Raw genomic sequence first — 230,686 nt, forward strand, 5'->3', positions numbered from 1 at the left:
AGGGTCATGATCTTCAGTATCAGCTGCAATTAGCTCTGAGCCTTCATCGAAGTCGTCTTCATCTTCATTTCTACGTCGTCGCGCTACCAGCCCAACAATTAGTAATAACAGGATACCACCAGCTGCTCCCCAGTAGAGAGGGTTGGAAGTAAACTCATCGACAAAGGAATCGTCACTCTCTACCACACGTGTAGATAATACGTGCTCTGTAGGCTTTTCAACGACATCTGGTTTAGCAGTTGACTCTGCTACCACCGCCACTTCTGATGATGGCCCTTCACCTGATGCAGGCAACGCATCAAGGGCTGCCTCATTAATTTGATTTTCTTGATCAGACTCCGCTGCGCCAGACTCAATATCTACAGCGTTATTAGCCTGGTCGACCTCAACGCCAGGGCCCTCTAAGACCTCAGGATCGCTCTCTACACTTTCAGCGGTCGCCTCATTAGCCTTAGCGGCTTGCGCTTGTAGCCGCTCTAAACGGCTATTTTGAAGCTCGATGATTTTCTGTAAATCATCGATTTGACCATCCATATCTTGCAAGCGAGACTTCAGCTCACCGTTCTCACGCTCAAGCTTGGATAAATTTTCTTGGGCAGCCAATACTGCCGCCCCGGCATCAGAGTCGCCCTCGGCTAACACACCATCACCGCCGGCTGATGGTGTCGTTAGCCTTAATTGTGCCGTCTCTTTCTGCCTTGCGACGTGATCTAGCTCGGAGTCAACGTTAGCGGCCTCGATGACACGATCATTCACCGAAGTTTCACGCTGATTATTTTGCGCCTCAACCTCTCTGACTGCCTGCTCTCTTGAGCGGCGCTTAATATCAGCTATCGAAGGTATTTTTAGCACCTGACCGGTCTTAAGGCGATTGATATTGCCGTTGAGAAACGCATCTGGGTTTGCTTGCTGAATCGCCAGCATGGTTTGCTGAATAGTGACATCACTACTCGGTCTCGCTCGTTGTGCGATGGCCCAGAGGGTGTCGTGCTCCACTGTCGGTCCAAAATCACCTTGAACGGCAGCCACTGCTTGCGTAACAGCGACAGGTGTCGGCTTGCTTGATAAGTCACTTGGGGTCGATTTAGCGAGCTTCACTTGTGATTGAGCACGCTGAATAACCGTTTCACTCGATTGCGTTGCAGTCTTGCTTAGCGCTTGCTCAGCAGGCTTAATTTGAGTGACTGATTGCGTATCACTATATACTGGCAAATCAATGAGAACAGTATACTCACGAAGCAACCGCCCCGTGGGCCAGCGCGTTTCGATCAAAAAATTAACAAAAGGCTCTCGAACCAACTTATGGCTGGATATAAATAAGGTACCACCACCACGCCCATCTACTTCGACCCTGAAGCGAAGGTCAGTCAGGAAGAAGACACGCTCGACACCTGCACGATTGAAATCATTCTCATTGGCTAAATTAATATGAATCTGGCTGGAGTCTAACTCCCCCACATTAAGCAATTGAATTTGCGCTTCAAGCGGCTGATTTAACGACGAGTTAAGCTGTAACTCCCCTAAACCCAGCGAATACGCGACTTTTGCATCTAACACACTAAGAGTTAATAACGCGCCTGCTAACTTGCGAACCATAGCCCCAACCATCCTTCATCATAATCGACCCTATTACTTGCGGCCTTTTTACCAACTTTAATACAAAGCAGCGTCCAGTTATGCACTGGGTATCACCTCATAGCTTTAGAATTACTACCGCCTAACTTTTGTTAGTATTCATTATCTTATGTGTTTTAGCAATATATGCCGCCCAGTTAACACTTTCTCGTGGAACTTTAACTCATATTTCAGAGCGAATTCACAAACATCAAGCCAATGACTTAATCGTCGAGAAATAGAACACTTGACTCGCCACATCACATCACAACCAGTTGGAGACGGCAAGGCTAGCAACAAAAAAGGCGTCTCAGCACGCTGGACGCCTTTGCAATACTATTGATTCTGCATCAATATCCTAAGCATTCGACGTAACGGCTCAGCAGCCCCCCAGAGCAATTGATCACCGACTGTAAACGCCGACAGATACTCCCCGCCCATCTTCATCTTGCGCAAGCGGCCAACCGGTATCGTTAGGTTACCAGTAACAGCTGTAGGTGTCAGGTCAAGAAGCGTTTCTTCGCGTAGATTGGGCACAACTTTAACCCAGTCATTCGCCGACGCAATAATGGATTCAATCTCTTCGAGGGGGATATCCTTCTTGAGTTTAATCGTCAATGCTTGACTATGGCAACGCATCGCACCAATGCGAACGCAGTTTCCATCGATTGCAATAGGCGAGTCGCTAAGTCCCAAGATTTTGTTGGTCTCGACCTGTCCTTTCCACTCTTCTTTACTCTGACCGTCATCAACCGCCACATCAATCCATGGCAATAAAGAGCCGGCCAGTGGATGAGCAAAATTATCGGTAGGGAAGCCTTCCGCTCGCATAGTTTCAGCAACTTTAGCATCAATATCGAGTATGGCTGAACGACTATCAGCTAACGGCTCAGCCACGGCATCACGAATACAACCCATTTGAGTTATCAGCTCGCGCATATTCTGAGCGCCAGCGCCCGATGCCGCCTGATAAGTTTGCGCGCTCACCCATTCGACGAGACCTTCTCTAAGCAAGCCGCCTATCGCCATCAACATCAAGCTAACAGTGCAATTGCCGCCGATAAAGTTCTTTACGCCGTCTTTTAAGCCCTCGCGAATAACATCATCATTGACAGGATCGAGGACGATAATGGCGGACTCATCCATGCGCAAAGAAGAAGCTGCATCAACCCAATAGCCATCCCACCCCATTGAACGCAATGGCGCAAAGACTTGCTTGGTATAATCGCCTCCTTGGCAAGAGACGATGACATCCATGCGATATAACTCATCGATATCAGTCGCGTCCTTTAGCTCTGGTGCGGCCTTACCTACATCAGGCCCCTGGCCACCTACATTACTGGTCGTGAAGAAGACAGGCTCAATATCTGAGAAGTCACCCTCCTCAAGCATACGCCCCATCAAAACAGAGCCCACCATGCCACGCCAACCGACAAAACCTACTTTCTTCATACATCCTCCATCTCCCCGTTACGGGGAGCCGCCATCCTCGATCGCGGCCTTTTATTTTATACGGACACTTATTATTGTGCAGTTAACGCTGCCAGAACGGCATCACCCATCTCAGAAGTTGATACAAGCTTGCAGCCCTCGGAGAAAATATCACCGGTACGATAACCCTTGTCCAGTACCTTCTCGACGGCCCTTTCAATAAAGTCAGCTGCTTCTATCTGTGCCAACGAGTAACGCAACATCATCGCAACTGACAAGATGGTAGCCAACGGATTGGCCTTACCTTGGCCGGCAATATCAGGCGCGCTGCCGTGACAAGGCTCATACATTCCTCGACCATTAATGTCTAAAGAGGCGGAAGGCAACATCCCTATCGAGCCCGTCAGCATCGCGGCCGCATCAGAAAGAATATCGCCAAACATATTACCGGTGACAATGACATCAAACTGCTTCGGCGCTCGAACCAACTGCATTGCCGCGTTATCAACATACATATGGCTAAGTTCGACATCCGGATAGTCCTTAGAAAGCTCCTCCATCACCTCACGCCACAACATCGTCACTTCAAGTACATTCGCCTTATCGACGCTACACAGACGACCGCCACGCTTGCGCGCGGCCTCAAAAGCCTGACGACCGATCCGCACAATCTCTGACTCACTATAAACATAAGTGTTGAAGCCCTCACGCTCACCGGAATCCAGCGTACGAATACCTCGAGGCCCACCGAAATAAATACCCCCCGTGAGCTCTCGAACGATCAGAATATCGAGACCCGAAACGACTTCTGGCTTCAAGCTTGAAGCATCAGCAAGCTGAGGATAAAGAATAGCTGGGCGAAGATTACCAAACAGATCTAACTCTGCGCGAATTTTCAGCAAACCGCCTTTTTCTGGTCGTTCAGCTGGCGGAAGGTTATCCCACTTTGGGCCGCCGACAGCACCAAGCAAAATAGCATCAGCTGCTTTCGCGAGCTCGAAAGTACGCTCTGGCAAGGCAGAACCTTCAGCATCGATAGCCGCCCCGCCCACCAGCGCTTCATCAACATGAAGGTCTAACCCAAACTTATTATCAACAAAGCTCAGCACCTTAGTTGCCTCGGCCATGATCTCTGGGCCAATGCCATCACCCGCCAACACTAGAATTTTAGAAGACATATATCACTCACTATTGATTAGATGGTCAGCACACCATGCGCGCCGACTAATTACTGTACATTCTGCTTAACGGAACAACCAAGGTGATTGCTGCTGCGACTTTGACTCAAAGTCTTTGATTAGATCGCTATCTTGAAGCGTCAAACCTATGTCATCGAGCCCATTAAGTAAGCAATGGCGACGAAAGTCATCGACCTCAAAGGCTATCTCTTCGCCATTATCCAGTGCGACGATTTTTCGCTCTAGATCGATCGCCAGCTGCGCCCCCTCGCTCGCCTCGACATAGAGGAACAAGCGATCAACAACAGCAGCATCTAGAATGATTGGTAATATACCGTTTTTAAAGCAGTTGTTGAAAAATATATCAGCAAAACTTGGGGCTATAACCGCACGAAACCCGTAGTCACCAAGCGCCCATGGAGCGTGCTCACGACTAGATCCACATCCAAAGTTTGCTCGTGCTAAAAGTATCTGGGCACCTTGATAACGAGGCTGATTCAAAACGAACTCCGTATTCAAAGGCCGCCCCTCACAACTTTGATCAGGCTGCCCCTCATCAAGATAACGCAGCTCATCAAAAAGGTTCTTACCAAAACCACTACGCTTAATCGACTTAAGGAACTGCTTAGGGATAATCATATCCGTATCAATATTGGCGCGATCCATTGGCGCCACGATACCTTTCTCTACTGTAAATGCTTGCATGATAGATTCCTTAATTACGCCATTAACTCACGAACGTCGACAAAATGCCCGGTGACCGCAGCTGCTGCGGCCATTTGCGGGCTTACTAAGTGGGTTCGCCCGCCAAAGCCTTGACGCCCCTCGAAATTACGGTTTGAGGTCGATGCACAGTGTTCACCCTGCCCTAGCTTATCGGCATTCATCGCCAAGCACATAGAGCAGCCGGGCTCACGCCACTTTAGGCCTGCTGCTATGAAAATCTTATCCAACCCTTCTTCTTCTGCCTGTGCCTTCACTAAACCAGAGCCCGGCACTACCAGTGCTTCGATGATGTTGCCTGCAACCTTGCGCCCCTCAACCACCTCTGCCGCCGCACGAAGATCTTCTATTCTCGAGTTAGTACACGAACCGATAAAGACCCTATCCAACTGAATATCTGTAATAGACTGTCCTTCGGTCAAGCCCATATACTCGAGGGCGCGTGTGATCGCAGATCTTTCACTATCATCTTTACCGTCTGCAATAGCAGGCACCTTGCCGTCAACAGGCAAAACCATCTCAGGCGAGGTCCCCCAGGTCACCTGAGGCTGAATCTTCGCGCCATCAAGTACGACAAGTTCATCAAAGACTGCACCAGTGTCACTGACAAGATCTGACCAGGCTTCGCACGCCCTCTGCCATAACTCACCTTTTGGCGCAAAGGGGCGGCCTTTAACATAATCAATCGTAGTCTGATCGACAGCGACCATTCCAACCCTCGCGCCCGCCTCAATGGCCATGTTGCAAACTGTCATTCGCCCTTCCATGCTCATATCTTTGAAGACCTGGCCACCGAACTCAATGGCACAGCCATTCCCGCCTGCAGTACCAATCTTGCCAATAACGGCTAATACGACATCCTTCGGGGTCACACCAGAACCTAGCTGGCCGTCGACACGCACAAGCATGTTTTTCATTTTTTTCTGAATTAAACAACCTGTTGCGAGCACGTGCTCGACCTCAGAGGTGCCAATACCGTGGGCAAGAGCTCCCAAAGCACCATGAGTAGCTGTATGGGAGTCACCACACACAATGGTCATACCAGGAAGCGTTGCTCCTTGCTCAGGACCTACTACGTGCACGATCCCTTGGCGTACATCGGTCATGCCAAACTGCTCAATACCGAAATCACGGCAGTTATCATCGAGGGTCTTTACTTGTATCTGGGAGACTGGGTCCGTTATACCCTCTAAACCCTTTTTACGCTCAACGAGAGTCGTCGGCACGTTGTGATCAGGTGTTGCCAGACTCGCCGCTAAACGCCACGGTTTGCGCCCCGCAAGCCTTAGCCCTTCAAAAGCCTGCGGCGAAGTCACCTCGTGTAATAGCTGACGATCAATATAAATGAGAGCTGTACCGTCATCACGCTCCTTAACGATATGCGAATCCCATAACTTGTCATAAAGGGTTTTACCGGCCATCACTCTCTCTCCACACAAATTCATCACTGCTTACATCATCAACAATAACGCTAAGCAGCATAAGGCAGCTACTCACTTAGTCATTTTTACTGTTGTGAATATTATCTGCTCAGTTAAAATAAAACAAATTCATAATTTTCATATTTAGCATAACTTTTCTTCATGAACGCCGAGAATCAATCATGGATAGCTTCGCACTCAAAACCTTTGCAGAGATTGCTAAAACCGGGTCGTTCTCTGAAACAGCAGAGCAGCTGCACTTAACTCAGCCGGCAATAAGCAAACGCATCTCTGCGCTGGAGGCTCAACTAGAGTGCAAACTGTTCGACCGTGTCGGTCGGCGCGTACAATTAACTGAGGCTGGCCGAGTATTATTGCCACATGCCAATAAGATACTTGACCAGCTGGAACGAGCAGGTCAAGAAATCCAAGACCTTTCCGGCGAGGTTGGTGGACTACTACATATTGCCACTAGCCATCACATAGGACTGCATAGAATGCCAACCTTGCTGCAATCTTATGCAGATCGATATCGGGAGGTTGTATTAGATATAGACTTCATCGACTCCGAAAAAGCCTACGAGAAAGTGCTGCACGCAGAAGCAGAACTTGCCATCATCACCCTCTCACCAAAACCACAGCCCCCCATCGTACAACACAAGCTATGGACCGACCGACTTGTCTTTGTCGCCAACCAGCAACACCCGCTGTTTAATGAGGAAGAGATAACGCTTGAACAACTTAGTCAGCACAGAGGGATCCTCCCCGGTCTAAACACCTACACCGGACAAATTGTTAGCAGCCTCTTCGCCGAGCGTCAGCTCAAACTTAACTCAAGCATGGCGACCAACTACCTAGAAACAATAAAAATGATGGTATCTATAGGGCTAGGATGGAGCGTGGTACCAGCATCCATGCTCGACGAAGAGATCAAGCCATTACCGCTAGCAGACATCAATATTAGTCGTGACCTCGGTTACATCTATCATCAAGAGCGTAGCCTATCGAATGCTGCAAAGGCCTTTATCGAATTGCTCAGCCGACAACATAACGCTTCATAAGAACATCCCACTGCTCCCTGGTATCAATATCGAACAACACGCCCGCATCGTCCATATCAATTAACGACAGCTGATCAGCATTGCTATCGAGGATCGCCTTAGCCCCCACATCGCCAGACAGCTGCGAAAAACCTGGCAGTAAATCAGCAGGAAAGAACACCGGATGACCCGGGCGCCCCTTAAAGCTCGCGCGTGACAAACCTTTCTGACGAATCATTTCTTGGTAAGTGTCCGAGCCTATAAACGGCATATCAGCAAGACACAACAGCATACCAACCCAGCGCTGTTCGATTGCATAATTAGCTGCAGCCCGCGCCGAGACACTCATATCACGCTTCTCAGTCTCACCTATAGATTCAATAAAAATAGTTTCAACCTGTAACTGCTGACAGAGATCAATAAGCTCTAAATTAGCTCTAGCAACTACTACAGCAACAACGGTGTCCAACCTCAACAGATGTCCGACAACAACCTCAAGCATTGTTCGCCCATCTTCCATCCGCAGCAGCAGCTTATTCCCTTCAAAACGACGAGAGTGGCCTGCTGCCAACACCACCGCGCCGATCTTAACTTTATCTGCCGACAAACAATTCTCACTCACTAATAAATACCGAAAGCCATACCAACCGCCATTGTTTGTCCTAGCTCTTTACAAGCCTCTAACCCTGCATCATCTGGCAGCCCACGAACAATCACCGGCTCAGCAACCTTCTTAAGAGGGTAGCCTTGGGCAATCCGCTCAACTTCTCGCACTGCCCCCGTACCATCATTCCCCGCACTAACGGCGAGCGCATACGGTATGTTGAGCTGCTGTTCGAGAAGCACATAGTAGGTTCTAACAAAGTAGTCTTTAAGCCCGCCCGACATGCCACCAAAGTTTTCCGGCGTAACAAAGAGCACGCCATCACTCGAGCTCAACTGCACGCTGTCTGCCTCCATCGCACGTATCAATACAACTTCAACCGAATCCTCTTGCTTCGCCCCAAGATAGGCAGCCTTCGCTAGCGACTCCGCCGCACCGCTTTGACTGTGATAAATGATACTCAATCGCTTCACAATTTAGCCGCCTTTAACAATGCACATTGTAGCAACACCGGAATACCTACACAGATAGCCCAACCTCCTGCAAGAGTCACTTATAGAATTATATACGTACAAAAAAAAGGCTCAACACAAATGTGTCGAGCCTTTTTTACGTTACGCAGTAGCGTTATGGCCGTTAACTTTCATCCCAGACAGAAACGTCTGCATTATCATCTTCACCACCCTCACGGCCATCCGCGCCAAGCGAATATAAGTCATAAGGACCGTCGACACCTGGCGACAGATACTGATACTCAAGCCCCCAAGGGTCTTTGGGTACATTCTTTCCCTGAATATAGCCACCTTTACGCCAATTTTTTGCTGATGGGCTGCCATCAGGCTGGGTGATCAACGCTTGCAGGCCTTGATCACTACTGGGGTAATGAAAATTATCCAGTTTATAGGCATCTAGAGACTGAGCAATACTCTTTAAATCAACTTTGGCTGCCGTCACCCGCGCTTCAGCTGCTTTGCCAATGATATTTGGTGCAATCAAACCCGCTAGAACACTTATGATGACTACGACAACCATGATCTCAATGAGAGAGAAACCAGATTGCTTGCGTACACTAATTCTATTCATACTGACTCACTGACTGTTATTCCTATTTTTATTAAACAGGTGTTTTATGAAGATTATAAGGTATAGGCCACTCTAACGCATAAAGCGGCTATTAATCCACTGTGTCGCCACTTTCTCAACAGCACCAACGACCCCGAGTTGAACCCCAACGCCTAATTTCTCGACCAAGGTCTTTCTTTCGACAAGGCCGACCTTAAAGACGTCAGCCGTCTTACGGATATTCATTAGAAACTCATCGCTAGTCATCAGCTCGTCAACCAAATGGCGCTCTAATGCTCGTAGACCGAACCAGGCCTCACCTGTAGCTACTTTATCCATGTCAACAATAGGTCGATTCTGTGCCACAAACTCTTTAAACAGCACATGAGTGTCTTCTAACTCTTCTGTGAACTTGCTTTTACCCTGCTCAGTATTCTCTCCGAACATTGTTACAGTTCGCTTAAACTCACCAGCGGTAAAAGTCTCGTAATCAACGTCATTTTTCTTCAATAAACGGTGGAAGTTAGGAAGCTGCGCAACCACACCGATAGAGCCGAGAACCGCAAAAGGTGCAGCCAAAATTCGATCGGCGATACAAGCCATCATATAACCACCGCTCGCCGCTACCATGTCAACGCAGACAGTCAGCTTCAAGCCCGCACTTTTTATCCTTGCTAGCTGCGAGGCCGCCAACCCATAAGCATGAACCATTCCGCCGCCGCTCTCCAATCGAACGACAACCTCATCACTTTCCTTTGCAACAAGCAGGACAGCGCTAATCTCCTCACGCAACGTATCAACAGCAGAGGCTTTTATATCACCATCGAAGTCCAAAACAAACACTCGCGGCTTATCATCATCCTCGTTGCTTTTCCGCGCTTTTTTCTCTTCTTTCGCCTTCTTTTTCAGCTCTTTAGCCTGCTGTTTCAGTTCGTCATCACTAAGCAGTACTAGATCCAAGTCTTCTTTTAGTCCTTCGTACTTCTCGTTGAGGGACTTTATTTCTATCTGGCCATCCTCACCCTTGGGCGTTCGACTTGAGGCGGCGACCACCCCTGCAACCGTCAAAACAATTGCAACAACAATGGTGATTGCCTGCAATAGGAAAAGGCCATATTCTAAGAAAAAATCTATCACTTTTACTCCATACTCACTTGCTAAAAGTTATTGCCAATTGCCTACAGCCTGCTTCGCAGACTCATTGATAGCGCGGGTAATAAGCCCCGTAGAGCCCATATAAACCTCAAAAAGAGCGCCATCAACGCTTGGCATATACGTGGCGCTGCCATATGTGGCGTCCAAATAAGGGAAGCTTGACGAGTAATGCTGAATTAGCCTCCCCACATCAACGCCATAGTTATCATCGGCAAGAGCATATACTGATTTAGGCGCTTTTACCTCCTGCTCGATAGAAAAGTATCTGCCACTTAACCTTTCTAGCCTAAACATTGGTGCTAACGGGATATTATTACTCCATTTGACAACCCTCGCATCGAGCTGCCATTGGTCACCCCAAAGTAGGTATGACCTAGAGTCTCCTTGTGCATCTGTTAGATCAAGATTGTAACTTCCATTAAGGTTTTTATTAAAACTTAAGGTGGCGACTAGCTGTTCACCTGCTAAATGCTTATACGTTAAGAGGTCTTTAGCCGTTAGTAGCAGGCCTCCAACGACAAACAATAATGCGACACCAAACATGCCCCGCATCATGCCGATAAACCAAGACTTCAACCACAGCATCCGAAGTGCATAGACTAAGGCTACCAATGCGAAAATAAGCAGCAAAACTGGTATCAAGTATTGCTGTATTGTCAAACTCATTATGCTTCAACCTCGAATAATTCAGCGACACCCTGCTCAGCAATCACTAGCAAATCTTGATTGGGTGCCCCACCTGCAGCCAACTCTGCAATATAGTACTCCACACCAATCATCGCATCAGCCAAGATCTCGATCTGCACTTTTCTTTCGTCACAATCATTACCTGAATGCTCGAGACTTAGTACAAAACGATTACACTGACCCAGCACGCTCGCTGCTGCATCATACTCCAACATATTAAGAAAACCAGCAACCGCGCTCAGTGTTTTGCTCAAGTTAGCTACATGACTATAATCAAAATCTGACTCGACGTAGCTCGCTATTGCACGCTTGGCCAGTGTCATCGAAGAGATGCCCTCTTTCACTACAATCTCAGTAGCCTCCTGTAGCAATACATTTGCAATGACATCATTTTGCCCTTCCTGGCTAACGGTTTTAGCCTCTTCAGCCTCACTGGGTAACGACTTCAAAACTGAAACTGCACTTTCAATATAAAGTAGGGTACTCGCAGCCTCTAACAAGGAATCACTATCGCCCCCTCCCCCTTCACCACAAGCCGTTAAATCATTAACCAGCCGACGAAGAGTCTTGGCCATATCTTTTAAACCAAGGAAAGAAAGAATAGATTCTGTCTTGGTGATAATTTGCAAGAGTCTCGGCCATTCATCCATCACCCCTGTTTGACTAACTAACTCCAGAATGTCGCGCGCCTGCAGCAGTTCCTCTCTTAAAGAAACAGACAAAACGGCAATTGTCTCTCTGCCAGGACCAACAATGTTGTGGAAGTGCTCAACATAATCACTATCAGCCCAACCCAACCTAACAGTGCCACACTGACGCAACATTTCAGTTATAACAGTCGACTTCGAGCCCACAACGCTAAGCAGATAAACTAACTCATTGGCATGTTCTTGGCTGACTTCGATAGCCTTACCTTTCGATAATTGACGTAAATATCCGTCGAGGGCCATAAACAAACGTAGCCGAGTGTAATTGAGTTTCAGCTTCCCACTCGAAACAGCCGTCAAAACAAGCTCAGAAAGCCGCCAGGGAGCAGCCTTCATAGAGTCAATAGCCTGCACTCGCTGACACACATGAGCCATTAAACGCCCGTACTGCTGCTGGTTTTTCTCTTTATATAGCCCAAGCAAGCCAACCTGATACATATGATGTAATCGTTGTAGTTTTTTCTGCTCAGCGGTATCGAGCGCCGTCTCATCGCAACTTATACTTAACAGGTTAAGGTTAAGGCTTTGGTACTCCCAGCGAATTGGCTGCTTAGCCGATATAGCAAGTTGGTTGATATATGCATTGAGCACTACCGGATAACAATGCTCCTGGCTAATACAATAATCAACATACTTAGGCAAAACGAAGATAGCATGACCAATCGAAGCTAACACAGACTCAGTAAGCTTGACTTGCCCCTTAACAAGAAGGCCAATCACGTCCTTTAGCAGTGCCGCCAGCTCTGTTGCACCGTGGAACTGCAATATCATAAAGGTCCCACTCAGTTGATCCAGCCCTGAGTGCAGCTCAGTTATAAGCTCAGCTTGACTGCGATCCTGTAAATAAGATTCGAGTATAGACAGTGTACTCACAAGCCTACTTTGGGTCTCTTCATGAACCAGCGCAACAGAACTCATATTTAACGGCATAGCAAATGACACGGTCTTTTTCATCCTCAAATAGTTCTTTATTTTAATGTTTAAGCTCAATAAAACAGTCTTTCTTACCTTTCGGAGTTTCTTTCGCCCAGATAACTCATGGCATAATCACTCAGTTTCTTGATAATCGCAACAACTGTAGTACTAAACGGTGATTCAATGAGCAGTGATGCACCTCCCAAATAGCCCCCATAATGCGCGGTGATGTACCTCCCATATAGCGTCCATATAGCCTATTATACTTCCAAAGCCTACTAACGAAACGAGCTCACAGTCTAAGGACAAGTCATGTCTTACACATTAACCCAAGCTTTTACCCGAAATTTCTTGGGGCAAGCACCACAGTGGTACAAACTCAGCATGGTTACCATGTTGATTATTAACCCAATCCTCTTAATGACCGCCGGCCCCTTTGTCACTGGCTGGGTGTTAATAGGAGAGTTTATATTCACCTTAGCAATGGCGCTAAAGTGCTACCCTCTTCAACCAGGCGGGTTACTAGCGATAGAAGCTATAGTACTTGGCATGGCTTCACCAGAGGCTGTTTACCATGAGGCTTTAGGTAACTTTGAAGTCATCATGTTATTAATGTTTATGGTGGCAGGCATCTACTTTATGCAAAGCCTGCTTCTCTTCGTATTTACCAAGATTATCCTCGGTGTCAGATCAAAAATAGCAATATCATTATTATTCTGCCTACTCTCAGCCTTCCTCTCTGCTTTCCTTGATGCGCTCACAGTCATTGCCGTTCTTATTACCGTTGCTTTTGGCTTCTACAATGTCTATCACAAGGTGGCCTCATCGGGCGGGGCCAAACCCAATGACGACTCAGAGGTCACAGACCTTTACCGCCAAGACCTCGAGCAGTTCCGCAGTTTCCTACGCAGCTTACTTATGCACGGCGCAGTTGGTACCGCACTTGGAGGTGTTTGTACTCTTGTCGGCGAACCACAAAACCTATTAATAGCTGAAAAAGCCTCATGGAATTTCATCGAGTTCTTTCTCGTCATGGCCCCCGTCACCATCCCAGTATTCATCTCTGGGATAGTCACGGTTATAGCGCTTGAAGCTACTAAGTCATTTGGTTACGGTCAAAAGCTGCCCGAATCTGTACGAAACATTCTAGTAGAGAGAGAGCAAGTAAGGGCCAAAGAAAGAACACTTCGTGATAAGTCTGCGCTTTTCGTTCAGGCAATCGTTGCCGTCTATCTTGTTATCGCCTTGGCAACACATATGGCACCGGTTGGACTCGTTGGTCTCAGCGTCATTGTATTACTAACGGCTTTCAACGGCATCATAGAAGAACACCAAATTGGTAGCGCCTTTGAAGAGGCCCTACCGTTTACCGCACTTTTGATTGTTTTCTTTGCTATTGTTGCCGTCATTCATGAACAACACCTATTCCAGCCCATTATTCATTATGTGCTTTCGCTAGATCCCTCGATTCAACCGATTATGTTCTTCACAGCCAACGGCCTCCTTTCAGCTATTAGTGATAACGTATTTGTAGCAACGGTTTATATCAACGAGGTAAAAGCAGCGCTTGATAGTGGCGCCATTACCCGAGAGCACTTTGATGCGCTTGCCGTAGCGGTTAACACTGGCACCAACATCCCAAGTGTCGCCACACCGAACGGGCAAGCCGCCTTCCTCTTTTTGTTAACCTCTGCGATCGCGCCTCTTCTTAGGTTATCGTATGGACGCATGGTGATAATGGCCCTGCCCTACACCATCGTAATGAGTACTGTTGCCGCATTATCGGTACTCTATTTACTATAGAGGCTTGGTAGACAAAGAAAAAAGCCCCTGGAACTAAGTTTCAGGGGCTTTTTTTATTCTTGTAAGTTAATTCTGAAACCAGACACACTTACCGCCACTCTTCTTATCTAATTTTCGTAAATACGCTTCATGCGACTCAATCTCTTCACTAGTAGGCATCAAAACAGGTAAATCATCAGCGGTCGTTAATCGGCTGATTCCTGTCACCTGCCCTGAAGCAGTACCATCTGACGAAAGGCCGAGTTTTACTTGCCCACCTGTAATCGCTAGATAGACGTAAGCTAGCATCTCGGTATCGAGCAACGCACCGTGGTTATCAGGGGAACGTACAGTTGCTAACTCTGACAGCGTTAGTGGCTTACCCCTACCGTTAGCACCCGGGTTGGCGTGTAATGACTTATAGTCGAAAGGGAACTCTGCGTAACGCTTAACCAGTCGATCTAACGTTGTATTTGTCTTCATCCCAGTGACCATATCTTCCATGGCATAGGTGTTAGTTACCTTCCAACTATCATCGATAGGTTTATGGCGGTAGCCATTAAGCTTCAATTCATGATTGATAAACTTCATATCAAATGGGGAGTTATGCGCAAGTAGTTCAGCCTTGTCATCACCATTCGGGCCTGCCAAAAAAGCCATAAAGTCATCTACTATGTCTTCAAAGAAAGGCTTATCGAGAAGAAACTCATCACTAATGCCGTGGACTTGTGCCGCACCCTCGTCAACTTTACGACGAGGATTGATGTAGACGTGAAATTCTCGCCCTGTAAACCGACGATCGATCATTTCAATACAACCAATTTCAATAATACGGTGGCCAAGTTCAGGCTCCAACCCTGTTGTTTCTGTATCTAAAAACACCTGCCGCATATTTTACTGCCCTATTTTATCAATGCCGAGATTTGCTAGCCGGTCGGCTAGTTCGTTGTCAGGGTGACCACTATGGCCTTTCACCCAGCGCCATTCTACACGATGACGCTGTACCTGCTCATCAAGCCGCTGCCAAAGATCAGCATTTTTAACCGGCTGCTTAGCTGCTGTCTTCCAGCCATTACGCTTCCAGTTTTTTACCCACTCGGTAATCCCCTTGCGTACGTACTGAGAGTCTGTCGTTAAAGTAACGACACAGGCTTCATTCAGCACAGTCAGGCCTTCAATCGCCGCCATCAGCTCCATACGATTATTTGTAGAACTCGCTTCGCCGCCACAGATTTCAAGTTGATGACTTTTATAGCGAAGCATCGCCCCCCACCCCCCTGGCCCCGGATTACCCTTACAGGCACCATCAGTAAATATCACAATATCTTTCAAAAACTACCCCACAAAAATATCAACAACTTTTATTCGTTCGACGGCTACTTTGTTTCGCTGCTTTTGAGGTCGCGACCCCTCCCATTACAGGAATATCAAAGCCTCGCTGAAAACGTCGCCAAGAAGGCTTAATAGGCGTCATTCGCTGCACCTCTTTGACTGCCTCCACTATATAGACCCCTCCTCCAGGAAGCTGAAATCTTGCCGCTAGCTGCCCAAGAAAAACAAAGCTATTAAGCAGTCGCTTAAAGTTGGTAGGGGCCTCATAACAATCGTAACGTAACTTGGGTGCACCAAAACCTAACAGGTGCAACCAATCATCTAATCGTGACACCGAAATAGGACCAGCCTTTGCCTTTACTGATTGGCCTATACCTAAAAGCCGGCTTTCCAGACCCAACATACTGAGCGGGTTGATTCCTACAACAATGATACGGCCATGGGGCAGCAAAATACGTTGTGCCTCTCGAAGAATTTGATGCGGGTGCATAGAAAACTCTAAAGCATGATGCAGGACAACAACGTCCATTGACTCTGTCGCTATTGGCAATGACTCAAACTCACTGATAGCCATATGCCCCTCATGACTCCCCTCACGAAAACAGCTGAGCGAATAATTAGCCGACACACGACTTTCGCTGTAAAGCTCAGCCTTACCGTATGTGCTTAACTGTAACAACATGTTGCCGTAGCTCTGCCGCAGCAAGTCCCCGACTAGCGCCTGCTCCTGACAGAGTATGTGCTGGCCATAGACACTCTCATACCAGGCCTGTAATGCTGGCTGGGCTTGTTCTAATGATGGCCTAGGGGCTCTAAACCGATATCCGCTCACAATACCTCCTTAAACTTGGCCAGAAGTTGCTATAATGGCAAGATTATTGAGTGGGATCCACCAATCTATGCCTAAGCATAATATATAACATTAATGTGTAGACCATGATTCCATCGATCCTTCTAAACGACAGCCTCTGCCATCCCGAAAGAGCAAGTAATTATGTTAAATATCAGCGCAATAAAGGCCTACAGCGATAATTACATCTGGCTACTCGACGACACCAACAGCGCCGTCATCGTCGACCCAGGTGATGCAGAGCCAGTGATAGAGCATTTAGAGATGCATCAGTTACAGCTGAAGATGATTATAGTCACACACCACCACTTTGATCATGTGGGGGGGATTGCAGCACTCTGCGAAAAATACGGTGCTATCGATATCATCTACCCAGCCAACAGCCCTTACCAAGAGGGGAACCGGGCTGTCAGTAGCGGCGACTCAATCAATATTCTCAGCCATACATTTGATGTTATCACTGTACCGGGGCATACCCTCGATCATGTCTGCTACTACAGCCGCCACCTTAAAGCTCTCTTCTCCGGTGATACCCTGTTTGCCGGAGGCTGCGGGCGGGTGTTCGAAGGCACCAGTGAGCAGATGTACCACTCATTGCAGAAGCTCGCAGACTTACCTAGTGATACCCGCGTCTATTGTGCTCACGAGTACACTTTAAGCAACCTACGCTTTGCACTAACGTTAGAACCTAATAATGACATTCTAAAGCAACGCTTAACCGAAACTGAGGAGTTGCGCAGGCAAGAGCTATCAACGCTTCCGAGCACGATTGGCGAAGAACTTGCCAGCAACCCATTCCTTCGCTGTCATATCAGAGAAATTACTAAGGCGGCAAATCTGCCAAATGATGCTAAAATAGCCGACAGCGTGGCAACTTTTGCCGCCATACGAGAACTTAAGAATCACTTTTAGCCTTAAGAAAATCCTGATTTTCAATGGGATAAATAATAAAAGCTTCATCATTGCAGCTTTGGGAGTTATAGACATTGCCTAACATTAGCCGCCCCTTTATTCGGCTACTTACTTGCTCGAGCATTACTATTCTCATTGCCTGTAGTCCAATCAAACAAAATAGCGATCTGACAACAGTTAAAGACGAAAAGTTTAAACTCGATGAGCAACAGAGTCGTTACACCGTTAAGTCGAAGAATAATTGCCGCCCCAGTGAGCAACAACAGGGAGACGATTATCAAGCAGTTTACTACGATGATGTGTGGCAGCGCCTTCGTGACAATTTTAAGTTAGATCGAGAGCTCAACCGCCCAGAAGTACAAGCTCAGATTGCGGCCTTCAAGCATAAACCGCACAGCCTCCAACGTATCAGCAAGAAAGCGTCACCCTATCTGTTTCATATCGCCAATCGAATTGAAGAGAAGGGCCTGCCAATGGAGCTCGCTCTTTTACCGGTCATCGAAAGCGCATACAACCCATTTGCCCACTCCTACGCTAGGGCTTCTGGTATGTGGCAGTTCATGCCTAACACAGGCCGTATATTTGGCTTAAAACAAGATTGGTGGTACGACGGTCGCCGAGATATTATCTCATCGACAGATGCCGCACTCAGTTACTTCGAAGAGCTCACAAAACGCTACGATGGTGACTGGCCGCTAGCATTAGCCGCGTATAATTCAGGCATGGGAACCGTTGACCGTGCTATAAAGCGAAATCGTGCTGCCGGCAAGCCTACGGATTACTGGTCACTTTCTCTACCAAGGGAAACTAAGCGCTATGTACCTAAATTGCTTGCACTTGCGGAGATATTTAGCCACCCGCAACGCTACAACATTACTTTAGCCCCAGTTGATAACACCCCTTTCTTTGTCGCCGTTGATGTCGGCTCCCAGATCGATATTTCCCAGGCCGCCAAAATGGCAGGGCTTCCTAACAAGCAATTGCGCCAATTAAACCCCGCCTTCAACCGCTGGGCCACCGATCCTCACGGCCGTCATGAGCTACTGATACCGATTGACAACGTCGACAACTTTCAACGTGAGCTGGCAAAGCTTGACCCTAGCAAGCGAGTAAGCTGGGATCACTACAAGGTACGAAGTGGCGACAGCTTAGGCCTGATTGCACAAAGGCACCAAACAACCGTACAGACACTACAAACCGTCAATAAAATCAATGGCAACCTAATACGTGTCGGCCAATTGTTAATGATTCCACTAAACAATGATGGCACTTCATTAGGCGCTAACAGTGACTACGCCAGCAAGAGCAAAACTGCGACGACTAAGCGATATCATACTGTACGCTCAGGCGAGTCGTTGTGGACCATCGCCAAGCGCAATGGCGTCAACATCAGGCAGCTTGCCAGCTGGAATAACATGGGGACAAGGGACACACTCAGCGTCGGTAAAAAGCTTGTGTTGCTATCACCCTCAGCGGACTCAACTCAGAAACTTGGCTACAAGGTTAAGCGAGGGGACTCCTTAGCTCGAATTGCCGGCAACTTCAACGTTAAAGTGAATGATATAGTCCGCTGGAACACGCTCAGCAAGGAAGCTTACATCCAGCCCGGTCAGCATCTCACACTATACGTACAAGCCTCAAACTAGAGTTAATGCCGCTGTTTTTTACTCAGCAGCGCCAATGCAATATTGGCCTGTTGAGCAAAATGAGTGAAACGCTCGACCTGCACCGCATCAACCTCCACGCCAAGGTCTCCTCGGTCAGCATAAAACACCCCGACATTTCGCTCACCAACGAAGAGTGGCGCTAACACGCAGCCGCCACATCCCTTTACTTTGATAAAGCGTTTTGAAGCCAAGTAATTCCAACGCGGCCCAATCACAGATTTCATATGCATCACTTCGCGCTGTACCAGGCAGTGAGCGAGTGGGTTTTGTGCCTCAGCATCAGCAGCAAAGATCAGTGATTTACGCCAACTTGGTGTCACGTTACCCAGCACAAATTTTGCGTATAACACGGCCTGTTTGCTTTTATGGCTCAACATGCAAACCGCTACCCGCTCGAGACCTACGCCCCGATGCATACCCTCCAACACCATCTGTAGTATGGTGTTTATATCAGTGTTACCACCAATCACCGTTCCTAGCTCACGAAGAATATCTAGCTGTAAATTACTATCCGGCTTCAGCCGATGCTGAGGCGACTCACTCAACACATTGACCGAAGAAGGAATCAAATGGCAAATTTTATTGGCACCAAAAGTCAGCGCCACAGAGGCAGCCTCATCGGCAGCTAATAGTAGGTGCTGGCGCATCTCTTTTATTTTCACACCACAATACAAGCTTGCCTTCTCGCTTAACTGCGCCACCGCTTTTGTTTGCCAGCCTTGCTCTACTGCGTGACTAATACGGTCGCCTAATAACACGGCAGTAACCATTGGGCTAGAACGCTCCAAAGGCGCCATACTCTGAGCAACGACCTCGCTCAACGACCAGTGTTCACACATGTTGCGACTGAGCTCGACAAAACTTGTGCCTATCGCCAGCTCTATCAACGCCCCTGAATCACTACCGGGGATGTCTAGCTGCTTATCGAGCATATCGGCCTGATTACCACCAAAGGTCCAAAACCCAATCTCCCCAATATGTAACAACAAAGCAGCGATAAAGACCTCCTCGTTACTGCCGCCAGTACGCAGTGCGTACAAGCGACGTGCTTGTACCGCTGCATGAAAAGCACGCGCTAAACAGGTCAACGTCCTTTGTCTAGGCTGCCCTTTGAGCAGGCTATCAATCATCATCAGTGAGATACAGACAGCCTTAATACCACTTGTACCTAACGTGACAACGGCGCGGCTGATCGTATTAATACGGTTGTTCGGCGAGGGGTTATAGTGGCTACTATTAGCAACCCTCAACACTTGCTGAGTAAGGGCCGCATCTTTAAGAATAACCTCGGCCAACTGACTGGCGTCACAATCGACGCCTGTTGCCAACTCATGGATATCACCGATGACAGCCCCTAACACCGGTAGTTCGTGCTCTGTCAGGCGCTTTGTCCAAGCGCTTACACCTCTAGTCATGCTAAACCTTCACCCTTTTACAGCTAGGCCCATTACTCTAAACTACTGTGCCCAGTGTCAATTATAGGCTAAGCAACACTTGTGTGGCATAAACAGCAAAAGATAAGCATTCGTCACTTGCTCAACGACAGGCATACGAATACAGTGTTTAGCCAATAAACCTCTTCAATCGCGGTGGTAACATCTTTAAATGACTAGCTATTTTATTCGGCGATTACTCTTGATCGTGCCGACCTTCATCGGTATTACACTACTGATATTTACCATCACCCGTGCAGTCCCCGGGGGCCCAATTGAGCGTATGATTCAACAACAGGCCATGGCCAGTAGTGAAAGTGCTAGTAGCAGCTCCGACACGACAAGTGGTAGCAGCCTGTCTGAAGATCAACTCAACGAACTAAAAGCTTATTATGGTTTCGACAAACCTATTCTAGTAAGTTACGCCGAATGGCTCGGCAATATAGTTCGCTTCGATCTCGGCGTTTCTACGCGCTACCATGAATCCGTCTGGCATCTGATTCGAGACCGGTTACCTGTCTCATTATTTTATGCCTTCGCCACACTCATCATCACCTACGGCATCTGCATCCCTTTTGGTATTGTTAAGGCGATCAAACACCGTAGCGTCATGGACAACGTCTCATCTATTATCGTCTTTATCGGCTACGCCATCCCCGGCTATGTCGTTGGCATCACTTTAATCACGCTACTGGCCTCACACTGGGATATCTTCCCTCTTGGTGGGTTTACCAGTGACAACTTTGACCAACTAAGTTGGTTCGGTCAGCTAAAAGACATCCTGTTTCATGCGACGTTGCCGTTGATCGCCTATGTCGCCGGTAGCTTTGCTCAGCTTACCTTAATCGTCAAAAACACCTTAATGGATAACCTCGCTGCGGACTATGTGCGCACAGCCGTCGCCAAAGGGGTCTCGCATCGCCAGGCTATCCTCAGTCATGCTTTGCGTAACAGCCTCATCCCGCTGGCCACCGGCTTTGGCAGCAATCTCACTGCGGTGCTTGGAGGCTCCTTCTTAATTGAAGCCATTTTTAATATCGACGGTATGGGGTTGCTCGGTTACGAATCCGTACTTGAGCGTGACTACCCCGTCGTGATGGGCATCCTTGCAATCTCAGCACTGCTATTTCTTCTTGGCAATATACTTTCTGACTTTTTCGTTGCACTTGTCGATCCAAGGGTGAGATTCGAATGAAACTATTAACACTGTCTCCCCAATCACGCCGTCAATGGCTGCGCTTTAAGGCAATTAAGCGTGGTTACTATGCTGCGATCCTGTTGACCCTACTACTAATAGCGAGTTGCTTTGCCGAGTTATTAATTAGCAACCGAGCTATCGTCGTCAGTTACCAAGGAAGCCTGCACTTCCCCAGTTACGGGGGGATCATTGCAGGCAAGGAGTTCGGCCAGGATCAAGCCTTTGAAACCGATTATCGCGCCTTAAAAAATCAGCTGGCAGAGTCTGGCGAAGGCTGGGTACTATTACCTCCTGTACCTTTCTCGGCCACAGAATCAGATCTTAATTTTGATAATTTCCCACCTTACCCCCCTTCTAGCCGACACTGGTTAGGCACTGACACCAGTGGGCGCGACGTTCTCGCACGATTAGTCTATGGTTTTCGAACCGCCATGGCGTTTAGTCTTATTCTGCTGTTTTTCAACTACTTAATAGGTGTTACCGTTGGCTGTATGATGGGCTTCTTCGGTGGCAAGTTCGATCTCTTCGGTCAGCGACTCATCGAGATTTGGTCCAACGTCCCCTTCCTCTATATCATCATGATCATCGCCTCAATCGTTGTCCCAAGCTTCTGGACGCTGATTGTCATTATGGTGCTATTCGGCTGGATGGGCATCACCTGGTACATGCGCACGATTACCTACCGCGAAGCCAGTCGCGAATACGTCCAGGCCGCTCGTGCCATCGGCGCCAGTAACGGTCGCATTTTGTTTCGTCATATCCTGCCCAATACCATCTCGCTGCTGGTGACGTTTATTCCTTTCTCAATCGCCTCCGGCATTGGTTCACTGACCGCTTTAGACTACCTCGGCTTTGGCCTGCCAAAGACCACCCCCAGCTGGGGCGAGCTGTTGGCACAAGGTACTAGCAACCTACAGTACGAGTGGATTGTGCTCTCTGTCATTATTGCAATGACGCTCGTTCTAACCATGGTTACCTTCATCGGTGAAGCTATCCGCGAAGCCTTCGACCCTAAACAGTTTAGCTACTACCAATAACTTATGATGACCATGATGATTAAACGAATTAGCCTTGCTCTCTGCTTGGTCATACTCACCGCCTGTAGCAATTCTAGCGATGACCGTAGCGCATGGCGGCCACCGGTTGACGTGAAGCCAATTCATTATTCAAACTCAGAGTTAAACGAACAGTTACGCTGGATTACTAACAATCAGGACCCTGTGGTCGCCTCAACTAACGCTAAGCGCGGTGGCATGATGCGCAGCTATATCGGCGCATTTCCCATGACGTTTCGCGTCATTGGTCCCGACTCAAATGGAGGGTTTGCCGGTTATATGCGCGCACTCAACCTATCCCTTGTCGATGTCCACCCCAACACCGGTAATGCCATTCCTAGCCTCGCCACCCACTGGGCCTTTGGTGCTGATGGTAAAACCGTCTATTTCAAACTAGACCCTGATGCAAAGTGGTCTGATGGCACTCCCGTTACCGCTGACGATTACCTCTACAACCTTGACTTCATGCGCTCTAAAAAAATCGTCGCGCCCTTCTATAACAACTACTATACCAAGCAAATTACCGACATTCGCAAGTACGACGACCACACTATCAGCATCACAAGCGGTACAGCCAAACCGCAAGATGAGCTATTATTTTCCACCGCATTATCGCCACTCCCGCGTCAATTTACTGCTTTGACTGACAACTGGGTTCGAGACTATAACTGGAAGATTCCACCCGTCACTGGCGCCTATAACATCAGTAAATTTTCCAAAGGCAAATTTATTCAGTTCGATCGACAAGACAATTGGTGGGCGAATAATAAGCGTTATTATCGACATCGCTTTAATCCGGATAGCATCCGTGTCAAGGTCATTCGCAACGATGATGTTGCCTTCCGCTATTTTCTCAAGGGTGAACTCGATACCTTCAACCTTGTGCGACCCAACCTATGGTATGGCAAGGCACGCGGGAAAGTCTTTGATGAGGGGTATATTTTAAAGGCCAAATTTTATAACGATATACCGCAATCTCCTTCTGGTCTGTGGCTGAATACACAAGACCCTATCCTAGCCGACCGACAAGTTCGCTTAGCCCTAGCTCACGCGCTTGATTTTGATAAGGTTATCAAAACGGTATTACGCAACGACTATGAGAGGCTAAACAGACAATATCAGGGGTATGCTGAATACGATAACGAGACAATCCATCCACGCGAATTTGACCTAGCTAGAGCGAATCAAATACTCGATGCGGATGGCTGGCAACAACGCGGCAAGGACGGCATTCGCCGTAAAGATGGCAAGCGCCTGAGTTTGCGCATTACCTATATGAACAATGATCACACACCACGTCTGGTCATCCTACGTGAAAGTGCTGCCAGAGCAGGTATAGACCTTAAGCTGCAATTCCTCGACAGCAGCACCGGCTTTAAACAAATCTTAGAGAAGAAACACCAAATAGCATGGATGGGCTGGTCAGCTGGCGGTATCGCCCCACGCTTTTGGAGCTACTATCACTCTGATCATGCAAATAGGCCGCAGACAAACAACATTACAGCACTCAGCGACCCAGCCTTGGACAAGAAGATCATGCGCTACCGTCAATCAATTAACCGCGATGAGCGTATCGCACTCGCCAAAGAGTTGGCAAAGATAGTCGATCACCATGCCGTATTTATTCCCAGCTTTTCTGTACCCTATACACGCGCCGGCTTCTGGCATTGGATGAAGTTACCGAGCGACCTTGGTAACCGCACAACTGATAGCTTATTCTCCTTCGCCGACGGTTATTACTGGATCGACGAGCAAGATAAACAACAGGTGCTTGCCGACAAACATGACGGTATCCCCTACGCACCAAAGACAATTGTTAACGAACGTTACAAGGTAAGCCAATGAGTCTTCTCACTGTCGATCAACTCAGTGTCGAGTTTACACTCGATCACGGTGTTGCTAGCGTTATCGACCAAGTCTCCTTTGAGCTCAACAAGGGAGAAATCCTTGGGATCGTCGGCGAGTCTGGATGCGGCAAGAGCGTGACCGCCATGTCGTTACTGCGCCTCTTGCCAGAGCCAAGTGCCCACTATAGCCACGGCCGCGTACTATTCGAAGGGAGTGATTTACTCACTCTGCCCTTAGAACAGCTAAGGCAGATACGAGGTAAGCGTGTCGCCGTTATTTTTCAAGAGCCGATGACGGCGCTCAACCCTGTACATACAATCGGCCGTCAACTTGCAGAGATCTATCGGCTGCACTTCAGCGAGTTAAAAGACCATGAAGTTATCGCTCGCAGTGTCGATATCCTCAGTCGCGTTGGTATCTCCGATGCTGAACAAAAGCTCAGCGAATTTCCCCACCAGCTCTCCGGCGGCCAGCGCCAACGTGTCATGATCGCCATGGCTCTCGCCTGTGAACCCGATATTCTCATCGCCGACGAACCCACAACGGCGCTAGACGTCACTATTCAAGCACAAATCCTTGCGCTAATTGTAGAGTTACAACGAGAGCGCGAGCTCGCTGTAATCTTCATTACCCATGATCTTGGGGTTATAGCGCAACTCTGTGATCGTGTGATGGTTATGTACGCAGGCCGTGTTGTCGAAACGGCCGATGTCTACACGCTCTTTGATCATCCTGCTCACCCCTATACCCTCGGCCTATTAAACGCATTGCCACGTCTCACCGACACACCGAAGACCCTGCTTAACACCATTGACGGTATGGTCCCTGCGCTTAGTGAGTTGAATGAGGGCTGCCGCTTTCGCAATCGTTGCGATCACGCCAGCACTATCTGCGACGATAAGCCCCGCACAGATACACTAAGCCAGCAGCATTCTGTTGCTTGCTGGCACCCACGCTCTGCTAACACAGCCACAAGCCATACACAGAGCGAGGATGCATCATGATTGAGTCCAAGAGCACACCGCTGCTAATCGTCGACAAGCTGGTCAAACACTACCCAGTCAAAGCCGGTGTATTTAAACGCACTGTTGCCCACGTTAAAGCTGTTGATGACGTCTCTTTTAAGGTGTTGCCCGGTGAGACTCTTGGTCTTGTAGGGGAATCAGGCTGCGGCAAAAGCAGTTTAGGGAAAACCATTTTGCAGCTGCAGGAGGCCACCTCAGGCTCGATTGAATTTGATGGCCAACGCATTGATCAACTCAACCACAAGCAGCTAAAACACATACGAGCCGACCTACAGGTCATCTTTCAAGATCCATATGAATCACTGAATAGCCGCCACAGTGTCGGCCAAATTATTGAAGAGCCACTCATCGTGCACGGTGTTGGCAATGCTGAGAGCCGTAAGCAACGCGTGCTAGAGTTGCTCGCCCGAGTCGGCTTACCGGATAGTGCCGTCAATCGCTATCCTCATGAGTTTTCCGGGGGCCAGCGTCAGCGTATCGGTATCGCACGCGCCATCGCACTTAACCCTAAGTTGATCATCTGCGACGAGCCTGTCTCCGCTTTGGATGTCTCCATCCAATCGCAAATCATTAACTTATTGCTAGAGCTGCAACGAGAGTTGGGGCTAGCCTTGGTATTTATCGCCCATGACCTATCCGTCGTTAAGCATATCTCTGACCGCGTCGCCGTGATGTATCTTGGCAAGATTGTCGAGGTCGCCGATGCCTATGATATCTATGCAAAGCCCAAGCACCCTTATACCCAAGCACTGATTGCCGCGATTCCAAAACCTGACCCACGACAGCGTAGGCAACACCGACTTTTAGAAGGCGATGTCCCCTCTCCCGTCAATCCGCCCTCCGGGTGCAGCTTTCACACTCGCTGCCCTCACCAAACAGCGCAGTGCAAAGAGCAGCAACCGTTACTCACGGAGGGCGAAAACCTACATCAAGTGGCTTGCCATCACTGGCAGGATATACAAGAAGGGATTATTGCCAGTCAACGCTGATTGAGCTGCATTATCAAAATAACAAAATGATTTACCTTCTCAACAATGCAAAAAAGGAATAGATGCTATGTTGTTAAAATTAATGCCCTTCTGCCTAGGTTCAATCATGTTTGCCATGGGACTTGGGCTACAACGCAATGACTTCACACGACTTATCCGTCAGCCCCGTGTTGTCAGTGGCTTATTAGCTGGACAGATACTCGGCCTGCCATTGCTCGCCATCGCCATCATCCTGATACTAAAGCTACCTGCCATGTTGGCACTCGGCTTACTGCTGATCGCACTGTGCCCGGGAGGAGTGACTTCAAATCTATTCTGCCAACTCAGCCGCGGAGATACTGCTCTTTCTGTCAGCTTAACAGCCCTAAGCAGCCTAATCGGAGTCTTCAGCCTGCCCATACTACTGCAGTTCGGTTTTTCTGCTTTCAGTATGGGAGACACTAAATTTGAGTTATCGCTGTGGCTGACTATTAAACAGCTGATCACGATCACTCTCTTGCCGATGATCATCGGTATGACACTGTCTACCTACCATCCTTGGTTCCACCAACAGGGGCAAATACTCGCCAGTCGATGCTCTAGCTTATTCTTTGCGATCATCGTGCTGCTACTCTGGCATCAGCAGTGGCCAAGCATTCAAACGGGCGCACTCTCAATAGGTAGCGCCGTTATCATGCTCAACATCGGCGCCATTGGCTTGGCACTACTATTGAATAAGGCCATTAATCTCAAGGGCAGACAGGCAATCACTAGTTACTATGAAATTGGCTTGCAGAACGCTGCACTTGCCTTCTTTGTCGCCTTTAATATTCTTCATGAACCCCAGCTTGCCACAGCCACAACAGTCTACAGTGTCGTGATGACAATCTCGGCGGCAATATTATTAACGCTGTTACGACTCTCTAACAAGAAGGCACCAACAGATGGCGAGACATCAACCCAAGCAGTGAAATAGCCACTGCTTGTCAAATCGAGCTCGGCGCTAGTTAGACTTTTATGAGCAATTGTTACTCGCGTCGTGCTGTCAGCTTGTTTCCTTTATTGTTGAACTGATTGCCCCTATAATTCGCCCTTATTCTATCCAGCAATAGTTAGGCAATATGAAGCAACTGACCACACCCTACGGCGAACTTACACTCGACCGCTACCCAAGAACGACCGACAAAAACCTCCAGGCGTGGGATGCTGCAGATAGCTATTTGCTCAACAACTTACATGAGCGCGGTGAACTAGGACGTGTACTAGTCATTAACGATACCTTTGGCACGATCACGACAGCGATTCATGACAGCGATGTTACCTTGTGGTCTGACTCCAAGCTGGCTGAAATAGCTGTCGAAGTTAACTACGGTCACAACCTATTCCCACTGCACTATACCTTTGTCCCATCGACCGAGCTTCCGCATGGGCGTTTCGATACCATTGTCATCAAAATCCCACAGACTAACGCCTATTTCGACGATATTCTCTCGCAATTACCGTTATTGATGCATGAAAAAACACAGCTGGTTTGCGGTGGCATGGTGAAATTTTGGACCAATAGCTGGCCGCAGGCTGTCGCTGACCGAATCGGCCACAGTGATTGCTCTTTGACCTGGAAAAAAGCCCGATTGATCTTCTCTGACGGTTCACAGCTTCCCGCTAAACAGAAGCCTATTGAGCAGGCCAGTTACGACGTTGAACCGTTAGATATGACCATCCGTAAACTCAGCAATGTTTATGGCCAAGGCTATCTGGATATTGGTGCCCGCATACTGATGCAAGAACTCGTGCCATTTGATGATGTCGAGCATATTGCTGACTTAGGTTGCGGCAGCGGTGAGCTAGGGCTTATGGCCTTAAAGATGAATCCAAAGGCCAACGTCGAATTTATCGATGAGTCCTACCAAGCCGTTTTATCAGCCCAGGAAAACGTCGCAGCTAATTTACCTGACTGCCTAGATCGCTGCCGCTTTACTTGTAACGACGGCATGATCAACAAGCCACGCAGTCTCTATGGCGCCATCCTCTGCAACCCACCGTTTCATCAACAGCAAACGATTGGCGATCACATCGCCTGGGGCATGATGCAGCAGGCTCGTCGCGCCTTGTCTAATCACGGCGAACTCTGGCTAGTGGGCAACCGACACTTGAACTATCACGTGAAAATGATGCGCCTGTTCGGCAACTGCGAACAGGTCGGTGGCAACAAAAAGTTTGTCGTCCTCAAGTCGATTAAACAACCACAGACAAAAGACTCATCACCCGTTCGCCCTTCTGAGAGCACCAACGGCGCCTCACAACAGTCGCCCTATGGCGCGGCTCGACGAAACAGCAAGAAATAATCTGCGTATAAGGCCGCGATTCATTCGCGGCCTGCCTCTGACAATATAAAGTCACCACAGAGCTCTCAACCACCCAGATTGATGAGAGCTTCACGCCTATCCTCTTTTATACTTTCACCCTATAGTCACTTCCGAGCATATACCGGACATATAAAAACAATAATAATGAGCACATAAAATGAGCGATATCGATAAGACAGCGATTCAAGCAGATGATAGCAAGCCACCGCTTATTGGAGTGATGTTTGTCTGCTTTGGCAATATCTGCCGTTCACCTAGCGCCGAAGGCATCTTTAGAAGTCTCGTCATCGAGGCGGGCTTAGAGCAGTACATTTTTATCGACTCGACGGGAACAGCTGCCATTAATATCGGTAAGTCCCCAGACCCACGTGCTATCGTTGCCTGCGATAGTGTCGGCATTGATATTAGGGGACTTGTCGCTCGACAGATTGATGACGATGACTATCGGCGCTGCCAGTATATCGTCGCCATGGACCGCCAGAACCTCCTCAATGTGACTGCCTGGCAAACTAAGGACTATGCAGGGGATATTAGCCTACTCATGCAGCACCACCCCCACAACGGCGGTAACCATCAATTGCCAGACCCTTACAACTCAGGTCAGGAGACGTTTTACCGCGTCGTTGAAAGCATCACAATCGCCTGCCAATCCTTACTCAAAAAAATTAGGTCAGACCACAACCTGTAATTGAGCTAAATAAGGTCACGCCATAGAGCGAAAATACGTGATGACACGCGAACAGCGTCATCACAAACTTCCCCTCTCCGCTTATTTATCCTTCTCATACATACTCTTGTCATAAACAACTGCGATGCTAGCTTTCGTGCTACATCGTTTCTTTCTATGTGTTCAAAAATAGAGAAGGATAAAGAACGATAGTTGCGCACTCCATACAAGCATTTCGTTTAAAGGATTAAAACGATGACATTAACACTCAAGTGGACCTCTGTCGTAAGCTTGCTAGTAGCAACATCACTGCCTATTAGCTCAAATGCTATCCCGCGATGCAGTGATGACGAGCCGTTATCGACAAATTGCCAAAATGATAGCACTGCCTTCCTTTATTCAACAGCCGATAACAACCACTATTTCGGCTCATACCTGAATGCTTTTAATGCCTTTCAGGCAGCGGGCGAATTACACCTATCTCTTAGCTCTGTTAGAGGACGAGAACAAGTTGTCGCCAACCTTAACCAGTTAGCACCTTCAAGTGCACTATGGCTACTTGGCGTCTCACTACTCGCACTAGTCACCATAATAAGGCGTAATTAAAGTTCAGACTCGGTTTATAAAAAGGAGAGTCGTTGCAATAAACCATTGCGCCCAATTTATTAATACTCTTGAATTTTTGACGTGCATAATAGTCTGAGTAACTGTGGACTGCTATCTTGCCCTGCTCGTTGCACTCAGTACCCACATTAACTCATCAGTCGCCTCTACAGACACGTATTCCTTCACTGCGTCAAAGCGCTATGCTTGCCCGATGAGACACACATATCGCGGCATCAAAATAATGACAGGTAGACCCCTATGCAATCTCTGAACGTCATGCTCTTCAATTTTATCAACCAGTATGCTGGCGAGAGCTCGTTCTTAGATCAGCTGGCTATCGGGTTGGCGGAGTGCCTTCCTTACGTCAGCATAACCGCGCTGCTCTACCTGTGGTTTAAAGGTACGGCCCAGCAGCGACTTTTTTCCCTCTATGCTGCCATTGCCTCAGCAACAGGCCTTGTGATTAGCTTCATCATCTCGTTGTTTTATTTTCACCCTAGACCCTTTATGCAAGATCTCGGTCGTACTCTTGTTGAGCACGCTCCAGACTCGTCTTTTCCCTCTGACCATACAACGATGATGTTCTCAATCGCCATCACCCTACTTTTTGAACGCACTACGCGTAAGCTCGCTTATGTTCTCTGCCTGCTTGCGATGGCCTGTGGTCTATCACGAATATATTGTGGCGTTCACTTCCCCTTCGATATTGCAGCGGGCCTTATCACCGCGATTATTGCCAGCGCTATTGTACTGCGCTGCCGAAAAATCATCAGCGCCAGCTATCTATACTCAATCAATTACTTACAAAGATAATTAGCGCCGTATTATAGGTATGTGCAGTCACGATGCTGAACAACGGATACGGCGTTAAATCTATACATCAACGCCGCTAGCGAGTATATTCGCCCCTTTTATTGCAAAGCCTTTACTATGACCGACCTCAGCAGCCAACAACTTGTCACACTCATCAACCAAGCCAGCGACCAAGACAGCCTTTGGTTCGTCGATGAGGCGACTGATATTGCCTGCCTTGCCAGCGTACTTCCACGTGAAAATCTGACGCTGATTAGCAATCGCTTCGAACTGCATCAACAAGCTATTATGCTCGGGCTAAACTCTAGCTTCTCAGATTTTGATGTTGCAATAGAACAGCAGTTTCAACAGTTATTCCTGCGCATCGCTAAAGAAAAGCCTATCGTTCACTTCATCATCAACCGCAGCGCGGAGCTATTAGTACGCGAAGGCGTTTTAACGTTAATCGGTGAAAAAAGCGACGGCACTAAGACCTATATTGACAAGGCCAAGAAATTTCTCGGTTCTAGTGCCACTGCCAAAAAGAACAATATTATTTATACCGGACAGATACGCCGCTATAGCCCTGGTACACCGCTTCCCGACAAAGGTTACGATAAGCTGCAGCCTATTGAGGGAGACTTTTTCAGTAAGCCCGGGGTCTTTGGCTGGAACAAAGTCGATCAAGGTAGTGCCTATCTCATCGAACAACTCGAAGAGTTACTGAAGCAGTACAAGGTCAAGACTGGCGCCACCTTATTGGACCTGGGCTGTGGCTATGGCTACCTATCTGTTTTAGCGAATAAAATCAGTAATTTTAAGATAACGGCCACGGACAACAATGCCGTTGCTTTGTGCTGCTGCGAACACAACTTCGAGCAACAACAAATCAACGGCCGCGTCCTCGCCAGCCACGTTGGCAACACTATCGACGAGAGATTCGACCTGATCTTATGCAACCCACCCTTTCACACTGGCTTTGATACCGATGTTGACCTCACACCGCTATTCTTGCAGCAGGCCAAGGATCATCTTAAAAGTGACGGCTTAGCTGTCTTTGTCGTCAACAGCTTCATCCCCCTCGAAACCAAGGCTGAGGGAGTTTTTGGTAAGATTGATATTGTTGCTCGCAACAAGCAATTCAAGGTTGTGGCTCTCAGCAGATAAGCCTGCTGAGGAGCATAAAGCTGTGACTAGGCTTCTTTTCTGACGAACAGAGCCATCGCTTCGCTATGGCTAGTATGAGGGAACATATCCATACAGCCATAGCTCGCTAGACGATAGCCCTGCTGTTTTATAGCCTCACCATCACGCGCCAGCGTTGCCGGATTACACGAAACATAAACAACACGCTCAGGTTGAAAACGGTCGAGTCGCTCAGCAATCTCAAGAGCGCCCTCGCGACTTGGGTCTAGCAGCATCTTGTTGTAAGGAACACGTCGCGTCCAGTCTAACGCGCTCCCCCCCTCAACCGCTAAGTCACTACAGGCAAAGAAAGCATTGTTAATACCGTTTTCGCTGGCATTATGGGCCGCCTTTTCGACCATTGACTGAACCCCTTCAACACCCGTTACACTCGCCACTTTTCGGCTGGCATTGAGGCTAAAGTTACCGACCCCACAGAACAGATCCAGTAGGTGATCGTTTTCATTGAGGTCTAACAAGTTCAATGCCTGGCGCACCATTTTAGCATTAACAAACTGATTTACTTGAGTAAAGTCGCCCACACCGAAATACAGTTTTAGCTGATCTACACTGTAACAAAAACTGGCCTCTGCGCCCTCAGGCCATAGGCAAGTCGACACGGTCTGCTCGCCCCCCTCAACAACAACTAACTTGCAATCGTGTTGCTTGGCAAAGCTCATTAACCGTTTCTTATCAGCATTCACTAACTGGCGAGTCACCCTAACCGCTATGCCAGCTTGACCATCATTGTCGATCAACTCAATATGACCCAGCTGCTTTACTGCCTTTAAACGCGGCAACATCTCAGCCAAAGGCTCAAGCAAGGCATCAAGGTGTGGTAACAATACCATGCACTGGCGAATGCTAATGATCCGCTTGCTACCTTGTTCGCGAAAACCCAGTTGCATTACTTGCTTATCTTTATCCCAGAAGATCGCTAACCGTGCACGACTGCGATAACCAAAGCTAGGAGAGGCCAACGGCGCTAGATGCTCTGTTTGCTCATCAATTAATTGACGCAACTGCTGACTAAGCAGCTGATCCTTATAGTTTATTTGTGTTTCTGAGTCTGCGTGTTGTAGGCTACAGCCACCACAACGATCAATATACTGACATGGAGGTGCCACTCGACCTGATGCCGGCTTTATCACCTCTTGTACGACACCTTCATCAAACCTTCCGCCATGACGCAACCAGCGCGCTTTGACGGTTTCGCCCGGTAAACTTCCTGCGACAAAACACACCTTGCCATCAACGCGACCGACGCCACGACCATCAATACCCAAACTCTCAATATTGACCAAACTAGCTTTGCTGACAGCTTTTTTTTGTGGCTTAAAAAAACGCGGATTGTTGGAGAAACTACGAGCCATGGGAATACCTGTTAATGAACGCGGCGAGATTATACCCGAAGGCAACGACAAGAGATAATGCTCGCTACCAAAGAACCGCCAGCCCTACTCGCTCATGCCACCTATCACCCATTCCTATATCTATACAAAAGTGTTAAGCCACTGTTTTTATTGTGTTGATACTGTTATCTTAGCTAAAAATATAATATCCAGCAGAATACAGCACTATTCTCGCTACCTTTACGGACAACTTCATGAGATCGAAACTAATCATCCTTGCCCTTTGCATACTGAGCCAGCCGACACTCGCTTACTACAAGTGCACTAATAGCAACAACAAGGTGACCTACCAAAAATACCCCTGTAGCGAAGAGAGTAAAGAAACAGCGGTGCGTGTCGATGGTGATGAGGCTGTGCACAAAGAATATAACGATATTTATTCCCTGCCTAATGCCGACCGCAACCCGAGAACCGTACGTAAGCTAAAGCCATACGTTTATGACGACAACATAGAACTGCCTGATGACAATGAAAAAGTAGAGAAAACCGAACCGGATAACGAAGGCACATCATACCAACGAGCACTCGTACTACGCAGCAAAATTTACAGCGCAAGGGCGAGCCTACAACCCATCATGATGGCGTCTGCAATGTATTACGTGACAGAAGGAGAATGGCCGAGATCATTATCCGATATAGGCATGGATGAATCCTCCATGCATAGCCGAGATATCGATAGTGTTGAGCTTGCTGAGCAGCAGATCATCGCCAAGCTCAATGCCAGTTATGGTATCAATAAGAAAATAATTGTCACCCCTCACTGGGTCATGAGTGGCACCAATATTGAGTGGCATTGTCACGCCAACTTCAGTAGCAAGGTACTTCCAGAAAGTAGCATCGGCAGTGGCTGCCAATCAAAGGCTTTTGATTAACTGGCCGCCTCAATAGCACGCTTCACTCACACCGTATTCGATGCTCGTGAAGCAAGCACAATGCTACAGCGTTACTTCAGCCATAAAGCGAACAACATCTAAACTTTCTTCTGCCGTCTCTTTACGCCCAACAATCAACGACGTTACTGGTGACTTTTTCCAGTCTTGAATACGCTCTTTGATACGGTCTTTAGGCCCTGACAATGAAATCTCATCAGCCAGCGCATCAGGAACGGCATTGACCGCCTTCTCAACATCACCGCCCATATACAAATCCTGCACCTCTTGTGCTGCATCAGCAAAACCCATTCGCCCCATCAGGTTTTTGTGAAAGTTATCGTTCTTTGCCCCCATACCACCAAGATAGAGCGCCAGCATCCATTTCGTCGGTAGCAACGCGGCGTCAAGATCGTCGTTCACGTGAACGTTCATGGTCACAGGAATCTCAAAGTCGTCGGGCTTGTTCTTTAACGATTCGTTATAGATATCCATTCGATAGGGCGACACAAACATTGGCAGCCAGCCATCAAACTGATCCGCAGCAAGCTGAACATTCTTCGGGCCTTCCGCGCCGAGAAATACTGGGATATGACTGCGTAAGGGATGAGTAATACTTTTCAATGGTTTACCTAGGTTCATCCCACCTTTAAGAGGTAGCTGATACTGCTTCCCCTCCAAGGTCACAGGCCCTTCTCGTGCAATCACTTGTCGGAAGATATCGATCCACTCACGCGTACGCTCAAGTGGGCGATTAAACGGTTGACCGTACCAGCCTTCGACAACTTGTGGACCTGAAACACCAATACCAAGTGTGAGTCGACCACCCGACATATGATCGAGGGTTAGTGCCGACATGGCTGCACACACCGGCGTTCTTGCAGAGATCTGCATGACACTGGTGCCCAAACGAATCTTTGAGGTATGAGCACCTATCCAGGTCAGCGGTGTTAACGCATCAGAACCGTAGGCCTCACCGGTAAAAACCGAATCATAGCCCAAATTCTCAGCTTCCTGCGCTAGACCGACCATGTTCGGAATAGGACCCTTTTGCCAGTAACCCATTTGTAGTCCGAGCTTCATCTTTCACTCCTCGTTGAAGTTTATTCGTATTCTTGTCATCAACAGAACTGCCGCTAACCGATACCTGTACAAACATTTGTTTGTGTTCAAGAGGTCATAATAGGCAAGGGAATAATTCGTCAAAAGAGCCAATATGCGCTAACTGATCAGTCGTAATCCCTTGGGGTGACGGCTAACAGGCCGGACTTACTACCCGGAAGCATCTCACCCCAAAAGGTATCAGTAGATCTTAACCAGTGAGCTTTACCAGTCGATCAATACTGGGGAAATACAACGCACAAACTGTTGGCAAATTCTCCATGTGCTTATAACAGTTGCGATATGTCGCCAATTGCTGACGATATGCTTCACTCTCCTGCTGAATAAATAGTTCGATCTCTTCACCAGCGCTTGGAGAGGCCGTTTTGTAATCAACAATCCAACGTCGGCCCTGTTCGTCGATAAAACTTCTATCGACGATTAAACGCTGCTGGCTGCCCTGTTTGAGTGTCACTAATTCCGCCTCACACTGGCTGTCGCGATGGCTGCTACTCAGCAACCACCGGCCGGTCTCTGATGCTAGGGTTTTATTAAGCAGGAGGCATGCCCATTGCTCTGCCTTCAACAACTCAACCGCAGCCACACCGAGCTCTTTTAGACGTAAACGAATAGCGGTGCGCCGCTGATCAATAATTTTCTCGCACCAGAGCGAAACACCCTGCTCACAGATGGCTTGAAGGTATTCATGTACAACAGTACCGACATGCCTTGCCACAACGTACTCATCAAAGCTTGGAATGTTTTGCTGCTTGCCTCGCATCGGGTCTCGTCGATAGCGCTCCAGTAATGACGGTGCTACTACCACCTCTGGCTGCCAATCGTTCGGGAGGCGCACAATCCCAGCATAACCTTCCTGCTCATTAACAGAACGACTCAACGGTAGCTCAACGGTCTCGACCTCATCAACGACGGCATCCCATACTGACGACAATAAACTGCTTGAAGCCGGGCGTTTATAACCACCGTTTTTCTCATCTGATTTAAGATTGGCGACAAGGTAAAGTTGCTTTACTGCCCTTGTTGCCGCCACGTATAACAGTCTAGTCTTCTCCAGTAGCAACTTCTGCTTGGACTCCTGCTGCAACAGGTTAAAGATGCTGTCCTCTGCCGCTCCCTCCGCCGCCAGAGGGGCCACTAAAATCCCCTGCTCACCACTATTGAGTGTCCACTGTTGCCAATTAAACAAGGGCTTATCGTCTGCCCTCGGCTGTCTATCCAGGCCCGGTAGAATCACCGTATCGAACTCTAGCCCCTTAGACTTATGAATCGTCATCATCTGTACTGCAGCACTATCCGCTAACGGTTCCGCATAAAGCTTATCAACGTGTTGCTGCAACCGCTCGGTATCGAGTCCGACTTCATTCGACGCCAGCTGCTCAAGCAGGTCAAAGTAACGCAGCACTTGACCGTACTGTTCACTATCAGCCATTGTCTCGGCACCGCCCAAGGCAATCCAAAGTGCCTGCAACCAGATCCGCAACGGCTTACGTAACCTATTATCCCACGCGGTCACAAGCTGCTCAGCCGTGTCTCGAATGCGTACATCAATATGCTCGTCAGCATATTGCCGATACGCTGACAAAACGCTACAGCCCGTGTTTAAGTATATGGCTGAGAGCTGCTCGAACTGATTGAGACTAAGCCCTACCAAAGGAGAGCGCAACAAGGCGAGCCACGATATCCGATCAGATAAATCGTACATTGCCAGTGTCAGCGTCATCACATCTTGCACCACCATCTGTGTCGCTAAGCCATGGATATCAGTCGCCTGCCAAGGGATGCCAGCTTCTTGTAGTGCCGGGATAATCTGCTTCAAATGGCTGCGATTACGCACCAGGATAGCGACACTATGAAGAGAGCCCGCTGTTGATTTAGCACGGGCTTCGGCACACAGATGCACCACCTGCTGCGCTTCTAGAAGTCGATCCTCTTGGTCAACACAGCCAAGAAGACGCCCAGCACTATCTGAATCTGTTTGATCAAAAGCCTCCGCCAGCGAATAACACACCGCCCCTCGACCACGATCGCTACTAGGCGGAAATGAGCGGGCAAAAACACGATTATTCCACTCTACAACACCTGCTTTTGAACGGAAATTAACCGACAAATCGAGCGGCTTCAGCGCTATTTGGCCAACCCCCTGCTCTCTCGCCTGTAGAAACAACCCGACATTGGCTTCACGGAATGCGTAGATCGACTGCATACCATCGCCGACCAGGAACAAAGTCTTTGGCCTTGCCGGGTTATTTTCATTATCCTCGTACCAGCCGTTAATCAGCTTAACCAATAGGGCATATTGAGCATTGGCAGTATCTTGAAACTCATCGACCAAGATGTGACGAGTGGTGTAATCCCACAACAGGGCAAGCTCTGTAGGCTCCTCCTCAGTCCCCATGGCCTCGAGCGCGGCCATTGAAATCGCTGTATAATCAACTTCCCCTTGCTCCGAAAAGACAATTTGTAAGTGGGCATTGAGCTGCCAAAGAATCACACTGATCGCCTGTAGCACGTGCCACTGCTGTTGGTTGTAGCTGCTCGTCGGCAAATAGGAGACTGCCGCCAACGCGCTACGAATGTCATCGCGCTCACGAAGCGACTCAAGAAGCGCTAGCATGGCCGCCTTCGTTTCTACACGACGTAAATTAGTGACCTCATCAAGCGTTTTATCTTTCGCCGGGAATCCCTGCTTTTTCGTCATTGACTTACGCCATTTCCCGGACGTTAACAGCAGCTCCGCCACTGCCTGCCAGCACTCAACCGCTGCAATATCCTGCCCTGGAAGCGCCGCCATACCCTGTAGAAGCGTCAACCGTGACGTCGTGTTCTGCTCAATAAGTTGAGAGGCAGCATAATCGCCAAAACGTGCGATATCAGAACCATAAGGGGCCAATAACTGCAAGGCACCCTCTAACTGCTCGGCCACCCAAGCTTCAAGAAAGTCGTTGAGTGAAGCGACGTCAATGCCACCGCTTAATTTAGCACCGACTAACCCCAACCATTGATCTCGTTTGGCGAGTAAGCCTGTTAGCAACAAGAAAAACTTATCGAGCTTGTTATCAAGGTGCCAAAGCAGCGTCTCAATCGCTTCACCAACCTCCCCACTCTCATCTCCCTGACTGCTTAATAGCCTGTGTATCGCTCGCTCGTACAGGGGCTGGTGATCATCGGTTATCTTAGGGCTCGTGCCAAACTGCGTCATCACGGGTAATTGCCGAGCTAGAGCGCCACACAAGCCATCTATTGTTTGTATTCTCAGCCGCGCAGGGTTGTGCAATAGTTGCCACTGTAGATTGGCATCACGCTCCAGTACCTTTAGGGCTAATTCACGTGTCTGTAGCTGATGCCCTGCAACCTCACCTTCATTCCGCCACGCCTCCTCTAACGCCTTCACAATACGTGAGCGCATCTCACTGGCCGCTTTACGCGTAAAGGTTATCGCCAACACCTCTTCTGGTTTTTCACAGTCAGCTAATAACCTCAATATCCGCTGAGTCAGCAGCTCAGTCTTACCTGACCCAGCGGGTGCAGAGACGCAAAAACTTTGGCGAATATCTAACGCCTCAGCGCGTTGTTGGTAATCTACCGGCAAACTACTCATAAACTCTTCACCTCGGCAATACGGCAAAGCCTGCCTAAATCACAATATGTGCAAGTGTCAGCTTGTTTCGGGTCTACTGTCGCCACACCATGCAGAAAATCATTCGCTAACGCACTCAAGTTTTGCTTCCAGCTTGCCACTAGGGAGGGCCAATCATCACCCTGCTCCACGACAGCCTTATTGCCGTTATCAAGACTCACGCCCGCCATAGCCTCGTGCTCACTCACTCCGCGGTACTCACAGGCAGCAAGCTTTACCTGGCCAAATAACACACTACTGACACGTGGTACCTGCCCTTCGAGGGCACAGACATATAGTGGTAACTGTGGTTCCTTTAACCGATGGTCTAGCCAGTCTCGGACTGCAACACGGCCCGATTTATAATCAATAATGGCAACCTCACCTTCATTGAGGCGATCTACCCTATCCATTCGCAGAGTAAGAGGTAAGCCTGCGAACTCAACTTGCTGCTCATGCTCTAGTGCTTCGATGGTAAAATGACTGCGTTGCTTCTCCAGTGCCATCCACTGCCCGAGTACACGCTCGAGGCGACGCTGTTCCAAGGCCGTAATACGAGCAATCGGGCGCTGCTTCTTTGCCATCAGTCTTCGCTCAACAGCTACACCTGCAGCGTGTGAAATCATCTCTCCTAACGATTCTACGCTTTGCTCCTGCAGTTGCTCCAACCCCTGTAGCTTTGACCAGATCAACTCAAGCGCATCATGCAAGCCATTACCACGCTCCAGAGGGCTGAAGCCGTCCTCTTCATGCTCGATTGATCGCGCCTTTAATCGATGCTGAGCGTAGGCTCTAAATGGGCACGCCGCTTGATCTTTAAAAATTGCACTACCGCCGCCAACGCTGCTGGCATCAGTAATTGCGGATGCGACGTCATCAAGACGCGTCATCGCTTGATCACTCGCTATACGTTCATGCAACCACACCAAGCTCTGAGTTACCCCTGACCACTGCTCCATGGGTATGACAGGTACTGTCAGCGCCTGCTCAAATAACATCGACAGACGAGATTCATCCTCACCACAACCAAAGCTACAAATAACCTCCTCACTCGCAGAGAAGTAACTCTCTGTAAGATTTCGGCTCACCTCATACTCTCTAGAAGCATTGGCATGAGGCATTGCCAATGACGTCTGCATACCAATAGGTAAGTAGGGATTGGGTCGCGCGGCGGCAGGCCATTGCGTATCATCCATTCCGCTGACCCAAAGCTCGTCAAAACACAAGCCAGCTCCTTCTAGGGCGCCCAGTATGTGAATAGGGCCATCATAGGTCTGCTGCTGAAAGACGTCGAGGCGTAGCTGTGCTTCTAGAAGCTCTAACGCACGATCAAAGCCAACTTCTCCACTAACATCATCTAATCGGTGAAACGATTGCAGGCAGAGATGAAACGCCTCTAACTGCTGGAATTCAACACTATCGATAGGGCGCGGCCCTGGCCAGCAGGCATCCGTTAACAGCGTCTGGAACAGCGACAGCCACTTTGACGGTTTTCTCATTCGTCCCTTATCACGCCACTCCTCGGCGCGTAATAACATCCATGATAGTTGCTTAGCTGGCTCAAAATCGCCGATCAACTGAAGTTGTTGCAGCAATTCGCTTGCCCCTATTTCACCACGACTGCCTGCGACGAGCTTCCTAAGCAACCGATGTACGCCTGCACTATTTATTGCTGACTGCCAGAAAGGAGACTGCAACAGCCGCTTCAAGGCTGACACCTCTATAACTTCCCTTCCTAGCTTGATGATATCGATAGCGGTATTAACCACCGGCAAAGCACGAAGGTTATCACCGGCAGTAATATTAAAGGGCAACGTAGAGCGAGGGTGCTGGTTATTGAGATGCTGAGGCTCGAACACTTCCATGAAACAGCGCTCAACTCTCTCTTTTTGCTGGTTGAGCTCCGGCACAATTAACCCGAGGCGGAGCTCTGTGTTTTCTTCTAAGCGACGCTTGAAATGCTCAGCACAAAGCAGCCACTGCTGCTCTTCACGATCACAGCTAACAGCTCTTAGACTACGCATTTTGCGTGGCGCTACATGCTGCTCAACCCGCTCGAACAATAACTCTACAAGCTGTTGATATTGAGGGACCAAAACATCAAAACCCACAAGAACAACATCAGCTTGACGCTCTACTGCAATCTTATCTTGAGCCTGGTGAAAGCTGATTAAAGCGTTGCTAAGCATCGCCGGGGTGAACGCAGTCAGACGCTGGCAACGGTTCAAAAAGTCTTTTTGCCAAGCTAGGAAAGCACGGCAATCGACATCATCATTGAACTCTTGCTCGTAGTCACTGACATCAACCTGCCAGCGCTGAATATTATTAAATGCATCCGCAGCGATCTTCGCCGTGGCCGCAGGTCTTGAAACATAGAACTCATCGCAAGCCTTAATTGCTTGCTCCCAAAGGATAAGCGTTTGATGTGGCGACAACAGCCAATGGGGCTCGACTTCACCCCGCAAATTATGACGCTGCCAGCATTGCAGCGCATAGTCATCGATACTATAGACCCTTGGGCAGGCCCAAGCTTTGCTGTCTTGCTGCTGGCCAAACGCCTCGATTATTTTCGCGGTTAATCGACGGTTGGGCGTTAATATCGTCGTACCGCTGATAAGTTTCTTGTGCAACGATAAAATATCGAACAACGGCTTAAGCATGTTTAGGATCCATTATTGCGCGAAACATCGCAGTAGCGTTGACTTTCCGCCGTCAGCGACGCAGTATTTGCAGGGAGTTTAAGTGATTGGCATCGTTTTTACCTTAATTTAAGTAGCTTACATGTGAATTTGTGCCCTATTAAATAGCTATAATCAGCAACCAGGTAAGACGTTTGCGTCCAACAAGATAGCGTGGCAACCCGCCCCTGTTTTTAAATGCATCCAACCTTAACAACACAACCTCTCAATGACTGAGATTGACAGAGACATATTGAAGTAGCGCATCGAATGCGCCAGGGTAAAGGTAAGATGTCCAATAGCAAAATTGACAACATTAACGTTGAATCGGTAGAAGTTCTCATTACCCCTGAGCAACTCAAAATCGAACAACCGATGAGCGAAACATCGCTTGCTACCGTTCGCGAAAGCCGAGAAGTTATTCGTAATATATTAGACGGCAAAGACTCACGAGTCTTTGTTATCGTTGGTCCCTGCTCCATTCATGACACCGAAGCTGCGATCGACTATGCAAAACGCTTAAAAAGCTTAGCTGATGAGCTAAAAGATACTCTGTATTTGGTAATGCGTGTCTACTTCGAGAAGCCTCGTACTACCGTCGGCTGGAAAGGTCTTATCAACGATCCTTATTTAAACGATACCTTTAAAATCTACGACGGCCTCCACATCGGTCGTAAGCTACTGTTAGAAATCACCGAAATGGGCTTGCCAACCTCGACAGAAGCGCTTGACCCCATTTCACCACAGTACCTACAAGACCTCATCAGCTGGTCTGCGATTGGTGCCCGCACCACAGAGTCACAGACTCATCGCGAGATGTCCTCAGGGCTTTCCTGTGCTGTCGGCTTTAAAAACGGCACCGACGGTGGCCTGTCTGTCGCCACTAACGCGCTCAAATCTGCTTCTCAACCACACCGTTTCTTAGGCATTAACACCTCAGGACAGGTGTCCGTCGTTCGCACCAAGGGAAACAACCACTCGCATATTGTCTTGCGTGGTGGCAGTAAAGGCCCCAACTATGACTCTGTTAACGTAAAGGTTTGCGAAGAAGCTCTCGCTAAGAATGGCTTAAAACCCAATATCATGATCGATTGTAGTCACGCCAACTCTAACAAAGACCACAATTTACAGCCATTGGTCATGCAGGATGTGGCTAGTCAGATTACAGACGGCAATGCGTCGATTGTTGGCCTCATGATAGAAAGTAATATCGCAGCGGGCAATCAGTCTCTCAGTGGCGAGTTAGAATACGGCGTGTCAGTTACCGACGCCTGTATCGATTGGCAAACCACTGAAAATGCACTGCGTGAGATGGCCGAAAAAATCAAACCGCACCTAGCAACACGTCGAAAATAGGTCACTATCTTAAGCAAAAAAAAGCACCGTAAAACGGTGCTTTTTTTTTGCTTATTTATTCATCAACCGTGCTGAATTATAAACAACTAAAGGCAAAGGAAACTGTACGCTCGAGAGAAGCTTTATCTTTGTGCACCTTTCCACGCATTTCCAGTCCGGTATAGAGCGTCATGAAATACTCTGTTACTTCGTCTACGTCACCTGACAATTGCCCACTTTTCTTAGCCTCGGCTAAACGGAGACGTAACGCCCCTTCTATTAGTTTACTCTTTTTACGGGCGGCCAAATTAGCCAGCTTCTTATTAACGTTAGAAAGCTCGCTAATGGTGTTAACCAACATACAACCATTGGCTAGTTTCTTTTTGCTAGCCGCACTGTATTTAACAGTCAAAAACTGTTGTATCGCTTCCATTGGGTTTTCAACAGCCACCAACGTTTTTTCGATATGCTCGGTCAGCATTGCCTCATAATTATCTAAGGACTGACGGAACAGCGTTTCTTTATCGCCAAATGAAGAATATAGGCTACCGCGATTGATACCCATTGCGTCTAGCAGCTTCTGTACAGAACTGGCTTCAAAACCATCCGCCCAAAATTGCTTCGTTGCAGCATTAAGTGCGGTTATCTTATCAAACTCTAATGGCCTCGCCATAACTACCTCTCACAGAAAAGATCGCGCCTGTCCAAACTCGGTCAGACTATTATATTTATATTAGTGAGATAACTACGGCGCCGTTCCTTGACGCGAGGTTACCGCAGTAGGTCTGAGCTACTTCCAAATGTTGATCATATGACCTATCTTTAACGGCTACAATATACAGAATCGAGCGCGCGGTATATAGCGCACGCTAGTTCTTAAGATTACATTTAAGTTAGATTGAGCGAGGAGCGAACAACACAGTAAAACAATAACCTACAAGACTGCCTCCCTGAAAGCCTTGCTAACCTTTGAAATAGGCGCCAGAACTATCGCTGTGATCTGTGACATCACGTACAGCTGTCAACTCAGGTATTTTCTCCATCAAATTACGCTCAACACCATGTTTCAGCGTCTCATCAACCATGGAGCAACCTTGGCAACCGCCACCAAAGCGCAAGATTGCAACACTCTCTTCGGTGATTTCAACTAAGCTAACTTCTCCTCCGTGTGACGCAAGAGATGGGTTCACTTCATTATAAAGTACGTAATTGACGCGATCCTCTAATGGACTATCATCGTTAACATTCGGCATCTTGGAGTTTGGTGCCTTAATAGTTAACTGGCCACCAAATTTATCTGCATTATAATCAACGAAAGCATCTTCTAAGAACACTACGCTACGTGCCTCGAAAAACGTCTTAAATCCTTCAAACTCACGAACGACATCATCATCTTTCATATCGTCCGGGCGGCAATATGCGATACAGGTCTCAGCCTTGGGTGTGCCTGGGCTACTGACAAACATCCGTATACCTAATACCTCACCCTCTTGCTTGGCAAGTAGCTCTGCTAGGTAGACTTGGGCTGACTCTGTAATTGTTAACTTTAACATGGACGGCTTTCCTTTCTCATGACGGCTCTATTTTACGCGTAGAAAGCAGTAACTGACTACACTATTGTAACTTTATAAGTAATATTCTGCTAAAATCGCCATCTTTATTTCAAGCTGTACCGATAGGAATGATGATGAGCCGCCTTCAGAGCCGTACTACACAACTAAAACAGGCCTTAAAACAGAAGATTCTTGTTATTGATGGTGCCATGGGGACCATGATACAGGACTACAAACTGACCGAGCAGGACTATCGAGGTGATCGTTTCGCCGACTACCCCTCTGACCTTAAAGGCAACAATGACCTGCTTTCGCTAACGCGGCCAGACGTTATCAAGGCGATTCATCTTGAGTACTTAGAGGCTGGCGCTGATATTATTGAAACAAACACCTTCAATAGTACTGCTATCGCCCAAGATGATTACGACCTTGGCGAGCTCGCAGAGGAGCTTAACCTTATCGGTGCTCAGCTTGCTCGAGAAGCCGCTGACAAAATGACGGCAAAAACACCTGAAAAAACCCGCTACGTTGCCGGCGTTATCGGGCCAACACCCCGTACAGCATCAATATCACCTGACGTTAACGACCCGGCCAAGCGAAATGTCACGTTCGACCAACTGGAACTTGATTACTACGCTGCTACCCGAGGGCTAATCAACGGTGGTGCAGATATACTGCTCATCGAGACTATCTTTGACACGCTTAATGCTAAAGCTGCCATTTTCGCCGTAAAGCGTTACTTCAATGAGCACCAGGTTGAGCTTCCTATAATGATATCGGTAACATTCCCCGATATCAGTGGTCGTGTCTTGTCTGGACAGAGCGCTGAAGGCTTCTGGAACTCTGTTGCCCATGCTAAGCCACTTATTATCGGTACCAATTGTGGCCGCCGAATCGCTGAGATCCGCCCTTTCGTCGAAGAGCTGGCTAATGTTTCTGACTGCTATTTCAGTGGCCATTTCAACGCAGGCCTACCTAACGAGTTTGGGGAGTATGACGAAAGCCCGGAAGATATGCACCAGCAACTCAGAGAACTCGCTAAACGGGGTTTTCTCAACCTTGTAGGCGGTTGTTGCGGTACTACTCCAGCTCACATATCAGCCATAGCCGATGCTGTGATTGACGTCCCCCCTCGCACACCACATAGGCCCAAACCCGCTTGTCGCTTAAGTGGTCTAGAACCTTTCAATATTGGCGAAGACTCCCTCTTCATTAACGTCGGCGAACGCTGTAACGTCACTGGCTCAGCACGTTTTAAGCGTTTAATTCTTGAAGAGGAATACGACACAGCCCTCGAAGTAGCAAGGCAGCAGGTCGAAAGTGGCGCCCCCGTCATCGACATTAACATGGACGAGGGAATGCTCGATGCCGTAGAGGCAATAACAACATTCTTAAACCTGATCGCAGGTGAGCCAGAAATTTCGAAAGTACCAATCATGGTCGACTCTTCGAAATGGCACGTTATAGAAGCTGGCCTAAAATGTATTCAAGGCAAATCCATCGTCAATTCGATCAGCCTCAAAGAGGGTGAGCAGGAATTCATCGACAAAGCTAACCTCTGCATGCTCTACGGCGCAGCCATAGTTGTCATGGCCTTTGATGAAACAGGCCAGGCCGACACTTATCAGCGCAAGATCGAGATATGCCAGCGCTCCTATGACATATTAGTCGGCATAGGCTTCAACACTAACGATATCATTTTCGATCCGAACATCTTCGCCGTTGCTACAGGTATCGACGAGCACAATAACTACGCCGTCGATTTCATCGAAGCAACACGCTACATCAAACAAAACATGCCCGGTGCTAAGGTCTCAGGCGGGGTATCAAACGTTTCCTTCTCATTCCGGGGTAACAACCCCGTACGCGAAGCTATCCACTCTGTATTCCTCTATCACGCCATTCAAGCGGGCATGGATATGGGCATCGTCAATGCAAGCCAGCTAGCGGTATATGACGACCTCCCTACAGAACTGCGTGACCACGTTGAAGACGTCATCCTTAATCGCCGCGATGACAGCACCGACCGCCTTCTCGATATTGCCGAGCGCTACCGAGCAGCCGGTAGCAACGCACAGGTTCAAGAAGAGGACCTTAGCTGGCGAGAGCAGGATGTCAATAAACGTATTGCCCACGCTCTCGTCAAAGGAATCACCACCTATATTGAAGCTGATGCGGAAGAAGCACGCTTAGCTGTTAGCAGACCAATAGAAGTCATTGAAGGCGCTCTAATGAGCGGCATGAATATTGTTGGCGATCTCTTTGGCTCTGGCAAAATGTTCTTGCCTCAGGTTGTCAAAAGCGCGCGAGTCATGAAACAAGCCGTTGCCTACTTACAGCCATTCATTGAAGCCGAGAAAAACGAAGGCCAGCAGTCAAACGGCAAAATTTTAATGGCTACCGTCAAAGGTGATGTCCATGATATTGGCAAAAACATCGTTGGCGTCGTTCTGCAGTGCAACAACTTCGAGGTTATCGACTTAGGCGTCATGGTTAGTTGCGACGAGATTATTAAGCAGGCGCAAGCTGAGCAGGTTGACATCATCGGCCTCAGCGGCCTCATCACCCCGTCGCTCGACGAAATGGTTCATGTTGCCAGGGAGATGGAGCGACTCGGTTGCAATATACCCTTGATGATTGGCGGCGCCACCACTTCTCGGGCTCATACGGCAGTAAAAATTGACCCAGGGTTCAACCTAAATCAGGTGGTCTACGTCACCGACGCCTCCCGAGCTGTCTCCGTGGCGACGGCGCTGTTGAATGAGGGAGCTAACCAATATAAAGCTGAGCGACAAGCGGAGTATCAAGCTGTTCGTGACCGCATTGCCAGCCGTAAAAACAAAGCGCCCCTATTAAAGCTCAACGAAGCGCGCAAGCGCGCGCCACAAATAGAGTGGCAAGGCTACACTCCTCCGAAGCCTAGCTTCACCGGTGTCAAAGTATACGAGAATTTTCCGCTAGAACAGCTAGTTGACTGCATTGACTGGACCCCCTTCTTCTTGACTTGGGAGCTGAGCGGCAAGTACCCCGCTATTCTCACCGACGAAGTCGTCGGGGAAGCTGCTACTAATTTGTTTGCCGACGCCAAATCAATGCTAGATGATATCGTGAAGAATCAGCGTTTCACGGCAAGTGCTGTCGTCGGTTTCTGGCCTGCAGCCAGCAATGGTGACGACATCATTTTGTATACCGATGAGTCTCGCAGTGAGGCATTAACTACTCTGCACCACTTGCGCCAACAAACCGACAAGCCGTCTAACAAGCCAAATTTCTGCCTCAGTGACTTTGTTGCCCCTGCCAGCACTGGAATTAAAGATTACATCGGTGGCTTTATCGTCACTAGCGGTGACGGCGCTGACATTATGGCCGCTGAATTCGACAGCCAGCAGGATGACTACAACAAGATCATGGTTAAAGCCATTGCTGACCGTCTTGCAGAAGCCTTTGCAGAACACATGCATCGCATTGTTCGTAAAGAGATTTGGCATTACGCAGAAGATGAATTACTCAGTAACGAGGAACTAATCAAGGAGAAATATCAAGGCATTCGCCCTGCCCCTGGCTATCCAGCTTGCCCCGACCATACTGAAAAAACAACGCTGTTCAGCCTGTTAAATGCCAAAGAGAATAGTTGCGTCAGCCTAACTGAACACTTTGCAATGATGCCCGCCTCCTCTGTCTCTGGGTGGTACTTCTCTCACCCGGAAAGTCAATACTTCGCCGTCGCTAAACTCAGCCGCGAACAAGTCGACGACATAGCCCAACGCAAAGGTGTTGCCACCGTCGAAATGGAACGATGGCTCAGCAGCAATCTCGATTACGAACCTCGCTAAATACCTTTGTTAACATCAGCAGCACTGCCTGCTGGTGTTAATAGCGTCCACCGATTTATAGAGGTTGTATTGCAACTATCACAACTACGCCAACTACTTATACTTGGCCTACCTATTTCAGCCGGCATGCTGTCACAGAGTCTATTAAGCCTCGTCGATATCAGCATGGTGGCACGTCTCGACGATCCCGACGCCCTTGCCGCCGTCGGAATCGGCAGTTATGCGAGCTTTCTCGCCGTCGCCCTGATAATCGGCCTCTCCGTTGGGGTTCAAACTCTTGTCGCACGCCGCTGGGGCGAGGGTAAAATAGAGCACTGCGGGAGACTCCTCGGCGATGGCTTATTACTCGCATTGCTAGGCGGGTGTTTGCTCACCACAGTATTCTGGTTTTCCTCCGACCTTATCATAGGAACGCTTAGCAACCACCCCGACGTTAACGCCATCGCCAACCCCTATTACGATTACCGCATCTTAAGTATCGTCGCCGTTGGCCTCAATTTCGCTTTCCGTGGTTATTGGAACGGTATCAAGCAGCCTCTAACCTACCTGAAGATCTTGCTAGTCGTTCACCTCTGTAATTTTAGCATCAGCTATTGCCTTATTTTCGGTCACTTAGGCTTTCCAAAGCTAGGCGCACCAGGCTCAGGGCTTGGCACTACAATCTCACTATACATAGGCGTGTTTCTCTACATCCTAACAACTTGGTATCACCAAGAAAAACCCTCCTTTACGATCAGCAAACAAAGCCTGCATAATCAACTCGCCATTCTTAAGCTAGCCACCCCTACCTCGCTACAGCAAATGATGGTTGCCCTTGGCGTTTCAACGCTGTACTGGATTATCGGTCAGCTCGGTGTTGCCGAACTCGCCGTCACACACGCCATTATTAATATCACCCTCTTTATCATTCTACCTGGCACAGGCATGGGCATTGCCGCAACGACGCTAGTCAGCAGCGAACTTGGCAAAGGCTTAAGCCATAACGCTTACCAGTGGGGGTGGGATACCGTTAAAGTGACTGCCCCTCTTTTAGCACTTCTCGGGCTGCCTCTCGTACTGTTCCCGCATTTCATACTAAAGATTTTTCTACCAAGCGACCCTAGCCTGATTGAACTTGGAACTGTGCCACTGCAAATTACTGGCGCCTTTGCCTTCCTGCAAGCCTTTACCCTAACAATCCCCCAATCACTCAATGGTGCTGGCGATAACAGGCGCGTCATGGTCTACAGTATTTTTCTACAGTGGGGCATCGGCTTACCGCTAGCACTGCTTGCCGCTTTTGTTTTTAAATTTGGCCTCATTGGCATCTGGTCAATGCAAATTATCGAGCGAATCATCGCCAGCATCACCTATGCAAGGCGCTGGCGCAACAAGAAGTGGCTCGAGCACAAACTGTAGCAATTAACACAAAGATTAAGCTTATGGCTATGTATAACGAGCATTTAACACCTTGCAAGCTAAAGCCATATCGCGGCTCTGATATACAAAACACAATATAGTAGCAGCCCACAAAACAAACCACTGAAAAAAAGAGTGTTATTGTGCTTTTATCTGCCCTCATAGCACGTAGTTTGACAGCATTTAAATAGTTACAATAAAACACTTTGACTGTTTGCTGCAGCTGTAAAATGACAGGTTACAGCAGACGATCATAAGTAAGAACCCCTACTAACACTCGCGTTATATACAGCTTTTTGCTATCCTGCGAGTTTTGGACAGTACTCAATTAGAGTCTTGGATAGCCACAGGTAATAATAGCAACATGTATGTTTATGATGACTACGATCGTCAGATACTCACCGATCGTGTAAAACAGTACCGAGGTCAAACTGACCGCTACCTCAAAGGTGAACTCTCTGAGAACGAGTTCCTGCCTTTACGCCTACAAAATGGCCTCTACATACAACGCCTTGCGCCCATGCTGCGCGTCTGCGTACCTTACGGCATGCTGAACACTAAACAAATTCGTAAGCTGGCCGAACTCTCACGCAAGTATGACAAAGGCTATGTCCATTTCTCGACTCGTCAAAACGTACAATTCAACTGGCCTGCGCTCGAGCACGTTCCCGAGATGCTCAAAGAGCTTGCTGAAGTTGAAATGCACGCCATCCAAACAAGCGGTAACTGTATTCGCAACACGACTACAGACCAGTTTGCCGGTGTTAGCCCTGATGAGCATGAAGATCCACGCGCCTACTGTGAAATTATCCGTCAGTGGTCGACGTTTCACCCCGAGTTTGCCTTCCTGCCCCGCAAGTTCAAGATGGCCGTCTGTGGCTCTACCGATGATAGGGCTGCGATCAGAGTTCACGATATCGCCATAGAAATAGTTAAAGACGCCAACGGCGAGGTCGGCTTCCGCATGCTTGTAGGAGGCGGTCTCGGACGGACCCCTGTTGTGGCTCCAGTTATCAAGGACTTCCTCCCTAAGCAGCACCTATTGAGCTATTTAGAGGCGGTGCTTCGCGTCTACAACCAGATGGGGCGCAGAGATAACAAATACAAAGCTCGAATTAAGATACTTGTTCGCGCGATGGGCGTGGAAGCTTTCAGCGAAGCTGTCGAAGCAGAGTGGGCACACCTTAAAGACGGGCCAGCGACCCTTCACGAAGAAGAGTTTCAGCGTATGAAGAGCTTTTTCACCGCCCCGCAATATAAACAGCTTGATAATGAAGAAAGCCTCTCTGCTGTTCAAGCTCAACGCGCCGAAGACATTGCTTTCGACAAATGGGTCTCACGTAGTGTTCGTACGCATAAGGTTGCTGGATACTCTTCTGTCACCCTTTCGACAAAGCCCACAGGTGTCGCACCTGGCGACGTAACTGATAAGCAGCTTGAGCAACTCGCAGATCTTGCCGATGAGTTCTCATTCTCTGAAATGAGAACAACACATAGTCAAAACTGCGTCTTGGCAGATGTCGAGACTACAGAGCTTTATGCTTTGTGGAAGAAGGCTAAAGCTATTGGGCTCGCTACGCCAAATGTTGGCTTCCTTACCGACATGATTTGCTGCCCTGGTGGCGACTATTGCGCCCTCGCCAACGCCAAGTCGATCCCTGTTGCAGAGGCAATCCAACGTCGCTTCGATAATATCGACTACCTGCACGATCTCGGTCCTATCGACCTCAATATTTCAGGCTGCATGAACGCCTGCGGACACCATCATGTTGGCCATATCGGCATACTTGGCGTCGACAAGAAAGGTGAAGAATTCTATCAAGTCATGCTCGGCGGCAATTCCGGCCTTAACACCAGTCTCGCTAAGGTCTTGGGTCCTTCTTTTAAAGCCGAAGAGGTGAGTGATGTGATTGCCAAGATATTAACCACTTTCACCCAGCTACGTAATGACGAAGAACTCTTTATTGATACCTACCGTCGCGTTGGCATCAAGCCTTTTAAGGAGAGTGTCTATGCTTAACATCATTAAGAACGGTGTCGTTATAAACAACGACTCTTGGACGCTTATTGAGAAAGATGTCGAACTTATCGACATTGAATCACTGAACTATATCGTAGTACCTCTCAAGCTCTGGCAGCAGCACAAAGAACAGCTAGCACCACTGGAAAACATTGGCGTCTGGCTGGATAGCGACGAACCTGCGTATCACCTTGCGCAAGACATCGAACAGCTCCCTCTCGTTGCAATCAACTTCCCTGTCTTTTCTGACGGACGCGGCTACTCTTATGCGGAAACTATAAGGCGCGACGGCTTTAAAGGAGAGCTTAGAGCCATCGGCGATATACTCAAGGACCAACTCTACTTCTATAAACGTGTAGGATTCAATAGCTTCGCACTACGAGCAGACATCAACGCAGAGGAAGCTCTAACTCATCTCACCGACTTTGCCGAGACCTATCAAGTCTCGCATAGCCACCCTACCCCACTATTTAAGAGACGCTAGAAGCGTTAGCGGCTGATGAATAATCACTCAGCCGCTACACTTACCCCTACCCTCAATCGTTTACTCACTTAAGAGAAGGTATGGAAGACTCCTCAGCACTATTCACTCATACATTCTTTCTCATCTTCACCGGTGCAGCGCTTCTCGCCTCACTTGCTCTCTACACCCGCCAACCGATTCTTCTCGCCTACATAGCAATCGGCGCCATACTTGGTCCCTACGGCAGCGGGCTAATTAGCCAAATAGCAATAATAAGCGACATATCAAAAGTAGGGATCTTTTTTCTACTCTTCCTTTTAGGTCTCGACATGCAGCCGCAACGCCTACTAAAAATGATGAAGCTAGGCACGGTTATCGCCATCGTAAGCTCCATTATCTTTACTTCTGTCGGCTACGGTATTGCCTATGTTTTCGGTTTCACACATGGAGAAGCACTCATCATTGGCCTCGCCTGTATGTTTTCTAGCACCATTATCGGCATCAAACTCCTCCCGACAACCGTATTACACCATCGGCGCACCGGCGAGCTGATGGTCGGCATGTTGCTACTTCAAGATATTATCGCTGTGTTGATTCTAATGGCCATCATGACGACAAATGAAGGTCATTATGAGCTCCTACCTTTACTCAAAGCGTTATTCGCACTACCCATCCTAGTCGGCGTGATCTACCTATGTGTACGCTTAATCATATTACCCTTGGTCGTTAAATTTGACCGGTTTCACGAGTATATATTTCTGCTTGCGATCGGCTGGTGTATGGGCTGCACCGAGCTTGCTCACTTGGTTGGTCTCTCTGCGGAAATTGGTGCTTTTGTCGGCGGAATCACCTTAGCAACCTCACCAATAGCCCAATTCATAGCAACAAATCTTCGCCCTTTACGCGACTTCTTCCTCGTCCTGTTCTTCTTTTCCCTTGGCGCTGGGTTTGACTTCTCATTATTAGATCAGATTATTTGGGCCGTACTAGCACTCTCTGCAAGCATGCTCATTCTAAAGCCAATTGTCTTTAAAAGCCTTCTTACTCGCCACTCTGATAACGACAACTTGGCTTGGGATGTCGGCTTTAGGCTTGGACAAATCAGTGAGTTCTCACTGTTAATTGCCTTTCTGGCTCTTGAGCGTGGGCTTATAGGCTCTAATGCCTCCCTACTGATTCAGGCGACCGCAATTGTCACCTTTATCATTTCGAGCTATATCGTCATCCTTAACTACCCCAGCCCAATCGCTGTCAGCGACCGACTAAGGCGTGATTAATTTGCTACGAACAACACATCGAAGCTCACTGGAACGGCCAAATCTATACTCGACAAGCGCGCTAAGCTTTTTAACACATCAACACCACCCAGCAAACCAAAGTCCTCTACACTCAACCAGATTGGTCGTTTTGTCAGCGCTCTGAAAGCACCGTTTTGCTGTTTAAATAAAACCACCTCAATTGGAACTTGAACTTTAAAACCATGCAAGTCGAGCGTAGAAATGACGGACAAATCAATATCCTCACCTTTTTTCAACAACAAAGCTTCTTGAGGGAGCTGCGCCTGCAAAGTCGCCTTTTTAAACCGATCAGTTTCAAACAGATATTTTCGCACCCTCTCGTCACGTATAACAATGCCCGTATCAACACTATTTAAATCAATCTCTATAACTAGGCGCCCGACACTATCAATGCTACCTGAGACCCCTTTAAAAAGATGCTGTTCCGCTATCGCGGCTTTCTTAACACTAGAAAAACCAAGCAACGAACCACCAGGCTCAAGTTCGTAGCTAGCCAATGCATAAGAGCTCCCAAGCAAAAATGTTAGCAAAGCTAATACTTTCATAATTTCAATCCTTTGGTTTGTTAAAAACAACTCACTCACGCATAAAAAAACCCGACAAAAGCCGGGTTTTTATTAAATCATACTGCAGCCTATTATAGCGCAGCAGATAACTCAGGCAAGGCATCGAATAAGTCTGCAACCAGACCATAATCTGCTACCTGGAATATTGGCGCGTCTTCATCCTTGTTGATAGCAACAATGACTTTAGAGTCTTTCATACCCGCCAAATGCTGGATCGCGCCGGAGATACCTACGGCTACATATAGGTCAGGAGCTACAATCTTACCTGTTTGACCTACCTGCATGTCGTTAGGAACGAAGCCTGCATCAACCGCGGCACGGGAAGCACCAACTGCTGCGCCCAGCTTATCCGCAACGGTATAAAGCAGCTCAAAGTTCTCACCATTCTGCATTCCACGACCACCGGAGATAACAATACCAGCAGAGGTAAGCTCTGGACGATCAGACTTAGCAAGCTCTTCAGAAACGAATTTGGACGTCCCTGCATCAGTAGCGTTAGCCACTGTTTCAACTGTAGCCGAACCGCCTTCAGCAGCAGCTGGATCAAAGGCTGTACCACGCACAGTGATAACCTTAATCGCGTCGGTAGACTGTACCGTCGCAACAACGTTGCCAGCATAGATAGGACGCTTAAAAGTATCTGCACTCTCAACTGTGATGATGTCAGAAATCTGAGCAACATCAAGCAGCGCTGCCGCACGCGGCAGTGCGTTCTTACCGTTAGACGTTGAAGGAGCAAGGATGTGGGTGTAATCCTTTCCAAGCTCAGCTACCAAAACACTGACGTTCTCAGCAAGCTGATTGGCGTATACAGCGTTATCGGCAACGACAACCTTATTGACACCAACAACTTGTGATGCCTGCTCAGCAGCAGCGCCACAATCGGCACCAGCAACGAGAACTGTAACATCACCGCCGATCTGCTGGGCAGCAGCAACGACGTTCAGAGTGGCAGATTTAAGGCTACTATTATCATGCTCTGCAATGACTAGGATGCTCATGTTAGATCACCTTCGCTTCAGTTTTTAGTTTTTCGACAAGCTCAGCAACGCTCGCGACCTTAACACCGGCCTGGCGCTCTGCTGGAGGCTCAACACTCAAGGTTTTTACTGAAGCAACAACTTCAACACCGAGATCTGCGGGAGAGACAACTTCAAGCGGCTTTCTCTTTGCTTTCATAATATTAGGCAAAGAAGCATAACGAGGCTCATTTAGACGAAGGTCTGTTGTCACAACTGCTGGCAACGAAAGCTCAACAGACTGCAAACCGCCATCAATTTCGCGTGAAACGACAGCCTTTCCGTCAGTAATGGTCACTTCATTTGCGAAGGTACCTTGCGGCATACCAGTTAATGCGGCAACCATTTGACCGGTTTGGTTGTTATCTCCATCGATGCTTTGCTTGCCTAGTATTAGCAGCTCAGGCTGCTCCTTATCGACAACTGCCTTAAGAAGCTTAGCAATGGAGAGAGGCTGAAGCTCGTCAGCAGTCTCAACCAGAATGCCACGATCCGCGCCCAGAGCAAGAGCGGTACGTATCTGCTCTTGACAGGACTTCTCACCCATTGAAACAACAATGACTTCAGAGGCAACCCCCTTCTCTTTTAAACGAACCGCCTCTTCGACCGCGATTTCACAAAAAGGGTTAATCGCCATTTTGACGTTAGCCAAATCAACGCCAGAACCATCTGACTTAGGGCGTACTTTAACGTTGTAATCTACAACTCTTTTGACAGCAACAATAACTTTCATGCATATACCGTTATATATTTCGAGTTTGTGAGTCACTGAAAGTAAATCCCGGAAGATCCTTTGCGTACTTTCAACCCAAACTGTTGTTCATAATAATGCGGTGCCATTATTGCCCTCCTCTATTAATAACGTCAATAGGCTTTGGACAAATGCATAGTTAAATATACCTATTCCGACGTAATGAGGTGAAATCAACATCCTTTAGTCACTATAACTCACAGTGATACCCCAAATATCCCCATGAAGCAGCATTAACCCTATAACCTGAGTGGCATAGTGAATCGCTTAGCGATATAATCTGCGCGTTTACAGCGGCAAATCAGAACCATTTATTATAGAGGTCGTCACCATTAGTACCGCCGCTTGCTCGTCATATTACCGGTAGACAGACCCAAAGAATATATAGTTAGAGACTAGAGGGAGAAGACCGTGGAACGTGAATCAATGGAGTTCGACATTGTTATCGTCGGAGCCGGACCAGCAGGCCTTGCTGCCGCATGTCGCATCAGACAGCTTAGTGAAGAGACAGGCAAAGACGTAAGCGTCTGCGTCGTTGAAAAAGGCTCAGAAGTAGGTGCCCACATCCTATCTGGCGCTGTTTTAGAACCTACCGCACTTAACGAACTATTCCCTGACTGGAAAGAAAAAGGCGCGCCACTCAATACGCCCGTTACTGAAGACAAAATATTCTTGATGACCAGCGCTGAAAAGGCCATCAAAGTACCTAACCCTCTCGCACCAAAAACATTCAACAACCATGGTAACTATATCGTTAGCCTTGGTAATGTTTGCCGCTGGCTTGCCGAGCAGGCTGAAGGGCTTGGCGCCGAAATTTACCCCATGTTCGCTGCTGCAGAAATCCTCTACAACGAAGACGGTTCAGTCAGAGGTGTTGCTACAGGAGATATGGGCGTTGCCGAGGATGGCAGCCATAAGGACGGCTACATGCCCGGCATGGAACTCCACGCTAAGTACACCTTCTTTGCTGAAGGCTGCCGTGGCCATCTTGGCAAACAGCTTATCGAGAAGTTTCAACTCAATGCAGGTAAAGATCCGCAGCACTATGGCATTGGTATCAAAGAGCTCTGGAAAATTGACCCTAGCAAGCACCAAGAGGGCCTCGTAGTCCACTCTACTGGCTGGCCGCTTAGCGAGACAGGGTCCGCAGGCGGATCATTCCTTTATCACATTGAAGACAACCAAGTTGCTCTTGGCTTGATCACTGACCTAGGCTACGAGAACCCGCACCTTAGCCCTTTCGAGGAGTTTCAACGCTATAAAACTCACCCTCAGGTTAAACAGTATCTTGAGGGGGGGGAACGCATTAGCTATGGAGCCCGCGCTATCGCTAAAGGTGGCATTCAATCTCTACCCAAAATGTCCTTCCCTGGCGGCCTATTAATCGGCTGTGACGCAGGCACCCTTAATTTTGCCAAAATTAAAGGCAGCCACACCGCGATGAAGTCGGGCATGATCGCCGCCGAAACTGCTTTCAACGCAGTCACAGCAGAGCGTAAAGCTGACGAACTTACCGAGTTCACAACAGCATTTGAAGCTAGCTGGGCCTATAAAGAGCTGCACGTTCAACGAAACTTTGGGCCAGCACAGCACAAGTGGGGTAACCTAATTGGTTCGGCATACGTCTTTGTCGATCTAAATATATTCAACGGTGCGCTGCCATGGACGCTTAACGACCCCAAACCAGATCATTCAACACTGAAGCTCGCCTCTGAATGTAAAAAGATTGACTACCCAAAGCCAGATGGCAAAATCACCTTTGATCGCCTAACTTCTGTCTCCTACTCATTCACTAACCACGAAGAGAATCAGGTCGTCCACCTACAGCTTAAGGATAGCAGCCTGCCACTTGGCGAAAACTTAAGCAAATGGAACGAGCCTGCACAAAGATATTGTCCAGCTGGCGTCTACGAGATAATAGCTGAAGACGATGGGCAGCAAAGATTCCAAATAAACAGTCAGAATTGCGTTCACTGTAAGACGTGCGACATCAAAGACCCGCTACAAAACATCACCTGGGTAACACCTGAAGGCGGTGGCGGACCAAACTACCCGAACATGTAATTTCGTGACGAATAAAAAAGCCGAGCAAATGCTCGGCTTTTTTAAAATATATACTTGCACCCCGCTGAAACAAAAGAAAAAACATCATCTGACTCTTCTGCAATATCCGCCAAATGGTAATAACAGGCTCTATTTAATTTAACATCAATACCGTCACGCAGCTTTACTACAGGGATTTTCTCAGAGCCAACCACCCGCATAGAAAAGGGGTGATCACCATCGATTTTAAATACTTCGTTAACATTAGTTCGCACCCAAACCACCTGAGAAGGGCTTTTTTCAACCTCTATATCAATTGCGATAAAAGGGCACTGCTCAACCACTATTTTCCACTTCTCAACCGGTGTAACTAAGACAAAACCGTTTTCCTCCTCATAACGCAGTATCGAAGCGAAAAGGCGAACCAACCCTTCCCTCTTAATCTCTTCGCCCTCATGAAACCAACGACCCAAGCTGTCGATCCTCATATCCATTTCACCCGACAACTCAGGATGCCATTTATCAAGAGGCGGAAGCGACTGCACACTGCCGTCAATCTGTTGAACTATTTTCTCAAACCCCTTAGACAACATCGTTACTAGTACCCCTGATAACCACTAAATAGAACTTTAGTGCCTGCTATAGCAAGCGAACATTTATTACGCCCTCAATTGCAGATAAGCTAGCCAACACCTCTGCCGATGGGCGCTCCGTCACATCAATAATATTGTACGCTATCTCCCCTCGGCTTTTATTTAATAAATCAATAACGTTAATATTAGCATCAGCGAGAATTGTGGTGATATTACCAAGAATTTTCGGCACATTATCATTCGTCAGCGTTAACCTAAAGCCACCGTCTCGAAACATCTTCAAAGAGGGAAAATTCACCGCATTGGTGATATTGCCATTTTCCAAGAAATCCCTAAGCTGCTCAGCAACCATAACCGCACAGTTATCTTCAGCCTCATCGGTGCTAGCACCTATGTGCGGCATCAAGATACAATCCTTTCTCCCCATTAACTTGCTTGATGGAAAATCACTAATATACTTTCCTAAATTACCACTCTCTAAACTCTCAACAATCGCGCTCGTATCAACAATCTGCTCTCTAGAAAAGTTAAGCAAAACAGTCGATGCATTACAGGACGCCAATATATCACTATTTATAATATTGATCGTGCTTTCTAAAACCGGAAGGTGCAAGGTAATAAAATCAGCGTGAGACATCACCGCGGCCATTGAGTCCATTCGCTCAACACTGCTCGGTAGGCGCCATGCTGCCTCAACAGACAATGCGGGGTCGTAACCTAAAACCTTCATCCCTAATGATAGCGCCATGTCGGCTATTCTTGAGCCTATCGCCCCAAGACCAACTACACCTAAGGTCCGCCCTGCCAACTCCCCCCCCTTAAACCGCTTCTTCTCCGCCTCCAATAAGGTACTTAACTCAGCATCGCTATATTGGCCTTGCAAGCTATTCACGTAATCAATACCCGATAAAATCCCCCTAGACGACAACAACATGCCCGCCAAGACAAGCTCTTTTACTGCATTCGCATTTGCGCCTGGCGCATTAAACACAGGTATTCCCTTCGTCGTACACACATCAAGAGGTATGTTATTAACACCCGCTCCAGCTCGAGCAATTGCCCTAACCGTTGGAGAGATATCCTTTTCCTGCATTTTATAAGATCGCAACAGAATGGCATCTGCTTGGTCGCAATCATCTTGCAGCGAATAGCTATCAACGGGTAAACGCTCTAAACCTTTCTTAGAGATTTGATTGTATGTACGAACCTTAAACATGTATCACCTTATCATCCTGACAATATTAGCTTGTCGTTATTATTAGTCCCGCACTAGATTACATCCATAGACGGTAATTTTTAAGCAAAAAAAACCGCTCTAGGAGCGGTTTAATTAATACATAACCTTAAAGCGTCTCTATATCAGCCTCACGTTTTAGGGCCGCCCGAATATTGACTAAACTTTGACTACCATTGCTACGTGCAACATAGTTAGAGAAGTATTCTCTTTCCTTTGCTGATACAGCAGATATCTCCCCATCTTCGACCGTTGCTAACGATACGATTGCTATATCACCGGAGGCCAAGCGAACCTTCTCAAATGAACTTAACTTAACACGTGGCATAGTAAATAATGTTTTGGCTATTTCAGGAGGCAAACTCCCTGCAGCCTCCCTAGTCACAGAAGCAATTGTTTTCACCTCAAGCTCATACTGCTTCGCAACAGCGGCTAATGATTCAGCACTACTGTCGACAACCTTATCGGCCATCTCATCAAGCGCCAAGCTTAGCTTCTGCTGCTTAAGCTGTGCTCTGATCTCACTAGAAACTGAAGCTAGTGGCATTAGCTCAGCCTCAACATGCTTCTCGAGATGCATTACAACAGCATGTGTATCCGATATTTCAACAACCTCTGAATTATTGCCATCATTCAAAACATCAGCAGAAAAAGCTGCCTTAACAACCTCTGGGTTAGCGAAAATAGAAGCTCCGCCTTTACGCTCAAACAGCTTACTTGTTGAGACCTTTAGCCCAAGCTCTTCAGCAGGCCCCTTCAAATCACTCGCATTGAACGTATAATCTTTGAGCTCTTCAAGTAATTGAACATAGGCAACAGAGGCCTGATCCCGCTGAAGTGTTCGCTCAATTTCGTCACGTCGCTCTGCAAATGAAGCGGGTGTTGACTTATCGACACTAATCACCTTAATCAAGTGGACACCATCATCAGTCACTACCGGCTCAGACAACGCTCCTGCATCTAAGCTAGCAATTGCTGTTTCGAAAGCTGGCGGAAAGGTGTCGCCAGTGGTAACACCTAGGTCACCGCCCAGAGCAGCGGAACCAACATCTTCAGAAGCCTCTTCTGCAACGCTAGCAAAATCCTCTCCTGCATCAAGCCTGGCTTTAATTGCTACTATTTTCTCTTTTGCTGCAGCTAGATCGGTATCATCATCTAAAGCGATCATGATATGCGCGACATGACGCTCCGTCACTGCCTTTTCTTGCGCCAACTGCTGCTTATACTGCTCTTTTAAAACATCTTCAGCAATGGGTTTGAAAAGGTCAGTAATATTAAGCTCTATATAGCTAACAGCGACCTTCTCTTCCGTCATAAATGACGACTTATTGTCAGCATAATAACTTGCCACTTCGCCGTCAGATACTTCGACCTGATCACGAACCATCGCCTCAGGTACAACAACATACCCCCCAGATCTTTTCTGTTTCAGTAACTTAGAGGCAGCATCAAGCTCAGCCGCGGTCGCAAAATCAGAACCTGCAATACCATTGCTATATTGGTTCATCAATAGCTGGCTGCTTAGAAACGCCTTATACGTCGTAGGAGTAAAGCCCGCTGACCTCAGGATGGCGACAAATCTATCAGTGGAGAACTTTCCATCTTCCTGAAAAGCAGGGTCGGCAACGATCATCTTATCAAGCTGACCATCAGCAATCATAAGATCCTCAGTACGCGCTTGCTGCAATAGAATCCTGTCATCAATTAACTGATTCAGCGCTGGCGTGCGCAATATTTTGGCATCAAATTGACTCGCATCAAAGCCTTCGCCAAACTGACTCTGCAGTCTTTGCAACTGCTGGTTCATCTCTCTATTAACATCAGTCTCTGTTATTGCCTCACCATTAACCTTGGCGACCTCCCCACCTTCCGGTGCACTACTGAATAAAGAATCTATACCAAATAAAGCAAAGGGAACGATCATAATGCCGATTATTATTTTCGCCATCGTTCCTTGAGAATTATCTCGAATATTTTGAAGCATTACCCACCCTCAACAAGCTATAAGCTGTATAACCAAACTACAGATAAAAAAAAAGCGTATCGTATGATACGCTTTTTATAACACTGAAGACAGCAATTAGCTGTTAACAGCGTCCTTCAATGCCTTACCAGGCTTGAAGCTTGGGATAGTTGCAGCTGCAATTTGAATTGGCTCACCAGTGCGAGGGTTGCGGCCAGTACGCGCAGCACGCTCTTTAACGCCAAAAGTACCAAAACCAACAAGCACAACTTGCTCGCCTTTCTTCAATTCCTCTGCAACGCTATCGATCATCGCATCTAGTGCACGACCGGCAGCGGCTTTAGGCAAGTCAGCTTGAGCAGCAATGGCTTCAATCAGCTCGGATTTATTCACAGTATTCCCCTTCTAAAATTACTTACGTCACGTCTTTAAAAACATTAAAATTAGCTCTCGCTAAAACTAAAGCGACGAGTGTTGAGTGAACTTATTCACCACTCTTTATACCAAGCGCTAGAATGGCGGTCAAGCTACTCACACGCCTCAATGTGTACTAATTATGCCGTCTGCAGGTGAATTTGATTTACCTCCAACAGGACGGTCCCAACCAGCCATATATTCCTCATCAGTTATTGACTCTGGCATTTTTTCAAGGGCCAATTCCAGCACTTCATCAATCCATTGCACAGGGTGAATGTCTAAAGCACTCTTGATATTCTCAGGAATCTCTTTGAGATCTCGCTTATTGTCGAAAGGTATGATCACTCGCTTGATGCCCCCTCGGTGCGCAGCCAACAGCTTCTCTTTCAACCCTCCAATAGGCAGAACCTCACCTCGTAAAGTTATCTCCCCCGTCATTGCCACATCCGCCCTAACAGGAATGTTAGTCAAAACCGAGGTCAAAGCCGTACACATACCGATACCGGCGCTTGGCCCATCTTTCGGTGTCGCCCCTTCAGGTACATGGATGTGAATATCATACTTTTCATGGAAATTTGCAGGAATGCCTAGCGCTTGAGAACGCCCGCGTACGACGGTGGTAGCCGCCTGTATAGACTCCTGCATCACATCGCCTAATTTACCTGTCTTTACTTGTCGACCTCGACCAACTATTGCTGCAGCCTCAATAGTCAGCAACTCACCGCCGACAGATGTCCAAGCAAGACCAACAACCTGACCTACCTGGTTTTTTTCTTCTGCCTTACCATAATTAAACTTCTGAACACCTAAGTAGTCTTCAAGGTTCTCTGAAGCAACAGAAACCTGGTCTTGCCCGCCATCAAGTAAGAAAGATTTAACAACTTTGCGACAAACTTTCGCAACTTCACGCTCTAGGCCTCGTACGCCAGCCTCACGCGTATAATGACGAATGACCTCTCGTATCGCGCTCTCACCTAAGTCGAGCTCCGCATCAGCTAAGCCATTCTTTTTTAGCTGCTTTGGTACGAGATAGCGCTCTGCTATATTTACTTTTTCATCTTCGGTATAGCCTGGGATACGAATGACTTCCATGCGATCCAGAAGCGGACCAGGAATATTCATCGAATTTGACGTACAGACAAACATAACCTCAGAAAGATCATAATCAACCTCTAGATAATGATCATTGAAGCTATTATTTTGCTCAGGATCGAGAACTTCTAACAAAGCAGAGGCTGGATCACCACGATTATCCATACCCATCTTGTCTATTTCATCTAAAAGAAACAGCGGATTACGCACCCCCACCTTAGACATTTTCTGAACAATCTTGCCTGGCATAGAGCCTATATACGTTCTTCTATGACCACGAATCTCCGACTCATCACGCACACCACCCAGGGCCATCCGCACAAACTTTCGGTTTGTCGCCCTAGCGATAGACTCCCCCAAGGATGTTTTACCAACCCCCGGCGGACCCACAAGACAAAGTACCGGACCATTAAGCTTTTTCACCCTCTGCTGAACGGCCAAATACTCTAAAATACGATCCTTAACCTCTTCCAGGCCATAATGATCACTATTCAAAACCTTATCGGCTTTAGCTAAATCATGACGTACCTTGGAGCGTTTCTTCCAAGGGACCCCTACCATCCAATCAATATAGCCTCGAACAACTGACGCTTCTGCTGACATCGGCGACATCATTTTAAGCTTATTAAGTTCAGCCAGCGCCTTCTCTTTCGCTTCCTTAGGCATACCTGCAGCTTCAATTTTTGCTGCCAACTCCTCGGCTTCATTGGGGACTTCATCCAGATCTCCCAACTCCTTCTGGATAGCCTTCATTTGCTCATTGAGATAGTACTCTCGCTGACTCTTCTCCATCTGTTTTTTAACTCGCCCGCGAATACGCTTTTCAACGTTAAACAGATCTATTTCTGAATTCATCAAGCCCATTAAAAACTCAATACGCTCCTGCGTCTTAACTACCTCGAGAATCTCTTGCTTCTGACCAACATCCAGAGAAAGATGTGCCGCAATCGTGTCCGCCAAACGGCCTGGCTCATCGATACCGTTTAATGATGTCATCACCTCAGAGGGGACTTTTTTACTCATGCTGACATATTGATCAAACTGAGCCAGCAAAGTTTTAACGAGAAGCTCTGATTCCCGGGCTGACAACTCCTCTGCCTCTAATGCAGTAACATCAGCCTTAAAAAAACCATCGGACTCAACAACAGAGCCTACTTCAGCGCGACGCCCCCCCTCAACAAGCACCTTAACAGTACCATCGGGCAGTTTTAACAACTGTAGAACAGTGGAAACAGTTCCAATCGAATAAATATCGTCAGCGCTTGGGTCATCTTCTGATGCGTTTTTTTGCGCAACCAAAAGAACCTGCTTATCCCCTTCCATCGCATGCTCTAGAGCTGCAATAGATTTCTCGCGACCAACAAAAAGAGGGATAACCATCTGTGGATAGACCACCACATCACGTAGCGGCAACAGGGGGATATTATGAATAAGATTTGATTCAGACATTGGCACTACCTCAGCTCTAACATGAACTTGGTCGACAATAAAACAACATTATGATTACAGCAGTAAAAAAACTTTATCTCTGCCCTGAAAAGGCAGAGAACAATACGCCCCACAGAGCAGGGCGCTACAATAGTTATTCTTTAGGTAAAGCTTTAGCGGGCTGCTCAACTGCTTCGTAAACAATCAAGGGCTCAGACTCCCCTTTGATTACAGCACCGTCAATTACCACTTTACTAACCCCCTCTTGAGAAGGGACATCAAACATCACGTCAAGCAACACGGCCTCCAAAATAGAGCGTAAACCACGAGCCCCTGTCTTGCGCTCCATAGCTCGCAACGCTACTTCGCTCAACGCATCCTCTCGAAAGTCGATCTCAACATTTTCCATCTCAAACAACTTACCATATTGCTTGATAAGTGAGTTTTTCGGCTCTGTAAGAATTTTTATCAATGCTGCTTCGTCAAGCTCCTCTAACGTTGCAACCATTGGCAAACGACCAACAAATTCAGGAATCAAACCGTAACGAATTAAATCCTCTGGTTCTAAGTCCTTAAGCAACTGACCAACATTGCTCTTTTCATCCTTACTCTTAACCTCAGCCCCAAAACCGATCCCGCCTTTTTCAGAGCGATCTCGAATAACTTTGTCTAGGCCAGCAAAAGCACCCCCACAAATAAACAATATATTTGAGGTATCTACCTGCAAAAACTCTTGCTGAGGGTGTTTACGACCACCTTGCGGGGGGACCGACGCCACAGTACCTTCGATAAGCTTGAGTAATGCCTGCTGCACACCCTCACCAGAAACATCACGTGTAATGCTCGGGTTGTCGGACTTTCGAGAGATTTTATCGATCTCATCGATGTAAACAATACCCTTCTCAGCACGCTCCACATCATAATCACACTTTTGTAGAAGCTTCTGGATAATGTTTTCAACGTCCTCACCTACATAACCCGCTTCAGTAAGCGTTGTTGCATCGGCAATTGTAAAAGGAACATTGAGCAACCTAGCTAGAGTTTCAGCCAATAGCGTCTTACCACTACCAGTAGGACCGACAAGCAAAATATTGCTTTTACCTAGCTCAACCCCGTCTTTCTTGAGGTTGCCACTGTATTTAAGCCTTTTGTAGTGATTATAAACAGCGACGGCCAATACTTTCTTAGCTCTTGGCTGACCAATAACGTAATCATCCAATGTACGGCTGATTTCTAGAGGAGACGGCAAACCCTCTTGGTCGTCTTCGCTGGTACTCTCCTGTACTTCTTCGCGAATGATGTCGTTACATAGATCGACACACTCATCACAAATAAAGACTGACGGTCCGGCGATTAGCTTTCTCACCTCATGCTGACTTTTTCCACAAAAGGAGCAATACAGCAGTTTTCCGCCGTCCTCACCCTTGCCATTAGTCTCGTCTGTCATCTAATACCTCATCATCTATATACTTTACGCATCTATGTCTTAAGAGATAAGGACTCTCAAGACATATTACAAGTGTCGACACAATATTATTGTGCCTCACCACGCTGACCCACTACCTCATCGATCAAGCCATACTCTTTTGAGGCCTCAGCACTCATAAAGTTATCTCTCTCAGTATCACGCTCAATCGTCTCAATGTCCTGGCCAGTATGCTGAGCCATTAATGCATTAAGCTTTTCACGGATGATAAGTATCTCCTGAGCCTGAATATTAATATCTGTCGCCTGCCCCTGGGCTCCACCACTAGGCTGATGAATCATCACTCTAGAGTTTGGTAGTGCAGAACGTTTACCTTTTGCACCACCAGCCAAAAGAAACGCCCCCATGCTGCAAGCTTGACCCAAGCACATTGTCGTCACATCAGGCTTAATAAACTGCATCGTATCGTAAATAGAAAGACCTGCAGTCACTGATCCGCCTGGTGAGTTAATATACAAATGAATGTCTTTGTCAGGGTTTTCAGACTCTAGAAAAAGCAACTGAGCAACAATCAGGTTGGCCATGTAATCATCGACAGGGCCTACACAGAAGATGACGCGCTCTTTAAGTAGACGCGAGTAGATATCATACGAGCGCTCTCCTCGGGCAGATTGCTCGACTACCATAGGGACCAGCCCTACATTATTTACAGTGTAATCGACATTAGCGTCGGCTTTATAATTAGACATGGCTGTTCGTTATTCCTATCAACACAAGAAGTTATAGATAAAGTATTCTACACCCACAAAAAAAGCAAGCGACTACCCCATGCAGTGTAGCCGCTTGCTTTATTTATGCAGAAGATTTGAAGATTTATTAAGCCGCAGGCTGCTCTTGCGCAATAACGTCTTCGTAGCTCTGAGCTTCTTCTGTAACAGTAGCCGCTGCAAGGATGGTTTCAACAACCTGATCTTCTAGCACTGCAGACTCAACAGCCTGCAGTTGCTCTTGGTTGCCATAGTAGTGTTCAACAACCTGCTCTGGCTCCTGGTATGTAGAAGCAATTTCCTCGACCTTAGCACGAACCTTGTCAGCATCAGGACTAATCTTCTCAGACTTAATAACCTCACCCAGCAACAATCCTAAGCGCACACGACGCTCAGCCTGCTCAGTGAACATGTCGTCCGGCAGGATCGACTTATCAAGACCTTGTGCACCCGCACCAAACTGCTGGAACATTTGATTACGCAGAGTTTCAATTTCACCAGCGACTAACGCCTTAGGAACATCAACCTCATTTGCCGCCAAGACAGCATCCATAACCTGAGTTTTGACCTTGTTGTTCGCTGCGTTTGCTAGCTCACGCGTCATGTTGGCCTTCACCTCAGCTCGAAAACCTTCTTCACCAGCGTCCGCAACACCATATTTAGCAAAGAACTCTTCGTTTAGCTCTGCCTCAACACGCTCACTAACAGTGTTCACAGTAACCTTAAACTCAACAGCAGCACCCTTGAGCTCTTCGTTATGATAATCTTCTGGGAAGCTCAGCTCGAGAGTCTTTGTGTCACCAGCAGACAGACCTTCGATGCCAGCTTCAAAGCCTGGAATCATGCGGTTAGAGCCAAGCTCTAGATCACTTGCCTCAGCGCTACCGCCGGCGAACTCTTCTCCGCCTTTAGTGCCGACATAGTCGATGTTAACTTGATCGCCTTCAGCAGCTGCACGCTCAACAACATTCCACGTACCTTGCTGTTTGCGGAAGATCTCGATCATCTTCGCAACATCAGCATCATTCACCTCTGCAACAGGCTTAGTGATTTCAATAGATGAGAAGTCAGCAAGCTCAACGCTCGGGTAAACTTCAAATACGGCAACATATTCGAGGTCTTTACCCGCTTCTATTTGCTTAGGCTCAATAGCAGGCTGACCAGCAGGCTGCACCTTCTCTTGTGTAACGGCTTCGTAGAAAGATTGGCTCATGATTTCGCCAACAACTTCCTGACGAACGCCAGCACCGAAACGTTGCTTTACTACCTTTGCAGGTACCTTTCCTGGGCGAAAGCCATCCAACTTCACTTGCTTGCCAGCTTTCTTAAGGCGGGTATCTACTTCAGCATCAATACGCTCAGCAGGAACACTAATAGTCATACGGCGTTCAAGCCCTGAAGTAGTCTCTATAGAAACTTGCATTGAAAATCCTCACGTGCCGGCAACTACGCATGGTTGCTCGGCCGAATATCTATATGTATTAATACGCCCAGTCAAACATAGTCGGCGCAATAAAGAATTAATGGCCTTACTTATCGCTGGATTTATAAGAAATAACGCCACAGGCTAGAAATAACAGCCAACAGTCTTATTAAAGCGGTCGGCATAGTGCCATAACACGCACCAGTGTTCAAGCCTCCAGCCCTCTACTTATGCGGTTTAGGCAAACATATCAACGCACTGACACTTCCCTTCAATGACTTGATAACCGTTGAGCTTGTCGTTGCAACACTTAATGCCGCCTCTTCGTGCTTTAACAACAAATTACCGAGCATTAAGTCACCCGCCACCGCCATAACAATGACGTAACGCCTGTCATTCTCTAGCACCACCGATTCATTAGCCTCAAACTTGACCCTTACTACAAAAAAGTCATCAAAATCTACAATAACCTCACCTTTCGGGCCTTTCGAGAAGCAATACTCCGAGAAGTCGTGCGAATCATCCGCCTGCAACCTCATCAACTCTATAGCGCGCTTAGAATCCCACTGCTCTTGTGTCAGCACTTTCTGTGCGAACGAGACGATCAGGCGCTCATAAACTGGCGTCTGAAACTCTACTGTACGAACACCATGCTGCAGCGCATGAGGAACCAAGCAAGGGATTTTAACGACATCGCCTAAGCTCAAGGGCTTAACCGCGATGCACTCGTTCATCTTACGCCTAGCCTCAGCCTCCTCACAAACCAACTCACGTGGCAACAACGACAACCATCGCCTCAACGTCTTAGCGCCTACAGGGGCATTAAGATCAACCCCCTCTTCACGCCTCATCCCATCTACCAAAACGTCAATCGACCGCCTTACCGCTCTATAGTCTCGGACGACAGCAGCAAAGAAGTCTTTGAAAGATTGCTCATTATCATGCTTAGCCAGCACTGACTCTGAAAAACCTAGATTAATACCTCCGACGCCGTCAGGCCATGCTGCTCCATCCACATGAGTCACGACATAAACTTCCTGCTTCTTTTCATGAAGCTCAAAGTAAAGATCGCCAAAAACAGGGGTTGGCAGCGGGTCTAATATCTTCAGCAAAACCAATTGTGATTGACAGCTGAATTTAGCCGGAAAGAGTGATAACAACCAAGGTATGGGCAGTTCCCCACCCTTTTGAACGAAACCACAGACCCCACGCCTTTCGACGCCTGTGTACCAAATCTCCTGCCCCCATGGTTTTGCTATATATCTAGGAGATAACTTTAGCGGCTCCGAAAAGTCAACCTCAACGCCACCTAGCTCGTGAAGCGCCTCCTCGAAGCCCGACTCAGCACTTATCTTCACCGCATTATATTCAGCCAAGCCAATACGACACGACCCGACCTCAAATGAAACAACGGCAACAACAGGTGCACAGAACCCTATCGCCTCACAATCAAGATCCTGCTTCAGTAAGAATACTCCACCAGCCTGTTGGTTATGCAAGATGAATTGCTCAACGCAAGTAACAAGACGGTATGGCAGCGAATTTGGCATTTATCAACCCAGAAACTAGAAAAACTTCGCCATGATAACAAAATCATGCCAAATAATAACCATGAGAACAGTCGCCACACTAGAGACAAAAAAGGCGGCCATATAGGCCGCCTTTTTAAACACAAAAAGCTTACTTACTTAAGTCGCTCAATGATTGTACTAATACCTTGACCTAGGCCGATACACATTGTCGATAGGCCGTATTGGCCATCACCCTGCTCCATAACATTAAGCAGTGACGTCGTAATACGAGCACCAGAACAGCCAAAGGGGTGCCCCAAGGCAATAGCGCCACCATTAAGGTTAACCTTTTGATCCACATGATCTAAAAGTTCAAGGTCTTTTAATACCGGAATTGCTTGAGCAGCAAACGCTTCATTTAGCTCAACAAAATCAATATCAGACATGGCAAGGCCCGCACGAGCAAGCGCTTTATGAGTCGCTGGAACAGGACCATAACCCATAATTGACGGATCAACACCTGCAACAGCCATACCCTTAATGCGAGCACGAGGCTTCAAACCTAAATCCTTGCAACGCTTACCAGACATAACCAGCATCGCACTAGCACCATCAGCAATCTGCGAAGACGTACCAGCCGTCACCGTGCCATTACGCGGATCAAAAACTGGACGCAGCTGCGACAAGCTCTCTACTGTTGTTTCAGGTCGAATAGTTGTATCAACCTTAATCAACTTACGCACACCATTGTCGTCATGCCCCTCAATAGGCACCACTTCATTGGCAAACCGCCCCTGCAGGGTCGCTTCATGCGCCAACCGATGAGAGCGAGCACCCAACTCATCTTGCTGCTGGCGACTAATACCATGCAACATTGCCAGTGCTTCGGCAGTCAAACCCATCATGCCCGCAGCCTTCGCTACGTGCTTACTTGCCTGAGGATTTGGGTTCAAACCTTTGTTCATTGGCAGGTGACCCATATGCTCCACACCACCGATAACAAACACATCACCATAGCCTGATGCGATAGACTGCGCAGCAATGTGCAACGCAGACATTGATGAGCCACATAGACGACTGACGGTCTGCGCCGCAGAAGTATGAGGAATCACCGTCATCAACGAGATCATTCGGGCGATGTTCCAACCCTGCTCTTCCGTCTGATTAACGCAACCCCAAATTACATCTTCAACCAACGCCGGATCAACGTCAGGGTTTCTTGCCATCAACGCATTGATGAGATCTGCAGACATATTTTCGGCACGAACGTTACGGAAAACACCGTTCTTTGAACGTCCCATCGGGGTCCGCACACCGTCTACAATGACGACATCATTATCTAAAATTGTCATTTCATACTCTCCGATTAATTACTCGCCCGCACCGTAAAAAGATTGACCTGAAGCCGCCATTTGACGCAGCGAATCAGTCGGTGTGTATAGCGCACCCAGGTGAGCAAAGCGATCGGCCATTTCACAGAATGCCTTTGCACCGATACTATCAACATATTTCAAAGCACCACCACGGAACATTGGGAAGCCAATACCCATAATAAGCGCCATATCAGCCTCTGCAGCAGTGGCGACAATTCCCTCGTCCATACAACGCATCACTTCATTGACCATCGGCACCATGACACGTGCGATAACCTCATCCGCCTCGAATTCCTTAGTGAAACCACCAACAGACTTAACAAGCTCAATGGCGTCAACACACTCGACTTTCTTAGACTTGCCACGACGATCAAGCTCATACTTGTAGAAGCCCTTGTCGTTCTTCTGACCAAATCGACCCGCCTTAAACATCACATCGACAGCGCTTTGCTTGTCAGACTCAAACTGCAGGCGATCAGGGAAGGCATTAGCCATAACACTACCTGCGTGATCAGCCGTATCAATACCGACAACATCGAGCAGATACGCTGGCCCCATTGGCCAACCAAACTTTTCCATAACCTTATCAACCTGACGATAATCAGCACCCTCAGCAACCATCAAGTTGAATCCGGCGAAATAAGGGAAGAGCACACGGTTAACAAAGAAACCAGGACAGTCATTAACTACTACCGGCGTCTTACCCATCTTCACGGCATAAGCTACAGTACGAGCAATTGTTTCTTCAGAACTTTTCTCACCACGAATGACCTCAACCAGAGGCATCGCATGAACAGGGTTGAAGAAATGCATACCACAGAAGTTTTCTGGGCGCTCAAGGGCTTCAGCCAAACGAGTAATCGATATCGTAGAGGTGTTCGAGGCCAAGACTGCGTCTTTATTGATATGCTGCTCGCATTCAGCAAGTACAGCCTTCTTAACATTCTCGTTTTCTACAACCGCTTCTACAACGATATCAATCTCTTCGAAATTGCCGTAGTTGAGCGTAGGGTGAATGTTGTTAAGAACATCGCCCATCTTATCCGCGCTCATGCGTCCACGATTAACACGCTTGGCAAGCAAGTTCTTTGCTTCGTCAAGCCCGAGCTGGATACCCGCATCATTAATATCTTTCATCACGACAGGCGTGCCTTTAACGGCAGACTGATAGGCAATACCACCACCCATAATGCCTGCACCCAAGACTGCTGCCTTAGCGACAGGGGCCGATGAGGACTTGTAGCTCTTAGCGATCTTCTCAACTGACTGACTGTTAAGAAACAGCTGTACTAGTGCGCTTGAAATTTCGGTCTTCGCAAGATCTACAAAGAAACTTGCCTCAACCTCAATAGCTGCTTCGCGATCAAGATTCGCACTCTTTTCCATAGACTTAAGAGCAGCCTTCGGCGCAGGGAAAGGCCCCGCCTGAGGGATAACAACCCCTTTAGCCGAAGTAAACACCATCATTCGCTCAATATCATTAAGCTTAAGAGGTGAACGCTTTTCTTCTTGACGGGCAACGTAATCAAAATCACCTGCGATGGCATCGTTTAACATCGCAAGAGCCGCATCTCGAACAAGCTCAGGCGCTACAACAGCATCCACAACACCGTAGGCAAGCGCTTTGTCTGCGCGGTATTCATTACCGGTACACACCATCTCTATCGCGTTATCTGCACCTATGACTCGAGGAAGTCGTACGGTACCGCCAAAGCCCGGATTAATACCCAGCTTGACTTCAGGCAATCCTACCTTCGCGGTAGCCGCCATTACGCGGAACTCACAGGCAAGCGCCATTTCCAGGCCGCCACCTAGGGCAACACCGTTAATTGCACACACTTTGGGGAAGGCTAGGTCTTCGAAATCATTGAAAACTTGATTCATTTGAAGGTTGCCGGTCTTAAGGTCCTCTTCTGACCCCGCGAACAGGACGGCAAACTCGGTGATATCAGCACCGGCAATAAAGAGCTCCTTACCACTAGTAACGATAAGCCCTTTTACACCCTGCTTTGATTTGAGCAGCCCAACCACTTCCGCAAACTCGGTCAGAGTGAGCGAGTTGAACTTGTTGACGCTCTCTCCCTGAAGGTCGAACTTTAACTCATAGATGTCGTTCTCTAAAGACGACAAACTGATGGCTTTACCCTGAAAACTCATAAAACACCTCTCATACAAGGGCGCTGTTTATTATTCACTGCTTAAGTAAGGCTATAATGCTCACCTAAGATAAGCAGCACCACAAACTCAAAATCTATTTCAATGCTCTAATCTTAAAAGCTGGCTAGGATGTTAACAGTGATAACTCATTTTACAAGTGTTTATTCAGTTAAACACGCCGGATCGAACACATATTGACCGTTTAACCACTCTTTGACCTCTTCCACCCCGGGTTCATCAAGCGCCATCATGGTCTTTAATAGTAGCTGCTTATTTCGTTTATCTAACGAGCTCAGGCCTTCAACTTGAAACACCTTGATGTTATCCATAAGAAACTTTTGCAAAGCCAGTGAGGGCTGCCAAGACTCTGCAGTATGAACTTTGCCCGCACCAAAAAGCTGTTTAGCGAGACCGGACAACGGTAGCGCCGAAAGAGCGGCTTGATTCATCGGATTCGCCAACAAGCCGGCCGTATACTCCAAGCAGTCTCTATTTTCTGGGGAATCTATATGTAGGAAGTTACTCGTGATTCGACCGTCATTAACGGGATAGTTATCCCATATCAGCGGCTTACGCCCCAGGCGCCGTTCGACATCAAGCAGGTGTTGAGAACTATATTCTTCGGAGCAAACCCTCTCACCTGTCCAAAAAACCTCAATCGAACGGTCCAACCCCACAGCAAAGTCTTCGAGATAATTAGCAGGCATCGCGCCAAAAACCTTCTCTAAAACAACATCATCAGAATAGTACGTCGGGCATACAATCAGCTTTGACGCAGTAGTGCGCCCGGCAATGTACTCTATAATTTCGCGCTGCCTGGCTGCCAGACCCGGCACATCTCCACGCATATCATCAAACAGAATACAAAAAACATCGGGACTTAACTGGTCAATTTGCCGCAGCTTATCATCCAGCAAATCCTTGCTTGGTTGATCAAACCGGCAATACAGCTCAAATGGAGAAAAGCCAAGACCAAAGCGTACACCTTGCTTACGATAGGCTTGCCGTAAACTCTTAAGCGCTGTGAGCTGTGAGTTTGGCCACGGCTCACGCCAGAGCTTGCGCAACCAAGGGTCGGACTTCGGTGCATATATATAGGTATTAAAGCCCTGATGAGCCAAAAAACGCGCATAGCGCTGGCGATACTGCCAAGACCAAGGCCGACCGTAGAACCCCTCGATAACACCTGTAATCTTGTCGTTAAAAGCCATTGCAGAAAACTCCACGCCATGCTGATTTTCTAACTAACCACGATAGTAACGCTGTGGTACAAACGGCATTTTACTAACAGTAACGGGTACCTTTTTACCCCGCAGCAATGCAAACACCTCTGTCTCCAATGCAGCATGAGCAATATCAACATAGCCCATCGCCACCGCCTTGCCAAAAGTACCGCCAAACCCTCCCGATGTAACAACGCCAATTTTCTTATCTTCAGCACTGTATAGCTCTACACCTTCCCGGATTGGGGCCCGCCCTTGGGGTAATAAACCAACACGTTTTTTACTAACGCCATCAGCAATCTGCTTAAAAATAACATCTGCACCGGGAAAGCCACCTTCTCGCTCACCACCAGGGCGGCGATTCTTGGAAATCCCCCACAGTAAGGAGCCCTCAACGGGTGTCGTTTCTGTCGTCAAATCATGCCCATACAAGCAAAGGCCTGCCTCCAAACGCAACGAGTCCCTCGCACCTAAGCCAATTAACTCAACCTCCTCATGCGCCAACAACGTCTTGGCAAGAGTGTCTGCATGGGCACTGGAAACAGAGATCTCATAGCCATCTTCGCCGCTATAACCCGACCTCGTCACGAAACAGCTTTCACCCAACAAATCGAGATAACGCCCCTGCATAAAGACCATATCAGCAGCATCAGCACACAGCGCTGACAAAACCTTTGCCGCAGACGGCCCCTGAAGCGCAAGCAACGCTCTATCCAAAACTTCTACTTCGACTGACTCAGGCATCGCCCCTTTAATCAGCGCTATATCCTGCTGCTTACAAGCAGCATTAACGACAACTAACAGACCACCCTCAATAGCACAGACCATTAAATCATCAAGAATGCCACCCTTTTCATTAGTGAAAAAAGCATAGCGTTGTTGGCCGGGCTTTAAGCCGATAATGTCGACTGGAACAAGTTTCTCGAGCGCTGCTGCAGCGGCTTCACCGGTTAACTTAACCTGCCCCATATGCGAAACATCAAAAAGACCTGCTTTTTCACGCGTCTGTAAATGCTCTTTCAAAACACCTAATGGGTATTGTACAGGCATGCTATAACCCGCAAACGGCACCATCTTTGCCCCCTGCTCTACATGCAAATCAAACAAGGCCGTTTTATTCAGTGTATTAGTCATAAATTCTATCTCGTATGCAGACGCGTAAAAACCTGCCGTTTTATAGCAGTTTTACCTCAGCCTAGGCAAGCCAAGATACAGCCGAAAAGATTAATTATCTTTTGCTTTTAACTCGCGTCGTTGGCTCTGCCTGCAGAGGGTTCTCAGGCCAATAGTGCTTGGGGTAGCGCCCTCTCATCTCCTTGCGCACATCGGCATAGCTTCCTTGCCAGAAACCCGCCAAATCTCCTGTCAGCTGTAAGGAACGCATGGCCGGCGACAACAGATCAAAAGCCACGGTTAAGCGCCCATCAAAAACCTTCGGAGTATCCGCAACACCAAACACATACTGCATCCTTACCCTAACAACCGGCCCAGCCTCTCCCGTGTAATCAATTTCACTACTTGTCCCCACCGGCCAGCTAAGCCTACGCGGCAGAAGACGCTCGAGAGATGATTGTAACGACCAATCTAAAAGTGTCATCAACGCCGCCCCCCAATTACACGCTTGCAGCCTTTTTAAGTTAAGGCAGGAACCAACATAAGGCCTAAACCACAGGTCAAGCTGCTGCATCAACCATCGCTCATCAAATGGCGGGCAACTCTCAGGCGAGTACTGATGATAGATCTTTAGCCGAGCAAGTAACTGGGAAACCTCTTTAGACTCGTAAAGACCTGTGATGACAAGTCCTTTCGTCAGCACATAGTCACACCAATATTGAGCAACTACCTCTTCATCAAGTCTTCCTAATGAGCTTTCTTTAACGACGATTTCACCAAGCTTTACAACTCTTTTACCTCGAAGTGCGCCTGTCGCCTCATCAATACTCGTACTGTCATTACTTGTCATTTTTATATGGCGCTGCTGCAGAACAAACTTATGATCAAGCGACCAATACAAGCCAATGCTATTTCGACCATTAATCGATAACAGCTGCGGTACGACAATCCACTCGCAAGCTACCCCTCCTCGACGCAATTCGGCCCCCTTCCCTGTCGCCAAGTGATAACGTCCTCGCTGATCACGACATCGAGCAACTCTATCTGGCCATGCCTTAAGCAACAGGTCTGATATACAACCTGTATCAACACCATCTTCTCGCCACCGACAACCAAGGCGCACTGATAAACGCTTAATTACCTGCCTCACTCTATGTAGTCGCCCTCGGTGCGCAACCTCGCCAGATCCCTTAACGATATCAACTCGCCTCATAAGGTCTGTATCAACGACACCATCTCTAGGCAGAACAAGATCAGCTTCAGAAAGAATGGCCGCTAATGCTATCGCTGTCGTTAGCGCATTATCATCAGCCTTATCTTTTGCATAAACCAACATTGCAGAAATTCTAGGCTCAAAACCTAAACCAACCATCTCCTCACCAAGCGACGTGACAGAAAGCTTATTGAGAGCACCAATAACGTTCAATGCCTCTTCTGCGGCTAACAAGTGCTGCGCGGGGGGCGTGTCCAACCAGGAATATGCAGAAGTACATGCGTCGCCCCACACTGACAGTTCTAATAAGAATGGCGACAAGTCACTTCGAAGAATCTCTGGTACCTCTGACGATCGCATCACCTTATCTTTCGACCAGCAGCGATAACTTATTCCCGCCATCGTCCGTCCCGCTCTTCCAGAACGCTGATCTGCCGAAGCCTTTGATATCACCTGCGTCGCAAGCGTTGTGATACCACTCGACTGATCATAATCTGACTGCCGTTGCAGACCACTATCAACCACAGCTGTCACACCATCAATAGTCACCCCGGTTTCAGCAATGTTTGTTGACAATATAACTCGTTGCTCTGCTGTCTTTTCAATAGCCTTCGCTTGTTCATTGGCCGCAAGGTTGCCATGCAGCGGCAATACATCAACAGAAATATCCGCCAGCAGTGCCTGCAACTTATTAATCTCAAATAAACCTGGAAGAAAGACAAGGACATTACCCTTAGTCGACTTTAAGGCGAGACGAATAACAGACCCAATATGTTCCAATAAATTCTGCTGCTGCATCCCAGATCTCACAGGATGGTATTCAATCTCTACCGGGTAGTTACGCCCCTCCGACTTAATCATGGGGCACCCACCAAGCAAGTCAGACACAACCTCTGCCTTCATCGTTGCTGACATCACTATTAGCCTAGGCCCGTCACCCTCCTCGTGAAACAACGCCAAGCTATCAAGGGTTAAAGCGAGCGCAAGATCAGCAATCAAATTCCGCTCATGAAACTCATCAAATAAAACCGCAACCCAGCCATCCATAGAAGGGTCTGCCTGCAACATCCTTAAGTAAACACCCTCTGTCACAACAACTATTGTTGAGTCATCATGACAGCATGTTGACAACCCCGTCCTATAGCCCACTGTTCGGCCAACACCCTCGCCGAGTAGATCAGCCATCCTAATCGCCGCCGACTGCGCCGAAAGCCGCCTCGGCTGAATCACCAAGATTTTCCCTTGTGCGCACCAAGGCGCCTTTAGTAGCTCAAGAGGGAGAATGGTGGTCTTGCCCGCCCCTGGGTCTGCTACAAGCACCAGGCGGCTTTCTCGGTCAAGAGACTCAAGAATTTCCGGAATGACCGCCGAAATAGGAAGAGACATAAAATCTACCGCTATAGAAAAAGAACGAACTACACTCAATTTATCACCCATCAACTTGGGGCAACGCGTATTTTACTGTAAAGTAGATAAATAAGTATAAAATCATGGAAAGATTTGAATCATGCATAACATCGACCGTACACATACAGCCATCAATGGTCGCACTGATATTGGCCTAGTACGCAGCGAAAACGAAGACAGTATTAGCTGGTATAGCGATCCTAACCGCCCTTTCTCTTTTATAGTAATAGCCGACGGCATGGGCGGCTACCACGGCGGAGCAACTGCCAGCGCCATAGCTACCAGTACAATCGATGAAGAACTAAAAACACTCGTCAACACCACATTTTTCCATTGCAGCCCAGATCAGCAAGTACTTATGCTGCAGGCAAAACTCAATCAATCTATTAAGCTTGCAAACCAAAGAATACTCGAGCGCAAGAGTATTAACCCCGATCTCACCCAGATGGGCACTACCATCGTTTGCGCCCTAGTCTGGCAACAGAATTTGATCATCGCCCATATTGGTGACTCACGTGCATATCTCTGGGATAAGCGAGGTCTTGCCCGTCTCACCAAAGACGACTCAATTGTTCAGCAGATGATTGATGAGGGACGACTCACTGCAGAAGCCGCCAGAGAAAGCAAAGTACGAAACCAACTAACAAAAGCTCTTGGCGTCACTCTGGATGTCGACCCGACACTCAATTGCTTCTCAATAAACCATGACAGCATTCTAATGCTCTGCTCCGACGGGTTAACCGAATACGTAAATGACGGCTATATTGAAAGGCTGCTCGCCACCTATCGACCTGCGCTGGAATGCTGTTACAGGTTTATTGATGACGCCAATCATGCTGGCGGAAAAGATAACATTAGCGTTGCTATTGCAGAGATAAATTGCACCGTTCAACAACAAGTGAAAACGGCGCTAACTTGATCAGTTAACCGCCCTTGCTACCCTAAAACCAGTTACTTCATCCGCCACACCTGTATGTGCACGCCTAGTGGTCACCAAACATTCACTCATAGGATCTTTACGGCTACCTCCAGCCGCCCATAATTTCCCACCCCTCAACACCAACTCTTGCGCATTACCTACAGCATTAACTAATCCATAACCATTTCTCTTGCCCGTGCTTATTGGAATTAGTTCGAAGCCCTTCTCGATACCCGCATACTTTAGAAAACAGTTACGATCAGGGTCGGCCGGCTTCGACCTCCCCTTTGCAGCTACAAGCCAATGCTCATAACTCGGCAGTGAATATTTGAAACCACTCTCTGAAGTTAGCCACGCAAGGTACCGCTTAATTTCCACTAACGACACGCCAGTAACGGGCCGGTTATTGTCTGGGCGACGCGGACAACCTGCCTGACGACAAAAATGATTATACTCCGCATTGCTTACTTCATATTTGCCTATTGCAAAGCGTTTTCCACCATCAGCCACGACGACCATTACCGGAGATTCTCCACCTTGTTGAAAGCTATCGCGGCAAACCAATCTATTACTCCTGCCACCACTCCCCGGATTAAGATGAAGGCAGCTATCAATTTTCGCTTGAGCCAACTCAACACTATCAGGAAATAACTGACGCGATTGCACTAGCCACTTATTAGACACATCCGCTGACTCAAGCTCCTTACTCCGTATGCATTTCAGCAAGCTGGAAGCATAACTGTTTCGGTGCTGCTCATAACTCTTCTTCGAAAGCGCTGCTAATTTGCCAACAGCCTCTGCCAACCTTCCATTTATATCTAGCCCTTGGCAATTTAAAGATTTATCGACAGTCAACAAGGCACTTGCCAGCCTCTCCCTGCTTATTCGTTGCAGCCTAATACGCTCTTGCTCTTGCTGCTCTCGCTGCAACAGCGCCTCATCTTTCAACTTTTTTTCCTCTGCCATAGCAAGCTGATACTGCGCCGCTTGCTTCTTCGCCTCCATACGCTGTAGCTCAATTCTACGCTTAGCAGTTAACTGCTCCCGCGCCTCTTGCGCAAGAATAGTTGCCCCCCAAGACTCAGAACGTGCAATATACTCTTCCGCCTGTTGCAGCTCGCCTTTATTTAACCGCTGAGCAACGGCATCCAAATAAAGCGTCATTAAATCCGACCTAACTGACAATGGGAAGGCCGTATCATCAGGAAACGCTTTAGCGTATCGCTTTAACTGGGACTCGATTTCTTTATCCCATACTAAAGTTAATTCTTTGGCATTAAGTAACCCTTTTAGCTTATCGTGAGCTAATTTTTGCTCGAACTTATGACTCATGTCAGCCTCAATATCACTACGAAGAACCTCTGTATCCACGCTTGTCACCGACTGATACACGCCGCCAGAAACCGCCAAAACAGCAACCGTAACGGCGCCTATTATCCAGCTGTTTCCTGTAGAGAAAAATTGATGCGCAAACTCCTCAACGGTCGCCGTTCTTTTTCCTCGTTCAAAGCTCAACGCTTTAGAGAGTGCGCGCCATTGCCTACGACTCAAGCACTTGATGCGCTCAGGCTTTAAGTTTTTCTCCTTCGCCTCGTTAGCGGGAAGTTTACCAAAGGGGTGAACCCCCGCGAAAAGCTCGTACGCCACACAAGCCAACGCATAAAGGTCATCATCTGTTGACGGCTCTAGCCCGAGCAACATTTCATAACTTGCATATGCAGGAGTCAATGCCCCTAGCGTTGCAGCATCAAACAAAGTCGTAACGCCAGTCCCTTTTAAAACTCCCTGGCTCGAAACAGCGCGAGCAATACCAAAATCAAAAACCTTACTCCCACCGTCGCTTGTTACGAATATATTTCCCGGCTTAAAGTCCGCGTGAATTATATGGTTATTGTGGGCGTAAATAAGAGCATTAGATATTGAACGAAGTATTCTACAGCCAGCCTCTAAGCCAAGACCATGCCCCATTTCCCTCTGTAACAACTCATCGAGAGGCTCACCCTCCATATACTCCATTGTCATGAAAACAGTATCACCGTCTCTATCAAAATCATAAACAGTAACAATGCTTGGGTGAGCTAATTGCTGGGATTTACGTGCCTCACGCTGAAGGGAAATAAAAGCGTGAGGGTGTTTTTGAAAATCACTATTCAATACTTTAATAGCAACACTGTGATCTCTATCGTTGGCCTCAACTTTACGTTGATCAACCGCACGATAAACAGCCCCCATACCTCCCGCCCCCAACAACTCTTTGAGTTCAAATCGGTTATTTAGCGTTGCAACAGTATCTGTTTCGGCCGCCACTGAGCCACTATCTTTCTGCCCTCCCATAAAAACAGTTTTATCTTCACTGGCTTGGGCCTGATGTTCGACCACAAATACTGTTTTATCTTCAAGCTCATCAACGCAATCTTTCGCGGTTGTTGATACACCAACAAAAACTGTTTTATCATCACAAGTCGTATTGTTATTCGACATAAATAGAGTCCATTCATAACACAGTGGCACACCCAAACTCGGGTGATAATGAACAATTTTAAATGGAATATATTCCAACAACAAGCTAGAATGGCAGCTGTATTTCAGCGAACATGGAATTAATTGCTAATTTTTACCTCTATTAACAGTAGCTTTAACGCTACCAAAAGATGAGCTAAGCAATAAATGGATTTAGTATTAACAGTTACAGATGGCCCCAAAGAAGCCAACATGACCGGCCACACAAAAACCTTTACAAGCGAGGGTGGCTGTTTTGGGCGATCGACCGAGAACGACTGGATGCTTCCCGACCTAGACCGCGTCGTCTCATCAACACACGCTAGGATAGAATGGAAAGATAATAATTTTAAAATTATCGACGTTAGCACAAACGGCACATACATAAATGACGCAAAAGAACCAATAGGAAGTCAAAACAGCCGCGTACTGAATAAGGGTGATATTCTTCTAATTGGTGACTATCGTTTATCTGTTGATATCATCAACACTAACCCAGCCCTTCCCTCCGGCCTTGAGTCAGTTGATTTTCTCGATCAGACAGATAAAACACAGTTTTCCAACGCGACACCTATCGAACGAAATAATGCAGATGATGATTTCGATAGCTGGTTATCGCCACCCCGGAATGAGGAATCCCAACAAATTACGCCCGCACTATCTGAGCAAGATTCCTGGGGAACTTCCAGCGCAGAGACTACACCTCTTGCAAGCAATAATTTGCAGAGTATTACACAGCACAATCAAAATAATCCATTCGCCACACCAGCGTCAATACCAGCTTTCAGCAATAATGACCCAATAGGCTCCACGCTAGGCCTCTCTTCTGGACAATTGGGTAGCGGAGCTAATTCGATGACCGCTTCGAGTGCCATGAACAGCGATGACGATTGGTGGAACAGCGAACAAGAACACTGTGATCCAATGTCGCAATCAATACAGGTGCCTGCACATCAGCCCCCCCCATCTCATGGGCTTGCTACACAGAATAATAGCTTACAAGAAACAAACAACATATCACCAGACAATCTTCCTAAAGCGCCAGTAAATCAGGCTATTCCACCTCAAGCGGCTACAACAACACAAAACACAGCTTTTCAGACAGCACAGTTTGAACAGCCTTTTATCACTCAACCGCATACTACCGCCTCCAATCAAATACCTAGCGCCCCATTAGGTCATGTGCCTCAGAGCCTTACCCGCAGAGACGCGACTCAGACGCCAACATCTCCTGCAGAGGATCACACCAAAGCTAATAGTGCTAATCAGCAGATAGCCAAGGATTTTGGCCTCTCAACTTTAAATGAACAGCAGCTCGAAAGTCTTTCTCCAGAGCTAGCTCTTATTGTAAAAGAGACCCTCAATCGTTTAATCGATTTGCTTAGGGCTCGCAGTAGCATCAAAAATGAGTTACGAGTTGATCGCACTATGATTGAAACAAATAATAATAATCCACTTAAATTTTCAGCCTCTGCTGACGATGCTCTTTCCGTGATGTTTAACGGGCAAAATAGTACTTTCATGTCACCACATCACGCTATTAGTGACGGCTTTGATGATATATCTGATCACCAAGTTGCCGTAATGTCCGGCATGAAAGCAGCTTATGAAGCTATGTTAGAACAGCTTTCACCAGAGAAAATGCAAGCAATCGGCGAGCAACAAATAAAGTCAGGATTACTAAGCAATAAAAAAGCCCAGCTTTGGGACCTTTACCAAAACCGTTTTCAAACTCTTCGCGCCGACAACGAACAATGTTATAAGCTGTTATTTGGTGATTTCTTTTCTAGTGCTTATGAAAAGCAGCTCGCCGATTTAAAATCAACAAGAAGCCTTACAAAGAAATAATATTTTAGGATGCACATAATGAAACGACTCAATATTTTACTTGCAGCAATCTTAATCTCACTCGTAACTACTTCTTGTACTAAAACACGCTCAATGCTTAATTTAGATACAGTCGCATCATTTGAAATAGAGGCTAGTGACAACTTAAACCCTGACCATGACGGCAGAGCATCACCACTTACTCTACGCATATATAAACTAAGTGATAATCGTCAATTTTCTAGAGAAGAATTTATAGATCTATACCGCAACGCTAACCAATTACTAGGAAATGATCTGATTGACACCATTGTCTTGAAAGAACTTGTCCCTGGCGAACAACGCGTTGAAACAATTGAACTTTCCTCTGAGGTGCGCTTCCTCGGCATACTTGCAGAGTATTCACAGTATGAAAAGTCTCGTAATGTAATATCCGTCCCTATAGTGGCCCACAGCAAAAATAAATTTGAGCTACTTACTCAAGAAGACGCTATTGTCTTAAAAAAATAACGCTCTAGTCGCATTTACTACAGGGAAAGTAAGCTATGTCAGCTGGCAATAAAGTCATCTGGAGTGAGGGAATGTTCCTTCGCCCACAACATTTTCAACAACAGGATCGCTATATGGAGCGATTTGTTGATGGCCGATTTAAGGCTATGGGAGCTTATAACTGGGGACTCAACTTACTAAAAATTGATAAAGAGCCGATGAAGCTCGGAAAAATATCTATCTCCGAAGCAAGCGGTGTTTTCCCAGATGGAACACCTTTCAATGCCCCCGACTTCGAAAGCCTACCCAGTGTTCTTGAAATACCAGAAAACACCTCAAATCAGCTGATCTACCTCTGTATTCCACTTCGCCGCAATGGTGCTGTAGATACTTGCGCCAGCGATGATGAAACAACGCTTGCCCGATACAGAGTCAGCAAATTTGAAGCAAGAAACTCGGCTTCTAGTGGTGCAGAAAAAACTGAAATACAAATAGGGAAGCTCTGCTTAGAACTAAAACTTGAAACGCAAGATCGCAGTGGCTATGTCAGTATAGCTATTGCTAAAGTTATCGAAAACAACATCGAACAACCGATTAAATTAGACCAGGATTTTATCCCTGCAACCATTGACTGCAACATTTCAACAATTCTTCGCGGCTATTTCGACGAGCTCAACGGTATGCTTAAACAACGTGGCGAGGCACTAGGTCATCGCCTTGCTGATAGCGGCCGCTCAGGCTCTGCTGAAATTGCTGACTATATGTTACTTCAGCTTGTAAACCGATTAGAGCCCCTCACCGCTCATCTTGCCAAACTTGAGACTATCCATCCCCTAACATTTTATAGTGAACTAATACAAATGGCTGGTGAGCTCGCGACATTCACAACAACACAAAAGCGACCTCCACTATTCCCAAATTATCAACATGATAACCTACAAGAGTGTTTTTACAGGGTATTCAGCAGCCTACGCCAACAACTTTCTATGGTCCTGGAGCAAACAGCAGTTTCATTAAACTTAACGCAAAGAAAGTATGGGATTTACGTAGCGCCTATAACAGATCCAAGCTTAATTTCTACATCAACATTTGTCATTGCTGTTAGCGCTGCAATGCCAAGTGAAGCTGTTCGTACGATGCTACCAACACAGTGCAAAATTGCACCTGTTGAACGGATTAGAGAGCTAATAACAACTCAACTTCCCGGAATGATGCTAAGACCACTTCCCGTTGCACCTCGACAAGTACCTTATCATGCAGGCTTTAATTACTTTGAGATAGATCGTAACTCAGAGTTATTTGCCCAACTAGCAAGCTCTGGCGGTATAGCGGTTCATCTCAGCGGGGAATATCCTGAGCTAACACTCGAGCTATGGGCTATAAGGGACTGATATTATGAATAATCAAGGTTTTACTCCTGCTCCTGCCGCAACAGGTAATGACAGAACAATAATGATTCCAACGCCAGGCGGTTCAGCTCACGAGGCGCCAACGCCACAATTCAGGGAGCAAATCGCTCCCGCAGCACTGCAACCACAAGAAGTTAGGCAAGGGCTTAGCATCATCTCAAATAAAGCTGCAACACTTCTAACAGTTATAATGAAGCTCCGCACTACGGTTAATCATCGTGAGTATAAGACGCTTCATCGCACACTTTGTGATGAGATGACACGTTTCGCAAACCATTGTCGCAATGCTTCAGTCGATCCTCAGCAAACTGCTATTGCACAATATATTCTTTGCTCAGCTATTGATGAAGCAATCTTAAAAACACCATGGGGAGCTACCTGTGGCTGGGCAAATCATTCTCTACTAAGTGTTTTTCATAATGAAACCTTCGGCGGTGAAAAAGTTTTTGCTCTACTTCAGCAGTCTCTTTCAGCCCCAGCACAAAATATCGACCTTCTAGAGCTATTTTATTATGTTTTAAGCCTCGGCTTTGAAGGGAAGTACCGACTTGAACACAGGGGCTTTGAGCAGCTTCAACAAATAAGAGACAGCCTATATCAAACAATAGAGAGTCACCGCCAACCTGCAGAAGATGAGCTTTCCGCGCAATGGCGTTCAATATTCGGCAGCCAGAAAGGCCTCTTAAAGAGAGTTCCATTCTGGATCATCAGTAGCGTAGTACTTGCTCTACTCCTAGTTAGTTATAGCGGGTTCCAATACATACTGCACCAAGATACGTCTTACACTCTCGACCTCATTCATCAGCTTAATGTAAGCGATCAATAATCTTCATCCAGGGCAACGGAACTCTTTATGCGTGATAAATTAGCTCGATTCATCAGCCACCCATGGACTTTAGGCGTTTTAGGCCTTATTGCGTTTTCAACAATCATATGGTTTGGTGCTTCATATATAAAGTTTGGCGAAAATAATAACACTGTAAGCCACACCAGCAGAGCTATTTTAATAGCGATCGTATGGGGCGCATGGATCATATGGCAATTCATTGGCTTTGCTATTACTTATAAGAATGAACGTGCTCTCAATCAGCAAATAACCAAAACCGATGATAATAGTGAGGGAGCTCGAAGTAGTGAAGAGCTTCAGGCTATAAATCAACGCTTCCGCGATGCCATTAACACACTTAAAAGTAGCAAAATTAAAGGACGTAAGCGCAGCATTTATCAACTTCCATGGTATTTACTGATAGGGCCTCCTGGCGCAGGAAAAACTACCGCGCTACTCAACTCTGGACTGGAATTCCCACTATCAAAAGATCAACAGGCTCAGCCGTTAGAGGGCATTGGCGGAACCCGCCAATGTGACTGGTGGTTTACCGACCAAGCAATTCTTATCGACACTGCCGGAAGGTATACTACGCAGGACAGTCATCGTGTTGTTGACAATACCGCTTGGCATGGTTTTTTGTCAATGCTAAGAAAATACCGTAAGCGACGACCGATAAACGGCGTCATTGTTTCTGTCAGCATTCAGGACCTGATGCTACAGACAACTGACCAAAGACTACAAGGCGCAAAGACAATCCGAACACGCCTCGACGAGCTTAGGGAACAGCTTGGGATTGAGTTTCCTGTCTACCTAAACTTTACAAAGTGCGACCTTATAGCTGGATTTAGTGAATATTTCCAACACCTTACAGTGAGCGAGAGAGAACAGGTTCTTGGTGTAACATTTACCGATGATGACAGCAGTCCTTTAACCGCACAGTTCTCTAAGCAATATGCCACTATATTACAGCGCCTCAACAGAAGCCTTTTATCTAAGATAAACCTTGAAAGAGACGTTTCTAAACGAGGAACACTACAAAACTTTCCAGCACGTATGGAAAGTATTCAGTTACTTTTAGAAGAATATGTCGCGACGCTACTTACCAGCAATAGCTATGTACAAACACCCAAGCTTAGGGGCGTATATTTCACTAGCGCAACACAACAAGGAAACCCAATAGACCGAATGATGGCTGCTGTCAGCGCTAACTTTGGCCTAAGCCGTGACAATAGCGCACAACTTGCCGCGAAGGGAAAAAGCTATTTTTTAAAGCGCCTTCTCCTCGACGTTATCTTTAGTGAAGCAGAACTTGTCGGCAGTAATAAACGAGTTGAACGAACAATTAATATCGCTCGCTATGTTGGTTTTGTAAGCCTAGCTGCTCTCTCTGCTGGTTCTTTAATAATTTGGTCAGGCGCCATCACACAAAATAAACTATTGAACAACAGCATTGATGAAAAACTGGCGACATATGCAGAGGCTAAACCAAATAAGAATGAACAAGATCCATTAAAAACGTTACTCTCATTGCAGCAACTTAAGGTTGCCGCCGACATGTCAAGTGAAGAGCAAAGCCCATGGCTAAGTAACCTAGGGATGCATGATGGTGAAACCTCTAAAGAGCTTCGCCGTCTCTACAACAATCAGTTAAAAGCACTATTATTACCTCGCCTTGCTCACAGCATGGAACGTGAGCTATTAACGCTTAACAATGACGACTCGAACTTGCTCAATAGCCTAAAAGCCTATCTCATCCTAACCGAACAACGTAGTGATTCTTACGAGGTTATAAAAGATTGGGCAAACAAAGATTGGCAACGAAGATATAGCGGTAAAGGTAGCGAAATTGTCACTCTTGAAGAGCATTTAGCAGCCCTTTTGGCCCTGCCAAACCTAAGCATAAATGCTAATGATAAAGCAGTGCATACTGCCAGGATAAAATTAAGACGAACGCCACCGGCAAACAGGCTTTATGCCAGCCTAAAAAACAACCAACAGCAAGGCAGCCTCAATCTGCATGAAGCACTTAGCAGTGATAACCTATCGCAAGCCTTTTCAATCAGCCAAAACAACCCTCTACTCCACCCCGAATACCTTTACACTAAAGCAGGATATAAGGAGCTAGATTTCAGTCAGGACTCTCCACTATTGACTCAAATGTCGGCTGATCGCTGGATTTATGACGACAACAGTATGGATGATTTTACGGAGAGGGATCGAAAAGAACTCGCTCATGAACTTAAGAATCTCTACCTTAAGGATTACAATGACCAATGGTTAAAGCTTACTAATGGCTTAAAACTTCGTCCTTTTTCAAATTTAAATGATGCTTCAGAACGACTCGCCATTCTTGCTGACCCAGCCTACTCACCTCTCTACAGTATCATTGAGGTAATATCCGATAACACGAAAATCACACCAACAATAAACAAAGAACTAATCCCTAAAAACAAAGCTGCTCAATTAGCAGGTGAGTTTGTAGCCGACAAGCAAGAACCTCCTACGATAGTCGACAAACAGTTTAGTAAACTTCATCAATTAATGAGCAGCCAACGGAATCAACCCGCAAGAATAAACAGTTATATTGAGCTTATAGCAGCTGCACAACAATATATTGACGAAATAAACACCAGCCCCGACAAGCAACTGGCATCCTTCGAAGCTGCTAAATCCCGCTTCTCAGGTAAGGTTGACGCAATTAACAAGTTACGTATTGAAGCCAAAAGAGCTCCCTCTCCTATTGATAAGTGGCTACTTAGCATTGCTGACAACAGCTGGAAGGTTGTACTTGGTAATGCTAAAGCGTATTTAGATACACAGTGGCGACAGCAGGTTTACAGTGACTATTTAAGCTTTATCAGTGGTCGCTACCCTATTGCCGCCAGCAACAATGATATACCTATGATCGACTTTAACAATTTCTTCTCGCCATCCGGCAGCGAAAAGCAGTTTATTGACGATTACCTATCCCCATTTCTCGACACTCATAAGTGGCGCAATAAATCAATCGACGGTTATAACATTGGAATCAGTGCATCATCTCTTCAACAATTCAAGCGTTCTCAGGCAATTCGAACTGCGCTTTACAAACAAGGTGATCAAGTTTCGTTTGATTTTAGGCTTCAACCAACCAAGCTAGATTCTGCCGTAAGAAATTTTGAACTATCTATCGGCTCAGCAACCCTTGATTACTCACATGGTCCACGAATAACGGAAAAGTTCCAGTGGATAGGTGGCATGGACACTATTGCTGAGATTAGCTTTGAAGATTTAAACAGTAGTGGGCACCACATGAAGTATGAAGGCGATTGGGCGCTATTCAGAATGCTAGATGATGCCTCAATAAAGCAGGCTCAATCAAATAGCAGCTATCTTATTCATTTTGCAGAGGATGGTAGAGAGGCGCAGCTAAAACTTACTGCCAACAGCGCCAACAACCCGTTCCGTAAAAACTTATTTAACCACTATCGCTGCCCGAAGGTGCTTTAAATGACGACTGGTATTTATGGAAAATTGCCGGCACACGGGGATTTTATCGATCGGCGGCTTAGTCATGAATTTCGAACATCCTGGGATTGTTGGCTAAGGCGGTGCATTGCTGTTAGCCGGGAGCAGCTTGGTGAGCACTGGCTACCGTCCTATCTTAACAGTCCAGTATGGAGATTTTGTTTATCGAGTGGCGTAATTGACCGTCATGTCTGGGCGGGCATCGTTATTCCCAGCGTAGATAGCATCGGACGTTACTTCCCCTTCTCTATTGTCAAAGAGTTTCCTGAAGCGACAAATTGCTTTGAATTATATTACGACCTACAAGAGTGGTATCAAGCAACAGAGAACATTGCTCTTCAGGCGTTAAGTCAGCAAGCAAGCGCTGATAATTTAATAGATCTAATTGATCAGTTACAAATTGACGAAGCTACACAAACACAGGTTGCTCATTATGGAAACCTAATTGTCACAAAACAAGAGGGACGATCTAATTTAGCCTCAAGTCACTGCTACTTTACCCAGTCACTGCTCAATGATCTTGATGTACATACTGCGCAAAGTCTTTGGTCAACAACAAGTTTCAACAATACTTCTATTATTTGTCAGGGCCTCCCCGCCAGCGAACACTATCACTCAATGTTAAGCGGGCACTGGGAATAACGAAGCTAAAATAACTCATTAATTATATACACCAGAACAAGTAAGCAAGGATGTTAAATATGCAAGAATTAAGCGACGCGCAATCCTATTTGTCACCCATTAGTAGTGATAGCATAAATGGAGCTGATATTCGTGAAGATCGTGACCCTGCATCCTACTACTACACAATTAAAGATGCACGGAACAGTGCCAGGGCTGCAGAGAGAGCATATCTTTTTGATAATGATGACGATGTTAATATTATTGAGTTATGGCAACCCGTAATCGTTAGCGGTCCAGAAATATTAAAGAATGTTAGCAAGGACCTTGAGGTTTGCTGCTGGTATATTGAAGCATTAATTCGCCAAGATGGTTTTCATGGCCTTAGTAAAGGGCTTGAGATATTAAACGGCCTCGTACAGAATTTTTGGGAAGGCATTTACCCTCTCCCTGATGAAGACGGCATAGAAACTACCGTCGCTCCAATTACAGGGCTTAACGGTGATGGGGGGGAAGGAACTCTTCTCACCCCCATTAGAAACTGTCTCATTTTACCTGCTAGCGCTGATGAGCATTACACATTTTGGCAATACCACCAAGCCAAGGAGGCATCACGAATTTCTGACGAGGAAGCACGTGCAAGCCGCTATGATGAATTAGGCTATACACTTGAAGAAATCGACAATAGTATAGCCAATATCCCTGCAGCCTTTTACGCCGAGCTGATTGCAAACCTAGAAAACGCATTAAGTCAATTTAATGAAATGAATCAACAGTTACGACAACACTGTGGAAATGATTCGCCGCCAAGCAGTAATCTTAAGAATTTACTTGAAGAAATCGTAAGAACCTTACGTTTTGCCACAAAAGATAAGTTAGCTGAAATTCAATCTGCATCAAAAGAACCCGAAGAAATTGAGGCCACTGAGGATCAATTAATCACTAGCGAGCAAACACCAAAAACAACGAACGCTTTAAAAAACAGCCATCAAGGTGTAATCAACAATAGAGAACAAGCTTTAGTACAATTGAAAAATGCCGCTGACTTTTTCCGCCTTTACGAACCACACACACCAATTGCATCTACAATAGATCGGGCGATAAAATGGGGTCGGATGCCTGTCTCAGAGCTCATGATGGAACTGATGCCCGATGATCAATCCCGAGCATTATATGCACAGCTAACAGGCGTAAAGCTCGATGGAAGCGCTACAGATAAGTATGTCGCTTACAGTAATTCAGTTGTATCAGCAGAGCCTGAAGAAGAACCAAGCGAAATACCTGAAGAAACTCAGCCCAAGGAAGAAACTTGGGAGCAACCTATAGAAGAAGATGAAGCCTGGTAGTAGGCACTAATTCTGTTAGTAGAACCATCTGCTAACCTAATTCGTTAAAAAACAAACCACAAGGAGAAGACGATGTCAGAAAGCATCCACGACAAACTCAAACGTGTACGTAAGCCACGCGTCCATATTACTTATGACGTAGAAACAAATGGAGCTGAAGTTAAAAAAGAGCTGCCTTTTGTCGTCGGTGTAATGGGCGATTACTCAGGCGATAATACTGCCAACAAAAAATCTCTCAAAGATCGTAAATTTGTTCAAATAGATCGTGATAATTTCAACACCGCACTATCTCAGGTTAACCCAAAGCTTGAGATGAACGTAGAAAACACTTTAACTGACGATGATTCTGAGCTAACAGTCGACTTAGACTTTAAGTCTATGAATGATTTCACCCCTGAAAATGTAGTAGCACAGGTCGAGCCTCTACAACAGCTACTCGAAGCTAGAAATAAACTGAGGGACCTTATGAGTAAAGCCGATCGTTCCGAAGAGCTCGAAGAACTACTTGAAGATATTCTTCAAAACACAGATAAGGTAACAGAAATTTCACAACAACTAGGCAAAGGTGAGGAAGAATAATGAGTACTGAAGAGCTAGAATCTGGTGCCGTTGCAGAGGCCGTTGAAGAATCTGCCAATCTCTTAGAGCAAGCTATAGGTGCAACTCGTCAAACCAAGCGAGAAGAAGCCGAAGACTTGCTTAGCAATTTAACGGAGCAAGTCCTCAAGGGGACTGTAAGTTGGGATCGCAACCTAACAAAGACAATAGGCAGCGCAATCACTGCAATCGACGAAGCTATCTCAAAGCAATTAGCTGCCGTCATGCATCATGAGAAGTTTCAAAAGCTTGAAGGGTCCTGGCGGGGTCTTAACCATCTTGTCATGAATAGCGAAACTAGCGCCACATTAAAGATTCGCATGCTCAACATTAGTAAACGTGAACTTTTTAAGGATCTAGACAAAGCGGTGGAGTTCGACCAAAGCCAAACTTTCAAAAAGATTTACGAAGAAGAGTTTGGTATCGCTGGTGGTGAACCATATGGCGCAATGATTGGCGACTTCCAATTCACCAACCATCCTGAGGACATAGATCTTTTAGGAAATATGTCAAACGTTGCAGCTGCCGGATTTTGCCCATTCATCTCCTCTGCTGGTCCCGAAATGTTTGGCTTTGATGAGTTCACAGAACTTTCCAAGCCGCGTGACCTAGGGCAAATATTCGAATCCCAGGAGTACATCAAGTGGCGGAGCTTTAGAGATAGTGAAGACTCTCGCTTTGTTACGCTAACAATGCCGCGCGCTTTGTCACGTCTACCTTACGGCGCAAACACTAAACCTGTTGAAGCATTTAACTACGAGGAATTCCCTACTGAAAGTTCTGGCATGTCTGTCGCAGTAGATCATGATCAATATTGCTGGATGAATGCTGCTTACGTCATGGGCACGACACTCACGCAAGCTTTTGCTGAAAACTCCTGGTGTACCGCAATTCGTGGTGCCGAAGGTGGCGGTAAAGTTGAGGGGCTACCGAGCCATATATTCAAAAGCGATGATGGAGACACCGACCAAAAATGTCCGACAGAAATCGGCATTACTGACCGAAGAGAGGCTGAGCTGAGTAATCAGGGTTTCCTTCCTCTTTGTCACTACAAGAATACTGACTACTCTGTTTTCTTTGGTGCACAGACATCTCAGGACGCAAAAGTCTACGACAACCCAGATGCAACTGCGAATGCTAGCATTTCATCTCGCTTACCCTACATCATGGCCACTGCACGAATTGCTCATTACCTCAAGGTTATGGCTCGTGACAAAATTGGATCATTTATGGAGGCAAAAGACGCCGAGCGATGGTTAAACAACTGGATCTCGAACTACACCAACTCAAACCCAGATGCCAGCGCAGAAATGAAGGCGAAATATCCACTGGCAGAGGCACGTGTTGAAGTTCGAGAGAACCCAGGTGCACCAGGGTCTTATAGCGCTATTGCCTATTTAAAGCCGTGGTTACAGATGGAGGAGCTTACAACCTCTCTCCGTATGGTTGCTAACATTCCTAACGTAGGATAAGGCACTATTGCGGTTTCATCTCATAGATGAAACCGCTTTGCCAATTAAATTATGTCGACAATACTCGAAAGAAAAAAAACAAGTACTCTTTTAAATGAGGTAGATGTATATGCGTCTAAAGCCCCCTCATGTCGACAGTCTACAACAAGCATAGCCGCAGAATTCGCTCCTGATTTAGACGCCATAGCATTATGGATCAACAATCCTCATTGCAGCACCTTCATCAGAAACAGCTCGGTTAATTTATGGCTCAACTACCAAATTAGCTTAATAGATGAGTTGATTGAAAAACAACTAAACGCCATTCTACACCACGATAAATTTCAAGCACTAGAAAGTGCTTGGCAAGGCTTACACTATCTAACTGAAAGCACAGGACAAAACCGCAAGTGCAAAGTTAAGTTTCTCGATGCAAGCTGGCGTTTAATCACTAAAGATCAACAACGCGCCTCAGAACCACAACAAAGCGGTCTTTTTGAACTGGTTTATAATAAAGAGTTTGGCATCGCTGGCGGAGAGCCTTTTGGAGCATTGATAGGTGACTATCGTGTCAACCATATGCCCAACAAAGATCACCCATACGATGATGTTTATACTTTAACAGGTATCTCACAAGTTGCTGCCGCATCATTTACATCATTCATTTGCGGGGCTCACCCTTCATTATTCGGTCTTGATGACTTCCAACAGATGAATCTTTCGATCAACCTGGAATCTATTTTTAATCATAAAGAATACGCTCGGTGGAATGCATTACGTAACACTCTTGATAGCCGATTTATTACCATTACGCTACCAGGTATATTAATGCGTCAACCTTATGAACGCAGTGAAAGTCACGTGCTTAACTTTAAAGAAAACGTTAGCTCTCCTGATAGCCTTGACTACCTTTGGGGGAACAGTGCTTTTGCCCTAGGAAGCGTTCTGATACGCGAGTTCAACGATGTTGGTTGGTTCTCACATATACGTGGAGTACCTCGTGATTATTTTGGCGGTGGGCTAGTTACAGCTTTTAAATGCCACAAAGGACAAGCGGATAACAAAGATAAAATCCTCACTCCAACACTCATTACTGACAACATGGATAGAGAGTTAGGCAATTTAGGCTTATTACCGCTATGTGCCTGTTATGAAGCGCCATTTGCTGCATTCTATAGCTCCTCGACATTACACCGCAGTCAAAAATTTGATAATAAATCAGCCACTGCAAATGCACGTATTAGCGCTATGCTTCAACAACTTCTATGTGCTAGTCGTTTCGCCCATTATATTAAAGTGATGATAAGAGATAAGGTTGGTTCATTTTCATCTGCTTCTGATTGTGAGCAACAGCTGCAATCGTGGTTAAACAAATATTCAACAGGTGGTGATAACCTTAAATGGGAAACTATGGCTCGCTATCCTCTAAACGAAGCAAGAGTCCGCGTCTCAGACATTCGTAGTACTACTGGGAGCTATCACTGCTCAATCCATCTAAAACCACACTATATCGTCGATGAACTAATCTCAGAGCTTATGTTAACGACTGAAATTAGTAGCCTTGGAGTAACGACAACGAGTTAGCTATGAATAATCATAAAAAGTTAGTTAGCCCGATTCTCACGAGGCTTACCGCTGGTAGCGAAAACAAAAAGAACAGCCAGGTTGTCCTTCAAGAACTAAAAGAAGGTGTCCGGTTCGACCTCGAGTGTCTTTTCAATGCACGTTATCGCTGCTTTTCTGCAGACAGTAAATACCAGCATTTAGAGGATTCCCTACTTAACTACGGCCTTCCAGACCTCTCTACCATCAACTTGAGCACACAGGTTGCTCGTGTTAAATTTTGTCGCCAAATAGAAGAGACTATTACTAAATTTGACCCTAGGATTAAATCCGCCAGAGTAAGTGCTAGTGATAATATCGACCACGATGATCCTAGCATCCGTTTTCGTGTCGAAGCCCGTTTATTTACCAACCCAGCTCCAGAAACAGTCATCTTCGACTCATCGTTAAACCCCGTCACCCAATTAATTGCCGTAAGCGAGGTTTATAATGACCGATAAATTGCTGCCCTATTATGAGCATGAACTAGCCTTTCTACAACAAACCGCAGGAGAGTTTGCCCAACGGCACCCGAGTGTAGCCTCAAGTTTATCACTCGACAGCAACACAGTTGACGATCCACTTGTGGCTAAACTACTCTCAGGAGCTGCCTATCTTAATGCACGCATTCAGCAACGACTAGACGATGACTTTCCTCAGATAACCGACGCCTTAATGGGCTACCTCTACCCCCATTATCAACGCCCTATCCCTTCGATGGGAATCGTTCAGTTCACCCCTCTTGACGATCTCCAGCAATCACACATTGTTAAGTCAGGTACAGTGCTCGAAACAGAGGCTATAAAAGGCCATCACTGTCAATTCACTACAGGTTACGACGCCCACATCGAACCTTTTAAAGTGGTTGCAGCTAGCCTACAACCACGGCCATTTATCGCACCTGGCAGCGATCAAGTCATAGGGGCTAATGCAGTATTACAGTTATCATTAAAAACCTTAAGTGATGAGTGTTTACTAAGTGACGAGATTACTCAGCGCCTAAGATTTCATTTAGCTGGCCAAGTGAATCATGTTGTCAGCATATACGACTTAATACTTACAAAAAGCGTGACAATTATTTTAGCTAGTAGCGAAAACGATCCAGACCCTATTTTTTTGGATCGCGAAAATATACAGCAAGTCGGTTTTGACAGTGATGATGGGCTACTGCCCTACCCTGACAACGTACTCAGTGGCTACAGGTTACTTACAGAATACTTCTGTTTTACAGAACGCTTTCTATTTTTTGATATCATCGGCATCAAAGAAAAAATTACTGAAAAGTATACTAATAATCTAAATATTTATATTTACCTCGATGAGTCAATTCCTGAATTAGAGTCACAAGTTGACAGTAGTTTCTTTGCATTAAACTGTGCCCCGATCATCAACTTATTCGAGCAAAGCGCAGATCCTATCAGCCTAAAACACGATCAATATTCTTACGAGTTAACCGCAGACGTTAGGCGTAAGGAAAGCCTCGAAATTTATAGCATAAACGCAGTGTCAGCGAGTAACAATCAAGGTACAACAACAGAGTACTCACCATTTTATGGGATAACACACACACAAAGCTCTCAGCATACGTTTTGGCACGCTGAAAGAAAAGAAGTCTACGAAGGCGATCATGGCAATGAGCTTGCCACTGATATGAATATCAACTTTGTTGACTTAGACTTTAATCCTCATCATAGCCATGACCAAGTTATAGCCACATCAATCACCTGTTTTAATAGAAACTTAGCAAAGAAACTACCTAACTCAGCAGGGCAACCTTACCTGAGTATTGTCGACGATGATGCGCCAACACAATCGATTCACTGTGTTTCCTGCCTTACACCTACTATACGCCCATCCTCTGGTAAACGGAGCTTATGGCGTCTTTATTCTCACCTTAACTTAAACCACCTTTCCATTAGCGATAGTAGTGGCGAGTCTTTAAAAGAGATCCTAAGACTATATAATTTTAAGGATACGGCAAGTACTCGCAACCAAATTGAATCCATACAAAAAATACGGACACGAGCAATAACAGCCCCAATTACAACTCACAGCACGACTGCCATGTGCAGAGGCACAGAAGTCACTATTACACTTAACAAACAAATGCTTGCAGGCACTAGCCCATTAATATTTGCGACAGTTATTGAACGATTTTTAGGGCTTTATTGCTCAATTAACTCGTTTATTCAACTTAGCGTCAAATTTTCAGACAGTGATAAGGAGTTAAAGCGATGGCCACCACGCGCCGGCGACAAAGCTCTACTCTAATACCACGACTCCAGGATTCACCCGGAGAGTTTGATTTTTTCCAAGCAGTAAGACTGTTAGAGCGAGCAGGCAAGCTACAATCTAAATCTGAGCTAAGAAACTCAGAAGCTATTGCTGATGGTGCCCCTGCAAGCAAGGAAGTTGTTCGCTTTCGTGCGCGACATCAACTTATTTTTCATGCCAGCGACATTCACAGTGTTGATGAAGAGGCAATCGATCTTTATCAACAGAATATTGATAAACGCTGGTCGATGGAGGTTAACTTTCTCTCTTTTGCGGGTAGCCAAGGTATTCTTCCGCATCATATAAGTGAAATCATTCAACAACGAATACGCCATAAAGATCATGCGCTAAAAGACTATCTAGACATATTCAACCATCGTACAGTATCTTTATTCTATAAAGCATGGCATAAGCATCAGATGCCCATGACAGTTGAGCGTGCCTCGCTATATAATAATCAGCAGGAGGACATATTTACCGATATTCTTTGCTCAATGGCAGGGCTTACCCCTCGGCAAATGCAGCTATCAGGTAATAACAATTTTTCAATAGCCGGAATCTCTGGCTTGTTATCTAGAAATGTCGCTTCTGCAGAGGCCTTAAAAAAAATAATTAAATTTCAGCTGGGCTTAGCAGTGTCCATTGAGGAGTTCATCGGACAATGGGTACCAATAGATCCACGAATACAAAGCCAGCTTCCATCGCAGATGCACCCAGAAGGCCTTAATGTCAAACTAGGCAGTAATGTCGTTATTGGCGAGAATAGCTGGCAACTACAAAATAAATTTAGAGTAAGGTTAGCCCCCCTTGATTACGAAGGTTACATGGCGCTTAAACCAGGCTCTTCTCGTTTAAAAAAATTACAATCTTTAATTAAGTTCAGCACGGGCATTGAGCAGGACTGTGACATTGTTGTATCAGTAAACAGTAAAATAATTCCAGCAGCTAAACTCGAAAATACCGATAATTATCAACCTGCACTTGGCTGGAACACCTATTTACTTGATGATAATAAACATGATCAATCAATCGAAGTAATCATCTCTAGCTAGCAACACTTGCAATAACACTCACTTTATTACTAGGCAAAAGGACTAACGCCATGATAAGCATTAACTTAAAGTCACTCGTAGATCGTATGACACCAACACTAAGAGAGAGCTTAGAGGGCGCCGCTGGCCTCTGCCTCGCACACAGCCAATACAACGTTGAACTTGAACATTGGCTGCTTAAGCTCTTAGACAGTCAAGACAGTGATATTTATCAGTTACTTCTAAAACACGAAGTCGATGTAGGTCGCCTCAGCAAACAGCTTGTTAATGTCATCGCTAAGTTTAAGAGTGGTAGCTCTAGGCCTGCAGCTCTTTCACCTACGATTGTAGACGTTGCCAAAAACGCTTGGATGCTTTCATCTGTCGAGTATCAACAGCCAAGCATCAGTAGTGGACATTTATTAGCTGCAGTATTACTTGATGAACAGCAACAACGACAGCTAGTAGAGGCATGCCCAGCATTACGCAGCATTGCTCCTGAATCAGTACGCGAAACAGCACGAGCATTTTTTGGTCAAACAGGCGAGTCTGCTGCTGCAGTATCTGAGATGACAGAGCAGCCTGGCAACGATAAAAGCATCAAGGCTAGCAAATCACCTGCACTGGATAAGTACACAGTTAATTTAACAGAACGAGCTAAACAAGGAGAAATAGACCCTGTTCTTGGTCGAGATGAGGAAATACGTCAATGTATCGATATACTCACCCGAAGAAGACAGAACAACCCTATTATGACCGGCGAAGCTGGGGTTGGTAAAACCGCCGTTGTCGAAGGTTTCGCACTAAGAATTGCCTCTGGAGACGTACCAACGCCTTTGAAAGACGTTGCTCTAAGAACACTTGATCTCGGCCTACTACAGGCAGGTGCTTCTGTTAAAGGTGAGTTCGAAAACCGTCTAAAGTCAGTAATAGACGAGGTTAAATCATCAATAACACCCATCATCCTTTTTATTGATGAGGCGCATACTTTAATCGGAGCTGGCGGCAAAGAGGGTCAAGGTGACGCGGCCAACTTATTAAAGCCAGCCTTAGCACGCGGCGAACTAAGAACGATTGCGGCAACCACATGGGCAGAATATAAGAAGTATTTCGAGCGCGACCCAGCTTTGACACGCCGATTCCAGGTTGTCAAAGTTGAGGAGCCCGATGAAACTAAAGCTATCAATATGATGCGCGGTATTGCTGAATCCTTACAGAACCATCACCAAGTTAGAATTCTTGATGAGGCGATTATTGCTTCCGTTCAACTATCGCATCGCTACATCCCAGCCCGTCAACTACCCGACAAGTCAGTCAGTTTACTCGATACTGCTGCAGCACGAGTCGCATTGAGCCAAAGCTCAACTCCCGCGGCTATTGAGAACGCTCAGCGGAGAATTGAAACAGCGACAAGAACACAGGTGTTACTACAAAAGGAGCATGCCGCTACACAGCAGCACGGTGACAAACTCGAAGAGTTAAGCCATGAGATTGAAACAGCTCAAATTCTTTTAGCAGCATTGAACGAACAACTTGAAAAAGAACGCCAGTTAATTAGCGAAATACGTGAACTTCGTAACACAATCGAAAGCGAGTTCGAGACCGACCCAACTGAACAAAGCACGCAGCATACAGAACACCTACAAAGGTTACAGGGTCAACTAGCTGAAATTCAGCAGGATCAACCACTGTGCCAAGCAAGTGTTGATGCTCAAGCTGTCGCTGCTGTCGTCGCTAATTGGACCGGCATTCCTGTAGGTAAGATGGTTGCCGATGAAATTACCGCCATTAACCAGCTTAAGGCCAAGCTAGGCGAAAGAGTCATTGGCCAAGAGCATGCTCTTGACGCTATTAGCCAGGCTGTCCGTACGAGTCGTGCGGGATTAACTGATCCAAGAAAACCAGTGGGCGTCTTCCTATTTGCTGGAACAAGTGGTGTAGGAAAAACAGAAACAGCTCTAGCGTTAGCAGACACACTCTATGGTGGCGAACAAAATATTACGACAATCAACATGTCGGAATTTAAGGAGGAACATAAGATTTCAATGCTTCTTGGTTCGCCTCCAGGTTATGTTGGTTACGGCGAAGGGGGGGTACTGACTGAGGCGGCCAGACGTAAGCCTCACTCTGTTATTCTATTGGATGAGATGGAGAAAGCCCACTCTGGCGTTCAAGATATTTTCTACAATCTATTCGACAAAGGTACGATAAAAGACGGTGAGGGCCGTGATATCGATTTTAAAAACACTTTGATCATAATGACCTCCAATGCAGGTGAGGACGCCATCCGAGCGATCTCTGAACAAGTTGAAGAGAAACTCGAACCAGAAGCCCTCGTTGACAACATCCGCCCTTATCTTTTAGATTCATTCAAACCAGCTTTCCTTGGCCGTACAAATGTAATCGCTTTTTATCCTCTCGAAGACGATGAGCTAATTAAGATTGCAGCGATTAATATGCGTAAGATTGAAAAGCGGGTTAAAGCACACTACGGCGCCAGCTTTAGCTATGACGAAGAGGTTTTACTACATATCATTGCTCGTTGCCAAGAATCAGATACAGGGGCACGAAACATTGAAAACATCTTAAACCGCAGCATATTGCCTGAACTCGCAGGCGAATGCTTACAGAAGATGGCTAATGACCTCCCTATTGACAGCATTCATATAGCTTGCGATGAAGAGGGTGTGTTTAGTTACCAGCTTCACTAGGTATTAACTGACCGAACCTCGTGCGCCATTAAATGATGACTGCACGAGGAAACTTCTAACCCCCAATTAACACTGTTGGCATACCAATGACAATAGTGCCTCCGTGGGCTGTTGAATCACCCATTCTCGCCGCAGGCCTTCCACCAACTAATACTGTCGCGCTACCCATGATAATTGAGTCAGGAGGGCCAACGCAGACACAAACACTTCCTAGGCCTGCAGCCGGTATACTGCCAATCAGTACAGTCGGGGTCGCAGGCGCAACAATAGGCCCACCCACATGGGGAACTACACCCGTTACCATTGGGCAGACATGCATATCAGTTATCCTTGCAGCTGGCTTTCCCATAATATACTCCCTATTTTGTTTAAGATGACAAGCGACCCTGCCCGCCATTTGCAAGGTCAATGCCCTGAGTAATCAAAGTGACATATCTTGACTTCAAACCTTCTTCATCGCCTTCTGCTGCTGCTAAAGCAACACTTCCTGCAACCGCATGCGCATAGAGGTGTTCTGGCGGTGGAACATCAGGCTCGCCAACAGGAGCGATACTACCCGCACTCCAGTAAGCTGCTGTTGCAGCCCAACTGGCAGCACTCTGGTATTTACTCTCAGCTGCTAACTTTGATGCTAACTTCCGGTTCTCTTCTGTCGGCTTTTGCACCCAGCGTTCTGCTGATAACAAAGCCTTAATATGAAGCGGAGGCGTTTCCTTTGTTTGACTCTGCCTTGTGGCGATACAGGCCCACCAAACAGCCTCTCGCTTAGGCAGACCATGTGAAATTAGTTTAATAGCATCTAGATAGTGCTCACCCTCAAGCAGAGACATAATACTCTCATGAGGCGGCACCTCTGGCATAACGATTGTTTCGGCTTCATCACTTAACTGAAAGTTCTCTATCAACTCAGCTGTCGTCTTCGCTTTAATTTTTATCATATCTAAAAGAATTAACCTATGTTAATTAATGAGCGTTACACCACCTTTGAGCATCAACATTCCACCGCCCTTAACTTGCGTCATCGCATCACCCGCAACAGTTACCTTCAAGCCTTTAATATCAACACCTGCATTCGAAATTTTAATACTACTTGGCCCTACTTTTAATTCAATGCTTGTTAATGCCTTTATGGAAATACCGCCCTTACTGTCATGACTAATACTGCCAGTAACAGCAACATTATGCTTGCCACTAACTTTTAACGAGTTATTGCCACCAATCTTTACAGAGTTATTACCGTCAACTTGATCGTCTCGCTTACCCTTAATGGTAGATTTACTGTTGCCGTCGACTTGACGTGTGCTGTTTGCCTTGATATTTTTTTCACTGTCCTTCTCAACCGTTAGAGTTTCTTTACCCTTGATCTCACCCTTCTGATCATTTTTAATCAAAAAGTTATGATCACGGCCGGCCTGAAAATAGACTTCCTCTTTACCTTTTTTATCATCAAAACGCAGCTCATTATACTCACCATCAATCATACTCTTGATGCCACTTTGGGTCTCTGTATAACCGCTGAACTTGTTATCTGCATTATAAACAGCGCCCGTAACAACTGGTCGATTAATATCGCCCCCCATATAGTTAACGATAACTTCTTGGCCTACCCGGGGCACAAATACGGCCCCCCAATCTTTTCCTGCATAAGGCTGAGCGACTCTCAACCATATACTCTCAGCATTCACATCCCATGCAAACACAACCTTAACTTGTTTATAAGGGTCCTTCGTGGCCTTCGAAGCAACCTCTTTTACTGTTGCAAGTTGTGGTGGAACTGGCGCTCTCGACATATTACGAGGGCTAGGCCTATATATTTTTGTTGCGGGCACACACTTAAATTGGTTGATATAGCTACTAGTAGAATTAACTACATCAACAACACTGTGGCGCACAGATACAATTAAATACTCCTGTTCTTCACTCTTTACCGCATGTGTGAGCTTGAAAGTATGCCCTGGAGCCATAAAACCGCAACCACTTTGGCCGTAACAGGTTTCAAATCGAGACTCTTCGCTCTCCAGCCAGTGGCGTAAATAGCTGTCTGCCATTTTACTTTCGATTTTTGAACTAAAGTCATCAACTGCAACATAATTCAATGAAGCATCATCCGTCGGCCCTAATGTCTTTTTCACAACTTGGCTGGAGGAAGCACCCTTCTTCTTACTTACTGTTTTTTTTGTATGACTGAAACTATTTGAATCAGTCACAGTATAATCACTAGGGTGGTAATTCTGCTCTCTATACCAGGTATTGATATAGGTCTCATCTGAGTTAAGGCCACTTGCTTTAAACTCTATAGCCTTTGGCGAGCAATCGATATAACTACTTTTTCCATCAAAGAAAACTATTTCTATTCCAGACTTATTCATCTTATAAAAGTAGCCAATACCATCTTCAGCCAAGATGCGCGTCAAGAACATCAAATCATGCTCATCATACTGAACACAGTATTCACGCGGAGATAAAACGTTATTAAGCTGAAATGATAGCGTTACATTAAGCCCATAGCCTTTTATAACTTGCTCAACAATATCTTTGGTCGTTTTCCCTTGAAAAATTCGATTATGCATCGCATATTGCGCAAACCATAGTGGTGACACTAATTTTAATCGATACTTACGCAAACCACTGGGATCCAGCTCGTCCATCGAGAACTGGCTAACATAGCCATTTAACGGGCGATCGTTCCCTTCCATAACACTAAGGTTAAGGGCAATAGCCCCCCCTACAATCTTTCCTTTACCGAGGTTTTTATCGTCAGACAAGAGCTCAACATCATATTCATACTCTTCTGATATTCCCTCCTCACCCGATAATTGCGTAATAACCACATCGCTTGAAAAGCCAGACACTAGCTCAATCAATCTGTGTTTTTGTGACAATTCAATATTCGACATAATTATTCCCTTAATCGATTTTACACAGCAAAAAAACCGGCTGCGAAAACGCAAGCCGGCTTTGTAAGATCACTATTTTCTTTTAGCCGGCTTTAAAGTGGCTTAGCAGTTGTCAAGTCGTAACCAACCAACTGATTCTTAGGGTTCTTATTCGTCTTATCGGCGTGCGAAAGGTTCGCCTCGATACGTGCATAGCTAATAGAGATGGTTTCCTGTGGCTTACCTGAACCACTTGCGCTAACACTATAGGAGCTAATCATACAGTCTTCAAGAGTTATCACTGCATACTTCTCTAGCTTCTTGCCACCTGTTTTTACGACATGAAGCTCAACTTTCACACCTTCTGAGCCAGTTACTGACTGACTAAACAAGCCGCCTGATGCTGCACACATTGGCTTTGATACTGTAATTTCACTGAGGCTTGGTCGAGTTGCTTCTCGATTAGATACGGCACCTGGCTCCATAGAAATTCCACGACCAACACCAAAGTTCATGCCATGTATTTCAATCCAATCCTCATAACCTTCTGCAGTTACGTTACCTTTAGGTGTTTTGGCATTGTAGTTTAAGTAGATAGCCATAATAAAAATCCTTTCCTTCTGATTTATAAACAAAGATTAAAGAACTAATGATTAAACAACGTTGTAGCTATGCCGCTGTAATCTGACACTGATTAAATCACAGCATTACGACAAACAAAACCATTATAAAACCCACTCTGACACCATTAAATTGCACCCTTATTAACAAAATAATAATGTTTCAGTTAATTTCAGAAAGCTTTTTCTTTGGCCTCCCACGCTTCTTTGGGCCTATTTTTGTGCTTGATATCTTTTCTATCTCTTTTTTAAATGCGTCACTACCAAGTACCTGACCGATGTTAATAGTGTCCGCAATAAATTCTTGCAACCTAACATCAAAGCTTTGTTTAAATAAGTCGTTATAGTTATTGCAGCGTTCATTACGGTTACGACCTAACGCTAGATAAAGGCTATGATCAACGATAACAGAATCCCTTTTGGCCCCTGAGTGATGAGCAAAACTAGACCACTTAAAGTCTTTCAACTCCTTAACTAAGCCCAAATGTAACGCTCGCAGCTCAACATAACGATAACAACTAAGTAAAAAACGCTCAGAGTCAATCACGCTTGAGCGATAACGGCCAGACCAAAGTGTCCCTGAGCGCTTATAACGATGGTTAATATATTGCACATATCGCCTACCAAGAGACTGCATCATCGATGAGACACCATTAGGAACCCTTGGGGTGGCTATAATTTGAATCATATTTGGTAACAAGGTATATGCGTGAACATCAACACTGTACTGATCAGAAGCAGCACGTAAACTTTGCAAAAAAAACAAATAATCATCATCGCAAAAAAAACAGGGGAAATTATTGTGCCCTGCCTGAACAATATGCTGAGGTATGTCTATTAAGTTAAGCCGAGGCAAACGCGCCATAATGCATCTTCATCCATGATTTAACTAATCTGCAACCACCTAATGTGGTTGCTAGCAACTATTATGTAGATATTGTTGCTTTATTTCTACATCTAACAAGCAACAATATCAACATGATACACCTTGGATTAGTTTTACACCCTACCAAACAATCGATAGAAATTCTCAGTTGTCTTCCTAGCCAATTCTTCAGTTGAGATATCCAAGAGCTTAGCAATATATTCAGCCACGAGCCTAACATACTGAGGTTCATTAGGTTTTCCACGGTGCGGCACAGGAGCAAGGTAAGGGGAATCCGTCTCAATTAATAACCTATCTAACGGTAATTGCTTGACGACATCTCGCAAGGCTTCAGCGTTATTAAAGGTAATGATGCCGGAGATTGATATATAGTAATTAAGCTCTAACGCTTGCTTTGCCATGACTATATCCTCAGTAAAACAATGCAAAACTCCAGCGCTATCCCTACAACCATGAGCCTTGATTAGCTCAATTGTTTCTGTTCTCGCATCTCGAGTATGAACAATAACCGGTTTCTGCAACTTTCGAGCCAGCTCAAGATGATGTACAAAGCTCTCTTGCTGACAGGCGTGATTTTCCTTATCGTAAAAAAAATCGAGCCCAGTCTCTCCGATCGCAACAATACGATTTGAACTAGCCATTTTCTCAATTAAATCAAAACGGTCATCTTTTCCCTTCACGCTAAGCGGGTGAATACCTACAGAGGCAACAACTTGCGGGTATTTCGTAGCAATCTCTAAACAGGTCTCAGAGTTTTCAGCATCAATACCGACACACAGCATCCGGTTCACACCCTGTTGTTCGGCTCGAGCTATAACACCTTCAATCCCGTCGCTATAACCGTCAAGGTTTAATCGGTCGAGATGACAGTGGGAATCAATCAAAGGTTTATCGTTTATATTCATCGCTAACATACTTCCAGTTTTATGAGGCATAAAAAAAGCATCACGACGGACTTTATCGCGATGCCTATATGGATCAAGCCAGCTATAGCTTACATAGTGTTCGTTGGGCGATCAGACTCCAGCGAACCCGCCAAATAAGTCTCGATCTTATTGACAGCTAAGTCATCGTGATCCGCGAACTGCACACCAATCCCCACAGGCCTAGCGCCGTGGCTTCCTGTCGGTGTTAACCAAATTACTTTACCAGACACAGGAATCTTCTCAGCCTCCTCCATCAAAGTCAGCAGCATAAAAACTTCGTCACCAAGGTCAAATGCTTTAGTCGTAGGTATGAACAAACCACCATTCTTCAAGAAGGGCATATAGGCCGCGTACAATTCAGACTTGTCTTTAATTGCTAGGGACATGATCCCGTTATTTTTTGCCCCAGATTTTACACTGGCTTTTCCCATCGACATTCATCACCTCTACGCAGTCTATTTGCTGCTTCACTTTATTGGTATAGATTACCTATATCACAAACAATATACTAGCACCGACTTATGTCGTTAAAATACAATTCTAGACAGAACGCCTTCAATGGCAAGCTGTTTATTTGGGGTAGCTCCCGCCTTGATAGCAGAGCGAAGCTGGGACAACTGCATTATCTGTTCGTGTAACTGCTTAGGCGTCAAACGCACTGCCATCAGCTCAAAGACATGTCGAGAATCCTCTATACGTAACTCGTTATTAGTTTGACTATAACGAGCGAGATCCATCATCCAACTTAACAACCAATCCAACGAATCAAGCAGCTCAAACTTTGACCAACGTACGGATGCAGTAACGATATCCAGACGGTTATCTAACAATTCAAAAAGCTCTTTTAACATCTGATCACGCTGCTGTAGCGCTTCTCCTTGCGCCAGCGCTAGAGCTGTTAATGGCTGCCCCGATGCAATGGCTAACAGCCTCTCAGCCTGATCCGGCCTATCGAGTCGCCCCTTTAACCACGCGACCGCTTCCAACTCATTAACAGCCCCCAATGGCACCTGCTGACAACGCGACCTGATCGTTGGCAAGATGCCATTGGTACTGTCACTTACCAGAATTAAGACCGTTTTCTCACCAGGCTCCTCTAAACTTTTAAGCAGTGCGTTTGCAGAGCTCTCATTCATTGCCTCAGCTGGCGCAATAATCACAACTTTATAACCACCCTGCTGAGACTTATTAACGATAAATGAGGAGACCTGCCTTATTGCATCTACCTTAATCTGTTTTGCACCATCCTCTAAGTAACACTCAACAAAATCAGGATGGTTACCAGCTGCATGCAACAAGCAACTTTTACATTCACCACAAGCGCCCAGCTCCGAACGATCAGAACACTGCAGGTAATAACCCAAAGCTTTAGCTAATTCACGCTTTCCTACACCAGCAGAACCAGAAAGTAACAATGCATGAGGCAATTGGTCGCTCTCAACCTGAGTCAGCAGCCTATGCCATGTCGTCTGTAGCCATGGATAATCAATCATGTTTAATGTTTATACTGAAAAAAGATAGCAGCGCGCTTTCGATCTGTAACTGCACAGAAGCGATGTCTTGGCTGGCGTCTATAATCGAAAAACGTTCCGGCTCTGCGGCTGCTCTTGCAAGATACCCCGCCCGTACTCGCTCAAAGAATGCCAAATGCTCAGATTCAAACCGGTCCAACTCCCCTCTTGCCCTGGCGCGTGCCATACCCGTCTCAACGGGTAAGTCCAACAAAATGGTTAGGTCGGGCTGCATCCCAGCTTGAACCATCGCTTCTAGCTGTTCGATCCGCTCAATAGACAGCCCGCGACCACAACCTTGATACGCATACGTAGCATCGGTAAAGCGATCACAGAGCACCGTTTTACCAGAAGAGAGCGCTGGCAAAATTTTCTGCTGCAGATGCTGCGCCCGTGCAGCAAAAACCATTAGTAGCTCCGCCATTTCACCAACAGACTCATCACGTGTTGCTAACAATATCTCTCTAAGCTCTTCAGCAAGAGGGGTCCCCCCTGGTTCTCGTGTATGTAGGTGGTTAATTTCATGATGCTGTAAAAATTGACGGATAAACGCCACATTGGTCGTCTTGCCGACCCCCTCCCCGCCTTCGACGGTGATAAAGAAAGGTTTTCTGTTAGTCATAATCTCGTTAGTCATAATTACTGGGCTGGGTGGCTGCGATAGTCTGCTCGCCTTTTTAACTGATACTTAACAACTGCACGATTATGCTCCTTAAGCGTCGCAGAAAACTGGTGGCTACCGTCACCTTTTGCCACAAAATATAAGCTATCACCATCCGCTGGATGAAGCGCCGCCGCAATAGCTTCACGTCCAACTAAAGCGATAGGTGTCGGCGGTAACCCGCTACGCGTATAAGTGTTGTATGGGGTGTCTGCCCTCAGGTCTCTACGTGATATCTTACCTTGATAGCGGCTCCCCATACCGTATATTACCGTAGGATCTGTCTGCAGACGCATACCTTTATCAAGACGCCTAACAAATACCCCGGCAATCTCACGCCTTTCATACGTAACACCCGTTTCTTTCTCAACAATGCTGGCCATTATGAGTGCATCATATGGCGTTTTATAAGGAAGACCTTTATCTCGGGTTTCCCACTCCTCAGAAAGTACTTTATTTAACCGTTTAGCCATCATCCTTAGGATCTCAACATCCGTCTGTTGACGGGTATAAGCGTAACTATCTGGAAAAAACAAACCCTCAATATTTTTATAATCACCGTACCCCAGTTCAGAGACAATTCGAGGCAGCTCTTCATAATCAATCGTAGATTGTATAAATGAGCTTTGCTGGATTCGGCTAAGCATCTGTTTAGCTGTATACCCTTCTGGAATGGTAATATTGCGATAGACGACATCACCACTCTGTAGTTTTTCTAGCAACGTCAGGATGTTATCAGAAGCTGTAAGACGATATTCTCCGACATGAATAGCAGCCTGATTTGTCAGTCGCACATAGGCTATAAAAAGCTTAGGGTACTCAATAAACCCTTGCTTACTCAAGCGATAGGCTAAGCGACTATAGCTCATGCCAGAGGGGACAACAATTTCCTGATGATCAACATTTACGACCAGCGGCTGGGCAAGATAGTCATCAAACCAACGGCTTGCAAACCATAACAACAGAGCTACAGCCATCAAGCTGAGCACTACAATCTTCCCAAACAACTTCATTGGAACCCCTAAATTAATGACTTTTATTCTCAGGTCTATCAACAGCAGCACAGAATAAACGCTAAATAATATTCATGATGCTCATTCGCAACGGTAATATACCTCCAGCGAACTCTGTAACTGTTGTATGGCATCAAGCGCCTCTTCTGCGCCAAATGATATAATATCATCTTGTCCATGCTGAGCTATTGACGTTACCGGTGCGATACCCATCACACTATTGCAGACAAACATGCCCTCTGCTTGTAACAGCTCCTTAAAACTAATACGAGAAAAACACACCTCAATACCAAGAGCAGGCGCAACCTCTCTTATCAACAACTCTCGCGCCACACCGGCAACCCCCGCAAGAACCAAACCATCAGTATACAGCCGCCCTGAAGACAACCAAAAAACATTACTTTGTGTGCCCTCTACAACACAGCCATGACTATCTTGCATCAAGCCTTCGCCAAAGCTAGCGTCGTGCCACTCTCTTCTAGCCATGACTTGAGGCAGCCTATTAAGGTGCTTTAACCCTGCGAGACCAAAAGCTTCAGGTAACCGTGTAGAGCAAAGAAAAACACTGATACCTGCTAATTGTTGAGAATAGTCTGGCCGCGCGGAGCACTGGACTACTCGCTGATACTCGGGCTGAATAGGCGGTCGATAGCCACGTCCACCACTACCACGGCTGACAATAAGCTTTACGACGCCTTCATCAGCCGGCATTTGCGCTACGGCCATCATAATTTCCGACTCGACCAACTCTAAGTCAACGCCAGAAAAACCAAGTACAGCAAAACCGCGCTTTAGACGCTCAATATGATAGGGAAGTAAGGGAACAGATCGCTGACAAACCCTTATCGTTTCAAAGAGGCCGTCACCGTAGGAGAATGCTCTGTCAGTGACGGCAACACTATCAGTGCGCTGGCCGTTGACTAGCGTAGGGAAGTCAGCTGCAAACATATGTTAGCTCATGATATTAGGCGGCAAGATAGCCGCCTAATCACCGATTAGATTTTGGCGAACAACAGGCTACCATTCGTCCCGCCAAACCCGAACGAGTTCGTCAACACCGCCTCAATCTTACGCTCTTGCGCAGTATGAGGAACGTAATTCAAGTCGCAGCCTTCATCAGGATTATCTAAGTTGATCGTTGGTGGAGCAACCTGATCTCGAATAGCCAGAACAGAGAACACCGCCTCAACAGAGCCCGCTGCACCCAACAGATGCCCAATCATTGACTTGGTCGAGCTTACGGCCACTTTTGCGGCTGCTTCCTCACCCAACGCGAGCTTAACGGCCTTGCTCTCTGCCACATCACCGGCAGCTGTAGACGTACCGTGTGCGTTGACATAATTGATCTTGTCGATCTCAATGCCAGCATCGTTAATCGCGTTAGTCATCGAGGCTGCAGCACCACTGCCATCAACAGTCGGCGTCGTCATATGGTAGGCATCTGCACTCATACCAAAGCCGGATAACTCAGCGTAAATCTTTGCTCCTCGCGCCTTAGCTGACTCATACTCTTCAAGCACCAACATGCCAGCACCATCGCTAAGAACAAAGCCATCCCGATCTTTGTCCCAAGGACGGCTTGCAGCTTGCGGATCATCATTGCGTGTTGATAACGCTCTTGCAGCAGCGAAACCACCCAAGCCTACCGGTGTTGTAGCCATTTCTGCACCACCAACAACCATGGCGTCAGCATCACCGTGCTGAATCATGCGCGCGGCAATACCAATATTATGCGTACCTGTGGTACAGGCGGTAGTAACTGCAATATTAGGCCCCTGAAAGCCATACTTAATAGAAATATTACCTGCAATCATATTAGTAATTGAGCCAGGGACAAAAAAGGGTGATATTTTACGTGGACCACTCTTATTGATTAGATCTCGACTCGTCTCAATTGAGCCAATTCCCCCAATGCCGGCACCAATAGCACAACCTATCCGCGGCGCAGTTTCGTCAGAAACAGAAAGGCCACTGTCCTCAATAGCTTGAATAGCAGCTGCCATACCGTACTGAATAAATATATCCATACGCCTAGCATCTTTAATAGCTAAGTATTGGCTGACGTCAAAGTCTTTTACCGAGCCACCAAAGCGGGTAGTAAAATCTGAAACGTCAAAGTGCTCGATAGGGGCAATACCACTCTTACCTTCTACAATGCCACGCCATGTATCGGCGACATTATTGCCCAATGGTGTAATCAAGCCCAAACCGGTGACGACTACTCTACGCTTTGACACCAGATAACCTCCTATTAATTGATCGTAACTGCATACAATATGCTAAAAAAAAAGCCGTTCTATATAGGATAGAAACGGCTTCGTAATCTACAAGTGTAGATTAGGCAAGGTTCTTCTCGATGTAATCGACAGCGGCCTGAACAGTTGTAATGTTCTCAGCTTCTTCATCAGGAATTTCAGTTTCAAACTCCTCTTCCAAAGCCATAACCAACTCAACGGTATCCAAAGAATCGGCACCAAGATCATCGACGAAAGAAGACTCGTTCTTTACTTCTTCTTCTTTAACGCCAAGCTGCTCAGCAACAATCTTCTTTACGCGATCAACAATGCTACTCATGGTAGTTTTTAACTCCTAGTTAGAATCTCTATGGTGGCGAACAGAATTAATCCTCACCACCCTATAATTTGAGAACCCGAATTGTACTCGGATTTTCATCTTGTTGTAATCTTTCGAATCAATTTCGAGTCGAATTTTACACCTTTTTAACAGTTTGCCAACCCTATGACATGTACATGCCACCGTTAACCTGTATGGTTTCACCAGTCACATAGGCAGCACCCTCACTGGCAAGAAAAGAAACGACCGAGGCAATCTCCTCTGGCGCACCTAAACGCCCGACAGGAATATTCGCCTGAAGCGCAGCCCTTTGCTCCTCTGGCAACTCCTTTGTCATATCGGTATCAATGAAACCAGGCGCCACAGAGTTAACAGTGATATTACGCACGCCAACCTCACAGGCCAATGAGCGCGCAAAACCTTGAACCGCTGCCTTAGTAGCAGAATAGTTTGCCTGCCCTGGGTTGCCCATAGAGCCCACTACAGAGCTAATGTTAATAATGCGCCCCCAACGAGCTTTCGTCATACCGCGAAGGCAGGCCTTAGATACTCGATAAACCGCACTTAAATTGGTATCGACTACATCGTCCCACTCTGAATCTTTCATTCGCATCAATAAGTTATCACGAGTAATACCGGCGTTATTGACAAGGATAACAGGAGCACCAAAATCATTAGTTATCTGCTTGACGACTGACACCACTGCCTCTGCATCAGTAACGTTGAGCGACATACCAGTACCTTGAACGCCCGCAGCAGACAAGCGTTCGCTGATTTTATCCGCCCCGGACTGCGTTGTGGCAGTACCGATGACAACCGCGCCTAACTGACCAAGCTGGTCAGCTATAGCCGCGCCAATCCCTCTGCTTGCACCTGTTACCAGCGCAACTTTTCCCTGTAGACTCATAGTTATACTCACAAAATTAATTAAAGGGCTTTGGCCGCATCGAGAGCTTTATCAAGGCTCGTGATATCTTCAGTCGCAAAGGCCGCACGCTTTAGACTCTTATCGATACGCCCTGAAAGCCCTGAAAGCACTTTTCCCGGGCCACACTCAACAACCAGCTCAACACCTTGCGTAACCATGTATTCTACGCAAGATGTCCATTTCACGGCACTATATATCTGCTCGACCATTACTGCTTTGATCTTCACAGGGTCCGATTCAGGTAATGCCGTAACATTATGAATTACAGGGACCTGGGGAGCATGAAAATCGATCTTATCAATTTCAGCTGCTAGTTTGACACCTGCTGGCCTCATCAGTTCAGTATGGAAAGGGGCGCTGACAGGTAATGGTAGCGCACGCTTCGCACCCGCCTCTTTACAGAGCTCTATAGCACGATCAACTGCTTCGACGTGTCCAGCGATGACAACCTGGCCTGGCGAATTATAATTAACGGCCTGCACAACTCCCCCGACCGACGCCTCACTACAAGCTTGCTCTATAGCTTCATCGGCCAAGCCAATGATTGCCGCCATTGCGCCTTCCCCAACTGGCACTGCAGTCTGCATAAATTGACCACGCATCTGAACAAGCTTAACCGCATCAGAAAACGCAATAACACCGGCGCAAACCAACGCAGAAAACTCTCCCAAACTATGCCCAGCCAACATAGAAGGAGCAGCGCCTTCTTTCGACATCCACACACGCCAAATTGCGACGCTTGACGTCAATAAAAGCGGCTGAGTTTTTTCTGTCAGATTCAACGAATCCTGAGGCCCATTCTGAGCAAGCGCCCATAAATCATAACCTAGTACCTCTGAAGCCTCCGCAAAGGTTTGCTCGATAATAGGATACGCCTCAGCCAGCTCTGACAGCATGCCAACTTTCTGCGAACCCTGACCAGGAAAGACAAACGCTAACTTCTTATTACTCACGATATAACCCCTAAACTTAACCACACTTTCGAATTCAGCGAGCCAACAACTCTAACTGCTCATCCAAAAGCGATATCATATTCGTTCTAACGCACTCGGTCGTCCGATGAATGGCCTGCGCAAATCCTTCCGCACTCGCATTACCATGACTCTTAACAACCACGCCCTGAAGCCCAAGAAAGTAAGCGCCATTGTGATTTTGCGGATTGATCCTTTTCTCCAAACGATCGAAGAGAGGCTTTGCCGCGACAGCAAGAAGCTTGCTAGTAACACCACTTCCGAACAGCTCTCGACCTAAATGAGAGATAAATTTAACCACCCCTTCACTTGTTTTTAAAGCAATATTACCGACAAATCCATCGCAAACAATGACGTCAGCACTGCCGCTATATAAGTTATCACCTTCAACATAACCGACGTAATTAATCATCGACTCCTGCGACAAAAGCGCAGCAGCCAGCTTAACCTGTTCATTTCCTTTCACTTCTTCTTCGCCAATATTTAACAGCGCTACTTTTGGCGACGCGACACCATCTACCGCAGAAGCCAACACGCTACCCATCATTGCAAACTGGTAGAGACTATCACTATTGGTATCAACATTCGCACCCAGATCCAACAAATAAGAATAACCTGTCACAGTAGGTATTGCCGTGCAAATAGCAGGGCGATCAATACCTGGCGATGTTTTCAACAGGTAGCAACCTAGACCCATTAGAGCTCCCGTACTACCAGAGCTAACACAAGCCTCAACTTTCCCATCACGTAACGATTCAAGCGCACGACGCATTGATGAATCCGGCTTATTACGCAACGCATAAGAAGGGCGATCTGACATTTCAACTGATTGCGTACAATGCACGACCGAGAGGCGCGAGGAGATTTTGCTAGATAATCCAACCAAGAAGGGAGATAAAACTTTTTCGTCACCGAACAGTACAATACTAAGATTGTCGTCCTGCTCTAGACATAAAACTGATGCGGGAATAGTAGAATGGGGACCGAAGTCCCCACCCATTGCATCAACTGCGATGCGAATCAAACTTAGTCGTCAGAACCAGTTTCAACAACTTTCTTACCGCGGTAGAAACCATCGGCAGAAACATGGTGGCGACGATGTGTCTCACCACTTGTAGAATCGACTGACAAGGTAGGACCGGTCAGAGAATCATGTGAACGACGCATTCCGCGTCTTGAACGGGTTACCTTACTTTTTTGTACAGCCATGGTGAGTCAAACTCCTCAGTCACATTTACCTTTAAGGCTCTTTAATACCTTAAAAGGATTATCAATTTCGTCTGGTACTTTTTCAATATAGTCATCGTCTTGGGAGGTAAAACCTACCGACGATTCGCAATCTGCCTCGGCGTGATAATTGGCGGCTGGTACACTGATAATCAGCTCGTCCTCTACCACCTCCAACAAGCTAACCGATTCATCACTTTCCACCATTAAAGGGTCGAGTGAGCGCGGTAGCTGCTGGGCCTGCTCGTCATTACGAACAACTCCGATAGCAATATCAGAATACAAATCCTGAGACATCGCTTTCATGCAGCGCTGACATAATATCTGTACGTTCGCCTGAACCTGCCCTCTTACTGTCGGAATCCGACCCTGTTCGAAAACAAACTTCAATTTATACGAAACAGTACCGCTATTATCAACTAGCGAGAGCAATAGCCGCGGCATCTTAGATACCTCAACCTGCCCTTCTATTTCTTTCCCCTGAGCAGCGAATTTGTGTAAATCCGCATGCTTAGGTAGTACCCCATCTAACATAAGCGCGCAATCATAGGGCTCAACGAGCCTTCTGTCAAAAGATATTGCTCTAACTCTGCATATTTATGATAATTAGATGATAAACGACGATCAACTAATCAAAGACACAGGCAAGCAATGCAGTTAATTTTGGCTTCATCTTCCTCATATAGACAGCAACAGCTGACAACCCTAAGACTGCCCTTCAACTGCCACTCACCCAACATCGATGAAACCCCCTTACCTAACGAAAGACCAATAGATCTTTGTAGGCGACTTGCCCTTGAGAAGGCAAAAGCCTCTAGCAAACTTTTTAAGAACCACCTAATTATTGGCAGCGATCAAGTTGCTCAGTGCGACAACAGCCTACTTTGCAAGCCCGGCACAACCGAGAATGCAATAGCTCAGTTGCAACAGTGCTCTGGCAAAGCGGTAGCATTCTATACTGGTATCGCACTTTTCAACAGCAAAAAAAACACCTACCAGCTAGATGTCGCAACATTTACCGTTCATTTCAGAGAGCTTAGCACGCTTGAGATAGAAAACTACATCCAAACCGAGAAACCTCTTCAGTGTGCAGGCGCCTTTATGGTCGAAGGTCTCGGCATAACCTTGTTTGAGCGCTTAGAAGGCGCAGACCACAACAGCCTAATTGGACTACCACTCATAAAGCTTTGCAACCTGCTACGAAATGAAGGAATCAACCCACTCACACCCCAGGCAAGCAACCTTATCTAGCGCAACTGATAAGAAGACTTTTGCATTGACTCACCCAACTCTACAACAGCCCCCTCCGCAAACGACATACCAAATTTTGTAGCAAATCGTGCCAACGGACTCTTTCGCTGAGAGTAATCTACAAGCTCATCAACCCCCACCACCTCACGGGCAACATACCCTGCGCTCCCCAAGCCATCTATCAGCCCTAGCGACAAAGCCTGCTCCCCTGGCCATATCAAACCACTAAACAACTTTGGATCCCTAGCCAAGCGATTACCACGCCCCTTCTTAACGGCCGCCACAAACTGCTTATGAGTTATCGCCAACACCTCCTGCCAAAACTGCGTTTGCGATTCCTGACGAGGCACGAAAGGGTCCAGTAGCGCTTTATTCTCACCTGCAGTATACAAGCGACGATCAATTCCTAGCTTCTCAAGCAAGCCAACAAAGCCGAACCCAGAAGTGATAACCCCTATTGAACCCACAAGACTTGCCTTGTCGGCATATATTTCATCCGCAGCAGCTGCGATATAGTAGGCACCAGAAGCACCAATATCAGAGATCACCGCATAAACCTTCTTCTCAGGGTAGAGTGAACGCAAACGAACTATTTCATCGTAGACATAACCCGACTGCACCGGACTGCCGCCAGGGCTGTTAATTGCAACAATTACCGCTTTACTATCACCAGCCTCAAAAGCACGGCGCAAACCAGCCACAATTGCATTGGCATTTGCCTCCTGATCATCAGCAATAACCCCCTTGATCGAAACCAGCGCCACATGATCCTTCGCACCAGCAAACAAGCCAACATTTAAAAACGGCAAAAACAGCGCCAAGCCAACAAAAACATAAACAAACGCCAAACACTTAAAAAACACACCCCATCGGCGTGCTCTTCGCTGCTCTTTAGTCTGCTCTAGCAATAACTTTTCAATTAAAAGCCACTGCTGATCCACCTCACCCTTACTCATGTATTATTACCCTTTAACTATTCCGCCATGCAGCAACGGTCACAAGAAATCTCATACCCCACCACCTCGCTGAACTTATCGACAACGGCTAAAGGCGAGCATGACAACAAACGTTTAACCGGATGCACGCCATAGGACACCCCTAACGACTTAATTCCCGCCGCCTTTGCCATGGCAAGATCGTACTCCGTATCCCCCACCATAACAGCCTGCACAGCTGGCACACCAAGCTCCTCAAGTAGCTCAAGCAACATTTTAGGATCTGGTTTCGACGCCGTCTCATCCACACAACGTGTCGCCGAGAAGTAATGCGACATATTATGGTTTCGCAACATCCGATCCAGCCCCTTCCTTGTTTTTCCAGTTGCTACCGCCAAGGTATACCCCTGCTCTAACAACCACCCCAACCCCTCTCTAACCTCAGGAAAAACATCACACAAACCGTTCTCGTCAATCATTGCACACTCTAGCGAATAGTGACGAGCAAGCTCTTCCCTCGCCTCAAGCCTCTCCGCCGGATACAGCACCGCAATAGCCTCAGGCAACCCCAAGCCAATAATTGCTTTAATCTCATCATCTGTAATAACCGGCAACCCAAGCTGATTGATGGCTGCCTGCATCGCACAAACAATCTTGTCAGCCGAGTCAATTAAAGCCCCATCCCAATCAAAGATATACAGCACTCATTCCCCTAACTCCACTTTGAGATAACTTGCTAATCGCAACAGAGCAGTGCGATCAACACCTCAACTTAGCCAGCAGTCTATCCAACTCCTCAGGCAAAGGCGCTTCAACTTCTATACGCTTACCCGATACACGAAAGTTCAAACGCCAAGCATGCAAAAACAACCTTTTAGAGCCGATAAGCTGCATCTTTTTATCCACCTCTTGATCACCATAGCGATCATCCCCAACCAAAGGATGCCCCGCATACTGAGCATGGACACGTATCTGGTGTGTGCGCCCCGTCACTGGCTTCGCCATAATTAGGGTCGCACCTGACAAACGCTCAACGATTTCAAAGCGCGTACAAGACTGCTTACCATCAGCCGCCACTTTGACAATACACCCCCCCGTTGGCTGCTCAATTTTCCGAAGCGCAACCGAAACCGTCGAGCGACGACGAGGCCAGTCGCCTGCCGCCAAGGCCAAATATCGCTTATCCATGCCATCGCCGCGAAACGATGCATGCAACTCTTTAAGTACAGAACGCTTCTTTGCTATCACTATGCAACCTGAGGTGCCCTTATCAAGCCTGTGCGCCAGCTCAAGATATCTTGCCTCTGGACGCAACTGGCGTAGCGCCTCAATCAACCCAAGACTGACACCACTACCACCGTGAACCGCCAAGCCTGAAGGCTTATTGATTACAAGCAAACCTTCATCCTCAAATAGGATGCTATTTGACAAGCGACGCAGCAAGCCATCCCCTGCAGAGGTAATTTCACCTTGTGCAGCAACTCGAATTGGAGGTACACGAATTGAATCACCCTCACAAAGCTTGTAACTTGGCTTAGTGCGCTTCTTATTAACGCGAAGCTCTCCTTTACGCAATAGGTTATAAAGACGCGACCTAGGCACCCCCTTCAAACGAGACAGTAAAAAATTATCAACACGTTGACCCTCATACTCAGCATCAACTTCTATAAAAAAAACACCTTTGCCCGGTGTAGGCTTAACTTCACTCATATCGATATCATACCACGTTCACAAGCATTTGAAGCCTATGCTGATTACTGTTATAGTCCTCCGGTCTTTGAGATTATGGCTTTTTAGCCTCTGCGCGTAGCAACCATTAATAGACTACGTCGCTGCTAGACTGTGTTAGGCATCGATACTGACCACACAGGTAACCTGCAGCCGAAGATCAATGTTTTTTAACGATTTTATCGTACGAGCCAAGCTCCCGCTCTCTCTATAGCGCCAGCCGATCTCACAAGATAGAATATTTGCATCAACAGCAACGCAGGGGCATTGAGCCCGCTTGCTATTGCGGCACGACTTAGAGCAGGAAACCACACGCGGCCCACGGGGCGCAACGATTAGGCTGCATGCATAAGACCTATGACGTGGTAACAAATTACAGCCCCTAACGTAACGTCAACTTTTGCTGATTAGTTATTGCGAAAAGACTGTAACCCACTAAGCGCCTTTGTTTTTTTAAGGTTGCTGAACACACTGTATTACAGTAACGGACTCTAACCTCGGCGCCAATTTACAAGCCTATCAATCCCGTGCCTGCCCAGAATAGAATGTGGTACGCATGAAAAGAATGCTTATCAACGCAACTCAACCTGAAGAGCTGCGCGTAGCAATGGTAAATGGCCAACGCCTTTACGACTTAGATATAGAAAATCGTACGCGAGTACAAAAGAAATCCAACATTTACAAAGGCAAGATCACTCGAGTCGAGCCCAGCCTTGAAGCCGCCTTCGTAGACTTTGGTGCCGAGCGCCACGGCTTTCTCCCTCTCAAAGAAATATCCCGCGAATACTTTTGCAAACCTCCAGGTGACTCTGGTGGACGAATGCGCATTAAGGATCTCGTCAAAGAGGGCACCGAAGTCATCGTACAAGTTGACAAAGAAGAGCGAGGCAACAAGGGCGCAGCCCTGACAACGCTCATCTCTCTCGCAGGTCGCTACCTTGTACTTATGCCCAACAATCCTCGCGCAGGCGGCATCTCACGTCGCATCGAGGGCGACGAGAGAACTCAGCTTCGCGAAGCTTTAAACTCTCTAGAAATGCCAAAAGGTATGGGCGTCATCGTACGTACGGCAGGCGTCGGACGTGAAGCAGAAGACCTTCAATGGGACTTGAATTACCTTCTTCACCTATGGAAGTCAGTAACAACTGCATCTCAAAAGCTTCCCGCCCCAACGCTATTACTTCAAGAAAGCAATGTTATCATTCGTGCAGTAAGAGACTACTTGCGCGATGACATTGGCGAGGTAATGATCGACAGCCCCGAGGCCTACAACGAAGCCGTCGAGTTTGTCTCACAAGTCATGCCTCAATTTCAGAGCCGCATCAAGCAGTATTCAGACCCTGTACCGCTTTTCAATCGCTACCAAATTGAAAGCCAGATTGAGACAGCCTTCCAACGCGAAGTGCAGCTCCCTTCTGGCGGCTCTATTGTCATCGACCCAACAGAAGCTCTCGTCTCTATCGACATCAACTCTGCCCGCGCCACACGCGGCAGCGACATAGAAGAGACAGCCCTGCAAACAAACCTGGAAGCAGCAGACGAAATTGCAAGGCAGCTTCGACTTCGCGACATGGGCGGGCTCGTTGTTATCGATTTTATCGATATGTCCAACCAAAGAAACCAGCGCGAAGTAGAAAACCGTTGCCGCGATGCCCTCAGTATGGACCGGGCACGAATACAAATAGGGCGCATCTCTCGATTTGGCCTATTAGAAATGTCACGTCAGCGCCTGCGCCCATCCCTTGGTGAAACGAGCGCCAAAGTCTGCCCTCGCTGTAATGGTCAAGGCTCGATCCGTGACACCAAATCACTCTCACTGTCGATTCTTCGGTTATTAGCAGAAGAGGCTAACAAGGAGCGCAGCGCTGAAATTCGCGCCATCGTCCCCCTTAAGGTTGCCACCTACCTACTTAACGAGAAGCGTGGACTTATTAATGACATAGAGGTCAGAAACAACACACGAGTATTGGTCATCGGCAAACCCGATATGCAGACCCCTCACTATGACGTGCAGCGACTTCGCGACGACAACAGCCTTGCCTCAGTACAGCAGCTAAGCTATTCGATCGATCTCGAACAATCCGAGGAAAGCAGTGAGATAAAAGCCACACCCGCTCCAGCACAACCTCAGGTAGCCGCGGTCCAAACAACAACACCTGTCGCGCCAACGCCCCCCATAAATGGCACCCCTACTGCTGCAACACCAAAAACAAGCAAGAAGAAAGCGGAGAAACGCGAAAGCAAACCCAAGGCCGGGCTATTTACGCGTCTTTCCAAAGCCATCGGCACTCTCTTCGAAGCCGAGCACGAAGAGGAGGTTCAGGAAAAGCCGACGCAAAACAAAGCAAAACCTCGCCAAAACGATCGTAACCGCAACCGTAACCGCAACCGCAACCGCTCTTCGAGCAACGATCACGGCCGCAATAATCAACGCACAACTAACGGCGACAACGCTCGAAACGAGCGACCTCAACGCAATGATGATGCACGCCAAGATAGCGAGCGAACTCAACGCAACGACAACCGAAAGACTGAAAACAATACACAGAGCAATGAAGCCGAAGGAGCACGCCCACAACGCAGACCCGCCAACAAGCGTCGCTCTCCACAGCAACGTCGACGCGGTGAGCGAGTCAGCGAAGCCAATCGAACATCTGAGCAATCAGACAAAAGCGCAAACAATCAACCCGCAGCGCAAGCTGAGCAAGAGCAAGAGCAAAGCAAAAGCGCCACTACAAGCGAGAACAACAACCGTCGCCGAAGAAGCAGAGGGCGAAACAGAAACAGCAACAGCAATGCAGCGACAAGCACAGAGTCAAATGCTAGCGCAGCCGAGCACAATGCCGCACCAACAGCAAAGGCAGTAACCTCAGTAGCAGAGACAGCACCTGTCCAAGCAGCGGCACCTGCAGCAGTAGAGACAACACCTGTCCAAGCAGCGGCACCTGCAGCAGCAGAGACAGCACCTGTCCAAGCAGCGGCACCTGCAGCAGCAGAGACAGCACCTGTCGAAGCAGCGGCACCTGCAGCAGCAGAGACAGCACCTGTCGAAGCAGCGGCACCTGCAGCAGCAGAGACAGCACCTGTCGAAGCAGCGGCACCTGCAGCAGCAGAGACAGCATCTGTCGAAGCAGCGGCACCTGCAGCAGCAGAGACAGCACCTGTCGAAGCAGCGGCACCTGCAGCAGCAGAGACAGCACCTGTCGAAGCAGCGGCACCTGCAACAGCAGAGACAGCACCTGTCGAAGCAGCGGCACCTGCAACAGCAGAGACAGCACCTGTCGAAGCAGCGACACCTGCAACAGCAGAGACAGCACCTGTCGAAGCACCGGCACCTGCAGCGGCAGAGGCAGCACCTGTCGAAGCACCACAGGAACAAACTCGCGCCAGCAACGACCCTCGCCGTAGATCGAAACCCGTCACCATTGCGGTTTCATCAGTGTCGTACTCCGGGCAAGATAAACTACCCCCGCGACAGGAAATTTCGGCTCCTAGCAAAACAAAGGTTCGTGCGCCTAACGACCCAAGGAATAAGCGCTAGAAAAAACGCACCACCATCAAAAAGGGCTGCCATTGGCAGCCCTTTTTCATTTCTTAATTCCCCCTCCAGATATCACAAAAGGGATCACCCCTCCAACAAAACAAACCCTATAACGCCTACCCAGCGCAGCCAAAGCGCTAACGCCAACAAAAGGCGCTACCATTCCCCCCCTTCTTCGATCCCACTATTGTATATCGTGACTTAAACACACCTCAGGCTTCTCTCAAACGCGACCACTCTCACCGTTACAGACATAAAAAAACCGTCAAACCCAATGGCATGACGGCCTCTTTAAAGCTATAAGGACTTGTTAGATCAAGTTAAAGAAGAATATTACAGCAACACCAATGGGCACAATATAGCGCGTTATACACAACCAAACACTATAACCTGCAGGCGATAAGTCTGATAACTGTTCTCGAGAAAACTGCTTGGGTAGCACCCAGCCGATCAACAGCGCAATCAACATACAACCCAAGGGCATTGATATATTTGCCGTCAAATAATCGAGGATATCGAAGAAGTTCTTCCCTGCAACAGTAAAGCCCGACCAAACATTAAATGACAGAACACAACCAACCCCCAGCACCCATGCCGCACCACCAACCGCCATGGTAGCCTTTGACCTCGAAAGGGAGTGACGCTCAACCAGTCTCGCTACCGCCGGCTCAATCAAAGAAATCGAGGAGCTTACCGCAGCTGCCGCAATCAGTACAAAAAACAAGGTACCAATAAACTGACCGCCTGGCATTTGCGCAAACGCCAACGGCAGGCTCACGAACACCAACCCCGGCCCTGCCCCTGGCTCAATACCATGAGCAAACACAATGGGGAAAATTGCGATACCCGCTAACAAAGCGACTGCTGTATCCAATAGTGCCACTGCAACAGCTGTTCGCCCTAGCGCCTGACCTGGCGCCATATACGAACCATAAACCATCATCGAAACACAACCCAAGCTGAGAGTAAAAACAGCCTGACCCAATGCAGACAAAACTGCCGCCCAGCTCAAATCTTCAGGCTTAAATGTAAAGAGGAAGCTCAGCCCCGCCTGTACATCCCCCGTAGCCAATGAGTAGCCGACCATCAATAATAGCAGCACAAATAACACGGGCATCAAAAACCTCAGGCTACGCTCCAACCCCTTAACAACGCCACCAGCCACGATTGCCACGGTCAACGCCGTAAACATAAAGTGCCAAAATAACATGTTAACTGGATTTGCCAGCTCATCGCCAAAAACGCCGCCAACAAACTCAGCATTTTGACCATTAAAAAGACCCGAGGCTGTCTTAATAATATAATCCAGCGACCAACCAGCAACGACGCTATAGAACGCCATTACCATTACGCCACCGATAGACCCTAGCCAAGCAATTGAATGCCAGAAAGACGATATTTTATATTGCTTTGTTAGCTTGTGCATGGCCCCTACAGGGCTTCGGCGCATAGCTCGACCAACCATTGTTTCGTTCATCAGCATCGGAGCACCAAGAATGGCTACGAACACTAAGTACATCAAAACAAAAGCACCGCCACCGTTTGCGCCTGCCATATAAGGGAATTTCCAGATATTACCCAAACCAACAGCAGAACCAGTCGCCGCCAAAATAAACGTAAGACGACTCCCCCAGTGCAGCGACGCCCCCTCAGTCGTACTCTCTAACGCCATAGTATAGCCTCTTCATAAATTCAAATTAACACAAACGCACAAGACCTTGTCACATCAACAAAGCGCCAACGTACGCACAAATCATTCATCTCAACTTATTCATCTCAACTTATTCATCTCAACAACAAGCAGAGCGTGACGCATAAGCATCACTCCCTACAAAAGGTAGACTTCCTTACAATTAAACAAGATTGAACAAGAAGATAACGCCAACCCCAAAAGGGACAAGATAACGCGTAATAAAGTACCAAAGCGCAAAATGCCTCTGAGACAGCTCTGACAATTGCCCCCGCGCAAAGGATCTTGGCAATGCCCAACCCACTAGCAGCGCGATCAGCATACAGCCAAGGGGCATCAACACATTTGCCGTTATGTAATCAAGCAAGTCAAACAAACCTTTTCCTGCAATGGTGTAATCAGACCACGCATTAAATGAAAGTACACAGCCGACCCCCAAAAGCCAAGTACAACTCCCCACAATTAAGGTCGCCTTTGCACGAGACATATTCAACACCTCTGTCATTCTTGCTACCGCAGGCTCGAGCAGGGAAATTGATGAGCTCACTGCCGCCACAGCAATCAAAATGAAGAATAGGGCTCCAACAAACTGCCCGCCAGGCATATCTGCAAAGGCAATTGGGAGACTGACAAAGACTAGGCCGGGCCCAGCCCCAGGTTCTATACCGTGAGCAAAGACAATAGGAAATATCGCAATACCAGCAAGAAGCGCTACAGATGTATCTAACAACGCGACTGAAACGGCAGTAGAGCCGAGTTTCTGCCCAGGGGCCATATAAGAGCCATATACCATCATAGAGACACAACCAACACTTAAGGTAAAGACAGCCTGCCCTAGCGCCGACAAAACCGCCCCCCAACTCAAGTCTTCAGGTTTAAAAGTAAACAAAAAACCCAAGCCAGCAGCTACATCTCCAGTAGCCAGAGAGTAACCCACCATTAACAACAACAATAAAAACAGCAGCGGCATCAAGAAACGCAGCGCCTTCTCCAGCCCATCAATAACCCCCGCAGCGACGATCCCCACTGTCAGAGCAGTAAAGATAAAGTGCCAGAACATCATATTCACCGGTGCAGCAAGCTCCTGGCTAAAAACACTACCAACAAACTCAGCATCTCTTCCGCTGAATAAGCCGCTTCCCGTTTTAAAAATATAATCAAGCGCCCAGCCTGCTACGACACTGTAAAACGACATAATAACAAGAGCCGCAATTGTTCCCATCCATGCAATCGCACGCCAGAATTTTGCAATATCATATTGCTCTGTCATCTTCAGCATCGAGCCTATAGGGCTGCGACGCATGGCGCGCCCAACCATTACCTCATTCATCAACATAGGTGCGCCAATGATTGCAATAAAAGCCAAGTACATCATGACAAATGCGCCACCACCATTAGCTCCAGCCATATACGGGAATTTCCATATATTACCCAAACCTACCGCCGACCCTGTGGCAGCAAGGATAAAGGTCAACCGACTTCCCCAGTGTGTCGTTACCGCGCTTGAATTTGTTGACGCTGAACCCATAATTTATTCCGAAGTGTTATTCTCAGTTTGCTAACCACAGTCTGTCATTAACTCTAGGCAGGCTATTGTTCATAGACCACACACAATAACATTGACGAGTATCAACATGGCGCGGTACGTCACCGCTATAGCATCATCTATTACCAAACGGTATAGCCATCCTTGTCATTATAGTTTTATTTACAGATAAGCCTTGTCAAGATATCACCGATACGTATAATGCCGCCCTACTTGCTGCGGAGGAGTGGCAGAGTGGTCGAATGCACCGGTCTTGAAAACCGGCAAGGGTTAATAGCCCTTCTAGGGTTCAAATCCCTACTCCTCCGCCATTAATTCTAAAAGCCCAGGCAGTTTGTCTGGGTTTTTTTTTGGCCAATCGTCAGCCGTCTGTAGCGAAAACACTATATTTATCAAATTCTTTAAAAAAGCAATGAAAAGGGCTTGCCAGCATATTCCCGATAAGTATAATGCGCCCTACTTGCTGCGGAGGAGTGGCAGAGTGGTCGAATGCACCGGTCTTGAAAACCGGCAAGGGTTAATAGCCCTTCTAGGGTTCAAATCCCTACTCCTCCGCCATTAATTCTAAAAACCCAGATTCTCATCTGGGTTTTTTTATGGCTTATTTTTCAAGCTACTACCACTACTGAGTTGCTATCCAGCTATTTTTATATCTTTTCTTCACGAAGAAGCTGCCTTTTTCCTCCTTTACCCCTTGAATTCACGCAACTCGCCAGTATTATTACTGGTAGAAGCATTTCAATTATGGAGAACGAAAATGGCTAACGCACCTTATATGCACAGCAGCACTGCTGATCATGCGTCAATACCTACTCATAAGGTATTAAAGAACACTTATATGCTACTCAGCATGACGCTACTATTTAGTGCAGTAACTGCTGGGATCAGCATGGCAATGGGGCTTAGTCAGATGGGGGCCCTGGTCTGCTCACTACTCTCTTTCGGCATGATCTTTGTCGTCAACAAAACAGCGGACAGCAGTAAAGGTATTATTGCCACATTTGTTTTCACCGGCCTTATGGGTGCGGCACTCGGCCCCATGCTTAACCATTATCTTGCATTCAACAACGGCCCACAACTTGTACTACAAGCACTAGGTGGCACCGCACTTATCTTTTTCACCCTCTCTGGCTATGTCCTGACCACCAAGAAGGACTTTTCCTTTATGGGCGGCTTCCTTATGGTCGGCCTAATTGTTGCTGTCATTGCAGGCATAGCGAATATTTTTCTAGGCATTCCTGCACTCAGCCTCGCACTCTCTGCAGCAATAATACTGATCATGTCTGGACTCATTCTGTTTGACACCAGCCGCATCATTCACGGTGGCGAAACTAACTACATCCGCGCTACGGTTTCCCTGTATTTAGATGTTTACAACATTTTCGTCCACCTACTTGCCCTGCTTGGCGCAACCAGCGACGACTAAGGACATTTCGACAGTGCTTTGAGCACACACTAGACTCAGTTATAATGGCGGCCCAACCCGCCATTATTTTTGTCTATGATTTATAGCATCGCCATCTACGGCTCGCCTTATGGCAACCCCTCTAGCCTCACAGCCCTCCGCTTTAGTGAAGCCCTTCTTGCCTCCGAGCATCAGTTATTACGCGTTTTTTTCTATCATGACGCTGTACATACCGCCTCACTACTAGCGACCCCACCACAAGATGAGTCATCGTTATATGATGGCTGGAGGCAGCTCGCGGAGAAGCATAACCTCGACTTAGTTATCTGCGTTGCCGCAGCACTCAAGCGCGGCATATTAGACGAGCAAGAAGCAGGACGCTGGAACAAACTCAGCCACAACCTAGGGCCAGCATTCACTCTTTCCGGACTTGGTCAGCTCATCGATGCGACTATCAAAGCAGATCGACACATCTCTTTCGGGGCGTAATATCCATGACAAAGACACTGCTTTTCATCCTACGACACTCACCTTACCAAACTAACCTTAGCAAGGAGGCTATTGACGCCGCCTTAGCAGGGGCCGTCTTTGAACAGCGTATTCAACTGCTTTTTACAGGTGAAGGGGTTTGGCAAGCAGTCGGCAATCAACAAAGCGAAGCCATTGCTAGCAAATCAATTGAGGCAAACCTACAAGCTCTCTCGCTCTACGATATCGAAGATATATATATCGACCAGGATTCGCTGTCGCAACGCGGCATCCCCCCCCAACAAATCGCCCTTTCAGCTAAATGCATCGACACTGAGCTTGCTAAGCGCTTAATTAAAGATTGCGACCAGATTCTGAGCTTTTAACATGACCCTACATATCGTTAGCCAATCGCCCTATCACGGATCAGCTCTCAAAGAATGCCTCAACTATATTGCCGAAGACGACACGCTACTGCTTATCGGGGAAGGAGTATACAGCTGCCAGGGTGAAGCAGCTGAGCTTATCAATACGCTTAGCTGCCCCGTCTTCGTTTTGGCTACTGACAGAGTTGCCCGGGGTATTAAAACAAAGCTACCTGATGTTGATTATGCTGGCTTTGTTACCCTAACAAGCACCCACAACAAATCAATAAGTTGGTTTTAAGCTAATGACAAGCCAGGCAACCCTTAAACTCGATCAACACGGCTTCCTCTTACATCTAGCGGACTGGAACGAGACGGCCGCAATACAACTCGCAAGCTCCGAAGGAATAACCCTGACCAACGCTCACTGGGAAGTTATTTACGCCCTACGTGATTTCTATAACGAGTATCAGCTCTCGCCTGCAATGCGACCTTTTGTGAAATACATAAAGCTCAAGCTCGGTGCAGACAAGGGCAACAGCATCTACCTACTACAATTGTTTCCTGAGAGCCCCGCTAAGCTATGCAGTAAGATTGCCGGGCTACCTAAACCCGATAACTGCTTGTAACAATTAATCCCAGCATAGAAGTTTTATTCATGAACAATAAAAGAAAAGTTGACTTAGTTGCCCGCCCTAACGAACACCCTTTTGCTCAATACATCCGCGTTATAGGCAAGGGTAAAAAAGGCGCCCGCTCCTTCACTTTTGAAGAGGCTACCGAGGCAATGCGTATGGTATTGCGGGGCGAGGTAAGCGACTTCCAGCTTGGCGCTATGCTCGCACTACTAAGGGTCAATGAAGAAAGCCCTGATGAGCTAGCAGGTTTCGTCACCGCTGCGCGCGATTATATTAACGCCCCAGACGACATCCAAGTTGACATTGATTGGTCCTCCTATGCGGGTAAACGACGCCAGCTACCTTGGTACCTGCTAGCCGCACTTTGTCTCGCCGACAATGGCCACAAGATATTCATGCATGGCGCCAAAGGCCACACAGCCGGTCGAGTGTACTCTGAAGATATACTGCATCATCTTGGCATTGTAGCTGCGACAACATGGCATCAAGTTCGCGAAGATCTAAATCAGCACAATTTTAGCTTCATGGCGCTCGACACACTCTGCCCTCCACTACAACGCATCATCGAATTGCGCAATGAAATGGGACTACGCACACCGGTTCACACCCTCAGCCGTCTCCTCAATCCGCTACTTGCTCCATTAAGCTTGCAAAGTGTTTTCCACCCTGCCTATGCACCCAGTCATCAAAAGGCTGCGCAGATACTGCAGCAACAGAACGCACTCGTCATCAAGGGGGAGGCCGGTGAGTTCGAACGCAAGCCGGATGCTAGCTGCAGCTTACTCAGTGTCGAAGATGGTGAACTAAAAGAACAGCAGTGGCCCAGGATGACAGCACATAGAATGCCAAAACTTGATGAGCTCGATATCTCCGAGCTTACCAAAGTTTGGCGTGGAGAAAGTGATAATGACTATGGGCATCAAGCAATAATTGGCACCATTGCCTTAGTCTTACACCAGATAGGCCGTAGCCCAGATGAGGACGCCGCCACAGCGATGGCAGAACAGTATTGGTCTCAGAGAAACCTAAAGCGCTTTAACTAAAACACCATTTAGTAGCCTACACCACCGACGATATTAGTGTGGGCCACTATACTCCAAAGCATCAATCGCTAAAGCCGTTGGGGTTTTTACTTTGCCACAGCCAAGCATCGCGCGCCATCTCTTCAACCCCCAGCTCAGCCTGCCACTTCAACTCCCTCTTCGCCAAACCTGCATCCGCATAACAGCTTGCAATGTCACCCGCTCTTCGCGGCGCAACCTTAAAGGGTATTTTTTTACCGCTGGCAGCCTCAAAAGCCTTGATCATTTCCAGAACGGAATACCCTGCCCCCGTTCCAAGGTTATAGGCTACAGCTCCGGGATTATCACTCAGCTTTTCAACGGCCTTAACATGCCCCTTTGCAAGATCGACTACATGAATATAGTCACGAACCCCAGTTCCATCTGGCGTATCATAATCGGCACCGAACACCTGCAGCTGCTTCAATTTGCCCACAGCGACCTGCGTGATATAAGGCGTCAGATTATTAGGAATACCATCTGGATCCTCTCCAATAAGACCGCTTGCATGCGCCCCAACAGGATTAAAGTAACGCAGCAATATGGTATTCCAGCGACTATTGGCAATAGGCAGATCTCGCAACATTTGCTCAACAATAAGCTTAGAGCGACCATAAGGGTTTGTCGCAGACAACTGACAATCCTCAGTCAATGGCAGCACCTCAGGATCACCATAAACTGTTGCAGAGGAGCTAAAAACTATATTGTATACATCATGGCGCACCATCGCCTCACACAGCGTCAGAGTACCTGATACATTATTCTGAAAGTAACGTATTGGCTGCTCAACAGATTCGCCTACCGCCTTAAGACCCGCAAAATGTATGACTGCATCAATCTGGTGCGCAGCAAAAACACCGTTTACCGCATCTCCATCTTGAATATCAGCTTGATAGAACTTAACCGATTGCCCCGTTATCAACTCAACACGACGAAGCGACTCAAGCGAGCTATTACTGAGATTGTCGATCACGACCACCTCAAAACCCGCTTGCAACAACTCGATACATGTATGGCTACCAATATAGCCGGCTCCACCGGTCACCAGAATCTTCACATTACACTCCTAATAAACTATTCAGTAATAATGCCATATTAATGCCGCCTATTTATACTGCGAGTTACTGTTTTAAGTTATAATCTGCGCGTTTTATCGTCTTACAACCGTGGTCAACCTATGCCTTTAAGTCAATTTTCCCCAGACAACTACTCAACACTGCTCGATGAGAAAGTCGGTGCAACACAGCAGCTGTTTACCAGCATCGCAATGCCGGCGGCCGAGGTATTCCCATCGCAAGCGCAAAACTTTCGTATGCGTACTGAGTTCAAGGTCTGGCATGAAGGCGACGACCTTTTTTACGTCATGTTTAACCCAGCAGCACCAAAAGTTCCCGTTAGAGTTGATAGCTTCCCTATTGCCGGCGCCGCTATTAACAAGCTGATGCCGCAACTAATTGCCAAGCTGAAGACGACACCATTACTCAGGCATCGCTTATTTCAGGTAGAGTTTTTGTCGACGCTAGCCGGCGATATGCTAGTCACCCTCATCTATCATCGACAACTCGACGAGGAGTGGGTCGATGCGGCAACAGAGCTGAAGCGCGAGTTCGGCATCAACCTGATCGGCCGCGCCAGAAAAATGAAGATCTGTCTTGATCAGGATTTTGTCATTGAAAAGCTCCCGCTTAAAGCAGGTGAGTTTGAATACAAGCAAGTAGAGGGTGGATTCACTCAGCCAAATGCGCGAATGAACTGCAACATGATAAACTGGGCAATGCAGGCCACCCACGGTAATAGTGGTGACCTACTTGAGCTTTACTGCGGCAACGGCAATTTCACCATCCCATTGTCCCGACAGTTCAACAAAGTACTAGCCACGGAGATATCAAAAACTTCCGTCAACTCAGCGCAATATAACATAGCTGTAAATCACGTCGACAACCTTGATATCGTTCGTATGTCGAGCGAGGAACTAACGCAAGCCCTTAATAATGAAAGGGAGTTCCGCAGGCTGCGCGACATCAACCTTAACGACTATAACTTCTCTACCGTGTTCGTTGATCCTCCGCGCTCAGGGCTAGACCCAGGTACAGAGAAGCTCGTGCAACGGTTCGACAACATTGTGTATGTGTCGTGTAACCCACATACACTGGCCGACAACCTTGAGCGCATCAAGCAGACTCATGAAGTTGTTAAACTGGCCTTTTTCGACCAGTTTCCCTACACCCATCATATGGAAACGGGTGTCTACCTGAAGAAGCGGCGCTAGACTTAAGCCAAAACAGAGTGACCAGTACTACCATAGCCGCCCTCACCTCGATCAGTCTCCGGCAGCTCGTCAACAAGCTCCGGAGAGGCATAAGAAATCGCCTCCACCACCAGCTGGGCAATTTTATCACCAAAGCTAACGATAAAATCCTTCTCACTAGTGTTATAAAGAATAATCCCCACCTCACCTCGGTAGTCAATATCAATAACACCTGCCATCACGTCAATCCCATGCTTATAAGCCAGCCCCGAACGTGGTGCTATACGCCCATAATGACCAGCAGGCAACATGACTGAGAAACCTGATTTCAGAAGCTTACGCTGACCCGCCGCGATCACTGTCGACTCCCCCGCATAGGCCATATCAACCCCAGCCGCAAACTCATTACCGCGACTCGGTAAGGGCAAGCCATGCTCACCCAAACGCTTAAATTTGATCGTAGCCATTTAAAACTCTCCTACAAGCGCTTACACACGCTTCGTGAAATTTAATCAAAATTCCCATCTATTCAACAAGCTGAATAGATGGCTTATTAAACGCAAAAAGCCTGTAGCGAAAAACAGGCGCTACAGGCTTTTAAACGGAATCAGGCGTCCTTTTATGGACTTAACCGCACTTAGAATCACCACAGTTAAGACAAGTATTACAACCGTCCATACGGATAACAGCCTTGGTTGAACACTTATTGCAAAGCACTGCGCCACTTGGGAAGGTTTCGTCGCTTGCTTTATTCTCTCCACCTTTCTGAGCGCTTTCGTATTCTGCTCGCTTAGCATCGACGAACTGCTGTTGCTGCTCATCTAAGCCATCACTCTTAATCAGGCCAATCATACGCATGTGCGATTCAATGGCCTCACCAATCTCAGCAACCAGCGACGGCATAAACTTACCGCCACGCTTAAAGTAACCGCCCTGAGGATCGAAAACGGCCTTAAGCTCTTCGGCTAGAAAGGTAACATCACCGCCCTTACGAAAAACGGCAGAGACCACTCGAGTCAGTGCGACAATCCACTGAAACTGATCCATGTTTTTTGAATTAATAAACATTTCAAAAGGCTGCCGCACTTCGTGCTCAGTCCCTTGGTTCAACACGATGTCATTAATAGTTATGTATAGAGCGTGCTCAGACAGCGGGGTTTTCACCTTGTATGTTGAGCCTAGCAACATCTCTGGACGATCGACACTCTCGTGCATATGGACGATTTTAGCCGCCTCTTGCTCTGCAAGCACCTTCGCCTGGGCAACTTTAACAGCCTCAGCCTGCTCTTGCTTCAGCTTCTCATCTTCTGCGCTGACTACGTTGTAGCCTACTATTTTCTGTGCAATTTTGGTCGCCATGCGGCCTATCCTCTCGCTTCACTCATTCACCCTGCGGATTATAATCACTTCAGGGCGATATTCATATATACGACTTAGAAACCCGTGACGGGCCTCCTTGTCAGCACCGCTTAAAACTTACCGTAGTAACCTTCTTTTAGTGCATCAAATAGATTGGCTGCCGTATGCATTTCCCCATCATACTCGACCTCTTCATTACCCTTAAGCTCAACAACAGAGCCATCTTCTAGAGTAAATTTATACAAGGTACTCTCAAGGTCTTGTTCTTTCACCAAGACACCTTGGAACGCCTCAGGGTTGAAACGGAAAGTTGTGCAACCCTTCAACCCTTGCTCATAGGCATACATATAGATGTCTTTGAACTCCTCATAAGGGAAGTCCGTCGGCACATTTGCCGTCTTAGAGATCGATGAGTCTATCCACTTTTGTGCTGCAGCCTGAATATCAACGTGCTGCGAAGGCGTAACCTCATCAGCTGAGATGAAGTATTCGGGTAGCTGCGTCTCTTCTTCAGTGCTAAAAGGCATTGCCGCAGGGTTGATCATGTTGCGATAAGCCAGTAACTCGAAGGAAAAGACATCGACTTTCTCCTTACTCTTCTTACCCTCACGAATCACATTTCGGCTGTAGTGGTGCGCAAAACTGGGCTCAATACCATTACTCGCATTATTCGCCAGAGATAGTGAAATAGTGCCGGTTGGTGCAATCGACGAGTGATGGCTAAAGCGGCACCCTTCTGCTGCCAGCGCCTCAGCTAACTCAGGATCGGCTTCAGCAACTTTTTGCATATAGCGACTGTATTTAGCATGCAGTACACGCCCCTGTAGGATATCCCCTGCCTTAACACCATCGGTTCGCATCTCCGGGCGATGACGCAACATCTCCTCGGTAACAACAAACTCCTCGCTCATGACCGGTGCAGCACCTTTTTCACGCGCTAACTCGAGCCCCGTACGCCAACCCGTTAACGCCATCTGCTTGCTCACCTCCTCCGTGAAACTTACGGAGTCTGCAGAACCATACTTTAGCTTAAGCATTGTTAGAGTAGAGCCAAGACCAAGAAAGCCCATGCCATGACGGCGCTTCCGCTCAATCTCGTTGCGCTGCTCCTCTAATGGCAGGCCGTTAATCTCAACAACATTGTCAAGCATACGCGTAAAGACTGAGACAACTTCTGCGTAAGCCTTCCAATCAAAAAATGCTTTATCAGTGAAGGCGTGGCGCACGAAACGCGTCAGGTTCACAGAGCCTAAAAGACAGGCACCATAAGGAGGTAATGGCTGCTCACCACAGGGGTTAGTGGCGCGGATATCTTCACAGAACCAATTATTGTTCTGGTCATTAACCTTATCGATCAAAATAAAGCCTGGCTCGGCATAATCATATGTAGAAGTCATGATCACATTCCACAACTTCTCAGCCTTAATCGTGCTGTAAATTTTACAGGCCGTCAGCCCCGCTTTATCAGTAATGTAATCTTCTTTGACGGGAAAATCCCGCCAGATGACCTGAGTTTTATCCTTCAAATCTAAACCATCAGCCTGCGCCTCTTTCTCTGTCACCGGAAAAGAGAGTGGCCAATCGGCATTGGCCTTAACAGCCTCCATAAACTCTTCGGTAATTAGTAGAGATAAGTTAAATTGGCGCAGACGACCATCTTCACGCTTGGCGCGGATAAACTCCACAACGTCAGGATGACAAATATCAAATGTCGCCATCTGAGCGCCGCGTCGACCGCCTGCCGAAGAAACGGTGAAGCACATCTTGTCGTAGATATCCATGAACGACAACGGACCAGAGGTATAGGCACCTGCACCAGAGACGTAAGCCCCCTTTGGACGCAAGCTAGAAAACTCGTAACCAATACCACAACCAGCTTTTAGAGTAAGCCCTGCCTCATGTACCTTGTTTAAAATATCATCCATCGAGTCCCTGATAGAGCCCGATACTGTACAGTTAATGGTTGAGGTCGCAGGCTTGTGCGCTCTGGCACCAGCGTTTGAAATGATTCGCCCGGCAGGTATGACTCCCTGACGTAACGCCCAAAGAAATTTTTCGTACCAGTGCTTTTGAAGCTTCTTCTCTTCAACTTCTGATAACGCACGAGCAACTCGCTGATATGTTGCATCGATATCTACATCGACAGCCTCTCCATTCTTAGCACGAAGACGATACTTAGTGTTCCAAATATCCAGCGAAGCATCTTGTAAAGTAATTTCTTCAGAGATGCTCGGCACAGATTTGAGAGTTGCAGGCATTGAAAATATCCTTGTCGTAGATCAGTAGTGATGATAATAGATCGAATGCAGTGTCGGCGCTAATCGCCGTTATGGTAGGTGTCCGTACTTTTGACCACTACATCTTGTATGTTCGGGCTAGATACTCGCAAATTACATAATACCTGGTCAAGAACAATTCATAGATAAATTCCTCCCCCCCAGAGCTATCATGTTCTGCACGTTAGCAACTACTCTCGCCGCACCGTAAAACCATATTCAAACAACAGTGTCAACTCCATTCATCGTCTCTTACATACAATATATAGTGCTGACATACATCAAATCTTCTACATCTAGTGTCTATAAGCAAGTGACAAAGCGATGCGTTCAGTCTTAACGCCTAACAACAAAGTGCATAAACAATGCAAAATTCCACTTTCTAGAACCTGATTGCTACTCAATGCCCAGACGACAATCTCAGCACGACATATACCCGTAAACGAGCCGCAACATAACCACACAAACAGTAAGGTTGATTTGGCGCAACATTAAATTAATAACACTGCGTAAGATAAGTTAAACAAGAATGGAAACTCATTGAGGTCGCTACCATGTATATTGACGAAACGATTGTTGCAGGTATCCTTGTCGTCGCTGCTACCACCCTAATCACCGGATTTATATTACATATGATCGTTAAGGACGTGCGTAACAGCCGTAGCGACTAAGAAGTCGCTCGTAATATACTGCTGACTTAGGTTTGCAGCACAATCTTACCTATATGCTTGCCACTCTCCATCCGTAGGTGAGCTTTCTTGACATCAACAAGTTCATAACGACTATCAATGACCAGCTGATACTCTCCATGTTCAATCAATGGCCAGCAATGCTGCAAAACCTCACCGCATAACTTTCGCTTAAACTCTAGCGTACGGGAACGAAGCGTTGAGCCTGTTAACTTCAAACGCTTCAACATCACAGGCATCATATCCAAATTAACCTTAGAGCCATTCAGAAAGGCAATACTTACTATTGTCGCATCGAAAGCTGCCACGCTGACATTCTTCGCGAAATATTCTCCACCCACCATATCCAAAATGACATCAACCCCCACACCACAAGTGAACTCATTTATTGCCAGCACAAAATCCTGCTCGCGATAGTTGATTGCTAAGTCTGCCCCCAGCTCTCTACAACGCTGGCACTTCTCCTCATTACCGGCTGTCGTTACCACCGTACAACCATAAGCCTTAGCAAGTTGTATTGCCGCGACACCAATACCACTGCTGCCACCATGCACGAGTAGAGTTTGCCCCGGCTGCAAACCACCTCGTTGAAAGACATTATGCCAGACAGTAAACATCACTTCAGGTAACGTCGCAGCGTCGATCAAGCTAACCCCCTGAGGGATTGGCAGACACAAACCTTGGTCCGCCACGGCGTATTCAGCATAACCACCACCCGCAAGCAGGGCACATACTCGATCACCAACACACCAGCTAGCGACTCCATCACCGACCTCAACAACGATACCGGCAACCTCTAGCCCCAGCACTTCAGACGCATCAGGCGGTGGAGGGTAATAACCTTGGCGCTGCAAAATATCCGGTCTATTAACCCCCGCCGAACTCACCTTGATTAGCACCTCTCCTTCGAGCGGTACAGGCGTTTGTGCCTCCAAAACTTGAAGCACCTCTACTTCCCCTGCTCCTCGACACTTTATAGCTCTCATAAACTCCACCTGAGTAACAGCTCAACATAACCAAGTTAAAACTTATCGAGCAACACAAGCTAAATTCACTCAACAAGCCAATTTTTAGCTGTTAGACTAAATACAGCAAACAATAAAAACAAATAAAAACGGTAACCATATGTCATCAACTATATCTCTGGTTTGGTTGTCTCTATTGGTGTTTGTTACGATACTCACCACCTTAGTCATCACCGCAAGACGGCAGAGTAGGCTCCGCAGGGAGCACCAACAGGCAGGCCTACAGTCGATTGCCGCTATGCTAGAAACCATGCGTTTCATTCAAAAGCACCGAGGCCTTACTTCCAATCAACTCTCGACAAATAACAATCTTGATAAAGAAATCCAACACAAGCGAGAGTGTGTGAACTCTGAAATCCACAGTATAGAAGAGACATTTCACCGGATTCCCTTCTTTAAACAAACAAGCTGGGAAAAGCTGACTGAAGGCTGGGAAAGTCTAAGCTGCCATTGGCGTGAGTTAGAACCTCTCGAAAATATCACAGCACACTGCCACCTTATCAAGCTCATACTTCAGTCTCTGCCCATACTTGCAGCTCAGACACGAATCAACTGCAGCGCTGTAGATCATCACCTGCACTACTTACTCAATAGTGCGCCACAGTTACTCGAGCAGATTGGTCAGTTCCGCTCACTCAGCGTCCACGCTTTAAGCGTCAACAATAATGAAGTTGAGCTAATCGAGCGTGTTGTCGCCCTCGGCGATACCATTAACCAAGAATTAATCGGACTAAACAGCAGCGCTACTATGTCAACTTACAGCCACCAAGCACTCGCCGAAACTATGTCAAAAGTCAGCAGAGCACTAACGTTAGACGACGAAAAGCCGCCATTAATAGATGATGTCTATCGACAAACCAGCCTTGTAATTGATGAGCTACTAGCCAATATTAGGCACCAATTGCTCAATATCAGCCGAAGCCATAATCCGAGCTAAGATGCAGCCACAAAACACTGTGCTAAGCTGAAAAAACTATCTAATCCGCACAGAGAGCGATATGCAGGAGCAAGAACTCAGCCACAACGGGCACCCCCTTGGCACAAGCCCATTATTTAGTGAAGACCTGCAACAAGTCACCATGAGCCCCACCCAAAGACGCAGGCGCCAAGGATTATTGTTAGCCGCTTACCAGCTGATTAATGGCGAGCACGCTGAAGAGTTGAGCATTCAATCTATTGTAAAACAGGCCAAGACGACACGTACAACTGCGTACAATTATTTCGTCAACGCCGACGAATTACTCTGCGAGCTTTGCTATCAGTGGTTTTCTCGCTGCCTTAACAATATACAGCATCAAACTTCACAGCCTGCCAATGAAAAAGAAGCACCAAACAATAATGACTCCTCGACAGGGGTCAATCTTAGTCACTTGATCAGGGAGATGTATCAAACCCCAAAAATGATTCCCCTTCTCATTAACGTGCTATCGGCACATAGTCACTATAACGCCACTCAGCGCTATCATATGATCCTCACTCGTTATCTCAACAATAGTTGCACCCCTGCATTGTCAAAAGTTTACTTTCACGGCTCGCTTGTCTCACTAACGAGCGGTAACAGTCTCGAGCTCACCTTGGCTACGCTTGAAACAGCCGAATCAAAGGGTATAAGCCAAGAGCCATCACCAGAGGTCTCTGTGACACCAGCTCAAAATCAACCGGGAGCGCCATTCCACTAACAGCACCATTCAACATATGCAACGTACTGCTAGCAACCGTAAATAATACAAGCGCAAGCCAAACGTATATCCGCATAAAAATTAATAGACGACGTGTTTTAAATATTCAACAAATCCGCTAATCTACCTGTGATGATTATAATAACTCGTTACATCGCAGGGCTAATCTATGCAAAATCACTATCATGCCGACTCTTACTATATGGCAACCGCAAACCCTCACCCCAATCACCCCAAGCTGAAAGGTGAGCACAACTGTGATGTTTGCGTTATAGGCGCCGGATTTACGGGTGTCAGCGCTGCACTGAACCTGGCAGAAAAGGGCTTTAACGTCATCCTTCTAGAATCTTATAAGGTGGGATGGGGAGCGACTGGGCGAAATGGTGGCCAGGCAGGCGGAGATCCCCGCCTAGGTGTAGACGAGCTCGAAGCGCTTGTCGGCAAGGAGAATGCGCATCGACACTGGGATCTAAACTATGCTGCCCTCGATGATATGAAAGCTCGCATTAAGCAGCACAATATCCACTGTGGCTGGCAAGATGGCATCATCAATGCTATCCATAAACCTAGCTACGTCGCAGAATACAAGTCATACCACGACTTACTCCAACGAGAATACGGCGCAGAGTATATCGAGTTTATCGAGAAAGATGAGATGGACGACATAAGCTCTACCAGTCAATATCATGGCGGGCTCTATAACAAACGCAGTGGCCACCTTCACCCACTAAATTTCGTTCTCGGCATCGCCAAGGCAGCCTGTGAGGCTGGCGCGAAGATATTCGAGCATTCTGAAGTTCTCAGCTATGATCGCAATACCCCAACAATACTCAAAACAGAACAGGGCCAAGTGAAAGCAAAGTATGTTGTGCTCGCTTGTAATGGCTACCTTGGGAAAACCGAGAGCCGTCTTGCCTCCTCCATTATGCCTATTAACAACTTTGTCTTAACCACCGAGCCTCTAGGTAAGGAGCGCGCCGAAGCCTTAATCAAAAACAACGCTGCTATTTTCGACAGTCGCTTTGTTGTCAACTATTGGCGGTTAACCGAAGATCATCGACTATTATTCGGCGGGGGAGAAAACTACCGAAATCGCTTCCCTAACGACCTATCCAACTTCGTGCGTAAATACATGTTAGAGGTCTACCCCCAACTAGATGATGTCAAAATAGACTATGCCTGGGGCGGAACACTTGCCGTCACCATGAACCGCATGCCAGATTTCGGCCGCCTCGAACCCAATATCTTTTATGCCCAAGGTTATTCTGGCCACGGTGTCGTGTTGGCCGCATTTGCCGGGAAACTGATAGCAGAGGCTTTAACTGGCACCGCAGAACGCTTTGACCTTCTTGCCAATACACCGATCAAGAAGTTTCCAGGCGGCACACTGCTTCGCTGGCCAGGCCTTGTCGCCGGAATGCTCTACTATTCGATAAAAGACAGGCTATAACTTCACATGGGCTTAATGATGGGCGCGAAACCGCCCCCATAACCTCGCTGCAAAGCGATCTATGGAAGCTGGGTATACCTCTAATACAAATAAACGTTTCATCACCTCTTCATCGGGATAAATGTTCGCATTATTGCGTAAAGCTTCATCGAGAAAAGGTTTGCTTGCAGGCACAGCATTTGGGTAAGCAACGTAGTTACTTATCTCCGCAATCACTTCCGGTTGCAGCAGGAAGTTAATAAACTCATGCGCTTCATCTGGGTTGGGGGCATCCTTCGGGATAGCGATCATGTCAAACCAGATTGGCGCCCCCTCCTTTGGAATGATATAGCTAACGTCAATACCGCTCCCTGCCTCAAGCGCTCTTGTTCGAGCCTGATAGACATCACCGACCCAACCGAGCGCCAAGCACAAGTCCCCTGCCGCCAAATCTTTAATGTAAGATGAGGAGTGAATCGTCGCAACATTAGGGCGCAACCGATTCATCTGACGGTAAGCCTCCCCCTTAAACACTTTTACATCATGGGTTGACGGATCTTCGCCAATATAGTTAAAAATGATAGGAAACAGCTCGTCCCATGCATCTAGGATGCCGACACCGCAATCACGCAACTGTGTACTAATCATAGGATCTAGTAGCAGGTTCCAGCTGTCTAAAGGAAAGCGCTCGCCTAATCGCTCCTTGAGCATGGCCACATTAAAACCTAAACCCGTCGTACCCCAGAGATATGGAATACCATAGAGGTTGTCCGGATCAGAAGCCTCCAACCTCTTCATGAGTTGCGGGTCTAAGTTCACATAAAGCGGGAGCTTTGATTTGTCCAGAGGCTGGAACAACCCCGCTTGAATTTGTCGCGCTAAAAAGTTATTGCTGGGGACGACAATGTCATAGCCGCTCTTCCCTGTCAGCAGTTTCACTTCTAACGTGTCATTACTATCAAACACATCATAAATAACTTTAATGCCACTATGCCGTTCGAAATTCTCGATGGTTGCTGGGGCGATATAATCGCTCCAATTGTAGATATTCAACACCCTCTGCTCTGCAGATTCAATCGACATAGAAAACATTAGTAGCAGCACTAATAATATTGGTCTCAACCACTTATTAGACACGCCAAACCCTCCATTGGAGTACGGTCTACAGCAAGCTCATTTTATCGCATAGAGCTATAGGCAACAATCTGAAAGGAAGACCAATAGCGACTAACGTGCAAACCAAGAGTTCTACTAGGAATAAACAGAGATCAACAAGAAGGGCAAAGCAATAAATAGCGCCATTATCGCTCGATCGCATAAAAGCAATCGAGCGAGGAATAATAGACTTACCTGCCACTCAACACTCTAGCCCAAACACGAGTAGCCATTCGATCAAACTTATCTGGCGTAATCTCAAATGAGTACAGCTTCGAAGAGGTCTCTTCATCGGGATAGATCGATGGATCACCTGTGATCTCCTCATCTATTAAAGGGTTCGAAGACGGAACCGCATTTGGATACCATACATAATTGGTAATCCCCGCCATCACTTCGGGACGCAGCAAGTAATTAATGAAGGCAAACGCATTTTCTGGGTGCTTAGCATCCTTAGGTACGGTCAGCATATCAAACCATAGCCCCGCCCCCTCATGGGGAATAGCATAGGCCAGCTCAACACCGGCTCCAGCATCCTCGGCCCTATCCATCGCTTGAATAATATCACCCGACCAGCCTACTGCGAGGCAGACATCGCCATTAGCGAGATCATTAATGTACTGCGAAGAGTGGAAATAAGTGATGTAAGGGCGAATTTCCATCAACTTATCTTTGACCTTACCTTTGACGAGCTTAGCATCATGGCTGTTAGGGTCTTCACCGAGGTAATTAAGTGTTGCCGGAATGATCTCATCCCAAGCATCGAGGACCGCTATGCCACAAGACGCAAGTTTGGACGCATACTTGGGGTCATAAAAAAGATCCCAGCTATTGACGGGGGCATCGTCTCCCAAAAGCTCCTTTATTTTCTTTACATTATAACCAATTCCCGTAGTCCCCCAGAGGTAAGGGACACCATATTTATTACCTGGATCCATGGTATCTAAGCGTTTCATCATCACTGGATCAAGGTTTTTAAGATTGGGGATTTTGCTCGTATCAAGCGGCTGAAACACGCCTGCCTGAATCTGGCGTGCCATAAAGGTAGAGGAAGGCACAACGATATCGTAGCCCGTTCTCCCCGACATTAACTTTGCCTCAAGGACATCGTTGCTGTCGAAAACGTCGTAAACCACCTTGATGCCCGTTTCTTTTTCAAAGTTAGCCAGAGTATCCTCAGCGATATAATCGCTCCAATTATAGATATTAAGCAGCTTCTCCTCCTCAGCAGAGACCGAAGCGGCCAACAAAGCAAAAGCAGACGCGGCTAGGATCGTTGTTATTCTTTTCATCATTCACCCCTGGTTAGTCATTCTCAGCTCAAAACGTAGATTCGATTAGACGAGAATAGAAACTTTCATTTAAATTTTCTCATCAATTCACTTACCACCATAGCAAGTGACTCAATTTATGTTAAGTATTATTGACATCTTATGTTAGATATATTTCAAAGCCTTTAAGCTTAGTATAGCTTTTCAATATGCGTAGTTTTAACAATTATTTCTTCTTAATTTGCCACAGTAGGCACCAATAGTTTTTCTACCGATACCATCAAACACAGTAACAAGCAGCACCTGCCGGAGCCCGGCAGGTCGTATAATCTGACTATTGCTCAGCATGACTAAAAGCGAGTTTCATCTCCTCTGCACGCTGCTTCTCACGGCGGCGCATATACCACCATGCGATGAACGTGCCGATCGATATAATCAACACCAAGATCGTCGCTAGCGCGTTAATCTTTGGGCTAACGCCCATGCGCACACTAGAGAAAACTAGCATAGGTAATGTTGTCGACCCAGGACCTGAAACGAAGCTGGCAATAACCAAGTCATCGAGAGACAGGGTAAACGATAACAACCAGCCCGAGGCAAGAGCTGGCGTGATCTGCGGAAGAGTGATCGACCAAAAGGTCCGCGTCGGTGTCGCCCCCAAGTCTTGCGCAGCCTCTTCAATTGAACGATCAAGCTCCGAGAGGCGAGAACTCATTATCACCGTTACATAGGCCATACAGAACGTAATATGTGCGATAGTTATGGTCGATATCCCGCGGTCCATATTAAGCGTGACAAATAACAGTAGCAGGGACAAACCTGTGATAACCTCCGGCATGACTAATGGCGCCGTAATCATACCGGTAAATAACGTCCTACCACGAAAAAGACGGCGATTAACCATGACATTCGCTGCCATCGTACCAAGCACAAGCGCCACACTCGCACTAACAAAAGCAATACGAACACTGTTCCAAACCGCACTCAACATCGCCTGATCTTTAAACAGTTCGACATACCATTTCGTTGAGAATCCCGCCCAAACTGTCACCAAACGCGACTCATTAAAAGAGTAGAACATCAACACAAAGATCGGCCCATATAGAAACATGAAACCTAATAAAAGAATGCTATAGGATGCAATATTTTTCTTACTCATTACCCTTCGCCTCCATTTCCTTAGCCTGCACATATTGATAAATCATAATAGGGATAATCAACACCATCAGCATCGATATCGCCAGTGCAGCTGCACCTGGCCAATTGCGAGCACTAAAGAATTCTTGCCAGAGTAATTTACCAATCATTACCGTATTGGGTCCACCGAGCAACTCAGGAATAACGAACTCACCCACCGCAGGAATAAAGACCAGCATCACGCCTGCCACGATACCTGACAGTGACAATGGCAGAGTTACCAAAAAGAATGTCTTTATCGGTGATGCGCCTAGGTCACTGGCGGCCTCGACTAAACTATGATCGTGCTTTACTAAGTTGGTATAGAGCGGCAAAATCATGAACGGTAAATAGGCGTAAACAATACCAAGGTAAACTGCAAACGGCGTATGCAACATATGAATAGGCGTATCAATAATGCCCAGACTCATCAGCGCATTATTGATAAGCCCATTATTTTTTAACAAACCCAACCAGGCATAGATACGAATTAAAAAAGACGTCCATGATGGCAGTATTACCAGCATCAGTGCAATATTCCGCGTCGACTCCGGTAACTTTGAGATCACAAAGGCAATTGGGTAGCCGATAATAAGGCAAATAAATGCAGAGGTTGAGGCAATACTGAGTGAGTTTAGGTAGCCATCCAAGTAAAGATCATACTCAAACAGATCGATATAGGAGAAAAAGTTGAGCGTGATACTGTATATTTCTTCCAGACTATCCCAGATGATCAGCGGTGTTACCGGTGGCTGCGCACGTACCGATTCAGCGAAGCTAATCTTAAAAACAATAGCGAAAGGAACAAGAAAAAATAACAATAGCCATATATAGGGGATTCCTAAAACGGCTCCGCTAGTCAACCGGTCAATTAATTTGCGTGGTTTAATCATGACGTTAAAACTACCCCGCTCTTATCATCCCATGAGATATAGACCTCATCCTCCCAGGTAATCGGTGTATCGCCATCACCTTCGATGCGACGATGACTGTTTGCCATCTGCACTAACGCGATAAAACCCGATTCAAGTTTGACATGGAAAATTGAGTGACTACCGAGGTACGCAATCTCTTCTACCAAACCCTTGGCCCAGTTTACTTTCTGCTCGGGCTTACTCTTCTCAATATGAATTTTCTCGGGACGAATAGCGTAGGCAATTTCCATCCCTTTATTACCGCTGACGCCGTGGCCAACATTGATCGGCGCCGATAAAGCATCGGCAGTAATTTCAACAAACGAAGGCTCGTCGACAGTCAGCGTACCCTCAAAGATATTTGCTGAACCTATGAAGTTTGCGGTATAACGGCTATTAGGTTGCTCGTAAATCGTATGCGGCGAACCAATCTGACGGATAACCCCCTTATGCATGATGCCTACTCGATCAGCCATGGTCATCGCCTCTTCCTGATCATGCGTTACCATGACACAGGTAACACCGACGTTTTCGATAATATCGGCAATTTCTAGCTGCATACGCGTACGCAATTTCTTATCAAGCGCCCCCATAGGCTCATCAAGGAGTAGCAGCTTAGGCTCTTTAGCGAGGCTTCTGGCAAGAGCGACACGCTGGCGCTGCCCCCCAGACAGCTGATGAGGCTTACGCTTGGCAAACTTTGACATTTGCACCAAGCTCAACGCACTGGCAACCTTTTCTATGATAACGGCCTTGGGGAGTTTGTCTTGCTTAAGGCCAAAAGCAATATTTTGTTCCACTGTCATATGAGGGAACAGCGCATAGGATTGGAACATCATATTAATGGGGCGCTGGTATGGTGGGGTATCAGCTAGATCTTCGCCGTTGAGAATAATTTTACCACTCGAAGGCAAATCGAAACCCGCCATCATGCGCAACAACGTTGACTTGCCGCAGCCGGAAGCCCCCAACAAGGCAAAGATCTCGCCTTGATATATTTTTAAATCCACCTTGTCTACCGCAGTAAAGTCGTCGAACGTCTTAGAGACTTGCTGAATCTCCAAAGCAACTTGGCGTTGGTTACGAGAACCATCAGACATCGTGTTTTCCTCTCACTTTATACCGTCAGTGACTACGGCTTTGATTATTATCGTTGTGAAGCAAAACGCCCACTCGAAAGTGGGCGCTCATCGTTAATTCATGCCATGGCATTTGGCCACATGATCAAGGCTCGCCCGTGTGATTGTCATCATCTCATCAATTTCAGCATGGCTAATCACTAACGGAGGAGAGAACAGCATCGTATCCTCTGTAGCACGCAGCACCAGGCCGTTTTCCAGCGCATGTAATCGGCATAGTGTACCCGTTGCCCCTCTATCGGGAAAAAAGTCTCGTGATTGCTTGTCGGCACAAAGCTCTATCGCCCCCACTAACCCGACACTGCGAACCTCCCCCACTACAGGATGCTCAGCTAACAACTGCAACTGCTGACGGAAATACGCACCACTCCCACTGGCTGCCTCTTCAATCAATCCCTCATCTCTCAACGCCTTAATATTAGCAACGGCCACCGCTGCCGAAACCGGATGCCCCGAGTAAGTAAAGCCGTGATTGAAATCCCCCCCCTTCTCTACCAGCACATTGGCCACTTTATCAGAGACGATGACCCCGCCCATTGGCAGGTAACCCGACGTCATGCCCTTGGCAACAGACATCAAGTCAGGCTCGACACCGAAGTGCTCACACCCAAACCAGTGTCCTGTGCGGCCAAAGCCACAAATAACTTCATCACTCACCAACAAAATATTGTACTGACGGCAGATCCGTTGAATCTCCGGCCAGTAGCTTGCCGGCGGCACAATAACACCGCCAGCCCCCTGTATTGGCTCTGCAATAAAGGCGGCAACATTATCTTCACCCAGTTCTAAAATCTTCTGTTCTAACTGGCCAGCACGCTCAAGGCCAAACTCTTCTGGCGTCAGCTCTCCACCTTCCGCAAACCAATAAGGTTGATCGATGTGCTCAACATACTGCATCGGCAGACCTTCGTCCTGCTTATGCATATACCCCATGCCACCAAGGCTAGCACCAGCAATCGTTGAACCATGATAAGCATTTTTCCTGCTGATAATGACCTTACGCGAAGGTTGCTCCTGACATTGCCAGTAACGACGCACCATCCGGACGACGGTATCATTAGACTCCGAGCCCGAGCCAGTAAAGAAAACATGATTAAACTGTGGAGGCGTAACCTCTTTCAGCAAGGCTGCAAGCTCCGCTGCGGGAGCATTTGTGGTACCAAAAAAACTGTTATAATAAGGTAGCTGCTTCATTTGCTCTGCGGCAACCGCTGAGAGTTCGTCTCGTCCATAACCAAGGTTTACACACCACAAGCCCGCAAAACCGTCTAACGTTCTATGACCATCACTATCGTAGAGGTAAACACCTTCAGCTCTCTCGATGATGCGACTGCCGACCTGCTTCATCTCAGTCAAGTTACTAAAGGGGTGCAGATAATGATCACGATCCATTTTTTTTATTGTCGCATTATCGACTGGCTTAGTCATAACTTCCTCTAATTATTAATATTCAGTTACACTCGACACGATCTAAACGTTGCGCAGTAGGTGCTCTCGCTCCCAGGGCGTAATGACACTGAAGAAATCTTCGTATTCTTTCTCTTTGATAGAGATATAAGATTTAACAAAACGCTCCCCCAATACCTCCTTCAACGCGTCACAAGACTGAAGCAGGCGTAACGCATATTCTAAGTTTCGAGGGATATCAAAATCTTCATCGTAAGCCGACCCCGTGATCGCCTCTGTTGGAGTAAGTTTTTCTTTCATCCCCAAGTAACCGCAGGCTAAGGTAACGGCCATAGCGATATAAGGGTTAGCATCAGCGCCGGGTAAACGATTTTCGATACGAGTACCACGACGGTTTGCAATTGGAACACGCAGACCAACAGTACGATTATCTACGCCCCACTGTAAATTAATGGGGGCCGAATTATCACGCATAAAACGCCGATAAGAGTTAACGTTAGGCGCCGTTAAGGCCGTGGCTTTACGCAAATACTTCTGCAGCCCGCCAATATAATGATTAAAAGCCTCTGTATATTCTCCCGCCTTCTCGCCCGCAAAAATATTATCCCCCTGTAGGTCCTCAATACTTTGGTGAATATGCATCGCACTGCCGGACTGTTCGTCCATTGGCTTTGCCATGAAAGTGGCGTAGACATCGTGTCGCATCGCCGTCTCACGCAGCAAGCGTTTAAAAGTAAAGACCTCGTCTGCCAGAGTCAGCGGGTCACCGTGTTTAAAGTTTAATTCATACTGCGCAGTGCCCGCTTCGTGAATTAGCGTATCAACGTCTAGCCCCATAACGTCACAGTGGCGATACATCTCCTCAAAAAGAGGGCCAAACTCGCTGACAGCCTCAACACTGTATGAAAGGCAGGCCGTCTCACGACGCCCGGAGCGTCCAACCGGTGGTTCAACAGACTGGTTAGGGTCGATGTTCTTCGCGACTAAATAAAATTCCATTTCTGGAGCCACGATTGGCTTTAGGCCTTCGGCTTCGTAGAGTGCAAGTACACGTTTGAGTACAGAGCGAGCCAAGATCGACGTTTCCTGCTGGTCGACATCATCGTGGATAATTTGTGCTGTTGCAGTCTCCCAGGGCACCTTGCGCAGACTTTTAACATCTGGATACATCACGATATCCGGCTCAACACCATCGACGAGTTGATCCCAATTATCGCTCCACTCTCCATTGACCGTTTGCACAAACAAACTTTCAGGGAGTCGCATCCCCTCTTCATTAACAAAATGATCTGCGGGAATGATTTTACCGCGAGCATTTCCGGTTATATCAGGTACTAAACACTCAACATCCAGGATTTTATTTTTTTCCAACCAGGATTTTATTTCTAACATCGACATTGAAGCTACCTTATTAATTGATGACATATTTACGGCTTTATCAAACGAGCAAACAATACCCCCCTAGGGGAGGTCAGCTCTTTACACGTTGTGATAAACGCTGGCGACAGGCATCACCAAACGCACGAAAGATATCTGCGTAAGCTTTATGCTCTGCAAGTTTCCATTCGGGATGCCACTGCACTGCCAGAGTAAAAGCTTTTGCATCTGTCACGCTAATTGCCTCAACCAAACCATCCTCTGCACGGGCTTCTACGGTAAGCCCTTCCCCCAGCCGCTCAATACCTTGGCCGTGCAACGAGTTAACCATGAAGCGATCTGTCCCAACAACGTTGCGAAGACAGCCACCCGGGGCAACATCAACTGGGTGAAGAGGAGCGTACTGCTCGTCTAAGCTTTTATTGCCATCTTCTCGGTGGTCAAAAAAGCCCTCATTTTCGTGCACGCGATGAAAAAGGCTACCGCCATAAGCAACATTAATTTCTTGAAACCCACGACAGATACCTAAGATCGGCACCTCCTGTGCTACTAGTTGCGGGATCAGCGGTAGTGTTGCCGCGTCGCGCGCCGGGTCTTTCAACTCATTCTCAGGGGCCTCATCAGCGCCATAATGATGCGGCTCGATATTCGCGTAGGCCCCTGTCAACAACACCCCGTCAACGCGCGAGAGTAACGCCACTATGTCCTCGGAATGCGGCAAGGCGGGGAGCACTAAAGGTATCGCTCCCGCCCCCTCGATGACAGCTTTTATGTATTTCTCACCCGCCATGTGGAAGGGGTGGACGCCTACCTGTTGGCGGTCTGCACAGACCAATACAAGGGGTTTTTCTGCTGTAGACATAATCGACACCTATAAAACGTACTGCGGTTGTTTTTCTCTTTATGTCGATACACCTTACAATCGGTGTTTATTTTTTTCAACAGCCGTCACAATATAATCGATAAGGGAAGCCTAGCAGCCCAACACCACTTACAAAAACGCCGACTCTTAGTCGGCGTAATCAACACAGAGACTCGACTCTATTGAGGTGCAATCTCAAATAGCGTCTCTTTTTAGTTTAGAACGAAGGGGGAGTATTCGCACTGACGACCTCACAATCCTCATCGCCTATATTTCTAAAGCGGTGCGGTTTCTTACTGTCGAAATAATAGCCATCACCAGCTTCTAGCAGCTGTGTCTCACCATCGACCGTCAGTTCGAGCTGCCCCTTGAGCACATAGCCACCCTCTTCACCATCATGACTCAGCGTCTCCTCACCGGTATCAGTGCCCGCCTGGTAGGTCTCATGCATAATAGACATCTGCCTATTGCTGCGATCAGCGCCAAGTAAAAGGTACTGAATACCTTCCGCCCCAAGATCTGGCTGCTCTCCTTGCCTATAGATAAACTGTTGATTTTCACTTGTGATATCAACAGCAAAGAATTCAGACAGAGACATCGGGATACCATCTAAGACTTTCTTCAACGAGCCTACGGAAGGACTAACGCGATTCTGCTCAATTAACGAGATGGTGCTATTTGTTACACCAACTCGCTTAGCAAGTTCGCGCTGGGACAGCTTACACTCCGTCCTTATTTTTTTTAAACGTTCACCAACATCCACACGACTTCTCCTCTCTCCGTCTCCATGCCTAAACAAGTCTTATAGCAAGCTAAAAAGGCAAAGAAAACATATATTCTCGACCAAAACATTACGCCAAATAGGTTAATGGATACTACCTCAATGACTGTCAATTACATTGAACGGTCAGCGTAAAGTATATTATATCAAATATATTGTTTGTAAAATTTATTAAACACACTTATGCTCACATCAAATCGCAGTAAACTCGCTAATATTTGCAGTACAGACACAATAACAGAGAAATTTGCTTAGTACCGCTTATAAAGCTATTAAATCTCAATAACAACAAGCTAATAGAGCATCGCCTTTTAAGGAGCATCACTATGTCCAATCCATCAAACAACAAAACTCACATGGATGCTTACTGGATGCCGTTCACGGCAAACCGTCAATTTAAACAAACACCCCGCCTTCTTAAATCTGCTAAGGGTATGTTCTACACCTCTGACGACGATCGCCAGATTCTAGACGGTACTGCTGGCCTATGGTGCTGTAACGCAGGCCATAGCCGCAGCGAGATCACTCAGGCCGTCGCGCAACAGATCGAGACCCTAGATTACGCGCCAAGCTTCCAGCTGGGTCACCCTATCGCTTTCGAGCTCGCCAACCGTCTGGTGAGCCACGCCCCCGACGGCATCAACAAGGTCTTCTTCACCAACTCTGGCTCAGAATCGGTTGATACTGCATTAAAAATCGCCCTTGCCTATCACCGTATTCGCGGTGAAGCCAGCCGCACCCGCTTTGTGGGTCGTGAGAAGGGCTACCACGGCGTTGGTTTTGGCGGCATTTCAGTCGGCGGGCTGGTCAACAACCGTAAGATGTTTGGCCCATTACTACCCGGTACAGACCACTTACCGCACACCCTACGTATTGACTTAAATGCCTTCAGCCGCGGTCTACCAAAACACGGGGCCGACCTTGCTCAACGTCTTGAGGATATCGTCGCCCTGCATGATGCATCGACCATTGCCGCCGTGATTGTCGAGCCACTACAGGGTTCTGCAGGTGTCGTTCTTCCCGCAGAAGGCTACCTACAAACACTGCGCGATATCTGTGACAAATACGGTATGCTATTGATTTTCGATGAGGTTATCACCGGCTTCGGTCGTGTAGGCAATTGCTTTGCCAGCCAAGAGTTTGGCGTCACGCCAGACATTATCACCACCGCAAAAGGCCTTAGCAACGGCGCTGTACCCATGGGTGCTGTCTTCGTCAGCGAGAAAATTGAGCAGACATTCATGACTGGGCCGGAGGAAATGATCGAGTTCTTCCACGGCTACACCTATTCAGGCCACCCGGTTGCCTGTGCGGCAGCCCTAGCCTCTCTTGGCATTTATGAGCGCGACAAGTTGTTCAGTAAAGCACACCAACTGGGTCAATACTTTGAAGACTCAGCTCACGCGCTGGCAGCTCTAGAGCACGTACGAGACATACGTAACTATGGCTTAGTCGCAGCGATCGATCTAGAAAGCCGCGAAGGTAAGCCTGGCGAGCGAGGCTACGAAGTTTTCACCGAATGCTTCCGACGCGGTTTGCTGGTACGAGTCACTGGCGACATCATCGCCCTAAGCCCCCCGCTAATCATTGAGAAAAGTCATATAGACCAACTATTTGGAACTCTGTCTGAAGTTATCGCGACCTGCAAGTAATGCTATGCTCACTCGAGAGCGGTCACCCGATATTCGACAATGACACTTCACTTTTTAGATAGGTAAAAACATGACATCCATTACCGGTCACTTTATAAACGGTCAACATGCGACCTCATCAGGCAACAACACTTGTGACGTTTTCAACCCGGCGACCGCTCAGGTCACGCATAAAGTTTCTCTCGCTACGGCTGAAGACTGCGATAAGGCAATTGCAAGTGCTACCGCAGCCGCTAATAGCTGGGCTTCGACGACACCACTAAATCGTAGCCGCGTGCTATTTCGTTTCAAAGCGCTGCTCGAGCAACATAGCGATGAGCTCGCTGCCATGATCACCGCTGAACACGGTAAGGTTTTCTCAGACGCCAAAGGTGAACTTACCCGAGGTCTAGAGGTGGTCGAATTTGCCTGCGGTATCCCCCACCTCATTAAAGGCGAGCACTCTACCGATGTAGGACGTGGAGTCGACTCTTACTCTCTAATGCAGCCACTCGGCGTTGTCGCCGGCATTACCCCCTTCAACTTCCCCGCCATGGTCCCCATGTGGATGTTCCCAGTTGCAATTGCCTGCGGCAACACTTTCATCCTCAAACCCTCGGAGCGCGACCCCTCCGTCGCCATGCGCATTGCAGAATTACTGACCGAAGCAGGCCTACCAAAGGGAGTATTCACCGTATTAAACGGTGACAAGTTTGCCGTCGACACTCTGATCCAACACCCTGATGTTAGTGCGATTAGCTTCGTCGGCTCAACTCCTATCGCGCAATACATTTATGATGAATCCGCCAAATATGGCAAGCGTGCCCAGGCACTTGGTGGTGCCAAAAATCACATGGTGGTTATGCCTGATGCCGATATCGATGGCACAGTCAACGCACTGATGGGCGCGGCTTACGGTTCCGCGGGAGAGCGCTGCATGGCTATCTCCGTCGCCGTCGCCGTCGGTGACGAGACTGCCGATGCACTCATCGAAAAGCTTACCCCCAAGGTAAAGGCACTCCGTATCGGCAACGGCATTGGTCACCAACAAGAGATGGAGATGGGCCCCCTCGTCAGCAAAGCACACCTCGATAAGGTAACTGGCTATGTCGATCAGGGTGTCGCTGAAGGGGCTGACCTTATCGTTGATGGGCGCAACATTGCAACCACGGATGGCGCGGAGGGTTTCTTTATCGGCGGCTGTCTTTTCGATAACGTTAAGCCGGGAATGCGTATCTACCAAGAAGAGATCTTCGGCCCTGTGCTTGCCGTGGTAAGAGTTGAGACGCTAGAAGAAGCCATAGCGTTAATCAATAGCCATGAATACGCCAACGGCACCGCCATTTTCACCCGTGATGGTGGCGCCGCTAGAAACTATGCCAACCGTATTCACGTTGGCATGGTCGGTATCAACGTGCCGATTCCCGTACCCATGGCCTTCCACAGCTTTGGCGGTTGGAAACGCTCTGTTTTCGGACCACTTAACATGCATGGCAACGACGGCGTACGCTTCTATACTCGTATGAAAACGGTCACGCAGCGCTGGCCAGAAAACCTGCAAGCCGAGTTCACCATGCCGACGATGAAATAGTCGAGCTAATCATAAGGCAATAAAAAGCCCAGCATATGCTGGGCTTTTTATTGTTCAAGCAAAGTTAATTTATGCTTGTACATCGACTACTAGGCGGCCTCGCACTGAACCTGTCAGCACCTCTTGCAATGCGACCAATGCCTGCTCTAAGTTAATCACTTGATGTAACTTCGCCATTGGCATGCCGTCAACAAGTGCAGCAATACTCTGCCACGCCGCCTGCTTAGTCGCCAGCGGCAGCTCCACCGAGTCAACGCCTAATAAAGCAACGCCCTTAAGGATGAATGGCAGTACTGTCAATGGCAGCTCAGTGCTCTGCGCTAGACCACAAGCAGCGACGCTACCGCCGTAGGCAACAGACTTAACCATATTCGCCAACGTGTCACCACCTGCGCAATCAATACCTGCATCCCAGCGAGGCTTCAACAACGGCCTAGGGTTATTAAGCGACAACTCTTCACGGCCGATGATCTCTGCAGCTCCTAAAGCACTAAGCCAATCGTGTTGCTCCGATTTCGCACTGACAGCAGTCACCTTGTAGCCCTTCAGCGAGGCTAGTGCTACCGCAACAGAGCCAACGCCGCCGCCCGCGCCACTGATGACGATAGAGGCACCAGGCTCAAGACCTGCTCGCTCCAAACGATCTAAACATAGAAAAGCTGTCAAGCCTGCAGTGCCCAGCACCATCGCATCTAAGTTTGTCAACTGCTCGGGTAGCTTTAACGCCCATGCCGCTGGAATTTTAAGCTGTTCGGCGAGCCCACCATCAGTATTCATTCCAAGGTCATACCCTGTCACCAGAATACGATCACCTGCTGAAAACAATGAGCTTTTAGATTCAACAACCGTTCCCACAGCATCGATACCTGGGATATGAGGAAACTTTCTCGTTACTCCCGGGTTACCGGCAGCAGAGAGACCGTCTTTGTAGTTAATCGATGAGTAAGCAACACTCACCACGAGGCCATCATCCTCAGCCTCTAGAGCTGGCAATGATATTAGCCTTGTCGTAAATTCTTTTTCATCTTGAGTTGTTTGCAATGCCCTAAATAATGCCATCTTCTCTCCGCTCCTATGATCAACGTATTATGGTCACCCAGAGCGACCAAGATGCTGTCCGATAATTAACCTTTTAGGACGCCCCAGTAGTATTGCGTCATTGCGGCAATCTAATCACGAGAAACGACTCTCTACCTTGATCAGCCGCAGCACCATTACTCAAAAGAATAAACTTTAACTAAGCAATCCGTTAACATTCTAACTAATGTTAATTTCATCTAGAAATGCAGGGATAATTGTCTCGATATAGGCTTGGTAATGCTTTTCGATAAAGGCCGACTCATCCCAGTCACCATTAGAATACGCTGTAATAGCAGGACCAGCCAAATAGACTTGCGCCTCTACAACCTCCTCTGCATCGGCAACCTGGACCTGGACGGTATCACGTCGATACCAGCCCTGCTCAAGCATTTCGAAGGCATCGAGAACTTTAATCCCCCGCTCATCAACATCCAGTAGCAAGCTACCCTCGACCGTCTCGCCAGTCTTAGGGATCACAACTGCCACCGCAGGCACTTCTGCCTCTTTAATGGTTCGCCTGCTGTAATCGGGTAAGGTCGCTTGGCAAAGCTGAATGCGCTCGCCGAGTAGCGTCGTCAGCATATCGGGGTATTTCAATAAACCATAAGCAAAGACATTCATTGAATAGCTCTCAATATAAAATAACAAGAGTCGCCAACCGTCGTTAGCGCTGTTAATCCTATAGCGTAAACGAACAAAACGCTACGACCAACAGCGCCCACTGCTAGTAAAAATTATCCCTGATAGCTTGCCTTAGCTTCATTATAAGTGACAATTAGTTGGTCGATGTCGGCTTGTTCGTAAGCACGTAAATTTGCCATTACCATGCACTTACTCCCCTTTCCGACGACCTTCCCTTGATCTTCAAACTGAAAGTGCAAAGTAACATTACCACGCTTACCATTAACACTGAGCTCGGCTCCCGCAGCCTTCAATATCGGCTCCTGCAATGCCAGCGTATCAAGCTGCACCGACATGCTCTCGTAGATGACCAGCGGCCTTGCCACATTGATCATGACATTGTTCTCTTTCATCAAAGGAACAAGCACGTGGGGGAAAGTCTTGCCAGAGAAGGCTACATAGCTCCGTGTCAGCTTTTCAATCAAACCTTGATCATTACTCACATCACCGGCATATTCTGCCGCAAGATATTCCTTACCTTTAAGATCATTAATCGTCAACGCCCCCGCAGAACGAGCAATAACCTCCAGTTCGAGGTCATTAGGCACCATACCACCAAAAGTTACCTTCATCTCAGTTGAAAGCCCCTTCGACGCCAGTACCTTAGCGAATAATAGGTCCCCTGGCACACAGAAGCGTTTGGCTGATACATCATGTATCGGGTTGAAGTCGTTAGCAATTTCCTTCGCAAATCGGCTTGACTGCTGTCGACTAAAAGAGAAACGACCCGCATCAAGAGCGTCGCAATATTCATTTATAAACATAGACATAGGGTAACTTTGTGGTAATTTAGAACAATAAAGCGTCCATGGTACAGTGATTGCTCTCGATGAAAAAGTATTAAAACAATCACTCTAGGTAATCGCAGCAAACTTGCCCCTAACTAACGGCAACAAATCATTAGCCTGTAGTTCAATTTCAAGCCCCCTGCGACCACCGCTGACAAAAATTGTCTCACAGGCTTGCGCACTGTCATCAAGCACTGTAGGCAGTGCTTTCTTTTGCCCAATCGGGCTAACCCCGCCAAGAACATAACCACTACTGCGTTCGACTTCCTGCGGGTCTGCCATGGCAACCTTCTTATCGCCAACGGCCGAAGCAAAACGCTTCAAATTTAACTGTTCTCCTACGGGAAGTACAGCAACCGCCAGTCTACCTGTCGATAACTTTAGCACCAGCGTTTTAAAGACCCGCTCGACCGGCAAGTTAAGCATTTCAGCCGCCTCCAGACCATAGGATTTCGACTGGCTATCATGCTCATACTGGTGAAGCTTAAAGTCCACGCCCGCTCGTTTAACCACCTTTACACCTGGAGTCATAAACCACCTCAACTCTATTATATTTTAGTTTTATCTAGACAAAAAAAAACACCCTTTGAAGGGTGTTTTCAATACACGAATGATTACTTCAACAGTGTACTAGTTATCGTCGCACACTCGCCATAGTAATCGGCACCAGCATGACCTATTAAACCTAGCTCAATGCCACGCCGATAGTCGAGCTCATAACGGCAAATCATATCGGCGTTGTTGCGCGCCAGCTTCAACGGGTCGTTGGCGTGATTAAGGCCAAGTTCAATCATATTGGATTGTGTACCGGTTAACTCAAGATGATCATTGGTTACCTGCTCTACATTATGCTGACTCAAAATCGCATCGGCTGCGCTTCGACCTGCAGAGGTAATACTATTTAAAGTAGGCAGTTTCTCCTGCGCTACATCACCCTCGCTATTTGCTTGTTGGCCACTACAAGCAGCCAGCGACGCGAATGCCAATGCTATGCCAGGTAAAATTAAACGCTTCATCTCAATACCTAAATTATCCTACTACGCTAAGAAATATCTTCGAACATACGCTTACTATTGCATATAACGTGACTCAAAACTTGCGACTACATCACCGGCGTGATTTTTCATCGTCAATGTTTCACCTCTAACAACAACACTATGCATATCCTCAAGCGCCTTAAGGTAGCTCTGCTCAAGCTCCATACCTTTCATACAAGCTTTCATTGTGCTGCCAATCGGACCAAATTTTAAACCATCTGAACCAATACGATACTCTCCCATGTAACGATTACAACCAGAAAAACCACGTATTGCCTTGTTTTCGCTCATTAGTTGCAGGTAAACCTCTTTGTCACCCGCGCCGACATCAACACTCTCACCGTTCAATGTCATCAACTTCCAATAGGTGTTGGTCAAGCTAGCGTTTGAAGACACCTGCTTCGCCGCACTTTTGTGAGCGGCTTCATGCCCTCCTCCCACACGCTTTAACATCAATTGAACCTTACCATTTTCATCAGAAGCGAAGACGTCATTGCTGGTGTCAGTAGTATAAATCAATCGGTCATTTAGCTTAATTACAGCACGTGCAGAATATCGCCCCTTTGGATCAATTTTGTTAGCATCATAAGGTAACTCAACCTCATAGGGAGGCATTCCAAGCTCTGTTACAGTCGTTTTAGCAACGAGCTCCTCTGCAACATCCATCTTAGCTACATTAGCAAAGCTCACCGTCAACTCGGCGCCAGGAGGTAAGGCCATGCGCTCTCGATACATGATCTCTGTCGTAATCTTCTTCATATCAGGCTCATCTGCTTTATCAACTGACCGGCTATCACAAGCAGTTAGAAATACTGCCCCAGCTATTAGGTAAGCAGCCATTAAAGATTTACGTAACATGGTCTCTCCCGTTTATATTTCTATATTTAAATTATGGTCTGCCGCGGGCTTAAATATTTAGCATTTTTAACCTGCTCAATCGGTACTCTGCTTTGACAATGAACCACGCCAGCCTATTACCACGAGACGGCTCTACGCTACACAAGCTGGAATCATCGTTAGCTCAAACTAAATGAAAAATATCATTGCCACCAGCAAAGGATTCTTTGAGTCATACAATCCAGAGCAACCATAATATTAACTTTTGTACATAATCCAATAGTGGAAACTACCTATCCCCCATTGATTTGTCGATTAAACGACCTACGCAAACACAGTTTTTGACGACTATTCTTTATTTATCCTATGACTATAGACATTGCACGGGCATGAAGCGGTTAAAGTGTATTAAAGATAGACCAAAAAACACATTGAGCACGGCACCATTAGGCTTCGTTATTGCTACTCTGCTATTAGCCTGTCTTATTAGCTTGTCAGCCTACGCGGATAATACCTGGCAAGGGCGCTGGAACACTGTCTGGCGCAGTGGTGGTGCTCAGCTACAAATCGAACAAGATGGCAATAAAGTGACTGGCTACTACCAGCCATATGATGGCTATATAAGAGCCACCATTAAAGGTGACCAGCTCACAGGCAAGTGGTCGCAAGCCAACGCCAGTGGCCACTTTATTTTCGTCATGGCGCCTGATAAAGAAACCTTCTCTGGGCGCTTTGATAACGGCGAGTGGTGGAACGGAGAGCGTATCGATGTAAGTCGTTCTGTTAAGCCGCCATCCGTTAATACTACCGATCCAAGAGAGACGATGCGTAGCTTCCTCACCTTAGCTAACGCCATCAACGCCGGCGATCTAAACCTGATGGACGAGCTGCTCTCCACGCTCGATATAGACCTCGACAACATCGATCAGCCCTATCGTGATTACACGATTAGGGCTATGCAACTATTTTATATCATTGATCAGGCGCACTTACGGATATGGACGATAGAGAACGAGGTCGATCAGCAGCATTACCAACTGACACTGCCGTTAATAAGTGGTGATACCTTTGACGTTCAGTTCATTAATCAAAATGGCGTATGGAAAATTGCGCTCCCAGACTTTACGACACTGAAACTCACCTTAGATGCCCAGCTTGAGAAGCTTGGTCAACCTGAGATCAACCCTCTGAAACACCTTGATCTCGCCACCCCCAGAGACACCTTGCGCACTTTTGTCGAGCAGTTCTACGCATGGGATAAAGGCGGTAAAGTTGATGTATTACGCACCCTCGATCTCAGTGCCGTTCCAATCAACGTTCGAGAATGGGAAACTCCTATTATCGCTGAATACTTAATGCAGAGTCTCAATCGTATTACTTTTATTATCTGGCAGGAGATTCCCAACGACCCCAACAGCGATACCCCTTTCGTCTATTTCCAACACCCACGTGGCAATATTGTCATTGCTCCAAAAACGGATGTTGACGGCCATAAGATCTGGCAATTTACCCCAGACACTATTGCGACGATTCGCGAGCTACACGATACGCTTGAGCCACTGCCGACAGTGGTCGGCTCACAAGCGATTAACGACACCACCGTCTTTTTCACGATTCGCCACTTAATCAAACAGTGGAGCCCTTGGCTTACCAAGCGGGTGTGGTTATTGGAGCTCTGGCAATTCATCGCCGGCATCAGTTTCATCTTCCTTGGAGGCTGGCTGGCTCTGCTAGCTTCTTCACTCATCACACACAGCTGTCAGCGAATACCAATTCTTGCCCAGCCCACTCGACGTGATGCCAACGCAACGTTTGGTCACCCCTGCACCCTATTGATCACCGGCAGTTTGTGGTCCTATGGTTTCATCATACTGGGAATCCCCGACTACCTATTTACACTCATTCGCACAATTAGCGCCTCATTCATTGTGGTTGGCGGCATTTGGCTAGCGCTCTCTGTTGTTAATAAAATACAGCGAATACTATTAGAAAAGGCTCATTCAACCACGACGCTACTTGACGACATTCTCATCACCCTAGTGGGTAGTTTAAGCAAACTCGTGCTGTTTATCTCCGGAGCTATCGCTTTCGCCGAGATTTTCAACATCCCCTATGAGACAGTCATCGCAGGGCTCGGTATTGGCGGGCTTGCTTTCGCCATCGCCGCCAAAGACACTATCGCCAACTTCTTTGGCTCGGCCGTCATCCTCGCCGACCGCCCATTTAGCCCAGGAGATAAGATCGTCATCGGTGAATATACCGGGCGTATTGAGGCCGTTGGCCTACGTTCGACAAAGATTCGCACAGAAAATGAGGCGGTGGTGATCATACCTAACAGCCTGGTATCAAAAGATATCATCTGTAACCGCACGCGTAAGCAGCGCTCCCTAGTCGATCTCTATCTTAAAATTGCCAACAATACTGCGGCGAACGATATCGCAACACTCTCCAATGATATTCAGCGCTTACTTGAGGAGGAACCTCTCGTCGATGGCAAGTGGCTCTTTGTCGGCGCCCACGGTTTTCATGAGTCAGGTGTGAGGTTGCGCATTCGCTGCTATCTAAACATGACCGTTGAGCGTGAGTTCTACCGTGAACGCCATGAGTTGACGATGAAGATCATGCGCTTGATCGAGAACAGCCACGTGAAGCTAGAGTGCGCCCCTCGCCCCGAGATACAACCGACCTAACCCTGCAGCACAATCAATAAGATTGGCGATTTAGTTCATCGACCTGGCCGTTCAAGGTCCAAAGATCATACAGCCAACCAAGCCCACACAAACCAGCCGTGAAAAAATAGAGGATGCCAGTGACCCACTTCCCCATATAAAGACGATGCACGCCAAACAATCCAAGGAACGTCAATAACAACCAGCTCACCGAGTAATTGTAAGCCCCTTGTGCAAAACGTCGATCGGCTTCATCGTGCATCGCAGGAATCAGGAATAGGTCGATTATCCAGCCAATAAAAAACAAACCTAGCGTAAAAAAATACAGCGTCCCAGTCTTTGGCTTGCCGTAATAGAAGCGGTGCGCGCCTAAAAAGCCAAATATCCAGATCACATAACCTAATAGAACAGAATGCGTCGTTGAGCCACTATTATTCATACGGTATACCTCAGTCCAAAGACTATCTATTTAGCTTCCCTTATAAACGGGTAAGCTGATTAAAACGACTAACATGCACCATGATATTGTCATAGGTCAAGCCACTGCTTACCCAAATTACTTTTTTGCTGGCTAGACAAGCTTTTAATTCACGAACCGCTTGACCACTACCCCACCCCAGCCACTACACTAGCGCCTCAGCAGTACAACGTGTCGGAGATAGCGTGACCACTTCCAAAAGCTCATGGCAGCCTGATAGCTGGAGACAGCAAACAGGGCTACAAATGCCTCACTACCACGATCAAGCATCACTCTCATCGGTAACCCAGAGCTTACGTGGTATGCCTGCGCTGGTTCTTCCAGAGGAAATACAACGGTTGCGACAGCAGCTGGCCATGGCCGAACGCGGCGAAGCCTTCCTCCTACAGGCTGGCGACTGTGCCGAGAGCTTTAATGATTTTGGCGAGACTAAGCTTCGTGCAACCTTCCAACAAATCCTGCAGATGGCGGTGGTACTGACCCATGGTTTGGAGCGCCCTGTCATTAAGCTCGGGCGCATTGCCGGGCAATATGCCAAACCACGCTCCAGCGATAAAGAGAGTCGCGGTGACCAAAGCCTCCCTAGCTATCGTGGCGACATTATAAACGGCGTCGATTTCACCGCTGAGGCGAGAGTACCCGACCCACAACGCATGCTGCAGGCCTATCACTTTTCAGCTTGTGGCCTCAACCTATTGCGAGCCCTGTCGTCATCAGGTGAGGCCGACCTCAACCAGGTCAAACAGTGGAATCGTGCCTTCGTCGCCAATAGTCAGGCTAGTGCAACCTATCAAGAGGTCACCGCTCAAATCGAGCAGTCTCTCGCCTTCATGAATGTAGTCGGCATCAATACCAGCAATACTCCCTCACTGCATCAAGTAGACCTGTTCTGCTCGCACGAAGCACTTCTACTTGAGTATGAGCAGGCGTTGGTACGACAAGATCGTAATGGTGACTTCTATGGCGGCTCTGGACATATGCTCTGGATTGGTGAGCGCACTCGCCAGCTTAACAGCGCGCATGTCGAATTCCTTCGTGGACTCAGCAACCCAGTGGGCATCAAAGTCGGCCCTACAGCGACCAGCGATAGTATTCTGCCACTGCTCGATACGCTGAACCCTGATAATGCCTCAGGTCGTATCACACTCATTAGTCGCATGGGGGCGGACAATATCGAGCAATTGTTACCGCCGTTGGTCCGCGATTTAAAACGCGATGGGCGAAACGTGTGCTGGATCTCTGACCCTATGCACGGCAACACCCAAAGTACCAAGCATGGCTATAAGACCCGTGACTTCAACAACATCATTCGTGAAATCAAAGGTTTCTTTGCCGTCCATCAGGCCGAAGGAAGTGTCGCCGGCGGCGTTCACCTTGAGCTTACAGGCGAACACGTCACCGAGTGCATCGGCGGCATAACCGGTATCAGCGAATCTGACTTAGAACAGTGCTACAAGACTCAGTGTGACCCACGTCTAAACGGTGACCAAGGATTAGAACTGGCCTTCTTGGTGGCCGAATTATTACGCTAATAGAATAAAGGAGGTGCATTATGCTAAAAAGGATTTTGGGGGGCGCTGGAGTTGCCCTCATGGCTGGCTGTAGTCAAACGTATATGGCTGGGCCTACGCCCCACGATACCATAGCCGTTACCGACACTCCTACATGGGTCTACAGCAGTACCGGAGCCCGGCAGTGTGAACCTGGCTCCGGTATCAGTCTACTGGACTCAGCCGATCAGTTACGCGAGCACAATATTACAGTCAACAGCTCGAAGCGTGGTCACCTCACCGGCATGTTTGTTATTGCCCTATGTGGTGCACCTACCCTCGACATCTACCTGCACGAAATAGACACTGGGCAACTATCCTCAGCTGAAGCCCTTGGCTTCAAGGCCGTTAATGAGCTTGAAAGCGAAGACGGCGCAGCCTACAAACTCGAACCGTAATTTTTCATCTAAACGTGAGTCAGCAAACGACGAGAAGCAAACAAAACTGCTGAGTATTTTCATGATCAGCAATGGCTCTTCTTGCCCTTAACTCAAAGAGTCCTCATGACCACAAGCACAAACAACATATTACTGCTCTTCGCCCATCCCTCATTACACCGCTCTGAGGTTAACCTACCGCTATTTAATCGTGCGCAGCAAACGCCCGGTGTCACCTGTATCGACCTCTATCGTGAGTACCCGCATTTTTCGATCGATGCCGACATCGAACAGCAGCGCCTCCTTGAGCACGAAATAATCATCTTCATGTTCCCTCTCTACTGGTATTCAACCCCGGCATTACTCAAAGAGTGGCAGGACCTCGTGCTTGAATATGGCTTTGCCTATGGCGCTGGCGGCAATGCGCTACAGGGTAAGCATTTCTTCTGTGCCGTAACCACTGGAGGCCAACAGGGTGCCTATCAGTATGACTGCAAAAATAAATTTACGCTGAAGGAGTTCTTACTCCCCATAGAGCAGATGGCGCAACTAACAGGCATGCGCTATCTGCCACCTTTTGCTCTGTTTGGTGCCCGCAGTGCGATAGATGAGGGGCGGCTATCACAGCATCTCGAAGACTGGCAGCAGCTTCTCACTGCACTGCGAGAAGGTCATATAGACATCGACGCCGCTCAGCAATTGCCCTTGCTCAACCAAGACCTCAGTCGCCTTCTAGGAAACCATCGATGACTGGTTATCTCGTACAAAGCTTCATTTATCTCTTTGCCGCAATCATCTTTGTTCCCTTAGCCAAACGTCTTGGTCTTGGCTCTGTGCTTGGCTATCTTATCGCCGGTGTTGTCATCGGCCCTATCACAGGGTTAGTTGGGCAGGAAACTAACACCATCCAACACTTTGCCGAGTTTGGCGTCGTCATGATGCTCTTCTTGGTTGGCCTCGAACTTGAGCCCCGCATGCTTTGGGACATGCGTAACAAGCTAATTGGTCTGGGAGGCCTACAACTCGGCCTCACTACCGCTATCATCACTGCAGGGGCAACTTTCTTAGGCTTGAGTTGGAGCATATCATTAGCTATCGGCCTGATCTTCTCGCTCTCCTCTACTGCCATCGTTCTACAAACCTTTAACGAGAAAGGCCTGTCTCGTACCGAGGGAGGCAAGAATGCGTTTTCCGTGTTGCTCTTCCAAGACATCGCCGTTATCCCCATGCTTGCCCTCATCCCAATGCTTGCACTGCCAGAGTTAATCGATGCTGCAACCGCACTGGCAAGCTCGAGCGAGCAGCACCCACAGCTCTCCCTTGTTGCGGGGCTGCCTTCCTGGGCTTACGGAATAGCCATCTTGGCAACGATCAGCGCCCTCGTTGTTGGCGGCCACTACCTCAGCCGACCATTATTCCGCTATGTCGCCAGTTCAGGGCTGCACGAGATATTTACCGCTACTGCCCTGACATTGGTAATTGGCATCGCAGCGTTAATGAGCTTGGTCGGTCTATCCCCTGCCCTTGGAACCTTCCTTGCGGGTGTCGTGCTAGCAAACAGCGAATTCCGCCACGAGCTTGAAGCGAATATAGAGCCCTTTAAAGGTTTATTACTTGGCTTATTCTTTATCACTGTCGGAGCTGGCCTCGACTTTAGCTTACTAGCCGATAACTTCTTATTTATCGTCGGCATCGCCCTCTCCGTCATGCTCATAAAGACAGCCGTTTTATGGTTGCTTGCGATATTATTCAAAATAGGTAATAGCAACCGCTGGTTACTTGCCTTATCTCTCGCCCAAGCAGGAGAGTTCGGTTTCGTGTTATTAAGCTATACCACGCAACAGCACGTCATACCGGCAGAGCTCGCTCACTTACTCTCACCTGTAGTAGCGCTGTCTATGTTTCTAACGCCCGCACTATTTATCTTCTATGAGAAGGTCGTGTTACCACGCTATCAAAGTGACAGCAATCAACATCAGGCCGACGATATCGACGAGCTGGGCAGTGTTATCGTCGCAGGGGCAGGCCGCTTCGGCCAGATTGTTAATCGTCTACTAACAAGTAACGATATCAAGACCGTCATGCTCGACCAACAGGTCCGGCAAATTGACATCATGCGCCGCATAGAAACAAAAAGTTATTATGGCGATGCCACTAACCCACAACTACTACACACTGCTGGTATTGAGCAGGCGGATCTTTTTGTCGCCTGTATCGATGATCGTGAACGCACCACAGAACTAGTGCATTTTCTCAAACGAAGCTATCCCAAACTGAAAGTTTTGGCTCGCGCTTTTGACCGTGGCCACGGCTATGAGCTGCGTAATGCCGGTGCCGATGTTGTTGTCAGTGAAACTTATCATTCCGCCTTATACTTGGGCGAGCACGCTCTACGCCAGCTTGGCTTCCACCCCTTTCGCGCTCACCAGAAAAAATCACGCTTTCTAAGTACCGAAGCCCGTCACAAGCAAGCGCTTTATGAGCTATGGCGAGACAACACCGATGACGCTAAGTTTAGCGCTTCCTTTAGTAAGTTATTCATGCAACTTGAAGAGAGCATTAGCAACGAAATGAAGCAGGACCGCTATAGCGTCAAGAGCAACAAAGAGCGCAGCTGGAGCCCACCACCAAAAGGCTATGAGAAGGGTGACGAAGAAGAGCTCTAACGCCGAGCGTCTTCGCTAGCGAGGTAGAATACTTGTACCCGTTGCTTTGAGTACGGGTCAATAAACTCCTCTAGCTGCTTCATTCCAGGGATACCCTGCTGCAGTACCGTTAACAGAGCCGGCTCGGAATCTGCTAAGTACTGTTCATAAATCACTAGCCAACGGTGGTTGTTTGAGCGCATATATTCTAGCAGAACATCTAAATCATCACTCTTCGGCCGATAATAAAACTGCGGTTGAGCACTAAAGTAAACTGTATTAGCGATATAACCAGAACGACTACCGACGATCGTCTCCGACACGGGCACGTGCTGATCAAGCCAGCGAGCAACAGTGAAATGTATATCGTTTCTTCGAGTTAAACGCTCCGCCTGATAAATTGCCACCCCCAGGTGAAGCAGCAGAGATACAACGACAAACGCGATTAAGAACGAGCGCCACACCTTCTTCACTGCGAACGAATCCCACGCCAAGACAAGACCGAGCGCACCGTAGATCAACAGCGGCACGAGGGCCGCGATATAATACCTAAACTCATAGTTATCCTGCGGCGGAATGATCAAACAGAAAAACAAAAAAGGCCAAAAAAGCATCACAGACAGCATGAGGTTGCTCAGCGAGAAGAGGTTTCTATCCCGTACATAAAGACAGTAAAACACCCACAACAAACTCGGACTCAAGATGAAATAAATAGGAAAATACAACAGGCAAAGAGCAATATTAATAACAAACCGATGCAGCAATACGCCTAACGCCTGCAAATATTCGCTTGGTAAATTAGTCAGCGCTGGGACATCAGACTTCTGCAATAAACCGAGTGTGTCGTAATTGAGCTGAGAGACCGAGGCATAAATAACTATAACCACAACCCCGCCAAAGAGGGAGTATATTATTAAACTCAACACCTTACATAGTGGCCTGCGCGCTCCTGAAAAATAGTAGCCCAACAAAAACACACCCAAAGATAGAAAATAAGCTGTAATAGATTCCTGCCGAACGCAAAAATACAACCCAAAACCCAAACCCCAGAGTAGCGCCCAACGGCGGCGAAGATCAGTCAACAGAACGATCGCTCCCAGTAACCCGATGACAAAACACAAACAAAAGAACATCTCGGCATAACCGTTTAGCGAATACTCTATCAGTCGGGGGTGAGTGATTAAGAGCAAGCCAGACAGTACGTTCACTCGCCAGGAGGAAAATATTCGGTCAGTGATATACACCGCCAAGACCACCAAAACACTTCCCGCGACCAGTGTACTGAAGACAGAGGCTTGCTCTTTATCGACAAAGACTAATTGAAAAGGCCACTGCCACCAATAAAACAGGGAATACCAGAAGTCATCGAAGGGAAGCCCGTGAGCAAAATTATAACTTCCCTGACTATAGGTGATGGCATCTCCACGAATGATATGCGGAAAGGCCTCATAAAAAGCCAGCCGGACTAACAGTGCGAGACAAAAGAGTAGCAATAACTGGTTTCGCAGTATCAGCGGCTCGCCTTCACGTGCTGCGGGCTCAGCATTTACCGTTTCCATAGAGCCCCCTCGTCAAGACATAGCTCACTTCACCTGCATACCTCAAACAGCCATTCAAACACACGATGCCTGTCACCAATCACGATAAAGGAGAAAAACACCAAATAATATCAATGAAATAGCGACTAATTTAAGGGCCGATACGGGCTCACGAAAAGACAGGAAGGCGACACTAATCACCAGTACAAAATTAAGGCCTACCGCAACGGGGTAGGCCGATGACAAATCTAACCGAGACAAAGCGGCCATCCAAGCTATCGCCGAGACGAAAATGGCAAGCAAGCCTGTGAGAATCAAGGGTGAGGTAAAGAGCCGTAAGAAGTACTGTAAGCTCTGTTCCATACTCTCAAAACTTACAGCGCCCAACTGATTAATCTTGTATTTGATGACTAATGCTCCGTAAGCATTTAGCAACACATAGGCGAAGACCATTCCCCAGCTAAAAACAAAATCCTTAGCACTCATCACTCATCTCCAAAAGTCCTCTTCTCTATAAAATATAGCGGCCTGCTACGAGTCTCCTCGATATTTGCCCATAAGTAGTGTCCAACGATGCCCAGCACCATCAGGTTCATTCCACCTAAAATCAGCACAACCACCATCAAAGAGGCCCAGCCTTCAACCGGGTGCCCAGACAACGCAACATAAACGATATAAATAGCGTAGATGAATCCTGCCAGCGACACTAGCGAGCCAACGTAAGCCGTTAGCCTGAGGGGAATCCCCGAAAAAGCGACAATCCAATTGAGCGCAAGATCGACTTTAGAGGAAAAACTCCACTTGGAGCGGCCTGAACGTCGACGGCCTCGAACATACTCAATGGCACCTTGTTTAAAGCCGCACCAAACTAATAAGCCAAAAAGAGACGTATTAAGCTCAGTGCATCGATTAACAGCATCCACCACTTTTCGATCTAACAGATAGAAGTCAGCCTTCGATAAATCAATATCAACATTGCTTGTCCTTGTCAGGAAGAAGAGCACCTTATAGAAAACATAAGCACAAAAACGCTGAGCAAGCCCTTCATCTCGATTCTTACGTAATGCCCAAACCAAATTGTAACCCTCACGACACTTCGCCAGTAATAGCTCGATCGACTCAGGCCCATCCTGGCCATCGGCAGACATACAGATCACAGCATCACCCTGCGCGTACCTTAAACCCACACGCTCTGCCGTATGTGAACCCATTCGTTTACTGAGGTAAATGCACTTAACGGCTGTATCGGCGAACGCCTCTACGATAGCGAAAGTGTTATCGGTAGAGTGGTCATCAACGACAATAATCTCGTAGCTAGCGATATTGAGAGTACCCAACACTGTTCGGAGCTCCGCGATCGTCTCTGCAATATTTTCTGCTTCGTTATAGGCGGAAATAACCAGTGTAATCATCCTCTCCCCTTCTAACTAAAGTGCCTAACCGACAACAACCAATAAGACTTGCCACACACTAAAATGGCGCGCCACGCTGACTCTTTGAAGACCAGAAAATCGTTGACTTACAAAACGCCGTTTCCGGCAACAATTTAAGGAACAGTGACACCATCTCCGCCGAATAGCGCTGAATTTCGTCGACAAATAAACCGCGACTATTCAAGTATGAGACCATCACAGATATCGCAGGCACTGGACTCTCAGCCATCACATATAATTCATTCGCCTTGAGAGCCTGGCGGATCTCTCGTCGAGTTAATAGTCTCGCCTGTAAGTCTCCCTCTTCTCCCGGCTCCGGCATCAACTTTGTTTTATCTGCTGCCAGCAGAGCCTCTGGGCCCTTATTTAGCAGCTCATAGATCAGCCCGTATTCGTAGTCCCGATCACAATTAGCCAGCAAGCCTTGATCAGTCAAAATCCTGCTGAGCTCATTGATACCCCGTTGATAATCCTCTAACAAATAATAAAGTGACTCAAAGGCCCAGACAAAATCACAGCTATTTTCTCTTAAAGGTATATCAACCACATTACACTGCAGTAAAAGTACCCTGCGCTCATAACCCTCAGACTGCGCTAAGTAACGACGTTGTAGCCGACGCAATGAGTCCAAGCTGCAATCAACAGCGACGATATTCGCCGCTGTATTTTCCAACAACCACGTCGTCACCCGACCATCGCCACAGCCGACATCGAGCACAGTCTTCGCACTGAAACCTTTAAACAGTCTCTCTAAGTAATGATAAACAACAGCGCAGTCAAAATAACTTTGGCTACCCGGCACCCTCACCCGTGAGTGGAAATCGGTTCCTGGAGCCAACAACATCTTGTCGACGTTACTATTGCCGATAACCTCACCACGGCTGTAGATGCCATCAATAAGGCGATAGCCTTTTTGGTCGACTAAAACATCTTCCTTCCACACATCCTAACTCCTGTGAGCTAAAGGCTGAGTTTCCAGCTATCGCGGCGCATCCCGCGGGCTGAAAACCGTTGTTTATAGTGTATAAGGCCTTCATGTAAGGTCATGTCTGGCCAGGTGCTTGGCCCCAAGTCCAACGCACGACAGCCTCTGGCCTTACAGAGTTCTGTCAGGTGAGCAATCAACAACGTTGCCGGACAAAATGACGAAAACGCTTCCCTATGACAAATATAGAAAGTAAGCGCCGCGTTGTCATTACAGTGAAACAGTACAATAGCTCCGATGCACTCCTGCTCTAGGCGGGCAAAATAGATCTCAATCGTCGCGGGAAAATGTCGCACTAAATGCCTCAGCTCTTCTTCAGAGTGTGTCGCAACAGCATGGTTCTTGGCTTTATTATCGCGCAGCATCTGATAGAACACGTCCAGCTCATCCAGCTCCCCCCTCTGCACGCTTACCCCTCGGCGAATATTTTGGCGAATATCTCGACGAATATTTTTACTAAATGTTTCTTCAACAGCATCAAGCCTAAGATCGATGACATAGTTAAGCACCGTACTCTGGCACTGAAAACCGTGATATAACAGACCATAGTCAAGATGGTCATCGTATGAACACCAGTAATCTCGTGGCACCCCCGTCAACTCGATATCTTTCAAACCTAGCTCCGTGCAATACTCAACAAGTGCCTCGATGATGGCAATGCAATCCTCTAAACCAAGCCCCTTATCAAGAACCAGACCACCATACGATGCACCGCAAGGCGACTGATAACTCTGCCCGCCCACAATTGCCCCAGGTAAAACAGCGACCAGACTATCTGCACGGTGAAACATCAAATGATGGTTATCAAAACGTGTCGGCGGATGATAGCGAAGGAACTTCATCGTATGGAACAACGTGCCATTATTGGCGCAAGTGACGAAGGCATCCCAAAGCGTCTCGTCCCCCTCCTTGAACACCGAGACTTCCACCATACTAATTCCCCAACGCGGCAGCAGCAGACCATAAGCTACCAGCCTGTAAACGAATGATGGGGTCAAAACCTATATCAGAAGGCAGTATCCCCATGTGTCCTGAGCGTACCTTTTGCGGATAGTAATCAATCCCTAAACGATCGAGATCAGCGGTATTCAGATCACCGGCAAAACGTAACACCAAAGGCTGGTTAAATACTCTAGCCAGAACCTCTACTGGGATATCACCTGCACGGGCAATATGTTCTTTGGTAAAGGGTGCAGCGGTAAATATTATGGCCTCTGCATTTGCATAATACTCTGGGATGGTAATATCAGGGTAATTACTCAGCCACTCGCAGTGTTCATTTAAACTATACCTCGCCTTATTATCTTCAATATCGATGATACCCAGCCGATCGCACAATTTGGAGACACGAGCGGCAATATACGGGCCAAAGTCGTTATTACAAATGAGTACAAAACTGTTGTTCTGCAAGCAACAACCCGCATCAAAAATGAGTTTTACTGCCATGTCGCCGAGATAATCAAAGACGCCAACATTGGCAGCTCGTTCATCAGTAGCAACAACAACTATTTGCTGCCTACGACAATAATCCATATCGATATCGTCATTACGCAATTCCCAAGCTTCATACATCATGGGGATGACGAGACCTGGCTTAGCGTGTTGTAGCTTACTGCTGTCTAATGGCCTGAGATGCCCTGAGTTCGTTATAATATCGGCCTGAGACAGCAGTTCTTTCGTCAACACATCCACAAGCGTAATATCCAAGCCATCGAACATCGCCATCATAGCCTGCATGCTACTAAAAACATCGCTGACGGTTCCATAGCGCGTGTCTTTGGCGTAAGCATATACCTTTGCTCCTGCTAGCGCCGCAATGATAGCCGTTACTGAATAAGGGCCTGTTGCGGCTTCCGTCAGCACAATTTTACCGCTGAGATCCAGCTGCAAACGTTGTACAGCCTGCCCAATCTTTTCCTTTACGAGGCGCATCGCTTAATCACCTCAACGACCTCGTTAATATCTTCATCACTTAAACCGTGATAGCAGGGCAGTAACACTACCTGCCTCCGCGCAGCCTCACTCTCCGGTAGTTGATAACCTTGCCGACAATAGGGGCGCTGTTGATGGGCATTCATAATACCGGGTTGCGCGGATATGCCCTGCTCCTTCAGGTGTTGCAAGAATGCCTGCTGGCTTAGCGGGGCATGTGCCAACATTGTCACGGCGTAACTCTGCCAATTGGGACGAGCATACGACGGCTCAAACGGCGGATTAAGCCAATCAATTTCTGCTAATTTTTTACGGTACAACGCCGCCATTTCAACACGCCTGCCGATAAATTCCGGCATCCTTTGCAGCTGTGCCAACCCAACAGCAGCTTGAATGTCAGTCATCCTGTAGTTGTAACCCGTCGTCGTGTGCTCGGCGACGGTCACTTCATTTGCATGATGCCGCTCAAGATCGCTCACGCACATGCCATGATGGCGCAAAGTACGAAACTGTTGGTCGTAGTGGTGATTGTTTGTCGTCAGCATCCCCCCATCACCTGTCGTTAAAACTTTGCGGGGATGAAAGGAGAAGCAAGCAATAGCACCCGATGGAGAGCCTATTTTTTGCCAACGCTGATCAATACAATGCTCTGAACCAACCGCACAGGCCGCATCTTCTACAACCGGTAGCTGATACGCTCGAGCTAGCGCATTAATACGCTGCATATCACAGGGCATACCAATCTGATGGACAACCAGCAAAGCCCCTAATCGACCCAACCTGCCCCTTACATGATGCAAGGGGGATTCTTCTAACATCAACGCATCAATATCTCGGTAATAGAGCTCGCCCCCAACGTCATCGAATTTATCTCGTAACAATGTTTCCAATGCTTGCGGGCTGAGCGTGAAAGTGTCGGAATCAACATCGACAAAGACTGGCTCCGCTTGGCAGTGACGAATAGCATTGCTGGTGGCGATATAAGAGTGGCTCACCGTCACTACGACATCACCCGGCTGTACACCGACTGTGAGCAACGCAAGATGCAGAGCTGTTGTGCAGCTGGACACGGCGCAGGCGTGTTGAGCCCCCACATAGCAGGCAAAAGCCTCTTCAAACGCCTGCACTTTCGGCCCCTGGGTCACCCACCCTGATTGCAGTACCGCCGTTACCTCAGCGACCTCCTCTGCGCCTAGAAAGGGCTTAGACAGTGGGATAGGCTTCATTGCCAGTTAACCCCTTTCTCTTCCTTCAATAGCGCTTGACGCCCCTGCGGTTGTGACTTAAACCAGTCAATTGTTTTCAACAAGCCCTGCTCGAAAGAGTATTCAGGCTGCCAGTCATAACAACGAATAAACTTACTAGCATCGGCATATAAGCGCTCCACATCACCGGGCCTATCTTCGCAGTGAACTATTTTTGAGCCACTATTAACCATCATCTTAAGAATCGTGTCAGCCACCTCTCTTATAGATAACTCAAAATGACTGCCCACATTATAGGTCTCTCCCGCATCCTCTTTAGCGTCGAGCATTACCGCAGCCAAAGCCCTCGCGGTATCTTCCACGTAAGTGAAGTCACGGGTAATTGAGCCAAGGCCAAAGATCAGTATCGACTCACTGTTAAGCGCTCTAACAATCGACTTAGGAATCAACTCCCCCGCATCCCCCTCGTGATGTGAGCGCGGGCCAAAAGTATTAAAGGGTCTCACCACAACCGTATTCATCGCAAAGGAGGTGGCATATGCCCGCGTGTAACACTCACCAGCAAGCTTGCTTGCACCGTAAACTGTTCGTGGATACAGTGAATGATGTTCATCCATCGGCACCGTGCGCGCCGTGCCATAGACTTCGGAAGAGGAACAGTAAATAAAGCGCTCGACACCCACAGCACGTGCTGTCTGGAGCAATAGCAAGGTGCCTTCAGCATTCACCTTATGATTATCATACGGATGTTTTAATGAGTGCCTCACGCCGAGGGTAGCCAGATGATACACCACACTGACGCCACTCATGGCCTCCTCTATATCCTCCCGCTGGGTAATATTTCCCAACATGAATTCGAAGTTTTCGTCACCGAAATGCTGTTTAATATTGTCAATTTTACCGTTGCTCAGGTTATCCAAGACCTTAACATCGTAGTTGGCCGCCAATAAAACATCGACCAAATGTGAACCGATAAACCCTGCCCCTCCTGTCACTAGCACTTTCTTATTGGCAAAGCTCATAGGTAAAACTCCTTGATTGCTCTGCAAACCGTATTCAGCTCTTCATCTTTCAATTCCGGATACAAAGGCAAAGATAAGATCTCCTGCGCCAGCTGCTCTGCACAAGGCATCGAGCCGACGTTATAGCCAAGGCTCTTATATGCCCCCTGTAAATGACATGGCACCGGGTAGTGTATGCCCGTCTGAATCCCGCGCTGCTGTAGGTAACTCTGTAACGCGTCGCGTCGCGTACTCCGGATCACAAACAAGTGGTAGACATGTCGTGCGCCAGCAAGCTCGGCGGGCAATATAATCTGCTTTATCGCCGCTAATTGCTCACGATACTGCGCCGCCAAGGCGCTACGACGCCTAGTCCATGCCTGCAAATACTGAAGTTTTATGGTCAGTATCGCGCCTTGAAAGCCTGACATACGATAATTCATACCAATATAATCATGATGATATTTTCGCGTTGAACCATGATTCTTTAACGCCTTCACCCGTTCAGCAATATCGGCATCTGATGTCACCACAGCCCCTCCCTCACCATAGGCACCAAGATTCTTTCCGGGATAAAAACTAAAGCAACCCACCCCCCCTTTACTACCCACAGCCTCGCCGTGATAGCTCGCCAAGTGTGCCTGCGCACAATCTTCGATGATCAATAACCGGTGTTTTTTAGCAACGGCGATCACCTTTTCCATAGCCATTGGCTGACCGTAAAGATGGACGACAATAATAGCCTTTGTCCTCGCGGTTATCGCTGCCTCTATCTTATCGCAATCAATTTGGTAGAAACTCGATTCACAATCGACAAAAACCGGTGTCGCCCCTGCAAGGCTTACTGCTTCTGGCGTTGCAAAAAAAGTATTGGCCGGCACAATGACCTCGTCATTTTGACCAATCTCTAGAGCCACAACAGCAAGATGCAGTGCCGCTGTTCCTGAACTGACGGCTTCACAGTGCGGGGCTTGCTGTGCTTTAGCGAAGGCTCGCTCAAAGTCCGCCACATAGGGCCCATCAGCAAAGGCACAGTCCGCTAAGACACGCTCAATAGCCTGATCAATCTCAGGCTTGAGCTGTTGGTACTGAGCCTTCAAATCGACGAATTTAATCATCGTCAATATAGCGTAAAAAGCGCGCTGGGTTACCAGCCCATACCTGATTAGCCGGAATACTTTTAGTCACCACACTCCCTGCCCCCACCAGGGCATTATCACCAATAGTCACACCACCCATAATTGTAGCGTTAGACCCAATAGAAACTGCACGGCCAATTTCCGTTTTCACTAGACGCGATATCCAATCATGGTCAGCCTCTAGCTCCCCTAAGCTATTTACCGATCTAGGCTTTTTATCGTTGATAAACATAACACCATGACCAATAAAGCAATTTTCAGCAACAATCACGCCTTCACAGACAAAACTGTGTGATGATATTTTACAGTGGTGACCAATCGTGGCGTTTTTTTGAATCTCGACAAACGCACCAATCGTGCAGCAATCACCTATCTTACAACCATAGAGATTAATGAAACGCCCTAACCGGATGTCATCTCCGAGCTCTACCCCTTCTATAGACTGATAGTCATTCGTCATAGGTTAACCAGCTCGCCCCCATTTTTAATCGACCGATCAGTTGCCTCCAAAAGCTGTACGACCCTTAGCCCTGCCTCGCCGTCATTAAAGGGCGTGCGACTGTTTTCAATACATTCGACAAAGTACGCAAACTCACTCGCCAATGCCTCGGCCTGAGGGATTTTCGGTGAGTACATACCGTTGACTCGGTAGTCCACCAACAACTCACAGCGCTGTTCCGCACTGACCTTGCCAAAATGCACGCTCTTATCGTAGATTTTAATTTTCTCGTCGATCGCTAGATCATTCCATAGAATTTTCTTAGTCGTACCGCCGATCATCACATCTCTAATCTTTACCGGTGACAACCAATTGAAGCTAAAGTGAGCGATAAACTTCTCTTCAAAATAGATCGTCACATAGGCAATATCTTCATCTTCACGCTCGTAGTGACTGATGCCGTGGGCCGATAACGCCAGCGGTTTCAGTGGTACGATATAATCCATGATTGAAAAGTCGTGCGGGCCTAAGTCCCAGATGACATTCACATCGTGTTGAAACAAGCCGAGATTCACCCGCGTCGAGTCGTAATATGAGAGCTCACCAATGCCGCCGCTATCGATGATCTGCTTAATCTCTTTCACTGCCCCGGTAAACACAAAGGTGTGATCAACCATGATAAGCAGGCCCTTCTCACGCGCCAACTTGATTAGAGTCTTAGCTTGCTGCGAGGTCTTCGTAAAAGGTTTTTCGACGAACAGATGTTTACCTGACTCTAGCGCCCGCCTCGCTAACGCGTAGTGACTGGAAACTGGCGTTATAATAGCAATAGCATCGAGGTGGTCATCAATAAACACTTGCTCGGCGTCGACGACACACTTCACCGCAGGGTGCAGCTTCTTTAGATGTTGGTAAGCCTCCTCGTTTTTGTCGCAGACAACGCTGACCGAGGCCCCTTCCGTCTCCATGATATTCCGGACAATATTAGGCCCCCAATAACCGTAACCTATTACCCCTATGTTAATCATTCGGCCTACCTTAGCTCGCACGCTCTCCTTTAAAAGTAGATTAACTAAAGGCTTAGTCAATGATTGACGAGAGCACAGGCACAATCGCTATAGGCAACGCTCATAGGCAGCAATAATTCCCTGTAACCACAGGCTATCACTATTGAGGACTTGACGCTGATAATGCGCCAACAGCCGTTGCTGATACGCCAAGTGATCCTTGTTGCCCTGCTGCCACATCTTGCCAACAGCAGTCACCCGCTCCTCACCACTCTCTTTTTCATGTCCACAGCCGTTCAGGCCGAGATGAATCACCTCATACTGGCGACCTCGGTCACTGACAATCTGCTCACTAAGAAGGCTGTAACACTCTGCGGCCAAGTATTCACGTAGCTCATAGACACAGTTAGCTGCACAAACAATAAATTGTAGGCGCTGCCCCTGATGACGCTGCTTTAACGAGCGCAACATATCAACCAATGCACGCCCACCCACCCCTGCGATAACCACCAACCGACTGCCTGGTTGCATCAACGATAGCTGCCCACAGTCCATCGTCAGCAATGAGTAACCTTGCAGGCCTAAGTGGCTTAACTTAGCCGCCAACGGAGCTATAATATGTTCAAGCTGATCCACAAAAAATAGATGACCAGATAGTTTGCTATCGAGAATGTGCATTCCCAAGTAACCGTGATCACAACAGCCATCCCATACATAATCAACTGGACCGACTTGCTGTATCAAAGAAAAAATAGCGTGTAATCTTGGGCTGAGCTTAGGGAGAGTATGCATCATCAAACCGAACAATAATTTCGGCAGTAAGTTAGCAAAAAAACACAAACAAATCGTCAGATAACGAATCAAACTGCAATCTTTCTTTCTGTCCCTACAAAATTTGATTGTGTTACATTTCTGTTAGAGGGTAAAGTACTTGCCGTCAACACTGACGTACATCAAGGCGCGAGATACGTTCTCATTTGAGAATAAGGTTGATACACCAATAACATACTCGCTGATAATTAATAAGACCTTAGGGTCACTCGCTACAGCGTCAGATTACACTCAGCAAACAAACGGGACTTTTCATGCTATCAAACATTATCATCGAGATACGCCGCCATGCCAATAAGGTACTTGATATACCACTTCCACTGTTAGTTGAAGGCGAAGGTAAGATCGCCGCCACAGCTGAAGTGTTACAACAAGTCAACGGCCACAAGCCGCTTATCATTACCGATGCGATGTTAGTCCAGCTCGGCCTTGTCAAACAACTTACCGACTCTCTCGATGCCGCAGGCATTGACTACGCAGTCTTCGACGAGGTCACTCCCGATCCAACGCTTGATCTAATCGAGCGTGGCCTTCATGTCTACCAACAAGAATCTTGTGGTGCCATCATCGCACTCGGTGGTGGTTCACCGATGGACTGTGCGAAGGCGATTGGCGCCTGCCATGTCAAGAAGAAGAAAAGCGCCAAAAAACTCTGCGGCACCTTGCGTATTCGCAAAGCCCTACCGCCGTTTATAGCCATCCCTACCACCGCCGGTACGGGATCAGAATGCACTCTCGCTGCCGTTGTCACCGACCCCAAGATCAAGCAGAAATTCGCCATGGTCGACCCTGTGCTAGTGCCTGATGCAGCCATTTTGGATCCGGCGTTGATGCGCGGCTTGCCCGCTAAGATTACCGCAGAAACCGGTATCGATGCACTGACACACGCTGTCGAATCATACATCGGTAAACATGCCACCGAAGTCACTAAAGCCTATGGCTACGATGCCGTCAAACGTATCTTTGCCAACCTTCCGCGTGCCTATAGCCATGGTGACGATATGGAAGCGCGCAGTGAGATGGCGATCGCTAGCTACAATGCCGGCGCCGCCTTTACTCGCGCATCACTGGGTTATGTTCACGCTATCGCTCATCAGCTGGGTGGTTACTACCACATCACCCATGGTCTCGCGAATGCGGTAATTCTGCCCCACATACTCGAATTTTCCTTTGAGGCGTCACTCGGCAGGTATGCTGAGCTTGCTGTGGCGGCAAACCTTGCCGACGAGAACGACACACAAGTCGCTGCCGCGCATAAGTTTATCGCCGGCGTAAAAGCACTGAACGCCAGTCTAAATATTCAACAGACTTTTCCTGAGTTGAAAGAAGAGGACATTCCTCTCTTAGCCAAGCGTGCGATTAAGGAAGCCTTCGGTAACTATCCCGTGCCGAAAAACATGAGCAAGTCACAATGCGAGCAGATTCTAAAAAAGTTACTCGACAAGCCGTCCTAGGTTAACGCCATGCCCTGCGAAGCGGGGCATGTCCTTTAGCTTTCACGTGTTCTTATGTAACGCGCACGAAGGTGGTCATAGGCATAATTATAAGCAATTGCATAAAGCAGATAGAACGCCGCAAGACCGACATCCATAATAAAGACAGTCCAGAAATCCAGCTGTAAGACCCACATCATCAGGGGTAATGTCACTACTAACAACCCCCCCTCAAATAACGTCCCATGCCAAATCCGTAAAGATAATGTTCGCGCTAAGCGGTCATGACCATAGTAAAGGTCAAAAAGAATGTTATAGAGGTAGTTCCAGCTCATCGCCAACAGAGATATCGCCAGTGCCAACCCGGTCATCGCCCATGGGCTCTTACCGGTAAAGAGTACTGCAGCGGGCACGATGAGCAATAACGAACACAATTCGAACATCAGCGTGTGAAAAATACGCTCCTTAAAAGACACCTAACAATCTCCAATATTATCGATTATGGGGGAATAGTATAGAAAAAACCGATAATAGAAAGTTAGTTACTATCAGTAATTATGATAGTAAGATGAGGGCTAGCCAGATTAATCCAGCATAATCAATTAACGGCAACCTCCATGTACAGTCTTGAGCAGCTTAAAATATTTGTCACCGTCGCCGATACAGGGTCGTTCTCAGCGTGTGCCCGCCAACTTAACAAGGCCCAATCGGCCATCAGCCAGGCCATCGCAAATCTCGAACTTGATCTTGATAATGAGCTCTTTGACCGCCGCCCACGCAAACCACAGCTGACACCGCAGGGCGAGCAGTTACTGAGCTATGCCAAAGCTGTACTGCATCAATCTCAGGAATTAAAGCTTGCTGCTGAGGCGCTGCAAGGCTGTGTACAGACTGAGTTGGTTATCGCCGTCGATGAAGCGTTAATCATGCCTGCACTGGAAGGCATTCTTTCTGATTTTTCAAGCAAGTACCCAACAATCGCACTGGAGATCAACGCCATAGCAAGCCCCGATGTGATTGCTGCGGTCACCGACGGGCGCGCCCACCTCGGCTTGATGTTCGCTGACATGGACTTTCCTGATAGTGTCGATCTATGTTTTCTCGGCAACCTCCCCTTCTACGCCGTTATAAGTCCAGATCACCCCTTGAGTCGCGTAGATAACATTACCATTAGCGACCTCATCCCCCACCGACAACTCATGCTCAAAGGAGGAGACGGGCGCGGACTCGCACAATTTAACTCTCTGTCACCCAGAACATGGTCTGGCAATAACTTCTTTCTACTACGAGAGCTAGTCAGGCAAGGCCTCGGTTGGTGTTACATCCCCTGCCACCTCGTTGAACAAGAAATCGATAACGGTAACCTATACCGTCTACCACTGAGCTTCGACCATCAGCCCTGGAGCGTTCCTGTCGAACGCGTATTGCCAAAAAATGCTGTGATGAGCGACGCTTTACAGTGGTTATCACACCAAATCCAGCATCTATTCTGATCACCTATCAGTCTAATCAGATCATCCTCTAGATATTTTCTAAAAAAGCCTTAAGCGCAAAAACAATAACACAACCTCAGTCAGCAATTACACCTACCGCTACCCGCAAAACCACTAACACAAGCATTTTTACAAAACCAAAAAAACACAAATAGCTTTTAATAACAGCATGTTATACGAAACAATACTTAGCAGTAGGCACACCAAAACACCACCAACGTATATTTTTTATTTTCATAACAAAAATTAATATTGCCTAGCGTTTTACAATCGGATACATTCGCCAAAATTTCCACCTGAGCCGATTTCTCACCTCGCAACATCACTGTCGCGGCGTGAAAGTACGCTCGTATTTTACCCCCAAAACGACTAGGAACTAGCACCATGAAAATATGCTTTATTATGTACCCCTGGGAGCGCGTTGAAGCCGAAAACGACACGACGTTGCGCCTCATACACGAGTGTTTTGCACGCAAACACACTGTCGCGATAACCACCCTGCATAATCTGACGATTAGAGACAATGTCGCCAGTGCCTTTTGCGATGTGATCAGCAAGAAGACCAAGCAGACTGACAATATACCCAGCTTCCATCGCAATGCGGTTTTCAGACGCTGTCTTCTGCCCCTGGCAGGCTTTGACGCAATAATTATGCGCGCCAATCCGCCTCTGGACACGCTTGCTCTCAACTTCTTGGACTCTGTACGCGACGATACTTTTATCATGAATGATATTGATGGCTTGCGAGTCGCTAACAACAAGCTGTACACCGCATCGTTTAACGATTCGGCAAGTGAGTTTATTCCAGCCACGCACGTCTCTAAAAACCGTCGTTATCTCGAGCGTATCTTTGATGAATCCGAGTCCGAAAAAATGATCCTCAAGCCTCTTGATGGCTACGGCGGTCGCGGCGTCATTCTGGTTGAAAAAAATGCGCGCCAAAGTTTCAGCTCATTACTGGAGTTCTACATCGGTGGTGACGAACAGGGACACGGGGGTAACTATGTGATTTTGCAGGACTATGTCGCCGGTGCTGAAAAGGGTGATGTGCGCATATTGATGCTTAATGGTGAGCCAATCGGCGCCATGCGTCGTGTTCCTGCCGAAGGCGATGTTCGCTCTAACGTTCATGCCGGTGGCCATGTTGTGAAACATAAGCTGACCGAGAAAGAGCGCAAACTCTGTCGATTCATCGGTCCTAAGTTGGTTCGTGATGGCCTGTATTTCACCGGCATCGATGTGATTGGCGACAAGTTACTAGAGATCAACGTGCTAAGCCCAGGTGGCATTACCCGTATTAACAAACTCAACCGCACCAAGTTGCAGACACAGGTTATCGACTTTGTCGAGAGCGTCGTCAGTGCCAAGGAGCTAGTAAGAAGCCGTAAAAACGAATTCAGACAGGTAATTGAAGATGCTGACGCTATCTGAAGCAGAAATGCTTGCCGCTATTAAAGCGGGTGACGGTTTCGAGGCAATGCTTGAGGATCACTCCTTGAGCATCAAAATCGAGGAGTATGTACCGTACATCTGTACTGCCATTCATGCGGGCGGTCGACTGCGCGAGGAGCTGCAGTCAAAGTGTTTACTCGACAGCGACGAACGTCAGATCGAGGAAGACCTGTTCACCGATGAGCTGATCACCTCGTTCCCAATTACGCTATGTGTACACGACTCTCGTTACGAGTACGATTTAAATCGTGCTCCAAACCTTGCGGTCTACGATCAGGCATGGGGAAAAGAGGTATGGTCTAGCCCACTCAGTCCAGCTGAGCGTAAGGCTAGCCTCGCCAAACATCACCGCTACTTTCGTATACTCAAGGCGATATTGAGTGAACTCGAGCAGCGCTTTGGTGGTTGCCTGTTGGTCGACGTACACTCCTACAATTGGCGCAGCCGAGACTATCCGGTATCCCCGTTATTCAACATCGGTACCGCCCACCTTAATACCCGCCGGGGTAAGTCAATCCTCGAGCAGTTTGAAGGCAGGTTGGCCGACATAGCGCTTCCTAACGTCGACAATAGTGTGGCGCGTGATGTCGTATTCAAAGGAAATGGCTACCACAGTTATTTCATCAACCGTAACTTCAATAACACCTTCGCTATTCCACTGGAGATTAAGAAGGTGTTTATGGATGAATTCACCGGTGAGCCGTTCCCGTTGGTGTTGGACGCCATTCATCAGGGACTTCATCTCGCGGTCATGGAGGCGGCAGCAGCGTTTAACGATAAGTTTAAGCGCGCTAAACTAACGCCTGCACAACTGTTACCGAACAATCTCGACAACGCGATGCTGTTCGTCGATAAGACACTGTATAAACTGGCCAATAACTTCCAGACTCTCAGCTATGTCAACCCGATTAACCTCGCCCAAGAGAAGCGTCGCTTCCTAGGGCGTCGCCACTATGAACCTCAGTTTACCTATCGTCAGCTGAGAATTGACCCCTATGAGTTTAAGGAGCAATTATACAGCTTGCCCGTCGCCGACATTCAAGACCCAACGATACGTGCGCTGTACCGTGATGTCGTCAATGCCTATGCGATTAAAGTTGAATTACTCAGCAAGGTCGGTACCCCGGATTTCCTCTATAACTCCATGCGTTATTACGGAGAGCCAAGTGCCAATGACATCGCTAACGCTGAATTCATCTTGCACGCAGCAGCGCTGCCAGATGCTGATGTTGAAGTCGAAGAGTTCGGTGCCGAGGAAACCAAGCGCCTGTTTGAGGAGGCCGCGGCTGCGCTGAATATCGACTGCAAAGTCATCATTAGCGCTAAGATCGTTGCCCAGGCTATGGTCGAAAGAAAGAATATTCTCATCAACAAAAACGCTAAGTTTTCGAAGAAGGCGCTCAACGCGCTCATTCATCACGAACTCGGTGTCCACATGGTGACCTCGTTCAATGCTTTTCAGCAACCACTGAAAATCTTTAAGCTAGGCCTTCCGGGGAATACTTACACCCAGGAGGGGCTTGCCGTGATGGCAGAATACCTCTCGGGTAATATCGACCTCAATCGGCTAAAGAGACTGTCGTTACGTGTATTGGCGGTCAATATGATGGTAAAAGGGCGCAGCTTCCAGCAAGTCTTTAGTCGTCTTAGCAATGATTATCAGCTCAGTGAAGACGCCGCCTTCACTAAGACCATGCGAGTATTCCGGGGTGGCGGCTTCACCAAAGACCACCTCTACCTGAGAGGGTTTAGAGATGTCCTAAAGCTCCATCAAGAACGCGATATCAGCTCGCTGATGGTCGGCAAAACCGGACTGGCTTATATCGATACGTTGGATTCACTGATTGCTAGGGGAGTTATTAACCCGCCCAAGTATGAGGTACCTGCAATGACGGTTAACCGGACAGGCCATGAGCCCATCATTGACTACCTTGTTTCGTCGATTAAATAATAGGGTTCAGTAACAAGACGACACTTTACGGTGTCGCCTTGTTCGTATTACGCTAGTCTCAATAGTGCGGCGGCATCGCACTGCCTACCTCCTTACACGCTTTTATGTCATGATCTTCTTAGCCCGTAGGTTGATTCAGCGAAATGTTCCCCCCCGCACACCACTCATTTATCCTTAACCGATAAGACACTTCCGAGAGACATATGCTCATGAAGAAAATACTCTATTTCATCTTGTTGGCTCTCGCCGCGTACTTTTATCTCACCGATTCTACAACCTTCTCACCTGAAACGAGCAACAAAGCTGCTCTTTCAGTCAACGATGACCGCGCTTTAAGCAATGCACTCGACAACAAGCTGAGCAATATACAGGTTCGCGGTTCAGGTACTGTCAAAGCTATCTTGCGTGATGATAATAAAGGCAGTCGTCACCAGAAGTTCATCTTAGCCCTCGATAGTGGTCAGACTATCCTCATTGCACATAACATCGACCTATCTTCCCGAGTGGCCAAGCTCAATAAGGGCGACAGAGTCGAATTCTATGGCGAGTACGAATGGAATAATCGCGGTGGCGTTGTCCATTGGACACACCATGACCCCAAAGGGCGACACGCCAATGGCTGGCTCAAGCATAATGGCACAACCTATCGATAGCCCCTATCGAAACAGCCCTAACTACGATAAGCTCCAACGCCTATTGCTGGACAATGAGTCGTGCGTCTCACCCGCAGATTTAAACCAATCATGCTGAAACTGTGATCACCTGGTAACGGGGGCACTGCAGACGACGCTAACAATCAAAAAAGGTATCAGCATGCCCTATGAAAAGGTGGTCGTGACAGCATTTGGCGGGCCAGAAGTGTTACAGCTTAAGAGAGAGCTGCAACTGCCCGAACCAACAGAGCATGAATTGCGTATCAAAGTATTAGCCGCAGGCACCGGCTTCACTGACACCATTATCCGCGAAGGGCAATATGTCGACAATAAGGCTAAACCACCCTTCGTGATAGGCTACGATTGGTTTGGCGTCGTCGACAAGGTTGGCAGCAAAGTCACCCAGTTCCAGGTCGGCGACCACGTTGCAGACCTCTGCATGATTGGCGGCTACACTCAGTATTTAACCGTTGAGGCGAGTAGAGTGATTGCTGCGCCTGATGACCTAGACCCTGCAGAAGCTGTCGCCATGATACTCTCCTATGGCACCGCCTATCAGATGTTAAAACGCGTCAGCCCCCTGCCCTCTGGCAGCACTGCCCTTGTTCATGCCGCCGGCGGCGCCGTCGGCTCAGCGCTCTGTGAGCTGGGGCGGCTAATGGGGATAAAAGTGATAGGTACAGCATCGAAAGCCAAGCACCCCTTACTCGCAAAGTTCGGCGCCAAGCCGATCGATTACCGCAGCGAAGATTTCGTCGAGCGCGTGCAGCAACTCACCGATAAACAAGGCGTCGAGATTGTCTTCGACACCATCGGCGGCAAGAGCTGGGGGCGTTCATACCAATGTCTTAAGCGTGGCGGCACACTGATCGGCTTTGGTGCCTACCAACTTACCACTGGGGAGGAGAAGCTGCCCTCTCTACTATGGGGGTTCTTTAAGTTGTTAGCTGGCTGGAAGCTCTTGCCCGATGGTAAGAAGAGCTGTTTTTTTAATATTCAGAAACGACGTGAAAGCCACCAGGAAGAGTTTAAAGAAGACATCGGCGAACTGTTCGAGTGGCTAAGACAAGGCAAACTGCAACCCGTTATAGCCGAACGCAGGCCTCTAGCAGAAGCCGCAGAGGTACACCGGCAAATTGATAACGCTGAAATCATCGGCAAGACTGTACTCATTTGTCAGCCATAAACAATAGGCACTGCAGCTACTGATCACAACTATCATTTAGCACAACTATTTTTACCCCGACTATCATTTACCACGACTATCACTCGTCACAACGGCAGCTCATCACAGGCGAAGCGATTAACACCGCCTCGCCAGTGTCAACTCTCACCGAGTTTAAGCACGCTCTTTAATTAAGCAGCTAATCAACTCCCCTTCCTGCTTCACCCGCCCCTCGGCAAGCAACTGCTTCAGCCTCTCAGCCATTACTAGTCGCGCCTTTTCAGTCTTGCGCTGGAAACCAAGCAGTGTCAGCGCCTCGGTAACGGCTGCCTTTGCAGAGAGACTAAAGCCCACCTCAATCGCTAGTAACAACGCGGCCTCAAGCTCTTCAGGCGGGATATGCTCCAACTTACGCTGACGGCTTGTTAACGCCGAGCGGTCCCTCACCGCAACCTGCTTGTCGCCATTACAATAGATAAAGTTATTTTCTAAATAAAACAGCCCTTCAGCGTGCCCTATTGGCAGTGACGCTTCCAGATGAGGCACCACCCTTGGCCCCACGCGAACATAGCCGGCACTCTCAGACAGTCGATCAGCAACATCCTTAATATGCAAAGGGCCCTCTATTTCGACAATGCGTTGTACTGCCTTATTAATCACCGCCACATGCAATTTATGGATCTTTACTGCTCGAGCAATGCCAATGTCGCCGCTCGTCAGTGTGTAGGCTGGCACCAGCGCCTCACCTTCAACCTCTAACAGCCTTGCCACACGTGCCTGCTGACCGTTGGGGTCTCCGGCACTACGTAGTCGTTCTGCGGCACCGTCGTCGAGCTGATGATAATAGCTCACTGCCTCATCAATAGCCTCTTTGAGGCGATCAGTCTCACGCTTTGGGCTGCGGAACCAATCCGTGCTCCAGACCCGATGACAGCGCCAACCCAACCCTTCGAGCACGCTTTGCCGCAAGCGGTCACGGTCTCGAGCATTTTTAGCATGTCCATAATTGGCGCCGTCGGTCTCGACGGCCAAAAGGTAGCGGTCACTATGCTGAGGGTCTCGCACAGCGATATCAATAGAAAAGCCCGTTGTGCCGAGCTGCGCTTCGACTTCATAACCCAGTGATTGAATCACTTCCGTCACCTGGTTTTCAAAGGGGGTCTCGTGTTGTACCACAGGTTCGCACTCGTTCACTAAGTCACCGCTTTCGGCATAGTGAATAAAACTCTTTAACGCTCGAACACCAAACGGGCTGTCGTCGACGTCACCGAGTTGCTCCGCGGTAAAGTTACAGAACACCTCCATCGCGAGCCGTGCACGAGTAATTAAAACGTTGAGGCGGCGCTCACCGCCATCGAGATTGATAGGGCCGAAACTCTTACTCACACCACCATCAATTGTGCGGCCATAACCGATACTGACAAAAATAGTATCTCGCTCATCACCCTGGACATTCTCCAAGTTTTTAACAAAGAAGCCTTCCAATCTTTCCTCATTAAAAAAGTCTTCGCAGTCGGGGTTTTCACGGCGTAAGTGCTCCAACTCTTCCAGAATACAGTCACGTTGCGCCGTCGAGAAGGCAACAACACCAAGGCTTAACTGCGGTGTTGTCTGCGCAAAGTCTAACACCGCCTCAGCCACCACCTTCGCTTCCAATGGGTTGGTTCGCGAAGCGCCTCGATCATAGATTGCCTCAGGAATATGCTGAAAAGATAGACCTTTAGCTTGTGCGTTCACCCCTGGGCTAGGGAAGATCATCAGCTTGCCGTCATAGAACTCATGATTAGACACGGTAATCAGCGAATCGTGTCGGCTGCGATAATGCCAACGCAACATCGTCTCGGGTGCCCCCTTAGAGATGAACATATTCAAGATACTTTCTATGTCGGCAGTCTGACTGCGCTCCGCCTCCTCATCTTCAAGCTCCAAGCTCTGGCTGAAAAAGTCTGTAGGAGGCATCTGCCGAGTATCACCGACCACCACGACCTGCTTAGCCCGAAGAATAGGGCCGATAGCATCGACCACTTTAATCTGGCTAGCTTCATCAAAAATCAACAAGTCAAAATCAATCGCCCCTTGCTCTAGGTAGGTTGCCACCGACATTGGACTCATCATGAAAACTGGCTTTATCTGTTGAACGGCCCGCCCCGCTTGTTTTAATAGGCGCCGCAGCGGCATATGGCGTCGCTTCTTGCTCATTTCATGGCGAATGATGCCCGCCTCTCCTGCAGCACTCGCATGCGGCAGGTTTTCATGCAGTCGCTCAACTAACGCCTCTTGCGCATGCAGAAACAACTCGCCATCAAGTGTCTTAAACTCGTCAATTATGTTCTCGTGATTCAAGCGATCGAAATGCTTAATCGATACACTATGACTGTAGGCCTCATGAAGTAGGCCTTCATACCAGGTCTTTTTCAGCGTCGTTAATAATAAATGTGGCGGGCCCTGCCAATGAAAAGCGAGCTTCTCGATCGCTGTTAGCTTTTTACTGCGTAAGATGCGGGCCAGGCAGTTGTAGCGTGTCATCTGATACAGCGAGTCAACTTGCTCTCGCCATGCAACACAGCGTTGTTGCAATACACCGAACTCCTCGGTGAGTAACACGTTTTCATCCTCTAAACGTGTAATCTTCAACTGCTGTGCCAAGCTCTCCATACCGTCGCGCATGGCTGTGACAGCCTCGACCATGCAGGCCAACTGTTGCTGCCCCTTCGCGAGACTATCGCCATCTTGCAAAAAGCGTAACGCTCCAGATGACAACGCATCAGGCCCTGGCTGTCGATAGAAAACAATTAACCACTCTGCTAGCTCTTGCAGCTCCACCCAATCACTGTCTAAACCACGCCAACGCGATCCAAACAAACGCTCACCGAGTGATGCCTGACCTTCAAAACGCTCATTCAGCGACTGTACTTTCAACACATCATCTAATAAAGCCAAGCAATCGTCGCTGGATTCAGGTAGGTCAATAAGCAACAACCCCTTAAGGCAGGCTTCAGCACGCCTATAGGCCCCCGAAAACGAGCGCCACCAATGCTCTCCGGTGGTTGCAAAAGCCTGCCTGGCAGCCAACAGGTCCGCGGACCAAGCCTGATCAATCAGAACCCCAGAACGGCTATTTTTGATCACACTGATTTCTGTCGCAGTAGCAATCAGTTGGTTAATTTGCTCTTCGCTGTCACGCCACTCAGCTGCCTCTAAGTTCAAGCCAGCCAAACGGGGTGCACTCAACAACCGCTCTACCGCCGCACATAAACCGACAATGGCATTAACCGTTGTCGGTGCCGGCAACCCCACCTGCTTTGCAAGCACACGACTCTGCTGCTGACTATCTGCCAATAAAATGTCGCACTGCGCTAACGTTTCTAACAACTGAGATTGTGCTGCAGGAGAGAAATCTTCAAGCTTCGACTGAGAGAACGGATGACTACTCGGCACGCCCATCTCACTTAAGTGCGACACCAGCGGCCGCACCAATGTACATGCACGATCAAAGTCTTCGCTATCCCACTCACGCATCAACTCAAAGTCTAACACGGGTAAATTATGCCCTGATGACTCCTTGCTTAGCTGTAAGTCATAGCCTAGCGCATCGATATAACTCATACCGCTATTAAGGATGGGCGCATTCACTTCACGACAATAACGATCTAACTTGTGCTGCAACAGGCGATGCCTAGCCTTGTCAGCGGCACAGTCTTCTACCTTAGGTACACCGAGTTCTAAGGTTCTGCGTAATTCTGACAGCACTGACTTCTTATTGCTCTTGTGGCTGTGCAACTCAAGCACTGCCTCACCAAGCTGACAATCATCGAGCCGGCTTTTTACCACCTCTAATGCCGCCATTTTCTCCGCGACAAATAGTACACTCTTACCATCGGCGATCGACTGAGAAATAATGTTAGTAATCGTCTGTGATTTACCCGTGCCGGGTGGCCCCTGGATCACCAGGCTTTCGCCATTCCTCACCGCAAGTATTGCCGAGGTCTGGCTAGAGTCTGCATCTTTTACAAAGCTGAGCCCCGTTAGATCAAGCGCTTTCTTCGGCTCAACAGGCAGATCATCGCTATCACTGGCCTTGAAACCCTCTCCTAGTAGCCGCTGCAATACCGGATGCTGGTCTGGCTGACAGTATGATGGCCAACTATCGGGGGCGAGATCCTGGTACATCTGAAACTTACCAAAAGAAAACAACCCTAGCGCAACATGGTTTCTGCTCACTTGCCAACGTGGCTGAGCAGCAACCGCAGCTTCTACTGCAGCGAAGTATTCTTCTGGTGTCAATTCCTCGGCAAACTCTGGTAGCTCAATCTTAAGCTCCATTTTCAACTTAGCCGCAAGTGTTAGGTTCGGCCCAAGATCTGCTTGAGTGTAATGGAGCTTAAAACGTTCCTTAGCGGAACCTCGTTGTAATTTAACGGGGACCAGTATGAGCGGCGCTTGACGGGCCTTGTCCGGATGACCGTCTTCGTACCAAGTCAGAAAACCTAGTGCCAGATAGAGGATATCGACACCCTGTTCCTGATAAAAGCTATTCGCCTCGGTACTAATTTTCAGTAACCGCTTATCGAGAAGGCTCGCTGCTAACTTGGTCTGCAAGTGGCAGTCGATATGCCGCTCAGGACCACTCAGTAGCTGCAACTGGTCTTCCAATGGCTCTGAACTGGCGAGTTCAGAATCAGCATTCAATAATTTAGCAGGAAGAGGAATAAAGGACATAGCCTGCTGCTGCTCGACAAGGCGCTCGAAAATCACATCAGATCGCTCATCGACCACCGATAAGGTTTTAGCTGTCGCACGAAAGTGCAGTAGAGTATTGCCGCGGATACCCATATCGAGCAATTCCATGCGACTGATATCCAACTGTTTTTTTATCGACCCCATTGAGAAACTCCCACGCTATCCAGCTTTCATCCTACTAAGCATACTGTCAAAAAATAAAGCACACATTGTGACTATACACTGATTTCAAGCGCTATTTTTCTTATTTATCCAAACTCAATCAAGCTGTTGGGAGTTTGTCATCGTTGCTGGGCGATCGGCAGGCTACAAGTGATAACAGCGTCTCATAGCCACCGAGAAGGCTCGGGCCGCAATAGCTCACGCAGCAAAGCCATTCATTCTAGAACGGGATATCGTCATCAAAACTATTGGCTGTTTTGCTAGAGACGTCAGCGGGAACGTCATCATAAGTTGGTGCAGTCGCCGATTGATCATAGGAATAGTTATCACTACTATCCGCAGTTGTAGCACTTGCGGCGGCAACTTTCCATGCCTGAAGACTGGTAAAACACTTCTCACCCTTACCATTACCTGCCCAAAGGCGACCCGATAAATTAAAGTGAGTGACGATTTCATCGCCGATTTGATAAGCATCCATTAGTGCACACTTATCCTTAATCAGTTCCAGCGCAACATAGTTAGGGTAACTAGTATTCTCTCCCTCGCCGGTCAGCTTAATCACGAACTCACGCTTGGTAAAACCGTTATTCCCGTACTCCGTTGTATCACCGATAGAGTGGATTTCACCCTGTACCTCAAAACTCTTGGACATCTAATAACCCTTTATCTAATAAACTCTTGTCTAATAACGCACTACTTTAAGTATATCCACTCACTGCTCCCACTAAATTAAGTAGGACCTACCACAGCTACAAGTACTCAATGCGGCCATTCAATCAGCCAGCTAATATATCACTTTCCTTACTGTACTGCGCGTCACTCAAGGCGTGAACCGTATCAAGGCAATCGAAAGCCGCGCTCTAAACAAAAATAGCTCCCGATAATCCATTATTATCGAGAGCCACCCTCCTCACAACTAAGTTAGACATCTTGCCCCACTAGAGACCCTTAGAACGATCCTTGACCTCAAAGCCGCTCTCCATAACGATGATCTTCGGTTTAGTAAGCCCCTCCAAGGCTTTCTTAATGTCAATCTTCTCTACCGACTGCGTGATATAAGTCTTGTAGTAGTAGACTACATTTTTTGTGTCAGCCACCGATGTCCAGACTGTATAGTCAGTAAACACCCCATCGGCCCCCTGCTCACGTATCGAGCCCTTCGGTATATCGAAGGTATTGAGAAGGTGAAATGCGGTGAAGACGGTATCAGCCGCGCCCTTGGTTGGTAACACAGTATTCGCGAAAGCTACCGCGCGCACAAAACGAGAGGGAGAGGAGTGATCACCTGGCAGACCAACAAGACCAGTACCCTCACCAAAGGGCTTGAGCTTCTGGGTGCCGACCGTGATGGTCTCACGATTATCTGACATCAAGCCAATATAGTTATTCAGATTGGTGAGGTGCCAATCGTAGGTCGGGTTATTTGCCACCACATTAACAGTGTTATCAAAGATACGTAGACCACTGGCCGTATATTCGATAACAATCGACTTACCGCTGGCGTCGGTAACCGCATAGTGTAGTGGGGCGAAGCTCTTAATCGCATCGATATAAGTCCCGACCACATGAACGGAAGAGAGCGCAGTCTTCACCTCTTCAACTGTTGCAAAATTACCGAGCAACCAGTTACCCAACTCCTCGCTGGAGATGGCTTTGCTCTGATTAGCCTCAGTCAATTCCTCATAGACTGCAAGGTGATTAAAATAGAAGGCGCCAAAATAAAGCCCTTTCTCATTCATACCATCCACAATGATTGGCTTGCCTAGCGCTGTCGCCCCTGCAAAGCCATACTTATTGTTATAGCTAAAGCCTTTCTTATCCTCATTTGAAGTCAAGGTATCGATAGCTGTATTAGCTGGAACGACGGCAATATTGGATTTAATATCAAAGCCAAACTCCATTGTCCGAGCAGGTACTGTTGTACCATCCTTAGCATGAAGTACGATGCCCGTACACGCCATTGCCGCTGGCATCATGCTTTGCAGAAGAAAAACAACAGCGATCGATTTCGCCCAAAAGGTTTTACTCATTTCCTTTCCCTTTCATTAATTAGCCTTGACCATTAAGCATAGCGTGTTTCCCCACCGCTACTAATAGCTAGGTATACCATTGATATGTACAATTATTAGCGCGTTTTAGCATTGAAATATCAGCGAGATAAACTCACAATAGACTAAGTCAAAGGTGTGATTTGATCTCCCCCACTCTCAACACCATAGCAACTACGATTCACCGTCTATACTTAAGACCTCGATTAAAACGGATTTAATCGACAAAGAGTGCGCGACATCAGACTTTAGCGCACAGCAGCCGATAAGAATGAGCTAGCCTTTCGGCTCAACATCATATTCAATATCACGTACAACAAGGATGGCTCATGCAAGGAATGCAATCCACAGAACAAATCATCAGTAAAGAAACATTAGTAGACCCTAGTGACGAGCTGTTCGTCGGGCTAAACCGCCCAAACAAACGTATTGATCAAAAGTTTCACTACAACGAATACGGGTCCGCCCTATTTGGAAAGATTACCGCCCTGCCCGAATATTATCTGACTCGCACGGAGTCCCTATTATTACAACGACACAGTGAGGAGATTGCTCAATACATGGGGGCGGGGCAAATGCTTATTGAGCACGGCGCAGGTAATTGCGGCAAGGTCCGCCATTTGTTGGCCCCCCTACAACCTCAATGTTATGTTCCCATCGATATTTCGGCTGAGTTCTTATTCCAATCTGCCTGCCACTTACAGCAAGACTTCTCAGAGCTCTACATTCATCCGATAGCTGGCGACATTACGACCAGCAGTCAACTACCTGAGCACTATCGAAAACTCAAAAAATGCGTCCTTTACCTGGGGTCGAGCATTGCTAATTATCCCCCTGAGCAAGCCATCACAATCCTTCGTCAAATTCATCAACTCATCGCACCTAGCGGCGGCCTACTGATTGGTGTTGATCTACAAAAGGATACATCGATATTACAGCAAGCCTACAACGACGAGCAGGGGCTCGTAGCCGACTTCAACCTCAACGCCCTCCAGCACGCGAATGAGCTTCTAGATGGTAACTTTGACCAGGACTTATTCGATCATGTGGCCTTCTATAATGAAGACAAGCAACGCATAGAGATGCACTTACAAAGCAGCGTAGATCACGAAGTAGAGCTGCTAGGGCAGACGATACCCATTCGGGCCGGTGAGCGCATTCAAACATTGCAATCTTATAAGTACACCGTCGAAAGCTTCGCCGCACTTGCTCAACAAGCCGGCCTAATACCGGTCAAACAGTGGATCGATGAACAACAACTCTATAGCCTGCAATACTTTTCTAGCCCTCAGTCACCAGAGAGCACTCGATAGGTTTGTTATCGGTTCGCACTGACTAACTGTAGATGAGAATCGTCGAGGGGATAGATAAAAATGGTTTGGCACTAGAGCTAACAACACAGATGTTGCCGGAGAAAACTTACAGAGGTGGGAACAAAGCCCAAAATAATTCACGACGGCCTGCATCGCAGCCGTCGTAACTTATCAACCCGATCGATGACCGGATCGTCAAAACGAAAGCTCAGGTGTTAAACGGGGTTAACGTTTTCTGCCTGAGGGCCTTTCTGACCATCAGTCACGATGAACTCTACCTTTTGACCTTCTGCTAAGGTCTTAAAACCTGAGCCCTGGATAGAACTAAAATGAACGAAAACGTCTGGACCGGACTCTTGCTCAATAAAACCAAAGCCTTTTGATTCGTTGAACCATTTAACCGTTCCGGTGGAAGTATTAGACATACCTGAACCCTATAATTATTGATGTAAAACACCTCTAAAACGAGGCCGAACTCTTCTACTGCAGTTATAGTTTATGATAATCATGACTTAACACTAGTCATAATGGTTATCTCTGAACCGGACATAAATGCTTTCTGCGTCAAAGAGCAGGTAAAATTATAAACAGCCGAAAGGTGCTGTCAAGACATTGCGTACTCTTTAGTATTGTTTCCGCCTAACCGTCTTATCATGCTCATATCAAGAATAGAGTTGGCTGTATCAACAAGCCAACATTACAACCGCGTAACAATGATCAAATGAACAAAAGGGTGAGGTTTTCTCGAGTAAGCATTCATTCCCCATGCCCAGCCTCTACAGACCAGCATAAGAGTGAAAAAATACGCATGCTACAAAGTAGCTCAACGGCTACCAGTATTATCGAGCTGCACACCCCCTAGCCTCTTGCCTCTTGCCTACTATAGCGCTAGAGACTAGCGCTATACATCAACAACACACAGCTTTTAGATACGCTCACTCCCAGAAGAAGCGCACCTGTTTGATACGGTATGTATATTCATCAAACTTGAAGAAGACAATACCGCTTCGCTGCACACCTTGATCAACAAGATTAAAGCGTGCACTCGTGTACCAACCTGCCGACTTTAGCTCTGACAAACTGAGTGTCACACCTTGACGGCGAAGATCAAAACCGTCCAAGTCATAACGGATACCAGCCACAGGGAACTCAACATCCCCCTTCCACCAACTAAACTGATTTTTTAGCTCCGCCTTGCTGCCACTATTGACTACCTCGGCAAAACGCAACGCTTTCTTCTTACCCAAATCAAAAATACCGACAGTCATCCCTTTGAGATAACCCATCGCCCCTTGAACCCCCTGCTCTTCCAGCATCCTCAAAGCCATTTCGGCCCCTGTGACAAGCCCTGCTTGATCCCCCAAGACCTGACCAATCATCGCGTTCAGCTCCCAATGTGCAGCCAAACGCTTGATCTTAGCTTCGCCCTGCTCTTCAATCACTTTGTAACGCAAATGCGTCGGCACGACCACCACCAGGCCGGAGCTCATCACCGTTGTGATATCAACGTCTCGAATCACTTCATTGCCTGCGACAATGTCCTCCTTCACATGAAAACTTATGTTGTTAGTGGCAATGAAAGTGTCATAGAAATTGTCGAGAGGTAACTTGCTGTAACTTTGCGTCTGCTCGTCCCATAACGTCTTGTGCGGCTGTGTGCCGACGGGATCCTCAATCTTTGATTGCTCGGCAAACAAATCAAGCCATTGCCCCTTATCGTGTACCGCCACAATCGCAGGCGACGCCTCTACCACAGCCATTATTTGCTCGCGTGTCAGCTCAGCCAGAGATGTAATACTAAAGAGGCTGCTGCATAGCAAAACAGCCCCACTGATAGCAGAAAGAAGATTCTTATTCATAACTAATCCATTATTATGTCAATGAGCGCGAAGTATAACGACCATAACAACAAGCCGGGAAGCATAGCGAAAGTGAAATCGCTACTGGTTAACCCTTTTTCCTACAAACATAATAATATTTTTCTCAAAAATACAAAAACTTAACGCTCTAACAGCCACCACATGAAAAACAGCCTTCAATAGCAGTAAGTGGGCAGAACAGACGGAAGAGCTCTATTTAAAAAAAACGACACATCAGTAAAGTCTGCGTTAACCAACCTTCATTATTTATTCCGCTTCGGCAACCACACTGCGGCCCCGTAACTTGCCCCAAAAAAACCCCGCCCAGCCTCTACCCCTACGAGAAGATAACCAAGACAACAGAAGCGATGGCATGATAACCAATGCGGTACCCAACCAACTAAGGCCATCCAACCACTCATCAAAAAACAGCCAACCGAAGAATATGCAGAACAGTAAACCTGAGTATTCAGCAATAGCTATCTCACTGGCCTGGGCTTGTCGATAGGCAAGCACACAGAACCATTGGTAGATTAATAACGAGCCATTGGCGAGTATAGCGACCAGCAGTAATGACCAGCTCAGCCCTTCTACACCCTGGTAAGCGACAAACGCCAGCACCGGCGGAAAGCCAAATAGGTTTGTGAAAAACAATGTAATCGCCGGTGACTCGCTATGCGGCAGCTTTTTCAATAGTAACTGACAGATTGAAAACACAAATGCCGAGGCAATCACTGCAAGCCCGAAGATATTGACCTGGCTTGGCCGGAGAATAATAAGGATACCGACAAAGGCGATAATACAAGCTAACGCTTGCACGCCGCTGATTTTCTCCTTTAGAAAAAGGCCGCCCATCAACATGATCATTAATGGTGCCGAATAAAATAACGAGCTTACCGTAGCTAGCGGCAATGACATCAAGCCTAGTACAAGAAATAATGCACCAAAGACACCGATATTACCTCTAATCAGGTGGATCTTCATTTTCTTCGATGTCGAAGCCCCCGCGTGTAACCATAGCGGCAAGGCAATAAGTATAGAGACACACTGACGCACCAGCATAAAGGTGGCGGCATTAGTATCCGCTGGCAACCATTTAATCGCGACATCATAGACGGAGCTAAAGGCGCTACCGATAATCAGCAACGCGATTCCCAAAAGTACATTTCTTTTCATAACAGCAAACTACACAAATTTATTGACGACAGTGGCTTTGCGCAACAACGTCTTTTTTAGACCAAACACGGAGCGAGAGAGATAATGTGGCGCATGGTATAGCGTGATAGTATTTAGATGAAATGAAGGTTTTTAACCATTGATGAATTTAATTCAACTACCAAGCTGCAGGTCATTATTGTGAGGAAGATTCCCCCCTTGCGTGCTCTACAAGTATTTGAAGCTGCCGCTAGGCAGCAGCACTTTTCACGTGCCGCGAGTGAGCTGTGCATTACGCCGAGCGCTGTCTCACATCAGATCAAGCTACTCGAAGAGCATTTTTCCGAGCAACTGTTCAAGCGCGATGGCAGGCAACTCAAGCTTACTGCGAAGGGCACACTGCTCTATAAAGAGCTGTCACAGATTTTTGATGCCTTGTCAGGGCTCAACCAACAAATCTCCGGCGGCGAAACACCTGAGCTGCGCCTTGCGGTTTACAGCTCCTTTTCCGTGAAATGGCTGATTCCACGCTTGGGACTGTTTCGGCAACAACACCCCGAGATCAATATCCGCTTAAACATGTTCACCGATGACCCCGTGCTCTCTGATAGCGTTGCCGACATGTTCATTACTGGCAGCTGTAACCACCCTGCCTACGCCTGCCAGCTGTTACATAAAGAGCGCCTCATTCCTGTTTGCCACCCCGAGCTCATTGCACGCAGTGAAAACATCAATGTTGAGACACTCTTTGAACAACCGTTATTGGCTGTTGATGAGGAGCTAACAGGCATCGACTGGGAGCTCTGGCAAAAAGCCAATGACGTCACTTTCCCCGCCGGTCAACAACAGCATGTATTTAGTCATATCCTGATGGCGATTGAGGCCGCCATTGCCGGGCAAGGTGTCGCACTCGCTTCCGATTTCATGGTGGACAATGATATCGCCACAAACCGGCTTGTCGCCCTTGATTTGCCCGATGTCTATACTGGCTTTGAGTTCAACTTCATGTGCAAAAAGCACCGTTTAAAAGAGCCCTCGATAGCCGCCTTCATCGACTGGATCAGCGAGCAAATTTAAACTAATCGAACATTATAGAAGCAATATTTGATGGAGACAGATGAAGCCCCCCTCATAAATACGCTACGCTGAACGGTCACAATATTAATAGGAAAAGCAAATGAGTCATAAAATCTGTCAACTCGCCTTGGTAGGAGCGCTTGCCTTAACACCACTCATGCTTATTTCTGGTTGCTCTGGAACCCCCTCAATCGACACCGTAGCTTCGCAACAGCAAAGCAACGCCATTGAGCTATTGCTTCCCGAAGACGACAAACTCTACTACCGCTTGATGACTGACTTCATTCAAGCTGGCGGCGAAGACCCCTTTCCTAGCATTAAAATGGTTGGCTCCCCCCTTGCTGATGACATCACACCGCGTGAACTCGCCTATCTGGTCTCCCAATCGATTGTGCCCTACCCAGATGCAGCCGAGGTGACTTATTTTGAAATTAAGGATGGCACTGCTTATGTTGAGTTTGAAATGGACATAGATGGCTGGGCCGGGGTCTCCAACACCCAGGGCAGACTGACCCCGCTTCTAGAGCTGAACCTGCTACAGTTCCAGAATATCAATCGTGTCCACCGTGGCCGTCTGCCTCAATAAATAATATCCGCTTCGCATTGCGAACCTCGGAGGGACGCCCCCTCTCTTACCTATGTAGCGCCACCTGCGCAACTGTGAGCAATATAAGTATAATCACTCACACGGCAACAGAGTTATGCTAGTATGTCGTAGGTCACTTGTTAGTGGAGGTTCGTTACATTAACATTCGTACATGTTAGCGAATCTTATTGCTTGATACTGGTAACAGTTGCGTTTAAGACGCATACACACACCTTCTTTCTGATGACTGACCAACAGTAAAAGGCAACTTAGATGACCTCAACCACACAGGCTGTTAGTACGCGATGACAGCAGCACAATGGCGACAAGGACTCAATGGTTTGTTAGGGGGGTATCTATCTCCGAAAGCTAAATTCGCCATCAAAGTTTCACTCAGCCTAACCCTCGCTTACATCATCCCCATGGCCTTTGGCTGGAGCCAACCTTCGACTGCAGCAATGACGGTCATGCTGATTGTCGCCACCGGCGGGATGAGGGAGTCGTTGCTAAAAGGTACCTATCGAGTCATTGGCACCCTTATCGGCATGGTTATTGGTGTCGGGTTGATCATACTGCTATCTGGTCATACTGCACTCTACTTCCTCGCCGTCTCCCTTGTAGTGGCTATCGTATTTTATATCTACCGATGCTGCCAAGGCGACAACACCGTCTTTATGCTAACCGGTGTCATGGTGATGATGAGCTATAACGGTGGCGATTTTGATGGTTCCCTACTCTACGGCATTGAACGCGCTTATATGACCACCTTCGGCATCGTCGTTTACACTTTGATAGGCAGTTTCATATGGCCAACCAAACCCTCGCTCAATATCCGTCAAACTGTCACCACACTCAGCGAGGATTACTGCCAACTATTTTCTACGCTTCGTCAATCCAGCGCCAACGATAAAGCTAGAGCGCAGTTAGCCGCGATAGTCAGCAAGACTGAAGCTTTGCAGCAACAGCTGATCACCATGCGCGCAGACGCCGGTGAAGCCAACGCGCTCCGTAAGCACTGGCAGATGATTGCGCAACACTACCAAGACATCTCATCACGTTTGACCAATGTGATGGATGTAAGCCAACAGCACAACAGCGCAAGCCACCTCCCCGGTGAGCAACACCTGCTCGACATCATCGAATCGCAACTATCGGCCATCCACTCATGCTGGCAAGGCGGTCAGCAAAAAGTAGACGCTATTGATCGACAAACTGATCAGCAGCAGTGGCAGACGCTACCCCACTTCGAGGCCGCCCAGCGTATCGCGCGCGGCGAGTGGCTAGCCAGCTTCAGTCAGTTACTGTCAGCCCTCAATCAAACTGTGCTTTCCCTCAATAGCGGTGACCAACACTTTGACTATCAGCCAAGGTCTAAAGCTGCCTCCTTTATCTGGCTGGACAGAGAGAGCTTTAAGCTCGGCGCGATGGCATTCATCACGTATTGGTTGGCACATAGCCTCTGGTTCTTTTTCAACCCCCCAGGTGGCTATAGCTTTGTCACCTTTGCCACCATGTTTGTCCCCTTAGTCGGCTTTACTCCGATCAAGCCGAAACTGCTATTCCTTCTTTTCACCTTTGCCTTTCTCTTTGCTGGCCTTGCCTACGTGTTTATCCTGCCAGGCCTCAGCCACTGGAGCGGCTTATTTATCTTTATCTTTGTCTATGCCTTCATCGGTTTTTATTTACTGCCAGGGCCTGTGACAATGTTCTTCCTGCTCGGGCTCTTCGTCTTAGGCATCGATAATCAAATGCAGTATAACTTCGCCGTTATTCTCACGGTAATGTTAATGCTTTACCTTGCCGTAAGCGTACTGTTTATTACCACCTACCTCCCTTTCAACAGCAAGCCAGAATATTTGTACCGCAGCATGCGCCAGCGTTTTTTTGCTGCCGCCAACGTTGTGTTGCGCTACCAAGGAAAGAGCCTCAACCACTGGCAGAAAAAGCATCTCACCTATGCCGCCTCTGCCTGCGTACGCTTGAACCATAAGATGAAAACTTGGAGCGCGTCGATTGATTACAGCTACTTCACCGAGCTCGACCAACAATCTATCAATGAGCTCAATGAGAGCATGGCCATTTTATCCGGCCGCCTTCAATTGTTAATGCAGCGACGTGAGAGCTTCAATAATAACCGTTTGATCCAACATATCCGACAGTCCAGCGACGAGAATTTTTTGCAAGAACTCTGTGCGCCACTGCGTCACTCCGTATCTCGCCAGATCAGCACTGACAGTAAACTACTCTGGCCTGTTTACGAGCAAAAAATTAATGCACTACTCGCCCCTCTTGATTGGTCGATCTATAACAAACAAGAGATTGCTGAGTTCTATTTGGGTATTAACCTGTATAAAAATATCATGAGTTCGTTAATGCTATGCGACCAACGAATAGACCATGTTAATTGGACTGAATTATCACAGAGTAGGTTTTAAAGCATAATGAATAAGCCGTTTCGTCCTCACACTCTAGCCGCTACGATCGCACTGCTGCTCGCGACAGCCCCCGGCTGCACCCTACTCGGCCCAGATTACATCACACAAAACCCAGCTCAGCTCCCAAGCGAATGGCAGCAAGAGGATAGCGAGCAAAGTTACCAGCAAACTCAGCAATGGTGGCAGCAATTTGACGATGACACACTCAATCGTTTAGTTGGCTTAGCCCACCAACAAAATCTCAGTTTAGAATCTGCCGGCCTTAACATTGTTCAGGCCCGTGCCGCCCTTGGCTTTAGCGATGCTTTACAGTATCCACAAAGACAGGCTCTCTCCGGCAACGGCGCCTATGGTTATCAAAACAAAACTGACTACACCAGCGTCAACCTAGGGTTAGATATGGGCTGGGAAATCGATATCTGGGGCAAGTATGCCAGAGGCATCGAAAGCGCCGAAGCCAACCTCTACGCGAACATGGCTTCCTATGACCAGGTGATGATTACAATCACCGCCGAAGTGGTGCGCAATTATATTAACTACCGCACCTACCAGGAACGTGTTCTGTTATCTCAGCAGAACATTAAGATTCAGCAGCGCATCACCGAAATCACACAGGTCCAGTTCGATTCTGGTGATGTCTCTGAACTCGATGTTCAGCAAGCCAAGACACAGCTCTACGCAACCTTATCAACACTACCCGCACTGGAAATCGCGCAGATTAAAGCACGAAACGCGCTTGCAGCACTGCTGGCCATGCTACCCGAGCAGGTCGACGCATTGTTACAGCAGGGCCATGAACCGCTAAACCTACAACAACGTATGGCAGCAACCAATAACGCCAATATTAAAGCGCTGGACGATTACGATGCACGCTCTATTATTCCCTCCGTCGAGGAAATGAGCACGCAGATCGATGCCAACCTGTTATCTCGCCGCCCTGATATTCAAATCGCACAAATGCAAGCTAAGGCGCAGAGTGCCAGAATTGGTGCTACCGAAGCCGAGCTTTACCCCAGCTTTAGTCTCTTTGGTAGTTTAGGCGTTAGCCAAGTTGTTCCTGATGGCGGAAGCTATAGCCTCTCTGAAGCGGTCTACGCCAACATCGGGCCAGCGTTCAACTGGAATATTTTTCAGTATGGACGCATTAAAAACCAAGTCCGAGTGCAGGATGCATTGTTTCAAGCCAGCCTGACTCACTACAACCAAACCGTGCTCGATGCCGTCGTAGAGGTCGATAACGCTGTCGAGGCCTACCAACGCCTTAATCAACAGTTACAATACAATCGAGCTTCCGTCGAGGCTTCTGTACGCGCCTTCAATATCTCCATGCGTCAGTATGAGAATGGTCTAGTAAGTTATCAGCGATTACTCAGCACTGTCGAGAAGATGACCCGCAATGAAGATAACTACGCACAGATCAAAGGTAATATCGCCGGTCAGGTCGTCCAACTCTACAAGGCGCTTGGCGGTGGCTGGCAACTTGAGAATGGGCAGCCTTTGTTAAATGACGACACGGTGGAGCAGATGAACAAGCGCACCGACTGGGGCGACATGCTCACCCAACCCATCGACCGCCAGCACTATGATCAGGAGCTCAAGCAGCGGCAAGCTGATCGCGAAATCAAAAGGGGCGATGCTAATGATGCATAATCCCCCCCATGAACTCGCTATAAGCGACGTTTATTTCTCACCACTGATCGCCGTCGCCCTGTCCGCCCTATTGCTGACTTGGATAACGACCATTATTTTTAACAAGACAGGGTTCAGCCGTTTTATCAGCTACCCATCGATGACCTTCATTAGTATCTTTGCCAGCTTTGTCTTGATACTTGATGCCTTTGTTATCCCTATTTAAGGATTTGACGTGAACCAACCAAAGAAAATGGCACTGATAGCCGCAAACTTAGCCTTCTTTATTATCGTCGGATTTTTTGTCTACCAACGATTTGGCATCTATCTCAATAACCCCTGGACCCGTGATGGTCAAGTCAGAGCACAAGTGATTCAGGTCACGCCTAGGGTTTCCGGCACCGTGATAGAGATCGCCGTAGTCGACAACCAGCATGTTAAAGCAGGGGATCTACTTTTCACGATCGACGCTTCCACTTATGAAGTCAGCGTACAACAGGCCATCGCCAACTTAGAACGTGAAAGAGTCAGCTCAAAGGGCGCCAAGATCGAGTATGAGCGCCTGAAAGATATCGCCGCCAAAGATGCTGGCGCTGTCTCCGATAAAGATATGATTCGCCGAGAAGTTAACTACCAGCAGTCACTGAGCCGTATCACCGTGGCCGAGCAAAATTTAATCGCAGCCAAATTGCAGCTTGAGTACACACATGTCTATGCATCGGTTGATGGCTACGTCTCTAACATCAATTTCCAAATTGGCTCTCAAGCCATCGCCAATCAGCCCATACTCGCACTTGTCGATGAACACAGCTTCTGGGTATTTGGCTACTTCCAAGAAAGCCAACTCAATAAGATCGGCATGGGTAACGCCGCCGTCGTCACATTGATGGGTTATCCGGACACCCCTATTGAAGGTCGCGTCGAATCGATGGGCTGGGGAATTGCACCAGCAGACGGCACCGTTGGCTACAACCTGCTACCGAGCATCAAGCCCGTCTTTCAATGGATACGCTTAGCCCAACGCATGCCGGTAAGGATAGAGCTTGAGGCTATCCCCGACAACATTAACTTACGATTCGGCATGAGCGCATCAGTATTAATCTTATCGGAAGAGGATTCGCCGTGAAGACGATGAATAGACACCACAACTTCATCTACTTAACACTATCGTTAGTATTTACCCTGCTGGTTTCCGCCCTATTTCCCTATGTCGAAAACGAGGTCGGCATCGGCGCCTACGGACTCAAAGCGATGTTACTGGCAACCTTTGCCGTGACCTTGGTCAGCCTGCGCTTCGGCCAATATTGGCGCCCTTTTATCGCCGTGTTGATTGCCGTCTATATTAGTCTGGCCATCGTGCAATACCTGTTATTGATGCAAGAAAGGGAATACCTGTTTTTAAGCGTATTATTAGTCTTCTTTATCGGTACCGCCTACGGTACTGCCCGCCAAGTCTTATTTAGCGGCCATGTTGATCTCAATGAGGTCGTCGGATCTATCGCTATTTTCTTATTAGTCGGGCTCATCTGGGCTGTGTTTTACCTTCTCATCATGGAGGCGTCTCCTGACGCCTTTAATGGTCTAGAGCAAAATAGCTGGGTCGCGAACTTTTCCGATGCCGCCTATTTCAGCTTTGTCACACTAACAACTCTGGGCTACGGCGATATTAGTCCCGCCACTGACTTTGCCAGGGTCGTCGTCTACTTGGAGGCTATCTTCGGCGTATTTTATATGGCCGTTGTTGTCGCCAGCTTAATCAATGCTAATCAAAACCAAACAAAGGATCAGTAATACTATGGGTGATCAATTACGTTCGACGGACCCCGACAAGCAGTTTGTCAGCAATATGGTCGAATCCGCACTGAAGGTTGGTGCTATTTTTCTACTATTAACGTGGTCATACGGCTTGATCAAGCCTTTCGTGATTCCCATGCTGTGGGGGGCGATTATCGCCGTTGCCGCCATGCCGCTGGTACGCTGGCTCGAGAAATACACCAAGAAGAGAGGCCTGGCTGCCGTACTGTTTGTGCTATTGGCCATCGCCGCGATTGTTATTCCCGTCGCCGCACTACTGACATCAATATCCGCCCCCGTTCAATCGGCCATCGAAACCTTTCACGCCGGCGATCTAAGCATACCTGGCCCCGCCAGCTGGGTTGATAAAATCCCGCTAGTCGGCGACCAAATCAGTCAATTTTGGACGCTACTATCAACTAACTTAGAAAGCGCCTTACTGCAGGTAAAGCCACAGCTCATTTCCATCACCTCAGTAATAGTAGGACTGGTCACAGGAGGCATCGTTAGTGTTGCCATGTCGATATTCTCACTTGCCGTTGCCGGTGGCTTTATGACACACGGCGAGACGATCGATCGTGGCTGCAAGAAAATCGCGACTCGGCTGGTGGGTGACAGTGGCGAATCCATGGTGGAGTTAGGCGCCGCTACGATCCGCAGCGTGCTACTTGGCGTGGTCGGTGTTGCCATCATTCAAACCGTACTCATTGGCATTGGGGTATTCGCCGCCCAAATCCCCCTAGCAGGCCTATGGTGTATTGTTGTCCTTATCTTTAGTATCGCTCAGCTGCCTGCCACCATCATCACCCTACCGCTGATCATTTATGCTTACTCCGCGATGGATAACACCACGGCGACAATCTTCACCATTTGGACGCTCATCGCCGGCTTAAGTGATAACGTGCTCAAGCCGATGCTGATGGGGCGCGGCTTAGATATCCCGATGCTAGTGATCTTAATCGGCGCTATTGGCGGTATGTTAGCCATGGGATTAATAGGGCTATTCATTGGTGCAATCGTGCTAGCCGTTTGGTACAAGCTGTTCCATGCCTGGATGGCACAGGAAGTCAGTTAACCCAAAAACAGGCGGTTGTCCTTGGCAACCGCTTGCTCCTGCTCCTGCTCCTACTCCTACTCCTACTCCTACTCCTACTCCTACTCCTACTCCTACTCCTACTCCTACTCCTACTCCTACTCCTACTCCTACTCCTACTCCTACTCCTACTCCTACTCCTACTCCTACTCCTACTCCTACTCCTACTCCTACTCCTACTCCTACTCCTACTCCTACTCCTACTCCTACTCCTACTCCTACTCCTACGTTATCAAAGACCATTAACCGGCCTCGCTATCAACCTTAATAGCTTTATAACGAAAATTTAATGCCGCACGTCATTTTATATTTCCAAGCATATTTCCCTATCCAATGACTTCCGAGCCACTCCCCCAGAAAACACTAAGCCATTGATAATAGGATAGTTACAAGATAATAAGCGAGTAACACTACAATTATGCCTATTCAGCCACGTACAAATACGTAGGGCAAAATACATGGAGATCGGAAAATACTGGAAACAAAACACAAACGAGAGTGATTCCTATTTGCATTAGGCCGCTAAGTTTAGCTATGCTGCGCGCTGATTTACTTAGCCGAGGTCTATGATGCGCCGTTTTAGTCAACACAACATTCTTCAATTCACCCTTTTCGCTTCTGTTAGCGGCCTCACTTGGGCCTCTCCTGCAACCGATGAACCAAAAACATATGTCCTCGAAGAGGTGAATGTATTAGGTAAGGCGTATAAAAATACCGCCACCAAAAGTAGCCTCGCGCCAGAGGAAACACCGCAGGGTATCTCTATTATTGATGGCGAGTTATTGGCCGAGCGCGGCGTAAAATCGTTGAACCAAGCTCTCCGCTATACCCCCGGTGTCACTACGGAGCAAAAAGGTGGCTCTGTCACCATGTACGACACCTTCAATATCCGTGGCTTTGACGTCAGCCAAAGCTACTACGATGGCCTCGTCCTACAGTATTTACAGGGCTGGAATTTACAGCCTCAGATTGACCCGATTGCATTAGAGCAGGTCGAAGTTTACAAGGGCCCGACCTCAGTACTGTACGGTTCCATGCCGCCAGGTGGCATGGTCAATATGATAGCCAAAGCGCCACAGCAAGAACAACAAACCACCGCGACGTTAGCGACGGGTAGCCACAATACCCGCGAGGCTTCTATCGATAGCACCGGTGCGCTCGGCGACAGCGATGCTTCCTACCGCGTTATAGCCATGACGCGCAAGAAAGATGGCCAGGTAGATTATACCGAAGAGGAGCGCACGGTCTTCGCCCCCTCCGTCGACTGGTCAATCACCGATAAAACCTATGTCAACATCAACCTGTACTACCAGAAAGACCCTGCTATGGGGCAGAATTCCTCCCTACCCGCCTCCGGCATGATCGATCATAACCCGGCCGGCAGCACCAAACCTTCGACCTTCGCCGGTGATGCCAACTGGAACCATTTCGAGCGTGAGTTTTGGATGGCGGGCTACAAGGTTCGACACGACTTTAACGACAACTGGTCCTTCTTACAGACGGCTCGCTATCAAGACGCTACGCTTGAACAACGCAACACCTACCACATCGCCGCCGGTTTTGATGCCAGCACAGGCAACCTAGAGCGCTACATTTATAGTACTGACGAAGACTCCAAGGGTTACTCTGTCGACAATCAGCTATCTGGCGCTTTTAAGACCGGCGAGATCGAGCACAACACCTTGGTTGGTGTCGACTATCAACAGCTCAAAGGACAAACAGTCTATTCGTCGTACGGTAGCACCAGCCAGTTTGGCAACTTTAATATCTACAACCCCAATAACCATATGATTGACCCCAGCAAGCTAAGCACAGAGGGTACATGGATTGATGACGTCGAAGTGGAACAAACAGGCCTCTATGTACAAGATCAGCTGCATATCGATAATTGGGTGCTGATCGCCGGCGGTCGTTTCGACGATTATCACTCCTCATCAAAATTTTACGACGCAGAAGCAAACCATCAAGAGTTCTCTTACCGTGTCGGTGCCCTCTACGAATTTGATAACGGGTTATCACCGTTTATCAGCTATGCCACCAGCTTTGAACCTTATGCAAGCGGAAAAAGTGATGGCACACCGTACAAGCCCGAGTTAGGCGAGCAGATTGAAACGGGCGTGAAATACCTCTCTGATGATGAGACCACCTCGGCGACGGTCTCTTACTTCAATATCATCAAAAGTGACGCAGTCGTAGACAACCCTGATGACCCCACCCCTGGCAACAAGCTTCAAATCGGTGAGATCCAGTCACAGGGGCTCGAGATTGAGGGGCAGTTGCTGGTTACTCCAAATTGGGGACTCTCCGCCAGCTACACCTATATTGACATGAAGATTACAAAGGACACCGATTACGACTTACAGGGTACAACGCCTATTTATGTACCCGAGCATGCCGCTACGCTTTGGACGAATTACACCGTCGACCGTGGTCTGCTCAACGGCACCCGTATCGGTGGCGGCGTTCGCTATACCGGTGAAATGCAAATGGATGCTGTCAACAGCGACCGTGTGCCCGCCTCGACCATCGTTGATGCTTCCGTAGGTTACGATTTAGCGCAGCTGGGCCGTCGTTTTGATGGCGCCACCGTTAACCTTGTCGTCAACAACCTGTTCAACCAAGAGTCTTACACCTGCTACGACAGTGCAAACTGCTGGTACGGTGCCGAGCGAACTGTTGAGGTCAACGCACAATACCAGTTCTAAGCGAGGAACCAGCGTCACCCCATGAATAGCCGAGTGAGCGTCAAAGCAATACGACAAGCTGAAAATAGCAGCGATTATTTTCAACAGCTCTTTATCTTGTGCGAACGGGTTAGCCCCGTCCTGCAGGGTAAGTGCTGCGCCGCTCAACCCGGTATGATTCTACCCAACACCAATAACCAACAAGCCGTTGCTCAGCTCTATCAGGAGCTAAAACAGCACTACCCGACTGCTGGCGCGGCTTATTGGCTCGGTCGAAGCTGGTCTCTGCTCACCTGGCAGCCTATCTATATTGCATTTACTGCCATCTATCAGCTGCGCTCCCTGCCCAATCTAAGCACTATTGCACAACGCCACTCACCGGCGCTGATCGCTGGCTTTAGCCTAAGTAGTGACGACGTCCAAGAGGGCGACTACCCCACGCTGATTGCACAAGCGGGGCAACAACTATTAACCTTATTCTCCTACTACAGTGCCGACCTGTCCCAGCTACGGCCACTTAGGGAACCTTGGCTGCAGCGATACCTAAGTGATACCGTACTGCTGCAACTACAGGCGCTTCATCAACGCCTTCCAGGCTGCGAGCTAACATTTATTCGCGAGCAAGCTGCTCTATGGCTAGCGGCACTCGAGCTGCCTGATACCGCATTATCATCCATCCAATTAACAGCTGACCAGCAACAATTATTCATTCAGCGACAAAGCTGCTGCCTTGCCTTTAAAGCAACAGAGTGCAATCTTTGTGCTGGCTGCCCCTGCGCACGCAGTAAAACAAAACAAAAAGAGGCACAGTGATGTATCAACTCGATGCTGTGCAGGTACAACGCGATGATCGCACCATCCTGCAAATTGATCAGCTACAAATCAACCCTAACGCTTTTACGGTCATTTTAGGCCATAACGGCTCTGGCAAATCGACTTTAGTGAACCTGTTAGCTGGGGAATTCCCACCTGACCAGGGTCAAATCCATTTGATGGGGCAACCACTAAAAAGCTATGGCGCAAAGCAACTGGCACGAAAAGTAGCCTATCTTCCACAAAAACTGCCGGAATTAGCAGGGATGAGCGTTGCCGAACTGGTGCGCTTAGGACGCTACCCATGGCGTGGTGTACTCGGCCGCTGGCGCGAAGACGATCACCGTATTATCGATGAAGCGATGATCAAAACCGGCGTTGACGGCTTACGTGACAACTTAGCGGATCACCTCTCCGGCGGCGAGCGCCAACGCGCCTGGATTGCCATGTTACTGGCTCAACAAGCCGAGCTACTCATCCTTGATGAACCCACCTCAGCATTAGACATTCATCATCAATACCAGCTCATGGCCCTGTTGAGTGAGCTAAACAAAAGCACAGGCAAAGGCATCATCGTCATCTTACACGACCTAAACCTTGCGCTTCGCTACGCCACCGAAGTCATCGCACTCAAGCAAGGCAAGCTCGCCTTCCAAGGAGACTTAGACATGCTGTTAGATGAGCAGCGATTATCTGCGTTATTCTCTACCAACGTCGCATTGATCGATCACCCGACACATTCGCATAAAGTGGCTATCGTATGTTGAGGCAAGCTTTTATCAGTTTACTACTCGTCTGCCTAAGCCTTTCATCCTGGGCAGAGATCCAAGTGCATGACAGCCGCGGCCCACAAAAGCTACCAGCGCTTCCTGAGCGGGTGGCTGTGCTCAATTGGGATCTCGCTGAACAAGTAATAGAGCTTGGCGTTACCCCCATCGCCATGCCAGAAATTAACGCCTACAAAGAGTGGGTCATCCAGCCGACCGTACCGAAGGGGGTGCAGGACATTGGCTCACGCATAGAGCCGAACTTCCAGCTACTCGCACAACTTCACCCCGACCTGATCATCATCGCCTCACCGCAGCTCGACCTATTAGAGCGTCTAGAAAAAATTGCACCAGTGCTCTACTACCACACCTACAGCGCTACACACGATAACGCCGCGACGGCCATTAGCAACTTTCAACACATTGCCGCCGCTCTCGGTCGCTCAGAAGTCGCGGAGAAACGTTTAACCGAGATGCGTCAGCGACTCGCAGAACTCAAACAACAACTACTCACCGCCTATGGTGGTAAGCTGCCAAAAGTCTCCACCTTTCGCTTCGCCAGCACCACCTCTGTTTACTTGTTTGGCGACAATTCGATGGCTCAGTATGCGCTATCGCAACTCGGTATCTCCCCCGCCCTTCACCTCCCGGCAACACAATGGGGAGCAACACAGCAACGCTTAATGGCGTTGAGAGATATCGGCGATGCTACTGCACTGTATTTCACCCCGTTTGCACAACAACAGGCGCTGGAGAAAACTATCTTATGGCAAGCCATGCCCTTCGTCCGCCAACACCGCGTTCACGCCGTTGCGCCCGTATGGAATTATGGCGGCGCAATATCGATACAGTACCTCGCTGAGGCCCTAGCCGAGAGCCTATTAGCCATCGCGCCACAGCCAACCAAAACCTCTAACGACGCTAATAAGACGCCAGAATAATGACGCCCAGTACCCCTTCGATACGCTACAACGGCACTGCCATACTGCTATTTGCCATGCTCCTGCTCGCCGCCCAGATCGGCACGCCACTCAGCCTGGCCGAGCAGTGGCAGTTAACAGCAAGCAAGCTTTTTCATGGCCTCAACCCTGACAGTTTTGACGGTTTATTATTTGTCGAGTCACAACTACCAAGACTTATGATTGCCGTCATGGTCGGTGCCACACTCGGCCTTGTTGGCAGCTTGATGCAACAAATAACACAGAACCACCTCGTCTCACCATTAACACTCGGCACCTCGACAGGAGCCTGGCTCGCCTTAGTCATACTCAATGTGTGGTTCCCACACTGGGTCGGTGATTTTGCCTCTATTGCCGCGATGTCCGGGGCCTGCCTAACACTTGGGCTAGTGCTGCTAATCACCGGTATGAGAAACCTATCAGGCCTCGCCATCGTAATGGCTGGCATGGCTGTTAACATCCTGTTTGGCGCCATCGCTACCGCGATCATCTTGCTCAACCAAGAGTATGCCAGCAACCTGTTCATCTGGGGCGCTGGCGATCTTGCGCAGAATGGCTGGGGAGGCGTCGCTTGGCTAGCACCTCGACTCGCATTGGCCGTGCTCATTCTATTACTGGCACCGCGAATATTGACACTGCTAAAACTTGGCCACAGTGGTGCCAGAGCACGTGGGCTAAACATCGTACCAGCGCTGGTAGCACTCTTTGCATTGGGGCTATGGCTCATTGCATCGTCAATCACCACAGTGGGCGTAATCAGTTTTGTCGGTTTACTCGCCCCTAATATGGCTCGTCGCATGGGCGCAACCAGCGCCCGCGACGAGCTGTATTTCAGCATGCTATTAGGCGCGTTATTACTCGTCATCACCGATGCGCTGGCAATGTTAATGAGCCTGCAAACCATGGATATGATTCCCAGTGGCACGGTAACGGCCCTCGTCGGGGCCCCCGCCCTCATCTGGTTCACACAGCGTCAGCGGCAAGCAGACGGCGCAATATCACTACAACTGCCAAAGAGTCGCTTCCGTTTTAACCGACGTCTAGCGGGCCTACTCATCATCGCTTTTATTATTAGCGTACTGACTAGCATATTCGTTACCCGCTCACTCGAAGGCGAGCAATTAGTTTGGGCAATAAGCTTGCCAGAGGCTTACAGTTGGAGTATCCGCTGGCCAAGACTAATTACCGCAATAGCGGCTGGCTCGGGCCTCGCCGTGGCTGGCGTGCTACTACAGCGCCTCATCTACAACCCGCTCGCGAGTCCCGATATTCTTGGCATCTCAGCGGGTGCAACCTTTGCATTGGTCTCCGGTAGCCTATTCTTTGGCATGAATATCTTTCAGGCGACGACCGGCATCGCCTTTCTCGGTAGCATGACTATCCTCGTGATACTCATCTTACTTGGCAGGCGCTGTCAATTCGCCCCTGCAACACTGGTGCTCTGCGGCATCGCATTAAGTGCGTTGATCGAAGCCCTAGTTCACTTCGCCCTGATCAAAGGCAACGAGATGTCCTACAGCATACTTAGCTGGTTAGCGGGATCGACCTACCGAGTGAAACCTGAGGCAGCCATCAGCCTGGCGCTGATCGTCACTCTACTCGTCGCCTTCGCGCTAGCGACATCACGTTGGTTAACGCTGATCTCTGGTGGTAGGCAATTTGCTAAAGCGAGGGGGTTAGCAGTCAACAGAAGCTTCGTGATCTTGCTGACCTGCGTCGGCTTGATCTGCGCCGCAGTCACTGCAACGATGGGGCCCGTTGCCTTTGTCGGCTTGCTAGCCCCTCACATGGCCGTAATGTTAGGGGCTAACCGCGCAAAACCACAGCTACTCACCGCCGCACTGATGGGGGCATTATTACTGGTACTGGCCGATTGGTTGGGGCAGACACTGGTTTATCCCTCTCAGATTGCTGCGGGCACATTAGTAGCTATCGTCGGCGGCAGCTACTTTATTCTGCTGATGATCCAAGGGCGAAAACAACGCTAATACCTAGACGAGCTGCTCGCTAAGCGGGCAGCTGTTCATAATTAAGCTGAAGCGATAGACTTTTCACCGCAAGGTCTCGCTGTTACTTGTTTGACCACTTTATTTGAAATTCAACCTCCTCCTCTGTGCCTTCACGCTCATGCTCAATACTGTACTCTGCGCGTACCGGCACATAGATTCGCTCACCGGCAATCTGTATTTCAAATTGGTCACCATTTTCCAACGCATCGGCCAAACGTCGTAACTTGGCGACAAACTCCGCTGTTGGGTACGTCTTTTCGATATCTCTCTCTTTTTTTACACTCATATTTCGACCTAATCTGCAGTTAATAAAGGGGGAAGATAAGATAAGCAGCAAAACGACAATCGTGCGCCTAAATTGCGCACAATGCACCATGCTTTGCTCTAATTTACTGCTTCTCTACAGAAAAGAAAACCTGGTGAATAAAAAAGCCCTCTATAACTTTCAGTCGTTATAGAGAGCATATAGACAAGGACACTTTTGTATCGGTGCTGAGGGGCGCTACCGCATTAAAGATGTCCTATCTAAAAACTGCCTGAGACGGGCATTAATCGCTACCCTCTCGTTTAATACTCCGGTGTTATGCTTGGGATTAGCCGTTCCTGTCGCCTTATCGTCTATCAACTCCTCAGGGTTAACCCCTTGAATAACTCCCGATGCACCAAAGTACATTCAAATAAATAGCAATAACCATGCCCAAAGGCGAAAGCTCTAGATGGTTACCATGTATAAATAATATGCTGGGTTCCTATTCAAAGGCCACTCTCGTGACAGGTTCTGAACAATACGGTTATTCAACAATTATAATCACGCCTGCTCTAGCCATCGAAATAACTGTGAAAGATATATTCTCTAGCATCAAAGCAAGTCGTAACGAAGCTGTAGTTACAACAATGATTTTTGTAGCTCGCCCGCCCCTCTTGACGCACGTCAACATCAAGATCACCACACAGGTATATTCTGGAATGGTCTAACACTTATTCGTAATGACTGAGGTAAAAAATATGAGCGTTGAAAAACACGATTTATTGCACGAGCTTCCTCAACACAAAGAAAGCATTCGCTTCTTAAAAATGAATGACAACCGCTTCTGTAAATTGTTCGATGAGTACCACGATGCCGACCACGAAGTACACCGTATCGAACAGGGTGTAGAAACACCGAGCGACCAATACACGGAACAACGAAAGAAAATCCGCCTCTCACTCAAAGATCAACTTTATCAAATCATCCAGCAATACGAGCAGCAAGCTGAACTCGCATAAGCTGTAAGTGCAGGTGTAGCTGTATGCGCTGAAATACTCTATTTTCAGCGCATGACAGCATAAGCCTATTTCACTTCAACAGATGACAGGAAGTTATCAACTAGACCTCTCCTCTTTCAATGGATCCCCTTTCCATGCTATGCAAAGCTAGTGTAGTTACTTACTCAATTCTTTAATATCTGCGTGGCATAAAATACGCGCACAATTACACACAACTAAATAAAGCCACAAAGTTTTAATTACACAAAAGCTCACAAAAAAGGTTGAGAATATACACGGTCAAGCTAAAACATTACAGCACCAGTCAATCAACGAGCTGCTCAAAACCCTGAAGCGCCCGTAAAACGTGACCTTCGAAGCATACCTGCAATGAAAAAGGCAAAGGGTAAAAAAAAATTAATACTTTTTATCGTTAATTGATTACTGTCGCATTATAAAAAATGTATATTATATACATACGGTAATATTTAGTGGCTCAAGCTACCGAGCAACCAAGTTTACTATGGCGATTAAGTGTCAAGACTCTGGACTGAGTCCGGCACTGCCACGAAGGCAAAAACAGAAAAATAAAAACCATTTTAGCAAGATATAACGCCAGGAAAGGTTATGAAAAATTTAGGGAAGCAATTATTTAAGCAAGCTAGCGGCATGGTTAATGCTATCAATGTTTAAGCTGATATAACGGCAAGCAAACAATGCGGCTGAGTGAATACGTAACAAAATACAGCCAGCTTCGCCGTAGGTTTCCCCAATATTAAAAAATGAACCCAACCATCGATGCAAGTCATGCACCGGTCATGAAGGCCAGCGCCACACTTGTGTAATCTTAAGGAGAAGAGCACCAATATGACTCATAAAATAACTAAAACACTTACAACGTTTTGCGGGCTGTTACTTGCGACATCTGCGTTAGCAGTACAGAGCGACGTCGCTAAAGTCACGAAATCACCCCACGGCTCCTATATCGTCATCATGAAGCTAAAACCTGCAATCAGCTATGATGGCAACATATCAGGCTACAAAGCCACTAAACCAACGGCAAACCAACGTTTTAGCACAAAAAGCAATGCAGCACAGAGCTATAAGAACAAACTGCGAAAAGACCATGACGAGGTGCTCGCGACATACGGTCTGAAAGACAAAAAAGTTCACGATTACAGCAACGCCATCAACGGCTTTAGTGCTCGTATGAGCTACGAGCAGGCCAAAAGTATCGCACTGAATAAAAAAGTAGCGATGGTTCTCCCGGACACACTCCACCAAACCATGACGGACAACAGCCCTAGCTTTCTTGGGTTAAACAGTCGTCGTGGTCCTTGGGCTAAAGATATCAACGGTGAAGATGTCATTGTCGGCATCATTGATACCGGTATTTGGCCTGAGCACCCATCGTTTGCCGATGATGGCAGCTATGCTGACTTAGGTATTACACTGGATGAAAGCGCCTATTCCAGCTGTGATTTTGGTAATACTGTCCATCGCGAGGACGACGCCCCCTTTGCTTGTAACAACAAGCTGCTTGGCGCTCGTCAGGTTCTTCCAACCTACCGTGAGGTACTCGGTGCCGACGCTGGTGAGTTTGATTCGGCCCGCGATGAAAACGGGCACGGCTCTCACACCGCCTCAACCGCAGCCGGTAACGCCGATGTATTTGCAACACTCTTGGGCAACGACCTTGGCTTAGTCAGCGGCGTCGCTCCTCGGGCGCGCATCATTGCCTATAAAGCACTTGGCACACAGGGCGGCTTTGGCTCTGACCTCGCTGCCGCGATCGATCAAGCAGTCGCGGATGGTGTCGATGTCATTAACTACTCCATTGGCTCTACTAGCTACGCCATTGGGCCCGACGACATCGCCTTCCTGTTCGCTGCTGATGCGGGCGTCTTTATCGCGACCTCCAATGGTAATAGCGGCCCAGCCCCTGCGACTACAGGCTCTCCTGCCTCTACTCCATGGGTTACCTCGGTTGGTGCCAGCACGCAAGATCGCACTTACGAAGGTTCAGCTTCATCCTCCGATGGCTGGGAATTTATTGGTGCCTCGATTACTGCTGGCACTGATGAATTGCCACTCGTCGATGCCGCTGATGCAGGCAGTGAACTCTGCCTACCAGGCGAACTTGATGCCGCAGTCGTTGCCAATAAAATTGTCTTATGTAAGCGTGGCGATATCGCACGCCTAGATAAGAGCCTCGCCGTTAGCATGGCCGAAGGTGCCGGCATGATCCTCTATAATGCCAATGACGGTCAGAGCGAAGTTACCGACACCCACTACGTGCCTTCAGTACATATCAACAATACCGATGGTCTCGTTATCAAACAGTACATCGCCTCAGATGACAGCCCCGTCGCCAGCATTGGTGCCGGTCAGCACGCTTACGTAGAAGCACCGTCAATGGCCGGCTTCTCATCACGTGGTCCTAACCGCCTTTCAGCTGACATCATCAAACCCGACATTACCGCGCCTGGCGTCAACATTTTGGCAGCAGACACCCCGGTTAACCGCGGTGAGCAATTCCAAATGATTTCCGGCACCTCAATGTCGAGCCCACATGTCGCCGGTATGTATGCCCTCATCAAACAAGCTCACCCTGAGTGGACGGCCGCCATGGCCAAGTCCGCGATGATGACAAGCGCACATCAAGATGTGAAGAAGGAAGACGGCATCACCCAGGCTGACGCCTTTGACATGGGCGCCGGTCATGCCGTTCCTGCACGAATCAACGGTCTACGCACCTCTATGTTTAACCCAGGTCTTGTTTATGACATTGGTTATGCTGATTACCTTGGTTTCCTTTGCGGTGCTAACACCGGCCTTGTCAGTGATTCTGATTGCGCCCTTATTGAGGCCGATGGTATTGCTCTCGACCCGAGTGAGCTGAACCTCCCCTCTATCGGCATCGCTCAGCTAGCAGGCAGCCAGACCATACACCGCACAGTAACCCGCCCAGCCGACACAAATCCAAACGCCAAAAAGAAAAAAAAGTATTGGGTCCATGTCGACGCGCCTGAAGGTTTCAAGGTTAAGGTCAAGCCTAAAAAGCTAAAGCTAAAGGCAGGAGAGTCTGCAACTTATAGCATCACCGTCACCAATGTCAGCGCTACACCGGATGTCTGGGAACACGGCTCACTCACTTGGAGCCCGCATAAAAAGTATTCACCGAAAAAGCGAGGTTTAGTCTACAGCCCGATAGCCGTTAAAGGCGCGCTATTTTCTGCAGAAGAAAGCTTAGACGTTAGCGGAGAGAGTGGTACCAGCGAGTTTGATGTTAGCTTCGGTTATACCGGCAATTACACTGCAACGACTCAAGGGCTAACCCCTGCAGAGTTGACGAGCGGTGAAGTTTCACAGGATCCAGATCAGGCATTTAACCCTGTAGATGGTTTCTCGACTGCCCATACCATTGCCGTCAGCGACGCCGCTCTGTTACGTATCGCCCTCCCTCCAGAGGCAACTGATGCAGATGCTGACCTTGACCTCTATCTTGTTAACCCTGCTGGCGAAGTCGTCGCCTCTAGCGGCAATGGCGGCACCGATGAGTTAGTCGAAGTTGTTTCACCGGTAGATGGTGACTGGACGTTGTGGGTTCATGGCTGGGCCGCACCAATCGACCCCACTCCATATACGCTGTACAGCTGGGTTATTGCCAACACATCAGGAGGTAGCCTGACGATTGATTCAGCACCTACCTCTGCCACCACGGGCAACACCGAAACAATCAACTTCAGCTGGGATAACGCCACTGCCGGCGAATGGCACTACGGCCTCATCTCTCATGAAAATGATGACGGTAGCTTTGGCCTAACTCGTGTGGAAGCCGATAATCGCTAGTACAACCTAAGTGTTATCAATCGGCGGGGCCAGCATTGCTGCCCCGCTTTTTTTTGCCGGCCGTTGGCAATAAAAATAGGGCTTGCCTGTCTGGGCATGATAATAATAATGCCGACCCCCTACGCGCAGAATGATCTGCGAACCGTTAATCAGTGCTTGCGTATAAAACATCCCTGGTCGAGGACAGCCAAGACTACTATCGGGCCAAGTTTTTTCTGTGACCGAAAGCACCGCTACCTGCTCCGCAGAAACCTGTAAGCGCATAGCCAAGTCCTGGCGTACCGCCCCTGTATCAGAAAGATTATCTGAAGCCGAAGCACTACTCATCGCCAGAAACACAAATAATAAACCTATACCGCCTCGAAAATAACTCATCAGCCCACTCCATTATTCACTCCAATGACAAAAGCCTTACAGAAGTATACGTCAATTTAAAAGAATAAAGGCTAGGCCAGCACCGCGCCACCGATAAATCTCGTTCACCGATGACAAGCGCGCACTATCAAGCCTCTTCGCACGCTAAAGATTAATGGAGAATCACGACTTAGAGCGACACAGAATGTGCCGCAACCTTAAACAAAAGCTTTATTGAACCAAGTCCGACTGAACAGCACCGACAGCGTTAAGGTACGTCAGTACTGCCTGATCGACTGCCAGCTGCTCTTTATTATCACCATACTGATCCCACTCGATGATTTTACAATCCTTATCGACCGTCACCAAAGCATGCTCATGCTGCTGAAAACGCTGCCCAGTCACTAAACTAACAGTTTCAACGTAACGAAGACTAACCGCCTTTAAGCCAGCTCGCCTAACATGGTTGACGTCAAGATCAAAATCGGCGACAGCGAAGGCGCCCCGCCAATATTCAGGGCCACTCATATTCACAGTTACAAGCTCACCATTATGACGCTTGATAAAGTCCGGTGCGTAACCTGCATAAGCACAATCTGCACTCTCTGTTTCTATACAGGTTAAAGTCTCGAGAACCGCTTTTGTTGGAAACAAGCAAAAATTAGGCTCTGCCGCCAGGGTCTCAACGTGTAATAAGCTTACTGTCGAGATCATAAAAAGGCCTTTCAGCATTTTATTCATTAGTCGTCATCCCTATTAACTAGTATTTATTATTATAATCTAGGCATGAGGTCGACGTAATATGCATTACCCGGTTTTATTGTTACCACTCAACCTTTGCGAAATCATTGTGACTGAACCTGAAAGAAAAGACAATACAGCGCCTAAAACGATATGAAACGACTGAGATGCTAGTGCTTGCACTTCACTTGCGCTCTCTGCATTTTTTTTCATAACCTCCTGAATAATGGCCGATAACTGCTGATCACTCACCACTCCTCCTACGGGAGCCTGCTGGTTATATTCATTAATTATTTTTACATAGGGCTCAACAACCAGCTCAGGCCTATTGAAGTCCTGTTCCCAAAAAGACACATAACCAATAGACAACAATATTATTAAATAAATTATAAGCACAACCACCCACATGGTGACACTTGGCATCTTCGACGCCAATTCTCTACACACTTGCGTCCCAGCACCCTTGTATTGATTATTATTCATGATCCACTCCTACTACATACGAAGTAATTTAACGATATATAACGTACTCACGACCAACACTGCCACTCCAACACTGCCAAAGCATCCAGCTAACGCGACAGTCGTTTTCTAATTAGCATTTTGATTGGAAAGCGAAACGAAATACTCGGCGGTTCTACCTATTTAAGGAGCAATTGATTGACGAGAACAATTGGAGCGTTGACTGCAAGGAGCGACTCAAGGTTAAGTAAGTGAAATAATTATCTTTTAGCAGACAGGAGCTACACTAAGAATATAAACTTAAAGATTATTTGCCATTTTGAAAACGGAAAATAGCGTTAGAGTAATCTATCAGTTAGTTATTAGATCGATAAAAACAGCGGTTTAACATCATCATCAATAATAAAATGATTACACTTTCAACAAAAAGGTTTACGAGACTTTAATATCTCGCAAACCGCAAAGGCGCTGAAGTAAATTTACAGGGTTCACATCAACATATCTACACCCATGAGGATGACAACAAGGAATTATCTAAAAATATTATTTTATAAATTTATTGGTAGATAAAAATAAAAAAATAGACTCCCAATTATTAATTAGCCTATTTAATTGCTTATTTATTATTAACCCGAAACGTCGCCCTAAAATCCACCGGCGCTAGCATAGACGTTTCATCAAGCCCGCCTATGTTACCAGCATCAACAACAAACAACTTTGGCGCCACATGTATGTCATAAGACCGCCCCTCAAGAATGCGAACGGCTTGGTCAATCGCAACACGCCCCTGAATAACCGTAGAATCTGTCGTTGCTGCTAACACCTCGCCCCGCTTAATCGCCTGATGCACCGCGGGGGTATAATAGTAAGAGACAGTCTTAACCTGGTCACTCAACTTTTTCTCTTTCAATAGCTGTATAGATGCCTCGGCAGCCACTGCCGTCCCTACGATATAATCAAGGTCTGGGTGATTCGCCAATACTGACTCAATCTGCTTCATCTGTGTTTTTTTATCGATATCGCCATAACGCGTTTCGACCACATCGATCGATCTATTCCCATCAAGACCAGAAATAAAGCCCTTGTCAGCCGACTCAACCCACCCTGCGCCTGGCGGACCTGGGAACCATGCCACCTTCACTGACTTGGACCCCTGTGGGTGACGATCGGCGAGATAGCGCCCTGTATTAAGCCCCAAGTCACTAATTGAAATCAGGGTTTTAGCGGTAACTTTGGTAGAAGAGACACCGTTCGCGACATCGATCACAGGGATATTATGTTGCTTCGCTTTAGCGATCACATCATTTAACCCTTCAAAAGAGATTGCTCCAAGCACGATCGCATCGGCATCACTATCAATACAATCTTCGACCTGGGCGATCTGACGGGTCAAATTGCTATAACCTCCCGCCTCAAGCAGGTGCATTTTAGTCCCTAGGCGACGCGATTCAGCCACAATGCCATAGTTAATCGCCAACCAGTATGCGTCATCAACATGGGGGAGCGACACACAAATATCCCAGGGCTTAGTCGCTGATTTTAATGGTGAATAAGGTTTAAGGCTACGTTTACTATCGATGTCAAAGGGCGAGTGCCACACTTCAGTATCGTAGGGGTACCAGTTTTCAGCAGCAACAACTTCTGCAACACTCACACTGCCGATCAACGCAACAATAGCACTCCTCAGTGACATTGTTATTATTTGCGGGCACTTCATTCGTGTCTTCCTTAACAGGTATGAATAAGAGCTAGTATTATATCGACAAAGAGATACAAACTCACCTACCCCCATGGGAAGATCTGGGTATATAAATAATTAAATATTTGTAACAAATGACAAGTATAACCAAAGTGTTAGGCAAGCACACCCACTGGAAGTACGGCTTACGGTTAGCTTTGAGCTAACCACTAACCAGCAACCACCAACAAGGATGAAAGTACTCACTCCCACTCAAGCTATCACCTAGCTATCACCTAGCTATTGACGTGGGAGAGAATCATATCAAACGTACCTCAGCATCAATTATTGATAATCTCTTGCGCGACAATACCATCCCTTTTCTGCGTAACAAGCTCGAAGACCGTCTCACTGGTTAACACACCGGTTGAAAACACATTCTTATTTTCCTTAATCGTTTCCAACACTTCAATGTCTGCAATCGTGATCGGGTCAACTGTTAACGGGTTATCTGATAGCACGACAAGATCAGCCAATTTCCCCACCTCGAGTGAGCCTTTTTTATCTTCTTCAAAGTACTGGTAGGCCGCATTAATCGTGATGGCCTGCAAGGCCTCATAAGGCGTGATTCGCTGATCATCTCCCAATATGCGACCACTGCGCGTCTGGCGATTGACCGTACTCCAAATCATGCGTAACGCTGAGGGCAACACGACAGGCGAATCAGCATGCACGGTCAACTTAAGCCCTGCATCCAATACATCGCGGGAAGGTGAAATATAATTTGCACGATCGGGCCCGAGTACTGACTCATAGTGCCAATCACCCCAGTAAAATGTGTGTAGCGTAAATAACGACGGAATAATACCCAGCTCTTTTAATGCCGGAATCTGATCTTCGCGTAACGTCTGGCCGTGAATTAGCACTGGGCGAAGGTCTTTCTTACCGTACTTTTTTTCCGCCAAACGAAATGAGTCGATCATCCAGTCGATCGCCGCATCACCGTTCGCATGTACTAATAACTGCAGGTCATTCTTGTAGGCGGCGTCTGTGGCAGCATCCAATTCTGCGCGAGTAATCGCTGGGTAGCCTCGGTAGCTTGCATCCTTGCCTTCTGGCGGCACAAAGTAAGGCTCGGTTAACCAGGCTGTCTTGCCCTGTGGTGACCCATCAATACTGCTCTTATGGCCGGCAATTCTAAAGCCACGGAAGTAATTCGTATCATGCGCCTTGGGTGTCAACAACGGTGCTGCCTGTGTGGCATCAACATAGGAAGTGATATCAATCGGCAAATCTGTCACTAGCGTCGATAACGACATTAGAAGCGCAAGCTGTACCGGTGTTTTGCCGTCCTGTGCTGTCGTGAAGCCATTCTCAGCAAAAGTCTCTGCCCCCTTGGTCACCATGCCACTCAAGTAAGCGATGTCCGTAGTCGATCCCATCAAAGTCGTTAGGATTGATTCTGCAGCCTCCTCCTCAAGCACACCGTTAGGAGTCACACCGTCAGCCTCACGCCGAATAACTCCTCCCTCCGGGTCAGCTACCCCCTTCGTATAACCCACCATTTCAAGTGCACGATGGTTTAGAGACGCTAAATGACCTGATTGATGGATAATCGCCACTGGCAGCTCTGTGCTAACCTCATCCAGCTCATCGGCGACAGGGTGACGCCTTTCAGCCAGCTGAGAGTCATCATAGCCAAAACCAACAATCCATCCCGTTTTCTCCAGAAACTCAGGTTCTGTCGCCACCCACTCGGTTAAAGTGTCTTGCAAAGCCTGAATACTATTCACACTGCCGTCCGGCGCAGGCAATACCGGCGCCGTCTCTGACTGCATGCCCAACATGCTGACATGGCCATGGGCATCGATAAAACCAGGCAGTAACGTCTTACCTTGCAGGTTGACTAGCCGAGTATAAAGCCTCCCGTGCTTGAGCATCTCTTCACCAGAACCCAGATCTAGGATCTTCCCTGCCCGTACGGCGACAGCCTGAACCGTGGGTTGATCCTCGTTCATCGTCACAATATCACCACCGTAGTAGATGGTGTCTGCTGCCTTCCCCCAACCCACTAAGGGCGAACCAAGAGCCATTACAGTGCTACTTAACGACGTAGCAAGAAATACCGCACTAACGGCCTTAAATAATCCCATTACAAAATACTCCCTATTTATTATGTCAATAAATAGTAACCAGAAAAAAAAAATACGTATACCTCACTACGCAAAAAACACATAACGCTCCGTTAGCTACGGCCACCTTCTTTACCCCTTAACGTCATTTATCGACCACGAAAAGCTTAAACAAGAAATTAAATTTATCGTAATTACAGAAACCTACAAATTCCAGCAACAGCGAAAGCCTTTTCTTAATAAGAAACAAATCCTCGCATTAAACTTTAGCAACACTCCACAACCACCAACTAACCCTTTAATTACAACCATTTACACGCACCAATTTGACACGCAAGCGCACAAAAATGATGCAGAAACTCTCTTTAAAACACTGAAAATAATAACTCGGGGAAAACGACGAAATAGCATTGCTATAAACAACCAAGTTTAGAAAGTCACCAGAGCGTAGATTTGTCCGCACACAAACATTCGGGAACTACAGCATGAGCTCTGTCGACTTTATTAAAAGACTATTAAACATATTGCCAGACACTTGGTCCGATATTATTGATCATGCCGATAGCTTAGACCAAAAACTCAATGCGAGTTGTGGCTTTATAGAGACAAAGAAAACAGCTTTAACGACCTATATAGATACATTGTTGGACGATATTGAAGGTGAGATCAATCGCTACGACAATCAGTTAAAAGCGACTGATTTCTACAAAAAAACAACCGGAATTCAGCTCAACAACCCTGCTCTTTACGATTTAAACATAGATTTTGACAGCAGCGACACCGAGCAGACTCGCCAGTTCGTTTCAGCGAAAGTGACCGCAATAAAAAACATTGTTGATCCAATCGTGACAACTGAAGAAGAGATTTGGACAGACCTAACCAACATACTCACAGAGGTATTCACCCTACCTGATGATTTTGATGATTATGATGTCGAAGCTATTACCTTACTAAGAAAGAAAAAAACAAAAGCCTTAGTGCCTACTTGTATTGACCTTATAGAAAGACTCACCGGCGCCGTCATTGCCGATGAATACCCTGCCACTGAACCGCCGACAGAACCGCCGACAGAAACCCCGATCGAGGCATCAATCAACAACATCGGTGATACAATCACTGGCATTGTAACTAAACCTATTAGCGGTGATAGCTACAGCGATAAAATAACCACTATTCGTGCCCAGATAAACACCACCGAAATTCCTGCAAGTGATAGCTTAAAAAGTACAGTCACGGACCTCGACAAACTGATGGAATATGCCGAGAAAACGGCAAAGCTGATTGAGCTTGATGAAAACCACACCATTCTCTTTCCTGAGGAAAAGAACGCAACCAATGTCATCGATGCCGCGCAAAGGTGGTTAGATGTTATTAAGCAAGAGAAGTCCGGCCTGTTTTTTGACGATATGCTCGACATAATAACCAAGCCCCTCGCAACAGCTTTAGCAGAGACAGAAAACCAAACAAGCGTTATCACGTTTGTCGACGACACACTACCTAAATACAACGGTTTTACGACCATAGAGGAACGCGTTAGATTTACGACGTCAATTTTACCTGACATCGTAACGCTAGTATCGAACCTCCTCGCATCGGATTCTCTGGCGACCAAACTATCTCCTATCGCTAAAGATATGCAAATTGACAGCGACGACGATCTCAGCGATAACCTTGGCATCATGTTGGTGTTATTAGAGAAAATTGCACCCAGCCTGCAAAAGGCGCTACCAGAAAGCATCAGCGATGTACTGGGCGATAACGGCCTGCAAGAGCTTATTCAAAAAATCATTGCGACCAGAGCCTACCTGAAAGACTCAGTACCCGTCAGATTTAAGCTATTGAGTGAAACAGAGATCAACGCCTTGTTTGCGCCGACTCCCCTTCTCGAGGATGCAAGCAACACGAGTAGCACACCTGACAACACTGACAACACTGACAACACTGACAACACTGACAACACTGACAACACTGACAACACTGACAACACTGACAACACTGACAACACTGACAACACTGACAACACTGACAACACTGACAACACTGACAACACTGACAACACTGACAACACTGACAACACTGACAACACTGACAACACTGACAACACTGACAACACTGATAACACTGATAACACTGATAAAAAAAGTGGCATCACCTTGCCTTCAAAACAAGAGTTGATCAGCTTACTGATCTTCGTATTGGAAAACAGCGCACTCAAAGACAACCTAACTGAGGATCAAACAACCATACTCAAAAATATCCTGAATGGCGATCCATTAGGGTACTGGGTCAATAAATACCAATCGAAGCTTAAAGACTCATTCGATACGCTTTCATTTGCGAGCGAACAAGACGCGATCACTGCATTATTCAAGCAAATAAATGAGGACAATGACGGCTACGCAGCGGTCACAGTGGACGATCTGGCAAATAAAATTAAAGAGCAGCTTATCCTTGCCGCGAAAAAAGTCGGCAAACTTCCCGTCAGCTTACTCGAATTAGCCCAGGAGGTTATCAATATTATTATTACTGTCATCAGCTACATAAAGATACCTGATGCAATAGCCGAAGCATGGCCGATTAGCATGATACTGAATGATAAAAACCCCAATTTATTATGTCTCATCATCGCTATGCCGATAGCCGTCATTAAAGATATCTGCAGTCTTTCTATCGATGATATTGAAAGCCTTTTTACAGCGTAACAAACCCTAACCGCAACAACCAAAAATAGTTGGAGACACCATCATGGCAACATTCACCACAGAGACCCTATCGAAAGCGATTGGAGAAACACAATCTCAACAGGGTGAGTCCTGGCGCAGACAAAAACAGCTTAGCCGTGCAACATTTTCCTGGGGGATTCTCACTGACGTTCTCGGCGCTGCAAGCGCAGCTTTTAAAGAGACCTACGAATTAATGGAAATTGAAAAAGACAAGACAGCGGGGCATAAAGGAACGACAGCGGATGATTTTGATAAAATGATTAAGTGGAAGTATATCTGTATCGGTACTAACGTCGCTCATGATGTCGTAGGGAAATCTGCATCAAGGTATTTACAATACTACGAAACATACCCAGGAAACGGCGCCCCAAATGGCTTCTACGCTGACATATTGAAAGCGGTAGTGATGAGTGGAACGGTCGAGGTAGATGGAGCCGAAGTGGCTAAGCACAAAACAATCGCAGACTTTGAGAAAAACCAAGACGACCCATACGACACGCTCGCAGGTTTCAGGACAAACGGGTTTATCCCTCGCCCTGAAAAATCACTCAACAAGGGTGGCGCTTACTCCACATTCAAGAAGGCAGCCGGAGAGCTTTATAGTAGCTTCAACACCCTCGAATCTGACGATAACATGAAAAAATTATTTAAAAAATTAACTCTACTAAAAGAAATCCTGACTGATTTACGTGATAAGAATTACGAAAAAATACCAGCCGAAAAAGTTGTAGAACTAAAGTTAGCAGCTAGTTCGATCGAAGAAAGCCTAGTAAGAATGTCTGCCAAAAGAATAGGTACTTGGCCCAAGGAAGAAAAGATAGGACTTAAAAACGGCGAAGTCATAAAGGTCTGCAGAAGTCGCCTCGAAAACACCAGAAAGTTCTACAACGCCCTCACTTATTGCTTAGCAAAATACAGAGACGACGAGACACAGACCGAAGAGTCGGAAATGACACTTACACCTCAAAATGCTAGTAAGATACGAGATATAAATACTGCTTATAAAGTCTATTTAAATGCAGCAAAACTAGAAGAAAAAAATATTATTCCCGTCGATGCAATCCAAACCACAGATTTTCTCACCAAGACCTACTGGGACATATCAGCTGATCTTAAAATGCTGAAAAATTTTGAGGATGAAATGATCAGGGACTGCTTTGACAATACTCAGAGTACAAAAGTAATCGATAAATCATTAATCGGTAACCTCGAAGACGTTATAAAACTATTCTTTTCTTAATAAACCCGTAGCATTCCGCCCCGATGGAGACAGTATGACAAACCAAAACGACAAAGGCTTGGCGCTTGCCTTCTGGCTTCCAGAGGGTGCGGATAGTGCACTGGCCCCTGAACTCAGCATCATCCGCAAAGACGGTGACGTGATTATTTCAGGTAAGATCAGTGACGACTACCTATTCCCCAGCTTGATCAATAGTTTCGAAAAAGATCGAGGACAGACCGCAACAACACCAAAACTCGACATCTCCAGCGCGCTAGCGCCGATGCTCGAAAAAATCAATAGCAGCATCGAAGGTGTTGCTGACCTGGGCGATTTTAACTCGTTTTATTCCGGTTTTAAATCATGCCTTCCCGACCTCAATACAAGTTCATCAACGATTAACTTTGAAGATGTAGAATTTTCCTTTCGCATGGGCAAACAAACGTCTGCTGTCTTTGCCGTAGAAACCCAGCATTTATCAATTCAAGTTTATTTTAAAAAATATATCCCATCAGGCGCCACTAAAAGTAGCACGAAAATACTACTACTCGCCAAACCCGTTGATGGCATTAACCTTCGAGACATCGTTCCGCTCGTTGAAACCAACAACCTGCCCGACTTTTCAATAGATGCTTGTTTTGTTTGTGCAAGCACGCCCCTTACCGCGATAGAAATAGCGGAGTTATTCGCGTTAAAACCCGGCAACGACCAAACTCAGCCATTATTAGCCAATCTGGCAGACGGGCCACTGATCAGCACTTTCCCTAATGAACAATTGAGTTCAGGGGTGTCAATACTGGCCAATATCACCCTATCAGATAAACTCTTGCCGATTTACATCCCGCTCAACAACGATGCCTTTAAAGACGATAAGAAAGCTCAGGCTGCTAGCGAGGACAACACTGAAACACCAGAAGCGAAAAAAGCAGAAGCAGAAGCAGAAGCAGAAGCAGAAGCAGAAGCAGAAAAAAACAATCAGAATAACGCTACTGATAGCCAGGTAGAGCAAACCAGTAATAGCGGGAAAGTAAAGGGTAAAAGTCTAGGCCCCATTGCTTTAGAAGGATTAAACATCGGTTATAGCGATGGCCTCGTCAACCTGCATATGGATGGTAGTTTAAAGTTAGCCAGCTTTCAGTTGATCCTGCAACAACTGGTACTGAACCTCGATGTCAAACAGGTGATGGAGGGTAATATTAGGCAGGCACTCAGCTTTGACTTGGCCGGCCTAGAGTTTTATTTAAAAACAGCCAGCTTTTCATTGATGGGTGGGATGCTTCGTGAAAAAAATCCGGAAACCCAGCGTGATGAGTACTCTGGCCAGCTTGCCTTAACAACAAAAACGCTCTCCCTGAATGCTTTGGCTTTATATTCTGAACTCAGCGATGGCCAGAAGTCTCTATTTGCCTATCTTGCCGTTAATTATCCAATAGGCGGAGTCCCGGCCTTTTTTGTCGAAGGGATGGCCCTCGGCTTTGGCTATAACCGTGGCATTAAGCTACCCGCACTCGATCAAATACAAAATTTCCCACTCGTCTCTGTACTAAAAGACGGTACAAGTGTCGGAAAGACATTGGATGCTGATGAATTAGAAAAGCTCAAAACCCAATCAACAGCTTTAAGCGCCTACCTACCTGCGACCGCCGGCCAGAACATGATTGCCGCCGGCATCAAGTTCAACTCCTTTAAATTAGTCGACTCCGTCGCGGTGCTGATGGTCGAATTTGGCCAGCAGCTCGCCATACACTTGGTCGGCACCTCCAATATGCGACTGCCAGCAATTAAGGCCAATAAAAACCCCATCGCCAATATCGAGATGAACTACAGCGTCTCCTTCGAGCCCGATCGCGGCTGTTTAAGGCTGGAGTCCGTGCTGACCGATAACAGCTATGTGTTATCGAAAGACTGTAAGCTAACCGGTGGTTTTGCCTATTACTCCTGGTTTAAAGGCGAGCACGCCGGGGATTTTGTTGTTTCCATCGGTGGTTACCATCCCGATTATCAAAAGCCAGACCACTACCCTGATGTCCCTAGATTAGGCTTTCGCTGGCAAGTCAGCTCTGAACTATCGATGAAGGGCGGAATGTATGCCGCTTTAACACCGGCAATGATCATGGCCGGCGGTAATTTATCGGCTAGCTTCGATGCGGGCTGTGTATCAGCCTGGTTTGATACCAGCCTCGACTTTTTAATGACGTGGGAGCCCTTCCACTATGATGCCAAATTCCACATCAACCTGGGTGCAGAGATTGAAATTAGCTTTGGCTTCTTAGGTAGTAGAACGATCGGCGCAGAACTCGGTGCCGACCTGCACATATGGGGGCCTGAATTCGCAGGTGAGGCAGATATTAGCCTGTCCATATTCTCATTTAGCATCGAGTTTGGTAGTGATAGCGGCAAGACATCCACCATTAGCTGGAGCAGCTTCAAAGATAACTACATCCCAGTTTCTGCTGAGACAACGTTTGCTGAATTCAACATCACCGGTGGTCAGAGCAAAACAGTTAATGATGATGAGGGGGAATGGTTAGTCATTGACCCGGACGAGGCCACCATCGAGATCAATAGCCCGATCCCATTATATTCAATTAGCACAATTGAAAATAACAGTGAAAGCAGTCATCGCAAAGGTGAGACATTTTATCTCGGCCCAGTCGATGACAATCCTATGGTCAATAACTGGAGCATGGAGATTGAATGTAAGAACGAACAATCCATCGAGTTCACAATCGCTGACAGCCTAGATAAAAACTTTCCAAGCGCCACTTGGGGTAAAGCACAGGACCAGGACGAACTAATCAGTACCAACTCACTGACGAAACTAATGACCGGTGTGCGGCTTGTTGCAGCAACGAAACACAAACCAACGGTAACCGA

General features: G+C 47.5%; 190 protein-coding genes and 2 tRNA genes (2 of these 192 cut by a window edge). 84 read left to right on the plus strand and 108 right to left on the minus strand.

Annotated features, from left to right (window positions below; all coding sequences use genetic code 11):
• The 5 genes from EDC56_RS12765 to leuC all read right to left on the minus strand — a co-directional run.
• Positions 1 to 1,596: the 5' portion of a FimV/HubP family polar landmark protein gene (locus tag EDC56_RS12765; protein ID WP_162844191.1), read on the minus strand. The gene continues 1,593 nt to the left of window position 1, outside the view; only the first 1,596 of its 3,189 coding nucleotides appear in the window; its start codon is at positions 1,594 to 1,596; the stop codon falls past the left edge of the window.
• A gap of 354 nt (positions 1,597 to 1,950) precedes the next feature.
• Positions 1,951 to 3,066 (minus strand): aspartate-semialdehyde dehydrogenase, encoded by a 1,116-nt coding sequence (gene asd / locus EDC56_RS12770; RefSeq protein ID WP_123712970.1) that lies wholly within the window; start codon positions 3,064 to 3,066, stop codon positions 1,951 to 1,953.
• Positions 3,067 to 3,137: 71 nt separating this feature from the next.
• Positions 3,138 to 4,223 (minus strand): 3-isopropylmalate dehydrogenase, encoded by a 1,086-nt coding sequence (gene leuB / locus EDC56_RS12775; protein ID WP_123712971.1) that lies wholly within the window; start codon positions 4,221 to 4,223, stop codon positions 3,138 to 3,140.
• Positions 4,224 to 4,289: 66 nt separating this feature from the next.
• Positions 4,290 to 4,928 carry a 3-isopropylmalate dehydratase small subunit gene (gene leuD / locus EDC56_RS12780; RefSeq protein ID WP_123712972.1) on the minus strand — a complete coding sequence of 213 codons (639 nt, stop codon included), beginning with the start codon at positions 4,926 to 4,928 and terminating at the stop codon, positions 4,290 to 4,292.
• A gap of 14 nt (positions 4,929 to 4,942) precedes the next feature.
• Positions 4,943 to 6,367, minus strand: coding sequence for a 3-isopropylmalate dehydratase large subunit (leuC, locus tag EDC56_RS12785; protein ID WP_123712973.1), 1,425 nt, complete (start codon positions 6,365 to 6,367; stop codon positions 4,943 to 4,945).
• A 182-nt stretch (positions 6,368 to 6,549) separates the two neighbouring features.
• Between leuC and EDC56_RS12790 the strand changes: the two genes are divergently transcribed.
• Positions 6,550 to 7,428: a LysR family transcriptional regulator gene (locus EDC56_RS12790; RefSeq protein WP_123712974.1), complete on the plus strand. Its 879-nt coding sequence runs from the start codon at positions 6,550 to 6,552 to the stop codon at positions 7,426 to 7,428.
• Here the strand turns inward: EDC56_RS12790 and EDC56_RS12795 are convergent.
• The 6 genes from EDC56_RS12795 to EDC56_RS12820 all read right to left on the minus strand — a co-directional run bounded on the left by EDC56_RS12795 (position 7,403) and on the right by EDC56_RS12820 (position 12,495).
• Positions 7,403 to 8,029, minus strand: a complete 627-nt coding sequence (locus tag EDC56_RS12795) for a nucleotidyltransferase family protein (protein ID WP_123712975.1) — start codon at positions 8,027 to 8,029, stop codon at positions 7,403 to 7,405. The two genes, EDC56_RS12790 and EDC56_RS12795, sit on opposite strands and share 26 nt — an antisense overlap.
• Positions 8,029 to 8,484 carry a flavodoxin family protein gene (locus tag EDC56_RS12800; RefSeq protein WP_211333685.1) on the minus strand — a complete coding sequence of 152 codons (456 nt, stop codon included), beginning with the start codon at positions 8,482 to 8,484 and terminating at the stop codon, positions 8,029 to 8,031. The genes EDC56_RS12795 and EDC56_RS12800 overlap by 1 nt, the downstream gene beginning before the upstream one ends.
• Before the next feature lie 163 nt (positions 8,485 to 8,647).
• The gene (gene gspG / locus EDC56_RS12805; RefSeq protein ID WP_123712977.1) at positions 8,648 to 9,094 is read right to left on the minus strand and encodes a type II secretion system major pseudopilin GspG; all 447 of its coding nucleotides are present in this window, start codon (positions 9,092 to 9,094) and stop codon (positions 8,648 to 8,650) included.
• Positions 9,095 to 9,166: 72 nt separating this feature from the next.
• Positions 9,167 to 10,207, minus strand: a complete 1,041-nt coding sequence (sohB, locus tag EDC56_RS12810) for a protease SohB (RefSeq protein WP_123713335.1) — start codon at positions 10,205 to 10,207, stop codon at positions 9,167 to 9,169.
• A 30-nt stretch (positions 10,208 to 10,237) separates the two neighbouring features.
• A complete protein-coding gene (locus tag EDC56_RS12815; protein WP_123712978.1) occupies positions 10,238 to 10,894 on the minus strand; it encodes a cation/multidrug efflux pump in 657 nt (218 codons plus the stop codon).
• Complete coding sequence (locus EDC56_RS12820) at positions 10,894 to 12,495, minus strand: FimL-related protein (protein WP_148059410.1); 1,602 nt, start codon at positions 12,493 to 12,495, stop codon at positions 10,894 to 10,896. The genes EDC56_RS12815 and EDC56_RS12820 overlap by 1 nt, the downstream gene beginning before the upstream one ends.
• Positions 12,496 to 12,849: 354 nt before the next feature.
• On the opposite strand from EDC56_RS12820, the gene nhaB reads away from it, so the two are divergent.
• On the plus strand, positions 12,850 to 14,340 hold the full coding sequence (gene nhaB / locus EDC56_RS12825) for a sodium/proton antiporter NhaB (RefSeq protein ID WP_123712980.1): 1,491 nt from the start codon (positions 12,850 to 12,852) through the stop codon (positions 14,338 to 14,340).
• Between the two features lie 66 nt (positions 14,341 to 14,406).
• Here the strand turns inward: nhaB and EDC56_RS12830 are convergent, their stop codons facing one another.
• The 3 genes from EDC56_RS12830 to EDC56_RS12840 are packed head-to-tail and all read right to left on the minus strand — an operon-like array spanning position 14,407 to position 16,483.
• Positions 14,407 to 15,210, minus strand: coding sequence for an exonuclease domain-containing protein (locus tag EDC56_RS12830; RefSeq protein WP_123712981.1), 804 nt, complete (start codon positions 15,208 to 15,210; stop codon positions 14,407 to 14,409).
• Between the two features lie 3 nt (positions 15,211 to 15,213).
• Positions 15,214 to 15,651: a ribonuclease HI gene (gene rnhA, locus EDC56_RS12835; RefSeq protein WP_123712982.1), complete on the minus strand. Its 438-nt coding sequence runs from the start codon at positions 15,649 to 15,651 to the stop codon at positions 15,214 to 15,216.
• Positions 15,652 to 15,670: 19 nt separating this feature from the next.
• Complete coding sequence (locus EDC56_RS12840; RefSeq protein ID WP_123712983.1) at positions 15,671 to 16,483, minus strand: class I SAM-dependent methyltransferase; 813 nt, start codon at positions 16,481 to 16,483, stop codon at positions 15,671 to 15,673.
• Between the two features lie 162 nt (positions 16,484 to 16,645).
• Here EDC56_RS12840 and gloB point away from each other — a divergent pair, with 162 nt between their 5' ends.
• Both gloB and EDC56_RS12850 read left to right on the plus strand, forming a co-directional pair.
• Entirely contained in the window at positions 16,646 to 17,413 is a 768-nt protein-coding gene (gene gloB / locus EDC56_RS12845; protein ID WP_123712984.1) for a hydroxyacylglutathione hydrolase, read from the plus strand.
• 74 nt (positions 17,414 to 17,487) lie between these two features.
• Positions 17,488 to 19,059, plus strand: a complete 1,572-nt coding sequence (locus tag EDC56_RS12850; RefSeq protein ID WP_123712985.1) for a lytic transglycosylase — start codon at positions 17,488 to 17,490, stop codon at positions 19,057 to 19,059.
• Positions 19,060 to 19,061: 2 nt separating this feature from the next.
• Here the strand turns inward: EDC56_RS12850 and EDC56_RS12855 are convergent, their stop codons facing one another.
• Positions 19,062 to 20,495: an HDOD domain-containing protein gene (locus tag EDC56_RS12855; protein ID WP_123712986.1), complete on the minus strand. Its 1,434-nt coding sequence runs from the start codon at positions 20,493 to 20,495 to the stop codon at positions 19,062 to 19,064.
• A 190-nt stretch (positions 20,496 to 20,685) separates the two neighbouring features.
• Between EDC56_RS12855 and EDC56_RS12860 the strand changes: the two genes are divergently transcribed.
• From EDC56_RS12860 to EDC56_RS12905, 11 genes are all read left to right on the plus strand, one after another.
• Positions 20,686 to 21,708, plus strand: coding sequence for an ABC transporter permease subunit (locus EDC56_RS12860; RefSeq protein WP_123712987.1), 1,023 nt, complete (start codon positions 20,686 to 20,688; stop codon positions 21,706 to 21,708).
• On the plus strand, positions 21,705 to 22,748 hold the full coding sequence (locus EDC56_RS12865) for an ABC transporter permease (protein ID WP_123712988.1): 1,044 nt from the start codon (positions 21,705 to 21,707) through the stop codon (positions 22,746 to 22,748). The genes EDC56_RS12860 and EDC56_RS12865 overlap by 4 nt, the downstream gene beginning before the upstream one ends.
• A 12-nt stretch (positions 22,749 to 22,760) precedes the next feature.
• Positions 22,761 to 24,611, plus strand: coding sequence for an extracellular solute-binding protein (locus EDC56_RS12870; RefSeq protein ID WP_162844192.1), 1,851 nt, complete (start codon positions 22,761 to 22,763; stop codon positions 24,609 to 24,611).
• Positions 24,608 to 25,618, plus strand: a complete 1,011-nt coding sequence (locus EDC56_RS12875) for an ABC transporter ATP-binding protein (RefSeq protein ID WP_123712990.1) — start codon at positions 24,608 to 24,610, stop codon at positions 25,616 to 25,618. The genes EDC56_RS12870 and EDC56_RS12875 overlap by 4 nt, the downstream gene beginning before the upstream one ends.
• Positions 25,615 to 26,628 (plus strand): ABC transporter ATP-binding protein, encoded by a 1,014-nt coding sequence (locus tag EDC56_RS12880; protein ID WP_123712991.1) that lies wholly within the window; start codon positions 25,615 to 25,617, stop codon positions 26,626 to 26,628. The genes EDC56_RS12875 and EDC56_RS12880 overlap by 4 nt, the downstream gene beginning before the upstream one ends.
• 67 nt (positions 26,629 to 26,695) lie before the next feature.
• Positions 26,696 to 27,583 (plus strand): bile acid:sodium symporter family protein, encoded by an 888-nt coding sequence (locus EDC56_RS12885; protein WP_123712992.1) that lies wholly within the window; start codon positions 26,696 to 26,698, stop codon positions 27,581 to 27,583.
• 145 nt (positions 27,584 to 27,728) lie between these two features.
• Entirely contained in the window at positions 27,729 to 28,952 is a 1,224-nt protein-coding gene (locus EDC56_RS12890) for a methyltransferase (protein ID WP_123712993.1), read from the plus strand.
• A gap of 178 nt (positions 28,953 to 29,130) precedes the next feature.
• A complete protein-coding gene (locus EDC56_RS12895; protein WP_123712994.1) occupies positions 29,131 to 29,661 on the plus strand; it encodes a low molecular weight protein-tyrosine-phosphatase in 531 nt (176 codons plus the stop codon).
• 234 nt (positions 29,662 to 29,895) lie between these two features.
• Positions 29,896 to 30,246, plus strand: coding sequence for a hypothetical protein (locus tag EDC56_RS19470; protein WP_148059411.1), 351 nt, complete (start codon positions 29,896 to 29,898; stop codon positions 30,244 to 30,246).
• A 258-nt stretch (positions 30,247 to 30,504) separates the two neighbouring features.
• On the plus strand, positions 30,505 to 31,059 hold the full coding sequence (locus tag EDC56_RS12900) for an undecaprenyl-diphosphatase (RefSeq protein WP_123712995.1): 555 nt from the start codon (positions 30,505 to 30,507) through the stop codon (positions 31,057 to 31,059).
• Between the two features lie 117 nt (positions 31,060 to 31,176).
• Complete coding sequence (locus EDC56_RS12905; protein WP_123712996.1) at positions 31,177 to 32,205, plus strand: class I SAM-dependent methyltransferase; 1,029 nt, start codon at positions 31,177 to 31,179, stop codon at positions 32,203 to 32,205.
• Between the two features lie 26 nt (positions 32,206 to 32,231).
• On the opposite strand, the gene rlmD is transcribed toward EDC56_RS12905, so the two are convergent.
• Positions 32,232 to 33,596, minus strand: coding sequence for a 23S rRNA (uracil(1939)-C(5))-methyltransferase RlmD (rlmD, locus tag EDC56_RS12910; RefSeq protein WP_123712997.1), 1,365 nt, complete (start codon positions 33,594 to 33,596; stop codon positions 32,232 to 32,234).
• 233 nt (positions 33,597 to 33,829) lie between these two features.
• Here rlmD and EDC56_RS12915 point away from each other — a divergent pair, with 233 nt between their 5' ends.
• Positions 33,830 to 34,507: a pilin gene (locus tag EDC56_RS12915; protein WP_123712998.1), complete on the plus strand. Its 678-nt coding sequence runs from the start codon at positions 33,830 to 33,832 to the stop codon at positions 34,505 to 34,507.
• 63 nt (positions 34,508 to 34,570) lie between these two features.
• Here EDC56_RS12915 and EDC56_RS12920 read toward each other — a convergent pair whose 3' ends face one another.
• The 3 genes from EDC56_RS12920 to EDC56_RS12930 all read right to left on the minus strand — a co-directional run bounded on the left by EDC56_RS12920 (position 34,571) and on the right by EDC56_RS12930 (position 41,902).
• Entirely contained in the window at positions 34,571 to 35,587 is a 1,017-nt protein-coding gene (locus tag EDC56_RS12920) for an LLM class F420-dependent oxidoreductase (protein ID WP_123712999.1), read from the minus strand.
• 229 nt (positions 35,588 to 35,816) lie between these two features.
• On the minus strand, positions 35,817 to 39,224 hold the full coding sequence (locus EDC56_RS12925) for a UvrD-helicase domain-containing protein (protein ID WP_123713000.1): 3,408 nt from the start codon (positions 39,222 to 39,224) through the stop codon (positions 35,817 to 35,819).
• Positions 39,221 to 41,902, minus strand: a complete 2,682-nt coding sequence (locus tag EDC56_RS12930) for a PD-(D/E)XK nuclease family protein (protein WP_123713001.1) — start codon at positions 41,900 to 41,902, stop codon at positions 39,221 to 39,223. Before EDC56_RS12930 ends, EDC56_RS12925 begins: the two co-directional genes overlap by 4 nt.
• 309 nt (positions 41,903 to 42,211) lie before the next feature.
• Between EDC56_RS12930 and EDC56_RS12935 the strand changes: the two genes are divergently transcribed.
• Positions 42,212 to 43,276, plus strand: coding sequence for a 3-deoxy-7-phosphoheptulonate synthase (locus EDC56_RS12935; protein ID WP_123713336.1), 1,065 nt, complete (start codon positions 42,212 to 42,214; stop codon positions 43,274 to 43,276).
• A gap of 76 nt (positions 43,277 to 43,352) precedes the next feature.
• On the opposite strand, the gene EDC56_RS12940 is transcribed toward EDC56_RS12935, so the two are convergent.
• Positions 43,353 to 43,928, minus strand: a complete 576-nt coding sequence (locus tag EDC56_RS12940) for a TetR/AcrR family transcriptional regulator (protein ID WP_123713002.1) — start codon at positions 43,926 to 43,928, stop codon at positions 43,353 to 43,355.
• Positions 43,929 to 44,217: 289 nt separating this feature from the next.
• On the minus strand, positions 44,218 to 44,808 hold the full coding sequence (nfuA, locus tag EDC56_RS12945) for a Fe-S biogenesis protein NfuA (protein ID WP_123713003.1): 591 nt from the start codon (positions 44,806 to 44,808) through the stop codon (positions 44,218 to 44,220).
• Positions 44,809 to 44,939: 131 nt separating this feature from the next.
• On the opposite strand from nfuA, the gene metH reads away from it, so the two are divergent.
• The 5 genes from metH to EDC56_RS12970 all read left to right on the plus strand — a co-directional run bounded on the left by metH (position 44,940) and on the right by EDC56_RS12970 (position 53,799).
• Entirely contained in the window at positions 44,940 to 48,641 is a 3,702-nt protein-coding gene (gene metH / locus EDC56_RS12950; protein WP_123713337.1) for a methionine synthase, read from the plus strand.
• A gap of 69 nt (positions 48,642 to 48,710) precedes the next feature.
• A complete protein-coding gene (locus EDC56_RS12955; RefSeq protein WP_123713004.1) occupies positions 48,711 to 50,039 on the plus strand; it encodes an MATE family efflux transporter in 1,329 nt (442 codons plus the stop codon).
• A 364-nt stretch (positions 50,040 to 50,403) separates the two neighbouring features.
• Positions 50,404 to 52,059 carry a nitrite/sulfite reductase gene (locus EDC56_RS12960; protein WP_123713005.1) on the plus strand — a complete coding sequence of 552 codons (1,656 nt, stop codon included), beginning with the start codon at positions 50,404 to 50,406 and terminating at the stop codon, positions 52,057 to 52,059.
• On the plus strand, positions 52,052 to 52,543 hold the full coding sequence (locus EDC56_RS12965; protein ID WP_123713006.1) for a DUF934 domain-containing protein: 492 nt from the start codon (positions 52,052 to 52,054) through the stop codon (positions 52,541 to 52,543). The genes EDC56_RS12960 and EDC56_RS12965 overlap by 8 nt, the downstream gene beginning before the upstream one ends.
• Before the next feature lie 80 nt (positions 52,544 to 52,623).
• Positions 52,624 to 53,799 carry a cation:proton antiporter gene (locus EDC56_RS12970; protein WP_123713007.1) on the plus strand — a complete coding sequence of 392 codons (1,176 nt, stop codon included), beginning with the start codon at positions 52,624 to 52,626 and terminating at the stop codon, positions 53,797 to 53,799.
• Here the strand turns inward: EDC56_RS12970 and EDC56_RS12975 are convergent.
• From EDC56_RS12975 to EDC56_RS12985, 3 genes are all read right to left on the minus strand, one after another.
• Positions 53,796 to 54,365, minus strand: a complete 570-nt coding sequence (locus EDC56_RS12975) for a YceI family protein (RefSeq protein ID WP_123713008.1) — start codon at positions 54,363 to 54,365, stop codon at positions 53,796 to 53,798. The genes EDC56_RS12970 and EDC56_RS12975 overlap by 4 nt on opposite strands.
• Positions 54,366 to 54,457: 92 nt before the next feature.
• Positions 54,458 to 55,387 carry an electron transfer flavoprotein subunit alpha/FixB family protein gene (locus tag EDC56_RS12980; RefSeq protein WP_123713009.1) on the minus strand — a complete coding sequence of 310 codons (930 nt, stop codon included), beginning with the start codon at positions 55,385 to 55,387 and terminating at the stop codon, positions 54,458 to 54,460.
• Position 55,388: 1 nt separating this feature from the next.
• On the minus strand, positions 55,389 to 56,138 hold the full coding sequence (locus tag EDC56_RS12985; RefSeq protein WP_123713010.1) for an electron transfer flavoprotein subunit beta/FixA family protein: 750 nt from the start codon (positions 56,136 to 56,138) through the stop codon (positions 55,389 to 55,391).
• 429 nt (positions 56,139 to 56,567) lie between these two features.
• On the opposite strand from EDC56_RS12985, the gene EDC56_RS12990 reads away from it, so the two are divergent.
• A complete protein-coding gene (locus EDC56_RS12990) occupies positions 56,568 to 58,220 on the plus strand; it encodes an electron transfer flavoprotein-ubiquinone oxidoreductase (RefSeq protein WP_123713011.1) in 1,653 nt (550 codons plus the stop codon).
• 41 nt (positions 58,221 to 58,261) lie between these two features.
• Here the strand turns inward: EDC56_RS12990 and EDC56_RS12995 are convergent, their stop codons facing one another.
• From EDC56_RS12995 to hrpB, 14 genes are all read right to left on the minus strand, one after another.
• Complete coding sequence (locus tag EDC56_RS12995) at positions 58,262 to 58,792, minus strand: DUF1285 domain-containing protein (protein ID WP_123713012.1); 531 nt, start codon at positions 58,790 to 58,792, stop codon at positions 58,262 to 58,264.
• Between the two features lie 46 nt (positions 58,793 to 58,838).
• Positions 58,839 to 60,008, minus strand: coding sequence for a phosphoglycerate dehydrogenase (locus tag EDC56_RS13000; RefSeq protein ID WP_123713013.1), 1,170 nt, complete (start codon positions 60,006 to 60,008; stop codon positions 58,839 to 58,841).
• Positions 60,009 to 60,135: 127 nt separating this feature from the next.
• Complete coding sequence (locus EDC56_RS13005; RefSeq protein ID WP_123713014.1) at positions 60,136 to 62,010, minus strand: SurA N-terminal domain-containing protein; 1,875 nt, start codon at positions 62,008 to 62,010, stop codon at positions 60,136 to 60,138.
• 96 nt (positions 62,011 to 62,106) lie between these two features.
• Positions 62,107 to 62,382: an HU family DNA-binding protein gene (locus EDC56_RS13010; protein ID WP_123713015.1), complete on the minus strand. Its 276-nt coding sequence runs from the start codon at positions 62,380 to 62,382 to the stop codon at positions 62,107 to 62,109.
• 147 nt (positions 62,383 to 62,529) lie between these two features.
• Positions 62,530 to 64,947, minus strand: coding sequence for an endopeptidase La (lon, locus tag EDC56_RS13015; protein ID WP_123713016.1), 2,418 nt, complete (start codon positions 64,945 to 64,947; stop codon positions 62,530 to 62,532).
• A 133-nt stretch (positions 64,948 to 65,080) separates the two neighbouring features.
• On the minus strand, positions 65,081 to 66,373 hold the full coding sequence (gene clpX / locus EDC56_RS13020) for an ATP-dependent Clp protease ATP-binding subunit ClpX (protein WP_123713017.1): 1,293 nt from the start codon (positions 66,371 to 66,373) through the stop codon (positions 65,081 to 65,083).
• An 86-nt stretch (positions 66,374 to 66,459) separates the two neighbouring features.
• A complete protein-coding gene (gene clpP / locus EDC56_RS13025; protein ID WP_123713018.1) occupies positions 66,460 to 67,101 on the minus strand; it encodes an ATP-dependent Clp endopeptidase proteolytic subunit ClpP in 642 nt (213 codons plus the stop codon).
• A 127-nt stretch (positions 67,102 to 67,228) separates the two neighbouring features.
• Complete coding sequence (gene tig, locus EDC56_RS13030; RefSeq protein WP_123713019.1) at positions 67,229 to 68,542, minus strand: trigger factor; 1,314 nt, start codon at positions 68,540 to 68,542, stop codon at positions 67,229 to 67,231.
• Between the two features lie 224 nt (positions 68,543 to 68,766).
• Positions 68,767 to 70,092: a hypothetical protein gene (locus EDC56_RS13035; RefSeq protein WP_123713020.1), complete on the minus strand. Its 1,326-nt coding sequence runs from the start codon at positions 70,090 to 70,092 to the stop codon at positions 68,767 to 68,769.
• A gap of 134 nt (positions 70,093 to 70,226) precedes the next feature.
• Positions 70,227 to 71,405 carry an acetyl-CoA C-acyltransferase FadA gene (fadA, locus tag EDC56_RS13040; protein WP_123713021.1) on the minus strand — a complete coding sequence of 393 codons (1,179 nt, stop codon included), beginning with the start codon at positions 71,403 to 71,405 and terminating at the stop codon, positions 70,227 to 70,229.
• A gap of 18 nt (positions 71,406 to 71,423) precedes the next feature.
• Positions 71,424 to 73,583 (minus strand): fatty acid oxidation complex subunit alpha FadB, encoded by a 2,160-nt coding sequence (fadB, locus tag EDC56_RS13045; RefSeq protein ID WP_123713022.1) that lies wholly within the window; start codon positions 73,581 to 73,583, stop codon positions 71,424 to 71,426.
• 161 nt (positions 73,584 to 73,744) lie between these two features.
• The gene (locus tag EDC56_RS13050; RefSeq protein WP_123713023.1) at positions 73,745 to 74,794 is read right to left on the minus strand and encodes a beta-N-acetylglucosaminidase domain-containing protein; all 1,050 of its coding nucleotides are present in this window, start codon (positions 74,792 to 74,794) and stop codon (positions 73,745 to 73,747) included.
• Positions 74,795 to 74,827: 33 nt separating this feature from the next.
• Positions 74,828 to 75,940 carry a glycine cleavage system aminomethyltransferase GcvT gene (gcvT, locus tag EDC56_RS13055; protein WP_123713024.1) on the minus strand — a complete coding sequence of 371 codons (1,113 nt, stop codon included), beginning with the start codon at positions 75,938 to 75,940 and terminating at the stop codon, positions 74,828 to 74,830.
• A 94-nt stretch (positions 75,941 to 76,034) separates the two neighbouring features.
• On the minus strand, positions 76,035 to 78,518 hold the full coding sequence (gene hrpB / locus EDC56_RS13060; protein WP_162844194.1) for an ATP-dependent helicase HrpB: 2,484 nt from the start codon (positions 78,516 to 78,518) through the stop codon (positions 76,035 to 76,037).
• A 121-nt stretch (positions 78,519 to 78,639) separates the two neighbouring features.
• On the opposite strand from hrpB, the gene EDC56_RS13065 reads away from it, so the two are divergent.
• The gene (locus EDC56_RS13065; RefSeq protein ID WP_123713026.1) at positions 78,640 to 79,458 is read left to right on the plus strand and encodes a Stp1/IreP family PP2C-type Ser/Thr phosphatase; all 819 of its coding nucleotides are present in this window, start codon (positions 78,640 to 78,642) and stop codon (positions 79,456 to 79,458) included.
• On the opposite strand, the gene EDC56_RS13070 is transcribed toward EDC56_RS13065, so the two are convergent.
• Positions 79,459 to 81,939: a protein kinase domain-containing protein gene (locus EDC56_RS13070; RefSeq protein WP_123713027.1), complete on the minus strand. Its 2,481-nt coding sequence runs from the start codon at positions 81,937 to 81,939 to the stop codon at positions 79,459 to 79,461.
• A gap of 186 nt (positions 81,940 to 82,125) precedes the next feature.
• On the opposite strand from EDC56_RS13070, the gene tagH reads away from it, so the two are divergent.
• From tagH to tssH, 14 genes are all read left to right on the plus strand, one after another.
• Positions 82,126 to 83,805: a type VI secretion system-associated FHA domain protein TagH gene (gene tagH / locus EDC56_RS13075; RefSeq protein WP_123713028.1), complete on the plus strand. Its 1,680-nt coding sequence runs from the start codon at positions 82,126 to 82,128 to the stop codon at positions 83,803 to 83,805.
• An 18-nt stretch (positions 83,806 to 83,823) separates the two neighbouring features.
• Positions 83,824 to 84,294 (plus strand): type VI secretion system lipoprotein TssJ, encoded by a 471-nt coding sequence (tssJ, locus tag EDC56_RS13080; RefSeq protein ID WP_162844195.1) that lies wholly within the window; start codon positions 83,824 to 83,826, stop codon positions 84,292 to 84,294.
• A 35-nt stretch (positions 84,295 to 84,329) separates the two neighbouring features.
• Positions 84,330 to 85,664, plus strand: coding sequence for a type VI secretion system baseplate subunit TssK (gene tssK, locus EDC56_RS13085; protein WP_123713030.1), 1,335 nt, complete (start codon positions 84,330 to 84,332; stop codon positions 85,662 to 85,664).
• 4 nt (positions 85,665 to 85,668) lie between these two features.
• Positions 85,669 to 86,508 carry a type IVB secretion system protein IcmH/DotU gene (icmH, locus tag EDC56_RS13090; RefSeq protein WP_123713031.1) on the plus strand — a complete coding sequence of 280 codons (840 nt, stop codon included), beginning with the start codon at positions 85,669 to 85,671 and terminating at the stop codon, positions 86,506 to 86,508.
• Positions 86,509 to 86,535: 27 nt separating this feature from the next.
• Positions 86,536 to 90,000, plus strand: coding sequence for a type VI secretion system membrane subunit TssM (gene tssM / locus EDC56_RS13095; protein WP_123713032.1), 3,465 nt, complete (start codon positions 86,536 to 86,538; stop codon positions 89,998 to 90,000).
• Positions 90,001 to 90,660: a type VI secretion system-associated protein TagF gene (tagF, locus tag EDC56_RS13100; RefSeq protein ID WP_123713033.1), complete on the plus strand. Its 660-nt coding sequence runs from the start codon at positions 90,001 to 90,003 to the stop codon at positions 90,658 to 90,660.
• Between the two features lie 59 nt (positions 90,661 to 90,719).
• The gene (gene tssA, locus EDC56_RS13105) at positions 90,720 to 91,985 is read left to right on the plus strand and encodes a type VI secretion system protein TssA (RefSeq protein WP_162844196.1); all 1,266 of its coding nucleotides are present in this window, start codon (positions 90,720 to 90,722) and stop codon (positions 91,983 to 91,985) included.
• A gap of 72 nt (positions 91,986 to 92,057) precedes the next feature.
• Positions 92,058 to 92,564 (plus strand): type VI secretion system contractile sheath small subunit, encoded by a 507-nt coding sequence (gene tssB / locus EDC56_RS13110; protein WP_123713035.1) that lies wholly within the window; start codon positions 92,058 to 92,060, stop codon positions 92,562 to 92,564.
• The gene (gene tssC / locus EDC56_RS13115; RefSeq protein ID WP_123713036.1) at positions 92,561 to 94,054 is read left to right on the plus strand and encodes a type VI secretion system contractile sheath large subunit; all 1,494 of its coding nucleotides are present in this window, start codon (positions 92,561 to 92,563) and stop codon (positions 94,052 to 94,054) included. Before tssB ends, tssC (EDC56_RS13115) begins: the two co-directional genes overlap by 4 nt.
• Before the next feature lie 51 nt (positions 94,055 to 94,105).
• Positions 94,106 to 95,617 (plus strand): type VI secretion system contractile sheath large subunit, encoded by a 1,512-nt coding sequence (tssC, locus tag EDC56_RS13120; protein ID WP_123713037.1) that lies wholly within the window; start codon positions 94,106 to 94,108, stop codon positions 95,615 to 95,617.
• A gap of 2 nt (positions 95,618 to 95,619) precedes the next feature.
• Entirely contained in the window at positions 95,620 to 96,096 is a 477-nt protein-coding gene (gene tssE, locus EDC56_RS13125) for a type VI secretion system baseplate subunit TssE (protein ID WP_123713038.1), read from the plus strand.
• Positions 96,086 to 97,906, plus strand: coding sequence for a type VI secretion system baseplate subunit TssF (gene tssF, locus EDC56_RS13130; RefSeq protein ID WP_123713039.1), 1,821 nt, complete (start codon positions 96,086 to 96,088; stop codon positions 97,904 to 97,906). Before tssE ends, tssF begins: the two co-directional genes overlap by 11 nt.
• Positions 97,870 to 98,961: a type VI secretion system baseplate subunit TssG gene (gene tssG, locus EDC56_RS13135; protein ID WP_123713040.1), complete on the plus strand. Its 1,092-nt coding sequence runs from the start codon at positions 97,870 to 97,872 to the stop codon at positions 98,959 to 98,961. The genes tssF and tssG overlap by 37 nt, the downstream gene beginning before the upstream one ends.
• Before the next feature lie 86 nt (positions 98,962 to 99,047).
• On the plus strand, positions 99,048 to 101,651 hold the full coding sequence (gene tssH, locus EDC56_RS13140) for a type VI secretion system ATPase TssH (protein WP_245980710.1): 2,604 nt from the start codon (positions 99,048 to 99,050) through the stop codon (positions 101,649 to 101,651).
• 55 nt (positions 101,652 to 101,706) lie between these two features.
• Here tssH and EDC56_RS13145 read toward each other — a convergent pair whose 3' ends face one another.
• From EDC56_RS13145 to EDC56_RS13230, 18 genes are all read right to left on the minus strand, one after another.
• A complete protein-coding gene (locus EDC56_RS13145; RefSeq protein ID WP_123713042.1) occupies positions 101,707 to 102,000 on the minus strand; it encodes a PAAR domain-containing protein in 294 nt (97 codons plus the stop codon).
• A 19-nt stretch (positions 102,001 to 102,019) separates the two neighbouring features.
• A complete protein-coding gene (locus tag EDC56_RS13150; protein WP_123713043.1) occupies positions 102,020 to 102,589 on the minus strand; it encodes a DUF6931 family protein in 570 nt (189 codons plus the stop codon).
• A gap of 21 nt (positions 102,590 to 102,610) precedes the next feature.
• Positions 102,611 to 104,548, minus strand: coding sequence for a type VI secretion system Vgr family protein (locus EDC56_RS13155; protein WP_123713044.1), 1,938 nt, complete (start codon positions 104,546 to 104,548; stop codon positions 102,611 to 102,613).
• 92 nt (positions 104,549 to 104,640) lie between these two features.
• Positions 104,641 to 105,129: an Hcp family type VI secretion system effector gene (locus EDC56_RS13160; protein WP_123713045.1), complete on the minus strand. Its 489-nt coding sequence runs from the start codon at positions 105,127 to 105,129 to the stop codon at positions 104,641 to 104,643.
• Positions 105,130 to 105,310: 181 nt separating this feature from the next.
• A complete protein-coding gene (locus EDC56_RS13165; protein ID WP_123713046.1) occupies positions 105,311 to 106,012 on the minus strand; it encodes a transposase in 702 nt (233 codons plus the stop codon).
• Positions 106,013 to 106,146: 134 nt separating this feature from the next.
• The gene (locus EDC56_RS13170; protein WP_123713338.1) at positions 106,147 to 106,938 is read right to left on the minus strand and encodes a TatD family hydrolase; all 792 of its coding nucleotides are present in this window, start codon (positions 106,936 to 106,938) and stop codon (positions 106,147 to 106,149) included.
• Positions 106,939 to 107,027: 89 nt separating this feature from the next.
• Complete coding sequence (locus tag EDC56_RS13175; RefSeq protein ID WP_245980700.1) at positions 107,028 to 107,396, minus strand: PilZ domain-containing protein; 369 nt, start codon at positions 107,394 to 107,396, stop codon at positions 107,028 to 107,030.
• A gap of 90 nt (positions 107,397 to 107,486) precedes the next feature.
• Positions 107,487 to 108,452, minus strand: a complete 966-nt coding sequence (locus EDC56_RS13180; protein WP_123713047.1) for a DNA polymerase III subunit delta' — start codon at positions 108,450 to 108,452, stop codon at positions 107,487 to 107,489.
• Positions 108,445 to 109,092, minus strand: coding sequence for a dTMP kinase (gene tmk / locus EDC56_RS13185; RefSeq protein ID WP_123713340.1), 648 nt, complete (start codon positions 109,090 to 109,092; stop codon positions 108,445 to 108,447). The genes EDC56_RS13180 and tmk overlap by 8 nt, the downstream gene beginning before the upstream one ends.
• Before the next feature lie 17 nt (positions 109,093 to 109,109).
• A complete protein-coding gene (gene mltG, locus EDC56_RS13190) occupies positions 109,110 to 110,186 on the minus strand; it encodes an endolytic transglycosylase MltG (protein ID WP_245980701.1) in 1,077 nt (358 codons plus the stop codon).
• A gap of 39 nt (positions 110,187 to 110,225) precedes the next feature.
• Entirely contained in the window at positions 110,226 to 111,092 is an 867-nt protein-coding gene (gene pabC / locus EDC56_RS13195) for an aminodeoxychorismate lyase (RefSeq protein ID WP_123713049.1), read from the minus strand.
• 47 nt (positions 111,093 to 111,139) lie between these two features.
• Complete coding sequence (gene fabF, locus EDC56_RS13200; RefSeq protein ID WP_123713050.1) at positions 111,140 to 112,381, minus strand: beta-ketoacyl-ACP synthase II; 1,242 nt, start codon at positions 112,379 to 112,381, stop codon at positions 111,140 to 111,142.
• Between the two features lie 100 nt (positions 112,382 to 112,481).
• The gene (gene acpP / locus EDC56_RS13205; protein WP_123713051.1) at positions 112,482 to 112,718 is read right to left on the minus strand and encodes an acyl carrier protein; all 237 of its coding nucleotides are present in this window, start codon (positions 112,716 to 112,718) and stop codon (positions 112,482 to 112,484) included.
• A 163-nt stretch (positions 112,719 to 112,881) separates the two neighbouring features.
• Entirely contained in the window at positions 112,882 to 113,625 is a 744-nt protein-coding gene (gene fabG / locus EDC56_RS13210; RefSeq protein ID WP_123713052.1) for a 3-oxoacyl-ACP reductase FabG, read from the minus strand.
• Between the two features lie 20 nt (positions 113,626 to 113,645).
• Entirely contained in the window at positions 113,646 to 114,599 is a 954-nt protein-coding gene (gene fabD, locus EDC56_RS13215) for an ACP S-malonyltransferase (protein ID WP_123713341.1), read from the minus strand.
• A gap of 34 nt (positions 114,600 to 114,633) precedes the next feature.
• The gene (plsX, locus tag EDC56_RS13220; RefSeq protein ID WP_245980702.1) at positions 114,634 to 115,641 is read right to left on the minus strand and encodes a phosphate acyltransferase PlsX; all 1,008 of its coding nucleotides are present in this window, start codon (positions 115,639 to 115,641) and stop codon (positions 114,634 to 114,636) included.
• A 2-nt stretch (positions 115,642 to 115,643) separates the two neighbouring features.
• Positions 115,644 to 115,826 carry a 50S ribosomal protein L32 gene (gene rpmF / locus EDC56_RS13225; protein WP_123713053.1) on the minus strand — a complete coding sequence of 61 codons (183 nt, stop codon included), beginning with the start codon at positions 115,824 to 115,826 and terminating at the stop codon, positions 115,644 to 115,646.
• 15 nt (positions 115,827 to 115,841) lie between these two features.
• Positions 115,842 to 116,378: a YceD family protein gene (locus EDC56_RS13230; protein ID WP_123713054.1), complete on the minus strand. Its 537-nt coding sequence runs from the start codon at positions 116,376 to 116,378 to the stop codon at positions 115,842 to 115,844.
• A gap of 117 nt (positions 116,379 to 116,495) precedes the next feature.
• On the opposite strand from EDC56_RS13230, the gene EDC56_RS13235 reads away from it, so the two are divergent.
• Complete coding sequence (locus EDC56_RS13235; RefSeq protein WP_123713055.1) at positions 116,496 to 117,095, plus strand: Maf family protein; 600 nt, start codon at positions 116,496 to 116,498, stop codon at positions 117,093 to 117,095.
• On the opposite strand, the gene EDC56_RS13240 is transcribed toward EDC56_RS13235, so the two are convergent.
• From EDC56_RS13240 to rluC, 3 genes are read right to left on the minus strand one after another with little or no spacing between them, the layout of a single operon-like run.
• Positions 117,092 to 118,051, minus strand: a complete 960-nt coding sequence (locus tag EDC56_RS13240) for a S49 family peptidase (protein WP_123713056.1) — start codon at positions 118,049 to 118,051, stop codon at positions 117,092 to 117,094. The genes EDC56_RS13235 and EDC56_RS13240 overlap by 4 nt on opposite strands.
• Before the next feature lie 17 nt (positions 118,052 to 118,068).
• Positions 118,069 to 118,734, minus strand: a complete 666-nt coding sequence (locus EDC56_RS13245; RefSeq protein WP_123713057.1) for an HAD-IA family hydrolase — start codon at positions 118,732 to 118,734, stop codon at positions 118,069 to 118,071.
• Between the two features lie 55 nt (positions 118,735 to 118,789).
• Positions 118,790 to 119,740: a 23S rRNA pseudouridine(955/2504/2580) synthase RluC gene (rluC, locus tag EDC56_RS13250; protein WP_123713058.1), complete on the minus strand. Its 951-nt coding sequence runs from the start codon at positions 119,738 to 119,740 to the stop codon at positions 118,790 to 118,792.
• Between the two features lie 574 nt (positions 119,741 to 120,314).
• Between rluC and rne the strand changes: the two genes are divergently transcribed.
• The gene (rne, locus tag EDC56_RS13255) at positions 120,315 to 123,299 is read left to right on the plus strand and encodes a ribonuclease E (protein WP_211333687.1); all 2,985 of its coding nucleotides are present in this window, start codon (positions 120,315 to 120,317) and stop codon (positions 123,297 to 123,299) included.
• A 310-nt stretch (positions 123,300 to 123,609) separates the two neighbouring features.
• Here the strand turns inward: rne and EDC56_RS13260 are convergent, their stop codons facing one another.
• Both EDC56_RS13260 and EDC56_RS13265 read right to left on the minus strand, forming a co-directional pair.
• A complete protein-coding gene (locus EDC56_RS13260; protein ID WP_123713059.1) occupies positions 123,610 to 124,971 on the minus strand; it encodes a sodium-dependent transporter in 1,362 nt (453 codons plus the stop codon).
• Between the two features lie 181 nt (positions 124,972 to 125,152).
• On the minus strand, positions 125,153 to 126,517 hold the full coding sequence (locus tag EDC56_RS13265; protein WP_123713060.1) for a sodium-dependent transporter: 1,365 nt from the start codon (positions 126,515 to 126,517) through the stop codon (positions 125,153 to 125,155).
• Between the two features lie 238 nt (positions 126,518 to 126,755).
• Here EDC56_RS13265 and EDC56_RS13270 point away from each other — a divergent pair.
• The 8 genes from EDC56_RS13270 (at position 126,756) to EDC56_RS13305 (ending at position 130,454) form a co-directional block, all read left to right on the plus strand.
• Positions 126,756 to 126,846, plus strand: a tRNA-Ser gene (locus EDC56_RS13270).
• A 156-nt stretch (positions 126,847 to 127,002) separates the two neighbouring features.
• Positions 127,003 to 127,093, plus strand: a tRNA-Ser gene (locus EDC56_RS13275).
• A 199-nt stretch (positions 127,094 to 127,292) separates the two neighbouring features.
• Positions 127,293 to 127,961 (plus strand): Bax inhibitor-1/YccA family protein, encoded by a 669-nt coding sequence (locus EDC56_RS13280; RefSeq protein WP_123713061.1) that lies wholly within the window; start codon positions 127,293 to 127,295, stop codon positions 127,959 to 127,961.
• A 75-nt stretch (positions 127,962 to 128,036) separates the two neighbouring features.
• Positions 128,037 to 128,429: a sulfurtransferase complex subunit TusD gene (gene tusD / locus EDC56_RS13285; protein WP_123713062.1), complete on the plus strand. Its 393-nt coding sequence runs from the start codon at positions 128,037 to 128,039 to the stop codon at positions 128,427 to 128,429.
• Positions 128,430 to 128,434: 5 nt separating this feature from the next.
• Positions 128,435 to 128,794 carry a sulfurtransferase complex subunit TusC gene (gene tusC / locus EDC56_RS13290; RefSeq protein ID WP_123713063.1) on the plus strand — a complete coding sequence of 120 codons (360 nt, stop codon included), beginning with the start codon at positions 128,435 to 128,437 and terminating at the stop codon, positions 128,792 to 128,794.
• Between the two features lies 1 nt (position 128,795).
• Entirely contained in the window at positions 128,796 to 129,074 is a 279-nt protein-coding gene (gene tusB, locus EDC56_RS20120) for a sulfurtransferase complex subunit TusB (RefSeq protein WP_123713064.1), read from the plus strand.
• 4 nt (positions 129,075 to 129,078) lie between these two features.
• Positions 129,079 to 129,402, plus strand: coding sequence for a TusE/DsrC/DsvC family sulfur relay protein (locus EDC56_RS13300; protein ID WP_123713065.1), 324 nt, complete (start codon positions 129,079 to 129,081; stop codon positions 129,400 to 129,402).
• Between the two features lie 29 nt (positions 129,403 to 129,431).
• Positions 129,432 to 130,454 carry a glycosyl transferase family protein gene (locus tag EDC56_RS13305; RefSeq protein WP_123713066.1) on the plus strand — a complete coding sequence of 341 codons (1,023 nt, stop codon included), beginning with the start codon at positions 129,432 to 129,434 and terminating at the stop codon, positions 130,452 to 130,454.
• Between the two features lie 61 nt (positions 130,455 to 130,515).
• Here the strand turns inward: EDC56_RS13305 and galE are convergent, their stop codons facing one another.
• Positions 130,516 to 131,529 carry a UDP-glucose 4-epimerase GalE gene (galE, locus tag EDC56_RS13310; RefSeq protein ID WP_123713067.1) on the minus strand — a complete coding sequence of 338 codons (1,014 nt, stop codon included), beginning with the start codon at positions 131,527 to 131,529 and terminating at the stop codon, positions 130,516 to 130,518.
• A gap of 120 nt (positions 131,530 to 131,649) precedes the next feature.
• Between galE and trmA the strand changes: the two genes are divergently transcribed.
• Positions 131,650 to 132,741, plus strand: a complete 1,092-nt coding sequence (gene trmA / locus EDC56_RS13315; protein WP_123713068.1) for a tRNA (uridine(54)-C5)-methyltransferase TrmA — start codon at positions 131,650 to 131,652, stop codon at positions 132,739 to 132,741.
• A gap of 2 nt (positions 132,742 to 132,743) precedes the next feature.
• Here trmA and dut read toward each other — a convergent pair whose 3' ends face one another.
• The 4 genes from dut to EDC56_RS13335 form a co-directional block, all read right to left on the minus strand.
• Complete coding sequence (gene dut, locus EDC56_RS13320; protein WP_123713069.1) at positions 132,744 to 133,187, minus strand: dUTP diphosphatase; 444 nt, start codon at positions 133,185 to 133,187, stop codon at positions 132,744 to 132,746.
• A 160-nt stretch (positions 133,188 to 133,347) separates the two neighbouring features.
• Complete coding sequence (locus tag EDC56_RS13325; RefSeq protein ID WP_123713070.1) at positions 133,348 to 134,079, minus strand: TSCPD domain-containing protein; 732 nt, start codon at positions 134,077 to 134,079, stop codon at positions 133,348 to 133,350.
• Between the two features lie 110 nt (positions 134,080 to 134,189).
• The gene (locus EDC56_RS13330) at positions 134,190 to 136,337 is read right to left on the minus strand and encodes an adenosylcobalamin-dependent ribonucleoside-diphosphate reductase (RefSeq protein WP_123713071.1); all 2,148 of its coding nucleotides are present in this window, start codon (positions 136,335 to 136,337) and stop codon (positions 134,190 to 134,192) included.
• Positions 136,338 to 137,052: 715 nt separating this feature from the next.
• Complete coding sequence (locus EDC56_RS13335; RefSeq protein WP_123713343.1) at positions 137,053 to 138,030, minus strand: NAD(P)H-quinone oxidoreductase; 978 nt, start codon at positions 138,028 to 138,030, stop codon at positions 137,053 to 137,055.
• Between the two features lie 139 nt (positions 138,031 to 138,169).
• Between EDC56_RS13335 and EDC56_RS13340 the strand changes: the two genes are divergently transcribed.
• The 3 genes from EDC56_RS13340 to EDC56_RS13350 all read left to right on the plus strand — a co-directional run bounded on the left by EDC56_RS13340 (position 138,170) and on the right by EDC56_RS13350 (position 141,198).
• Positions 138,170 to 139,006, plus strand: coding sequence for a hypothetical protein (locus EDC56_RS13340; protein WP_123713072.1), 837 nt, complete (start codon positions 138,170 to 138,172; stop codon positions 139,004 to 139,006).
• 61 nt (positions 139,007 to 139,067) lie between these two features.
• Entirely contained in the window at positions 139,068 to 139,748 is a 681-nt protein-coding gene (locus EDC56_RS13345; RefSeq protein WP_123713073.1) for a TetR/AcrR family transcriptional regulator, read from the plus strand.
• 169 nt (positions 139,749 to 139,917) lie between these two features.
• Entirely contained in the window at positions 139,918 to 141,198 is a 1,281-nt protein-coding gene (locus EDC56_RS13350) for an NAD(P)/FAD-dependent oxidoreductase (RefSeq protein ID WP_123713074.1), read from the plus strand.
• A gap of 12 nt (positions 141,199 to 141,210) precedes the next feature.
• Here EDC56_RS13350 and EDC56_RS13355 read toward each other — a convergent pair whose 3' ends face one another.
• The 9 genes from EDC56_RS13355 to EDC56_RS13395 all read right to left on the minus strand — a co-directional run bounded on the left by EDC56_RS13355 (position 141,211) and on the right by EDC56_RS13395 (position 151,241).
• Positions 141,211 to 142,314 carry a polyamine ABC transporter substrate-binding protein gene (locus tag EDC56_RS13355; RefSeq protein WP_211333689.1) on the minus strand — a complete coding sequence of 368 codons (1,104 nt, stop codon included), beginning with the start codon at positions 142,312 to 142,314 and terminating at the stop codon, positions 141,211 to 141,213.
• Positions 142,315 to 142,523: 209 nt separating this feature from the next.
• Positions 142,524 to 143,627: a polyamine ABC transporter substrate-binding protein gene (locus tag EDC56_RS13360; RefSeq protein ID WP_211333690.1), complete on the minus strand. Its 1,104-nt coding sequence runs from the start codon at positions 143,625 to 143,627 to the stop codon at positions 142,524 to 142,526.
• Positions 143,628 to 143,937: 310 nt separating this feature from the next.
• Positions 143,938 to 144,762: an ABC transporter permease subunit gene (locus EDC56_RS13365; protein WP_123713076.1), complete on the minus strand. Its 825-nt coding sequence runs from the start codon at positions 144,760 to 144,762 to the stop codon at positions 143,938 to 143,940.
• Positions 144,755 to 145,672: an ABC transporter permease subunit gene (locus EDC56_RS13370; RefSeq protein ID WP_123713077.1), complete on the minus strand. Its 918-nt coding sequence runs from the start codon at positions 145,670 to 145,672 to the stop codon at positions 144,755 to 144,757. The genes EDC56_RS13365 and EDC56_RS13370 overlap by 8 nt, the downstream gene beginning before the upstream one ends.
• Positions 145,669 to 146,793 (minus strand): polyamine ABC transporter ATP-binding protein, encoded by a 1,125-nt coding sequence (potA, locus tag EDC56_RS13375; protein WP_123713078.1) that lies wholly within the window; start codon positions 146,791 to 146,793, stop codon positions 145,669 to 145,671. Before potA ends, EDC56_RS13370 begins: the two co-directional genes overlap by 4 nt.
• A 93-nt stretch (positions 146,794 to 146,886) precedes the next feature.
• Positions 146,887 to 148,260, minus strand: a complete 1,374-nt coding sequence (locus EDC56_RS13380; protein WP_123713079.1) for an aspartate aminotransferase family protein — start codon at positions 148,258 to 148,260, stop codon at positions 146,887 to 146,889.
• Between the two features lie 42 nt (positions 148,261 to 148,302).
• Positions 148,303 to 149,637, minus strand: a complete 1,335-nt coding sequence (locus EDC56_RS13385; RefSeq protein ID WP_342770047.1) for a glutamine synthetase family protein — start codon at positions 149,635 to 149,637, stop codon at positions 148,303 to 148,305.
• A 73-nt stretch (positions 149,638 to 149,710) separates the two neighbouring features.
• The gene (locus EDC56_RS13390; protein WP_123713080.1) at positions 149,711 to 150,478 is read right to left on the minus strand and encodes a gamma-glutamyl-gamma-aminobutyrate hydrolase family protein; all 768 of its coding nucleotides are present in this window, start codon (positions 150,476 to 150,478) and stop codon (positions 149,711 to 149,713) included.
• A gap of 217 nt (positions 150,479 to 150,695) precedes the next feature.
• A complete protein-coding gene (locus EDC56_RS13395) occupies positions 150,696 to 151,241 on the minus strand; it encodes a cupin domain-containing protein (RefSeq protein ID WP_123713081.1) in 546 nt (181 codons plus the stop codon).
• A gap of 344 nt (positions 151,242 to 151,585) precedes the next feature.
• On the opposite strand from EDC56_RS13395, the gene aptA reads away from it, so the two are divergent.
• Complete coding sequence (gene aptA, locus EDC56_RS13400; RefSeq protein ID WP_123713082.1) at positions 151,586 to 152,911, plus strand: omega-aminotransferase AptA; 1,326 nt, start codon at positions 151,586 to 151,588, stop codon at positions 152,909 to 152,911.
• 70 nt (positions 152,912 to 152,981) lie between these two features.
• Positions 152,982 to 154,481: a CoA-acylating methylmalonate-semialdehyde dehydrogenase gene (locus EDC56_RS13405; RefSeq protein ID WP_123713083.1), complete on the plus strand. Its 1,500-nt coding sequence runs from the start codon at positions 152,982 to 152,984 to the stop codon at positions 154,479 to 154,481.
• 69 nt (positions 154,482 to 154,550) lie between these two features.
• Here the strand turns inward: EDC56_RS13405 and EDC56_RS13410 are convergent, their stop codons facing one another.
• From EDC56_RS13410 to EDC56_RS13435, 6 genes are all read right to left on the minus strand, one after another.
• Complete coding sequence (locus EDC56_RS13410; RefSeq protein ID WP_123713084.1) at positions 154,551 to 155,540, minus strand: YhdH/YhfP family quinone oxidoreductase; 990 nt, start codon at positions 155,538 to 155,540, stop codon at positions 154,551 to 154,553.
• 198 nt (positions 155,541 to 155,738) lie between these two features.
• The gene (locus EDC56_RS13415; protein WP_148059412.1) at positions 155,739 to 156,182 is read right to left on the minus strand and encodes a gamma-glutamylcyclotransferase family protein; all 444 of its coding nucleotides are present in this window, start codon (positions 156,180 to 156,182) and stop codon (positions 155,739 to 155,741) included.
• Between the two features lie 113 nt (positions 156,183 to 156,295).
• Positions 156,296 to 157,012 carry a DUF3581 family protein gene (locus tag EDC56_RS13420; RefSeq protein ID WP_245980703.1) on the minus strand — a complete coding sequence of 239 codons (717 nt, stop codon included), beginning with the start codon at positions 157,010 to 157,012 and terminating at the stop codon, positions 156,296 to 156,298.
• 84 nt (positions 157,013 to 157,096) lie between these two features.
• Positions 157,097 to 157,561 (minus strand): Cys-tRNA(Pro) deacylase, encoded by a 465-nt coding sequence (ybaK, locus tag EDC56_RS13425; protein WP_123713086.1) that lies wholly within the window; start codon positions 157,559 to 157,561, stop codon positions 157,097 to 157,099.
• Positions 157,562 to 157,644: 83 nt separating this feature from the next.
• Positions 157,645 to 158,046: a hypothetical protein gene (locus tag EDC56_RS13430; protein ID WP_123713087.1), complete on the minus strand. Its 402-nt coding sequence runs from the start codon at positions 158,044 to 158,046 to the stop codon at positions 157,645 to 157,647.
• Positions 158,047 to 158,100: 54 nt separating this feature from the next.
• Positions 158,101 to 158,925, minus strand: coding sequence for an META domain-containing protein (locus EDC56_RS13435; RefSeq protein WP_123713088.1), 825 nt, complete (start codon positions 158,923 to 158,925; stop codon positions 158,101 to 158,103).
• A 368-nt stretch (positions 158,926 to 159,293) separates the two neighbouring features.
• Between EDC56_RS13435 and EDC56_RS13440 the strand changes: the two genes are divergently transcribed.
• The gene (locus tag EDC56_RS13440) at positions 159,294 to 161,594 is read left to right on the plus strand and encodes a mechanosensitive ion channel family protein (RefSeq protein WP_123713089.1); all 2,301 of its coding nucleotides are present in this window, start codon (positions 159,294 to 159,296) and stop codon (positions 161,592 to 161,594) included.
• Positions 161,595 to 161,607: 13 nt separating this feature from the next.
• Here the strand turns inward: EDC56_RS13440 and EDC56_RS13445 are convergent, their stop codons facing one another.
• Positions 161,608 to 162,012 (minus strand): NINE protein, encoded by a 405-nt coding sequence (locus EDC56_RS13445; RefSeq protein WP_123713090.1) that lies wholly within the window; start codon positions 162,010 to 162,012, stop codon positions 161,608 to 161,610.
• A gap of 224 nt (positions 162,013 to 162,236) precedes the next feature.
• Between EDC56_RS13445 and EDC56_RS13450 the strand changes: the two genes are divergently transcribed.
• The 4 genes from EDC56_RS13450 (at position 162,237) to EDC56_RS13465 (ending at position 166,644) form a co-directional block, all read left to right on the plus strand.
• A complete protein-coding gene (locus EDC56_RS13450; RefSeq protein WP_245980704.1) occupies positions 162,237 to 163,583 on the plus strand; it encodes a class II 3-deoxy-7-phosphoheptulonate synthase in 1,347 nt (448 codons plus the stop codon).
• Positions 163,584 to 163,603: 20 nt separating this feature from the next.
• Positions 163,604 to 163,999, plus strand: coding sequence for a hypothetical protein (locus EDC56_RS13455; protein WP_123713092.1), 396 nt, complete (start codon positions 163,604 to 163,606; stop codon positions 163,997 to 163,999).
• A 105-nt stretch (positions 164,000 to 164,104) separates the two neighbouring features.
• Positions 164,105 to 164,728 (plus strand): NAD(P)H-dependent oxidoreductase, encoded by a 624-nt coding sequence (locus EDC56_RS13460; protein ID WP_123713093.1) that lies wholly within the window; start codon positions 164,105 to 164,107, stop codon positions 164,726 to 164,728.
• Positions 164,725 to 166,644 (plus strand): monovalent cation:proton antiporter-2 (CPA2) family protein, encoded by a 1,920-nt coding sequence (locus EDC56_RS13465; RefSeq protein ID WP_123713094.1) that lies wholly within the window; start codon positions 164,725 to 164,727, stop codon positions 166,642 to 166,644. Before EDC56_RS13460 ends, EDC56_RS13465 begins: the two co-directional genes overlap by 4 nt.
• Here the strand turns inward: EDC56_RS13465 and EDC56_RS13470 are convergent.
• The 12 genes from EDC56_RS13470 to EDC56_RS13525 form a co-directional block, all read right to left on the minus strand.
• Entirely contained in the window at positions 166,641 to 168,182 is a 1,542-nt protein-coding gene (locus EDC56_RS13470; protein ID WP_123713095.1) for a hypothetical protein, read from the minus strand. The two genes, EDC56_RS13465 and EDC56_RS13470, sit on opposite strands and share 4 nt — an antisense overlap.
• A gap of 72 nt (positions 168,183 to 168,254) precedes the next feature.
• Positions 168,255 to 168,647 carry a DMT family transporter gene (locus EDC56_RS13475; RefSeq protein ID WP_123713096.1) on the minus strand — a complete coding sequence of 131 codons (393 nt, stop codon included), beginning with the start codon at positions 168,645 to 168,647 and terminating at the stop codon, positions 168,255 to 168,257.
• Positions 168,647 to 169,573 carry a glycosyltransferase family 2 protein gene (locus tag EDC56_RS13480; RefSeq protein WP_123713097.1) on the minus strand — a complete coding sequence of 309 codons (927 nt, stop codon included), beginning with the start codon at positions 169,571 to 169,573 and terminating at the stop codon, positions 168,647 to 168,649. Before EDC56_RS13480 ends, EDC56_RS13475 begins: the two co-directional genes overlap by 1 nt.
• Positions 169,574 to 169,631: 58 nt before the next feature.
• A complete protein-coding gene (locus EDC56_RS13485) occupies positions 169,632 to 170,537 on the minus strand; it encodes a class I SAM-dependent methyltransferase (protein WP_123713098.1) in 906 nt (301 codons plus the stop codon).
• A 17-nt stretch (positions 170,538 to 170,554) separates the two neighbouring features.
• The gene (locus EDC56_RS13490; RefSeq protein WP_123713099.1) at positions 170,555 to 171,511 is read right to left on the minus strand and encodes a GNAT family N-acetyltransferase; all 957 of its coding nucleotides are present in this window, start codon (positions 171,509 to 171,511) and stop codon (positions 170,555 to 170,557) included.
• 1 nt (position 171,512) lies between these two features.
• Complete coding sequence (locus EDC56_RS13495; RefSeq protein WP_123713100.1) at positions 171,513 to 172,511, minus strand: hypothetical protein; 999 nt, start codon at positions 172,509 to 172,511, stop codon at positions 171,513 to 171,515.
• Entirely contained in the window at positions 172,499 to 173,737 is a 1,239-nt protein-coding gene (locus EDC56_RS13500; RefSeq protein ID WP_123713101.1) for a DegT/DnrJ/EryC1/StrS family aminotransferase, read from the minus strand. Before EDC56_RS13500 ends, EDC56_RS13495 begins: the two co-directional genes overlap by 13 nt.
• The gene (locus tag EDC56_RS13505) at positions 173,734 to 174,738 is read right to left on the minus strand and encodes a dTDP-glucose 4,6-dehydratase (protein ID WP_123713102.1); all 1,005 of its coding nucleotides are present in this window, start codon (positions 174,736 to 174,738) and stop codon (positions 173,734 to 173,736) included. The genes EDC56_RS13500 and EDC56_RS13505 overlap by 4 nt, the downstream gene beginning before the upstream one ends.
• Entirely contained in the window at positions 174,735 to 175,835 is a 1,101-nt protein-coding gene (locus EDC56_RS13510; protein ID WP_123713103.1) for a DegT/DnrJ/EryC1/StrS family aminotransferase, read from the minus strand. The genes EDC56_RS13505 and EDC56_RS13510 overlap by 4 nt, the downstream gene beginning before the upstream one ends.
• Complete coding sequence (locus EDC56_RS13515) at positions 175,828 to 176,316, minus strand: acyltransferase (RefSeq protein ID WP_123713104.1); 489 nt, start codon at positions 176,314 to 176,316, stop codon at positions 175,828 to 175,830. The genes EDC56_RS13510 and EDC56_RS13515 overlap by 8 nt, the downstream gene beginning before the upstream one ends.
• A complete protein-coding gene (locus tag EDC56_RS13520) occupies positions 176,313 to 177,323 on the minus strand; it encodes a Gfo/Idh/MocA family protein (protein WP_123713105.1) in 1,011 nt (336 codons plus the stop codon). The genes EDC56_RS13515 and EDC56_RS13520 overlap by 4 nt, the downstream gene beginning before the upstream one ends.
• A gap of 87 nt (positions 177,324 to 177,410) precedes the next feature.
• Complete coding sequence (locus EDC56_RS13525) at positions 177,411 to 178,097, minus strand: tRNA (adenine(22)-N(1))-methyltransferase TrmK (protein ID WP_148059413.1); 687 nt, start codon at positions 178,095 to 178,097, stop codon at positions 177,411 to 177,413.
• Between the two features lie 290 nt (positions 178,098 to 178,387).
• Here EDC56_RS13525 and EDC56_RS13530 point away from each other — a divergent pair, with 290 nt between their 5' ends.
• Entirely contained in the window at positions 178,388 to 179,587 is a 1,200-nt protein-coding gene (locus EDC56_RS13530; RefSeq protein WP_123713107.1) for an iron-containing alcohol dehydrogenase, read from the plus strand.
• Positions 179,588 to 179,622: 35 nt separating this feature from the next.
• On the opposite strand, the gene EDC56_RS13535 is transcribed toward EDC56_RS13530, so the two are convergent.
• Complete coding sequence (locus tag EDC56_RS13535; protein WP_123713108.1) at positions 179,623 to 180,042, minus strand: PACE efflux transporter; 420 nt, start codon at positions 180,040 to 180,042, stop codon at positions 179,623 to 179,625.
• A gap of 141 nt (positions 180,043 to 180,183) precedes the next feature.
• On the opposite strand from EDC56_RS13535, the gene EDC56_RS13540 reads away from it, so the two are divergent.
• From EDC56_RS13540 to EDC56_RS13565, 5 genes are all read left to right on the plus strand, one after another.
• Complete coding sequence (locus EDC56_RS13540; protein WP_123713109.1) at positions 180,184 to 181,059, plus strand: LysR family transcriptional regulator; 876 nt, start codon at positions 180,184 to 180,186, stop codon at positions 181,057 to 181,059.
• Between the two features lie 384 nt (positions 181,060 to 181,443).
• Positions 181,444 to 182,490, plus strand: a complete 1,047-nt coding sequence (gene gshB / locus EDC56_RS13550) for a glutathione synthase (protein ID WP_123713111.1) — start codon at positions 181,444 to 181,446, stop codon at positions 182,488 to 182,490.
• A complete protein-coding gene (locus EDC56_RS13555) occupies positions 182,474 to 184,462 on the plus strand; it encodes a flavohemoglobin expression-modulating QEGLA motif protein (protein ID WP_123713112.1) in 1,989 nt (662 codons plus the stop codon). The genes gshB and EDC56_RS13555 overlap by 17 nt, the downstream gene beginning before the upstream one ends.
• A gap of 209 nt (positions 184,463 to 184,671) precedes the next feature.
• Complete coding sequence (locus EDC56_RS13560; RefSeq protein ID WP_123713347.1) at positions 184,672 to 185,115, plus strand: DUF3465 domain-containing protein; 444 nt, start codon at positions 184,672 to 184,674, stop codon at positions 185,113 to 185,115.
• A gap of 160 nt (positions 185,116 to 185,275) precedes the next feature.
• Positions 185,276 to 186,301: a medium chain dehydrogenase/reductase family protein gene (locus EDC56_RS13565; RefSeq protein ID WP_123713113.1), complete on the plus strand. Its 1,026-nt coding sequence runs from the start codon at positions 185,276 to 185,278 to the stop codon at positions 186,299 to 186,301.
• Positions 186,302 to 186,454: 153 nt separating this feature from the next.
• Here the strand turns inward: EDC56_RS13565 and EDC56_RS13570 are convergent, their stop codons facing one another.
• From EDC56_RS13570 to EDC56_RS13580, 3 genes are all read right to left on the minus strand, one after another.
• Positions 186,455 to 191,164, minus strand: coding sequence for a DUF3320 domain-containing protein (locus tag EDC56_RS13570; RefSeq protein WP_123713114.1), 4,710 nt, complete (start codon positions 191,162 to 191,164; stop codon positions 186,455 to 186,457).
• A 238-nt stretch (positions 191,165 to 191,402) separates the two neighbouring features.
• On the minus strand, positions 191,403 to 191,834 hold the full coding sequence (locus EDC56_RS13575) for a DUF3127 domain-containing protein (RefSeq protein ID WP_123713115.1): 432 nt from the start codon (positions 191,832 to 191,834) through the stop codon (positions 191,403 to 191,405).
• A gap of 286 nt (positions 191,835 to 192,120) precedes the next feature.
• On the minus strand, positions 192,121 to 193,212 hold the full coding sequence (locus tag EDC56_RS13580; RefSeq protein WP_123713116.1) for a linear amide C-N hydrolase: 1,092 nt from the start codon (positions 193,210 to 193,212) through the stop codon (positions 192,121 to 192,123).
• A 347-nt stretch (positions 193,213 to 193,559) separates the two neighbouring features.
• Here EDC56_RS13580 and egtD point away from each other — a divergent pair, with 347 nt between their 5' ends.
• Positions 193,560 to 194,543 carry an L-histidine N(alpha)-methyltransferase gene (egtD, locus tag EDC56_RS13585; protein ID WP_123713117.1) on the plus strand — a complete coding sequence of 328 codons (984 nt, stop codon included), beginning with the start codon at positions 193,560 to 193,562 and terminating at the stop codon, positions 194,541 to 194,543.
• Positions 194,544 to 194,758: 215 nt separating this feature from the next.
• Here the strand turns inward: egtD and EDC56_RS13590 are convergent, their stop codons facing one another.
• The 3 genes from EDC56_RS13590 to EDC56_RS13600 form a co-directional block, all read right to left on the minus strand.
• The gene (locus EDC56_RS13590; protein WP_123713118.1) at positions 194,759 to 194,968 is read right to left on the minus strand and encodes a cold-shock protein; all 210 of its coding nucleotides are present in this window, start codon (positions 194,966 to 194,968) and stop codon (positions 194,759 to 194,761) included.
• A 510-nt stretch (positions 194,969 to 195,478) separates the two neighbouring features.
• Positions 195,479 to 196,402 carry a hypothetical protein gene (locus EDC56_RS13595; RefSeq protein WP_123713119.1) on the minus strand — a complete coding sequence of 308 codons (924 nt, stop codon included), beginning with the start codon at positions 196,400 to 196,402 and terminating at the stop codon, positions 195,479 to 195,481.
• 267 nt (positions 196,403 to 196,669) lie between these two features.
• A complete protein-coding gene (locus tag EDC56_RS13600; RefSeq protein ID WP_123713120.1) occupies positions 196,670 to 197,578 on the minus strand; it encodes a DMT family transporter in 909 nt (302 codons plus the stop codon).
• Between the two features lie 180 nt (positions 197,579 to 197,758).
• Between EDC56_RS13600 and EDC56_RS13605 the strand changes: the two genes are divergently transcribed.
• From EDC56_RS13605 to fhuB, 13 genes are all read left to right on the plus strand, one after another.
• On the plus strand, positions 197,759 to 198,634 hold the full coding sequence (locus tag EDC56_RS13605) for a LysR substrate-binding domain-containing protein (protein ID WP_123713121.1): 876 nt from the start codon (positions 197,759 to 197,761) through the stop codon (positions 198,632 to 198,634).
• Between the two features lie 100 nt (positions 198,635 to 198,734).
• Positions 198,735 to 199,220, plus strand: a complete 486-nt coding sequence (locus tag EDC56_RS13610) for a hypothetical protein (protein ID WP_123713122.1) — start codon at positions 198,735 to 198,737, stop codon at positions 199,218 to 199,220.
• Between the two features lie 305 nt (positions 199,221 to 199,525).
• A complete protein-coding gene (locus tag EDC56_RS13615) occupies positions 199,526 to 201,655 on the plus strand; it encodes an FUSC family protein (RefSeq protein ID WP_123713123.1) in 2,130 nt (709 codons plus the stop codon).
• Between the two features lie 6 nt (positions 201,656 to 201,661).
• Complete coding sequence (locus EDC56_RS13620; protein WP_123713124.1) at positions 201,662 to 203,305, plus strand: TolC family protein; 1,644 nt, start codon at positions 201,662 to 201,664, stop codon at positions 203,303 to 203,305.
• A complete protein-coding gene (locus EDC56_RS13625; RefSeq protein WP_211333691.1) occupies positions 203,295 to 203,510 on the plus strand; it encodes a DUF1656 domain-containing protein in 216 nt (71 codons plus the stop codon). The genes EDC56_RS13620 and EDC56_RS13625 overlap by 11 nt, the downstream gene beginning before the upstream one ends.
• 9 nt (positions 203,511 to 203,519) lie before the next feature.
• Positions 203,520 to 204,410, plus strand: coding sequence for an HlyD family secretion protein (locus EDC56_RS13630; protein WP_211333692.1), 891 nt, complete (start codon positions 203,520 to 203,522; stop codon positions 204,408 to 204,410).
• Positions 204,411 to 204,415: 5 nt separating this feature from the next.
• Entirely contained in the window at positions 204,416 to 205,075 is a 660-nt protein-coding gene (locus tag EDC56_RS13635; RefSeq protein ID WP_123713126.1) for a potassium channel family protein, read from the plus strand.
• 4 nt (positions 205,076 to 205,079) lie between these two features.
• Positions 205,080 to 206,153, plus strand: a complete 1,074-nt coding sequence (locus tag EDC56_RS13640; RefSeq protein WP_123713127.1) for an AI-2E family transporter — start codon at positions 205,080 to 205,082, stop codon at positions 206,151 to 206,153.
• A 584-nt stretch (positions 206,154 to 206,737) separates the two neighbouring features.
• A complete protein-coding gene (locus EDC56_RS13650) occupies positions 206,738 to 208,876 on the plus strand; it encodes a TonB-dependent siderophore receptor (protein ID WP_211333694.1) in 2,139 nt (712 codons plus the stop codon).
• 21 nt (positions 208,877 to 208,897) lie between these two features.
• Positions 208,898 to 209,668 (plus strand): siderophore ferric iron reductase, encoded by a 771-nt coding sequence (locus EDC56_RS13655; protein WP_123713129.1) that lies wholly within the window; start codon positions 208,898 to 208,900, stop codon positions 209,666 to 209,668.
• Positions 209,668 to 210,435: an ABC transporter ATP-binding protein gene (locus tag EDC56_RS13660; protein WP_123713130.1), complete on the plus strand. Its 768-nt coding sequence runs from the start codon at positions 209,668 to 209,670 to the stop codon at positions 210,433 to 210,435. Before EDC56_RS13655 ends, EDC56_RS13660 begins: the two co-directional genes overlap by 1 nt.
• A complete protein-coding gene (locus EDC56_RS13665; protein WP_123713131.1) occupies positions 210,429 to 211,376 on the plus strand; it encodes an iron-siderophore ABC transporter substrate-binding protein in 948 nt (315 codons plus the stop codon). Before EDC56_RS13660 ends, EDC56_RS13665 begins: the two co-directional genes overlap by 7 nt.
• Entirely contained in the window at positions 211,376 to 213,382 is a 2,007-nt protein-coding gene (fhuB, locus tag EDC56_RS13670; RefSeq protein ID WP_123713132.1) for a Fe(3+)-hydroxamate ABC transporter permease FhuB, read from the plus strand. Before EDC56_RS13665 ends, fhuB begins: the two co-directional genes overlap by 1 nt.
• A gap of 82 nt (positions 213,383 to 213,464) precedes the next feature.
• On the opposite strand, the gene EDC56_RS13675 is transcribed toward fhuB, so the two are convergent.
• Positions 213,465 to 213,689: an amphi-Trp domain-containing protein gene (locus tag EDC56_RS13675; RefSeq protein ID WP_123713133.1), complete on the minus strand. Its 225-nt coding sequence runs from the start codon at positions 213,687 to 213,689 to the stop codon at positions 213,465 to 213,467.
• A gap of 719 nt (positions 213,690 to 214,408) precedes the next feature.
• Here EDC56_RS13675 and EDC56_RS13685 point away from each other — a divergent pair.
• Together EDC56_RS13685 and EDC56_RS13690 are read left to right on the plus strand one after the other, a co-directional pair.
• On the plus strand, positions 214,409 to 214,669 hold the full coding sequence (locus tag EDC56_RS13685) for an HP1242/YdcH family protein (RefSeq protein ID WP_123713135.1): 261 nt from the start codon (positions 214,409 to 214,411) through the stop codon (positions 214,667 to 214,669).
• A gap of 846 nt (positions 214,670 to 215,515) precedes the next feature.
• Positions 215,516 to 218,500 (plus strand): S8 family peptidase, encoded by a 2,985-nt coding sequence (locus EDC56_RS13690; protein ID WP_123713136.1) that lies wholly within the window; start codon positions 215,516 to 215,518, stop codon positions 218,498 to 218,500.
• Between the two features lie 6 nt (positions 218,501 to 218,506).
• On the opposite strand, the gene EDC56_RS13695 is transcribed toward EDC56_RS13690, so the two are convergent.
• From EDC56_RS13695 to EDC56_RS13715, 5 genes are all read right to left on the minus strand, one after another.
• On the minus strand, positions 218,507 to 218,875 hold the full coding sequence (locus EDC56_RS13695; protein ID WP_123713137.1) for a hypothetical protein: 369 nt from the start codon (positions 218,873 to 218,875) through the stop codon (positions 218,507 to 218,509).
• A gap of 210 nt (positions 218,876 to 219,085) precedes the next feature.
• The gene (locus EDC56_RS13700; RefSeq protein WP_123713138.1) at positions 219,086 to 219,595 is read right to left on the minus strand and encodes a hypothetical protein; all 510 of its coding nucleotides are present in this window, start codon (positions 219,593 to 219,595) and stop codon (positions 219,086 to 219,088) included.
• Positions 219,596 to 219,661: 66 nt separating this feature from the next.
• Positions 219,662 to 220,078 (minus strand): hypothetical protein, encoded by a 417-nt coding sequence (locus EDC56_RS13705; protein WP_123713139.1) that lies wholly within the window; start codon positions 220,076 to 220,078, stop codon positions 219,662 to 219,664.
• 595 nt (positions 220,079 to 220,673) lie between these two features.
• Entirely contained in the window at positions 220,674 to 221,774 is a 1,101-nt protein-coding gene (gene torT, locus EDC56_RS13710; RefSeq protein WP_211333696.1) for a TMAO reductase system periplasmic protein TorT, read from the minus strand.
• A 302-nt stretch (positions 221,775 to 222,076) separates the two neighbouring features.
• Entirely contained in the window at positions 222,077 to 223,888 is a 1,812-nt protein-coding gene (locus EDC56_RS13715; RefSeq protein WP_123713141.1) for an amidohydrolase, read from the minus strand.
• A 464-nt stretch (positions 223,889 to 224,352) separates the two neighbouring features.
• Between EDC56_RS13715 and EDC56_RS19810 the strand changes: the two genes are divergently transcribed.
• The 3 genes in view from EDC56_RS19810 to EDC56_RS13730 are tightly spaced (at most 43 nt apart) and all read left to right on the plus strand, a layout consistent with a single transcriptional unit that may run on beyond the window.
• On the plus strand, positions 224,353 to 226,569 hold the full coding sequence (locus EDC56_RS19810; protein WP_211333697.1) for a hypothetical protein: 2,217 nt from the start codon (positions 224,353 to 224,355) through the stop codon (positions 226,567 to 226,569).
• Between the two features lie 43 nt (positions 226,570 to 226,612).
• Positions 226,613 to 227,830, plus strand: a complete 1,218-nt coding sequence (locus EDC56_RS13725; RefSeq protein ID WP_123713142.1) for a hypothetical protein — start codon at positions 226,613 to 226,615, stop codon at positions 227,828 to 227,830.
• Between the two features lie 34 nt (positions 227,831 to 227,864).
• Positions 227,865 to 230,686, plus strand: partial view of a DUF6603 domain-containing protein gene (locus EDC56_RS13730; protein WP_162844197.1) — the 5' portion only. The gene runs 262 nt beyond the window's last position; only the first 2,822 of its 3,084 coding nucleotides appear in the window; its start codon is at positions 227,865 to 227,867; the stop codon falls past the right edge of the window.

Source organism: Sinobacterium caligoides (assembly GCF_003752585.1).
Taxonomy (GTDB): Bacteria; Pseudomonadota; Gammaproteobacteria; order Pseudomonadales; family Sinobacteriaceae; genus Sinobacterium; species Sinobacterium caligoides.

What these genes read in the sequence shown, in the direction of transcription:
- EDC56_RS13350 (WP_123713074.1), top strand. Translation starts at nt 139,918, where the DNA reads ATGCAAAATCACTATCATGCCGACTCTTACTATATGGCAACCGCAAAC.
- EDC56_RS13640 (WP_123713127.1), top strand. Translation starts at nt 205,080, where the DNA reads ATGGGTGATCAATTACGTTCGACGGACCCCGACAAGCAGTTTGTCAGC.
- tusC (WP_123713063.1), top strand. Translation starts at nt 128,435, where the DNA reads ATGACAAAGACACTGCTTTTCATCCTACGACACTCACCTTACCAAACT.
- EDC56_RS13305 (WP_123713066.1), top strand. Translation starts at nt 129,432, where the DNA reads ATGAACAATAAAAGAAAAGTTGACTTAGTTGCCCGCCCTAACGAACAC.
- EDC56_RS13415 (WP_148059412.1), bottom strand. Translation starts at nt 156,182, where the DNA reads ATGAATGTCTTTGCTTATGGTTTATTGAAATACCCCGATATGCTGACG.
- EDC56_RS13230 (WP_123713054.1), bottom strand. Translation starts at nt 116,378, where the DNA reads ATGTTAGATGGGGTACTACCTAAGCATGCGGATTTACACAAATTCGCT.
- EDC56_RS12815 (WP_123712978.1), bottom strand. Translation starts at nt 10,894, where the DNA reads ATGAGTTTGACAATACAGCAATACTTGATACCAGTTTTGCTGCTTATT.
- EDC56_RS19810 (WP_211333697.1), top strand. Translation starts at nt 224,353, where the DNA reads ATGAGCTCTGTCGACTTTATTAAAAGACTATTAAACATATTGCCAGAC.
- EDC56_RS12970 (WP_123713007.1), top strand. Translation starts at nt 52,624, where the DNA reads ATGGAAGACTCCTCAGCACTATTCACTCATACATTCTTTCTCATCTTC.
- EDC56_RS13455 (WP_123713092.1), top strand. Translation starts at nt 163,604, where the DNA reads ATGCTAAAAAGGATTTTGGGGGGCGCTGGAGTTGCCCTCATGGCTGGC.
- EDC56_RS13000 (WP_123713013.1), bottom strand. Translation starts at nt 60,008, where the DNA reads ATGTTTAAGGTTCGTACATACAATCAAATCTCTAAGAAAGGTTTAGAG.
- tagF (WP_123713033.1), top strand. Translation starts at nt 90,001, where the DNA reads ATGACGACTGGTATTTATGGAAAATTGCCGGCACACGGGGATTTTATC.
- EDC56_RS13590 (WP_123713118.1), bottom strand. Translation starts at nt 194,968, where the DNA reads ATGTCTAATACTTCCACCGGAACGGTTAAATGGTTCAACGAATCAAAA.
- EDC56_RS13715 (WP_123713141.1), bottom strand. Translation starts at nt 223,888, where the DNA reads ATGGGATTATTTAAGGCCGTTAGTGCGGTATTTCTTGCTACGTCGTTA.
- EDC56_RS13240 (WP_123713056.1), bottom strand. Translation starts at nt 118,051, where the DNA reads ATGAGTAAGGGTGAGGTGGATCAGCAGTGGCTTTTAATTGAAAAGTTA.
- EDC56_RS13530 (WP_123713107.1), top strand. Translation starts at nt 178,388, where the DNA reads ATGCTATCAAACATTATCATCGAGATACGCCGCCATGCCAATAAGGTA.
- EDC56_RS12915 (WP_123712998.1), top strand. Translation starts at nt 33,830, where the DNA reads ATGAGATCGAAACTAATCATCCTTGCCCTTTGCATACTGAGCCAGCCG.
- tssC (WP_123713037.1), top strand. Translation starts at nt 94,106, where the DNA reads ATGTCGACAATACTCGAAAGAAAAAAAACAAGTACTCTTTTAAATGAG.
- EDC56_RS13065 (WP_123713026.1), top strand. Translation starts at nt 78,640, where the DNA reads ATGCATAACATCGACCGTACACATACAGCCATCAATGGTCGCACTGAT.
- EDC56_RS13345 (WP_123713073.1), top strand. Translation starts at nt 139,068, where the DNA reads ATGCAGGAGCAAGAACTCAGCCACAACGGGCACCCCCTTGGCACAAGC.
- EDC56_RS13555 (WP_123713112.1), top strand. Translation starts at nt 182,474, where the DNA reads ATGCTGACGCTATCTGAAGCAGAAATGCTTGCCGCTATTAAAGCGGGT.
- EDC56_RS13050 (WP_123713023.1), bottom strand. Translation starts at nt 74,794, where the DNA reads ATGGCTTTTAACGACAAGATTACAGGTGTTATCGAGGGGTTCTACGGT.
- EDC56_RS13490 (WP_123713099.1), bottom strand. Translation starts at nt 171,511, where the DNA reads ATGGTGGAAGTCTCGGTGTTCAAGGAGGGGGACGAGACGCTTTGGGAT.
- EDC56_RS13235 (WP_123713055.1), top strand. Translation starts at nt 116,496, where the DNA reads ATGCAGTTAATTTTGGCTTCATCTTCCTCATATAGACAGCAACAGCTG.
- tssJ (WP_162844195.1), top strand. Translation starts at nt 83,824, where the DNA reads ATGAAACGACTCAATATTTTACTTGCAGCAATCTTAATCTCACTCGTA.
- rlmD (WP_123712997.1), bottom strand. Translation starts at nt 33,596, where the DNA reads ATGGCTCGTAGTTTCTCCAACAATCCGCGTTTTTTTAAGCCACAAAAA.
- EDC56_RS13465 (WP_123713094.1), top strand. Translation starts at nt 164,725, where the DNA reads ATGACTGGTTATCTCGTACAAAGCTTCATTTATCTCTTTGCCGCAATC.
- gcvT (WP_123713024.1), bottom strand. Translation starts at nt 75,940, where the DNA reads ATGACTAATACACTGAATAAAACGGCCTTGTTTGATTTGCATGTAGAG.
- EDC56_RS13155 (WP_123713044.1), bottom strand. Translation starts at nt 104,548, where the DNA reads ATGTCGAATATTGAATTGTCACAAAAACACAGATTGATTGAGCTAGTG.
- EDC56_RS12865 (WP_123712988.1), top strand. Translation starts at nt 21,705, where the DNA reads ATGAAACTATTAACACTGTCTCCCCAATCACGCCGTCAATGGCTGCGC.
- EDC56_RS13725 (WP_123713142.1), top strand. Translation starts at nt 226,613, where the DNA reads ATGGCAACATTCACCACAGAGACCCTATCGAAAGCGATTGGAGAAACA.
- EDC56_RS13340 (WP_123713072.1), top strand. Translation starts at nt 138,170, where the DNA reads ATGTCATCAACTATATCTCTGGTTTGGTTGTCTCTATTGGTGTTTGTT.
- EDC56_RS12960 (WP_123713005.1), top strand. Translation starts at nt 50,404, where the DNA reads ATGTATGTTTATGATGACTACGATCGTCAGATACTCACCGATCGTGTA.
- EDC56_RS13160 (WP_123713045.1), bottom strand. Translation starts at nt 105,129, where the DNA reads ATGGCTATCTACTTAAACTACAATGCCAAAACACCTAAAGGTAACGTA.
- EDC56_RS13525 (WP_148059413.1), bottom strand. Translation starts at nt 178,097, where the DNA reads ATGATGCATACTCTCCCTAAGCTCAGCCCAAGATTACACGCTATTTTT.
- rpmF (WP_123713053.1), bottom strand. Translation starts at nt 115,826, where the DNA reads ATGGCTGTACAAAAAAGTAAGGTAACCCGTTCAAGACGCGGAATGCGT.
- fabG (WP_123713052.1), bottom strand. Translation starts at nt 113,625, where the DNA reads ATGAGTCTACAGGGAAAAGTTGCGCTGGTAACAGGTGCAAGCAGAGGG.
- EDC56_RS13165 (WP_123713046.1), bottom strand. Translation starts at nt 106,012, where the DNA reads ATGGCGCGTTTGCCTCGGCTTAACTTAATAGACATACCTCAGCATATT.
- EDC56_RS12860 (WP_123712987.1), top strand. Translation starts at nt 20,686, where the DNA reads ATGACTAGCTATTTTATTCGGCGATTACTCTTGATCGTGCCGACCTTC.
- EDC56_RS13440 (WP_123713089.1), top strand. Translation starts at nt 159,294, where the DNA reads ATGAAGCGGTTAAAGTGTATTAAAGATAGACCAAAAAACACATTGAGC.
- fadA (WP_123713021.1), bottom strand. Translation starts at nt 71,405, where the DNA reads ATGACAATTTTAGATAATGATGTCGTCATTGTAGACGGTGTGCGGACC.
- EDC56_RS12930 (WP_123713001.1), bottom strand. Translation starts at nt 41,902, where the DNA reads ATGCTTAAGCCGTTGTTCGATATTTTATCGTTGCACAAGAAACTTATC.
- EDC56_RS13660 (WP_123713130.1), top strand. Translation starts at nt 209,668, where the DNA reads ATGTATCAACTCGATGCTGTGCAGGTACAACGCGATGATCGCACCATC.
- tagH (WP_123713028.1), top strand. Translation starts at nt 82,126, where the DNA reads ATGGATTTAGTATTAACAGTTACAGATGGCCCCAAAGAAGCCAACATG.
- nhaB (WP_123712980.1), top strand. Translation starts at nt 12,850, where the DNA reads ATGTCTTACACATTAACCCAAGCTTTTACCCGAAATTTCTTGGGGCAA.
- hrpB (WP_162844194.1), bottom strand. Translation starts at nt 78,518, where the DNA reads ATGTCTCTTCCTATTTCGGCGGTCATTCCGGAAATTCTTGAGTCTCTT.
- EDC56_RS13445 (WP_123713090.1), bottom strand. Translation starts at nt 162,012, where the DNA reads ATGAATAATAGTGGCTCAACGACGCATTCTGTTCTATTAGGTTATGTG.
- EDC56_RS12870 (WP_162844192.1), top strand. Translation starts at nt 22,761, where the DNA reads ATGATGATTAAACGAATTAGCCTTGCTCTCTGCTTGGTCATACTCACC.
- tssE (WP_123713038.1), top strand. Translation starts at nt 95,620, where the DNA reads ATGAATAATCATAAAAAGTTAGTTAGCCCGATTCTCACGAGGCTTACC.
- EDC56_RS13175 (WP_245980700.1), bottom strand. Translation starts at nt 107,396, where the DNA reads ATGTCGATGGGAAAAGCCAGTGTAAAATCTGGGGCAAAAAATAACGGG.
- EDC56_RS13380 (WP_123713079.1), bottom strand. Translation starts at nt 148,260, where the DNA reads ATGACTAAGCCAGTCGATAATGCGACAATAAAAAAAATGGATCGTGAT.
- metH (WP_123713337.1), top strand. Translation starts at nt 44,940, where the DNA reads ATGATGAGCCGCCTTCAGAGCCGTACTACACAACTAAAACAGGCCTTA.
- EDC56_RS13690 (WP_123713136.1), top strand. Translation starts at nt 215,516, where the DNA reads ATGACTCATAAAATAACTAAAACACTTACAACGTTTTGCGGGCTGTTA.
- EDC56_RS13580 (WP_123713116.1), bottom strand. Translation starts at nt 193,212, where the DNA reads ATGAGTAAAACCTTTTGGGCGAAATCGATCGCTGTTGTTTTTCTTCTG.
- EDC56_RS13610 (WP_123713122.1), top strand. Translation starts at nt 198,735, where the DNA reads ATGAGTCATAAAATCTGTCAACTCGCCTTGGTAGGAGCGCTTGCCTTA.
- leuD (WP_123712972.1), bottom strand. Translation starts at nt 4,928, where the DNA reads ATGCAAGCATTTACAGTAGAGAAAGGTATCGTGGCGCCAATGGATCGC.
- EDC56_RS13005 (WP_123713014.1), bottom strand. Translation starts at nt 62,010, where the DNA reads ATGCTTCAAAATATTCGAGATAATTCTCAAGGAACGATGGCGAAAATA.
- EDC56_RS13540 (WP_123713109.1), top strand. Translation starts at nt 180,184, where the DNA reads ATGTACAGTCTTGAGCAGCTTAAAATATTTGTCACCGTCGCCGATACA.
- EDC56_RS12900 (WP_123712995.1), top strand. Translation starts at nt 30,505, where the DNA reads ATGCAATCTCTGAACGTCATGCTCTTCAATTTTATCAACCAGTATGCT.
- EDC56_RS13510 (WP_123713103.1), bottom strand. Translation starts at nt 175,835, where the DNA reads ATGATTAAATTCGTCGATTTGAAGGCTCAGTACCAACAGCTCAAGCCT.
- EDC56_RS13655 (WP_123713129.1), top strand. Translation starts at nt 208,898, where the DNA reads ATGAATAGCCGAGTGAGCGTCAAAGCAATACGACAAGCTGAAAATAGC.
- EDC56_RS13480 (WP_123713097.1), bottom strand. Translation starts at nt 169,573, where the DNA reads ATGATTACACTGGTTATTTCCGCCTATAACGAAGCAGAAAATATTGCA.
- clpX (WP_123713017.1), bottom strand. Translation starts at nt 66,373, where the DNA reads ATGACAGACGAGACTAATGGCAAGGGTGAGGACGGCGGAAAACTGCTG.
- tusD (WP_123713062.1), top strand. Translation starts at nt 128,037, where the DNA reads ATGATTTATAGCATCGCCATCTACGGCTCGCCTTATGGCAACCCCTCT.
- EDC56_RS12940 (WP_123713002.1), bottom strand. Translation starts at nt 43,928, where the DNA reads ATGGCGAGGCCATTAGAGTTTGATAAGATAACCGCACTTAATGCTGCA.
- EDC56_RS13650 (WP_211333694.1), top strand. Translation starts at nt 206,738, where the DNA reads ATGATGCGCCGTTTTAGTCAACACAACATTCTTCAATTCACCCTTTTC.
- EDC56_RS13280 (WP_123713061.1), top strand. Translation starts at nt 127,293, where the DNA reads ATGGCTAACGCACCTTATATGCACAGCAGCACTGCTGATCATGCGTCA.
- EDC56_RS12925 (WP_123713000.1), bottom strand. Translation starts at nt 39,224, where the DNA reads ATGAGTAGTTTGCCGGTAGATTACCAACAACGCGCTGAGGCGTTAGAT.
- EDC56_RS12790 (WP_123712974.1), top strand. Translation starts at nt 6,550, where the DNA reads ATGGATAGCTTCGCACTCAAAACCTTTGCAGAGATTGCTAAAACCGGG.
- EDC56_RS13600 (WP_123713120.1), bottom strand. Translation starts at nt 197,578, where the DNA reads ATGAAAAGAAATGTACTTTTGGGAATCGCGTTGCTGATTATCGGTAGC.
- EDC56_RS13595 (WP_123713119.1), bottom strand. Translation starts at nt 196,402, where the DNA reads ATGAATAAGAATCTTCTTTCTGCTATCAGTGGGGCTGTTTTGCTATGC.
- EDC56_RS12975 (WP_123713008.1), bottom strand. Translation starts at nt 54,365, where the DNA reads ATGAAAGTATTAGCTTTGCTAACATTTTTGCTTGGGAGCTCTTATGCA.
- EDC56_RS13495 (WP_123713100.1), bottom strand. Translation starts at nt 172,511, where the DNA reads ATGCGCCTCGTAAAGGAAAAGATTGGGCAGGCTGTACAACGTTTGCAG.
- EDC56_RS13620 (WP_123713124.1), top strand. Translation starts at nt 201,662, where the DNA reads ATGAATAAGCCGTTTCGTCCTCACACTCTAGCCGCTACGATCGCACTG.
- EDC56_RS12890 (WP_123712993.1), top strand. Translation starts at nt 27,729, where the DNA reads ATGAAGCAACTGACCACACCCTACGGCGAACTTACACTCGACCGCTAC.
- EDC56_RS12965 (WP_123713006.1), top strand. Translation starts at nt 52,052, where the DNA reads ATGCTTAACATCATTAAGAACGGTGTCGTTATAAACAACGACTCTTGG.
- EDC56_RS13365 (WP_123713076.1), bottom strand. Translation starts at nt 144,762, where the DNA reads ATGAGTAAGAAAAATATTGCATCCTATAGCATTCTTTTATTAGGTTTC.
- leuB (WP_123712971.1), bottom strand. Translation starts at nt 4,223, where the DNA reads ATGTCTTCTAAAATTCTAGTGTTGGCGGGTGATGGCATTGGCCCAGAG.
- EDC56_RS13515 (WP_123713104.1), bottom strand. Translation starts at nt 176,316, where the DNA reads ATGACGAATGACTATCAGTCTATAGAAGGGGTAGAGCTCGGAGATGAC.
- EDC56_RS12895 (WP_123712994.1), top strand. Translation starts at nt 29,131, where the DNA reads ATGAGCGATATCGATAAGACAGCGATTCAAGCAGATGATAGCAAGCCA.
- EDC56_RS12985 (WP_123713010.1), bottom strand. Translation starts at nt 56,138, where the DNA reads ATGAAAGTTATTGTTGCTGTCAAAAGAGTTGTAGATTACAACGTTAAA.
- EDC56_RS13325 (WP_123713070.1), bottom strand. Translation starts at nt 134,079, where the DNA reads ATGGCGACCAAAATTGCACAGAAAATAGTAGGCTACAACGTAGTCAGC.
- fadB (WP_123713022.1), bottom strand. Translation starts at nt 73,583, where the DNA reads ATGAGTTTTCAGGGTAAAGCCATCAGTTTGTCGTCTTTAGAGAACGAC.
- tusB (WP_123713064.1), top strand. Translation starts at nt 128,796, where the DNA reads ATGACCCTACATATCGTTAGCCAATCGCCCTATCACGGATCAGCTCTC.
- dut (WP_123713069.1), bottom strand. Translation starts at nt 133,187, where the DNA reads ATGGCTACGATCAAATTTAAGCGTTTGGGTGAGCATGGCTTGCCCTTA.
- tssH (WP_245980710.1), top strand. Translation starts at nt 99,048, where the DNA reads ATGACACCAACACTAAGAGAGAGCTTAGAGGGCGCCGCTGGCCTCTGC.
- EDC56_RS12935 (WP_123713336.1), top strand. Translation starts at nt 42,212, where the DNA reads ATGTCCAATAGCAAAATTGACAACATTAACGTTGAATCGGTAGAAGTT.
- potA (WP_123713078.1), bottom strand. Translation starts at nt 146,793, where the DNA reads ATGTCTGATGGTTCTCGTAACCAACGCCAAGTTGCTTTGGAGATTCAG.
- EDC56_RS13665 (WP_123713131.1), top strand. Translation starts at nt 210,429, where the DNA reads ATGTTGAGGCAAGCTTTTATCAGTTTACTACTCGTCTGCCTAAGCCTT.
- EDC56_RS12880 (WP_123712991.1), top strand. Translation starts at nt 25,615, where the DNA reads ATGATTGAGTCCAAGAGCACACCGCTGCTAATCGTCGACAAGCTGGTC.
- EDC56_RS13405 (WP_123713083.1), top strand. Translation starts at nt 152,982, where the DNA reads ATGACATCCATTACCGGTCACTTTATAAACGGTCAACATGCGACCTCA.
- EDC56_RS12885 (WP_123712992.1), top strand. Translation starts at nt 26,696, where the DNA reads ATGTTGTTAAAATTAATGCCCTTCTGCCTAGGTTCAATCATGTTTGCC.
- rluC (WP_123713058.1), bottom strand. Translation starts at nt 119,740, where the DNA reads ATGAGTGAAGTTAAGCCTACACCGGGCAAAGGTGTTTTTTTTATAGAA.
- tssK (WP_123713030.1), top strand. Translation starts at nt 84,330, where the DNA reads ATGTCAGCTGGCAATAAAGTCATCTGGAGTGAGGGAATGTTCCTTCGC.
- torT (WP_211333696.1), bottom strand. Translation starts at nt 221,774, where the DNA reads ATGAAGTGCCCGCAAATAATAACAATGTCACTGAGGAGTGCTATTGTT.
- icmH (WP_123713031.1), top strand. Translation starts at nt 85,669, where the DNA reads ATGAATAATCAAGGTTTTACTCCTGCTCCTGCCGCAACAGGTAATGAC.
- EDC56_RS13460 (WP_123713093.1), top strand. Translation starts at nt 164,105, where the DNA reads ATGACCACAAGCACAAACAACATATTACTGCTCTTCGCCCATCCCTCA.
- EDC56_RS13615 (WP_123713123.1), top strand. Translation starts at nt 199,526, where the DNA reads ATGACAGCAGCACAATGGCGACAAGGACTCAATGGTTTGTTAGGGGGG.
- EDC56_RS13565 (WP_123713113.1), top strand. Translation starts at nt 185,276, where the DNA reads ATGCCCTATGAAAAGGTGGTCGTGACAGCATTTGGCGGGCCAGAAGTG.
- tssG (WP_123713040.1), top strand. Translation starts at nt 97,870, where the DNA reads ATGGCCACCACGCGCCGGCGACAAAGCTCTACTCTAATACCACGACTC.
- tssM (WP_123713032.1), top strand. Translation starts at nt 86,536, where the DNA reads ATGCGTGATAAATTAGCTCGATTCATCAGCCACCCATGGACTTTAGGC.
- EDC56_RS13330 (WP_123713071.1), bottom strand. Translation starts at nt 136,337, where the DNA reads ATGCCTGCAACTCTCAAATCTGTGCCGAGCATCTCTGAAGAAATTACT.
- EDC56_RS13300 (WP_123713065.1), top strand. Translation starts at nt 129,079, where the DNA reads ATGACAAGCCAGGCAACCCTTAAACTCGATCAACACGGCTTCCTCTTA.
- trmA (WP_123713068.1), top strand. Translation starts at nt 131,650, where the DNA reads ATGCCTTTAAGTCAATTTTCCCCAGACAACTACTCAACACTGCTCGAT.
- gshB (WP_123713111.1), top strand. Translation starts at nt 181,444, where the DNA reads ATGAAAATATGCTTTATTATGTACCCCTGGGAGCGCGTTGAAGCCGAA.
- leuC (WP_123712973.1), bottom strand. Translation starts at nt 6,367, where the DNA reads ATGGCCGGTAAAACCCTTTATGACAAGTTATGGGATTCGCATATCGTT.
- EDC56_RS13170 (WP_123713338.1), bottom strand. Translation starts at nt 106,938, where the DNA reads ATGAATATAAACGATAAACCTTTGATTGATTCCCACTGTCATCTCGAC.
- EDC56_RS13700 (WP_123713138.1), bottom strand. Translation starts at nt 219,595, where the DNA reads ATGAATAAAATGCTGAAAGGCCTTTTTATGATCTCGACAGTAAGCTTA.
- EDC56_RS12920 (WP_123712999.1), bottom strand. Translation starts at nt 35,587, where the DNA reads ATGAAGCTCGGACTACAAATGGGTTACTGGCAAAAGGGTCCTATTCCG.
- rne (WP_211333687.1), top strand. Translation starts at nt 120,315, where the DNA reads ATGAAAAGAATGCTTATCAACGCAACTCAACCTGAAGAGCTGCGCGTA.
- EDC56_RS13430 (WP_123713087.1), bottom strand. Translation starts at nt 158,046, where the DNA reads ATGAAGCGTTTAATTTTACCTGGCATAGCATTGGCATTCGCGTCGCTG.
- pabC (WP_123713049.1), bottom strand. Translation starts at nt 111,092, where the DNA reads ATGTTTGCAGCTGACTTCCCTACGCTAGTCAACGGCCAGCGCACTGAT.
- egtD (WP_123713117.1), top strand. Translation starts at nt 193,560, where the DNA reads ATGCAAGGAATGCAATCCACAGAACAAATCATCAGTAAAGAAACATTA.
- EDC56_RS13390 (WP_123713080.1), bottom strand. Translation starts at nt 150,478, where the DNA reads ATGTCTACAGCAGAAAAACCCCTTGTATTGGTCTGTGCAGACCGCCAA.
- tmk (WP_123713340.1), bottom strand. Translation starts at nt 109,092, where the DNA reads ATGACTAACAGAAAACCTTTCTTTATCACCGTCGAAGGCGGGGAGGGG.
- EDC56_RS13180 (WP_123713047.1), bottom strand. Translation starts at nt 108,452, where the DNA reads ATGATTGATTATCCATGGCTACAGACGACATGGCATAGGCTGCTGACT.
- EDC56_RS13635 (WP_123713126.1), top strand. Translation starts at nt 204,416, where the DNA reads ATGAATAGACACCACAACTTCATCTACTTAACACTATCGTTAGTATTT.
- tssB (WP_123713035.1), top strand. Translation starts at nt 92,058, where the DNA reads ATGTCAGAAAGCATCCACGACAAACTCAAACGTGTACGTAAGCCACGC.
- fhuB (WP_123713132.1), top strand. Translation starts at nt 211,376, where the DNA reads ATGACGCCCAGTACCCCTTCGATACGCTACAACGGCACTGCCATACTG.
- EDC56_RS12995 (WP_123713012.1), bottom strand. Translation starts at nt 58,792, where the DNA reads ATGTTGTCTAAGGGGTTTGAGAAAATAGTTCAACAGATTGACGGCAGT.
- EDC56_RS13150 (WP_123713043.1), bottom strand. Translation starts at nt 102,589, where the DNA reads ATGATAAAAATTAAAGCGAAGACGACAGCTGAGTTGATAGAGAACTTT.
- EDC56_RS13705 (WP_123713139.1), bottom strand. Translation starts at nt 220,078, where the DNA reads ATGAATAATAATCAATACAAGGGTGCTGGGACGCAAGTGTGTAGAGAA.
- EDC56_RS13370 (WP_123713077.1), bottom strand. Translation starts at nt 145,672, where the DNA reads ATGATTAAACCACGCAAATTAATTGACCGGTTGACTAGCGGAGCCGTT.
- EDC56_RS13520 (WP_123713105.1), bottom strand. Translation starts at nt 177,323, where the DNA reads ATGATTAACATAGGGGTAATAGGTTACGGTTATTGGGGGCCTAATATT.
- EDC56_RS13360 (WP_211333690.1), bottom strand. Translation starts at nt 143,627, where the DNA reads ATGATGAAAAGAATAACAACGATCCTAGCCGCGTCTGCTTTTGCTTTG.
- tssA (WP_162844196.1), top strand. Translation starts at nt 90,720, where the DNA reads ATGCAAGAATTAAGCGACGCGCAATCCTATTTGTCACCCATTAGTAGT.
- acpP (WP_123713051.1), bottom strand. Translation starts at nt 112,718, where the DNA reads ATGAGTAGCATTGTTGATCGCGTAAAGAAGATTGTTGCTGAGCAGCTT.
- EDC56_RS12980 (WP_123713009.1), bottom strand. Translation starts at nt 55,387, where the DNA reads ATGAGCATCCTAGTCATTGCAGAGCATGATAATAGTAGCCTTAAATCT.
- ybaK (WP_123713086.1), bottom strand. Translation starts at nt 157,561, where the DNA reads ATGACTCCAGGTGTAAAGGTGGTTAAACGAGCGGGCGTGGACTTTAAG.
- EDC56_RS13145 (WP_123713042.1), bottom strand. Translation starts at nt 102,000, where the DNA reads ATGGGAAAGCCAGCTGCAAGGATAACTGATATGCATGTCTGCCCAATG.
- gloB (WP_123712984.1), top strand. Translation starts at nt 16,646, where the DNA reads ATGTTAAATATCAGCGCAATAAAGGCCTACAGCGATAATTACATCTGG.
- EDC56_RS13335 (WP_123713343.1), bottom strand. Translation starts at nt 138,030, where the DNA reads ATGAGAGCTATAAAGTGTCGAGGAGCAGGGGAAGTAGAGGTGCTTCAA.
- gspG (WP_123712977.1), bottom strand. Translation starts at nt 9,094, where the DNA reads ATGAATAGAATTAGTGTACGCAAGCAATCTGGTTTCTCTCTCATTGAG.
- EDC56_RS19470 (WP_148059411.1), top strand. Translation starts at nt 29,896, where the DNA reads ATGACATTAACACTCAAGTGGACCTCTGTCGTAAGCTTGCTAGTAGCA.
- EDC56_RS13475 (WP_123713096.1), bottom strand. Translation starts at nt 168,647, where the DNA reads ATGAGTGCTAAGGATTTTGTTTTTAGCTGGGGAATGGTCTTCGCCTAT.
- EDC56_RS13420 (WP_245980703.1), bottom strand. Translation starts at nt 157,012, where the DNA reads ATGTCTATGTTTATAAATGAATATTGCGACGCTCTTGATGCGGGTCGT.
- EDC56_RS13385 (WP_342770047.1), bottom strand. Translation starts at nt 149,637, where the DNA reads ATGTCGATGTTAGAAATAAAATCCTGGTTGGAAAAAAATAAAATCCTG.
- EDC56_RS12830 (WP_123712981.1), bottom strand. Translation starts at nt 15,210, where the DNA reads ATGCGGCAGGTGTTTTTAGATACAGAAACAACAGGGTTGGAGCCTGAA.
- EDC56_RS13070 (WP_123713027.1), bottom strand. Translation starts at nt 81,939, where the DNA reads ATGTCGAATAACAATACGACTTGTGATGATAAAACAGTTTTTGTTGGT.
- EDC56_RS13435 (WP_123713088.1), bottom strand. Translation starts at nt 158,925, where the DNA reads ATGTTACGTAAATCTTTAATGGCTGCTTACCTAATAGCTGGGGCAGTA.
- EDC56_RS13695 (WP_123713137.1), bottom strand. Translation starts at nt 218,875, where the DNA reads ATGAGTTATTTTCGAGGCGGTATAGGTTTATTATTTGTGTTTCTGGCG.
- EDC56_RS13575 (WP_123713115.1), bottom strand. Translation starts at nt 191,834, where the DNA reads ATGTCCAAGAGTTTTGAGGTACAGGGTGAAATCCACTCTATCGGTGAT.
- EDC56_RS13625 (WP_211333691.1), top strand. Translation starts at nt 203,295, where the DNA reads ATGATGCATAATCCCCCCCATGAACTCGCTATAAGCGACGTTTATTTC.
- EDC56_RS12875 (WP_123712990.1), top strand. Translation starts at nt 24,608, where the DNA reads ATGAGTCTTCTCACTGTCGATCAACTCAGTGTCGAGTTTACACTCGAT.
- EDC56_RS13560 (WP_123713347.1), top strand. Translation starts at nt 184,672, where the DNA reads ATGAAGAAAATACTCTATTTCATCTTGTTGGCTCTCGCCGCGTACTTT.
- EDC56_RS13260 (WP_123713059.1), bottom strand. Translation starts at nt 124,971, where the DNA reads ATGGCGTTAGAGAGTACGACTGAGGGGGCGTCGCTGCACTGGGGGAGT.
- EDC56_RS13410 (WP_123713084.1), bottom strand. Translation starts at nt 155,540, where the DNA reads ATGGCATTATTTAGGGCATTGCAAACAACTCAAGATGAAAAAGAATTT.
- EDC56_RS13265 (WP_123713060.1), bottom strand. Translation starts at nt 126,517, where the DNA reads ATGGGTTCAGCGTCAACAAATTCAAGCGCGGTAACGACACACTGGGGA.
- aptA (WP_123713082.1), top strand. Translation starts at nt 151,586, where the DNA reads ATGTCCAATCCATCAAACAACAAAACTCACATGGATGCTTACTGGATG.
- EDC56_RS13470 (WP_123713095.1), bottom strand. Translation starts at nt 168,182, where the DNA reads ATGGAAACGGTAAATGCTGAGCCCGCAGCACGTGAAGGCGAGCCGCTG.
- clpP (WP_123713018.1), bottom strand. Translation starts at nt 67,101, where the DNA reads ATGTCTAATTATAAAGCCGACGCTAATGTCGATTACACTGTAAATAAT.
- EDC56_RS13570 (WP_123713114.1), bottom strand. Translation starts at nt 191,164, where the DNA reads ATGGGGTCGATAAAAAAACAGTTGGATATCAGTCGCATGGAATTGCTC.
- nfuA (WP_123713003.1), bottom strand. Translation starts at nt 44,808, where the DNA reads ATGTTAAAGTTAACAATTACAGAGTCAGCCCAAGTCTACCTAGCAGAG.
- EDC56_RS12905 (WP_123712996.1), top strand. Translation starts at nt 31,177, where the DNA reads ATGACCGACCTCAGCAGCCAACAACTTGTCACACTCATCAACCAAGCC.
- asd (WP_123712970.1), bottom strand. Translation starts at nt 3,066, where the DNA reads ATGAAGAAAGTAGGTTTTGTCGGTTGGCGTGGCATGGTGGGCTCTGTT.
- EDC56_RS13685 (WP_123713135.1), top strand. Translation starts at nt 214,409, where the DNA reads ATGAGCGTTGAAAAACACGATTTATTGCACGAGCTTCCTCAACACAAA.
- EDC56_RS12855 (WP_123712986.1), bottom strand. Translation starts at nt 20,495, where the DNA reads ATGACTAGAGGTGTAAGCGCTTGGACAAAGCGCCTGACAGAGCACGAA.
- lon (WP_123713016.1), bottom strand. Translation starts at nt 64,947, where the DNA reads ATGTCTGAATCAAATCTTATTCATAATATCCCCCTGTTGCCGCTACGT.
- EDC56_RS13505 (WP_123713102.1), bottom strand. Translation starts at nt 174,738, where the DNA reads ATGAGCTTTGCCAATAAGAAAGTGCTAGTGACAGGAGGGGCAGGGTTT.
- tssF (WP_123713039.1), top strand. Translation starts at nt 96,086, where the DNA reads ATGACCGATAAATTGCTGCCCTATTATGAGCATGAACTAGCCTTTCTA.
- EDC56_RS13035 (WP_123713020.1), bottom strand. Translation starts at nt 70,092, where the DNA reads ATGCCAAATTCGCTGCCATACCGTCTTGTTACTTGCGTTGAGCAATTC.
- EDC56_RS13675 (WP_123713133.1), bottom strand. Translation starts at nt 213,689, where the DNA reads ATGAGTGTAAAAAAAGAGAGAGATATCGAAAAGACGTACCCAACAGCG.
- tig (WP_123713019.1), bottom strand. Translation starts at nt 68,542, where the DNA reads ATGCAAGTTTCTATAGAGACTACTTCAGGGCTTGAACGCCGTATGACT.
- EDC56_RS13500 (WP_123713101.1), bottom strand. Translation starts at nt 173,737, where the DNA reads ATGAAGCCTATCCCACTGTCTAAGCCCTTTCTAGGCGCAGAGGAGGTC.